Source organism: Spelaeicoccus albus (assembly GCF_013409065.1).
Lineage (GTDB): Bacteria > Actinomycetota > Actinomycetes > Actinomycetales > Brevibacteriaceae > Spelaeicoccus > Spelaeicoccus albus.
In genome coordinates this window covers 3,677,289-3,907,452 of record NZ_JACBZP010000001.1, presented here as the reverse complement: position 1 = coordinate 3,907,452, position 230,164 = coordinate 3,677,289, and the positions used below count along the sequence as shown (strand labels likewise).

The following is a 230,164-nucleotide window of genomic DNA, read 5'->3' as shown; positions in this document are numbered from 1 at the left end:
CCACCACCACCGAGCGGATTCTGTACTACACCGGAATCAACCACAAGATCGGCGAGACCCACGACGGTGCGTCGACGATGGACTGGATGGCGCAGGAGCAAGAGCGAGGTATCACCATCACCTCGGCTGCTACCACCTGCTTCTGGAAAGACAACCAGATCAACATCATCGACACGCCCGGGCACGTCGATTTCACCGTTGAGGTGGAGCGCAGCCTGCGCGTGCTCGACGGCGCCGTCGCAGTGTTCGACGGAAAAGAAGGCGTCGAGCCGCAGTCGGAGACCGTGTGGCGTCAGGCCGACAAGTACAACGTGCCGCGCATTTGCTTCGTCAACAAGATGGACAAGCTCGGCGCCGACTTCTACTACACGGTGCAGACGATCGTCGACCGGCTCAAGGCCACGCCGCTCGTCATGCAGTTGCCGATCGGCGCCGAAAGCGATTTCGAAGGCGTCGTCGACCTGCTCACCATGAAAGCGATGATGTGGCGCGGCGAGACCAAGATGGGCGCCGAGTACACCACCGAGGAAATCCCGGCCGATCTGCAGGCGAAGGCCGAGGAATACCGGGCAAAGCTCGTCGAGCAGGTCGCCGAAGCCAATGACGAGATGCTGGAGAAGTATCTCGGCGGCGAAGAGTTCTCCCTCGACGAGATCAAGGACGGCATCCGTCAGCTCGTCGTCCGCTCGGAAGCATACCCGGTGTTCTGCGGCTCGGCTTTCAAGAACAAGGGCGTGCAGCCGATGCTGGACGCCGTGATCGACTACCTGCCGTCGCCGTTGGACGTCCCGAGCGTCCAGGGCCACGACATCAACGATCCGGAAAAGATCATCGAGCGTAAGCCCAGCAAGGAAGAGCCGTTCGCGGCCCTGGCCTTCAAGGTCGTCACTCACCCGTTCTTCGGCAAATTGACCTATGTGCGCGTCTATTCGGGTCACCTCAACAGCGGGGCCCAGGTGCTCAACTCGACGAAGAACAAAAAGGAGCGCATCGGCAAGCTGTTCCAGATGCACTCCAATAAGGAGAACCCGGTCGAGGACATCCACGCCGGGCACATCTACGCGGTGATCGGCCTGAAGAACACGACAACGGGCGACACGCTGTGCAACCCGGAGCACCCGGTGGTGCTCGAGTCGATGACGTTCCCCGAGCCCGTGATCTTCGTGGCCATCGAGCCGAAGACGAAGAGCGACCAGGAAAAGCTCTCGGTCGCCATTCAAAAGCTCGCCGAAGAAGACCCCACGTTCACGGTCAGCTTGAACGAAGACACCGGCCAGACCGAGATCGGCGGCATGGGTGAGCTGCACTTGGACATTCTCGTCGACCGGATGAAGCGTGAGTTCAAGGTCGAGGCGAACGTCGGCAAGCCGCAGGTGGCATACCGCGAGACGATTCGCAAGACCGTCGACAAGATCGATTACACCCACAAGAAGCAGACGGGTGGATCGGGTCAGTTCGCCAAGGTGCAGGTGTCGATCGAGCCGCTCGAGGTCACGACCGACACAATCTACGAGTTCGAGAACAAGGTCACGGGCGGTCGTATCCCGCGCGAGTACATCCCGAGCGTGGACGCCGGTATCCAAGACGCCATGCAACTCGGCGTGCTGGCCGGCTATCCGCTGGTGGGCATCAAGGCCATCCTGCTGGACGGCCAGTACCACGATGTCGACTCCTCGGAGATGGCATTCAAGATCGCCGGCTCGATGGTGCTCAAGGACGCCGTCAAGCGCGCGAACCCGGTTCTGCTCGAGCCGTTGATGGACGTCGAGGTGCGTACGCCCGAGGAATACATGGGCGACGTCATCGGCGATATCAACGCACGGCGCGGACAGATCCAGTCCATGGAAGACGCTTCGGGCGTGAAAGTCGTCCGGGCCCATGTTCCGCTCTCGGAAATGTTCGGATACATTGGTGACCTGCGGTCGAAGACCCAGGGACGCGCGGTGTACTCCATGCAGTTCGAAAGCTATTCCGAAGTCCCCAAGGCTGTTGCCGAGGAGATCATTCAGAAGACCCGGGGCGAATAGCGAGAGCTTTCAACCCTTAAACTCGCAAGAGCAAATATCTAAAACCAAACGACCAGTAGGGATGAACATTCCCTACGGCACCCACGAGGAGGACCCCAGTGGCAAAGGCGCAGTTCGATCGGACTAAGCCGCACGTCAACATCGGCACGATCGGTCACGTCGACCACGGTAAGACGACGCTGACCGCTGCTATCACCAAGGTGTTGCACGACGAGTACCCCGATCTCAACGATGCTTCGGCATTCGACGCGATCGACAATGCCCCTGAAGAAAAGCAGCGCGGCATCACCATCAACATCTCCCACGTGGAGTACCAGACCGAGAAGCGTCACTATGCGCACGTCGACGCCCCCGGTCACGCCGACTACATCAAGAACATGATCACCGGTGCCGCCCAGATGGACGGCGCGATCCTGGTGGTCGCCGCTACCGATGGCCCGATGCCGCAGACCCGCGAGCACGTGCTGCTGGCCCGCCAGGTCGGCGTGCCGTACATCGTGGTGGCGTTGAACAAGTCGGACATGGTCGATGACGAAGAGCTCCTCGAGCTCGTCGAGTTCGAGGTTCGCGATCTGCTCAGCTCGCAGGACTTCGACGGAGACAATGCTCCGGTCGTGCGCGTGTCGGCACTGAAGGCGCTCGAGGGCGACGAGAAGTGGACGCAGTCCATCGTCGAACTCATGCACGCCGTGGATGACAGCATCCCGGAGCCGGAGCGCGATATCGACAAGCCGTTCCTGATGCCCGTCGAAGACGTCTTCACGATCACCGGCCGCGGCACCGTCGTGACCGGCCGTGTCGAGCGCGGCGTCCTGAAGCCGAACGACGAGATCGAAATGGTCGGCATCAAGGAAAAGTCGACCAAGACGACGGTCACGGCCATCGAGATGTTCCGCAAGACGCTCCCCGACGCCCGCGCCGGAGAGAACGTCGGCCTGCTGCTTCGCGGCACCAAGCGCGAGGACGTCGAGCGCGGCCAGGTCATCGTCAAGCCGAACTCGATCACTCCGCACACGGAATTCGAGGGCCAGGTCTACATCCTGAGCAAGGACGAGGGTGGACGCCACAACCCGTTCTACTCGAACTACCGTCCGCAGTTCTACTTCCGTACCACGGACGTCACCGGCGTCATCACGTTGCCGGAAGGCACCGAGATGGTCATGCCGGGCGACAACACCGACATGAGCGTTCAGCTGATTCAGCCGATCGCCATGGAAGAGGGCTTGCGCTTCGCCATTCGTGAAGGTGGCCGCACCGTCGGCGCCGGCCGCGTGACGAAGATCAACAAGTAACACCTGAAAAAGGGCCCCGGGGAGCAATCCCCGGGGCCCTTTTTGTGTCCTCGTCCCGTTGTCCGCCCGCCGAGTGGTGGCGAATGGCTGCGAAATCGGCGATTTCGCAGCCATTCGCCACCACTCGGCGGGGCCGGGTAGCCATTCGCCACCACTCGGCGGGGCCGGGTAGCCATTCGCCACCACTCGGCGGGCGGGCTGGAAGGCGCCAATTTGCGCTGGGGGAGCGGCTATGGCACGATGGACAAGTTGTCGTCACCAGCGGGTGTGCTATGCCCGCCGACGACGGGGAATCACCGCTCCCGATGTTGCATGCCGGACGCCGACAGGCGACCGGATCTCCGGGGCGGGACGAGGAACCGGAGCGAGACGGCATCGAATCGGTTGAAAATGATCGGACGATGCTCACGCGCCGCCTGCGACACACCCGACCTCGGGGGTCGGAGGCGGAGCTTAAGACATGCCGGCACAGAACCGTATCCGACCCGGATGCGGTTTGATGGCCGGAAAGACAAGGAAGAGAGTCAATCGACGCCATGGCGGGACAGAAGATCCGCATCCGGCTCAAGTCGTACGACCACGCGGTTATCGACAGTGCGGCGCGCAAAATCGTCGACACTGTCACCCGTGCTGGTGCAACGGTTGTAGGGCCGGTGCCGCTGCCGACGGAAAAGAACGTGTACTGCGTTATCCGCTCGCCGCACAAGTACAAGGACAGCCGCGAGCACTTCGAAATGCGTACGCACAAGCGCCTCATCGACATCATCGATCCGACGCCGAAGGCGGTCGATTCGCTCATGCGTCTCGACCTGGCCGATGACGTCAATATCGAAATCAAGCTGTAGGGAGTGCTTTAAACAAAAATGTCTACTCCTAATACACGTTCAAAGCCGCTCGTCCAGGTGCGCAACATCAAGGGCCTGCTCGGCACCAAGGTCGGCATGACGCAGGTCTGGGACGACGAGAACCGTCTCGTCCCGGTCACGGTCGTCGCCGCCGGCGCCAACGTCGTCACGCAGATCCGCCAGGAAGAGAGCGAAGGTTATCCTTCGATCCAGCTGGCGTTCGGCCAGATCGACCCGCGCAAGGTGACCAAGCCGCTGTCCGGCCATTTCGAAAAGGCCGGCGTCACGCCGCGCCGTCACCTCGTCGAGCTCCGCACTGCGGACGCCACCGAGTACGAAGTGGGCCAGGAACTCGGCGCCGACATCTTTGAAGCCGGCACCAAGGTCGACGTCACTGCCAAGACCAAGGGCAAAGGCACCGCCGGCGTCATGAAGCGTCACGGCTTCCATGGCGTGGGGGCCTCGCACGGCTCGCACCGCAACCACCGCAAGCCGGGCTCGATCGGCGGCGCTTCGACGCCGGGTCGCGTCTTCAAGGGCCTGCGCATGGCCGGCCGGATGGGCGCCGTCCGCCAGACGACCCAGAACCTGACAGTGCACGCCGTGGACGCCGATAAGGGTCTGCTGCTCATCAAGGGCGCCGTTCCCGGCCCCAAGGGCGCTGTCGTTCTGGTCCGCACCTCAGTGAAGGAGGGCTGAAAGTAATGCCTACCGCAGAATCCTTCGCAGTGGACGTCCTCGACGCCGCCGGTAAGAAAAACGGCACCGTCGACCTGCCGGCTGAGGTCTTCGCCGTGCAGACCAACGTTCCGCTGATCCACCAGGTTGTCGTCGGCCAGCTGGCCGCCGCCCGCCAGGGGACGCACCAGACCAAGAACCGCTCCGCAGTTCGCGGCGGCGGCAAGAAGCCATACAAGCAAAAGGGCACCGGCAACGCGCGCCAGGGCTCGATCCGCGCACCGCAGTACGCCGGTGGCGGCATCGTGCACGGCCCGCAGCCGCGCGACTACACCAAGCGCACCCCGAAGAAGATGAAGGCCGCCGCGCTTCGCGGTGCCCTGTCCGATCGGGCCCGCCTGGAACGCGTGTTCGTGGTCAGCGCGCTCGTCGAAGGCGACAAGCCGTCGACGAAGGCGGCAGTTGCCGCGTTGAACGCGCTGAGCCCGCGCAGCCACAAACTCGTCGTCGTGAACCGCGACGACCAGTTGACCTGGTTGTCGGTTCGCAACATTCCCGAGGTGCACGTGCTCACGCCCGGACAGCTCAACACGTACGACGTGCTGATTTCGGACGACGTCGTGTTCACCAAGGCCGCGTTGGACACGTTCCTGGCGGGCCCGCCCAAGGGCAAGTCGGCCTCGGCCGTGGGACGCGCGTCGGACGTCGATCAGGGCGCTGCCGACCTCGAGTCAACCAGCACTGAGGAGGACGCCAAGTGAGCGACGTACAAAAAGATCCGCGCGACGTCATCATCGCGCCGGTCGTCTCGGAAAAGAGCTACGGCCTGATCGACGAAGGAAAATACACCTTCCTCGTCGACCCGCGCTCGAACAAGACCGAGATCAAGCTGGCAGTGGAAAAGATCTTCAGCGTGAAGGTCGCCTCCGTGAACACGGCGAACCGCGTCGGCAAGCGCCAGCGCACCCGCTACGGCTGGGGCAAGCGCAAGGACACCAAGCGCGCCATCGTCGCCTTGAAGGAAGGCTCGATCGATATCTTCGGCGGGCCGGTCGGCAGCTAGCACCGGCATAAGAATCTAAGGACTGAGACTCACATGGGAATCCGTAAGCACAAGCCGACGACACCGGGCCGTCGTGGCTCGTCGGTCGCCGACTTCGTCGAGCTGACCCGGTCGACGCCGGAGAAGTCGCTGCTGCGTCCGCTGTCGAAGAACGGCGGCCGCAACAGCGGCGGCCGCATCACGACCCGCCATCAAGGCGGCGGACACAAGCGTCAGTACCGCGTCATCGACTTCCGTCGGCATGACAAGGACGGCGTTCCGGCGACCGTCGCGCACATTGAATACGATCCGAACCGCACCGCGCGCATCGCGCTGCTGCATTACGCGGACGGCGAGAAGCGTTACATCCTCGCGCCGACCAAGATGAAGCAGGGCGACCGCGTCGAAGCCGGCCCCGGTGCCGACATCAAGCCGGGCAACAGCCTGTCGATGCGCAACGTCCCGGTTGGCACGGTTGTGCACGCCGTCGAGTTGCGCCCCGGCGGCGGAGCCAAGATCGCCCGGTCCGCCGGCTCGAGCGTCCAGCTCGTGGCGAAGTACGGCCCGTATGCGCAGCTGCGCATGCCGTCCGGCGAAATTCGCAACGTGGACGTCCGCTGCCGCGCCACCATCGGCGAGGTCGGCAACGCCGAGCAGTCGAACATCAGCTGGGGCAAGGCCGGCCGTATGCGGTGGAAGGGCAAGCGCCCCGTCGTCCGCGGCGTGGTCATGAACCCGATCGACCACCCGCATGGCGGTGGCGAAGGCAAGAGCTCCGGCGGCCGGCACCCGGTCAGCCCCTGGGGCCAGGCCGAAGGACGCACCCGTCGTCCGAAGAAAGAAAGCGACAAGCTCATCGTGCGTCGCCGTCGTACCGGTAAGAAGCGTTGATAGGGAGCCTGAATACACATGCCTCGTAGCTTAAAGAAGGGCCCCTTCGTGGACGAGCACCTGTTCAAGAAGGTCGCCGCCCAAAACGAAAAGGGGACCAAGAATGTCATCAAGACGTGGTCCCGGCGCTCGATGATCGTGCCCGATTTCCTCGGTCACACGATCGCCGTGCACGACGGACGTAAGCACGTGCCGGTCTTCGTCACCGAAGCGATGGTCGGGCACAAGCTCGGCGAATTCGCGCCGACGCGGACTTTCCGCGGCCACGAAAAAGACGACCGTAAGGGCCGCCGCCGCTAACCGCGGCGGATATCCCGCAACGATCACAGCCGACAATTTTTTAAAGAAAAGGCAGGACAGCGATGGAAGCCACGGCGAAGGCACGGTACCTCCGTGTCACGCCCCAGAAGGCCCGGCGCGTCGTCGACCTCATTCGTGGGACAGCGGCGACCGAGGCTCTGGCGGTGCTGAAGTTTGCACAGCAGGACGTCTCCGAACCTCTCTACAAATTGGTTGCCTCCGGAATCGCGAACGCCCGCGTGAAGGCCGATCAGCTCGGTGAGCCATTCATCGAAGACGACCTGGTCATCACGTCGGCGTACGTGGACGAAGGACCGACCATGAAGCGGTTCCGACCCCGTGCACAGGGGCGGGCGTTCCGGATCAACAAGCGCACGAGCCACATCACAGTGGTGCTCGGCACTCCGGACGAGTACCGCGCCGGCACAGTCAAGAAGAAGGGGAGTGCCCGCTAGTGGGACAGAAGATCAACCCCAACGGGTTCCGACTCGGCATCACGACCGACCACAAGTCGAAGTGGTACGCCGACTCGACCAAAGTGGGTCAGCGTTACCGCGATTACGTCGGTGAAGACGTCAAGATTCGCGCACTGATGAACAAGGGCATGGAACGTGCCGGCATCTCGAAGGTCAACATCGAACGCACGCGCGACCGTGTTCGAGTGGACATCCACACGGCGCGTCCGGGCATCGTCATCGGACGCCGCGGCGCGGAAGCCGACCGGATTCGCGGTGAGCTCGAAAAGCTCACCAAGAAGCAGGTGCAGCTGAACATCCTCGAGGTGAAGAACGCCGAGACCAATGCGCAGCTCGTGGCCCAGGGCATTGCCGAGCAGCTGAGCTCGCGCGTGGCATTCCGCCGCGCCATGCGCAAAGGAATGCAGACCGCGCAGCGCGCCGGTGCCCAGGGCATCCGGGTGCAGTGCTCGGGTCGCCTCGGCGGCGCCGAGATGAGCCGGTCGGAGTTCTACCGCGAAGGCCGGGTGCCGCTGCACACGCTGCGCGCCAATATCGACTACGGCTTCTACGAGGCCCGCACCACATTCGGCCGGATCGGCGTGAAGGTGTGGATCTACAAGGGCGACAAGACCGATAAGGAACTGGCCGCCGAGCAGGCAGCCAGCCCCTCGCGCGGCCGCGGCGGCGGAGCCCCGCGCGGCCGTGGACGCGGCAACGCCGGTGGCCCGCGCGGCCGCCAGTCCGAGCAGTCGGCACCCGCCGAGGCGCCCGCTGCTGCCGCCGACAAGACTGAGAATGGAGCGGAGGGCTAATGCTGATCCCTCGTCGAGTGAAGCACCGCAAGCAGCACCACCCGTCACGTCGGGGTGTTGCCAAGGGCGGGACGTCGATCGCGTTCGGTGAATACGGTATCCAGGCTCTCGAGCCGGCGTATGTGACGAACCGGCAGATCGAGGCCGCGCGTATCGCAATGACTCGCTATATCAAGCGTGGCGGAAAGGTGTGGATCAACATCTACCCCGACCGCCCGATTACCAAAAAGCCCGCCGAAACCCGCATGGGGTCCGGCAAGGGCTCCCCCGAATGGTGGGTGGCAAACGTCAAACCCGGCCGAGTACTTTTCGAACTGGCCGGGGTTTCGGAAGAAGTGGCACGCGAGGCCCTGCGCCTGGCCGTCCACAAGCTTCCGCTGAAGGCCCGCATTGTGCGGCGTGAGGGTGGTGAGTGAGCATGGCTATCGGGTCCAAGGACTTGAACGTGGCCGCGCTTGACGGTTTCTCGGACGATCGTCTTGTCGAGGAACTGCGCAAGGCCAAGGAGGAACTGTTCAACCTCCGTTTCCAGTCGGCCACCGGCCAGCTGGAGAGCCACGGCCGGCTGCGCGCCGTCCGCCGCGATATCGCGCGCATCTACACGATCATCCGTGAGCGGGAGCTTGCTATCCGCCAGTCGCCTGAGAAAGGCGCGTGAGGAGAGTGGCAGAGATTTCAACGCCAGAGCAGGAGAGCACCGTGAGCACCGAGGACGTGCAGTCAGGCGCCGTGCACGAGCGGCCGATCCGCAAAACGCGCCGGGGCTACGTCGTGTCCGACAAGATGGACAAGACGATAGTCGTGGCCGTTGAAGACCGCGTCAAGCACCGCTTGTACGGCAAGATCATTCGTCAGACCAACAAGGTGAAGGTCCACGACGAAGCCAACACGGCAGGTGTGGGCGACTTGGTCGTCATCACCGAAACCCGACCGGTGTCGGCTACCAAGCGGTGGCGTCTGGTCGAGATCGTCGAAAAGGCGAAGTGACAGACAATTTTCTTCAGCGCTCGTCCGTCCGCGGTGAGCGAGAAGTTTTCCACATTGACCGTTCCGTCAGGCTCGATATGAGAACCGGCGCGACGACAGGAGTAGGGCAGTGATTCAGCAGGAGTCGCGACTCAAGGTCGCCGACAACACGGGTGCCAAGGAGATCTTGACAATCCGTGTGCTCGGCGGCTCGGGTCGACGTTACGCCGGTATCGGCGACACCATTGTGGCCACCGTCAAGGACGCCATTCCCGGCGGCAACGTCAAAAAGGGCGATGTCGTCAAGGCCGTCATCGTCCGAACCGTGAAGGAACGCCGCCGCAAGGACGGCTCGTACATCCGGTTCGACGAGAACGCCGCAGTCATCTTGAAGACGGATGGCGACCCGCGCGGTACGCGCATCTTCGGGCCGGTCGGCCGCGAACTGCGCGACAAAAAGTTCATGAAGATCATCTCGCTGGCTCCGGAGGTGCTCTAACCATGGCGAAGATCAATATCAAAAAAGGCGACCTGGTTCAGGTCATCGCCGGCGCCAAACCGGAACGCGGCGGAGACCGCGGCAAGCAGGGCAAGGTTCTCGAGGTCTACCCCGACCGGAATCGCGTGCTCGTCGAAGGCGTGAACCGGGTGCAGAAACACAAGAAGGTCGGCGCCTCGGGTAACGGCTCGGGCGGCGGAATCGAGATCCACGAGGCCCCCGTGCACGTGTCCAACGTCGCACTGGTCGACCCGTCGGACAAGAAGCCCACCCGCGTCGGATACCGCACCGAAACGATCGAGCGTGACGGACGTTCGCGCACCGTGCGTGTTCGCGTCTCGAAGCGCTCCGGTAAGGACATCTAGCAGACATGAGTACAGAGACAGTAGCCGCCGGCACGGCCGCGGCGCCGCGATTAAAACAGCGTTACCGCAGCGAGATCATCGCCAAGCTCCAGGACGAGTTCCAGTACGGCAACGTCATGCAGGTGCCCGGCCTGACCAAGGTAGTGGTCAACATGGGCGTCGGCGACGCCGCCCGGGACTCCAAGGTCATCGAAGGTGCCATCAAGGACCTCACCCTGATCACCGGCCAGAAGCCGCAGGTCACCGCGGCCCGCAAGTCCATCGCGCAGTTCAAGCTGCGTGAAGGACAGCCGATCGGCGCGCACGCCACGCTGCGCGGCAACCGCATGTGGGAATTCCTCGATCGCGTCACGAGCCTGGCTCTGCCGCGCATCCGTGACTTCCGCGGACTGTCGGACCGGCAGTTCGACGGACATGGCAACTACACGTTCGGTCTGTCCGAGCAGTCGATGTTCCATGAGATCAACCAGGATGAGATCGACCGGGTCCGCGGTATGGACATCACGGTCGTGACCACCGCCACGACCGACGACGAAGGCCGCGCGCTGCTTCGCCACCTCGGCTTCCCGTTCAAGACCAACTAACTACTACGTTGCAGGTCCGCCGAAGCCGGCGTCGCGCCGGCGGTGCGGAAACCGTAACGAGGAGGGGCACGAGCCCATGACAATGACAGATCCTGTCGCAGACATGCTTACGCGTCTGCGCAATGCCAACTCGGCATACCACGACGATGTAGCGATGCCGTACAGCAAGCTCAAGTCGCGTATCGCCGACATCCTGAAGGCCGAGGGGTACATCTCCGGCTGGCAGGTCGAGGATGCCGAGGTCGGCAAGAAGCTTTCGCTCGACCTGAAATTCGGCCCGAACCGGGAACGTTCGATTGCCGGCATCCGCCGCGTGTCGAAGCCGGGCCTTCGGGTGTACGCCAAATCAACGAACCTGCCGCGAGTGCTCGGCGGGCTCGGAATTGCAATTTTGTCCACGTCGTCCGGACTGCTGACTGACCGGCAGGCCGCCAAGAAAGGTGTGGGTGGGGAAGTCCTCGCCTACATCTGGTAAAGGGGGAAAACTAAATGTCGCGCATCGGCAGACTGCCGATTCCGGTTCCCTCCGGCGTCGAAGTCACCATCGATGGCTCTCGAGTGGCCGTGAAAGGCCCGAAGGGCGAGCTGAGCCACACAGTGGCCAGCCCCATCACCGTGCAGCAAGAAGACGGCGAGATCACCGTCGCCCGGCCGAACGACGAACGCGAGTCGCGTTCGCTGCACGGCCTGAGTCGCACCATGATCGCCAACTTGATCGAGGGCGTCACCAACGGATTCAGCAAGAAGCTGGAAATCGTCGGCACCGGCTACCGCGTGCTGGCGAAGGGCTCCGACCTGGAGTTCTCGTTGGGGTACAGCCACTCGGTCGCGGTATCGCCGCCCGAGGGCATCAGCTTCGCGGTCGAAGGCAATAACAAGGTCACCGTCTCGGGGATCGACAAGCAGCAGGTCGGCGAGGTCGCTGCGAATATCCGCAAGCTGCGCAGGCCCGACCCGTACAAGGGCAAGGGCGTGCGCTACGCCGGCGAAGTCGTTCGCCGCAAGGTCGGAAAGGCTGGTAAGTAAACGATGGCCTTCGCCAAGAAGAAGAGCTACGGTAAGGGCAGCTCGGCGGCGCGCGTGCGTCGTCACGCCCGAGTCCGCAAACACATTTCCGGAACCGCGGAGCGTCCGCGTCTGGTCGTCAGCCGGTCCTCGCGCCACATGGTGGCGCAGGTCGTCGACGATCAGTCCGGGCACACGCTGGCCAGCGCCTCCACCTTGGAAGCGGATCTGCGCGTCAGCTCGGCGGAAAAGACCGATAAGGCCAAGCAGGTCGGCGAGCTCGTTGCTCGCCGTGCCAAAGACGCCGGCATCGAGGCAGTCGTGTTCGACCGTGGCGGCAACGCATATCACGGCCGGGTGGCTGCAGTGGCCGACGGAGCTCGCGAAGGGGGACTTGCCCTGTGAGTGAAGAAGCTAAGGAGCAGCAGGTGACCGATACGAACGCCGAGAAGGCGGCCGAGGGATCGGCAAAGACCGATCGGTCCGGTTCGTCGCGCGGTCGCGGTAAGGGCCGTGAAGGCGGCCGCCGCGGACAGGGGCAGGACAAGAACCAGTTCGTCGAACATGTCGTCACGATCAACCGTGTCGCCAAGGTCGTCAAGGGCGGACGTCGGTTCAGCTTCACTGCGCTTGTCGTGGTGGGCGACGGCGACGGAATGGTCGGCGTCGGTTACGGCAAGGCCAAAGAGGTTCCGGCTGCGATCGCCAAGGGCGTCGAGGAGGCGAAGAAGAACTTCTTCCGCGTCCCGCGCATCCGCAAGACGATTCCGCACCCGATTCAGGGTGAGGACGCCGCGGGCGTCGTCCTGATGCGTCCGGCCGCCCCGGGCACCGGCGTGATCGCCGGCGGTCCGGTCCGCGCCGTCCTCGACTGCGCCGGCATCCATGACGTGCTGACGAAGTCACTCGGCTCGGAAAACCAGATCAACATCGTGCGCGCAACCATCAAGGCCCTGCGCGGCCTCGAACGGCCCGAGCAGGTTGCGGCACGCCGCGGCATGCCGATCGACGAGGTCACGCCGGCATCGATGCTTCGCGCCGCGAACGAGGGTGGAGTCTGATGGCAAAGCTGCAGGTCACTCAAGTTAAATCGGAAATCGGTGGCACCAAGAGCCAGCGGGACACGCTGCGCAGCCTTGGCCTCAAGCGAATCGGGCAGACGGTCGTCAAGGACGACCGGCCCGAATTCCGGGGCATGGTGCAGATGGTTCGCCACCTCGTCACCTGGGAAGAGGTGGATTGATCGTGGCAAATCCCGAGAGCGTATTGAAGGTCCACCACCTTCGTCCGGCGCCCGGCTCGAAGACCGCCAAGACCCGCGTGGGTCGCGGCGAGGCGTCCAAGGGCAAGACGGCAGGACGCGGCACCAAGGGCACACATGCCCGCTACCAGGTGCCGCACGGCTTTGAAGGCGGACAGACGCCGCTGCACATGCGCCTGCCGAAACTTCGTGGATTCAAGAACCCGTCCAAGGTGACCTTCCAGGTCGTCAATCTGGACAAATTGTCCGCGCTGTACCCGGACGGCGGCAGCGTGAGCATCGACGATCTCGTCGCCAAGGGCGCGGTTCGCCCGAACCAGCCCGTCAAGGTGCTTGGCACCGGCGAGGTGTCGGTCAAGCTCGAGGTGAGCGCGAACGCGTTCTCCGGCAAAGCAGTTGAAAAGATCGAAGGCGCCGGCGGCACCGTCACGCGTCTTTAAGTCACCATTATCGACCGTCAAACGCTTTGGGCAGGCAACCGCTCCCGGTTGCCTGCCCAAAGGCGTTTGACGGTACCGCATGCCATCGGTTCGCACGCGTACCGCGCATGCTGATAACCTGCATTTCGGCCGCAGTTTACTGTGGCCCTCATCGTCATCGAATCCGTCGGGCGAGCGTTCCACCGCCCCGGCCGCTTTTGACCAATCATCAGGAGGATGCTTGATCAGCGCTATTGCTCGGGCGTTCCGTACGCCCGACCTACGCCGCAAGCTGCTGTTCACGCTTGCGATAATCGTAGTATTCCGCCTGGGGTCTTATATTCCGGCACCCGGCGTCGATTACACGAAGGTTCAGGCGTGCGTGTCGTCGCCGCAGTTGAACTCCGGGGTATTCGGACTCGTCAATTTGTTCAGCGGCGGAGCGCTGCTGCAGCTGTCGATCTTCGCGCTCGGCATCATTCCGTACATCACGGCCAGCATCATCACGCAGTTGCTGCGTGTCGTGATCCCGCGGTTCGAAGAGCTGCACAAGGAAGGCGCGGCCGGCCAGGGCAAACTGACGCAGTACACCCGCTACCTGACCATCGGCCTCGGCGTGCTGCATGCGACGACCCTCGTGGCCACGGTTCGCTCGGGCGCGCTGTTCGGCAACGTCCAGGGCTGCAACAATCTGCTCACTGATGATTCCTGGATCGGCATCGGACTGCTCATCATCACGTTGACGGCCGGAACCGGCATGGTCATGTGGCTGGCCGAGCAAGTCACCGAGCACGGCGTCGGCAACGGTATGTCGTTGCTCATCTTCACGGCAATCGCAGCCCGCTTCCCGTCCGCGTTCGGCTCGATCTTGAAGTCGCAGGGCTGGGACCGCTTCGTCATCGTGATGATCCTGGGTCTGTTCATCGTGGCGGCCATCGTGTTCGTGGAGCAATCCCAGCGCCGGATCCCCGTGCAATACGCCAAGCGCATGGTCGGCCGCAGAATGTTCGGCGGCACGTCGACCTATATTCCGATCAAGGTGAACATGGCCGGCGTCATCCCCGTCATCTTCGCCTCGTCACTGCTGTATCTGCCGTCGCTGATCTCGCAGTTCGGCGACCCGAAATCGGGGTGGGTGCAGTGGATCTCGGGACACTTGGTCCGCGGCGACAATCCGATTTATATGATCATCTACTTCCTGCTGACCTTGTTCTTCACGTTCTTCTATGTGGCGATCACCTTCAACCCGGAGGAAGTCGCCGACAACATGAAGAAGTACGGCGGCTTCATCCCGGGCATCCGCGCCGGACGGCCGACCGAGCAGTATCTGAGCTATGTGCTCACTCGCATCACGCTTCCGGGTTCGCTCTACTTGGGCCTTGTCGCGTTGATTCCGTTGATCGCGCTCGTGCTGATCAACGCCAACCAGAATTTCCCGTTCGGCGGCACGTCGATTCTCATCGTCGTCGGCGTTGGACTGGAAACCGTGAAGCAGATCGATGCCCAGCTGCAGCAACGTCATTACGAAGGGTTGTTGCGGTAAGCCGTTAAGCCCGCGGCATCATTATTTACGAGAAAGCAGGCATAGACGATGACCGACCGGATCCTCTTGATCGGCCCGCCCGGTGCAGGCAAAGGCACGCAGGCCGCCCGGATCTCCGTGAAACGGGGCGTCCCGGCCATCTCGACAGGCGACATCTTTCGAGCGAACGTGAAAGATGAGACGCCGCTCGGACTCACGGCCAAGTCGTATATGGACGCCGGCGAGTACGTTCCGGACGACGTCACCAATGACATGGTTGCCGACAGGCTGGCCGCGGACGACGTCCGGGACGGGTTCCTCCTCGACGGCTATCCGAGGACGAGCCCGCAGGTCGACGAACTGGACAAGATCCTCGGCGCGCAAAATACCGGCCTCAGCGCCGTCGTCGAACTGCAGGCGGACACGGACGAGGTCGTCTCCCGCTTGCTGGCCCGCGCCCGTGAACAGGGCCGCAGTGACGACACCGAAGACGTGATCAGGCATCGCCTCGACGTCTACTACGAACAGACGGCGCCGCTGACCCGCGAATACGAGCGGCGCGGACTGCTCCTCGAAGTCAACGGACTCGGTGACGTCGAGGACGTCACCGAACGCGTGCTTGCCGCCCTTGACGGCAAGCCGGCGTAGCACACGTGTTCTCGCGGCCGAAGATCGAGTACAAGTCCGACGACGACATCCGCCGGATGCGCCGGGCCGGACTTGTCACTGCAGCGGCTCTGGACGCAGCACGCCGGGCGATCCGGCCGGGCGCGACCACGTCCGACGTGGACGCGGCGGCCGCTGCAGCGTTAGCGGACGCCGGCGCCACCTCGAACTTTTTGGGCTACTACGGCTATCCGGCCACCGTGTGCGTATCGGTCAACGACGAGGTCGTGCACGGCATCCCCGGCGACCGGGTGCTTGAAGCCGGCGATCTGGTCAGCGTCGACGGCGGAGCGATCGTCGACGGGTGGCACGGCGACTCTGCGTTCTCCACGGTGATTCCGCCGGAAACGTCTGCCGATCGGGAGCTCGCCGATGCGACGTCGGGCGCCCTGTGGGCGGGAATTGCCGCGCTGGCCACCGCCCGGCACGTCGGCGAGGTGGGAGACGCCATCGACGCGTACATGACGTCACGCGCACCGCAGCTGGGCATCTTGGAAGATTACGTCGGACACGGCATCGGCACTGCCATGCATCAGCCGCCCGACGTCCTGAACTATTCAACCGCGCATCGCGGCCCCGCCGTCCGGCCGGGCATGTGCCTGGCCATCGAGCCGATGATCGTTTCCGGTTCCATCGACACTCGCGTGCTGGACGACGACTGGACGGTCGTGACCGAGGACGGCGCCCGGGCAGCGCACTTCGAACATACTGTTGCGGTGCACTCCGGCGGACTCTGGGTACTCACGGCACCCGACGGGGGAGCCGAGGAATTGGCCAAGCACGGCGTGGACGCGGCCCCGCTCTAGCCCCGCGCGGAACGGGGGACGAGAGGATGAGGCGTGACTGAGTCGCCGGCCGGATACTTGCGCCCGCTCGTCCTTCCGGCGTACGTGCCGGCGGCCTTGTACGGGATCGGCCAGGGAGCCATCCTGCCGGTCATTGCTCATTCGGCTCAGACGCTCGGAGCATCGGTTGCGCTGGCTGGTTTCGCCATGGCGCTGATCGGCGTGGGCAAGATCGTGGCCGACCTTCCGGTCGGGGCAATGGTGGCACGCATCGGGGAACGGCGGGCCATGCTTTTGGCGGTCGCCCTCGACGTGGCGGCCCTGCTCACGTGCATATACGCGACCGATCTGTGGCAGCTGTGCGTGGCGATCGGCGCGACGGGCATGTCGGGGGCGGTGTGGGCGCTGGCCCGGCAATCGTTCGTTGCGGACGCCGTGCCGTTGTGGATGCGCGCACGGGCCATGTCGACGCTTGGCGGCGCCCAGCGGATCGGCATGTTCGTGGGACCGTTCGTCGCGGCCGGCGCAATCGGCGTGCTCGGTACGGTCGGAGCGTACTGGGTGGATCTGGCGGCGTCCGTGATTGCCGGCATCGCGCTCTTGTGCGCGCCGAAACTCGCATCGGACACGGCACGCGCCGAGGGGCCGGCCGGACGGCGTCCCACAAGCGTGTGGACAATGATCGGCAACTATCGCACGGTGCTCGCCACGCTGGGCATGTGCACTTTGCTCGTCGCGGCCGTACGGGCCTGCCGGCAGGTGGCGATCCCGCTGTGGAGCGCTCATATCGGCCTCGACTCGCAGTCGACCGCGCTGATCTTCGGGTTCTCCGGCGCGGTCGACATGCTGTTGTTTTATCCGGCCGGCAAGATCATGGACAAATACGGACGGGCCTGGGTCGCCGTCCCGTCGGTTGTGGTGCTGGCAGTGTCGCTCGTGATCATGCAGTGGACGTCGAATTTCGCCGGGTTGACGGCGGTCGCGCTGGCCATGGGAGTCGGCAACGGGATCGCGGCCGGGCTCGTCATGACGCTGGGCACCGACGTATCGCCGGCCGCCGACCGAGCCGCGTTTCTGGGCGCTTGGCGGTTATTGGCCGACGGCGGCAACGCCGGCGGACCGCTGGCGTTGTCGGGTATTGCCGCGGTCCTGGGGCTGGGCGGAGCGCTGGCCGTCGTCGGGGCGGCCGGGATAGCATCGGGATGGCTGCTGGCGCTGTGGATTCCCAAGTACGGGGCCCCGACCGGCGACGAATCCGCGAAATAGCCGCACGCGTCGTCCGGCGTCAACTGCTGCGCTCAGCCGTCGGCGAACGGACGCGGCGGCCGATTGGAAGAACCCAGCCGTTTAGCGTATCGTAGACAAGCGGTTGTGTGTCGATATTTGCGTGCCGTGAAGTTCCGCGTCCAGGCGGATTTCCGATCAAGGATCGGAAAGGGACTGCGCCGTGCGAATATCGCCACGTCTTGTACATCGCCCTTCGATCCGCTGCTATCGAGCACGACTATTCGCGCTCGCCGTCAGGGATTACCGGGCGTCAAGCGATAACCCGCTACGGCGGGAGTGAAGAGGTTAGCGCGAGATTATGGCCAAAAAAGAAGGGGTCATAGAGATTGAGGGCAGTGTTGTCGAAGCCTTGCCCAACGCGATGTTCCGCGTTGAGCTGAGCAACGGCCACAAGGTCCTCGCTCACATTTCGGGCAAGATGCGCCAGCACTACATCCGGATCCTTCCGGAGGACCGCGTCGTTGTCGAGTTGAGCCCGTACGATCTCACCCGCGGCCGCATCGTCTACCGCTACAAGTAAGACCACGTACACGAGATCTGTCTATCCTCGGGCGCTGTGCCGAACGGTGCATCGCCGAGGTGAAGGAAAATGATGAAGGTTAAGCCCAGCGTCAAGAAGATCTGCGAGAAGTGCAAAGTGATCCGGCGTAACGGCCGGGTCATGGTGATTTGCGACAACGTTCGCCACAAGCAGCGTCAAGGCTGATCACCGACTTCTCAGTCAGACCACACCGCCGCAATCCTCGCCCCCTTGGCGACACGTCGACAAGGACGACACCCCCGGAACGGAGGCCGGGGACCGCACTAGCGGATCAGGATTGCCCCGAACACCTCCGCAAAAGAAATTGGAGTACCACCAATGGCACGACTTGCCGGAGTCGACCTCCCGCGCGAAAAGCGGGTTGAGGTCGCCCTGACATACATTTACGGTGTGGGACACACACGCGCTGTGCAGACTCTCGAGTCGACCGGGATCAGCCCGGACACGCGCGTGAAAGACCTCACGGACGCCGAGCTTGTCCAGCTCCGCGACTTCATCGAAGCAACATTCCAGGTCGAAGGCGATCTGCGGCGCGAGGTCGCCGCGGACATCCGCCGCAAGGTTGAGATCGGCTGCTATCAGGGCCTGCGCCACCGTCGCGGTCTGCCGGTTCGCGGACAGCACACCAAAAACAACGCGCGTACCCGCAAGGGCCCCAAGCGCACCGTGGCCGGTAAGAAGAAGGCCAAGTAAAGCAGCCCATCAAGCCGCGGGTGCGGCTTTCGATCATCAGGAGAATTAACAGATATGCCTCCCAAGTCACGCGCCGCAGGGGTACGCAAGCCCCGCCGCAAGGACAAAAAGAACGTTGCCGCCGGTCAGGCACATATCAAGAGCACGTTCAACAACACAATCGTTTCGATCACCGACCCTGCCGGTGCCGTGATCTCGTGGGCTTCGGCCGGCGAGGTCGGCTTCAAGGGCTCGCGCAAGTCGACGCCGTTCGCCGCGCAGATGGCGGCGGAATCGGCTGCCCGTCGCGCCCAAGAGCACGGCATGCGCAAGGTCGACGTGTTCGTCAAAGGCCCGGGATCGGGCCGCGAAACGGCGATCCGGTCGCTGCAGGCCACCGGTCTCGAGGTTGGCTCCATTCAAGACGTCACCCCGACCCCGCACAATGGCTGCCGGCCGCCGAAGCGCCGTCGCGTCTAAGGCACTCAGACACCACAAAAGCTCCACACCCGGCCGGGTAGACCGACGCTCGGCTCGGGATATCAGCGAGAACGGCGTCATGCGGTTCTCGCCCTGCGAAGCGTCATATGGCGGATGCTCGCTGAAAGGAAACCCACGTGCTCATTGCACAGCGTCCCACGCTAACTGAAGAGGTCGTTTCCGCCCATCGTTCACGGTTCGTCATCGAACCGCTGGAGCCGGGCTTCGGCTATACGCTGGGTAACTCCCTGCGTCGTACACTGCTCTCGTCGATTCCGGGTGCCGCGGTCACCAGCATCCGGGTGGATGGCGTGTTGCACGAATTCACGACGGTCCCGGGAGTGAAGGAAGACGTCACCGAATTCATCCTGAACCTGAAGTCACTCGTCGTCAGCTCCGAACATGACGAGCCGGTCGTGGCCTATCTGCGTAAGCAGGGCCCGGGCGTCGTCACGGCTGCGGACATCACGGCGCCGGCGGGTGTCGAGATCTTCAACACCGATCTGCACATCGCGACCTTGAACTCCAAGGGCAAGCTCGAACTCGAATTGACCATCGAGCGCGGACGCGGCTACGTCTCCGCCGTCCAGAACAAGAACGTCGACTCGGAGATCGGCCGGATCCCGGTCGACTCGATCTACTCGCCGGTTCTCAAGGTCACCTACAAGGTCGAGGCCACTCGTGTCGAACAGCGCACCGACTTTGATCGGCTGGTGCTGGACGTCGAGACGAAGCCGGCCATCGCCGCGCGCGACGCCGTCGCCTCGGCCGGCAAGACGTTGACCGAACTGTTCGGCCTGGCCCGCGAGCTCAACGTTGAAGCCGAAGGCATCGACATCGGACCGTCGCCGGTGGACGCCGCGCTTGCGGCCGATCTGGCCCTGGCCATCGAGGATCTGGACCTGACGGTTCGGTCTTACAACTGCCTCAAGCGCGAAGGCATCCACACGGTGGGCGAGCTGGTGGCACGAAGCGAAGCCGATTTGATGGACATCCGCAACTTTGGTGCGAAGTCCATCGACGAGGTCAAGCAGAAGCTGGCCGAACTCGGCCTGCAGCTCAAGGACAGCCCTCCCGGATTCGACCCGGCCGCCGCCGCTGCAGCTGCCGATGACGAAGACGACGATCTCGCCTTCGCCGAAGACGAGCAGCTCTAAGAACTCAAAGGAGATACGAGAAGAATGCCTACGCCTAGCAAGGGACCGCGTCTCGGGGGCGGCCCGGCGCATGAGCGCCTGCTGCTGAACAACCTGGCCGGCCAGCTGTTCGAACACAAGCAGATCACCACGACCGTGACGAAGGCCAAGCGCCTGCGCCCCGTCGCCGAGCGCATGATCACGTTCGCCAAACGCGGCGATCTGGCCAGCCGGCGTCGCGTGCTCAGCCGCATCTCGGATCAGGGCATCGTGCACGTGCTGTTCACCGAAATCGCTCCGGCGGTCGCGAATCGTGACGGCGGATACACCCGGATCACGAAGATCGGGCCGCGGAAGGGCGACAAGGCGCCGATGGCCGTTGTGGAACTCGTGCTCGAGCCACTGAGCGCCAAGAAGGCGACGGTTGCCGAAGCCGAGGCCGCGACCAAGCGCAGCGCCAAGGACGAGGCTCCGGCACAACCGGTCGACGAGTCCGAAGCCGCCGAGTCCGAAGAGGCTCCGGTTGACGAGGCCGAAGAGGCTCCGGCTGCCGAGTCCGAAGAGGCTCCGGCTGACGAGGCCGCCGAGACCCCGGCTGCCGAGTCCGACGAAGACGGCGACGCGTCGTCCAAGGACGACGCGTAACGAGGCCGTGAGAGCCCGAAACGCTCCGAGGCGCCCGCACATGATGTGCGGGCGCCTCCTGCGCGTCCGGGCCGGCATGATGATCGCCGCGGCGCTGGCGTTGGCCTCCTGCGCGGGCGGTCAACACGCAAACGGCCCCGAGACTCCTGCCGGCACGGACACTCAATCCGGCAGCGCTCGGGGCGGCCCCACGGCAACGGACACGCCGTCCGGGGCACCGACGCACGCGGCCAACGTTCCGGACGCCGTCCGGCCGGGAACTTCGCAGACCGCCGGCAAGGCGGCAGTCATCGCCGCCGGGGGGTCTGTGCTGCGCGTGACCATCACATCGCGCAAGGGCAAGCGTGAACTGCTGCTCGACCAGCCCGAGTTCGGCGATTCGCGGATGGTGCCGACCTATGTCACGTTGACTGTGACGAACGTCGGGAAGGACGCCGCGCGGCCGATGGCCGAAGTCATGCAGGGTTTTGTGCCGGAAGAGTCCAATGGCGCCGAAATGATGCAGACGGCACCCTTGCCCCACTTTGCGCCCTGCACGGGGCATGCCGTTCCGCAGGCGTTGAAGCCCGGACGTAAATACGTCACGTGCCGGGTGGCGGTGTCGAAGCGCGGCCACCCGCTGGCCAAGGTCATTTTTCGCGGACAACTCGGCGGGAAGTATTACAACAGTCCGGTCGTCTGGACGATCTAGCCGCCGCACCGGCCGTTCCGCGGGGCGGGGGAGCCGAGCGCACGCGGGACCGGCCGCGAGTCAGCGGAAGACGACCGTCCGGTCACCGTCGAGCAGTACGCGGCCCTCGGCATGCCACCGCACGGCATGACTGAGCGTGCGTGCTTCGATCTCTTGGCCGAGCGAGACGAGGTCGGAGGTGCGGAACTGGTGCGTGACGCGCGCAACGTCTTGTTCAATGATCGGGCCCTCGTCCAAATCCGGCGTGACGTAATGCGCCGTCGCGCCGATCAGTTTGACGCCGCGCGCGTGCGCCTGGTGATACGGCTTGGCGCCCTTGAAGCTCGGCAGGAACGAGTGGTGGATATTGATCACCCGCCCATGCAGGCGCCGGCATAGCTCGGGCGACAGGATCTGCATGTACCTGGCCAACACGACGAGCTCGACGTTCAGGCTTTCGACCAAGCCGGTGATGCGCCGCTCGGCTTCGGCCTTTGTGCCCTCAGTGACGGGCACGTGCACGAAATCCACGCCGTAGAACTCGGCAAGCGGGGCCAGATCGGGGTGGTTGCCGACGACTGCCGCCACCTCGATGGGCAGCTGCCCGGCCCCTTGCCGATACAGCAGATCGTTCAGGCAATGCCCGGCCTTCGACACCATGATGATCGTTCGCACCGGCCGCCCGACGGTGTCGAGCGCCACGTCCATGCCGAACTCGGCCTCCACCTGGCGGAGCGCCCGGGCGAGGTCCTCCGAGGACGGGCCGCCGCTGAACTGCAACCGGAGAAAGAAGTGCTCGGAATCCGCGTTGCCGAACTGCTGCGATTCGGTGATATTGGCCCCGGCGCCGGCCAGAACGCCGGTGACGGCGTGCACGATGCCGGGACGATCGGGGCATGAAATTCGCAGGACTCGTTGGTGCTGCATCCGGTCGGGTGAGTTCATCGCTTCATGGTATCGACAGGTCGTAGCAGCGCTGCCGTGGCGGTTGCTAGACTGTTGCCGTCGCGACCGGCGTTTGGATGGATCACCATCGAGGAGCGGCAAGGTTGGATTCATCTGTCGTTCGCCTGGGCCGATGAAGGATCTCCGTCATCCACACGATGACAGCCCACGACCGACCGCCCGGAGGAGAAACGCCCCGATGACCAATCCGCCCCACGCACCGTCGATCGCAGCGCCGACCGTGAAATCGACCCGCGCAGCCAACCCGGTAGCGCAAACCGAACTCCACCCGGGATCGGAGAAGTGGTAACCATGACCGCAGACATCCTCGACGGCAAGGCGACGGCGGCCGCCATCAAGGCCGAGCTGACCGAGCGGGTGGCCGCGTTGAAGGCCGCGGGCGTCCGGCCGGGTCTCGGCACGGTCCTGGTCGGCGACGATCCGGGCTCGACATGGTACGTCAACGGCAAGCACAAGGACTGCGCCGAAGTCGGCATTGCGTCCATCCGCCGGCATTTTGCCGACGACGTCGCGCAAGAGACCGTCTTGGACGCCATCGACGAGTTGAACGCCGATCCGGACTGCACCGGCTATATCGTCCAATTGCCGCTGCCGGCGCACATCGATCAGGACGCCGTCCTGTCCCGTATCGACCCGGCCAAGGACGCCGACGGTCTGCACCCGGTGAATCTCGGCAGCCTCATGCTCAACGTGAACGGCCCGCTGACCACGCCGCTGCCGTGCACGCCGCGCGGCATCATCGAGCTGTTGCGTCGCTACGACATCGAACTGGCCGGCCGCGACGTCGTCGTCCTCGGCCGCGGCATCACGGTGGGCCGATCGATCGGCACGCTGCTCACGCGCCGCGAATACAATGCCACCGTCACGCTCACGCACACCGGCACCCGTGACCTTGACGCGCACCTGCGCCGCGCCGACATCATCGTGGCCGCGGCCGGGTCGCCGGGCATCGTGCACGCCGGCAACGTCAAGCCCGGCGTCGTCGTCCTGGACGTCGGAGTCAGCAGGCGGACCGATCCGGAGACCGGCAAGTCGAAAATCGTCGGCGATGTGGCGCCGGACGTCCAGGACGTGGCAGCCTGGCGTTCGCCGAACCCGGGCGGGGTCGGGCCAATGACCCGCGCGCTTTTGCTGGCCAACGTGGTCGACGCCGCCGAACGTTCCCTCAACTGACGCTCCCGCGCCACCGTATGCGTCGAGTGGCGGCGAACGGTCGCAAAATCAACGATTTTGCAACCATTCGCCGCCACTCGCGGTAAGGGACGGCGCCGGCGTCAGTCGGTCGAATCGAGCGACAACTCGAACAGCACCCTGTCCTGGCCGGGGCCGGCATAGTCGCTGACGAGTTCGGCGCGGTACCCCATCGCCGAGTGGAACGCGATCGAGGAGGCGTTGTCGGGCACGGTGGTGGCCTGGATGCTGGTGGCGCCCTCGGCTTCGGCCTTGCTGGCGAATTCACCGTAGAGGCTTCGGCCGATACCGGAGCCGCGCGCCGAGGATTTCGTGGCGACCAGATGGATGTACGCGTGCCCGTTCGCCGGCACCGAGCCGAGCAGGTAGCCGACCGTTTCGCTGCCGCGCCGGGCAATCAGGCCGTCATGGGCGAATTGCCGGAACCACACGGGTTGATGCTGTTCGCTGAGATCCTTGCCGTCCCAGAACTCGCTTTGCGCCGAAATCAGGAAGTCGCGCAGATCCTGACCATCGACCTCGTCCAAGGGGACGATTGAAATGTCGCCGTCAGCCATACTTCACCGCCTTGTGTCGCTTCAATCCTATGAAGGATCTCTTCAGGGATAGTCGTCATTCCAGTAAAGCCTGGATACTTCGATTATGGTGCACCGGGGCACGTATTCACATACTTCGTGACAGATTCGATGCCTATGGCAGGATGGGAATCATGCTGCGAATCGCCTCCGTCAACGTCAACGGCGTCCGAGCCTCCTGGAGAAAGGGGATGCCGGCATGGATCGATCGACGCGATCCCGACATCCTCGCACTGCAAGAGGTGCGCGCGCCCGATGAGATTGCTCACGAGCTGCTCGAAGGTGCCGGATTCCACGTGGCGCATACGGCCGCCGAGGCCAAGGGCCGGGCCGGCGTGGCACTTGCATCAAAAAAAGCGATGGAAGAAAGCCGGATCGGAATCGGCGACTCGTACTTCGACACGTCCGGGCGATGGGTCGAATCCGATTTCCGCATCGGTGACAAGAATCTGACGGTCGTCAGCGCCTATGTGCATTCGGGCGAGGCCGGCACCGAGAAGCAGGACGACAAGTACCGGTTCCTCGATGCCCTGACGGTGCGCCTCGGGCAGCTGCGCTCGGCCGGCGGATACGCGCTGGTGGTCGGCGATCTGAACGTCGGCCACACCAAGCTCGACATCAAGAACTGGAAGGGCAACACCAAGAAGGCGGGATTCTTACCGGAAGAACGCGCCTACTTCGACAAGTTCTTCGGCGAACTGGGCTGGGTCGACGTGGCCAGGCGGCACGCCGGCCAGGTCGACGGCCCGTACACGTGGTGGTCGATGCGCGGTCAGGCATTCGACAACGACACCGGCTGGCGCATCGACTACCAAATGGCCACTCCGGAACTCGCCGAGCTGGCCGTCGACGTGTCCGTGGACCGTGCGCCGTCGTACGCCGAACGCTGGAGCGACCATGCGCCGCTGATAGTCGACTACGATCTGTGATGGGCGTGCCGCGATGACCAGGAGAGCGTTGGCGATCGGGGACGCGCTGATTGACGAAGTACGCACCGACACGGTCGTTGGCCGGCATCCGGGCGGCGCTGCCCTCAACCTGGCCGTCGGCATGAGCATCCTCGGCCTGCCCACGACACTGGCCGGGATCGTCGGCGACGATGCCGACGGCCGCACGCTCGGCAGCTTCCTGGAGGGGCACGGCACCGGCCTGATCGCCACTCGCGGCCCCCACGGCACCGGTATCGCCGTCTCCGACCGCACCGAGAGCGAACCGCGCTACGAATTCAACGCCGCGGTGCGCGAGCGCGCGTTCTACTTCGGAAATGAGCTGCGTGACGCCGCCGCGCACGCCGGCGTCGTGGCCGTCAACTGTTTCCCGCTGGACAACGCCGACCAGGCAAGCCAGTTGGCGGATCTTCTCGGCCGGACACGCGGACTTGTCGCAGTTGACCCGAACCCCAGACCCGTGCTGATGACGGATGTGCCGGCCTTCCGTCGCGGGTTTGAAAAGATCGCGGCCCTGGCCGATATCGTCAAATTCAGCGACGAGGACGCCGCATTGATGTACGGACGTGATGCCGGCGACGTCGCTGCCGGCGTGCTGGAATCGGGGCGGACGCAGGCAGTTCTGCTGACCGAAGGCCGCGCCGGAGGACGGATCGTGCTGCCCGGCGGGGTCGAGTTCACCAGTCCGATCGCGACGCTGCCCGGCCCGATCGTCGACACCATGGGCGCGGGCGACGCAACACTTGCCTCGGTCCTTGCCGGTGTCATGCGCGGCGCCGTCGACGAACGGCGTCCGCTGGCGGGCCGGGACTGGCAATCGCTGCTTGACGACGCCATGAGAGTTGCGGCCGCCACCTGCCGGCACATGGGCGCAACGCTCCGGACGCCGTGATCGGACGTCGCGATAAGATGCCCCTATGGGGGAATCATGACCGCAACACGCACGCTCGGCGTTGCGCTGCACATTCCCAAGCCCTATGGCGGGCGATTACAGGAATGGCGTCGATCATTCGGCGATCCGCAGGCTGACAGTATTCCCACGCACGTCACCCTGTTGCCGCCCACACCCGTGGCCGAAGCCGACTGGAATCCGGTGATGGACATGCTGGCGGCGATCGCGGACAACTATTCGCCGTTCATCGTGGGGCTGCGCGGGACCGGAACCTTCCGCCCGGTATCGCCAGTGGTGTTCGTCGCGATGGCCCGCGGAATCGCCGACTGTCAAACCTTGTCGACCGCCATCCGGACCGGGCCGCTCGACATCGAACTGTCGTTCCCGTACCACCCGCACGTGACGGTCGCCCACAATCTGACCGATGAACAGCTTGACGTGGCCGAGGCGTCGTTGTCCGACTACGAATTGACGTTCATGGCGCACGGATTCGGCGCGTACCGGCACGACGACGACGGCCAGTGGCGGTTGACCCGCAGCTTCGACTTCGGGCCCTAACGGCCCGGCGCCGCGAAATTCCCCGGCGGGAGGCATCCGGCGACCTAGACTGGTGGGCATGCCCTCGACCGACCTGACCGCAGACCTGGATACCGCCCCTCCCCAGACCCGGCCGCCGGCCGTCGACCTGGCCGCGCTCACCCTGCGCGCCAATCGCGTCAACGCCGACCCGGGGGCGAGCCCGCTGAAGAAGCGCATGGCGACTATCGAAACTTGGCTGCCCGTGCGGGCCTACCGGCATTATTCGGGATGCCGCGGCAACCAATTCGCCGCATCGATCGGCTATTTCGGCCTGTTCTCCGTCTTTGCCATGCTCGCAGTGGCAATCAGCGTGTTCGGGTTCGTGCTGCGCGACAATCCGGACCTGCGCCAGCGCGTGTTCGACGAGATCGGCAAATCCCTGCCCGGCCTCGGCGACTCGGGAATGCTTTCGCAAAAGAACGGCATGAACACGTCCGGCCTGACCTTGGGCGTCGTCATCGGCGGCGTGTCGCTGCTGCTGACGGCAACCGGGTGGATGAACGCACTCAGCCAAGGCATCCGCGCCGTCGCGCTCCGCCCGGTCGCCGGCGGCAACGCGTTGCTGGGCAAGGTGTATCAGATAGTCGTCATGGTCGTGCTCGGCATCGTCGTCCTGCTTTCCGCGGCCTCGTCGTTCGTGACGGGGTTCGCCAAGTCGGCGTTGCAAACGCTCGGTATTGACTCGGCGTGGGCCAACGCCGGGGTGGTGGTGCTGTCGCTGGCAATCGCCCTGGCCCTCGACACGCTCGTGGCGTATGCCTTGTTCCGGTTCGTCGGCCGGCTGCGGGTCCTGAACAGATTGGCCTGGGAAGGCGCGCTGATCGCCGGGATCGGGTTCAGCGTGATCAAATATTTCGGGTCGGCGCTGCTCGGCAAGGCCACCTCGAATCCGCTGCTGGCCTCCGGAGCGACGTTGGTGGGCCTGTTGATCTGGTTCAACCTGCTCGGCCGTGTGATCCTCTTGGCAGCCTCCTGGACGACGTTGCGCTTTTCCGACGGCCACGTGTTCGAAAGGGCGCGTGAGCTGGCGGAGCAAGAACTGAACGACGGCCGCGGCCCGCTGCCCGGCCGCAAGGGAGCACACCGGGCCGCAACGGCCACCGGTGTGCTGATCGGAGCCGGGGGCGTGCTCGGCGGCGCCGCAGCGGTGCGGGCGTGTCGCCGTGCGCTGGCCGTCTTCCGGCGTGACGGTCCGTGAGGCGCTCTTCCGGGGCCGTGCCGGATGGCCGGGCCGCGGACGGCGTCCCGCTCAGTCGGCTCGTCGACGCACTGGGGGAGCGGCTCATCCACCGCCGGTTCACCGTCGACTCGGATCCGTTCGTCACGTCCGTGGCGATTGCCGAACCCGGCGACCGGCTGGAGCGCGCGGACGGCGTGCTGGTCCTGCTGGTCGGCGTCCGGGGACGGGACGCCGCACCGGCCATCACAGCCTTGGCGGACGCCGGACCGGCCGCGATAGCCGTCAAGGGTACGCCCGGCGAGCTGGCACGCCTCGACGTCGCCGCGGCGGACTCCCGAACCGCCCTGCTCGGCGTCCACCCGGACCTGCCGTGGCACCGTCTCGAGGCGTTGGCCGCGGATCTCGTCGGCGCCGCGCCGGCCTCGGACGCCCCGAGCATCGACCTGTTCACGCTTGCCGAGACCGTTGCGCGGATCTGCGGCGGACCGGTGAGCATCGAAGATGCCGGTTCGGCGGTCCTGGCGTACTCGAGCTCCGGCGACGAAGTCGACGACTTGAGACGTTTGTCGATCCTCGGGCGGCAAGGTCCGCGCGCCTACCTCGACCGGCTGGCGGCACTCGGCGTGTACGACAGTCTCCGATCCGGCCAGGCAATCGTGCACGTGGCCGAGCACCCGGAATTGGGCATCAAGGCCCGCACCGCGGTGGGCGTGCGGCACTCGGGCACCTATCTGGGGACCGTGTGGGTGCAGGGGACGCCGGCACCGGGATCCGAACCGGCAATGCTCGGCGCGGTGCGGCTCATCGGCGCGTTGATGGCAGCCGGCTGGACCGGACGAGCGGCGTCGTCGTTGGTATACGACGATGCCTTGGCCGACGCGCTGGACGGCGGTGACGTCGACCTGGCACGGATCGCCGGCGTCCCCCCGGCTTCGCGGCTGCTCATCGGCGTCATCGAGGCGGTCCCGGACGGCGTCGAATGGGGAAGCGCCGGCCTGGTACGCTCGGCAGCGATCAACGAGCTGGCCGTCCGGGCCGCCTCGTCCCGTAAGACGGTCATGCTCACGGAGCGGGATGGACAAATCGTCATCGGCCTGGTGAAGGCCGGCGACGGCGACACCGAGTGGATGGCCGGGGCCGTCCGGGCCGTAGCCGCGCACCTGCGCCGCGCGTTTGCCGCCCGCGTTGTTGCCGGCATCGGCGGCATCCGACCGGTCGGGGAGGTGCTGCAGTCGTATGCGCTGGCCGTCTCGGCGCTGGCGCTGCCGGACGACGGCGATCCGGTGCGGGACTCACTGGCCCGCTCAAGTGAAATCCTGCTGGCGCGTTTACTGGGCCGGCTGCGCGCCGACCCGGAATTCACCCATCCGGGTATCGACGAGTTGGTCCGGGCCGACCCGGACGCGGCCGAGTCGGTGCTGGACTTTCTCCGGATGGGCGGGTTTGCGGCGGCCGCCGAGCATCGAGGCGTGCACGTGAACACCGTGCGCCATCGCGTCCGCCGTGCGGCCGCCATCACCGGCCTGGACGTGACGGGCGACGACAAGCTCATCGTGGAACTGCTGCTGCGCGCCGCCCTTGCGAGGCGCGACGAGGACGCCTAGCGGCGTCCGCGCTGCGAGCGGTATCTGGCGATCAGGGAGTCGGTGGACGAATCCTGGTCCGCCGGGGAAGGCTCGTCGGTGACAAGTTTCGGCTCGAGCTGTTTGGCCATGACCTTGCCGAGCTCGACTCCCCATTGATCGAACGAGTCGATACCCCAGATGGTGCCTTCGGTGAACACGATGTGCTCGTACAGCGCCACCAGCTGGCCGAGCGTGGACGGCGTGAGCTTCGGCGCCAGAATCGACGTCGTCGGGTGGTTGCCCGGCATCACCTTGTGCACGGCGACGCTGGCCGGCACCCCTTCGGCTTCGACCTGTTCGCGGGTGCGGCCGAATGCCAGCGCCGCGGTCTGCGCGAAGTAGTTCGACATGAACAAATCGTGCATCTCGCCGATTTCGTGATTCGGCTCGGAGAACCCGATGAAATCGGCCGGAATCAGCTTGGTGCCCTGATGGATGAGCTGGTAGAACGCGTGCTGGCCGTTCGTGCCGGGCTCGCCCCAAAAGATTTCTCCGGTCTGATAGTTCACCGGCGAGCCGTCCGCCTGCACCGACTTGCCGTTGCTTTCCATCGTCAGCTGCTGCAGGTAGGCCGGAAACCGGTGCAGGTACTGCGAATAGGGCAGGACTGCGTGCGTCTGGGCGCCGAGGAAATTGTTGTACCACACGTTCAACAAGCCCATCAGCATCGGCACGTTGCGTTCGGGTTCGGTGGTGCGGAAGTGCTCGTCGATGGTGTGGAAGCCGGCGAGCATGTCGTGGAAGGCGTCCGGGCCGATCGCCACCATGACGCTCAGGCCCACTGCGGAGTCGAAAGAGTACCGGCCGCCGACCCAGTCCCAGAAGCCGAACATATTGGCGGTGTCGATGCCGAACTCGGAGACGCCGTCGCCGTTCGTGCTGACCGCGGCGAAATGCTTGGCCACTGCGGACTTGTCCGACTCGTCCAGGCCGAGGCCGGCCAACAGCCACGACCGCGCCTCGGTGGCGTTCGTGAGGGTCTCCAAGGTCGTGAACGTCTTGGACACGACGATGAACAAGGTCGTCTCGGGGTCCAGATCGGCAAGCGTGTCGTGGATGTCGGTCGGGTCGATATTGGACACGAAGCGCGCCCGGATGTCCGAATCGAGGTACGCGCCGAGCGCTTCGTAGGCCATCACCGGGCCGAGGTCCGAGCCGCCGATGCCGATGTTCACGACGGTGGTGATGGGCTTGCCGGTGTGGCCGGTCCACGCGCCCGAGCGCAAGCTGTCGGCAAACTCGGCCATCCTGTCCAGGACGGCGTGGACGTCGCCGACGACGTCCTGCCCGTCGACGGTGAGCGACTGCGTGCGCGGCGCCCGCAACGCGGTGTGCAACACGGCGCGGTCTTCGCTGGTATTGATGTGTTCGCCGGCGAACATTGCCTGCACCCGGCCCGGGACTCCGGCTTCACGGGCCAGGTCGGTCAGCAGCGAGAGCGTCTCGGTGGTGATGAGATTCTTGGACAGGTCGACGAAGAGGTCGCCCGCGGAAAATCCGAGATCGGCCGCGCGTGCCGGATCACCGTCGAACAAGTCGCGCAAATGCGTGTCCGTGACGCTTGCCCGGTGGGATTCGAGCGCCTGCCACTGACGTGTCGAACTGATATCCATGCCGAAGTACCCCTTTTTATGTCGTGTAACCGGCGAGCTTTTCTATCGTATTGATGTTGCGGACCGTGACCGCAGCCACCCCGAGGATCCGCTCCAGCCGATCGGCCCCGAGCTTACTGCGTGCCTGCCCGTTCACGTAGTCGGCAATGAGGTCGTCCCCGGCGGCCCGGACGTCTTCCGGATATTCGGAGAAGGCGACGGCCGGGTCGGCGGCCGTCGGCTCGGACAGGAAGATCCCGACGAGCATTTGGGGCTCGGCGTCCGGAAATTCGCGTCGGGCCGCGGAAGCGACGTCCACAAGCCGCGTCAATGAACGGACTATCACCGGGGGAGTGAACCCGACCGCTGCGGACAGCGCCCGCTCCACGTCGCGGGCAGTCGCCTCGTTGCCGCCGGAGAACAACAGGTTCCCGCTCGTGCCGATCGTCCGGACGTCGTTCAGGCCCAGCCCGGTCGCCAGGGCACGCAGGTCCGCCATCGGCACGCGGGCGTGGCCGCCGACGTTGATGCCGCGCAACAGTGCCGCATGGGTAGGGGCCATGAGCGCCAATCTACCGTGTCGAGTACGGCGCGCCGTCACGCGCCGCGGCCGCACGCCCCTGTGCGCCCCGATCCCTGCACGACACGTCACTGCGCCGCCACCGGGGTGCCCGATGACGGCGCAGGAGCTGGCGTGCCGGGCGGCGCGCCCGGAGTGCGGCTTCTTTTTTCAGTCGTACGAGTTAGAACGAACGGCTCAATATTGCTTGCTTGACTTCGGAGATCGCCTTGGTCACCTGGATGCCGCGCGGGCACGCTTCGGTGCAGTTGAACGTCGTCCGGCACCGCCAGACGCCTTCCTTGTCGTTGAGGATCTCCAAGCGCATGTCGGAGGCCTCGTCGCGGGAGTCGAAGATGAACCGGTGCGCGTTCACGATGGCGGCCGGGCCGAAGTACTGCCCGTCGGTCCAGAACACGGGGCACGACGAAGTACAAGCCGCGCACAAAATGCACTTCGTGGTGTCGTCGAAGCGTTGGCGTTCTTCGGCCGACTGGATGCGTTCGCGCGTCGGCTCGTGGCCGGACGTGACGAGGAACGGCATGATCTCGCGGTACGACTGGAAGAACGGCTCCATGTCGACGATGAGGTCCTTTTCCAGCGGCAGACCCTTGATGGCCTCCACGGTGATCGGCTTATTCAAGTCGATGTCCTTGAGCAGCGTCTTGCAGGCGAGCCGGTTCCGACCGTTGATGCGCATGGCGTCCGATCCGCACACGCCGTGCGCGCACGAGCGGCGGAAGGACAGTGATCCGTCGATCTCCCATTTGATCTTGTGCAGGGCGTCGAGCACGCGGTCGGTGCCTTGCATCGTCACTTGGTAGTCCTCGTAGTGCGGCTCGGAATCCGTTTCCGGGATGAACCGCGCAATGCGCAGCGTGACGTCGAACGTGGGAATCTCGCCTCCGCTGCCGCCGACGGACGCGGGGAGGTCTATCTTGGACGCCGGCTCGGCCGGCTGCGGTGAATCGGAACTCATCAGTACTTACGCTCCATCGGCTGGTAACGGGTGACGACCACCGGCTTGGTTTCGAGCCGGATGCCCGGTATTCCCTCCGATGTGGCGTCGGGGTCCCGGTAGGCCATCGTGTGGTGCATGTAGTTTTCGTCGTCGCGTTTTTCGAAGTCCTCGCGGAAGTGGCCGCCGCGCGATTCCTTGCGGTGCATGGCGCCGGCGGTCATCACCTCGGCGATCTGCAGGAGGAAGTTCAACTCGACGGCCTCGAGGAGATCCAGGTTGAAGCGCTTGCCCTTGTCCTGGACGACGATGTTCTTGTACCGCTCGCGCAGCGCCTCGATGTCGTCAAGGGCGCGTTGCATGGATTCCTTGGTGCGGAACACCTGCATATTGGTGTCCATGGTCTCCTGCAGGTCCTTGCGGATCGCAGCCACCCGTTCGGTGCCCTGTCCGCTCAAGAGCCCCTCGAGAAGTTCGGACGTGAACGTTTCCGGCGATTCGGGGAGCTCGACGAAATCGACCGAATTGGCGTATTCGGCCGCCGCAATTCCGGCACGCTTGCCGAACACGTTGATATCGAGCAGCGAGTTGGTGCCGAGCCGGTTGGCGCCGTGCACGCTGACGCACGCCACTTCGCCGGCCGCGTAGAGGCCCGGAACCTTGTGATCGTTGTCGGCGAGCACTTCGGCCGAGATATTGGTCGGTACGCCGCCCATCACGTAGTGGCAGGTGGGGAACACCGGCACCGGCTCGGTGTACGGCTCCACGCCCAGGTAGGTGCGGGCGAACTCGGTGATGTCCGGCAGCTTGGCATCGATATGCGCCGGCTCCAGGTGCGTCAGGTCGAGCAGGACGTAATCCTTGTTCGGTCCGCAACCGCGGCCCTCGCGTACCTCGTTGGCCATTGACCGGGCGACGATGTCGCGCGGGGCCAGGTCCTTGATGGTGGGGGCGTAGCGTTCCATGAAGCGTTCGCCCTCGGAATTGCGCAGGATGCCGCCTTCGCCGCGCGCCGCTTCGGACAGCAGGATGCCGAGGCCGGCAAGTCCCGTCGGGTGGAACTGCACGAACTCCATGTCCTCGAGCGGAATACCGTGCCGGAACACGACACCCATGCCGTCACCGGTGAGCGTATGCGCGTTCGAAGTGGTCTTGAACACCTTGCCGGCGCCGCCCGTGGCGAAGATGACCGACTTGGCCTGGAACGTGTGCAATTCGCCCGTGGCCAGTTCGTAGGCGACGACGCCGGCCGGACGCTTGTGTCCGTCCACTTCGGTCATGATCAGGTCGAGCACGTAGAACTCGTTGTAGAACTCGACCTCGCGCTTGACGCACTGTTGGTAGAGCGTCTGAAGGATCATGTGGCCGGTGCGGTCGGCCGCGTAGCACGAGCGGCGCACTGCCGACTTGCCGTGATCGCGGGTGTGCCCGCCAAATCGGCGTTGGTCGATCTTGCCTTCCGGGGTGCGGTTGAACGGCAGCCCCATCTTTTCCAGATCGAGCACGGCGTCGATGGCTTCTTTGGCCATGATCTCCGCGGCGTCCTGATCGACAACGTAGTCGCCGCCCTTGACCGTGTCGAACGTGTGCCATTCCCAATTGTCTTCTTCGACGTTCGCCAAGGCGGCGCACATGCCGCCTTGGGCCGCGCCGGTGTGCGACCGCGTCGGGTACAGCTTGGTCAGCACCGCCGTCCGCGCCCGGTCGCCCGATTCGAGGGCGGCGCGCATGCCGGCGCCCCCGGCGCCGACGATGACGACGTCATAATGATGAACCTGCATTGAATCTCCTAGTGCGCCTGGCAGATCGAGGGGAGCAGATCAGCCGCGGCGCCGTGCGGGCAGGGGCTGAACGTGAAGATCACCAGGGTGCCGAGCACCACGATGATCATGGCGGCCAAGTACAAGAATCCCTTGAGCCAAAGCCGTGCCGTGTCCCGCTCGGCGTAGTCGTTGATGATGGTGCGGATGCCGTTGGTGCCGTGCAGCATGGCCAGCCACAGCATCAACAGATCCCAGATCTGCCAGAACGGGTTGGCCCACTTGCCGGCGACGAATCCGAAGTCGATGGCATGGACGCCCTTGCCGACCATCAGGTTGACGTAGAGGTGGCCGAAGATCAGCACGACGAGGACGACGCCGGACAGGCGCATGAAGACCCAGGCGAGCATTTCGAATTTGTTGCGCGTGGACTTGTGCCTGTCGTACCCGCTGCGCGGCGTGGCGATAACTGGTGCGCTCATGACCCTAACCCCCGAACACGTTCATCAGCTGACGCGGCAGGAAGCCCGCCATCGTCACGACCCACAGTGCCAAGACGATCCAGAGCAACAGCCGCTGGTGTTTCGTCGCACCCTTCCAAAAGTCAACGGCGATAATGCGCAGGCCGTTGAACGCATGGAACACGATGGCCGCGACCAGCGCGCATTCACCCAGTCCCATGATCGGCGTCTTGTACGTTCCAATTACGGCGTTGTACGCCTCGGGCGATACGCGAACAAGCGAAGTATCTAACACGTGAACCAAGAGGAAGAAGAAAATTCCGACACCGGTTACTCGATGAGCAACCCATGACCACATTCCCTCATGGCCCCGGTAGAGAGTGCCCGTCGATGCTTTCGGCACGGACCTTCCTCCATCGAAATCATTTCAGCCACCATGCCGCGAACGGCCGGGAACTTTCCCGGCGCCTGCGACGTCTTACCTATCCACTGTAATGACCGAACGGACCGTTCCGACCACCGGCATGGCCCAGGTGTGGAAAATCTCATCGATTCTTGCGTATTTCCTGGCAATCGGCTTATCCGTGCAGATGGCGGCCGATTTTCGGGATGAAAACTTTGCGTAAATAGGGTGAATTCGCCGGGTGAAAGGGCGCATCCGGCGCGAAAGCTGGACTAGGGTGAGGTGCCATGACCGACCAATTGAGTGAGCAAATGTCATCGTGGCGTCAACATCCGGCGCTGGCGCATTTCCACGCAATCATCCCGGCCGGCGGCTCGGGCACGCGGCTCTGGCCGCGGAGCCGGGCCGGATCGCCGAAGTTCCTGCACGACCTCTTGGGCACCGGCAGGTCGCTGCTGCAAGCCACGTGGGACAGGGTGGAGCCTCTCGTCGATGCCGACCGCATCATCGTGGTCACCGGACACGCCCACGCCGACGCCGTCCGGCGTCAGCTGCCGGATCTGCCGGCCCGCCATCTGCTGGCCGAGCCCGAGCCGAAGGAATCGGCTGCGGCGATTTGCCTGGCCGCTTTCGTCATTGTGCAATCCGATCCCGACGCCATAGTCGGTTCGTTCCACGCCGACCACTCGATCACCAATCCGTACGGCTTCCGCGACGTCGTCCAACAAGCGCTCGATGCGGCAGTGGACGGCGATATCGTCACCGTCGGGATCACGCCGACGCAGCCGGCCACCGGGTACGGCTATATCGAGGTGGGCGATCTGCTGGGCCGCCCGGGCGCACCGTTCGCCCGGCGAGCAAGGGCGTTCGTCGAAAAGCCGGACGCCGATACGGCCCGGCAATACATGACCACCGGACGCTACCGCTGGAATGCCGGCATGTTCGTGGCTCGCGCCGACGCATTGCTGGGCCAGCTGGAGGTCAGCCAACCCGACCTCTACGCCGGACTCGAGGAGATCGCCGGCGCCTGGGGCACCGAGGCATGGGACGACGTGTTGGCCCGCGTGTGGCCCGGCCTTCCGAAAATCGCCATCGACTACGCGGTGGCCGAGCCTGCGGCTGCCGCGGGTGCCGTGGCCGTGGTCCCGGGCGACTTCGGGTGGGACGACGTGGGAGATTTCGCGTCGGTATCCCGGCTGCGCCAGCCGGTTCCGGGCGAGGCCAGCGCGGTCACCGTCGTCGGCGAAGGGGCCGAGGTGGTGTCGACGGACGCGTCCGGCGTCGTGGTGTCGGACCAAAAACGGCTGGTGGCGCTGGTCGGTGTCGAGGACGTCGTCGTCGTCGACACGCCCGATGCACTCCTCGTCACCACTCGTGCCCGGGCGCAGTCGGTGAAGGACATCGTCGAAGAACTCAAAGCTCAAGGGCGCACGGATCTGCTCTGACCGCCGTCCCGCCCGGCCTCAATCCGCCGTCCCGCCCGGCCTCAATCCGCCGAACTCGCCCGTCGCCCTGGAACCGCGTCGCCGAGTGGTGGCGAATGGCTCTCCCCTTCCGCCGAGTGGTGGCGAATGGCTGCGAAATCGCCGATTTCGCAGCCATTCGCCACCACTCGGCGAGGGCGGGGCGGCGGAGCACTGGCCCAGGATGTCGAAATGTGACATGCGCTGCCGCGACGGCCGCAACGTATCGTAATCTGAGGTCGTGAGCGCACAGTCCGCCGGCACCACGGCCGCCGCACGGCCGCAATTGCCCAAGATCGCCGATGTCCTCGCGCCCCGACACGCCGAATTGCTGGACTTCCGCAGGGATCTGCACCGTCACCCCGAATTGTCCAACTCCGAACATCGCACCACGGCAAGGGTCGTCGAGGCTCTGGAAACCGCCGGTCTGGACCCCGTCGCGCTGAAGGGCACCGGCGCTTTCGTGGACGTCGGCGACGGGCCGATCGTCCTTGCGATCCGCGGAGACATCGACGCGCTGCCGCTGCAGGACCTGACCGGTGAACGCTTCCGTTCGACCAATCCGGGCGTCTCGCATGCGTGCGGTCATGACTACCACACGACGTCCGTGCTGGGCAGCGCTTTGCTCCTCGAGGACATCCGCAAGCGCGCGGGCGACCTCGGCGGCCGCGTGCGATTCATTTTCCAGCCCGCCGAAGAGGTCACGCCGGGCGGTGCGCTCGGCGTGATCGAACAAGGAACGCTGGACGGCGTGCCGCGCGCGCTTGCGCTGCATTGCGATCCGAACGTGGACGTCGGCCGCATCGGCTGCCGGATCGGCGCCATCACTGCGGCCGGGGACACGGTGCGCGTCGTCCTGCGCGGTACCGGGGGCCACACGTCCCGGCCGCATTTGACCCAGGACCTCGTCTACGCGCTGGCGCAGGTGGCCTCGCAAGTGCCGTCCGTGCTGCAACGCCGCATTGACGCCCGGCATGCAGTCTCGCTCGTGTGGGGGATGATCAGCTCGGGGGTGGCGCCGAACGTCGTCCCCGGCATCGGGAGCATCTCCGGCACACTGCGTTGTCTCGATGTGGACGGCTGGCATCAGGCTGCCGAACTGTTGCCGCAGATCGTCGAGCAGGTGGCCGGGCCGTACGGCGTCGAGGTCGAACTCGACCATAAACGCGGCGTCCCGCCGGTCGTGAACACGGAGGACGAAGCGACGCTGTTGGAAAACGCGGCCCGCTCCGAACTCGGCGCCGGCAGCGTGCAATTGACGCCGCAGTCGATGGGCGGCGAGGACTTCGCCTGGTACCTGACGCGCGTGCCCGGCGCCATGGCCCGACTGGGAACCCGGACGCCGGGCGGGCGCACCTTCGACATCCATCAGGGCGACTTCGACGCCGACGAGCGCACCCTCGAATTCGGCATCCGCACGCTCACGGCCGCCGCGCTGAGCGCCCTGCAGTAGCCACCGGGCCGCAAAACGCGTCGCCGCGCCAGGAACGCCCCGTCATGACGGCGCGGGCTATACGGCGCGCCGCGTTTTGCGGGAGGGACCGCCGAACATCACGATTTCGCCACGGAGGTATCCACTCCTTGCGGAACTACGATAGATTGGGCCGCGCTTCATACACATCCTTGCCTCTCGCGTTGCCTGAGCGAAGGCAAACTTCTGGAGGACAACGAACTGTGAAAAAACAAGTGAGGGCGGTCGCCATTCTCGCGTCGGTGGCAATGATGCTGACGGCGTGCGGCGAGGCCCCCGATAAATCGAGCGGCAAAGAGGCCGGCGGCGGCAACGACTTCCTCGGATGCATGGTGTCCGACTCGGGCGGCTTCAACGACCAGTCCTTCAACCAGGCCGGTTACGACGGCCTGATGCAGTCCAAGAAGGACGGCATCGTGACGAAGACGAAGACCGCGGAATCGAACTCCGAGGCCGACTTCACGCCGAACGTGACGCAAATGGTCAACCAGGGCTGCGACTTGACCGTCACCGTCGGCTACCTGCTGGCCAGTGCCACCGAAAAGGCAGCCAAAGCCAATCCGAAGAGCAAATTCGCGCTGATCGACACAACGCTGAAGACGCCGTTGAAGAACGTCAAGCCCATCGAATTCGACACGGTGCAGGCCGCGTTCCTCGGCGGATACCTGGCCGCGGCCGAATCCAAAACGGGCACTGTCGGAACGTTCGGCGGCCAGAAGATCCCGTCCGTGACGATTTACATGGACGGCTTCGTCAAGGGCGTCAATTACTACAACAAGGCCAAGCACAAGAACGTCAAGACCATCGGCTGGAACGTCAAGAAGCAGGACGGCACGTTCACCGGCGACTTCACCGATGCGTCCAAGGGCAAGACCGTGACGAAGAACCTGATCAGTCAGGGCGCCGACGTGATCCTGCCGGTGGCCGGGCCGGTCGGGGCCGGAGCGGCAGCTGCGGCGCTGGCCCACAAGGGGACCCACCTCATGTGGGTCGATTCCGACGGATACAAGTCACTGGACAAGAAGTACCGCCCGCTGTTGATCACCAGCGTGGAAAAGCAGATCGGCAACTCCGTCGAGTCCGTGCTGAAGGCCACGGCCAACGGCAAGTTCAGCAATGAGCCGTACGTCGGCACGCTGAAGAACGGCGGCGTCGGACTGGCTCCGTACCACGATTGGTCGAGCAAGATCAGCTCGGAGACGAAGAGCGAGATCAAGTCGTTGACAAAGAAGATCGAGGACGGCTCGTTGAAGGTCACCTCGCCTTCGACTCCGAAGTCCTGATCGACCCGGTGCGGCCGGGGAGGGCAACGGCCTCCCCGGCCGCACCGACGTCACGAAAGAAAGAACTCACTATGACGCGCGACTTGAAGCGTGTGACAGCGGCATGAAACTCGAACTCAAGGGCATCACCAAACGTTTTGGCAGCCTGGTGGCCAACGATCACATCGACGTGACTGTGGAGCCCGGCGAGATCCACTGCCTGCTCGGCGAAAACGGCGCCGGCAAATCGACGCTGATGAACGTGCTGTACGGCCTGTACCAGCCGGACGGCGGGCAGATCCTCGTCGACGGCAAGCCCGTGTCGTTCGGCGGGCCCGGCGATGCCATGGCCGCCGGGATCGGCATGGTGCACCAGCACTTCATGCTCATACCCGTGTTCACCGTTGCCGAGAACGTCATCTTGGGCAACGAGCCGGTCAGGGGTGGCGGGTTTCTCGACCTGGCCGCCGCCCGGAAGAAGGTCCGGGAGATCTCCGACAGGTACAACTTCAACGTCGATCCGGATGCCCTCATCGAAGATCTGCCCGTCGGCGTTCAGCAGCGCGTCGAGATCATCAAGGCGCTCGTTCGCGACGCCCGGGTGCTCATCCTCGACGAGCCGACGGCCGTACTCACGCCGCAGGAAACCGACGAGCTCATCGACATCATGCGTCAGCTTGCCGACTCCGGCACGTCCATCGTGTTCATCACGCACAAGCTGCGAGAAGTGCGTGCCATCGCCCACACGATCACGGTGATCCGGCTCGGCGCAGTGGTCGGACAAGCCGACGCCGATGAGGACGAAGCGGCGCTGGCCGCCATGATGGTGGGCAGGTCGGTGAGCTTGCGCGTGTCAAAGAACGCCCCCGAAGTGCGTCCCGGAGAATTCACCGTTAAAGGGCTCACCATCGTCGACGACTCGGGCACCGTCGTCGTCGACGATTTGAGCATGTCCGTGCGCGGCGGCGAGATCCTGGCGGTCGCCGGCGTCCAGGGTAACGGGCAGACCGAACTGAGCGAAGCCATTCTGGGGCTGCGTTCGCATCACCGCGGGTCGATCGTGCTCGACGGCAAGGAGCTGCTCGGCCTGTCACCGGCCAAGGTGCTGGCATCCGGCGTCGGTTTCGTGCCGGAGGACCGCAGCGAGGACGGCCTCGTCGGTCAGATGTCGATTGCGGACAATCTCGTGCTGGATCGCATCCGCACTCCCGAATTCGCGTCCGGGATCGCCTTGAAGGGGAAGAAGGTCGCAGCGAACGCGGGCGAGCGGATCAAGGAATTCGACATTCGCGCGCCCGGACCGAACGCTTCGGCCGGTCAACTCTCGGGCGGTAATCAGCAAAAAGTCGTGATGGCCCGTGAGCTGTCACGCTCGTTGAAACTGTTCCTTGCCTCGCAGCCGACCCGCGGTGTCGACGTCGGATCGATCGAATTCTTGCACAAGCGCCTGATTGCCGAACGCGACCGCGGCACGCCCGTCGTGATCGTGTCGACGGAGCTGGATGAAGTGCTCGCGCTGGCCGACCGGATCGCCGTCATGTACCGCGGCAAGATCGTCGGCATCGTCAATGGTGACGTCGATCGCGACGTTCTCGGCCTGATGATGGCCGGCGCCAGCGTCGAACAGGCCGAGGAAAGCGTGCGGAACCGCCCGGCGACGTCCACATCGGCCGACGAGATCGGCGGAGGTGTGCTGTGAACGATCAGAAAACCGACGACGCGCCGGACAAGAAGACCGAGACGGCGCGGAAGACCGACAAGAACACCTTCGGTGCCACCTTCCTGCGGGAGCTGAAGGGCGGCTCGGCCACCCTGACGCTGTTGTCGATAGTGCTTGCCCTGGCCATCGGCGCGGTGCTCATCGCGGCGTCCGACGACGACGTGACGGCGGCGGCGAAATACTTCTTCGCCAGGCCGGGGGACACGTTCGCGGCCATCGGCGACTCCGTCGGCGGCGCGTACGCGGCACTGTTCCAGGGTTCAGTCATCAACTTCAGCGACTATACGGTGCTGCGTGCCCTGGAACCGCTGGCCGACACGCTCACGTACGCCACACCGCTGATCGCCGCGGGGCTCGGCGTGGCGTTGGCGTTCCAGGCCGGACTGTTCAATATCGGCGCGCAAGGCCAGATCATCCTGGGCGCCGTCTTTGCTGCTTATATTGGCGGCAACCTTCACATGCCGCCGGTCGTGCAGGTCGGCGTGGCGGTGATCGCCGGCCTGGTCGGCGGTGCTCTCTGGGCGGGGATCGCCGGATATCTGAAAGCCAAGACCGGCGCGCACGAGGTGATCGTCACGATCATGCTCAACAACGTCGCATTGTTCCTTGTGGCCTACCTGCTGACGACAAGCGTGTTCCGCAGGCCCGGACGCACCGACCCGATCGGCCGGATCATCGAGCCGAACGCGCTGCTCTACCGGTTCTTCGGCCAGTCGTCGCCGCATTTGACGAACTTCGGGATCGTCTTGGCGCTCGTGGCCGCCGCGATTGTCTGGTGGCTGCTGAACAAGTCGACCGTCGGCTTCACCTACCGCGCCGTCGGCTTCAACCCGGCGGCCGCTCGTACTGCCGGCATGAGCGTCGAACGCAGCTACATTTCGGTGATGATGATCGCGGGTGCGCTGGCGGGGCTGGCCGGTGCCACCGAGGTCCTCGGCACCCAGCAGACCCTGACGACCGGAATCTCCGGGTCGATCGGGTTCGATGCCATCACGGTCGCGCTGCTCGGCAGGTCCAAACCGGTCGGCACGGTGCTGGCCGGGCTGCTGTTCGGTGCTTTGAAGGCCGGCGGCGTCGTCATGCAGGCGCAGACCGGCACGGACATCGACATCGTGCAGGTGGTGCAGGCCCTCGTGGTGTTGTTCATCGCAGCGCCGCCCCTGGTGCGCACCATCTTCCACCTCAAAGCTTCGAAGGAGGCACGGGCATGACGAACGAGACCGTCACCGAGCCGACCCCGGACGCGCCGCTCAGCGAGACGGCGCGCACCGAGTCGACCCGCTCGCTGCGCGCCCCGATCGTGTACGCCGTCCTCGGTCTGGCCGCGCTCATCCTCTTCGGACTGACGAGCCCGGGGGACCAGCACTCGACATTCGGGCTGTCCGAGTCGTCGGACTTCTTCCAGTTCTCCCCGCTCGGCGTGCCGTCGAAGTTGACGGCCGTTGCCCTGGGCATTGTGTGCCTGGTCATCGCCGGATACTCGCTTGTCGCGACGATTCGCCACAAGACGGTGCCCGTCGTGCTGCCGTATGTGTTCGGCGTCGCGTGGGTATTGGCCTTCCTGGTGTGGGCAATTGCCGGCAAACAGATCTCGTTCGTCTCGCTGATCCAAGGCTCCCTCATCCTGGCCGTGCCCCTCGTGTTCGGATCGATGGCAGGCATCCTGTGCGAACGGTCCGGCGTGGTCAATATCGCCATCGAAGGCCAGCTGCTTGCCGGCGCGTTCTTGTCCGCGGTCGTCGCCACCATCACGAACAACAACTGGGTGGGCCTGCTGGCCGCCGTCGCGGCGGGCGTTGCAGTGTCGGCGCTGCTTGCCGTGTTCACCATCAAATACGCCGTCAACCAGATCATTGTGGGCGTTGTGGTCAACGTGCTGGTGCTCGGGCTGACGAGCTTTCTGTACAGCCAGGTGCTTGCCGACAACGGCGACAAATTCAACAATCCGACCGGGTTCGGGTCCCTCAAGATCCCATTGCTCGGCGATATCCCGGTGATCGGGCCCATCGTGTTCGACCAGACGGTGATGGTGTACATGATGTACGTCGTCGTGATCGTCTTGAACGTCGCGCTGTTCAAAACCCGGTGGGGTTTGCGGGTGCGCGCCGTGGGCGAACATCCGCAGGCCGCCGACACGCTCGGGGTCAAGGTCAATCGCACGCGCTATTTCAACGTGCTGCTGTCCGGGGTCGTCGCGGGAATCGGCGGCGCCTTCTTCACCCTCGGATCGAACATTCCCTTCGACAAGGAGATGACTGCCGGCAAGGGGTACATCGCGCTTGCCGCAGTCATCTTCGGCAGGTGGAACCCGGTCGGCGCCTTCTCGGCCGCGTTGCTGTTCGGCTTCGCCGACAACCTGCAGAACATCCTGGGGATCCTGCGCACGCCGTTGCCGAGCGAGTTTTTGCAGATGGCGCCGTACCTGGCGACGATCTTCGCGGTGGCCGGCCTGGTCGGCAAATCCCGGCCGCCGGCCGCATCCGGCGAACCGTACACGAAAGGCTAGGGCCCTGATGGACGTCCGGTGGCAGAGGTTGATCGACGCCGCCCACGAAGCGATGGAGCACGCGTACGCACCGTATTCGAACTATCCGGTCGGCGCCGCCGCGCTGGTGTCGGACGGACGGATCGTCTCCGGTTGCAATGTGGAGAACGCCGCGTACGGCGTCACGCTCTGCGCCGAATGCGGTCTGATCTCCGAACTGGTGCGCGGCGGCGGCGGAATGCTCGAACAATTCGTGTGCGTTGACGGCCGCGGCGAAATCCTGATGCCGTGCGGGCGATGCCGGCAGCTGCTCGCCGAGCATGCCGCCCCCGATTTCGCCGTCCGCACGGTCGCGGGCACCACCACCATGGAGGGCCTGCTGCCGGACGCGTTCGGCGCCGTGGACCTTCGCCAACGGGGCAATCCGGACAGTAAAGGGGCCCGGCATGAGTGAGAAATTCGACGCGGTCGACGTCATCCGCACCAAGCGCGACGGCGGCTCGCTGGACCCGGCCATGATCGATTGGGTCATTGACGCCTACACGCGCGGCGCCGTCGCCGAAGAGCAGATGTCGGCGCTGCTCATGAGCATCTTCCTGCGCGGCATGAACGCGGCCGAGATCTCCGGGTGGACCGGCGCCATGATCCGGTCCGGCAGCCGCCTCGACTTCGGATCGCTGCGCCGGGACGGCAAGCCGCTGCCCACCGCCGATAAGCACTCGACCGGAGGAGTGGGCGACAAGATCACGTTGCCGTTGGGGCCGCTTGTCGCGTCGTACGGCGTGGCCGTGCCGCAGCTGTCCGGCCGTGGTCTCGGGCACACCGGCGGCACCCTGGACAAGCTCGAATCGATCCCCGGGTGGCGGGCCGACCTGACGAGTGCCGCGATGACGACGCAGCTCGAGGACGTCGGCGCGGTCGTCTGCGCGGCGGGAGCCGATCTGGCGCCGGCCGACCGCAAACTCTATGCCCTGCGCGACGTCACCGGCACCGTCGACTGCCTGCCGCTCATTGCGTCGTCCATCATGAGCAAGAAGATCGCCGAGGGCACCGGGGCGCTGGTGCTCGACGTCAAAGTCGGCTCCGGTGCGTTCATGAAGACCCGGGACGACGCGGCAGCGCTTGCGCGCACCATGGTCGACTTGGGCAGGGACGCCGGGGTCGCCACGGTCGCGTTGCTGACGGACATGTCGACGCCGCTGGGGCGCGCCGTCGGCAACGCCGTCGAAGTGGCCGAAGCGCAGGAGGTGCTGGCCGGCGGCGGGCCGTCCGACGTCGTCGAGCTCACCGTCGCGCTGGCGGTCGAGATGCTGGAAGCGGCAGGCGTGAGCGGCGTCGACCCGGCCAATGCGCTGGCCGATGGGCGAGCCATGGACACGTGGCGGCGCATGATCGCGGGCCAAGGCGGAGATCCGGACGCCGCATTGCCGGCCGCGCGAGAGACCGACGTGGTCGTTGCCGAACGAGGCGGCGTGATCGAACGTCTGGACGCGCTCGCGGTCGGCACTGCCGCCTGGCGGCTCGGCGCCGGCCGGGCCCGCAAGGAGGACGACGTGCAGGCGGCCGCCGGCATCACGCTTCATGCCAAACCCGGCGACCGGGTGACGGCCGGGGACCGGTTGATGACGCTGCACTCGGACACCCCCGAGACATTTTCCCGGGCCCGCGAATCGTTGAACGGATCCGTGACGTATTCCGAGACTCCCGCCTCGCCGATACCACTGATCCTCGGCCGCGTCGCGTGAACGCGGCCGAGCGTCGTCCGACGGCCGGGCACGCATAGAATGACACTGTCTATCCAACGAAGGTGAAGAAGTGACTACCGAGTTGTTCCCCGTCCCGTACGGCGTCGCCCCGCACGACCCGCTGCTGTCCCTCCCCAAATGCTCGCTGCACGACCACTTGGACGGCGGCTTGCGGCCGCAAACCATCGTGGAACTGGCGGACGAGATCGGCCACGATTTACCGGCGGCGGACGCCGACGGGCTGCGCGCCTGGTTTCAGGAATCCTGCGATTCGGGCGACCTGGTGCGCTATCTGGCGCCGTTCGAGCACACGACCGCCGTGATGCAAACGTCCGGCGGACTGCAGCGCGTGGCCAGGGAATGGGTGCTCGATCAAGTGGCGGACGGCGTGGTGTACGCCGAAGCGCGGTGGGCGCCGGAGCAGCACACAGCCGACGGCCTGACGCTTGACGAGACGGTCGAGGCCGTGCAGGCAGGGCTGGACGACGGCATTGCGGCCGCCGCGCTGGAGGGCAAGACCATCATGGCCCGCCAGATCGTCACTGCCATGCGGCACGCCGATAGGAGCGAAGAGATCGCCCGGTTGGCGCTGCGACACCGGGACAACGGCGTGGCCGGGTTCGACATCGCCGGCGCCGAGGCCGGATTCCCGCCGTCCCGCCACCAGGCCGCGTTCGACCTGCTGCACCGCGAGAACTTCCCGGTCACCATCCATGCCGGGGAAGCGGCCGGACCGGAAAGCATTTGGGAAGCGTTGCAGCTGTGCCATGCGCAGCGGATCGGGCACGGCGTCCGACTGCTGGAGGACAGCGAGATTTCCGACGCCGATCCGAAGCTCGGCCGCTTGAGCGCGTGGGTTCTCGACCAGCAGGTGCCGCTCGAGCTGTGCCCGTCGTCAAACCTGCAGACCGGTGCGGCGACGTCGATCGCCGACCACCCCATCAATTGGCTGAAATCGCGTGGGTTCAATATCACCGTCAATCCGGACAACCGGCTCATGTCCGGAACGTCGATGACCCGCGAGATGAGACGTCTCGTGGACGAGGCAGGCTGGGACACCGACGATCTGATGTGGGTGAGCGTGAACGCGCTCGAATCGTCGTTCCTGGACTTCGATTCGCGGCTCGGCCTGCTCGACGACATAGTGCTGCCCGGATACGAACGGGTCAGCTGACGCGCGCATGACTGTGCCCGACTCCTCCGACGGCGACCCGGCGCCCGCACGGCGCCCCGGCGCGCTTGTCGTCGTCATCGTTTTGGTGTTCGCCGAGGCGGCGATGTTGGTGGCGGCCGCCGCGGTGTTGATAGTCGATGTGTTGACCGGCCCGCCTGCGGAGCTGGGGTCGGGCATCGCCTTGACCGTGTTGGTGCTGGTTCTCGCCGGCGGTCTCGCACTGGCCGGGCGGGCCTTGCTGCTAGGGCTGCACTGGCCCCGAGCCGCCGTCGTCATGTGGCAGCTGCTGACGTTGACGGTCGCGATTCCGACGGCGCTGGACGGCCGACCGGCCGTCGGCGTCGCGCTGATGATTCCGGCCGTGGTGATCTGCGTGGGCTTGTTCATGCCCGGCGTCATCGCGGCAACGAGCAAAAAGGCGTCCGATCTGCACTCGGGCGACGGCTCGTCCGGCCGCATGTACTAGCCGGACCGGCGGGTGCGCGGTTCGAGCCGGCCGTCACGGACGGAGCAATGCCCCGGTAGCGGACAGGACGGTCCGGCCATCCGGGTCGGCAAGCTTTTGTGCGGCGATGTTCCGTGTCTGCACTCGGGCGACGGCTCGTCCGGCCGCATGTACTAGCCGGACCGGCGGGTGCGCGGTTCGAGCCGGCCGTCACGGACGGAGCAATGCCCCGGTAGCGGACAGGACGGTCCGGCCATCCGGGTCGGCAAGCTTTTGTGCGGCGATGTTCCGTGCCTCGTCCGACGATTGATAGCGCAGTGCCGGCGACGGGTCCGCAGCGATTCGGCAGATCACGTCCGCGACCGATTCCGCTGACTGGCCGCCGGCTCCCATGGCCGAGATCCGTGCGTTGAACCTGTCAATGAGTTCTCGGTACGGGTCGCTTGCGGGGATGTTGCCGGCGTGCCCGCCGACGTTGGCGAAGAACGCCGTTCGCACGGGGCCCGGCTCCACCAGGGACACTGACACGCCGAACTCGCGCATCACCGTCGCCAAGCCTTCCATGAGCCCCTCGACCGCGAACTTGGCGGCGTTGTACGCATCGCTGAACGGCAAGGCGACAACGCCGTTCAAACTCGTCACGGTGATGACCCGGCCGGCCCGCGCTTCTCGCATCGCCGGCAGCACTGCCTTGGTGACGCGGGCCGCTCCGAAGAAGTTGAGCTCCATCGACTGGGACAATTCCTCCAGCGAGAGTTGCTCCAACGTGCCCCGGTGGCCCGCGCCGGCGTTATTGACGAGCAACTCGATGCTGCCCCGGTCGGCGTATACCGACCGGATGCACGAGTCGACCGACTCGTCGTCGGTGACGTCGAGCGTCCGCAGTTCCACGGCGGACAGTTCGCCGGCGAGGTCCTGCAATGCTTTGGCCGAATCCGGACGGCGGGCGGTTGCCATCACGTGCCAGCCCGCTTCCGCCAGGGCCCGGGCGGTGGCCAACCCGATGCCGCTGCCTGCTCCCGTGATCACTGCTGTCGACATGGCTGCCCACTCTTTACCTCGTGCGATTCAGCTTAGCCCGGATCGGTCGGTCCGGCACGGGCGAGCAAGCACTACCGGGATCGGACCGGCCGCGTCGAAGAACAGGCCCCGGCCCGGCGACGGACCGGCAGATCCGACGATGCGCACGCCGAAGACCTCGCCGTCCATCGGACGGCACGGCGACAGCAGGACGCCGTGCCGGCCCGCCTTCACCATCGCCGCGAGCCCGGTGAAGGCCGAGGCCAGCCGATCCGTCGACCCGGCCGCCGCCACCGAGAGTCGACCGTCGCCGACCAGGTCGGCCAGATCGCGCTCGCACTCCGGCGTCAGCGTGTCCAAATCGTCGACGAGCGCCAGCCGCGGGTCATCCCCACCGGGCGGGCCGCCCGTCGGGTCCGGCTCCGACGGGCAAACGTGCTGGGGCCGATACACCGGGACCCCGGCGCGCCGGCACTGCTCGGCGATGACGGTCAGGGCCGTCGACCGGCCCGAACCGGGCGGGCCGGCGACAAGGAAGTGGCGGTCGGTGTGCCAGCTGACAGTTGCCGCGTCGTCGCCGCCCAGACCCAGCGGGATGCGCGTCGCGGTCGGCGGATCGAGTTCGCTCAAGTCGACGGCGCCGGGCAATCTCCGGACGACGAACGGCGGCTCGTGGCCGCAATCGGCTCGCCGGCCCGTTCGGCGGCCGCCGGGCGCGCCGGCCGGTGCATTCTCGTCGGGGCCGTCCGGCGGCGCGCCCCCGCCTAGGACCAGCTGGAGCTCTAGTGCGTCGACCCGGCGGCCTGCGAAACTGCCGAACGCCAAACCACGGCCCGGCGGCATGAAGGACGGAATGGCCGAGCGCGGTACGCCCAACAGTCCCAGGTCGGCCCGATCGGACTGGCGGAGCAGGATCTTATTGCTGATGGTCGTGCCGAGACGGGACATGGCCAATGGCCGGTCGCCTGCGACAAGGACGTACACGCCGGCACTGGGGCCGGACCTGGAAATCGCCGTCACGCCGTCCATCGCCGTGCCCGGCCCGTATCCTTCCAGGATCGGCGCCCACGCCTCCCACCCATCGATGACCAGCACGATGGGAGGCTGCCCGGCGGGCCGGAACGTCCGTTCGGCCATCTCACGCTGTAGCCGGTCGATGACGCGGGCGGCCCTGTCCGGCTCGGCCGGCGTCACCCGCGCACCCACGCTACGCGCTGTGTCGATGGGCCCGTGCCGGTTGGCCGCGTCGAGCACGTACAGCGACGCACCGGCACGGCCGGTCAGCGTCGCCAGCGCCGTCGCGATGGTCTGCGAGCGCCCGGATCTGGTCGTGCCGATGAGCATCAGGTTGCCGTCCGATTCCGGCGACCAGACAATCGCGCTGCGCGAGGCCGTTGCCGGCTCGTCGCCCAGCCCGAGCGGTACCGACGCCGGCGGAACTTCCATGCTCGGCAGATCACTGCCTGCGACTACGGCGGGCAGCGGCGGCAGCCACGGCGAACCCGCCCCGCGGAACGATCCGGCCGCCCGGGTGAATGCGTCGGGGTCGACCGGCACAGCGTTGTCCGATATCGCGGCCGGGCGTGCCCGGTCGGCGTGCCGCCACAGCGGATCGGTCGACGAGAGCACGCGCACGCGCCGATCGTCGCGGGGCTCGGACGACGCCCCCTCCGGGCCGACGAGCGTTTGCGCGGCCTGAAATTCAATGAGGCGGTCGCCGCCGGCGCGCATGAAGGCCCGGCCCGGTGTTGCCGCGCTGACCCGAGCGGCGTCGGGGGCCTCGATGACCTCGCGGGAATCGGCGGCGTCCCGCACGCGCAGACTGATCCGCGCATTGATGTTCGCCTGCATATCGGCGCTGACGATGCCGGCCGGCCGCTGGGTGGCGAGCACCAGGTGCACGCCGAGCGAGCGGCCCACGCACACGGTGCGCACGATCGCCGCCAGGAGTTCGGGTCGTTCCTCGGCAAGGACCCGGAATTCGTCGATTACTATGACAAGCCGTGCCGTGGACGTGTCCCCGGCGGCACGGAAATCGTCGAAGTCGGCGACGCCGGCGCGCGCGAAGGCGCGCTCGCGACGTCGCAACTCGGCCTGCAGCGACGTGAATGCGCGCACGGCCAGATGCTCGTCCAGATCGGTGACGGTGCCGGCCGTGTGCGGCAGGCCGGCGCAGTGCCGCAGCCCGGACCCGCCCTTGAAGTCGAAGAGCACGAAATGCAGGTCGCGCGGATCGTTGACGGCGGCCAGGGAGAAAATCAAGGTCTGCAGCAGCTCGGATTTGCCCGCCCCGGTTGTGCCGGCGAGCATCAGATGCGGCCCGTCGCGGGCCAGGTCGATCGAGAGCGGGCCCGCTGCGGTCCGGCCGATGACGGCGGACGTCGTCGGCGCACGCCGTGCCCACCTCCGGGCCAGCGCGCTCTCGGTCATGGGTATGAGACGGGCCAGGTCGAGACGGTCGGGAAGGAAAGTGCCTGTCGCGAGCGGACTGTGCGGATGCGACGCGGTGTCTACGGGTTCGGTGGACGTCGCGGTCCCCGGCGAATCGACGACACGCTCGTCCTCCGGGGTACCGGGGCCACGCGGGCCCGCCGCGGTGCGCCCCGATGCGGCGAGGCGCCTCGCCCAGGTTTCCGCAGTCACCGACGAGATCAGGTCGAGCAGTATGTCGCCGTCCGGTCTCCGACCGGTCCACCCGGGGCCGGGTCGCCCCGTCCCGTCGCCGCGGCTGATCACGGCCGGTTCGGTGCCGACCGCATGGGGCGCGAGCCGGATTATTCGCCCGGAAAGAGCCGGATAATTCGCCCCGCCGAGCGAGTTGCCGACCACGAGCACCGTCCCGGCATCAGCTGCCGTCGGGCCGCGGTGCGGAAGCCAACGAGTCCATGCCCACTCGGCGTCGTCCGGATCGGCCAGCACTACGCGGAGATCCGCCGGGCCGTTGCCGGCACACAGCTGCGCCGTGATGCTCCGCGCCAGCGGGACGGCGTCCGCGCCGCTCAGGGCGATCGTCACGTCGGTCGGCTGCCCGCGCAGCGCATTGACCGGCCGCTCGGGCTGCTCCGGCCCGTGCGGCGAGGCGCGTTCGGCCGGCAGCAGTTCGAGGCCGGCCGGCGCATTCGGCAAGGTCGGGACGCCGCCGTGGCGGCCGCGCAATTCGATACCGGACGGAATGTCGGCGGTGCCGAGGCGCACCGAGAACCCGGCCGGCCGGATCTTAGCCGGACTCGGGTAGAGCGCTTCCAGGGCAGCGGCCTCGTCCGCCAAGGTGCGGGCAAGCGACTCGTCGAACCGGGCCAGCGCGGTTCGATACTCGCGTTGGTCCTTGCGCGAGCGGCGCTTGCCCGTGCGTTTGTCCGAGATGTACGAGGCAATGGCTGTCATCGGCCCGAACGCGCAAAAGGTCAGGTAGATGGCCGAGTGCGTGACAGCGACCAGTACGCCGGCGACGATGATCGGAATCACGATGGCCGCGATCGACAGCGACCGCGGGCGAGGCGGATCCGGCGACTCCGGCACGTCGAGCACCGTGCGCGACGGCGGAGCCGGGTGCGAGGCCCCGTCCTGCCGCTCCGCGGACGCGCGGCCGGCCGCGGCGACCCGGATGCCGGTGCGGCCGATGGTCAGCAGCCGGCCGATCGAAAGCGACAGCGGGAGCTCGGCCGGTCGGCCGTCGACAAGCGGGGGATTGGTGCGCGCCACGGACGAGACGAGCAATCCCGACTGGCGATATTCGGCGTTCAACTGGTGCCGGGACACGGCCGGATCGGCGATCACTACCGTGTTGTCATCGGCGCGCCCGATAGTAATGCGGCGTCCGGGCACCGGCACTATTCGACCGCAATCCGGGCCGGATTCGACGACCAGGACGATTTCGGCGTCCTCGACCGGATCGGGTTCGTCGGTCAATACCGCGCCCTCCTGCAGCGGGCCGTGCAATGCCGGTGCGGCGGGCAGATCGAGGACGCGGCGGATCTCGGCGCGGCGATCGGCGTCGTCGGCCGTGTCCGCGGCGGGCCGGACTGCGACATCCGTCTCGGTGCCGTGGGCCCGCACCGAGAGCCGCAACCATCCGGGTTCGTCCGTCATGGGGTGAGAGTAGAAAGTCCGCACGGCGAACGACAGGGGCCGGCGCCGAAATGTGGATAACTCGGCGGCCGGTCGAGCGTGTGCCGTCAAGCAACGGTCAGTCCAGACGCAGGCCGCCGCGTGCTATCGACGTGACGTCGATGGAGACTCCGCCGGGGACGAACACCGACAAGAGCGGCGGATGCCAGGTTGCCACGAGAATGACACGCGCGCCGTGTCCGTCCGGCGACCCGGTCGCCCCTCCGACGCGTAGATCGTCGAAACTGTCGGAGGCGTCGATGCGGGTGAGGTAATCGCGGGCCGCGCTGCGCACGCCGTCGTCGGTCAAGACGACCTTGGGTCCGCCGGTGACGTCGGGGCGGAACGAATCGGCGGCGGCCAGCGCGGTTGAATCGGACAGTGCGTAGAGCTGCTTTTCGGTCAGATAGAGCGACGAGACCGCCACGCACATGAAAATAACCGTCAACGCGACTGCCGAGTAGCCGATGGCCAGCGGCAGGATTTGCCCGGCGTCGGCGCCCGTCTCACGGTCTGTAGCCATATGCGGCAACTTCATCGGTGTGGTGGGCCGTCACGGTGATGTGTGTGGGCAGCGTTGCCGCAAAGGCGGCCGGGGCGCCGGGCAGGGACACGTCGAGCGTCACGCGGGCCGTCACGACCGCGCGCGGGGCCGTGCACGACGGGTCGCACGTGATCGCCACGGAACGTTCGGCGTCGGCGAATCCGTGATCGCGCAAGGCAAGCACCGCTGCTTGCCGGGCTGCGCCGGTCGGTGCGGTGTCGGCTGCACGGGACGTGACGGCGGACGCCGCGGTGGCCGCGGACGTGACGGCGTAGGACGCCGCTTGCAGCCGGCCGAGCGTGACGACCAGGTAGATCAGCGGGATCAACAAGATCAACCCGGCGACGCTGAACTCGATGACCGCGCTGCCGCCGTCCGGCGCGGCGTCCGGTCGGGCCGTCATGGCGAGTCTGCCACGGCGTGTCCCGTGAGAGTCTGCACTCCCGGAGGGCCCAGCAGGCCGAGCACCGGCAGCGGGACCGTTACGCGGATCTCGACGGTGCGCACGCCGTGGACGCTCACGTAGCGTCCGGTGACGTCTCGGGAATAGCCGGATCCCAGTGAGCGGGCCAGCAGCGACCGGGTGCGGGCTACGCCGTCCGCCGTGCCCAGATCGGCCAAGGCGGCGTACCGGGCACCGGCTCCGGCACAATCGATGGCCGTGTTGCGTACGTGCATGACGAGCGCCAATTGCAGCACGCAGGCGAACACGAGGGTCAGGATTCCCGCGACAAGCGCGAAGTCCGCGACCGCGGCGCCGGAGTCGCGGGCCTCGGCAGCCGAGCACGCCGCGCGCGGCTGCGTGCCGCGGCGGCGCGTCGTCAGCGGCGCACCATGGGCAGCCGCGTCATCCGCCGCTGACATTGGACACGCGCGCCATGGCGGCTTGGAACATATCGGAAAGCGCGTCGCCGGCCAAAGCCCAAAGCATGACGACCAACCCGGCAGTCATCATCGTGATGAGTACCCAGCCGGGCACGTCGCCTCGATCCGGGTCGCCGGGGCGCCGGCCGAGGCCGTCGGCGTCCGGTGCGTGCACGGTGTCGGCGTCCGCGACGTCCGACTCATTGGGTGGGATCATGATGTCTCCTTATTCCTTGATCAGCCGAAACTCATGTCGAGCACCGCCAGCGACGGGAAGATTGCGAACACGACGGTGATGGGCAGCACGAAGACGACGACCGGGACCAACATTCCGACTTCCTTACGGCCGCTGGCTTCCATCAAGTCGCGCCTCGCGGTCTCGCGCACGTCCGCCGCTTGCGCTCGCAACACCCCGGCCAGCGGCGTCCCGCGCTCCAGTGCGATAGTCACCCCTTCGACGAACCGGGCAACGCTGCTGAGCCCGGTTCGGGCAGCGACGGCGTCCAGCGCGGCGATGAGTGAGACGCCGTTCGAGGTGTCTGCCAAAGCGCGTGCCAACTCGCGCGAGAGCTCGCCGCCGCAGGACCGGGTGATGCGGTCGATCGCTGCGGCCGGGCCTTCGCCTGCCGCGACCGCAAGCGCCAGCAGTTCGGCAACTGTCGGGAACTCGGCGGTCATGGCTTCCTCGCGGCGCGCAACGGCCCGGCTGAGCCGGTGATCGCGCAGCAACGCACCGCCTGCCGCGCCGAGGGCCATCAGCAGCGCCACAACCGGCGCCCCGACTCCTCGCGCGGCGGCTAGCAGCAAACCGGCGGCAAGCCCGGCGACCAGCCCGAGCGCCGCATAGATCACTTGCTCGGCGCGGAAATGCTCGACAGACAGGTCGCTGCCAAGCCGGTCGAGGCGCCGCCGAATGCTTGCCGTGCCGTGATAGAGCCTGCCGAGCCGGGCGCCGATATCGTTCAGCACCGGCGTGAACACGCCGAACGGCGCAGGTGCGGCTCCGGCCGCATCGAGCAGCCGGGACGCACGCGGCTGATCGCGCAAGTACGGCGCGAGCCTGTCGGTGAGCGCCGGACGACGTCCGATCGGCGCGGCGTACACGATCAACGCCAGGCCGATCCCCAAAGCCAGGCCGGCGACGACCGCAAGGAGCGGACCGTCCGCGCGAAGCGACGTCATCGCAGCACCCGCGGCTCGTCCGGCAGCCTGCCGATTCGGCGCATCACCCGGTATGCCACAAATGACACGCCGAGCCCGGTGCCCAGCAGCAGCGCACCGCCGCGCGAGCTGTATGCCGCAACTGCCTCGGGGCGCGTACACAACATGGCCAATACGATCCACGGGGCGGCGACGGCGAGCTTGGCCCCGTTGACGGTCCAGCTCTGCCTGGCCTCCAACTCGGCCCGCGTGCGAGCGTCCTCCCGCAAGAACGCCGACAGCGTGCGCAGCATCGAACCGAGGTCCGTGCCGCCGACCTCCCGCGTCAGGCGCAGCGCTTCGACGACCCGATCGGCAGTGGGATCGGCCAAATGGCGTTTCAAGACGTCCAGGGCCACGACGAACCGCCCGGTTGCGCGGTATTCGGCCGCGAACACGGCGAAGTCGGCCCGCATCTCGGCCGGGCCGCGTTCGGCAAGGGCCGTGAGGGCCTCGGGCAGCGAGAGCCCGGCGCGAACCGCACCGGCCAGATGATCGATCGCTTCGGGCCATAGTTCCCGGACGGCGATCCGGCGGCTGCGGGCGCGTGCCCGGACAAAATAGGCCGGCGCGGCCGACGCGATCAGGCCGAAGCAGCACGCGAGCGTGGCGGACCCCGTGGCCAGAAACACGCCGGCCGCGGCCACGAACCCCGATGCCCCGCACGTGCCGATCAAGCCGGACGCGTGCATGCGCGGGACGCCGGCCTGCCGCAATGTGTCCTCAACCCGCGTGGTCCACGGCGGCTGTCCGGCTTCAGGTGGTTTCGCCGGGCGCGGGGTCCACGTCGACCACCAGATGCTGAACAAGCCGAGGCCGCCGAGTAGCCCGACAAGCAGCGCCCGCACCGATAGATCCATGGGTCACTCGGCCTCCTGATCGGCGGCCGTGAAGCGTTCGGCGGCCGCCGTGAAGCCGCCGGTCTTGACGAGTGCGCCCGACCGTTCGACGAACAGGGTCTCGGTGGCGACGGCGTCGCCCTCGACCTGGCCGGGCACTGCCGCGATCTCGGCGACCCGCCGGCGTCCGGACTTGTCCAAGCGCATGTGCACAACGACGTCGACGCATGCCGCGACGGTCGGGACGACGAACCGCGATGACACGTTGTCGCCGGCCAGCAAGGGAAGCGTGCACAATTTCGTGATCGCCGTGCGTGCCGAATTGGCGTGCACCGACGTCATGCCCGGCAGTCCCGAATTGAGCGCGATCAGCAGGTCGAGGGTCTCCGCCTGTCGCACTTCGCCGACGATGACGCGAGTGGGGCGCATGCGCAGTGCTTCGGTGACAAGGGTGCGCAGCGGGACGGCGCCGGTTCCTTCCAGGGAGGGCTGACGGCACTGCATCGCGACCCAGTCGCGCACGCTCAAGTCGAGTTCGAAAACCTCTTCACAACTGATGACGCGCTCGCGGGCCGGGATCGCGGCCGCCAAAGTGCCCAACATCGTGGTCTTTCCGGCCTGAGTTGCTCCCGATACGACCACGTTGAGCCCGGAACGCACTGCGCCGGTGAGGAACCGGGCGGCCTCGTCCGTGACGGTACCGGTTGCGACAAGATCGCCGAGCGTGTGCGCGCGACAGACGAATTTGCGGATGTTCACGGACATGTGTCGTCGAGTGATTCCCGGCAGGACGACGTGCAGTCGCGACCCGCCCGGCAGCATGGCGTCGACAAAGGGGGAGGAGACGTCGATGCGGCGCCCGGAGGTGGCGAGCATCCGTTCGACGAGTTCGTCGACCATTTCGGCGGTCAGTACGGTGGGTGTCAGTTCGGAGATTCCGGACCGGCTGATGAATACCTTGCCGGGCTCGTTGACCCAGATCTCCTCGATCTGGTCGTCGTCCAAATACGGCTGCAGCGGGCCGAACCCGGACACCGTGTCGACGAGGCGTGAAATCGCGCCGTCGCGTTCGCCGAGGTCGGGAAGCCCGCCGGACAGGACTCGCTCGTCGTAGTCGGCAACGGCGTCCTCGATCAGTGCGCGCGTGGCGTCCAGATCGTGACGCGGGTCGAGGCCGCGGCGGCGGACGAGTTCGCGCACCTCGTCTTCCACGATGCTGATGGCGTCCACGGCGGCTCCCCGGTCTTGCAGCGTGACATTACCGCCATTTGCTGCCGTTTGACCAGGGTTGTGTTCGTTATGTCGGGGATAGTCGCATTAGGGGAGTTTGTCGCTTTTGTCGCGCGATGGTCGGTTCGCCGAGTGGTGGCGAATGGCGATCCGCCCTCGCCGAGTGGTGGCGAATGGCGATCCGGCCTCGCCGAGTGGTGGCGAATGGCGGTCCGGCCTCGCCGAGTGGTGGCGAATGGTTGCGAAATCGCCGATTTCGCAACCATTCGCCACCACTCGGCGCGGGCATGGAGGGGCTGGAGTGCACGCGGGCGAGGGCTGGAGTGCACGAGGACATGGAGGGGCTGGAGTGCACGCGGGCGGGGGCCGGGGGACGGCCGCAGAGGTCAGGAGCGCGTCGTCCGGCGTGCGATCCGGCGTAGCCACGTCTCGCGGTGCTCGTAGTCCGCTTCGTGCAAGCGCAGCCAGCGGACGCCGTCCTCGTCCGGCTCGGTCAGATCGTCGTCGCCAAACGGTTCGGCGAGCAGATCGGTGACGATGTCGAAGCCGTTGTCCTCGGGCGTGGCACGGTCGAACGGGAGCACCGATTCGTCCTCGACGAGGCCGTAGATCTCGTCGATGCTCATGTCCGAACGCAGGCGCAGTCCCAAGATGCCCTCGTGGCCGTCCACTTCGAACAGTATTGAGAACTGGTCGGGGTCTTCGATGGTGATGCGTTCCACCGCGAAGCTCTGGTTGTCGCGGTGCACCGGTGACTCATCGGCGAATTTCAGCACGGCATCGATTGTCCTGGGCGCCCAGGAATCTGCGTGCAGAACGTGGCGATCGGCGATCGGCATGAGTAATTCCCCTTCTGCTGGGTCGAATCTTCTCCAAAGAGCCGGCCCGATCTAATCGGCGGGCTTCTTGTCCTTCTTCCGGACGACGCGGAAGTCCGTCGACATATCCTCGAGTTCCTTGCCCTTCGTCTCCGGGATCAAGAAGTACACGAACACGAACGACAGCAAGGCGCACAAGGCGTAAATGCCGTACGTCATGGACAACGACGCGTCACGCAGCGCCGGGAACGTCAGAGTGACGATGAAATTGGCGATCCAGTTTCCGGCCGTCGAGATGGCCATGGCCACGCCGCGGATGCGGTTCGGGAACATTTCGCCGAGCAGTACCCACATCACCGGGCCCCAGCTGGCACCGAAGAAGACGACGAACGCGTTGGCGGCCACCAGCGTGGCGGGGCCCCAACCGGGATCGAGGTGCGGAGTGCCGTTGACGATGGTCGAATGAGCAAACCCCATGCACATGATCGCAAGGCTGACCGTCATACCGGCCGAGCCGATCAACAAGAGCAGACGACGTCCGATCTTGTCGACAAGCAAAATCGCGATGATCGTCACCAGCACGTTGACGATTGAGGTAATGACCGACGCCGTGAACGAGAACGACTCGTCGAATCCGACCGACTGCCACAGCGACGTCGAATAGTAGAAGATGACGTTGATGCCGACGAATTGTTGGAAGAACGCGATGCCGACGCCGACCCACACGATCGGTAACAGCAGGAACTTCTTGTGGTAGACGTCGCGGTAGGAGGCGGGCTTTTCAGTGGCCACCGTCTTCTTGATCTCGGCAATTCGGGCGTCGACCGCTTCCGAGCTTTCCGACAGGACCTCCATCAACACGGTTTTGGCCCGTTCAACCTTGCCCTTGGCCACGAGGAACCGGGGCGATTCGGGGATCGTGAGTGCTAGCAGACCGTAGACGACGGACGGGATGACGCCGACGATGAACATCCACCGCCACGCAGCAACGCCGAACCAGAGCTGGTCCGATGCGCTGCCCGCCGAGTTGGCCATCCACGCATCCGACAACAGCGCCACGAAGATGCCGAGCACGATGGCCATCTGCTGCAGTGACGACAAGCGCCCGCGCAGCCTGGCCGGAGCGATCTCGGAAATGTATGTCGGTCCGATCACCGATGCGATGCCGATGCCGAGACCGCCGATAAGTCGCCACGCGGCCAAATCCCACGCCGAGACGGCCAGCCCCGAGCCGATCGACGAGATGAGGAACAGGACGCCGCCGGAGAACATGATTTTCAAGCGGCCGACCTTGTCGGCCAGCGGCCCGGCGAACCAGGCGCCGATGGCTGCGCCGATCAGCGAAATGGCCACCACGAAGCCGATGATGAACGAACTCAGGCCGAACTTGCCCTGGACCGAGTCGACGGCCCCGTTGATGACGGAGGAATCGAAACCGAAGAGGAAACCACCGACGGCTGCGGCGACCGATACCAGGATTGCCCTGGCCGCGTGTTTTTCGCCATGGTCTTGATAGTGCGGATCTGCCGCTGGTTCGCTCATTGCGCGCCCCTTTACCCGTTCGTCGAGTAGCCTCTGACGGGAATCCACCCTACGCCCGCCCTCGGTAAAACGCGCACCCCCGTCAGGAACGCGAAGTCATGACGGCGCGTTCTCGCCGCGGCGCCGCGTTTTGCGGGAGGAAACGGCCACCATTCGCGGATCGAGCCGCGACTGCCGTAACCTGAAAATCATCATGGTCGCTTTTGATTTTGCCTCTGAAATTAGCTCGCTGCGCAGCACCTTCGAGTCCATCCGCCTGGCCAGCAACGTCGACGTGCTGCGCCAGGAAGTCGCCGAGCTCACCGACGAAGCGGCGTCGCCGCATTTGTGGGACGATCCCGAGGCCGCGCAAAAGGTGACGAGCAAGCTGTCGCACAAGCAGTCGGCCCTCGAACGGCTCGAGAAGTTCGAAGGTCGTATCGACGATGCCGAACTACTTGCCGAGCTGGCCGGCGACGACGGCGATCAAGACGCGATGGCTGACGCCGTGAAAGAGGTCGAGACGCTCCGCCGTGAGTTGGGCGATCTCGAAATCGCCACGCTGTTGTCCGGCCCGTACGACGAACGCGACGCCGTCGTCACGATCAGGTCGGGCGCCGGTGGCGTCGATGCGGCCGACTTCGCCGAAATGCTCATGCGGATGTACCTACGCTGGGCCGAGCGCAAGGATTACGGCCGGGAGGTGCTCGACACGTCCTACGCCGAGGAAGCCGGATTGAAATCGGCGACCTTCCAAATCTCGGCGCCGTACGCGTATGGGACCCTGTCCGTCGAGGCCGGCACGCACCGGTTGGTGCGCATTAGCCCGTTCGACAATCAAGGTAGGCGGCAGACCTCGTTCGCCGCCGTCGAGGTCGTGCCCCTGATCGAGACCACCGACCATATCGAGATCCCCGAGAACGATCTGCGCATCGACGTGTTCCGCTCATCGGGGCCGGGCGGGCAAAGCGTCAACACGACCGACTCGGCAGTGCGCATCACCCATATCCCGACCGGCACCGTCGTGAGCATGCAGAACGAGAAGTCCCAGATCCAGAATCGGGCCGCCGGGATGCGCGTGCTGCAATCTCGACTGCTCGAACTCAAACGCCGCGAGGAAGAAGCCACCAAGAAACAGTTGGCCGGCGACGTCAAGGCCTCCTGGGGCGACCAAATGCGCTCCTACGTGACCCATCCGTACCAAATGGTCAAAGACCTGCGCACCGGCTACGAAGTCAACAATCCGTCGGCCGTGTTCGACGGGGACATCGAGGGGTTCCTCGAAGCGGGGATTCGCTGGCGCAAGGAACAAGAACAGCAATCCGCGGACGCCTGACGGGCGCGAAACGGCGGCCGCTCGGCGCGAAGTTCGGCGTCGAGGGCCCGCGACACGCGGGAAGTCGGTAAAGACCGTACGCCCGAGTGTGCGGTCTTTAGACTCGGGAGTGGTCAGTCCGCTGAGTTCACGCTCACGCGGCCGAGCAACCGGGCGCGTGCGGTCTCCTCACTCGCCGGGTCGGAAGCCGCACACTGCCGCCTAGCCTGACCACAACTTCCCCTGTGATTAGATTTGAAAAGGTCACGAAACAGTACGGTCGGAAAGCTCGGCCGGCGCTGAAAAACGTGAATCTTGATGTAGAACGCGGCGAGTTCGTGTTCCTGGTCGGCGCCTCCGGCTCCGGCAAGTCGACGTTCATCCGGCTGGTCCTCAAGGAGGAGCAAGCCACCTCCGGACGAGTACTGGTGGCCGGGCAGGACGTCGACTCGATCCCGAACTGGAAGGTTCCGCACCTGCGTCGCAACGTCGGGACCGTGTTCCAGGATTTCCGGCTGCTGCCGAATAAGACGGTATTTGAAAACGTTGCTTTCGCCCTACAGGTGATCGGCCGATCGCGCGGGGCCATCAAGGAAACGGTGCCCGACGTCCTGAAGACCGTCGGTCTCGACGGCAAGGGCAAGAGAATGCCGCATGAGCTCTCGGGCGGCGAGCAACAGCGGGTGGCGATCGCGCGCGCCTTCGTCAACCGGCCCGGCATCCTGCTGGCCGACGAACCGACCGGAAATCTCGACCCGGTCACCAGTATGGGAATCACGAAAATCCTCGAGAGGATCAATCGCTCGGGAACGACAGTCGTGATGGCCACCCACGATGACGAGATCGTCAATGCGTTGCGCAAACGCGTCGTCGAACTGGTGGACGGTGAAATCGTGCGGGACGACGAGTCCGGCACCTATGGGTCGGTGCAATGAGATTCCAATTTGTTTTAAGTGAAATCGGCGCGGGGCTGCGCCGCAACTTTTCCATGGTGGTCTCGGTCATCCTCGTGACGTTCGTGTCTCTGACATTTGTGGGGGCGGCGGCGTTGCTTCAGGTGCAGATCTCGCACATGAAGAACTTCTGGTACGAAAAGGTGCAGGTGGCCATCTACCTGTGCATGGATCAGTCCGAATCACCATCGTGCACTTCCGGCGCGGCCACGGATGCCCAAAAGAAGACGATCGCGAACGCGTTGAACTCCGATGAGCTCAAGCCGTACGTCGAGAAGGTGTACTTCGAGAATCAGTCGGAGGCGTACAAGCACTTCCAGGAGCAGTTCAAGGGAACGTCCTTGGAAGGCACCGTGACGCCGAAGCAACTGCCGGAGTCGTTCCGCGTGAAGCTTGTCGACCCGGAGAAGTACGAAATCATCCGGGAATACTTCGCCTCGCAGCCCGGCGTCGAAGAGGTGCAGGATCAGAACGAATGGCTCGATCAGCTCTTCTCGTTGATGAATGTGGCGACGGCAGTGTCGCTCGGCGTGGCGGTGATCATGCTGGTGTGCGCCATCCTGCTGGTCGGCACCACTATCCGATTGTCTGCGTTCTCCAGACGTAGAGAAACGGGCATCATGAGACTCGTCGGGGCATCGAACGGCTTCATTCAATTGCCGTTCGTGCTCGAGGGGGTGATCGCGGCCGCTATCGGGGCCGTCCTTGCCTCGGGGGCGCTGTGGGCCCTCGTGCATTATTTCGTCGAAAACTGGCTACGCAATCGTGTGACTTCGTTCTCGCTGATTGGAACCACCGATGTCTTGTGGGTCGCCCCCGGCCTACTCGTCTTGGGAATTCTCGTCGCCGCGATCTCCTCGGTCGTCACTTTGCGTCGATACTTGAAGGTGTGAGGCGGATGGCGTGGCGCAAAGTGGCGGCTTGCCTGCTCGGCGTGAGCATGGCGCTGGGTAGTTTCGCCGCGCCGGCGGCGGCACAGGACGACGTCCAGGACCAAAAATCTCGCACTGATCAAAAGGTGAAGAGCCTGATGAACCGGTTCGAGGATTTGTCCAAGGAGCTGGCCACGTCGTATGCGAAGCTTCAGGACGCGAAAAAGCGATTGCCGGATGCGCGCAGCGCCGTGGCCGTGGCCCAATCGAAGCTCGAAGCGGCCAAGGAGAAGGATCGCAAACTGGCAAGCCGGCTCGCGGAAGCAAAGACGGCGCAACAGCAGGCGACGGATGATTTGAAGGAGTCGCAGGCGTCGATCGAGAAGAATCGCAGCGGGGTGGCCAAAATGGCCAGGCGGGCTTACCGCAACGGGGGAGTGTCGTCGAACACGGCGATCTGGCTGCAGGCCGCTCACGGGGATGACATGGTCGGAGCCGTGACGATGGTCAGCTCGGCCGTGCAAGCCCAATCGAACGTGCTGCGTCAGTTGGAAGAAGACCGCGCCGTACAGCGTAATGCGCGTGCGCGGCTGGTGGCAGTACGCGCCAAGGTCGCCGAGTTGAAGAAGGAGTCGGCGGCTCACGTCGTGGTGCGTGAAGCTGCGCAGCGCAAGGCTGAAGAGGTCGCTGCCGACCTGACGGCGTTGGTGGCCACCACCAAGAAGGAATCCGCCACGCTCGCTGCGGCGAAGTCGAAGACGAAGAACCGGCTCAGCGCCGAACGCAAGCAGCAAAAGGCCCTGGCCGCCAAGATTCTCAAGCAGCAGCGCGCCGACCGGCGGGCGAAGCATTATGCGGATTCCGGCTCGTCCTCGGGGTCCTCGTCGTCGAACAGCTATTTGCAGAACCCGGCCCCCGGCTATCCGGTCACGTCGAATTTCGGCTGGCGATACCACCCGATCTATCACACGCGGAAGCTGCACGCCGGCACCGATTTCGGAGTACCGTGCGGCACGACGGTGCATGCTGCGGCACCCGGCAGAGTGATGTCCGCCGGCTACCGCATCGGCGCCGGGAACGAAGTCGTGATCAATCACGGATCCGTGCATGGCGGCCAGTTGGCGACAGCGTACAAGCACAACTCGCGGCTCCTGGTCCATGCCGGACAGCGTGTTTCTCGCGGTCAAGCCATCTCGGTGTCCGGAACAACCGGCTGGTCGACCGGGTGCCATCTGCACTTCGAAGTTCTGCGGAACGGGCAGTACACCAATCCGCTGAACTGGCTGTAGGCCGGACGGCGGCGGCCCGGCAAGCGGGACGATCGGCGGCCAGGCAAGAAAACCGTGTGACTTCCGTCGACGCGGCAGCGTAGAATTGATAGTCCGCGCCGGGGCCGGGAACTCGATGACCGGTGCGGATCCGACGACATCCTGAATGCAGGGGAGGGAAGCCATGCCCAAAGAACAGGGCCGCAAGGTGGTCGCCACCAATCGGCGAGCGCGGCACGACTTCCTGATTGAAGACACGTTCGAAGCCGGCATGGTGCTGACAGGTACCGAAGTGAAATCGCTGCGCATGGGCAGGGCATCGCTCGTCGACGGATACGCGCTGGTGTTTCAAGGTGAAGTGTGGCTCGAGGGTGTGCATATTCCCGAGTACACGCAAGGCACCTGGAATAATCACACGTCGCGACGACGGCGCAAGCTGCTGCTGCACGCGCACGAGATCGATAAGATCGCCGGAAAACTGCGCGAGTCGGGACGCACGCTGATCCCGCTACAACTGTATTTCCTGGATGGGCGGGCCAAGGTCGAGATCGCGCTGGCCAAGGGCAAGCGCGAATACGACAAGCGGCAAGCGTTGCGGGAAAAGCAGGACGCGCGAGAGGCCCAACGGGCAATGTCACTGCGGGCGCACAGGTAGCGCGACCCGGCGTCTCCCACTGGAACAAATTGGGAACAAATGATTGGCCCGGCGGCGTTGGTCTGGCATAGAGTTGTACTCCGGTGGGCACGCGCTTTCGACGGGCTTGTCGAGTTGGTAAATAAATATGGGGGTGATCGGTTTCGACGCCGGTCATTGCGTCAGGAGAAGCGGGTCGAGAACGCAGAGTTATCTCGTAAACGCCCTCTGCAAAAATATAGGTGCCAAATCTAATCGCACCGATTTCGCCCTCGCTGCCTAAGCGAGCTGCGTAATCCGTTAGTCCGGGGTTGCTTCCGCCTCGGGGTCTAACGTCAGCTAGGAAGCCACTGCTGGTCGGTCATGTTACGGGGCCGGCTGGGACTTTTACGTAACTGAGTCTGTCGGCGACACGTCTGCTAGAGCGCCGGGACTGAGAAAACGCACAGCAGACTGCACCCGGAGAAGTCCTGACAAAGTGCCAGCGGACGGGGGTTCGATTCCCCCCACCTCCACCGAAGAGACGGGGGCCTCACGCAAAGCGTGAGGCCCCCGTTGCGTGTACGTGTATCGAAACGGCACGCACGCGAGTGCGACGTCAGGTGTTGTTCGCCACGCCTTTGAGAACGCCCGCCTGTTGTAAGTCCTGCTGAACGGAGTTGACTGCATCGGCGTAGGCGTTATTCGCTTTCGAGGCGCCGATAGCACCGCCTTTGAGGGCTCCGCCGGCCATATCGCGGCTCACGCGTGCTACGAGTGAACCGTCCGGGTGGTCGAAGAACTCGGTGACCAGGCTGATAGCGAAATCCTTACCGGCCAGGGCCCCGAGCCAGACGGTCTTCTTGGTGCTGCCGCGTTTGGCGAGCAAACCGCCTTTCGGGGTCCCGGTCACCGTGTAGCCGAGCTTTTCGAATGCCTGGCCCAGGGCGAGCCGCGCTTGGTTCGTGTCGCAGGAGAGAAAATAATCGTAGCTTGCTGCCATTGGTTTGCCTTTCTGCTGAGGATGCGTGCAAGAGGGGTACTGCGATTTGAGCGTAATCGAGTTCTGCACGAACCTGTAGCGCACACAGATTTCTGATCATATGCTGAGACGTTCCAAACGTTTCATAATCATGGTCAAATAGCATTAAACGTCATTCAACAGACTTAAAGTGCGCGTACATGTGGGTAAGATAACGATTACTGGACACAAAATTGCCACGGTTTGCGTCACGGGACTATAACAAATCCTGAGTTCCTGAGAGTTTCGTCATAATTCTGGTTAACTGGGTTCGGGCGCAAACAGGGGGTTCGCGCCCGCCACCCCGGTGGCAAGACTCTTTCCCATAGGAGAGCAATGCGCCAAAAGCGTGCTCCGAGAAAGCGTCTTTCCAAGGCAATTGGTCTCACTGGTGCCTTAACGCTTGGCGTTACGGCATATTTGGTCCCGGTTACTGCGGCGAGCGCTTCTCCGAGTGATATGTCAGAAGGGCTCGGCCAAGTAGTTGGTTCCGATGTCCTTGAAACCCAGCTAGCGGATATTGGGACGGCGAGCAGCGGAAATCCGAGTGACCCGGGTGCCAACAGCGCGGCGCTTAACGTCGGCGCGTTGGATTCGCTCAAATTGGACGTCGGTTCGCTGACCTTGCCGCTGATCACGTCGCCGGGCGGCTCCGGTCTGCTTGATCTCGGGGAAGCCGGTACGTTGAACTCGTATTCGGTCTCCGACCAGGCGAATCATTCGAAAGCGGCGTCCGGTGCCGTCACGAATAAGGGCGCAATCGAGGTCAGCAATCCGGATGGGGGCCAGCGCAATGCATCGGTGAATCTCACCGATCTGTTGTCACAGCTGAATGTCGACAACCTGAGCGACAAAATCGTCGATCAGGTCGGCCTCGAACTCGGCGCTCTGGCCTCGACGGCCGAGCAGACCGGCACGGACGCGCCGACATCGTCATACGAAGTCGCCAACGGCAAGCTGAACATCCACAGCAACGCAGTTTCGGGGCTGTCTTCGCAGCTCACGACCACCGTTAACGGTGTCGGAACCAGCCTGGACAAGACAATTGGGTCAGACGGCGACATCCAGAAAGTGCTGAAGAACGTTGCTTTGAACATCGACGTAGGTGTGGGTCAGCTTTCAGCCGGCCCGGCCACCGCGACGGTTAATGTTGGCAAGGCTCTCGATGGAGTCGTCACTAATCTCGTCAACACCCCATTGGTGTCAAACGACGGCCTGCTGACCGTCGACTTGAAGTCGGGGCAGATTTCCGTCGACCTGGCCAAATTGGTGAACGGTACCGATGGGCTTAACGGTCTCGACCCGAACACCCAAGTTTTGTCCTCTGCGACGATCAAGAAAATCACGCAGGGCGTTGCAAGTGCGCTTGGCAGCATTACGGGCAAGTTGCAGACGACTATTGAAGACTCGTTGAATGATGTGAGTCTCAATGTCAACTTGCCGGCTAAAGTCGCTGCTCCGATTGTCGGCACCATTGGAAGCGGCAACATTACGGTCAAGGGCTCGCTTGGCGACTTCGCCGGGACCAGCGGCAACGACCCAAAAATCGATACGGATTTGAGCCTAGCCGGGCTTCATGTTGGCGACCTCATTGACTTGCTCGTCAAGCCGTTGGGCAAGCAGCTACTCACGCCGCTGAAGCCGCTAGTGAAGGGTGTTCTCGATACGGCCGGGGAGAACTTGCCGGCCACCTTGAATGGCGTCATCGATCCAGTTGTTGACTCGCTCAATCCGGTTTTGAGCGGCGTTTTGAGCAACATCGTCCAGCTGACGGTTAACGAACAGCCCGAAACGGGTGATTTGGGTGCGAAATCGTTCACGGTCCGAGCGCTGAGCCTGAGTTTGCTGCCGAACGCCGACGCGGTCAACGTCAACCTTGCCTCATCGACTGTACGAGTCGCTGATGCAACGTACGAGCCAACTCTGACGGCGACACCGGAGACGGTAGACCCGGGCAACCCGGTCGACGTGACTAGCCAAGGCTGGCCGCCGAACACCGACGTCACAGTGACGTACACCGACAGCGACGGAAATGTCATTGCCACAAATGAAGTCACCACGGATGAGAACGGTGACTTCACGGACTCAGCTACCGTTCCGGACGGGACGCCGCCAGGCGACCTGACCGTGACGGGCTCTACGGATGATGGGCTGACGGCAGAAGATACCGTTTCAGTGAGCGACGATGGCGGATCGGCAACGAACCCCGGGACCGAAAGCACTTCGGCCACGGATACTGCCGGTACGGATACCGCCGGTACGGATACCGCCGGTACGGATACGGCGTCCGACACGGATACCGCGACGGATACGGCTGGTACGGCGACGGCGACGGCGTCCGACACGGCCACGGCGTCTGCGACCGATACGGCCACGGATACTGCCGGCACTGCGACCGCGTCTGATACGGACACGGCCACGGATACGGCTGGTACGGATACGGCGTCTGATACGGACACCGCGACCGCGTCCGACACGGACACGGCCACGGCGTCCGATACGGATACCGCGACGGACACGGCTGGTACCGCGACGGCGTCCGACACGGACACCGCGACGGATACCGCCGGCACGGCGACGGCGTCCGACACGGACACCGCGACGGATACCGCCGGCACGGCGACGGCATCTGACACGGATACCGCGACGGACACTGCCGGCACGGCGACGGCGTCTGACACGGATACCGCGACGGATACCGCGGGCACGGCCACGGCGTCTGCGACCGATACGGCCACGGATACTGCCGGCACCGCGACCGCGTCCGACACGGACACGGACACGGCGTCTGATACGGACACGGCCACCGCGTCTGACACGGCCACCGCGTCCGACACGGATACGGCTGGTACGGCGACGGCGTCCGATACGGATACCGCCGCGACGGATACAGCTGGTACGGCGACGGCGTCTGCGACCGATACGGCCACGGATACAGCCGGCACTGCGACCGCGTCCGACACGGATACGGCTGGTACGGCGACGGCGTCCGATACGGACACCGCGACGGATACAGCTGGTACGGCGACGGCGTCTGCGACCGATACGGCCACGGATACAGCCGGCACTGCGACCGCGTCCGACACGGATACTGCCGGTACGGCGACGGCGTCTGCGACCGATACGGCCACGGATACAGCCGGCACCGCGACCGCGTCCGACACGGACACGGCCACCGCGTCCGACACGGATACGGCTGGTACGGCGACGGCGTCCGATACGGATACCGCCGCGACGGATACAGCTGGTACGGCCACGGCGTCTGCGACCGATACGGCCACGGATACGGCTGGTACGGCGACGGCGTCCGATACGGATACCGCGACGGATACAGCTGGTACGGCCACGGCGTCTGACACGGATACCGCCACGGATACAGCTGGTACGGCCACGGCGTCTGCGACCGATACGGCCACGGCTACTGCCGGCACTGCGACCGCGTCCGACACGGACACGGCCACGGCCACGGATACAGCTGGTACCGCGACGGCGTCTGCGACCGATACGGCTACCGATACGGCTGGTACGGCGACGGCGTCCGACACGGACACCGCGACCGCGACTGACGGTTCGGATTCCGCGTCTGCGACCGACACCGAGTCGGAGTCGACAGGCACCGAAGCGTCGAACGTGCTCAAGGCAACCATCAAATACCCCACTATCGTTCGCGGTAGTGACAAAGTTCAGGTGGTTACCGCAAGCGGGTTCGAAAAGGGTGAAACCGTGAACGCTACAGTTCACTCCGAACCCTTCAAGCTGACCCCGCAGACCGCGGACGCGGATGGAAACGTCCAGTTCGCGTTCAAAGTGCTCAAGGGTGCCGATCTGGGTCAGCATTACGTTTCGGTTGTCGGAGCCGATTCCGGTGAAGTTCTTCCGCCGAACCGCGACACCAAGTTCCGGGTGATCGATGGTGGGACTGCCGGCGGCGACTCCGAGGCCGCGACCTCCGCGGGCAGCAATGCCGGAACCACGGCCGGCAGCGACTCGAGCACGGTGAGTGTGTCGACAGCTGCAGCCCAGGCTACGGATCCTGGAACGGCCAGTAGTGGTAGTCCGCTTCCGCGAACGGGTCTTGACCTGTTGCCGGCCGGAATCGGTTTGCTGTTGCTCGTCATCGGCGGAGCCGCACTCGTTGCAGCGCGACGCCGCAAGCACCTGAAGTCCGAGTAATTCAGGTGTAGCTCGCACATGGTGCGAGCAACGCAATGGCGATGGTGCGCCGGTCCACACGGCCGGCGCACCTTCCGCCGTTGTGACACAACGATTTGAAAGTACCTCTTCACATGCCACTCACACATCGCGCAGCCGGCGGTCAACACTCCGGACGACGGCGCTGGTACGTCCGGCTCGTCGCCGCCCTTCTCGCAGCAGCTTTGGCATGGCATATGCTTGCCGGCTTCATCTGGTCGAGCGGCTCCAGCCCGATCCGCAATGTCGTCGGAGCCACCACCTTGAATTCGTACATGCTGCCGATGTTCGGTCAGAGCTGGTCGGTCTTCGCACCGAACCCGATCCGCTCGAATACCTCGTTCGACGTGCGTGCCACGAAACCAGGGACGGATGAGCCGACGCAGTGGTATAGCATTTCCGGCCGTGACGTCGACATGGCCATCAAACATCACTTGTTGCCGTCACGGCTTTACCTGACGAACTTTCAGCTCATGTCCCACTACCGGAGCGCATTCGACAAATTGAACGACGACGGACAGGCTGCAGTCGGGACTAGTTATAAAAACCCGTCGTGGAGCAGCGCCCTGCGCAATCGACTGGCCGGCGGATCGGAGGCGAGCCCCGACGTCGCGACCTTCATATCGAACGCGCGCGCGGTCAACGCGCTTGCCTCGGCAGTTGCCGAAGCACGATGGGGTGAACACATCGACCGTGTCCAAATACGCACGATCAACACGCCAGTGCCTCCATATGACGATCGGCTGGACGACGATTATCACGCCCAGTCGACGTACATCATGACCGGTTGGCGGCCGGTGAGCGACGTCAAAAACGTCGACAGCACAACTATCAACCGCATGTACGGAGCCAAGGCAGGCAATCGATGAAACACACCGACGACGGCAACGACGCTGCTTCTGCGAGCTTCGGCGATTTGATCGACCGCGCGATCGCGTGGTCCTCCGGAACGTACAAGCGCGCCGAAGGATGGCTGCTTGATACGAAGCACGGAGGGTACGGGACGTCGGTCGCGCGCATCGTGTACGGCGTCGTCCTCGTGCTGACCGTGCTGGTCAACTTCCCTTACCGTCAATACATTTGGGGTGACGCATCCGGATGGGCCGCTCCGTTGCGTGTCGACGACTCGTGGGGCCCCGTGTTCGGCTTCTTCTCGCCAACGGAACCGGGGTGGGCTCTGACGATCAAACTGTTGATCTTGGCGGCCGTCGGAATTGCGCTCATCATCGGATGGCATACACGCACGTTCGCAATCGCCGCGCTCTACCTCTACATCAGCCTCGTCGCGGCAGGTCCGACGTCGACCGATCAGGCGGACAACGCGTTTCGGATCATGCTTTTCTATTTCTGCTTCACCGACATGTCGAGGCATTGGTCGTTGGACGCTCGCCGGCATGCCCGGCGTCTCGCGGCCGGGAAATCTGCAAAGGCGTGGAGTCTCCCGCAATGGCTTCCGAACACGTTGAACAACCTGGCGCTCATCGCAATCGCTTACCAACTGTTCATCATTTATGTCACGGCTGGGCTCTCGAAGGTCCAAGGCAATCTGTGGGAGCGGGGCACTGCGATCTATTACCCGCTGCAGGTCGACAAATTCATGCCCTGGCCGTGGGTCAACGACCTTCTCGTGTCGGGCGGCTTCATGGTCGGCGTCGTGACATATTTCTCGGTGTTCATCCAGATCTTCTTTCCGCTGCTGTTACTCGTGCGGTGGACGCGTGTCATCGGGCTTTTGGGAATCCTGGCCATGCACGTCGGAATCGGGCTGTTCATGGGGCTGGGACTGTTTTCCTTGACCATGGTCGCCGCCGACGTCATCTTCATCAGCGACCGCACATATGCCGCAGTCGAGCGCTGGTGCGCGCCGCGCGTCGTCCGGCTTCTTCGGCGATCCCGGACGCCGCGTCCAAGCAACCACCGGGGCGCCGCGACATCGAAAGAGCGCGCGAAAATTTCTGTCTGACCAGCCGGTCAAATTATCGAACATCGAGCGGCTCGGACTTCGGCCGTGAATTTTCTATCCGCCGATTAAAGGCACACTCCGGCGTGTCGGGTCGGGTATTTTTTCGTGTCGTCCACAGGTCGTCCACAGCGGTGACGATTTCTCCGAGATCGTTTGCGCAGGTCGTGGGCTTACAACGATGTTATTCACACCCCCTGTGTATGAATTTCCACTTTCGGGTGGGGAAATCCGTCGGTGTCGATACTTGCAAACGACAGTGATGTAACACATGATCTAGGGGTAGCTGATCAACACGTCACAAGATATAGTAGTTATGTGGTCATAGCTCGCTTGGACATGATCGGCAGGCTTCGGCCACGAACGGATCTGACTTATCGTCGGTCGGCCGCCCCGGACGGGGTACCGGACGACGCCGGGGGACTGTCGGTGGCAGGGGCAAGAATGATGGTTCCAAGCCTTTTGACGGGCAGAAGAAGCGGGGCTTCGGGCGGGAAACGCCGGAGGGTCCGCGGAGAGAAAGAGGAAGCAATGGCGGTCACGGTCTATTCGAAGCCGGCGTGCGTGCAGTGCAATGCCACCTACCGCGCGCTCGACGGCAAGGGCATCTCTTATAAGACGGTCGACATCAGTGAAGACCTGAATGCTCTCGACGTCGTCAAGGCGATGGGCTACATGCAAGCTCCCGTTGTGGTCACCGACAATGATCACTGGTCGGGCTTTCGCCCCGATAAGATCGCGGCTATTGCGGCCGGTTCCGGATCGGCCCGGGGCGTCGCTTAGGTCGATGACATGACTGAGATCGTCTACTTTTCCAGTGTCTCCGGTAATACGCACCGGTTCATCGAGCGTCTGGGTAGGCCCGCTCTGCGGCTGCCGCTCATGACGGGCGACGAGACACTGCACGTGGACGAACCGTTCGTCTTGTTGACGCCCACCTACGGCGGGGGGCATCAACGCGGGGGAGCGGTACCCAAACAGGTCATCAAGTTTCTCAACGTTCCCGAGAACCGCGGGCTGCTGCGGGGCGTGATCGGCGCCGGGAACACGAATTTCGGAGCGCATTACTGCCGGGCCGTCGACATCATCTCGGCGAAATGCTCGGTACCGCCGCTTTATCGGTTTGAACTCATGGGGACTGACGAGGATCTCCGTGCGGTAGACGAAGGATTGGACAAGTTTTGGAAACGACAGTTGCTCAGCGCGATGTAGTGCAGACGAAGCTGGACGAGGGGCTGGATTACCACGCGCTCAACGCGATGCTGAACCTCTACGGCAAGGACGGCAAGATTCAGTTCGAAGCCGACCGTGAGGCGGCGCATCAGTACTTCCTGCAGCACGTCAACCAGAACACCGTGTTCTTCCACGACCTGGACGAGCGGCTGGACTACTTGCTGAAGCACGAGTACTACGAGCGGGAGGTGCTCGACCAGTACTCGATGAACTTCATCCGTGAACTGGTCGACTTCGCCTACTCGAAGAAGTTCCGCTTCCAGACATTCTTGGGCGCCTTCAAGTTCTATACCTCGTACACACTGAAGACGTTCGACGGCAAACGCTATCTCGAGCGTTACGAAGACCGCGTCTGCATGGTTGCGTTGTCGCTGGCCCGGGGCGATGAGACTTTGGCCCGAGAACTCGTTGACGCGATAGTTTCCGGCCGCTTCCAGCCGGCCACGCCGACGTTCCTCAACGCCGGCAAGAAGCAGCGCGGCGAACTCGTCTCCTGCTTCCTGTTGCGTATCGAAGACAATATGGAATCGATCGGCCGTTCGATCAACTCGGCGTTGCAACTGTCCAAGCGCGGCGGCGGCGTGGCCTTCAGCCTGACGAACATCCGCGAAGTCGGCGCTCCGATCAAGCAGATCGAAAACCAGTCGTCCGGCGTCATTCCCGTGATGAAGCTCCTTGAGGATTCGTTCTCGTACGCCAATCAACTCGGCGCGCGCCAGGGTGCCGGCGCCGTTTATCTGCACGCCCATCACCCGGACATTTACAAGTTCCTGGACACCAAACGCGAGAACGCGGACGAGAAGATCCGCATCAAGACTCTCTCGCTCGGCGTCGTGATCCCGGACATCACGTTCGAGTTGGCGAAGAACGACGAGGATATGTACCTGTTCTCGCCGTACGACGTCGAAAAGGTGTACGGCATACCGTTCACCGACGTGTCGGTCACCGAGAAGTACTACGAGATGGTCGATGACGCACGCATCAAGAAGAGCAAGATCAAGGCCCGCGAATTCTTCCAGACGCTCGCCGAGATCCAGTTCGAGTCCGGATACCCGTACATCATGTACGAAGACACTGTGAACCGGGCGAACCCGATCGACGGCAAGATCACCATGAGCAACCTGTGCTCGGAGATCCTGCAGGTGTCGAAGCCGACGACCTATAACGACGATCTGTCGTACGCGGAGGTCGGCAAGGACATCTCGTGCAATCTCGGCTCGCTCAATATCGCCATGACGATGGATTCGCCCGACTTCGGTAAAACGATCGAGACCGCAATCCGCGGTCTGACGGCCGTGTCCGATATGAGTCATATCGGTTCGGTGCCCTCGATCGAGCGGGGCAACGACTCCTCGCATGCGATCGGCCTCGGCCAGATGAACTTGCACGGCTACCTCGCCCGCGAACGCATCCACTACGGAAGCGAAGAGGGCCTGGACTTCACGAATATGTACTTTTATTCGGTCGTGTACCACGCACTTCGGGCGTCGAACAGCATTGCCATCGAACGCGGCGAAACATTCGGCGGATTCGAGAAGTCGAAGTATGCCAGCGGTGAATACTTCGACAAGTACACCGAGCAGGAATGGGCTCCTCGCACCGAGCGCGTGCGCGAGTTGTTCGAGGCGGCCAAGATCGACATTCCGACCCAGCAGGACTGGCTCGACCTGAAGGCGTCGGTGATGGAACACGGCATCTACAACCAGAACCTGCAGGCCGTGCCGCCGACGGGATCGATCTCGTACATCAACAACTCGACCTCGTCGATCCACCCGGTCGCCTCGAAGATCGAAATCCGCAAGGAAGGCAAGATCGGCCGCGTCTATTACCCGGCCCCCTTCTTGACGAACGAGAATCTGGACTACTACCAGGACGCGTACGAGATCGGCTACAAGAAGATCATCGATACGTATGCCGAAGCGACGCAGCACGTGGACCAAGGTCTGTCGCTGACGCTGTTCTTCATGGACACCGCCACGACCAGGGATATCAACAAGGCGCAGATCTACGCATGGCGCAAGGGCATCAAGACGATCTACTACATCCGTCTGCGTCAGCTGGCGCTGGACGGCACCGAGGTCGAAGGCTGCGTCTCCTGCATGCTGTGACTCAGGCCCCGAACAAACAGTGGCGCCGGCTCGTCCGGCGCCACGGAGAACCAGCACAACGAGGAGATTGAAGACAAGTGCCCGAAAAACTCAAGCTCGTCGACCACGTATCGGCGATCAACTGGAATCGCGTCCAGGATGAAAAGGACGCCGAGGTGTGGGATCGGCTCACCGGAAACTTCTGGCTGCCGGAAAAGGTGCCGCTGAGCAACGACGTGCAGTCCTGGGCCACCCTGACCCCGGAAGAACGCCAGCTGACCATGCGCGTGTTCACGGGCCTGACGCTGCTGGACACGATTCAAGGCACCGTCGGGGCGATCAGTCTCATCCCCGATGCGGTCACGCCGCACGAGGAGGCCGTGTACACGAACATCGCGTTCATGGAGAGCGTGCATGCCAAGTCGTACTCGTCGATCTTCACGACGTTGTGCTCCACACGCGAAATCGACGACGCGTTCCGCTGGTCGGTGGAGAATCAAAACCTTCAGCGCAAGGCCGAGATCGTCCTGTCCTACTATCGCGGGGACGAACCGCTCAAGCGCAAGGTCGCCTCGACGTTGCTGGAGTCGTTCCTCTTCTACTCCGGTTTCTACCTGCCCATGTACTGGTCGTCGCACGCCAAGCTGACGAACACCGCCGATCTGATTCGCCTGATCATCCGCGACGAAGCCGTGCACGGATACTACATCGGGTACAAGTTCCAAAAGGGGCTTGAGAAAGAAGATACGGCTACTCGTGACGAGATCAAGAACTACACGTTCGATCTACTGTTCGAGCTGTATGAAAACGAAGTCCAGTACACGCAAGACCTCTACGACGGCGTCGGGTTGACCGAGGACGTCAAGCGGTTCCTGCACTACAACGCCAATAAGGCGCTGATGAACCTGGGCTACGAGGCGATGTTCCCTTCGACCGAAACCGATGTGAACCCGGCGATCCTCTCGGCGTTGTCACCGAACGCCGACGAGAACCACGACTTCTTCTCCGGATCGGGCTCGTCCTACGTGATCGGTAAGGCCGAGAACACCGAAGACGACGACTGGGACTTCTGACCCGGCGCATCGAGACACCCCTCCGGCCCGCAGTGCACAGTGCGGGCCGGAGGGGTGTCTAGCGTTCCGCCGGTGAAAAGGGTGCCGTCACGTACCCCGATCCGCCGCCCAAGATTGTTGAACACGCCGAAGAAAAATCCTCCGCAAATCGTTTTCTGGGGTTACGCTAATTCTGCTGAATCCCTTTGAAACGAAAGTGTGACAACGATGTCCAGTGCGGACGAATTCATTCCGGCAACGGTCGACCAAAAGAAGCAGGTTCGACGAGCGGCGGTTGCCAGCACGATCGGCACCACCGTCGAGTGGTACGACTACTTCCTCTACGGCACTGCCGCGGCACTAGTCTTCCCTCATCTGTTCTTTCCCAATTCCTCGGCGTACATCGGAACAATCGAATCGTTCGCCACCTACTTCGTCGGGTTCCTGGCGCGCCCGGTGGGCGCAGCCATCTTCGGCCACTGGGGTGACCGGATAGGCCGTAAGGTCATGCTCATCGTGACGCTGCTCATGATGGGCATCTCCACCGCTCTCATCGGCGTGCTCCCCGGATCGGGAACGTGGGGCGATGCCGCACCGTTGATCTTGATCCTGCTCCGACTGCTGCAAGGCATCGCCGTCGGTGGCGAATGGAGCGGATCGGTGCTGCTTTCGATGGAATGGGGCAATCAAAAGAAGCGCGGGCTGATGGGCAGTTGGCCCCAGCTCGGTGTGGCTATCGGGCTCATTCTCTCCACCGCGCTGATGGCGATCTTCAACGGCATCATGGGGTCGGACGCCTTTATCTCGTGGGGCTGGCGCATCCCGTTCCTGCTCAGCCTCGTTCTTGTCGGCATCGGCCTCTATATTCGTCTGAAGATCTTGGAAACTCCGATGTTCGCCAAGGTCGTCAAGACCAAGGAGACGCAGGCCGCCCCGCTGCTGCAGGTCATCAAGCGCTTCCCCAAGGAGATCATCCTCTCGGCGCTGCTGCGTATGTCCGAGCAAATGCCGTTTTACGTGGTCACCGCGTTCGTCTTGTCGTACATGACGAACAAGGAGCACGGTTACTCGTACAACTTCGTGTTGATCGGTACGCTGATCGCCGCCGGCGTCGAGTTCATCCTGGTTCCGGTATTCGGCAGCCTGTCCGACACGATCGGGCGGAAGAAGATCTACATGTGGGGCGCGTCGATCATGGGCGTGTGGGGGTTCATCTACTTCGCCCTGCTTGACAGCGGCGTCGGCTGGCTCGCGTTCATCGCAGTGTGTCTGGGCCTGATACCGCATGCCATGCAATACGGGCCGCAGGCCTCGATCATCGCCGAGAGCTTCCCAACGAACCTGCGGTACACGGGTGCCGGGCTCGGGTACCAGCTGTCGTCGATCATCGCCGGGGGCCCTGCGGCGTTGATCGCCACCTGGTTGATTCACACCTTCGGTACCGGCTACGCCGTCTCCGTGTACATCCTGGTGTCGGCGATCATCACGCTCATTGCGTTGAAGCTTTTGAAGGACCGTTCGCGCAGCGACATTTCGGACGAGGCGACATACGCGCCCAAGAAACAAGCCGGCTAAGGTCCGCGCGTAAAACGCGGTGTGGCGTCGGGAACGCCCCGTTCTAACGGGGCGTTCCCGACGCCACACCGCGTTTTACCGTGAGGGCGGCACGGAGCGGAAGCCGAGCGGTGCGCGCCCGATCGGCTAGGAGTCGGTGAAGTTCGGCTTGCGCTTTTCGGCGAACGCCGCCATGCCCTCGGACTGATCGTGCGTGGCGAACGTTGCGTGAAAGACCCGCCGTTCGAACAGGATTCCCTCCGAAAGCGACGTTTCAAAGGAGCGGTTGATCGATTCCTTGACCATCATGGTGGCGGGCGTCGACATGCCTGCCACTTCGGTGGCGATCTTCTTGGTCTCGTCGAGCAGTTCGTCGGCTGGAATGATCCGGGAGACCAGGCCGGCCCGTTCGGCTTCCTCGGCGTCGATGGTTCGTCCGGTCAGGCACATGTCCATGGCCTTGGCCTTGCCCACGGCCCGAGTCAGCCGCTGCGAACCGCCCATTCCCGGCAGTACGCCCAGCTTGATCTCGGGCTGGCCGAATTTCGCGGTATCGGACGCCAAGAGGATGTCGCACATCATGGCCAATTCGCAGCCGCCTCCGAGTGCAAAGCCGGAGACCGCCGCGATAATCGGTTTGCGCACTCGCTTGACGGCGTCCCAGCCGGCAAACCAGTCGCTGGCGTACGCCTCGGAAAAGGTGATGTCCTTCATTTCCTTGATGTCGGCGCCGGCGGCAAAGGCCTTTTCAGAGCCGGTGATCACGATGACTGAGACCGATGGATCGGCGTCCAGCTCGGCGAAAGCGGTGACGACCTCGTTCAGCGTCTGCAGATTGAGCGCATTGAGGGCTTTGGGTCGATCGAGCGTGACAAGCGCGTAGCCGGCCGGGTCGCGATCAACGCGGAGTGTTTCGGTCATGAGAGCACTGACTCCTTTACGTGGGTGTCGAGAATCGACGCGACCTGGTCGGCACTGACGTCGTCCAATGCGGCGGGCGACCAGCGCGGATTTCGGTCCTTGTCGACGACCTGTGCGCGAATGCCTTCGACCAGATCGGGCCTGCCGGTCAGCGCGGAAGACACGCGGAATTCCTGTTCGATGGCAGCGCGCAGCGAGCGGCCTCGCGCCGCGCGCAATTCGGCAAACGTCACCTTGACTGAGGTGGGGGACTTCGCCCGGATCGCGGACGCCGCATCGGCTGCGTCGGGATGGGAGTGCGCGTCGAGCCGCCGAAGAATGTCTTCGACGCTCGAGGCGGAATAGCACTCGTCGATCCACTCGCGGTCGCCGGCGAGAGCGGCGGCTGGTGGATCGGTTGCCATTTCTGCGGCGACGGCGACTGCCCGCGCCGGATCGGCGGCCACGGCATCGATGAATGCCGGTACGTCGTCGGAGTGAATGAAATGGTCGGCAAAGCCGCACGCGATGGCGTCGCCCGGGCCCATGACGCCGGCCGTGAGAGCCAGATGCGTACCGATCTCGCCGGGCGTTCGCGCCAGTAAATACGTGCCGCCGACATCCGGGGCGAACCCGATTCCCGTCTCCGGCATGCCGATCTTCGACCGTTCGGTGACAACGCGGACACTGCCGTGCGCGGAGACGCCGACGCCGCCGCCCATCGTGATGCCGTCCATCAGTGCGATGTACGGCTTCGGGAATTCGGCGATCCTGACGTTCATCCGGTACTCGTGGCGCCAGAATCCGATCGATGCCGATCCGGCCGCCTTCACATCCTCGTAAATGGCGCGGATGTCGCCGCCCGCGCACAGGCCGCGCTCGCCGGCGCCGTCGATCAGCACGGCATGGACGTCGTCATCGGTCGCCCAGTCGTCGAGTGCGGACGCGATGTCCATGATCATGGGCTCGGTGAGCGCATTGATGGCCCGCGGCCGGTTCAAGGTCAGCCGTGCCAAGCCGCCGGTCACGCCGTGCAGGAGTTCGTCACCGGCCCGTCGCCCGGGCTCACGCGCGGCCGTGCCGTGTTCGCGGTGATGATCGGCTGAGGGGGACTCGGCGGCTCCGGTCGATGACGTCAATTAGTTCACTCCAGTCGATTTGCGGGAGATGATCACGCGCATGATTTCGTTACTGCCTTCGAGAATCTGATGCACGCGCAGATCCCGCACGATTTTCTCGATACCGTACTCCGTCAGGTAACCGTATCCGCCGTGCAACTGCAAAGCCTCGTTGGCCACGTCGAAGCCGGCATCGGTGGCCGTCAACTTGGCCATGGCCACGAGTTCGGTCGCGCGCGGGTCGCCGGCGTCCACGGCTCCGGCCGCTCGCCATAGCAACGACCGGGCCGTCTCGAGGCGGGTCTGCATATCAGCGATGCGAAAGCGCAGCGCTTGGAAGTCGCGCAGTTCCGACCCGAACGCCATCCGCTCGGACGTGTAGTCGATAGTTTTCTCCAAGGCAGCTTGCGCGCCGCCGATCGAGCAAGCGCCGATATTCAGCCGCCCGCCGTTCAGGCCGGACATGGCGATCTTGAACCCTTGCCCTTCGGAACCGAGCATATTGGCCGCCGGCACCCGCACGTTTTCCAAGATGACCTGCCGGGTCGGCTGCGCACGCCACCCCATCTTGTGCTCATTGGCGCCGAACGACAGCCCGTCGGTGTCGCGTTCGATGATGAACGCGCTGATGCCGCGCGCGCCGTCCTGCCCGGTGCGGGCCATCACCAGATAAATGTCCGTCTCACCGGCACCCGAGATGAACTGCTTGACGCCGTTGAGCACGTAGTCGTCGCCGTCGCGGCGTGCGGACGTCTTGAGCGCGGCGGCATCCGACCCCGCGCCCGGCTCCGTCAGGCAATAGCTGCCGAGCATGTCCATCGAGCCGAGCCGATCGAGCCAGGCGGCGCGCTGCGCGTCGTCGCCGTACTTGTCGACCATCCAGGCGACCATATTGTGGATCGAGATGTATGCCGCGACTGCCGGGTCGCCGGTGGCGAGCGCTTCGAAGATGACTGCCGCGTCCGAGCGGGTCAGCCCGGAGCCGCCGTGGTCCTCCGGCACGTAGATCGCTCCCATGCCGAGTTCGGCGGCCTTGCGGAGCGTGTCCACCGGAAACGTGTGGTCCCGGTCCCAGTCGAGGGCGAAGGGGGCGAGCTGTTCGTCCGCGAAATCCCGGGTCATCGCGGACAGTTCCTGCTGGTCCTTGGTGAGCCCGAACGTCAGCGGCGACGCCGAGTGCATGGCCATGGCACATCCTTTGTCTGGTTATCGGTCGGCGACGCCCGGCGGGGCGCGGCCGCGCGGCACGTACGCAAAGCGGGCGACGCGGTTTCTTCTCCCTCCAGCATAAGTAGGACGTCCAAGTATTTCAAAGGGGATGCCGCCGCATGCCGATTCCACTAGAGTTGCCAGCGTGCCCGAATACGAACCTCCGCGCCTGGTGATTCTCCGGCCGGTGCTCGTCGAAGGCCGTGACGGCACACTGATCGAACCCGCCGGACGGCGCGCGAAGTCGCTTTTGGTCGCCCTTGCCCTGGCTCGTGGCCGCGTGGTGTCGCGCTCCAGCCTGGCCCGGGACATCTGGGACGGCGAGGAGCCCAGCAAAGCAGCACTGCATACGCTTGTCTCCCGTACCCGGAACGTCTGCGCGGACGGCGTGCTTGTGACGCATCCGAGCGGGTACCGGCTCGGCATCGACGACGGGGCGATCGATGTCTTTCAATATCGGGCACTGGTCGACAAGGCGGACGGCACCGCGGCGGCCGGGGAATTCGGGCATGCACTGCGGCTGCTCGCCGAAGCCGGACGCCTCTTGGGCACGGGCGAACTCGACGAGGGGCTCACGGATGTCCTGAAAAGCGACATCGACGCCGCCATCCAAGCGTCACGGAAATATGCGACGAGCTTGGAACTGACGTGCCTGCTCGAGACCGGCGCCTTCGACGCGGCCGAGCAATTGGCCGCCTCGATCATCGAAGGAGCCCGGTTCGACGAGACGGCGCAAGCCGCCTACTTGCGCGCCCTGCACGGCGCAGGTCGGACCGCGGCGGCGCTTGAGCATTACCGGCTGCTCGATCGTGCCATGCGCGACGAACTGGGCTTGGCGCCGTCGAACGACCTCGCCGCCGTCCAGCGCATGTTGCTGGCCGACGACGTGCCGCGGCAGCCGGGCCCCGCCGCATCGTCGATGGTGGGAGTGCGCAGTGAGCCGACCGCGCTGATCGGCCGCGATGGCGATATTGACGCCGTGAACCGGCTGCTGTCCTCGGTGCGCCTGACGACGATCTTGGGCGTCGGCGGGCTCGGGAAGACGCGGCTGGCCCATGAGATCGGGTTGCGGGCGCATGCTGCCGGAACGCCGCGCGTCGTGTTGATCGCGCTGGCCAGCGTGCGGACGGACGAGGATGTCGTGTCGGCCTTCGCTGCGGCGCTCGGAATCCGCGAGTCGACGATGACCAAACGGCTGGCACAACCGGCCGTGCTCTCCGATCTCGGCAGCAGGCTGGCCGACCGGCTACGAGAGCAGCGCACCCTTTTGATCATTGACAACTGCGAGCACGTCTCGGATGCGGTCGCCCGGCTGACGGCGGATTTTCTCGGCGCCGTCGCGGATCTGACGGTGTTGGCTACGTCGCGCTCGCCGTTGGGCATCGCCGGCGAACACGTCTACCAGCTCGGCACGCTCGGGTACGGACCCGATGAAGGATCACCGGCCACCCGGCTGTTTCGTGAGCGCGCGCTTGCCGCACGTCCCACGGTGAAGTTGGACGACGCGCCGGTGGAGCGGTTGTGCGCTCGCCTGGACGGCCTCCCGCTGGCCATCGAGCTGGCCGCCGTGAAGGTGCGCGCGATGAGCGTGGAGGACATCGAACGCCGCCTCGACAGGCGCTTTTCGCTCTTGACCGGATCCGACGTCTCGGCGCCGGCGCGACACCGCACGCTGCTGGCGGTGATCGATTGGAGCTGGAACCTGCTCACGGATGCGCAAAAGAGCGTGATGCGGCGCCTGGCACGGTTCCCGGCCGGGTTCTCGGCCGACGCGGCCCGCGCGGTGGCGGCATTGGACGACGCGATCGACGTCGACGCCGCGCTGGACGCATTGGTGAACCAGTCGTTGCTGAGCTTGACCGAAAGCGTCGACGGGGTACGTTTCCGGATGCTTGAAACCGTGCGTGAATTCGGCGAGATGGCGCTCGGCGACGCCGGCGAGGATCTCGCCGTCCAAAACGCCATGATCGACTGGGGCGCGGGGTTCGCATTGGCGACGGCGGGCGGCGGCCTGACGGCACGGCAGCTCGAAAGCAGCAGGCGCATGCAGATGGAGGACGACAATCTCGTGACAATCTTGCGCTGGGCGCAGGAGGCCGAGGATGTCGACGCCGTAGTGTGCATCGGGGCAGCTCTCGTCGGATTTTGGATGCAGCGCGGATCCCACACGGACGTGGCGTCTCTCGCCGGCGACTTGTTGGCCGGGACGTCGAGATATACGCCGAAAGCCGAGAGCGTGGATGCGGCCATCATGATGGCCGCAATCTCCGGCACCGTGTCATTGCTCTTTGGCGGCTTTCGGGATCTTGCCCGGGCGCGGCTGCTGATCCGACGCTGCCTGACGTCCGATCTGCCGATCACGGCGCACGCTCGTGCGATGGGCGAGCTGGTGGAGACCATCCCGGACGGTGCGCGGCTCAGTGCCAAGCTTGCCCTGCTACGGGGCGCGGCGGACGTCGAAACTCGCGGGTTGGCGAACATTCTCTCGGCCCACGGAGCCGAGAACGAAGGGGCGATGGACGACGCGCTGACGTACGCGCTCGAGTCACACCGGCTCGCGGCTCGAACCGAGAACCTGTGGCTGCAAGCAATGTCCGCGCAAACGCTCGCCGAACTCTACAGCCAGGGCGCACGCCCTGCCGACGCCTTGACGAGCTCGGCCGAGGCCGTCGACATCCTGCGGCTCTTCCACGCGGACTCGGACGTGCTGCAACAACGTTGGCTGCAGGCCATGAGCATGATCGCGATCGGCGACATCGACGGCGGTGTCGGGGTCGTGGACGAAATAGTGGCATCCAGCGGCGACCATGACGGCGATACGTCCGGTGGTACCGGCATGCTCGCCGCCACCACCATCGCCGAAGCCGAGCTCGCGCGCGGGCACATTGCGGAGGGACTGGCGGAGTACCGACAGGCCGCCGGTCAGGCTGCTCCGCCGCGCAACTCGATGTGGTGGCCGATCATGGCGGCGTCGGCGATCACGGCTCACGTCCTTTACGACTCGGACGACCAAGAGTACTTGGCCGGATATGTGCGCAGATTCCGGTCCCGCACTCGCGCCGTCAGGCGCCTGATGCCCGGTTATGTCGACAAACCGGCCAGCGGCATGGTGCTCCTTGCCATCGGGGCTTGGCTGGCGTCGCCTCCGGCGGGGAATTATCTGGCCGGTGCCGGCTTTGACGCAGCTGCGATCGACCGGATCGCGTCGATCGGCATCGAACTCGTCATCGTGGCCGGGCGAATGCACGCCCGCCAGGACTCGCCGTCCATGAACCACGCCAGGCATTTCGCCAAGCTCGAAGCCGATCACGGCGTCGAACGAGTTTCCGCGATGTATCGGCGACACGAGGGGACGGCACCGAACGACGCCGTCCAGCGGGCCGACGAACTGCTCGCCGACCCGCTGCTGTATCCGATCCGCTGACCGATCAGACCTTGCGCATATACGCGCGAACGGCCAAGGGCGCGAAGAACGCCACGACGGCGGCCGCGCCGACCAGCGCCCACACCACATTGATGTCGAACTGGCCGTTGCCCGCAATGCTCCGGACGGCAGACACGAGATGCGACACCGGGTTGAACCGCACGAAAGCCTGCAGCCATCCGGGAAGCGAACTCGCCGGGACGAACGCGTTGGACAAGAACGTCAGCGGGAACATCACCATCATGGAGATGCCTTGCACGCTCGACGCCGTGCGGGCTACGACTCCGAAGAACGCCCAGATCCAGCTCAGGGCCCACGCGCACGCGATCACCAGCAGACCCGCGACTATGACAAACCCGATACCGCCGTCGGGCCGATAACCCAAGACGTACCCGGTGACGAACGTCAACGTGGTGGCGATGGCGTACCGGAGGGTGTCGGCGAGCAGCGCACCGGCAAGCGGTGCGATACGAGCGATCGGCAGGGACTTGAATCTGTCGAATACGCCCTTGTCCATGTCCTCGCGGAGCTGCACGCCGGTGACGACCGACGTCGTGATGACGGTTTGGACGAGAATGCCCGGAATGACGATGGGCAGATAGCTCGAGATATCGCCCGAGATGGCGCCGCCGAAGATGTACGTGAACATCAAGGTGAAAAGGATCGGCTGGAGCGTCACGTCGAAGAGCTGTTCGGGAGTGCGGCGGACCTTGAGCAGCCCGCGCCAAGCCATCGACAGCGAATTTCGAACGGTCTGTGCCACGCTCACGCGGTTGTCGGGCGCGGTCGGGAACGACTGCGCCGATCCGGGCGGTGCGGATGGTGCGGGGGTGGGAATCACAGTCGTCATGAGGCGACCTCCATATCTTCGTCTGTTGGTTCGTCAGCGGCCGCGTGTCCGGTCAAGGTCAGGAAGACCTCGTCGAGACTGGGCTTCTGGACGGAGAGCTGGGCGACCGCGATGCCGCGATCGCGGAGAGCGACAAGCAAGTCGGCGACCTTTCCGGCATCCTGAAGGGGAGCGGTCAGGGCCCCGGCCTCGGGCGACAGTGCGGCGGGAACGGCCAGTACGTTTTCAAGCAGGTCGGCGGCGGCGGGCAGCATGGCCGGTTCGGTGAGCCGGAGCTGCAGCGAGGAGACGCCGACCGATTCCTTCAACATGTCGGGGGTGCCTTCGGCCACCACCGTGCCTTTGTCGATGACCGCGACCCGGTCGGCCAGCTGGTCGGCTTCGTCGAGCATTTGCGTGGTCAACAGCACTGTCGAGCCGGTGGCGACGAGTCGGCGGATCGTGTCCCACATTTGCGCTCTCGTGCGCGGGTCGAGTCCGGTCGTGGGCTCGTCCAGGAAGATCAGCGGCGGCTGGCTGATCAGGCTCGCGGCAAGATCGAGGCGCCGGCGCATGCCGCCCGAGAACTTCCCCAGCGGCCGCTTGGCCGCTGCCGTGAGTCCGAACTCGTCGAGCAGTGACGCTGACTTGCGGCGGGCCTCGGCCCGCGAGAGCCCGAGCAAACGCGAGAACAAGACGAGGTTCTCGGTGGCGCTGAGCGTTTCGTCGACCGACGCATACTGGCCGGTAACGCCGATCAGGGACCGGACGACGTGCGCCTCGCCCACAACGTCATGGCCAAAGATCCGGGCGTCGCCGGCGTCCGGTCGCAAAAGCGTGGCAAGCATTCGGATGGTCGTGGTCTTGCCGGCGCCGTTGGGGCCGAGGACCCCGTAGACGGTTCCGGCTTGAACGCGCAGGTCGACGCCGTCAACGGCGCGGAACGCGCCGAAGTCCTTGGTGAGGCCGCGCGCCTCGATGGCGAGGGTCTGTCCGGGCTGGGTCTGTCCGGGTTGGGCCTGTCCGGGTTGACTCAGCATGTCCGGGCCGGACGGCGATTGGGTGTCGAGCATGAACCGGCTCCTTTCGATTGGTAAGCGGGTGCGACATCACCAACCGTGAGGGCTTCGGCTTACGGCGCGCTGACGGAGGACTTACCGGCACTGACAGCCGACCGTGCCGGCGGCGGTCGTCGCCGACAGTCAGCGGCAAAGAACCGCCACATCACCGGAGTGATAGGGCGTTACAGGTCACTCTCCGGGGCCCGGCGCAGCTCGGCGAGCAGCTTCAAGACCATGTCGAGGTCACCCTTGGGCAGGCCGGGGGAGGCGAACACCTCGGAATTGAGGCCGTTCGTCGCGCGCTCGGCGAGCTCACTGCCGGCGTCGGTGATCTCCACCAGAGTCGTGCGGCCGTCGCGCGGGTGCTGGCGGCGCCGCACCAAGCCCGCCTTCTCGAGCCTGTCGACTCCGTTCGTGATCGAAGTGGGATGCACCTGCAACCGCTCACTCACGCGGGACATGGGCAGGGCACCGGTGCGGGAGAACGTCAACAGCATGAGCAGTTCATAACGGGCAAACGTGACGCCGAGCGGGCGCAATACCGCGTCGACCCGGGCCAGCATGATCTGATGGGCGCGCATGAGCGACGTCACGAGGGTCATCCCGTCCGCGACGTCTTCCCAGCCGTGCGCAATCCATTGCCGCCGGGACTCATCGATCGGGTCGCGGTGATGCGGGGCGGTCATAAGGGGCCTTTCGAAAGTCGTTATGACGAAATTACCGCATGAGCGTCGAATTCCCCGCCGGCGCATGGCACGCTTGGCCTATGTGCGGCCGAATGAACTTGAGCCTCAACGTCGATGATTTGATCGCTGAACTGGACTGCGCCGTCGCCCCGGCTCGTCGGCTTGCGCCCTCGTGGAACGTGCCGCCGACCAGTGAGCTGTACATCGTGGCCGATCGGAAACCATCCGGCGCGAAAGCAGACGCCGAGGACGACGGCGTCACGCGTCGGCTGGAAATCGCCCGGTGGGGCCTGGTGCCGGGATGGGCTAAGGACCCGTCGGTCGGAGCAAGGATGTTCAACGCGCGCAGCGAGACAATTGCCGAAAAGCCGGCGTACCGGGCGGCGTTCGCCAAGCGCCGCTGCGTCATCCCGGCCGCCGGCTACTACGAGTGGCAGAAAATATCCGGCGCGAAAAAGAAACAGCCGTACTTCATCCACGCGCGTGCAGACGAGCCGTTGCTGTTCGCCGGCGTCTTCGAATTTTGGAAGGACCGCTCCAAGCCCGACGACGATCCGGACCGGTGGCTCGTCAGCGCCAGCGTCGTCACCGCGGCTGCCGAGAAGGGGCTTGCGGAAATTCACGACCGCATGCCGGTAGTGATGATGCGCGACGATGTCGACGAATGGTTGGACCCCGGCTGCGGCACGGACGCCGCAGGGGATCTATTGGGCCGTCAGATCGCCGCCGAGCCGGACCGCTTGACGTGGCACCCGGTGAGCGCGGATGTGGGCAGCGTCGCAGTGAACAGGCCCGACTTGGCCGACCCGGTAGCAGTCGAGCCACCGGGGCCGGCGGGCTAGTCGGGGCCGGCATTACGCGGGGTGACGGTGTGCCGGCAAAGCGCATGATGCGCGTCCCGGAGCCCGATTTGCATCCACGTCGATCGGGCCGGTAATGTCTTTCGAGTTGCCCCGATGACGGCGCACCGGCAGAACCGTTTCACACGGGCCGGGCGAGAAGAATCAGGGTCGACGGCCTACTTTTGACCGGGAACCAGGCGCTTTGCAAGAAGCCGGAACGTGGTGCTAAAGTAGGAAAGCCCTCAAGGGAAAAACCGGTTGGACTCGCCGAGAGCAAGTTTGGCACGGAGGCCCAAGAGTGGTAAGTTAGAGAGGTTGCCTCGACGGAAATCCTCACGGATGAAAGTCGATGTGTGTCTGTTCTTTGAGAACTCAATAGTGTGTTTTGTTTGATGTTGTGTTGCCAAATTTTTTTGGTGTCTGCATTGGCTGGCTTTTTGTTGGTTGGTGTGGGTGCTGTTTTGGTGAAAACATTTTTGATGATTGACGGATAAGTTTTCGTTGGTTGTTTGTTTTTGCTGGGATGTTTGAATTTTTCGTTTTTTTACGGAGAGTTTGATCCTGGCTCAGGACGAACGCTGGCGGCGTGCTTAACACATGCAAGTCGAACGATGATCTCCAAGCTTGCTTGGGGGGATTAGTGGCGAACGGGTGAGTAACACGTGAGTAATCTGCCCTTCACTTCGGGATAAGCCTTGGAAACGGGGTCTAATACCGGATGTTCACTTTCTGCCGCATGGTGGGGGGTGGAAAGATTTTTTTCGGTGAGGGATGGGCTCGCGGCCTATCAGCTTGTTGGTGGGGTAATGGCCTACCAAGGCGGCGACGGGTAGCCGGCCTGAGAGGGTGACCGGTCACACTGGGACTGAGACACGGCCCAGACTCCTACGGGAGGCAGCAGTGGGGAATATTGCACAATGGGCGCAAGCCTGATGCAGCGACGCCGCGTGAGGGATGACGGCCTTCGGGTTGTAAACCTCTTTCAGTAGGGAAGAAGCCTCATTTTTGGGGTGACGGTACTTGCAGAAGAAGCACCGGCTAACTACGTGCCAGCAGCCGCGGTAATACGTAGGGTGCAAGCGTTGTCCGGAATTATTGGGCGTAAAGAGCTCGTAGGTGGTTTGTCGCGTCTGCTGTGAAATCTAGCCGCTTAACGGTTAGCGTGCAGTGGGTACGGGCAGACTAGAGTGCAGTAGGGGAGTCTGGAATTCCTGGTGTAGCGGTGAAATGCGCAGATATCAGGAGGAACACCGGTGGCGAAGGCGGGACTCTGGGCTGTTACTGACGCTGAGGAGCGAAAGCATGGGGAGCGAACAGGATTAGATACCCTGGTAGTCCATGCCGTAAACGTTGGGCACTAGGTGTGGGCCGCATTCCACGTGGTCTGTGCCGCAGCTAACGCATTAAGTGCCCCGCCTGGGGAGTACGGCCGCAAGGCTAAAACTCAAAGGAATTGACGGGGGCCCGCACAAGCGGCGGAGCATGCGGATTAATTCGACGCAACGCGAAGAACCTTACCAAGGCTTGACATACACCGGAAGACTGCAGAGATGTAGTTGCCCTTTGTGGCTGGTGTACAGGTGGTGCATGGTTGTCGTCAGCTCGTGTCGTGAGATGTTGGGTTAAGTCCCGCAACGAGCGCAACCCTCGTTCTATGTTGCCAGCACGTGATGGTGGGAACTCATAGGAGACTGCCGGGGTCAACTCGGAGGAAGGTGGGGATGACGTCAAATCATCATGCCCTTTATGTCTTGGGCTTCACGCATGCTACAATGGCCGGTACAAAGGGTGGCGATACCGTGAGGTGGAGCGAATCCCAGAAAGCCGGTCTCAGTTCGGATCGTAGTCTGCAACTCGACTACGTGAAGTCGGAGTCGCTAGTAATCGCAGATCAGCAATGCTGCGGTGAATACGTTCCCGGGCCTTGTACACACCGCCCGTCAAGTCACGAAAGTCGGTAACACCCGAAGCCGGTGGCCCAACCCCCTTGTGGGGAGGGAATCGTCGAAGGTGGGACTGGCGATTGGGACTAAGTCGTAACAAGGTAGCCGTACCGGAAGGTGCGGCTGGATCACCTCCTTTCTAAGGAGCATCACTATTGAAGTGGCCATGGCTCGTGCCGAGTGTGTGCGGGGGTGGTTTGCTCATGGGTGGAACAACACAATCGTCGGATTCCTCACGTTGGGGGCCGGCGCCTACGAACTCTAGTACGCCGATGATTAGTTTGCCGTGATGGTGGATTGGTTGTCTGGTTGGAACGGCATGGTGGGTGCGGGTCTGGTTGAGGGGTTATCGAATAAGACACACTATTGGGGTTCTGGGAGAACAGGCGACTGTTTTTTCCTGGTGACGGGCCACCTGTCGGATGTCCAGTGTTTTTCGCTGGTTGGTCGGGGTGGGGTTGTTTGTGGTTTGAGAACTGTATAGTGGACGCGAGCATCTTTTGAAGAAAAGTGTGCACGCAAATGGTGGGGGCTGCTTCGTGTAGTTTCCTGTTTTTGTGTGTGCGTTAATATTTTTCTTTGTTTTTGTGGTCAAGTTTTTAAGAGCATACGGTGGATGCCTTGGCATCAGGAGCCGAAGAAGGACGTAGGAACCTGCGATAATCCTCGGGGAGTTGGTAACCGAACGGTGATCCGAGGGTGTCCGAATGGGGAAACCCCGCCAGAGCGCGTGCGTGTCTGGTGACCATCGCCTGAATGTATAGGGCGTGTGGGGGGAACGTGGGGAAGTGAAACATCTCAGTACCCACAGGAAGAGAAAACAAGAGTGATTCCGGGAGTAGTGGCGAGCGAAACTGGATGAGTCTAAACCGTGTCCCGTGTAAGCCGGTAGGCGTTGCGGGTGCGGGGTTGTGGGACCGCGTGGCTAGTTCTACCGGGCTGGCGAAGTGATAGTGATGCGGATAGTCGAAGCGTTTGGAAAGGCGTACCGGAGCGGGTGATAGTCCCGTAGGCGAAATCTGTGTCCTGCTTTTGCGTGGTATCCCGAGTAGCACGGGACTCGTGTAATCCCGTGTGAATCTGCCAGGACCACCTGGTAAGACTGAATACTCCCTGATGACCGATAGCGGACAAGTACCGTGAGGGAAAGGTGAAAAGTACCCCGGGAGGGGAGTGAAATAGTACCTGAAACCGTGTGCTTACAATCCGTCAGAGCCTGGGCAGTCCTTGAGTGGGCTGGTGGGTGATGGCGTGCCTTTTGAAGAATGAGCCTGCGAGTTAGCGGTGCGTGGCGAGGTTAACCCGTGTGGGGTAGCCGTAGCGAAAGCGAGTCCGAAGAGGGCGCCCGAGTCGCGTGTCCTAGACCCGAAGCGGAGTGATCTAGCCATGGCCAGGGTGAAGCGACGGTAAGACGTCGTGGAGGCCCGAACCCACTTCAGTTGAAAATGGAGGGGATGAGCTGTGGTTAGGGGTGAAAGGCCAATCAAACTCCGTGATAGCTGGTTCTCCCCGAAATGCATTTAGGTGCAGCGTCATGTGTTTCTTTCCGGAGGTAGAGCTACTGGATGGCTAATGGGCCCAACAAGGTTACTGACGTCAGCCAAACTCCGAATGCCGGGAAGTGTAAGCATGGCAGTGAGACGGTGGGGGATAAGCTTCATCGTCGAGAGGGAAACAGCCCAGACCACCAACTAAGGCCCCTAAGCGTGTGCTAAGTGGAAAAGGATGTGGAGTTGCGAAGACAACCAGGAGGTTGGCTTAGAAGCAGCCATCCTTGAAAGAGTGCGTAATAGCTCACTGGTCAAGTGATTCCGCGCCGACAATGTAGCGGGGCTCAAGTACACCGCCGAAGTTGTGGCATTCACGCATGACCCTAGCGTTTTCCTGCGGGAGAGTGTTCAGGGGTGTGGATGGGTAGGGGAGCGTCGTGTGGGCAGTGAAGCTGCGGTGGAAACCAGTGGTGGAGCCTATACGAGTGAGAATGCAGGCATGAGTAGCGAAAGACGGGTGAGAAACCCGTCCGCCGAATGACCAAGGGTTCCAGGGCTAGGCTAATCCGCCCTGGGTAAGTCGGGACCTAAGGCGAGGCCGACAGGCGTAGTCGATGGGCAACGGGTTGATATTCCCGTACCGGCGAAGAACCGTCCATATCGAATCCGGTGATACTAACCATCTGAAGCATCCATCAACCCGTGCACTTGTGTACGGGAGTGGGTGTGGAGCGTGGGACCTGAACCGGTAGTAGGTAAACGTATTAACGGGTGTGACGCAGGAGGGTAGCTTCCGCGTGCCGATGGTTGTGCACGTCTAAGCGTGTAGGGAGACGTTCAGGTAAATCCGGGCGTCGGGTCTTTGGTGACCGGTCCTGAGACGTGATGGTGACCGCCTTTGTGGCGGGAAGTGAGTGATCCCATGCTGCCGAGAAAAGCATCGACGTGAGGTTCTAGCCGCTCGTACCCTAAACCGACACAGGTGGTCAGGTAGAGAATACTAAGGCGATCGAGAGAATCGTGGTTAAGGAACTCGGCAAAATGCCCCCGTAACTTCGGGATAAGGGGGGCCAAGCGCGTGATATCGGACTTGCTCCGTGAGCGCGTGTTGGCCGCAGAGACCAGGGAGAAGCGACTGTTTACTAAAAACACAGGTCCGTGCGAAGTCGTAAGACGAGGTATACGGACTGACGCCTGCCCGGTGCTGGAAGGTTAAGAGGACCTGTTAGCCGGCTTTTGGCCGGCGAAGCGGAGAATTTAAGCCCCAGTAAACGGCGGTGGTAACTATAACCATCCTAAGGTAGCGAAATTCCTTGTCGGGTAAGTTCCGACCTGCACGAATGGCGTAACGACTTCTCTACTGTCTCAACCACGAACTCGGCGAAATTGCAATACGAGTAAAGATGCTCGTTACGCGCAGCAGGACGGAAAGACCCCGTGACCTTTACTACAGCTTGGTATTGGTGTTCGGTGCGGCTTGTGTAGGATAGGTGGGAGACTATGAGGCCGGCACGCTAGTGTTGGTGGAGTCATCGTTGAAATACCACTCTGGTCGTTCTGGATACCTTAACTTCGGACCCTGATCGGGTCCAGGGACAGTGCCTGGTGGGTAGTTTAACTGGGGCGGTTGCCTCCTAAAGAGTAACGGAGGCGCCCAAAGGTTCCCTCAGCCTGGTTGGCAATCAGGTGTCGAGTGTAAGTGCACAAGGGAGCTTGACTGTGAGACGGACGTGTCGAGCAGGAGCGAAAGCTGGGACTAGTGACCCGGCCGTGGATTGTGGAATCGCGGTCGCTCAACGGATAAAAGGTACCACGGGGATAACAGGCTGATCTTGCCCAAGAGTCCATATCGACGGCATGGTTTGGCACCTCGATGTCGGCTCGTCGCATCCTGGGGCTGGAGTCGGTCCCAAGGGTTGGGCTGTTCGCCCATTAAAGCGGTACGCGAGCTGGGTTTAGAACGTCGTGAGACAGTTCGGTCCCTATCCGCTGCGCGCGGAGGAAATTTGAGAAGGTCTGTCCTTAGTACGAGAGGACCGGGACGGACGAACCTCTGGTGTGCCAGTTGTCCTGCCAAGGGCACGGCTGGTTGGCTACGTTCGGAAAGGATAACCGCTGAAAGCATCTAAGCGGGAAGCCTGCTTCAAGATGAGATTTCCAGACACCCTCGTGGTGTGAGAGGCTCCCTATAGACGATGGGGTTGATAGGCCAGGCGTGGAAGCACAGTAATGTGTGCAAGCTGACTGGTACTAATAAGCCGATAACTTACCCACAAAACACTATTTCTTCTGAAATACAAGAAATGACGCGTCCACTATACGGTTCCCGAAACACAACCAACTATCCACTACCACAACAAGTGAATACGTGAGAGTTGATCGTTTCGATACAGTTACGGCGGCCATAGCGGTAGGGAAACGCCCGGTCCCATTCCGAACCCGGAAGCTAAGCCTACCAGCGCCGATGGTACTGCATGGGGGACCATGTGGGAGAGTAGGACACCGCCGAACACCCATTACGGGCAATGCCCCGGACCTTAAGGTCCGGGGCATTACTCAATTTGCCGCCCGGACGGCTTCCGACTCGCAGGGCTCGCTCCAGCAACGGAGCGAGCCTTGTTTCGGTACGGTGGTAATCATGACGGATCATTCCCCACCGCCGGAATATGCCCAGGCCGCGGTTTCTCTTCGCGGCCTCAGCAAGTTCTACAGCGGCAAACCCGCTGCCAACAACGTCTGGCTCGACGTGCCGGCCGGCTCGTACTACGGGCTCGTCGGCCCGAACGGCGCCGGCAAGACCACGACGCTGTCCATGGCCACGGGGCTGTTGCGCCCGGACTCCGGCACTGCTCACGTCCTCGGCCACGATGTATGGGCAGACCCGGTCGGGGCCAAACGACGGCTCGGGATTTTGCCCGACGGCGTCAGACTATTCGAGCGTTTGACCGGGGCCCAGCTGATCACTTACGCCGGTTTGCTGCGCGGCATGCCCCCGGACGTCGTCGACGCACGCTGCACAGACCTGTTGCGCGCCCTGGGACTCAAGGAGGCCGCCGGCAAGCTCGTCGCCGACTACTCGGCCGGCATGACCAAGAAGGTGGCCTTGGCGAGCGCCCTGGTGCACGCTCCGCGGGTCCTCGTGCTCGATGAACCGTTCGAAGCAGTCGACCCCGTTTCCGCCAAAAATATCCGTCAGATACTGGATGGCTTCGTCGGATCCGGCGGCACAGTCATTTTGTCGTCGCACGTGATGGACCTCGTCGAACGGACCTGCGATCACGTGGCAATAGTCATCGACGGGACCATCCAAGCAGCCGGCACCGTGGACGACGTCCGCGCCGGCGGCACGCTTGAAGACCGTTTCGTCGCGATGGCCGGCGGGCGCTCCGACAACGGCGAGGGGTTGCAATGGTTGCGCACCTCGTCCGACTGAAGCTGCAGCTGCTCAAAGGCTCCCTGCGCGGGCGCACCGGGCGCATAATCGTCCTGATCATCGGGGCGCTCTACGGGTTGATGATCGTCGGTTTCGGCGTTGTCGGTCTCGTTGCGCTGCGGCTCTTCGGCAACCCCGAGGTCTCTCGGATCGTGCTGGTCTGCGGCGGTTCGCTCGCGGTGCTCGGGTGGCTCCTGCTACCGCTTTTCGCATTTGGGATCGACGAGACACTGGACCCGCTGCGGTTTCAAACTTTCGCCATCCCCATGAAACGGCTCGTGACCGGCCTGTTCGCGGCGTCTTTTGTATCCGTCCCGGCCGCGGCGACGACGCTGTTGCTGCTGGTCACGACGGTCACCTGGTCGTATTCGGTGCCGGCAGTGCTCGTTGCCGTGATCGGGGCCCTGCTCGGCGCCGGAACCTGCGTGGCGGTTTCGCGCGCCGCGACGTCGGCCGTGTCCTCCGCCTTGGCCAGCCGCCGGTGGCGCGACGTGCTGTCCATCATCGGGCTCGTGGCCGTCGTGGCATTCGGTCCGGTCGTGAACCTGGTGACGCAGCACCGGATGTCCATCGACGACGGCCCGTTGACCGGGGTGGCTACCGTTCTGGGCTGGACGCCGCTCGGCTTCGCGTTCGCGGCGCCGGCGGACGCCGCAACCGGGCACCTGCCGCTTGCGATCCTTCGTCTTGTTTTGGCGGCCGCCACGCTCGGCTTGCTGCTGTTGGCCTGGACGTCGGCGCTGAAGCGCACCCTCGAGCGGGGCCCGACCCATCGTCAAGTCTCCACCGGTCTGTCCAGCGGACTCGGCTGGTTCTCCACATTGCCGGGGACGCCGTCCGGTGCCATTGCCGCGCGCACGGTCACGTACTGGCGCCGCGACCCGCGCTATTTCGGGTCGATCGCAATGCTCGTGCTGCTGCCGCTGATCGTCGTTGTCTATTCGCTCGTCGTTTCCGACTCCGGGACGGTCGCGTCCGGCGCCTATTTGGCTGTCGCTCCGATCGTCGCCTACATGATCGGTTGGGGCGTGCATTCGGACGTGTCGATGGACAACACGGCCTTTGCGCTGCACGTCTCGTCCGGCGTGAGCGGCCGCGCCGACCGGATCGGGCGCCTGGCGCCGTGGCTCGTCGTCGGCCTGCCCGTCGTCGTGATCTATGCCGTCGCGGCGTCCGGACTGACGGGCAGATGGGACCTGTTGCCGGCCACCATCGGGTTGAGCGCGTGCTTGCTCGGCGCCGGGCTCGGCCTGTCGGCGGTCACGAGCGTGACGATTCCCTATCCGTCTCCGGGGCCGGGGGACAGCCCGTTTCGCACTCCTCCCGGAGCGACGGGAATCACCATGCTCGTACAATTCGCGACCCTGGCAGCGGTTGTCGTGCTGTCGCTTCCGATCCTCGTCACAGCCCTCATTGCGATGTTCGCGGCTCCGGGGATCGGGTGGATCGTGCTGCCGGCGGGAGTCGTGCTCGGCGGCGTGTACCTGGTCGTGGGAGTGCGCCTGGGCGCGTCCACGTTCGATCGGCGCGCCCCGGACATCCTGGCCCGAATTCACGGGTTCGCCTCCAGCTAGACTGTCCGTGCGGCCGGGAACGCCGGTGCGCCGCCGACGAACTGCATGGAGACAACGTGGAAGTAATTATTCTGTCCGATCCGGGCCGAATTGCGGGGTTGGTCGCGGACGCCGTCGAACGCCGCGTGCGCGCCACGCCGTCCTCGGTGCTGGGCCTTGCTACCGGCTCGTCGCCGCTGAAGATCTATGAAGAACTGATCCGCCGGCACCGGCAATCCGGCTTGTCATTTGCCGACGCCCACGCGTTCTTGCTCGACGAATACATTGGCATCCCGCGCAGCCACGACCAGTCGTACTATTCGGTGATCCGCCGCGAATTCACCAACCACATCGACATTCCCGCCGAGCGCGTCCATTCACCCAACGGCGAATCGGACGATATTGCCGGCGAAGGAGCACGGTACGACGAATCGATTCGCGCAGCCGGCGGAATCGACATTCAACTGCTCGGCATCGGTACGGACGGGCACATCGGCTTCAACGAGCCCGCCTCGTCATTGCGCTCGCGCACCAGGGTGAAGACCCTCACCGAGCAGACCCGCGAGGACAACGCCCGCTTCTTTCCCTCGATGTCCGACGTGCCCCGGCACGTGCTGACGCAGGGCCTCGGCACGATCTCGGAGTCGCGGCAAGCAGTCCTTGTCGCGACGGGGGCCGCCAAGGCCGAGGCCGTCGCCGCGGCAGTCGAGGGGCCGGTCTCGGCAATCTGCCCGGCGTCCGTGCTTCAACTGCACGAGCATGCGGCAGTCATCGTCGACGAGGCGGCCGGTTCGGCACTCGAACTCGCCGACTACTACAAGCACACGTACGCCAACCGGCCGAAGTGGCAGGAGCTGTAACGCTAGGGCGCGGACGGCGCGTCGTCGCCGGTATCGACGTCCGACTCGGCAATGCCCTCGACGCCGGCGGCGCCCGATTCGCCCGTCGGCAACGTCGCCATTTGCCGTAACCGTGAGAAGAAGATCGGCAGGAACGAGAACGCGGCGCCGATCGCGCCCACGAACAATGCCGTCCGGACGCCGAAATGCTCGCCGATGAGTGCGCCCGCGAACGACCCCAACGGCATGGTTCCCCAGACGACGAACCGGATCGTCGCATTCATCCGTCCCAGCAAATGCGGCGGGCACAGGCTCTGCCGGAAGCTGACCTGCGTGATGTTGTACACGACTATCGCGACATCCATGACGAGGAACGCCGCCGCAAACAGCCAAATCGTCCAGTCGGCTTGGATGAACGGGGCGACGAACAGCATCAGCCCCGAGACCGCCGTGCTGATCCAGAGGGTCGGACCCTGGCCGATCGCTTTGCCGAGCGGCTGGGTCAGCGCGACGCCGATCAAGCCGCCGATTGAGCCGAACATGAACACGATGCCGATGATTGACGCATGAAGTCCGAGGGTGCGCGCCAAGAACACCATCATGACGGCGAATCCGATCGATGAGAAGAAGTTCGAAATCCCCGTCGTCATGGTGATGGCGCGCAGCAGCGGATGGCGGAAGACGAACCCCAAGCCCTCCCCGATGTCGTGAACGAGAGTTTGCCGGTTTGTCGGGTCGTGTGCGGGCTGGCGGGCTTTGATCCGCCACACCCAGAACGCCGACCACAGGTAGCCGAACGACGACGCCCAGAGGGCCCCGACAGGTCTCAGCCAGCCGATGATGAAGCCGCCGACGCCGGGCCCGGCCACGCGTGCGACCGATTGGCTGGCCTGCAGCTTGGAATTGCCCTCGACCAAGTTGTCGTGCGGCACGAGCCCGGGCAGATAGCTTTGGTAGCTCACATCGAAGAACACGGTAGCCATACCGAAGATCACCGCGACTGCGTACAGATGCCACAGCGTCAGCACATCGAACAAGTGGGCGACCGGCAGCGACAAGAGCAAACCGAACCGGACCAGATCGGCAGTGATCATGACGTGGCGTTGAATGAGCCGATCGATCCACGCGCCCGCCGGCAGCCCGATCACCAGGAATGCCAAGTTCTGCAAAGTCTCCAGCATGCCGACTTCGAACGTCGAGGCCTGCAGCGACGTCACGGCCAACAACGGGATTGCCAAAGACGTGATTTGAGCGCCGAACTGGCTCAGAGTGTCGCCGGTCCACAAGCGGATGAAGTCCGCATGATGCCATAGCGGGCCGAACCGGATGCGGGGCGCTCGCAATGACATGATTGCGAGTATGCTCCGTGCAATTGAGAAAAGTCAATCATTTATAGTCGAGGGTATGAACCGTGGCGAGGAGGAAGCGAAAGCGTTGGCGTCGTCGGTTCGCCTGCGCATCCTGCGGATCTGTTTGCACGATTCGCACACGAACAAGGAGATCGCCGACGTGCTCGGACTCAACCCGGGCACGACGCTGCATCACGTGCGCAAGCTTGTCGACAACGGGTATCTGCGGGCCGAACCGCCCAGGCTGGGCGCCCGGCGCTCCACCGAGTACCCGTATCGAGCCACCGGCAAATCCTGGAGCCACCGCGGCCCGAAACCGACGCGATCGTCGACGCTCATCTTGGACACGTTTCTCGACGAGATCGAACAGCTGGACGCCGACAGCCTCCAGTCGATCCGACTGGGCCTCAAACTCGGACCGGCCGGCCGCGAGGAATTCCGCTCGCGACTGCACGAACTTCTCGATGAGTTCGCGTCCCGCGCGCCCGAGCCGGACGGCGAAGCGTGGTCGATCTATATCGGCATGCACCCGGATGAATCAAACCATCCGGGCGTCTAGAATGGGTGCCATGACTGAATCTCCGACGAACCCGGGTGCACCGGCCGATCCGTTCAGCGCCCCGGCGACCGGCGGCGCCGCCACTATCGAGCGGACCGAAGAACGGCAAACGGTCGAGCCCGGCGATCACGAACGCTTTTCGCACTACGCGCCGAAGGACAAGATCATGGAGGCCATGGTGACCGGCAGCCCGGTCATCGCCCTCTGCGGCAAGGTCTGGGTGCCCAGTCGCGATCCGCAGAAGTTCCCGATCTGCCCGGCGTGCAAGGAGATTTACGAAGGGATGCCTCCCGGCAAGGGCGACAAGAACAACAACGACGAATAACGCCGGCCCTTCGCACCAGGAAAGAACAGTTTGAGCAACTCCACCGCGCCATTTTCCGCCGAGACCGAGTCGGCCCCCGTCGTCGGAACGTCGGCGGCAGAGAACCTTCCTCCCGCATTTCCCGAACGCGCAGCATGGGGTACGGCCAGCAAGCTCCGCGCTTGGCAGGCCGAGGCACTCACGCGGTATTTCGCCGACGAACCCCGCGACTTCCTGGCCGTCGCAACGCCGGGCGCCGGTAAGACTACCTTCGCGCTCCGGCTGGCGTCCGAGCTGTTGGCGCGCCACACCGTCGAACGCGTGACGGTGGTGGCGCCGACCGAGCACCTCAAACGGCAGTGGGCGGACGCGGCCGCGCGCGTGAACATCCGGCTCGACCCGAACTTCAAGAACAGCGACGGCCGGCACGGCAAACACTTCCACGGCGTCGCCGTCACCTACGCGCAGGTGGCCAGTAAACCGGCTCTGCACCGGGCGCGCACCGAAGCCGGCCGCACCCTCGTCATTCTCGACGAAGTGCATCACGGCGGCGACGCGCTCAGCTGGGGCGACGGAATCCGGGAAGCATTCGAGCCGGCGACCCGGCGCCTGTCGCTCACCGGCACTCCGTTCCGATCGGACACTGCCGCAATCCCGTTCGTTGAATACGTGCCGGACGACGAGGGCATCCGCACGTCGACCGCCGACTACAACTACGGTTACGGGCGCGCGCTCGAGGACGGCGTCGTCCGTCCCGTCATCTTCATGGCGTACTCGGGCGAAATGCGATGGCGCACCAAAGTCGGCGACGAGATGACTGCTCGGCTCGGCGAAGCCACGACGAAGGACATCACGGCCGGTGCCTGGCGCACGGCGCTGGACCCGAAGGGCGAGTGGATCCCCTCGGTGCTGGCGGCAGCCGACCGCCGGTTGACGGAGGTACGGCGCGGAGTTCCGGACGCCGGCGGGCTGGTCATTGCTACCGATCAGGAAACCGCGCGCGCATACGCGAAGATTTTGCGGGAGATCACCGGCGAGGCCGCCACTCTCGTGCTGTCTGATGAAAAGGCGGCAAGCGACCGGATCGAGAAGTTCACCGAATCCGACCGTCGATGGATGGTCGCGGTACGCATGGTCTCGGAGGGCGTGGACGTGCCGCGGTTGTCGGTCGGGGTCTATGCGACGTCCACCTCGACGCCGTTGTTCTTTGCCCAGGCCGTCGGGCGTTTCGTCCGCGCTCGAAAACGCGGTGAAAACGCGTCAATCTTCCTGCCGAGCGTGCCGTTACTGCTGGCCATGGCCGGGCAGCTCGAACTCGAACGCGACCATGCGCTCGACAAGCCGGCCGCGGACGAGGACTTCTTCGAAGAAGACGCCGCACTTGCCGAGGCCAATCGAGAGGAGCGGGCGTCCGCCACGCAGGAGGCCCTGCCGTTCGAGACCCTCGATGCGCAGGCGTCGTTCGACAAGGTGCTGTTCGACGGCGGCGAATTCGGCGCCGGCGGCGCCGTGGGCAGCGATGACGAGCAGGACTATCTGGGCATCCCCGGTCTGCTCGAACCCGAGCAGGTGACCGAGCTGTTACGGGCCAGGCAGGCCGAGCAGGTCTCAAAGCGCGCCAAGAAGAAGCCGGCCCCCGAGCCGGAAGAGGATACGGTCGCCATCCACCGGGCCTTGAAGGAACAGCGCTCGCAACTGCAATCGCTCGTGTCGGCCTGGGCGCGGCGTTCCGGCCAGCCGCACGGCGTCATCCACTCGGATTTGCGGCGCCTGTGCGGCGGGCCGGCCGTGGCCCAGGCCAGCGTGGACGAGGTGCAGCGTCGGATCGACAGGCTGCGCGGCTGGTTTGTCGGCAAGAAGTAGCAGCCCGTACTTCCTCGCCGGCACCGATCGGTGCTCTGTCGCCACCGAGTGGCGGCCAATGGTGGGCGTTTTGCACTTTGGGCAGCCATTCGCCGCCACTTGGCGGGCCGGCGAGGGAGTGAGCGTCAGTCGATGAGCTCGACGCCGGCCGATTTCAGCTCGGCAAGTGCGGCGTCAATGGTTGCCGGGGAGACACCCGCGCAATACTGCAGCAGCACCCGCACGCGAAAGTCGTGCCGGACGGCGTCCAGCGCGGTCGCCCGCACGCAATGATCGGTGGCCAGGCCGACCACGTCGACGACATCGGCGCCCGCTAGCCAACCGGCCAGCGGCGGGATGCCGGCTTCGGCAGGCCCGGTATCGGCAGGCTCCGCATTGACGGCGCCGGCTGGGGCCGCGTCGTCCTCGGCCCACCGGCCGCCGACGTCGGCGGACGCGGCGGCCGCGTCGAAGCCGGAATATCCGTCGGAATATTGGCCCTTCAGGAACACGGCGTCGAACCGCGCGTCGGCCAGCGCTTCGTGAAAATCGGCTCCCGGCGTGCCGGCGCGGCAATGCACCGGCCACGACGTCACATAATCCGGGTCGTCGGAAAAGTGCGCGCCCGGATCGATGTGCCAGTCTTTCGTTGCGGCAACCCTGTCGTATCCGCCGCCGGCCACAAGCTCGGCAATGCGGGCAGCTGCGCCGCTGCCCCCGTCGACGCCGAGCGCGCCGCCTTCGCAAAAGTCGTTTTGCACGTCGACGACGACGAGTGCTCTCGTGTCGGTCATTGTCGGTTCGCTCTCCTCATCGGCTGTCCTTGGCAGCGGCTGCGCAGCTCAATCGCCGCACAGCACTACGCGTTCGGTACGTGCATCATCGCGCAGCCACGAACGCCGTGTCGATAGCAGGCTCGCCGCGTTGCAGCTTGCGTGCCGTGTCGGGCAATTCGCCGACCGACTCGGCCCGGCGAGAGGTCGCGGCCGACACGGCCTCCGGCCCGACGTACGCCGGGTCGATGCGCCCGTCGTCGACGAACCGTACGTGCAGGTCGCGCGTCCGGCCGGTGACCTCCGGGTACGAGCCCACACCGATGACTTCGTCGGTGGCGTGCCCGTCGTCGCCGATCCGGCGGATCGGGAATTTCCGCCCGCCGACGCTCGCCTTGTTCGTCGACGCCTTTGCCACCGACACCCAGTCGCCGTCGTCGTTCTGCCGGGCGACGAGCTTGTAGACAAGACCGACGGTGGGGAAACCCGATCCGGTGACCAGCGACGTGCCGACGCCGTACGAATCAACCGGTGCGGCCGCCAGCCCGGCGATGGCGTATTCGTCCAGGTCGCTGGTGACAGTGATTTTCGTGCTTGTCGCACCAAGCGAATCCAGCTGAGCCCGCACGTCGCGCGCTTGCGTGAGCAGATCGCCCGAATCGAGCCGGACGCCGCCGAGGCCGACGCCGGCGACCCGGACTGCCCGTTCCACGCCGCGAGCAACGTCGTACGTGTCGACGAGCAAGGTCGTCGATTGCCCGTGCGAGCGCACTTGCGCGGCAAACGCCTCTTCCTCCGTGTCGTGCAGCAGCGTGAACGCGTGCGCCGACGTGCCCAGCGTCCGCAGCCCGTACCGGCGCCCCGCTTCCATATTGGAGGTGCCGAAGAATCCGCCGATCACCGCGGCCCGGGCCGCCGCGACGGCAGCCTCCTCGTGGGTGCGCCGGGACCCCATCTCCAGGCACGGCCGTCCGGCCGCCGCCGACGTCATGCGGGACGCCGCCGACGCTACCGCCGAGTCGTGGTTCAAGATCGACAGTGCAAGAGTTTCCAGGACGACGCCGGAGGCGAACGACGCCTCGACAGTGAGGATCGGCGATCCCGGGAAGAACGCCTCGCCCTCGGCGTACCCGTGGATCGTGCCGTCGAACCGGTAATCGGCGAGCCAATCGAGCGTGGGACCGTCGACGATATCGTGTTCGCGCAGCCACGCCAGCTCGTCGTCGCCGAAGCGGTAATTCGCCAGCGCCTCCAGGAACCGGCCGGTTCCGCCGACAATGCCGTAGCGGCGCCCGTCCGGCAGGCTGCGCGCAAAGACCTCGAACATTGAGCGGCGCTCGGCCGCCCCCGACTTCAACGCGCCCTCGAGCATCGTCAGCTCGTACTGGTCGGTATAAAGCCCCGTGGGCCGGCCGGTCCGGAGCTGCGCGGCCGACGGCCCGGCGTCCGGCCCGGTATCCAGCCCGGCGTCCGGCCCGACATTCGACGGGGAGCCGTAAGTATTCATCACCGCTAAGCGTAGTGAAACTGCTCACGCCGGCCCACACGGGGTGAGTCAAACACGGCGCACTTACGTACAGTGGACTATGTGTTGATGACCAACGATGTCCATGCGCCCCCGGTGCCGCATGCCGGAATCGTCACCGCGTCGCATGAGTCGGCGGTGCCGGACGCCGCCGAAGAGACCGCCTCGAGCACTGCCCTGCTGACCCGCCGCGACGTGCCGTGGGTCACGCTGGTGTGGAACGACCCGGTCAATCTGATGAGTTATGTCAGCTATGTCTTCCGCAGCTACTTCGGCTACTCGAAGTCCAAGGCCGAAAAGCTCATGCTCCAAGTTCACAACGACGGCAAATCGGTAGTTGCGAGTGGCTCGCGCGAAGAAATGGAACGCGACACCGAGGCCATGCACGGCTACGGCCTGTGGGCGACGTTCCAGCGCGAGGATTCGGAAGGGTAACCGGTGGCCAAAGCATTCCGCCGCACGTCGCGCGGCATCATCGTGAACCTCGCCAAGGGCGAGCGCACCATTCTGACGACGATTTTCACCGACACGATCGCCTTGCTCGAGCCCACCGTCGCCGAGAACGAGGACCCGCTGGCCGCAATGGTCGGCATCACCGAGTCGGCCGGGACACCGTCCGATCCGGCGCTGGCGCGGCTGCTGCCGCCCGGGTCCACCACCGACGACGAGGACGCCGACGAGTTCCGCCGTTACACCGAACGCGGCCTGCGCGAGCGTAAGATCGCGGGACTCCAAACGGCGCTGCTCACCGTCGGCAGATCGGATCCGATCGCGCTGGCCGACGCCGAGGCCGAGGCCTGGCTCGTTGCGCTGACCGATGTGCGTCTCGTGCTTGCCGAACGGCTCGGCGTGAAAACGGAAGAGGACTTCGAACGGCTCGAAGCCGAAACCGACGAGGACGGCGGCGAGGGGCATCAGGACATGCTGATCGACGTGTACGACTTCCTCACCTGGTTGCAGGAGACTCTCGCGAACGCACTGATGGGCGACCTGCCCGAGGGCGACGAGGAATGACCGACGCGCCGATCGGCATCTTCGACTCCGGCGTCGGCGGCCTGACCGTCGCCCGCGCGGTGCTCGACCAGCTGCCCCACGAGGCGATCCGCTACGTCGGGGACACTGCCAACAGTCCGTACGGGCCGCGCACGATCGCCGACGTGCGCCGCCTGACGTTGGGCGCGCTCGACGAGATGGTCGCGGACGGCGTGAAAATGCTCGTCATCGCGTGCAACACCGCCTCGTCGGCGACCTTGCGCGACGCCCGGGAACGGTACACGCCGGCCGGGATCCCCGTCGTCGAGGTGATCGGTCCCGCCGTCCGGCGCGCCGTCGCGGCCACCCGCAGCGGCAGGGTCGGCGTGATCGGCACCCAGGCGACAATCACCTCGCGGGCGTACGACGACGCGTTTGCCGCCGCGCCGCAGCTGACGCTGTCGTTTCAGGCGTGCCCGCGATTCGTCGAATTCATCGAACGCGGCATCACGTCCGGCCCGGAGCTGCTCGACGTGGCCTCCGAGTACCTGCGCTCCGTCCGGGAGGCCGATATCGACACGCTCGTGCTCGGCTGTACGCATTATCCGCTGCTGACCGGCGTCATCTCGTACGTGATGGGGGAGTCGGTCACGCTTGTCTCGAGCGCCGAGGAAACCGCCAAGGACGTCTACCGCACACTTGTCGAACGGGATCTGGAACGCCCCGACGACTACCCGCCGCCGCATCACCAGTTCCTCACCACCGGAAACCCGGACGCATTCAACACGCTTGCCCGCCGGTTCCTCGGCCCCGTGGTACCGGCCATCGAACATACCGAAACGGGATCGCTGCCGATCCTGCGCGGAAACGCATCCTAAGGAGTGAGCATCACGTGAAATTGACAGTCATCGGATGCGCCGGATCGTATCCGGGCCCCGAGTCGCCGGCCTCGTGCTATCTCGTCGAGACGACCGATGAGGCCGGACGCAACTGGCGCATCGCTCTTGACTTCGGGTCGGGCGCGCTCGGCGCATTGCAGCGCTTTGCGAACCCGAACGAGCTGGACGCCGTCCTGCTCACCCACCTGCACCCGGATCACTGCCTCGATCTCACCGGCATGTTCGTGTACGCCAGGTATGCCCCGGACGGCGCGCGGCAGGGCAAGCTGCCCGTTTACGCGCCGCCCGGCGCGGCCGAGCGGCTCGGCGCCGCGTACTTCACAGCCCCGGGCGCGGCTCCCGGCCGGCACGAGGAACCCGGCAGCAGCGATCTGAACACCGTCTACACGTTCACGGACTGGTCCGACCGCACCGAATTCCGGGTCGGTCCGTTGCGTGTGACGCCGTTCCTCGTCGATCACCCGGTCGAAGCGTACGGCCTGCGGCTCGAGGACGCCGCCGGGCACGTAGTGGCCTACTCCGGCGACACCGACGAATGCGATGCGTTGCGCGATGCGGCCGCCGGCGCCGACCTGTTGCTGTGCGAGGCCGCCTTTCACGAGGGCCGTGACGAAGTGCGCGGCATCCACATGACCGGATACCGCGCCGGCAGCGTCGCCGCCGACGCCGGCGCCCGCCGACTCGTCCTCACCCACATCCCGGCCTGGAACGACCCGCAGCGCACGTCCGCCGGGGCCGCGCGCCGTTTTTCCGGCCCGATCGACCTGGCCGCCACCGGCGCCGTCTACACAACCGAAGGAGTCTCATGACATCGCAGACCCACCAAGAGCCGACGCAGTCCCGCGCCGACGGGCGCGCCGTCGACCAGCTGCGCGAGGTGACCATCACGCGCAACTGGCTCGATCACGCCGAAGGCAGCGTGCTCGTCGAATTCGGCCGCACCCGAGTCCTGTGCGCCGCCTCGTTCACGGCCGGCGTGCCGCGCTGGCGCAAGGGCAGCGGCAAGGGCTGGGTGACTGCCGAATACGCGATGTTGCCGCGCGCAACGAACACGCGCAATTCCCGCGAGTCCGTCAAGGGAAAAATCGGCGGGCGCACGCATGAGATCTCCCGGCTGGTCGGCCGCAGCTTGCGCGCCATTGTCGACGTGGACGCCCTCGGCGAGAACACCATCGTGCTTGACTGCGATGTGCTCCAGGCCGACGGCGGCACCCGCACGGCGGCGATCACGGGCGCCTATGTGGCGCTTGCCGACGCCGTTGCCACCGGCAAGGCCGCCGGCGACATCCCAAAGAACGCGAACCCGCTGACCGGATCGGTCTCGGCAGTCAGCGTCGGCGTGATTGACGGGACGCCGATGCTCGACCTGGCCTACGTCGAAGACGTGCGCGCCGAAACCGATATGAACGTTGTGATGACCGGCACCGGCGACTTCGTCGAAGTACAGGGCACCGCCGAAGGCGCGCCGTTCAACCGCGCCGAACTCGACAAGCTGCTCGACCTGGCGGTCGCCGGCGGCGCCGACCTGACAAAGATCCAGAACGCCGCGTTGAGCGAGGACGCCCGGGCATGACGGGCCGGGCTCCGCGGATCGTGCTGGCAACGCGCAACGAAGGAAAGCTCGTCGAGTTGCGGGCCATCCTGGAGATGCACGCCGGTGCGCCGGACGTCGCCTCGTCGGCGCAGCTCGACGTTCCGGACGTGCGCGAAACCGGGGTGACGTTCGCCGAGAACGCATTGCTGAAGGCCAGGGCGACCGCCGAGTTCACCGGGCTGCCGTCGATCGCCGACGACTCGGGCCTGGCCGTGGACGTGCTGGGCGGGTCGCCCGGTGTCTTCTCTGCCCGCTGGTCGGGCACGCACGGCGACGATCTGGCGAATCTCGAACTGCTGCTTGCCCAGCTGTCCGACGTTCCCGAGGCCCACCGGGCCGCCCGGTTCGTGTGCGCGGCCGCCCTGGTGACTCCGGACGGCGCCGAGCACGTCGAACACGGGTACTTCCCCGGCACGCTGGAATTTTCACCGCGCGGGCGGAACGGATTCGGTTACGATCCGATCCTGCGCGTCGACGGTGACCCCGGCGGCCGTACGGCCGCCGAACTCGAGCCGGCGGAAAAGAACCGACTGTCCCATCGCGGACAGGCGTTCCGCGCGCTGCGCCCCCACATCGTGGAGGCCCTCGCCGGGTGAAATTTCCCGCTCGCCGATCCTCGTCACGGTCGCCGGCGGCATTAGTGTCGCTGACGGCGACTGTCTCTGTCAGCGTGGCGATCTTTTTCACGCTGTACTCCCTCATCCCGGTCACTCGCGCGGACGCTCCCGGGCTGAGCAGCGTGTTCGTCGGCACCATGATGGCATTCGTCATGGGCGTGCAGGTCTTCACCCCGGCACTGGTACGCCGGCTGTCGCTCCGGTACGTACTGACAGGCTCGGCCCTGCTGCTGGCGGCGGGCGCGCTCGTGACCGGCATGGCCGCAGCGACCCCCACGCTGCTCATCGGGGCCGTCGCAACGGGAGCGGGCTTCGGCGTTCTCATCGTGGCCGGCGCGCAGGGGGTGGCGCTGCTGGTGCCCCCGACCAAGTTGGGACGGGCACTGGGCACCTACGGGCTCTTCACCATGGCCGCGTCGGCGCTGGGCTCGCCTGCCGGAGTGCAACTCGCACTCACTTTCTCGTCGCCCGTGTTCGGCATATGCGCCTTCGCGGCCGGGATCATCGCCGCAGGTCTGTCATTCGGGATCCCGGCCGGAGTCGGCAGGACCCCGAGCGGGCCGTCCGTCGACAACGTCGACAATTCGGGCGAATCCGGCGAATCCACCACTAATGCGCAAGCCTCGTCGGGAACGGAAAGGAAGCCGCGAACTCGGCCGTCACTGGTCGCCAATGCTCCGTGGCTCGTGCTGTCTCTCCTGCTCGCGGCAGTGGTCGTGCTGTCGCACGGACTGTCGAGCTTGCCGGTGCTGGCCTCGGCCTACGGACGCGCCGCCGTCGTGGTCTTCGCCGTTCAAGCGGGTAATGCGCTGGGGCGCGGTATCGGCGGCGAATTGGAGGCCAAGGTCGAAGCGGGCGGCGCGGCGACGACGGGCGCCGTCCTGCTCGCGGCCGGCGGCGTCGTGGGGGTTCTCGTCGGCGGCTCGGCGGCCGTGATCGCATCCGGACTGCTCATCGGTCTCGGAGTCGGGATCGTGCAAACCGTCACGTTGCACGTGGCGATGCGCCGGCTGGATTCCGGCCCGGCGTCGGTGGTGTGGAACCTGTCCGTGGACGGCGGGCTCTGGGTCGGAGGGATCCTTTGGGGCGTGGCGCTCACGGCCGGGCTTCTCACGGCCGGCGTGCTCGCCGTGTCAGCGGCAGCGATCATCATCGGGGCCGGCGTGACGGCGCAGCTGCGCCGGCGCGCATGACAGCGCGGTCCCTCCCAATCTCACCCGGCCGGCCCGGCCGGAGGTTTCCGGGTCGTAAGATGACGAATCGCACCCCCTGCACGAGCACTGGAGGAGATCACGATGACGAATGAACGCGATTTGGCCGGGCTCTCGGCAGCGGACATGACCGGCGGGTACGCTGCCGGAACTTTGTCTCCGGTCGAGGTCGCGGACGCCGTCCTGGCCCGAGTCGGCGAGTTCGAGCCCGTCATCAACGCGTTCTACGTGCACGACCCGGACGCCGTCCGACGCGACGCCCTCGCCAGCGCCGATCGGTGGCGTGCCGGAACGCCGCGCGGCGTTCTGGACGGCGTGCCGGTGACGGTGAAGGAGAACGTGGCCCGCCGCGGCGTCGGCATGCCGTCGGGCAACGCCGGCAACGACCAGCCGCCGGCCGCCGCCAACGCGCCGATCACCGACCGGATCGAGGAATCGGGCGGCGTCATAGTCGGGTCGACCACCATGCCCGACTGGGGGATGCTCTCATCGGGCGTGTCCAGTCTGCACGGCATTACCCGCAGCCCGATCGACCCGAAGCTGACGACCGGCGGGTCGAGCGCGGGCGCAGGCGCGGCGGCCGCTGCCGGGTACGGCCCCGTACACGTCGGTTCGGACATCGGCGGCTCCATCCGGCTTCCCGGAACGTGGTTGGGCTTGGCCACGCTGAAGCCGAGCTATGGAAGGGTCGCGTTGGACGCGCCGTATCTGGGGCGGTGCGCCGGCCCCTTGGCCAGGCGCGTCGACGACCTCGCCGTGATGATGTCGGTCATCGGGCGGCCCGACGTCCGCGATTATTCGCACCTGCCTGCCGCCGAGCTCGACTGGACGCTGCCCGCGGCAGGCACCGACGGAGTCCGCGGATCGGTGCGCGGGCTGAAGATCGGGGTGCAGGTGGACGCCGGGTGCGGGATGGCCGTCGATCCGGAAATCGCGCAGGCAGTGACGGCTGCCGCGGACCTGTTCGCCGGTAACGGCGCGGCGGTGAGCCGAATCGAACCGTTCATGAGTCAGCGGCTGCTCGATTCGCTGGACCGGTTTTGGCGGGTGCGCAGCTGGGTGGATTACCAGGCGTTGACAATCGACAACCAGCGCCGAATCCTTCCGTACGTCGCGGACTGGTGCCGTCAGGGCGCCGATGTATCGGGAGCCGAGGTACTGCGGTGTTATCAGGACATCATGCGGATCCGCGCCGCCACCATCGGAGCGACGAAGGATTTCGACCTGGTTCTCTCGCCCGTGAGCCCGGTTGCGGCGTTCCCGGCCGAATGGCCCATGCCATTCAATGATCCGTCCGTCGGCATGGCGCATATCGGATTCGCGGCGCCGTACAACATGTCCGAGCAGCCCGCGGCGTCCGTGAATTGCGGATTCACGTCCGACGGCCGCACGATCGGGCTGCAGATCGCCGGACGACGGTTCGCCGATCCGGAGGTGCTCCGGGCGGCGGCGTGGTATGAATCGGCGCGGCCCGAATCGGCACGCCAGAGCTGGCCGGACTGACTGCCGGGCCGCGAGCAAAAAAATTCGGGCGGCGGCATTGCTGCCGCCGCCCGAACTTTCCGCCGGTTACGCTGCCGACGAGAATTCGATGGTGATCTTATCGCCCTTCACCGTGCCCGTTCCGGAGAGATAAACGGAGGCGGGGGAGCGCAGGTGCCAGTAGCCGGACGAACGCGTCTTCGACTTGGCCTTGTAGTCAACCTTCAGGCTCGAGGTCGCGTAGAACCGGATTGAGCCGTCGGACGTCGCGCTCACGCTGATGTCGGGAATCGAGCCGATGTCCCACTTGACGGTGCCCTTCTTGATATCGCTGTTCGAGCTGTAGAAGGGGCAGCCGGTGGTGCGCGGATCGGTGGTGGCGGCGCACTCTTCGATCTTCTTCTTGACGAGCCGCTTCACCTCGTCGTCGAGGGCATCGTTCGGCTCGCGGGTCAGCGACACGCTGGACGGGATGGAGACCGACGAACTGGAGAAACCGAGTCCGACCTTTTCGGACGAGCCGTCGAAGTACTTCGAATCAGCGACCTCGACGGTGTACGAGCCCGGATAGGCCGCAAGCTTGGCCTCGTCGTCTTTGAGCTTGATGTTCTTGCCGTTCACGGAAACCGTGTCGATGTTGCTGCCGCGAACATTGATGTTGTTGACGGTCGGCGATTCAAGCTCCCACTTGTCGAAGAAGATGCCTTCCTTGCCGTCCTTGTGCAGCTTCAACGTCGTCGAATGGGAATGCCCGTCGACCTTGTAACGCAGCGTTTCTTGTGCTTCGTCGCCCCGGATGATCGGGTCGCCGGTCTCGATTTCGCTGACGCTCTTGAGCGCCTGCTTGGCGGCCTTCCCCTTCATCAGGGTGTCATCGGCCTCATCGGTGATGTCCGGTTCCGCGATCTGGTTCATCGCCTTGACGTCGCCGTTCTTCATGGCCTTGACGTAATCGGCGACGACGTTGTCGGGTCCGTGCTGCGTCTTGTTCAAATGACCGACGATCAGCCAGCCGGCGACAAGCGCGATAATCAGGATGACCGCGATTCCGCCGCCGATGATGCCGCCTTTAGCACCGCGGCTCAGCTTCTTCTTTTGCGGCGGGCCGCCGTACGGGCCGCCCGGGTATGCCTGGTTTTGCTGCTGGGGCTGTTGTCCGTAGCCGCCTTGTCCGGGGCCGGAAGCGCCGTAGGGCTGGCCCTGCTGGGGCTGTTGTCCGTAGCCGCCCTGCCCGGGGCCGGAAGCGCCGTAGGGCTGGCCCTGTTGCGGCTGTTGTCCGTAGCCGCCTTGCCCGGGGCCGGAAGCGCCGTAGGGCTGGCCCTGCTGGGGCTGTTGTCCGTAGCCGCCCTGCTGGCCTGGCTGGTTTCCGGGCGGGTTGTTCGGGGGCTGCGACGGCGGCTGATTGCCGCCGTACGGCTGGCCCTGGCCGGGGCCGCCTTGCCCCGAATTCGGGGGTTGGGGGTTCGAATTGGGTCCGTCGGTCATATGTCGACTCCGAGTGTGAGGCCACGGAAGTGGGGGATGCGATATCTGGCAGTATGAAATTAGTTCGGATCACGGCACAGCAAGGACTGTGTGTCGCGAATCTGGACGTGCGGGATGGGACCGCGTAAGCAGTATAGCGATACTGCATCACGAGTGCACGCGCTACAGTACCGCAGGCTGCCGGTATTCAGCGGGTTGTCAGGTAGACCACGCGTGTCGGAGGCCGGAATCGGCGGGTGCTCGCGAAACAATAGAGCCCTCATGACTTCACGACGCCCCCGCATCAAGCCGACACCGAAACGCGCCAGCGTCGGTGTCGATGTCCGTGACGACGGAACCAGATCGCCATGGACATTAGGGGTCCTTGAAGGTGTACAGGCCGCATTGCTCGGCATCATCATGCTGGCCGTCGTATCGGTGATCGCCTGGATCTTGAGCACGTCCCCGCTCGGCACGTTGTTCACCGTCGTGGCGGCAAGCGTGCAGGTCTGGCTGCTCAGCCACGGCGCGCCCGTGTCGTACGACGGAGGGAGTTTCGGGTTCGTCCCGTGGCTCGTGACGGCATTGCCGATTTGGCTGTGCTACCGGGCCGGACGACGTCTGACGATCGCCGGCGGCATCACACGGGCCCGACGCAAAGCCGCGCGTACCGGCACCGTCTCTCGATACTTTTCGTTGATCTCGTGGGTGTGCATGGCGGTCGTCTACGGGGCGATCGCGCTCGCGACATCGGCGGCCATGGGCCGGCAGCCGTTGCCGACACACCCCTGGCAAGCAGCCGGCGGCGCATTCCTGGTGGCTCTCATAGCCGGCGGAGTCGGCGTGCTGCGCCTGCCGAAGAAGCACCGAAACGATGCGGACGACTATCCGCAGACGAAGCTGCGCGCCAAACTTGTCGGGCTCGTCGGCGAGGGCGTCGTCGACTTTGCCGCGGCGTCCGTGCGCGCCGTCCTCCTGTGTACGGGGATCATTCTGGCGGCCGGGTTCGTGTTGGTTGTCGTGACGATCATCGTCCATCATCACCAGTTCGCGGCGCTGTACGGCACGCTCGGAGCGACCGGCACCGGGGCAATAGTGCTGTCGTTCGGCCAGCTGTTGGCACTCCCGAACCTAGTCGTGTGGGCGTCCAGCTGGATGACCGGCCCCGGATTCGTACTCGGGACGGGCAGCAGCATCTCGCCGTTCGGTACGACCATCGGGCCGATTCCCGCCGTCCCGGTCCTCGCCGGAATACCGACCGACGCGGTTGATTGGGCGGGTGTCTTCGTGGTCGTTCCGGCCCTGGCGGGGCTGGCGGCCGGCTGGTGGATGCTGGCCAAGGGCATCGACGCGTGGCCCGAACAACTGATCGCGTCGGCGTCGATCGGGGTGGGAACCGGAGTGCTGCTTGGGGTGCTTGGCGGGTTGTCCGGCGGCCCGGTCGGCCCGGGTCTGTTGATGACGACCGGGCCGCACGCCGTGCAATTCGCGCTGATCGGCGCGGCCGGCGCCTTCGTCGGAGCGGCACTGGCCCTTTTGGCCGGACCGCGCATTGTGCCGACATCCCGCAAGGCAGCCGAACAGATCGCCTCCGGCGCGCGTAGCGCGGAACGCAAATTCGCGTCGTCCGGCACTCGCCGCCAAGACTGACCCGCCTGCGCCTCCGCCTTCCCACCGGTGCTTCCGCCTTTCCCACCGGTGCTTCCGCCTTTCCCGCCCTTTCTGCCTTCCCGCGCCCTTCCTCCCGCGCCGAGTGGTGGTGAATGGCTGAATTTCGGCACGAAATTCAGCCATTCACCACCACTCGATGGAAGGGCACCACCATTCGCCACCACTCGGCGGACCGGAATCAGCGCCGGCCTCCACGGTGCGTACCTGGCCGCCACCGTGTGAACCGCCGCGCTCCACCCTGCGAACCGTGCCCGACGGTTGAAGCCGCGGCCTACCGCGCGAACCGCAGCGTCAGTATTTGGAACGGACGCAGCGTCACGGTCGCCGATTGCTGCTCCAGGTGAACGCCGGCGGGAGCTTCGATGTCCCGTTCCAAGAGATCGGTCACCGTAGTCCCCGCGGCGGCGAACGTTGCGGCGACGGTGGCGCCGGAGCGCTCGCCGCGGGATTCATACAATCGCACGACGACGTCGCCGCTCCGATCATCCGCAAGTTTCACGGCCTCGACCACGACGGCCGGATTCGAGACGGTCACCAACGGGTCGACGCTCCGGCCGCCCGAGAGAGTTCGCTCGGTGAGATTCACTCGGTAGCCTTCTTCGACGGCGTCCGCGATCGTCGCGCCGGGGCGAACAGTCAGACGCATGGTGTGCTCGCCTTGGTCGCTGTGCGGATCGGGATACGTCGGCGCGCGCAGCAGCGATGGCCGCACCCAGGTGGTCGTGCCGCCGTCGGGTCGCACGTCGCGCGTGATGTCGTGGCCGTAGGTGGAATCGTTCGCAACCGCGACGCCGTACCCGGGCTCGCCGACGTGAATCCAACGGTGGGCGCAGATCTCGAATTTCGCGGCTTCCCACGACGTGTTCTCGTGCGTCGGACGGAAGACATGGCCGAACTGAGTTTCGGACGCCGACCGGTCGGCCCGGACATCGAGCGGAAACGCGACCTTGAGCAGCTTCTTTTCCTCGTGCCAGTCGACGACAGTGGCGATCTCGAGCGAGTCCGAGCCGGCGGCCAGCGAAATTGTCTGCCTGATCTGCGAGCGGCCGAAATGCTTCTCGACGACGACGTGCACATCGCCGTCCTCCTGGACGAGACTCACCGAGTCGGCGGCGTCCAGCACCCGCCGATTCCGTCGATAGTGCGCATCGATATCCCACGCATCCCATTGGTTGGGCGTATCCCGATAGATCTCGAGCGAGTTGCCGAATTCGCCCGCCGGGACGGCTTCCCGGCCTGTCGCGTAGTCGAGCAATGATGTCAACCGCCCGGAAGAATCCACGACTGCTCGGATACGGCCGTTGTCGAGCATGTACTCATCGCCAGCCCGGGTTACCTCGACGCCGGCGTCGGCTCCGACCGGTTCGGCGATTCCCATGGCCGGTACGCCGTGGCGATCATGCGGCGCCGCGTTCAACACGAGTGTTCGGTCGCCGTCCCCGACGAGTCGGCGCGCCGAATCGGCAATGAGCTGGTCGAGCCGTGCAGCGATATCCGCATAGTGGCGTTCGGCATCCTGCGCCACCCACGCAATCGAGCTGCCCGGCAAGATGTCGTGAAACTGCTGCAGCAGCACTTGGTGCCAGACCGTGGACAACTCGTCGTAGGGGTAGTCGGCCCCGGCTCGAACGGCAGCCGTCGCCGCCCATAGTTCGGCTTCGCGCAAGAGGTGTTCGCTGCGGCGATTTCCCTGTTTTGTGCGAAGTTGCGACGTATAAGTTCCGCGGTGCAGCTCAAGGTACATTTCACCGACCCAGACCGGCGGGTTCGCGTACTCGGCTTCGGCATGGGTGAAGAAGTCGCGCGGGGACGCCACCTTGACCCGCGGCGAGCCTTCGAGATCGTGAAAACGGTTGGCCGATGCGAGCATTTCGCGGGTCGGCCCGCCGCCTCCGTCGCCCCAGCCGAACGGAACGAGGGACGACGTCCCGTTCCCCTTTTCCAGGTACGTCCTCTCGGCGTGGGCCAGCTCCCGTGCGGACAAGTCGGAGTTGTACGTGTCGACCGGTGGGAAGTGCGTGAAGATCCGCGTGCCGTCGATGCCCTCCCAGGTGAACGTGTGGTGCGGCATCTTGTTCGTTTGATTCCACGAGATCTTTTGGGTGAGGAACCAGCGGGCACCGGCAGCCGCGGCGATCTGGGGGAGGGCCGCGGAATACCCGAAAGAATCGGGCAGCCAGACCTCTTCCGTATTGACGCCGAATTCACGGGAGAAGAAGTTCTTGCCCTCGATGAACTGCCTGGCCATCGCCTCCGAACCCGGCATATTGGTGTCCGACTCGACCCACATGCTTCCGACCGGCACGAACTGACCGGCGTCGACTTTCGCGCGAATGCGTTCGAACAACTCCGGATAACCGTCCTTGATCCATGCCAGCTGTTGCGCCGACGAGCACGCGAAGACGAAATCGGGATCGGCGTCCATGAGATCGACGACGTTGGAAAACGTGCGCGCGCATTTGCGGATGGTTTCTCGCACCGGCCACAGCCACGCGCTGTCGATGTGGGCGTGACCGGCGGCATAAAGCGTGTGCGCGCTCGCGTACGCGGGGCTTGCAAGGACGCCGGCCAGGGCCTCACGGCCGGTCGCGGCGGTGCCCGGCACGTCGTCCGGATCCATCACGTCCACCATTTGCTCGAGTGCGGCAAGAATGTGTGCGCGTCGCGGTAGGTCGGCCGGCAGCACGGCCAGCAGTCCGCGCAATGCGACGACGTCCTGACACAATTCCCACACCGTCACGTTGCGCTCGGCGATATCGAGCCTATTGAGCCGGTAAAGCGGTTCGTCGCCGGCCGTGGCCTTGTCGCCCAGCGGCGTCTTGTCGAACGCGAATTGCCCGGCGACGTTCGGGTTGGCGGCGGCTTCGACATAGATGTCGATACCGTCGGAGCCGTCGCCGGCGTCGACCGGCACGTGCTGGTTACGCGGCGAGATTCCCTTGATGATCGTGCCGTCGGGCCGGTATGCGGTGCCCTCGCATTGAAAACCGGGATGATCGGCGTCGAACCCCAGATCAATGACGAGTTCGACAACGGCGTCGCGGCCGGCGCCCCAACCGGACGGTACGGTACCGGTCAGATGCAGCCACAAGGTCGACCAGGGACGGCCCCACTGCACACCGGTCGGCAGCGGTTCGTAGTGCCCGGCTCGGGCGTCCTCGAAGGGAATGGGCTCGCCGGGCACCGGCCACGCTTCGCAGGTGAGTGGCGTGGAGCGTCCGTAGATCGCCGGCCGCAGAAACTCGTCGACGAACCGGTCCAAGCGGCCCTCGGTGATCGATGTCCGGTCATGCATGAATAGTTCCCTTTCCGGTTGTCGCTCGGTTTGTCGCTCGGCGAGCGGTCACCCTTTGAGCGCTCCGCCCAGCGAGAAGCCGCCGCCGATGAACCGTTGCACCAACACGTACAGGGTGACGACTGGTACCGAGTAAATGAGCGAGAATGCGGCAAGCTGGCCATAGGCGACGGCGCCGTGCTGGCCGAAGAAGTTGAAGATGCTCACGGCGGCGGGCAGCCGGTCCGGACTGAGCAGTAGGACGAATGGGATGAAGAAGTTGCCCCAGGCCTCGACGAAGACGAACACGAAAACGACGGCGATGCCCGGGCGCATGAGCGGCACGACGACGCGCGTGAGCGTCTTCATGGACGAGGCGCCGTCGATCCATGCGGCCTCTTCGAGGTTGACCGGCACGTCGTCCATGAAGTTCTTGGTCATCCATACCGCCATGGGCAGCTGCGTGGCAGCCATGAAGAAGATAGTGCCGCCGACGGAATCGAGCAGATTGAGCCGGACGAAGAGCTGGTAAACGGGAACCATCATGGCAGTGATGGGCAGTCCGGTGCCGAAAAGTATCGCGTACATGAACGGTTTGCCGATGCGCAGGTTGTACCGCGAGAGCGGGTATGCGGCGAGCACCGCGACGATTACCGTGACGATTGCCGACGCGCCCGCGAGTACGAGGCTGTTCAGCAGCGGCACCAGTGACACGTCCGGAGTGAGCACGACCCGGAAGTTCTCGAACGAGAATCGGCCGGGCCATCCGGCTGCCAGCGTCGCCTTCGTGTCGAACGAGGCGAGGATCAACCACGCCATCGGCAAGATGAAACACAGCGCGATGAACAGCAGGATGCCGTTGGTCAGCCCGGCGACGCCGAGCCGGCGCGGCGAGGACAAGGACAGGCGCGGAGTCGTGGCGCTCATCTCAGTTAACCTTCGGTTTCAGGACTCGGAGGTAGATGACGGAGAACGCGGCGCCGACGATGAGCAAGATCGTCGCGATCGCGGTGCCGTACCCGAGATTGGAAAACTTGAACGCCTGCTGGTAGGCGAGGATCGGCAGCGTTGAGCTGTCAAAACCGGGCCCGCCTGCCGTCATCACGTAAATGAGCGTGAAGATAGACAGAGTCTGCAGCGTGATCAACATCAGCGTGGTAGTGATCGTGCGGCGAATCATCGGCAACGTCACGGAGAAGAGCTTGCGCCATTCACCGGCGCCGTCGACCGTCGCCGCCTCCAGCACGTCGGTCGGCACGTTTGTTAGTGCGGCCGAGTACAGCATCATGGAAAACGCAGTGCCGCGCCATGTGTTTGCCAAGATCACGGCCAGCATCGGTGCGGAGAAGAGCCAATCGACGGTCGGCACGTGCAGCCACGACAAAATCGCGTTCAACGTTCCATGACCGGAAAAATACGCGTAGCCGACGAATGCTGAAACGATCTCGGGCAGCACCCAGGCGGCGACGACGATGGTGCCGACAACTCCGCGAACTATGGAGTTTGCGCCGCGCATCAGAATCGCGAGCAATAGCCCCAGCACCGTCTGACCCACCACGGCCGAACCGATCACGAAGACGAGCGTGAGCAGCAGCGATTTAGGGAACACGCTCGAACTGAACAGCTTGACGTAGTTGTCCAGCCCGATGAATTCCGGATGCAGCGCTGCCGACCCGGTGAGCGCCGAGTTCGTGAACGAGCCGTAAAACGACCAGACGATCGGCCCGAGCATGAACAGCGCGAGCAGGATGATCGCCGGGACGAGCGGGGTGAATCGGGTCGGATGCCGCTTGCGTCGGTTCGGCGCCGCCGGTGCCGGAGTGCTCCGTACCTGCTCGGTAGTTGTCGACGCCACGATCTATTTCCCGGTTGTCGTGTGCTTTTTGCCGACGATCTCGATTACCGCTTTGTCATATGCCGCGGCGGCCTGAGCCGGCGTTTGCTGCCCGGTCATGACGGCTTCCATGGCCACCTGAATCTTGTTCGAGATCTTGGGGTAGTCTTCGGTTGCCGGACGGTAATGCGTGTACTGAACCGCCTTCGACGTCTTGCCGAACGAGGAATCGGATTTCGTGTACTTCGGGTCGCTTGCGACGTCCTTCCGGACGGCGATCTGCGAATTTCCGATGTCGAACTTGGTCGAATTCTTTTCGTTCAGCGCCGTCTTGATGACATCGAACGCGAGCTTGGGTGCTTTCGTGTCCTTGCCGACGGACAGCGTCCATCCGCCGGACATGCTCGTGAACCCGGGGCCTTGGCCGTTCTGCGTCGGCATTAGTGCGGTACCGAGCGTCTTGTCCCATGCCGGCCACTCCGCGGCGCCTCCCTTGATCCACGTGCTGGGCAGCCAGGAGCCGTCGAGACTTATCGCGATCTTCCCCTTCGGCATCCAGCTGCCGGGCACGGTGTTCTGGATTTGCGTGTCGAGGGACTGCTTCGCGCTCGGGCCGAGGTGCTTCTTGTACAGCGTCTGGATGAACTTCAGCGAGTCTTTGAAGCCCTGTGAGCCGAGGACCCATTTCTTGTCCTTGTAGAGCGTGTCGCCGGTGCCGTAGAGCAGCATTTCAAAGCCCTGCATCGTGGAGGCTTCCCCGGCGGATTTGCCGGAAAAGACGTTCAGCCCCATCACCTTCGGCTCCGCAGTCTGCACCTTTTTCGCAGTGGCGAGGATGTCGTGCCAATTCTTCGGCTGCCAGGGCACGGAGACCCCTGCCTTCTTCAGCAGCTTCTTGTTGTACCAGAGCACGCGCGTATCGGTCCCCATTGGGACGCCGTACGTCTTCCCGTCGACGCCGAGTCCTGCTTGCTTGGACTTCGTGACGAACTGGTTCCAGCCTTTCCACCCCTTGAGGTACTTGTCGAGGGCGAGGAGGTGACCGGCGGCGACGTCCGACTTGATCTGGAATGTGTCCTCGTAAATGACGTCGGGTGCGGTCGACGGCGAACGCTCCATGAGCGCGAGCTTCGTGTAGTAGTCGTTCTCTTTGGCTTGAATGGGCACCAGCTTGATGGTGGCGTCCGGATGCGTCTTCTTCATCTCTTTCTTCACGCGCTTCATCAGCGTGTCCGCAGCCTGGAAGTTTCCGAACTTCTCGTAAGCGACCTTCACCGTGTTGTCGTCCGACCCGGACCCCGAGCAACCGGACGATGCGATGAGAGCAACTGCCGAGACGAGCGCTGCGGCTATCTTCAGTGACTTCATGATGCCTCCGTGCATCCGAACGAATGGATATAGCAATCAAGTTGATTTACTAATCCTGATGCACGCTAGCCGAATGTGACATACATCGCAAGGGGGAGGAGGCTACGAATTCAATATCAGCCCGGCCGGGTCCGGCGACAGCTTGTGGTCGAGGACCAATGAGGCGGCGCCGATCGCGCCGACGTTGTCGCCAAGACGCGATCCGGACAATTCGACCTCGTGGATCGCGGTTGCCACAAAGCGGCGCTTCAGCACGGGGCCCAATCGGCGCAGGACGTGATCGGCTATCGGCGACCACATCGGGCCCCCGAAAATGACCTTGTCGAGATCGAGCATATTGGCGATGTCTTCGACTGCTCTGCCGAGTTTTCGCGCGGCATCGTCGACGATGCGTCGTGCGTGCGGGTCGTCCGCGTCCGCGAGCTTGCAAAGCTTTCGGTAGGCGACGTTGATCTCGCGCGGGTGTGCGGTTTCCGGTCGTGCGTCGATCAGCCCCGCGTCGACGGCTTGTCCGACAAGATAGCGAGGGCTCGTGGCAGCGCCGACGCAGTCCGCCCGGCCGCAGTCGCAGAGGGGGCCGTCCTCGCCGGAGCAGAGATGGCCGATCTCGCCGAGATTGTTGTGTGAGCCTTGGACGACGGCATTGTCGAGCACCAGCCCGGCGCCGATGCCCGTGCCGAGGTAGATGAACGCAAAACTGCCCGGGTCGCGCGAGCCGCCGAACCACAACTCGGCAACGGCCGCGGCGGTGGAGTCCTTGTTGAGGAGGATCGGCAAATGCGTTGCTTCGTACAGGGCCGATCGCAGCGGCACGGTAGTCCAACCCTGCAGCAGAGGAGGGCCCACGACGATCCCGTGTTCTTCGTCGATCGGGCCCGGTGAGGCGATGCCGATACCCAGGAGTTTCGATCGGGCGATGCCGGCGTCGGCGATCATCTTGTCGATGGCCCTCGCCATCAGACGCACGATCTTGTTCGGCGCGGGCGAGGCCGGCATATTGCGGCGGGCGCGGGCCACCACGGTTCCGCGCAGGTCCAGCAAGACGAACGTGATCACCGCCGGGTCGATGTGGATGCCGGCCGCGTAGAGCGTGCCGCCTTCCAGTTCGAGCACGATCCGGGGTTTTCCGGGTCCGCTCGAGGTCGTCCGGTCCTCGCGAATCAGCCGCTGGTCGAGCAGTCGCCGCGCGATGTTTGACACGGTCTGAGTCGTCAATCCGGTCGATTGTGCGAGCTCCGTGCGGCTCACGCCGTCCGCGGCGCGGCGGATGCTGTCGAGAATCACCGCCTGATTGAAGCCGCCGAGCTGCCCCAGATTCGATCCGCGCCTCATGCCATCATCCTTGTTTATCTAATTGTTGGGATAACTTTAGCCGCGAACATACCACCGGGTGGGCAAATGACACCGTCGCAATGGCGATTGCGTAATTCGTCCTCGTCCACGGTGCCCACCTGCGCGCCGACACTTCTATGGTTGTGTCAAGCGGTGATGTGTTCGAGGTTTCGGTAGATTTCTCGGGCTATGTAGCGTTTGAGGCTTCGGTGGATGTCGCGGTTGCTGGCGTCGTGGGTGGTGCGTTTGTCGCGGTATGCCTGGGTGGCGGGGTCGTGGGCGAGTCGGGTCATGGCGATGCGGTGGAGTGCTGAGTTGAGTTGCCGGTCGCCGTAGCGTGATAGCCGGTGTCGGGTGGTGTTGCCGGAGGATGCTGGTAATGGGGCGGTGCCGGCGAGTTTGGCGAATGCGGCTTCGGTGCGGATGCGGCCGTGGTGGGAGTAGGCGTTGAGGATTTTCGCGCCGTTGATGGGGCCGACGCCGTTGATGTCGAGGAGGGCTGGCGTGGTGTCGGTGATGATGGTGGCCAGGCGTTCTCGGTTGGCGGCGAGTTCGGCGGTGAGGTGGTGGATTTCTTTGGCTATGCGGCGGGCTTCGTCGCGGCAGGTGGTGGTGTCGAGGTCGTCGGTGGTTCGGGTTCGCCAGGCGGCGATGGTGGTGATTTGAGCGTTGGTGATGCCGGTGCGGGCGTCGATGCCGAGGTTGGTGTCGCGGCATAGCGCGGTGAGTGAGTTTTTCAGCCGGGTGCGGTGGGCGTCGAGGCGTAGGCGGGCGGCGAGGAGCACTGCCAGGGCGTGGCGGGCGCCTGGCGCGCGGGGTGTGATGAGCTGGTCGGTGTCGGTGCCCAGAATCCCGCGGGCAGCGGTGCGGGCGTCGATGTTGTCGGTCTTACCGGTACCGACTCGGCTGGTTTTGGCTGGTGGGCGCACTTCGGTCACTTGCAGGCCGGCGTCGGCCAGCAGGAGGGCCAGTTGGCGCCCGTAGGAGCCGGTTCCCTCGCAGGCGATCAACACGGTGCCGGTGACTTGGCTGATCCAGGTCAGGGCTCGGGCTAGTCCGGCCGGGTGGGTCGGGAACGTTTTCGTTTTCTCAATGCCGCCGGTGCGGGCGTTGACGAGGGCATAGGTGTGCGTGCGGGCGTGGGTGTCCACGCCGATGACATGATCGTAGGTGTCTGCGACGATAGTCATGATGGTTACGTCTCCTTCACGGTTCGTGACTGTCACGGTGCCGGTCTGGAAATAGTGTGTGGAGGCATCTCCTTTAAGGGCCACACCCCCACATACGGGGTGGGCATACTTCTATCAAGCCTTCGACACGGTCAGGCCGGCACCGGCCTCTTATCGTGGTCAAGTCGACGCAAAGACACCTCAACAGAGGGGCCGAGTGGTGGAGAGACACGCCACAAGAGACCAGTTACCAGCCTGCCAGCTAACAACCAGGCCAGCCACACACCAGTAAAGGAGTGGTGGCGAATGGCTGCGAAATCGCCGATTTCGCAGCCATTCGCCACCACTCGGCGCGGAGCAACGCGCGGCTGGGTGGAACGTGGCGGAGGGAGGCAGCCATTCGCCGCCACTCGATGGAGGAGGGGTCGGCCGGGCGCGTAATGTCGGAACTACGAAAGCATTACCGGCAGACAAAGGAAATGATGTCAGGCATAGTCGCAGCCCACGGCCCCTTCGATCCGGCTCTCGGTGACCGGATGCTCAGTCGGCTGGCTCACCGCGGTCCGCACGGCGTGGGCTCGACCCAGGTCGGCGACGCGTGGTTGGGAAGCCGGTACCTTTCGATCACCGATCCGCGGCACGGCGGCCAACCGATCGCCAGCGGCTCCGCCCACATGGTCGGCGACGGCGAGATCTACAATCACAATCGCATCCGCGCCCGCCTGGCCGACGTGCACTACGACTCCGATTCCGACTTCGAGGCCGCCTTGGCGCTCTTCGACGCGATCGGCCCGGCCGCGTTCGACCAGTTGTGGGGGACGTACGCGCTCGTCATGGCCGCAGATGACGGCCGGTTCGCGGTCGGACGCGACGTGCTCGGCATTGCGCCGCTCTATTGGGCGCGTCGCGGCGACACGACACTCTTTGCTTCCGAGATGAAGGCGTTCGACGCCGATTGGCGACCGCTGGTTGCGCCGTTCCCGCCCGGGCACGTCTGGACGCCGGACGACGGCCTTGTCGATTCGGGCGCCGAGCCGGCCGAGGTTCCGGTGCTGCTGCAAAGCCGCGCCCCCGAAGAGGAACCGCCGGCCTGGGTGTTCGACGCCGTCCGCGAGACGCTGGTCCGCGCGGTCGAACGGCGTCTGGACGCCGAGCCCGAGGTCGGCGTCCTGCTCTCCGGTGGCGTGGATTCGTCGATAGTGACGGCGATCGCCGCCCGGCGGGCACGCGAGAACGGTACCCGGTTGAAAACATTCGCGGTCGGTATGGAGGGAAGCGCCGATCTCGCGGCGGCTCGCGCCATGTCGGAGTTCGCCGGCACCGACCACTACGAGGAGATCTATACGGCCGACGACGCCATTGCACTGGTCCCCGACGTCATCGCCAGCCTGGAATCCTTTGACCCGACGCTCGTGCACAGCGCCGTGCCGAACCATCTCGTCTCGCAACTGGCATCCCGCCACGTTTCGATCGTGCTGGTCGGCGAGGGCGCGGACGAGCTGTTCGCGGGCTACAGTCATTACGGCCGGTACGAATCCGGGGTCGCCCTGCACGAGGAGCTCCTGGCCACCATCGCCGGCATGCATATCGGCGGGCTGCAGCGCGTCGACCGCGTCGCTGCGGCCAACGGCATGGAAACCCGATTGCCGTTCTTGGATCTGGACGTCGTGGAGTTGGCACTGGCACTTCCGCCCGGTTGGAAGCTCACCACGCCGGAGCGCGAGGCGAAATGGCTGTTGCGGCGTGCGTTCGACGGCTGGGTCCCCGGCGAAGTGCTGTGGCGTCCGAAGGAACAGTTCGGGCAGGGCACCGGCATGAACGACGTGCTGCGACGGCATTTCGGCGCCACCGTGAGCGACGACGAGCTCGCCCGGGACGCGCGCGAGCTCGAACCGCCGATCCGCACCCGCGAAGAACTCGCCTACTATCGCCTGTTCACCGAATCGCTGCCGGGCGTGAACGCGCAGACGACGGTCGGCCGCTTCGTCGAGGCGTAACCCGCATAGCCCGCGGCGCCTCGAATCGGCACTTAGTCGGCCAAGATCGATTCGGCAGTGTGCTGGTCCGTCACCAGCCGGTTGAAGTATCCGGCGCGCGCCGCCGCAGTAATTCCCTCGGACTTGTCCCGGCCGACGGCTGCCGCAATGGTGACCGGAACCCGGGCCAGTGCCTCCAGGCCGAGTGCGATCAGCCGATCGCTGCCGGGGTAGTCGACCGGGGAACCGCTCCTGTCGAAGAACCGCGTGCACATGTCGCCGACGGCGTCCTTGAGCGAAGCGGCGTCCATGGGCACGAACTCCGGGACCGATTCGCGTTTCAACGGTGGCGCGCCGACGCCGACAAGTGCGCATTCGGCCTTTTCCCACAGGGCCAGCACTCGCCGGATCACCGGTTCGGCGCGGAGCATACGCTCCAGATCCGGGCCCGGGAGAGCGGGCGCGTAGAGGAACCGCGGATGGCCGCCGATCTTCGCGGCAAGCGCCCGCGTGGTCTCGTTCGTTTGGAACCACGGATCCGGCGATTCTTGTCCGCCGACGGTTGGCGCCACCACCACGCCGGGAAACTGCGGGAGATTTTGTTGCGCGATCTCGTAGACGGTGCGCCCGGACGAGACCAGCAGGACGTCGCCGGCCAACAGGCCGACCTCGCGCAAGGCCCGTGACGCGGCGGGGGCCAAGGTCACGCCGATGACGGATTGGTGCTCATTGCCGTTCAGCGGCGCCGACAAGTACGCCTTGTCGATCTTCAGGAAATCGGCCAACCGCTGTTCCAGTTCCGCACGGTCGGTGTCGCGGGGCTCGTGGACTTCGATTTGCACGATCCCCGATCGCCGGGCCTCGGTCAGGAGCCGGCTCACGCTGGCCCGGGAGATTTTCAGTCGGTCGGCGATTTCGGCCTGGTTTGCGCCTTCGCGGTAGTACATCATGGCCGCGGTATAGAGGGCCGCCGAAGAATAGCGTCCCGCTTGTCCGCCGCCGTTTGCGGTCTCCATGGAGTCGTGCACCCCCTTAGTTTCTCATGAACTGTTGTTCTGGGCATCAAATTCGTGAACAAAAATACTGTACATGCGTGCAGATCACTTCTATAGTGAGAGCAATCACGTCCAACGGCGGAATGATGGCGATTAAGGAGCTCTCTTGTCACACGCGGCGTCCCGGCGGATGCGGACACTGATCATCAGTGGTGCCGTGATCGTCCTTCTCGTGGCCATGGGCTTCGGCACGAAGGTTCAAACGACCGCCGAAGCGAACAAGGCCAAACAACATGCGGCAACCCCGGCGAATTTCGCCAAGAAGCACTACTCGGCCGACATCGTGCCGGCAATTGAAAAGCGGGCAGTGCCGCTGCCGAAGGTGTCCAAGGCCATTGCCAAGGATCAAAAGGCGGCAGCCAAGAAATACGGCGTCATCGAGGGCACCTCCGCTCCGGTGTACTCCGTGACTCTCACGGGCAAGGCCGGCAAGGTCGACGGCACCGGCCGGATGAAGGTCACCGTCGCGGGACTGGCCAAGGGCGCCACCGCGTACGTGCAAATGGGCCCGGCCCTCAACGGCACGGCGATCCGTGATGCGTCCGGCACCGTGCATTTTCCGCAGTTCAAGAATCAGATCGCGTATCAAAACGTGGGTGCACAGCTGAACAACCAGGTCAAGAAGAAGGTGCTGGCCAAGGTCGACGCCAAAAAACTGGCCGGTAAGACGGTCACGGTGACCGGCGCATTCCAGTTCGTGAATCCTGCCGCATTCATGATCGTGCCGGTCAAGATCAAGGTCGGCAAATGAGCGCCGAGCCGGCTGCCCCCGCCGAGCGGACTACGCTGTTCCGGGCCATCGACGTCGAGAAGCGCTACGGCGGCGTGCATGCGCTCAAAGGCGTCACCTTCGAGATTTCCCAGGGCGAGGTCACCACGTTGTTCGGCGAGAACGGGGCCGGCAAGTCGACGTTGATGAAGATCCTTTCCGGAGTGGAACAGCCGACGTCCGGATCGCTTGAACTCGACGGCGAGATCGTCGAGTTCGCGTCCACCGTCGCCGCCCGGGATCACGGCGTGTCGATCATCCACCAAGAGCTGAGCCTGGCGCCCAACATGAACGTGCGCGACAACATCTTCATGGGACGCGAAATCCGAACGCGCTCCGGCGCCGTCGACTTCAAAGCCGAACATCGCCAGTCGCGCGAGCTCCTCGACCGTCTGGGCGAGGACATCGATCCGCTCACCCCGGTCGCCGATTTACGGCTCGGCCAGCAGCAGATCGTCGAGATCGCGCGGGCGCTGTCCGTCAACGCACGCATTTTGATCATGGACGAGCCGACGTCCGCCCTCAGCGCTGCCGAGGTCGAGGTGCTGTTCAAGGTGATCCACGACCTCACGGAGTCCGGCGTCTCGATCGTGTACATCTCGCACCATCTCGAAGAGGCTCTGCAGGTGACCGACGTGGCGGTCGTCCTGCGCGACGGCGCGATAGTGGCGCAGGACGACGTGTCCAACGTCGATCTCGATTGGATAGTCACGCGCATGGTCGGGCGGAATTTCGACCTCGGGTCGCCGCCCGACGCCGTCGAGTCCGACCGGGTGGCCTTGCGGATCGCCGACGTGCAGGTCGCCGATCCGACGAATCCGGAGCGGCTGGCGGTGGACGGCGTGTCGATCGACGTGCACGGCGGCGAGATCGTCTGCATTTACGGGCTGATGGGCGCAGGACGCACCGAGATGCTCGAAGCGCTCGCGGGCCGCTCGCCGCTAGTCGGCGGTGACGTTTTTCTCGAAGGCAAGTCCTTGGCCGGGCGGTCCATCGCCGAACGTATCCGGCTCGGTCTGGGCCTCGTGCCCGAAGATCGCCAGCGCGACGGCCTGGTACAGACCATGTCGGTCGGGCGAAACCTCTCGCTGGCGAGCCTGGGCGCGCTGGTGAAGAATTCGCTGTTGTCGAAGTCGGCCGAACATCGGCTGGTCAGCCGCGGTATCTCAAGCGTCGGCGTCAAGACGTCCGGCGAAGGGGCCGCGATCGGCGCGTTGAGCGGCGGAAACCAGCAAAAGGTCGTGATCGGCAAGGTGCTTGTCACCGACCCGAAAGTATTCCTGCTCGACGAACCGAGCCGCGGAATCGACGTCGGCGCGAAAGCCGAAGTCTTCGGCCTGCTTGCCGAATTGGCCGGTAAGGGCCTTGCCGTTTTGTACTCCACCTCGGAAGTCGGAGAAGCATTGAGTATTGCGCACCGGGTGATAGTGATGCGGCGGGGCAGGATCTCCGCCGAATTCGACGCCGCGACGGCAACCAAAGAACAAGTCATGGCCGCCTCGGGCGAGGCGGTCGCCGGCACGACGAACGGAATCGAGCCATGAGCACAGCGGAACGGACGGCCAAGAACTCCGGACGGACGTCGTCCGGCTTCGACATCGGAAAGATCTTGCTGGAGGGGCGAGCGTTCTTTGCGCTGCTCGTCATCATCATCATCTTTTCGTTGCTGTCGCCAAACTACTTCACCGTCAACAACTTGCTGGTGATGTCCCAGCATGTCGCGACGTTCGCCTTCCTGGGGATCGGGATGCTGCTGGTCATCCTCAACGGCGGCATCGACCTGTCGGTGGGGTCGACGGTCGGCTTGTCCGGCGTGGTGGCCGGGTACCTGCTACAGGGCGTGCACCTGCCGGCATTCGGCGTCACGTTGTACCCGGCCGTGTGGGTCGTCGTACTGTGCGCCGTCGCGGTGGGCGCACTGGTCGGCGTCATCAACGGCGTACTGGTGTCGAAGTTCGGCGTCGCGCCGTTCGTTGCCACCCTGGGCATGCTGTACGTGGTGCGCGGCGCGGCGCTGCTGATCACCGACGGCAAGACCTATCCCAACCTGCAAGGCAAGGAATCGCTCGGCAACACGGGGTTCAACCACGTGGGATTCGATTCGTACCTCGGCATTCCGATCGGCGTGCTGATCATGGTGGTGCTGGCGATCATCGGCAGCATTCTGCTGAACAAGACCTCGTTCGGCCGGTGGCTGTACGCCTCGGGAGGCAACGAACGCGCTGCCGAGCTTTCCGGCATACCGATCAAAAACGTGAAGATCAGCGTATACGTGATCTCCGGGATCTGCGCGGCGTTCGCCGGCGTCGTGATCGCCTCCGAGCTCACGTCGGCCAATCCGACCACCGGCGACACCTTCGAGTTGACGGCCATCGCGACGGTCGTCATCGGCGGAGCCAGTTTGATGGGCGGCCGCGGCAACATCCGCGGCACCCTGGTCGGAGCATTCGTGATCGGCTTCCTGTCCGACGGGCTGGTCATCATCGGGGTCTCGGAGTACTGGCAGATGGTCTTCACCGGTGCCGTGATCGTGTTCGCCGTCATGCTCAACCGCGTCCAATACCGGTCCAAGAAGGCCAAGTCCCGGCAGACTCCGACCGCCGGAGATCTCGGGGCGGACCCGGCCGGCGGAGAAGTCGACCTGGAGAGGAAGGAGGTCGGCTCATCACCGTCTGCCGGGTGATCGAACTCAGCACGGCTCCCAACACCATTCGGCTACGTACCACGTGAAAGGACTAACGATGTATCGAAAAATTGGAGTGATGCTCACGGCCGCTGCCGTGGTCATCGGAATGTCAGGATGCGGCGGCTCGTCATCGGATTCGAGCAGTAAGGACTCGGCGAGCAAGGACTCGAAGGGCGGCCTCATCTCGCTGATCACGAACGACCCGGCCAACCCGTTCTGGTCGGCCGAGGCCGACGCCGTCAAAGCCGAGGGCAAGAAGCTTGGTTACAAGGTCAGCGTGACGGCTCACAAGGGCGATACCAAGAAGGAAAGCGACCTCGTCGACTCGGCCATCACCAAGGGGTCGAAGGCGATCTTGCTCGACCCGGCCAACGCCAACGGCTCGATCGGCGCCGTCAAGAAGATCGTGAAGGCCGACATTCCGGTGTTCTTGGTCAATGCCGAGATCAACAAGCAGGGCCTGGCCAAGGCCCAGCTCGTGTCCAACAACGCTCAGGGTGCCGCGCTCGGCGCCAAGCAGTTCGTCAAGGCGATGGGCGGCAAGGGTAAGTACGTCGAGTTGAAAGGACCGTCGTCCGACAACAACTCGGCGACCAGGTCGAACGGGTATAAGACCGTGCTGTCGCAGTACCCGAAGATGAAACTCGTCGAAACCCAGGTCGCCGGATGGGATCAGAAACTCGGCCATGACAAGATGCAGTCGATCTTGCAGGCACATCCGGACATCGACGGCGTCCTTTCCGGAAACGACACGATGGCGCTCGGCGCGATTGCGGCGTTGAAGGAAGCCGGAAAGCTCGACAAGGTGGTAGTCGGCGGTTTCGACGGGATTCCGGACGCTGCCGACGCGATCAAGGCCGGCAGCCAGGATTACACGGTGCTCCAGCCCGTCGTCGAATTCTCCAAGAAGGCGGTCGACGAAGCCGATAAGTATCTCAAGACCGGTAAGACCGGAGCGCCTCAAGAAAAGCAGTCGTTCGATTGCTCGTTGATCACGAAGAAGAACATCGGCAAGTACAAGGACTTCCAACTGAAGTAACCTGCTAGCCGACCGTAAAGCGCCCCGCCGCGTATAGCCCGCGCCGTCATGACGGCGCGGGCTATACGCGGCGGGGCGCTTTACGAGACGGGACGAGAACCGGCTAGGGGATGAGGACGATTTTGCCGCGCGTCCGCCGGCGCTCGACTTCGGTGTACGCGTCGCGTACCCCGTCGAGCGGATAGGTCGCCGCTATCGGTACCTCGAGTCGTCCGGCGGCGACGGCGTCCGCAAGATCCCGGAGCACGTCGGCAGTCGCGGCAGCACTGTGGCCCACCACCCGGGCGCCCTTATCCCCGGCCGCGAAATCCGCGATGCTGGCAATGCGGGACGGCGTGATGCCGAGTTCGAATCCGAGCTCGACGTATCCGCCGCCGTGCGTGTCGAGCAGCGCATCGATCGACGCACCGGCAGCGGCATCCCGGACCCGGTCGGCAAGTCCTTCGCCGTGATAGTCAACAGGGATCACGCCAAGCCCTTGCAACCACTCGTGGTTGTCCGGGCTTGCCAGACCGATCACCCGGGCGCCCGCGTTGAGAGCCAGCTGGCTCGTCAACGACCCCGTGCCGCCGGCAGCCGACGAGATGACTACCGTGTCGCCGCTTCGAATGTCGGTCGCGTCGACCAGCGCGCGAGCGGACGTGCCGGCGACGAACAGTGCGCCGGCGACTTCCCACGCCACTGCTGCCGGCTTGCGAATGAGCTGCGAGTCCTCCACGGCGACGAATTCCGCGTGGCTGGCGCGTTCGTTGGTGAAGCCAATCACTTCGTCCCCGACGGCAAAGTCCGTGACGTCCGTTCCGACGGCCGTGATGACGCCCGCAAGATCGCTGCCCTCGCCTTCGGGAAACTTCGCCGGGAATTGGGCGTCGAGGGCGCCGGAACGAATCGTCGTCTCACCGGGGTTGATGCCGGCGGCCTTCACACGCACGATCACTTGATGATGCCCGGCCTCGGGATCGTCGACCTCGCGAACCTCGAGAACGTCCACGCCGCCGTACTTGTCGAATTTCACAGCTTTCATGCCTGAGGGAACCCAGGCCCGAGATGGCGTATTCCCGTGCCGGGCCGCGCCGGGCGGTACCGGCTTGCGGCGTCAGTCGCGAATCCGGACGGCGGTCTCGCGCAGGTACTGGTCGACTCGGGTGTACGCGTCGCGGGTCAGGGCCTTCCACAACTCGGTGGCGAGGCGGGGATTTTCGTCTTCGAGCTTGGCCAGGTTGTCCGCCTCCAGCACCATGAGTTCGACCGGGCCGTCGGCCTTTTCCGTCGTTTCTTGTCTGTCTTCGCTGCCGAGTGCCAACTCGCCGAACGTCATGCCGGCGCTCAACGTGCTCAGCCGGATCCGTTTGCCGTCCGGACCCGTCGTCAGCGTGAGAATCTGACCGGAAACGATGAAGAAGATGCCGCCGAATCGTTGCCCGACCCGTCGGACGATTTCACCGTCGTCGTACCGCCGGCGTTCCATCAACTTGGCAAGTTCGGCGATGTCGGCCGGATCCATCGGGCTCAGGGCGGGGGAGGCGGCGACCGAGACAGTGGCCGGAAGGTTCAGTCCCGCACCGTGGATGGCGAGCAGGCGGTCTTCGCAGTGTTCGACGGCCGCCGTGCGCGTGCGGAACGTGGGAACTGCGTGCCCCGAGTTGTTCAGCGCGTCCGCTAAGCTTCCTTCGCCGTCGATGAGGAGGAGCTCGCGGTGTTCGTCGGCCAGAGAAGCAGCCAAACGTTGGAACATCGTCAGGGCAACCGCGCCGACGTCGTCGACGCGGCGAACGTCCAGCACGACGAATTCAACCGATGAGTCGAGACCGCTGACCTCACGCACCATCGATTCGGTGCCGGCGAAGATGAGGTCGCCGGTCAGCTCGATCACTTGCGCCCGATTGCCGAATTCGAGCAGCAGCGCGGCACCTTCATCGGTGCGTCTGATGCCGGACGGCGCGTGGGTAATGTCGTAGGAGGCACGAATTGCGCTGCGTCCGGGACGAGCCGAACGCACGAAATGCATTTCCATGTCATGGGAGAGCCGTTCGCTGACGGCAACGCCGCGCACGCTATTGCCGTGATGGTCGAGCGGCGGCGAGTACACGGCGAGACCGACCTCGCCGGGCAGGACGGCAATGATGCCTCCGCCGACGCCGGATTTCGCCGGCATACCGACACTGGCCACCCAGGAACCCGCATCGTCGTACATTCCGGACGTCATCATGACCGACAGGACCCGTTCGACCGGGCCGATGTCCATGGCCTGCACACCCGTCACCGGGTTGGTGCCGCCATTGGCCAGTGTTGCCGCCATGATGGACAGGTCTCGGCAGGTCACCTGCACCGAGCATTGCCGCAGATAGTTCTTCAACACAGCGGTCGGGTCGCCCTCGATGATGCCGTATGAACTGAGCAAATAGGCAAATGCGTGATTACGGTCGCTGATTTTGATCTCGGCATCGACGGCATGCTTGTCGATGGTCAGATGGCGTCCCGCGAATTCCGAATACGTTCGGACGATTCGCTTGATCGCGGACTTGCCGCCCGACCCCTTGATCAGCCCGGTGGCGGCTAGTGCGCCGGCGTTCACCATGGCGTTGGGCGGACGGCCGCTGGACTTCGTCAACGACACTTCGTTGAACGGGTCTCCGGAGGGCTCCACATCGACCTTCTCGTCGACGGCGTCCATCCCGAGATCCGCCAGCGCGAGGCCGTACGTGAATGGCTTCGATATCGATTGGATGGAAAACTCGCTCGCCGTGTCGCCAACCTGATACACGTAGCCGTCCGCCGTGGCCAGGCAGATGCCGAATTGACTGGGATCGGGGTCGGGCGTTCCGGGCCCGGCCGAATACGGCGTGCCGCCGGTGAGTGAGGCGATGTCGGCGTGCAGCGCGCGCAGATAGCTGTCGAGCGGCGATTCCATCCCTTAAGCGTATGGAAGATCCACGGCTTGGGCGAGAGCGGGTTTCGACTTGTCACCACCGACGACGCCTTCCCGACAACGAAATGCACGAGTATCGACACTGTGCGACCTACGCGAACTACGCCAAAACGGTGAAGAGCGTCGCCCGTTTACGGGCGACGCTCCTGAACCACCGCGCGCAGCGAGGGCATAAACGCAGTATCGGACCCAATATCGGGGGGATTAAGGTTGTCGATACCTTATCGCGTTCTCATGCATAGCTTTACCTTTTAGGTCTGCATTATGCAAGTCCGACATGCTCATTGGCCGCGGCAGATGTTGTCCGGCTAAAGCGAGACCTCGATGAGTGTGGGGCCGGTAACCTGCCCGGCACCGTCGAAAGCGGCATTGAGCTCCTCCATCGTGGTGGCCCTGTGGCCCGGCACCCCCATTGCGCCGGCGAGCTGAACCCAGTCGATCTGAGGATTGGACAAGTCCATCAGACTTTCCGCCCGCGGCCCCCCGAAGTCCGCTTGAACGCCCTGCATCTCGTTTCGCAGGATTTGATACTTGCGATTGGAAAATACGAGCGTCGTGATGTTGAGGTTCTCCCGAGCCTGTGTCCACAGGGCTTGCGGCATATACAGTCCGGAGCCGTCACTTTCCAACGTGATCACTTCTCGGTCCGGGCAGGCGGTGGCTGCGCCGATGGAATTCGCCATGGCATAGCCGATCGATCCGCCGGTGCCGACGAGATAGTCGTGCGGCCGCGCCGTCGCCGTCCTTGCGTAAAAGCTTCTGCCCGTCGTGATCGACTCGTCGACGACTATGCCGTTGTCCGGAATTCGCACGGCGAGGAAATCAGCGAGCTTGTCGCCGTCGATGGACCCTGTCGGCATCTCCGGCACGTCGAGCTCGGCTCGGATCGGCAAGTAGGACGACGCGCCGAGTTCACCGGCCAGCGCCTCGAGTGCTGCGCGGGCATCCGTCCGGTCGGTGGCGAGTTCCTGGATGCGAGTGCCCGGAGCAAATTCTTCACTCGGCTTATCCGGATAGGCGAAGAAGGAAACCGGCGGCTTCGTGCCGACGAGGATCAGGTTCTTGAAGTCCTTGAGGAACTCGACCGCGGCCGGAACGGGGTAGGGAATCCGCTCCACCGGCACCCTACCGGCTCCGCGTTTGGTCACGGCCGTGTTGTTCAGCATGAGCACGCGCGCGCCCGTGGCGGCGGCGATCCGTCCGGCGGTATCGAGCGTGTCGGTGTCCCGAGTCGCGTCCGTCGACACAATCAGCCCTGTCGGTTCGCCGGTGCGGAGAATTTCGGCAACTGCGCGCACTTTCGCGTCGTCGACCGGCTGCGGGCGGGTCAACACCGCGTCGGGCAACGGCGCGTCCGCGATCGGCTCGGACCACGAGGTGTCCGCGGGAAGGATCAATGACGCGACGCCGCCCGGCGCCGTTCGTGCCGCAGTGATGGCCGCAGCGGCGTCCGTGGCAATGGCATCCGCCGTCGGCGATGCCCGTACCCACGAACTGAACGGGCGGGCAGCTCCCTCGATATCGCTGGTCAACGGCGCGTCGTATTGCCGGTGATAGGTCGCATGGTCGCCGATGATGTTGACGATCGGGGAGCGCGCTCGAAGTGCATTGTGCAGGTTCGACATACCGTTCGCCAGACCGGGCCCCAGGTGTAGCAAGGTTGCCGCCGGCACCCCGGTCATCCGTGCATATCCATCGGCCGCGCCCGTGACCACGCCCTCGAAGAGGCCCAGCACGCATTTCAAGTCGGGGGAACGATCCAGTGCGGCCACAAAATGCATTTCCGACGTTCCCGGATTGGCAAAGCACACCTGCACGCCGTTCTTGGTCAGGGTCGAGATCAGCCGGTCAGCCCCGTTCATTCGATACCTTCTCTCATTTGAGCCACCTGTTCGTGAATTGACGGCGTCGGCGTCACCGCAATTGCCCGCACGCCTCGTCAATGCGCCGGACGGCGTCACGCAAGACGGATTCGTCGCTGGCAAACGACAAACGCACATGGGTGCCGGACCCGAAGGCGGAGCCGGGGATCACCGCCACCCGTCCGGCGTCCAGCAGGAAGTCGGCGAAATCGACGTCGGACGTAATCGCGTTCCCATCCGGCGTCGTCGTGCCGAAATAACCGCTGACATCGACGAAAGCATAAAACGCGCCGTCCGGCCGCGAGCACTCCAGACCCGGGATGCGGGCGAGCCCGTCGATCAGAAGGTCGCGACGCCGCCGGTATTCACTCACGAACGCGGCGACGCTGTCTTGCGGTCCCTCGAGCGCTTCCACCGCCGCGGCTTGGGAAATACCGCTCGCCGCGGACGTCGATTGGCTGATGACGGCGGCCGCGGCAGTCACCAGCTCGGCCGGCCCCACGCCCCAGCCGATCCGCCAGCCCGTCATGGCATACCCCTTGGAGACGCCGCTGATCGTCAAAGTACGCTCACGCAGTTCGGGGGCGACGCCGAGCATGGGCGTGTACGCGGCATCGTCGTACACGAGGTGCTCGTAGATATCGTCGGCGAGCAGCCACACGTGCGGGTGCTTTGCGAGTACCGCCGCAATCGCGCTCAGCTCGTCTCGCCCGTAAACGGCGCCCGAGGGATTGCCCGGAGAATTGAGCATGAGCCAACGCGTCTTGTCGCTGATGGCATCGTCGAGATCGGCCGGATCGAGAATGAAACCGTTCGCGGCCGGGCAATCGACCACTACTGGCACTGCCTGCATCATGCGGACGATGTCGACGTAGTTCGTCCAGTACGGCGCAGGCACGATCACCTCGTCGCCGGGCCGCAGCGTGGCAAAGAAGGCGCAAAAGATCATCATCTTGGCCCCGTTGGTCACGGCAACTTCGGGTCTGTCGAAGTGTAGGCCGGTCGCTCGGAGGTACTTCGCGATGATCGCGTCCTTGAGCGCCGGGGTCCCGTCCATCGGGGGATAGTGGGTGTCGCCGTCGTGGATTGCCGCGATCGCGGCGTCCCCGATGTTGCTCGGTGTGTCGAAATCCGGCTCGCCCACGTGCAGGCCGACGACGTCGACGCCGCCGCGCTTGAGCGCGTTCACTCGTGTCATCATGCGCGAGATGGCCGAGGCTCCGACGTGGTCGAGGCCCTTGGAGGTCACCAATGAAGTCATAGTCGTCTCCCTTGCTGTCCGGTCGACGCAGAGTGCGCGAGACGGAGCGCCGGCTCGACTTCCGGCACAAACTTGCGATCGCCACTGTGAGATGGGCGCCCGCCGCGGCGCTGATCGTCTCGTCTAGTTGCCGGCCGCTATATCGAACGCTAGCAGGGTCATTGCGAAAAGGAGCGTCGCCGGTCTCCGGCGACGCTCCTTCTAGCTCCGCGCGCAGCGGGGCACGAACTCGATTCCATTGCTCCCCACGATTATGGGGGGAGTGGCGAGCAACGAATATTTATCGCGTTCATCAGTATAGAGCCGCGCACGATGCAATCGTGACGCGATTTAATCGGCGAGCCTGAATTATTGGCTCCGATTTCGTACAGCCGACATAAACTTCGAATACGTTACAGGATATAGGAATGAAGTCAGCGATTGCATAAATAGTCAAACAGCCTAAATGTGCCAGTGCCTAGACAGCTCTAATCGCCAATCGTGACGCAAAAAATGTGAATTGTTGAAAAAATGTGACCGAAATTTTGCACACCGTCGGGGGTAGCGAAAAGGTATTGAACTGTACCTGAAACTCATGCGTGGAAACGCGTCTTGCCGCGAGATGGCGGTGCTAGCATCGGTTCGACAATCGCCCGGTAGCAAGCACTCAAGATTGTTAGGTGTATGTTGTCCCATGAATATTATGCATCATGGTCCGACTCGAGTTTGTTGGAATCAGTGCGAGGCGGCAATGTCGAGGCCATCGGCGAAATCTTTCTCCGTTACCGTGCGGTTGCTCGTCGAATCGCATCGCGCGTAGCCGACGATTCCGGCGATGTCGACGACATCGTCAGCGAGGCATTCGTTCGAATTATTGCTGCCTTGCGAAATGGCAAGGGACCGACGGAAAATTTGGCCGGCTACCTTTCAATCACAATTCGTCGCGTGCACATCGATTTCGCTAAGACCGGGCAGTGGTCGATACCCGTGAGCGATCTGGAATTGCACGCACGTCCCGTTGAGTTCTTCGATCCAGTTATCGCAGCTTCTGACCTGGCCTTGGCGGAAAAGGCACTGTCCGCGCTTCCCGACCGCTGGCAGCGGGTGCTGTGGCTGGTTGACGTGGACGGCTTGTCGCCGGCGCAAGCCGGATTGATTCTGGATATCGCTCCCAATGCCGTGTCCGCGTTGGTCAGGCGAGCACGGATCGGTCTGAAAAAGGAATACTTGCAGGCGTACATGCCGGTGGCCCCGACAGACGACTGCCGATCGTTGACGGCAGACATCAGCCAATACGTGTTGGGCAGTGGGTCGCTGCGTTCGCGCCGGCGGGTGGAATGTGATCTGTCCAGCTGCTCGCGGTGCGCGGCAGTCGTTGCGGAACTACGCGAGCTCGGCGTGAATCGCGGTTTGCTCGTACTGCTGTTCGTCCCGTTCTTCGTTGGCTGGGAAGTTTCACTAGCGAAGATCGGAGGTATCGGGAAGGCTGCGGCCCTTGCGGTGGGCGAATCGCTGGCCTCCTCCTGGAAGGTGGTTCGCGCCTGGGTCGCCGTACACACCTCGGCGGTCGTGGCGACCGGCGCCGGGCTGTCGATCGTTGCGGGCGGCGCCGGCCTTGTCTTTCCCGGGGGTGACGAGGCTGCCCGGCCAGGAGTTCGGCAGCAGTCGATGGCCGGCTCGATGGAGACCTCGCCTTCGACCTGGCCGTACCCCACCCGCCCGGACGCGGAGACACGAGGATTCGAGCGCGACCGGACGTCGGGTAATGGGCGGCCCGGAGGAGACGGACGTGACGACGCCCCGGAGAGCGCACGTCCGGGCGTGAGCGCATCGGCGGCACCGATCCCGACCGTCCCGGGTGCGACAGCGACTCCGACGAACCGAGCTCCCGATCAGACCCGGTCGGCGAGTCCGGCGCCGACGGTAACCCCGATTACTCCGCCGCCGTCGACACCGACCACGAGCCCGGCATCCCCAACCCCGCCCGCGAGCACGCCTCCATCGACGCCCGCGCCGCGCGAGACGCAATCAACCCCTGCGCCGACCCGAGAGGATGCGCCGACCCAAAAGTCGCCGCCGACCCAAGAGCCGGCCCCGACAGCCGACCCGGGGCCGCCGTGGTTCTGCCGGGCGCACCGTGCCGCACATCGATACGGCCACTGGCGGTGTCATTGCTATCGATATGCCGGCTGGCACTGTCACTGAGGGAGCGGCTTCGACCCGCACTTACGCGCCGGACGGCGGGCCGACCTCGCCCGAGCCGCGCGCAATGAGCCGGGTGGGAATCGTGAGGGCTCGGGCCGGCGCGTCGGCCCGGTTGATCCTGTCGAAAAGAAGGCCGGACGCCGTCTCGCCGATCCGCCTGGCCTGTTGCGCGATCACCGTCAAAGCGGGGTCCGGCAAGTCCGCGTATTCAACATCGTCGAAGCCGATGAGAGCGCCGCGTTCGTCCGGATGGTCGCGTCGGCGCAGCAGCTGCCGAAGCGTAATCGTCGCGTTCCCCGTCACTATGGCGGTCGGCCCGCGTTCGTCGGTCGCCCAGCCGGGCGTGACCCGGGAATCCGCCGGGGCCATGTGCACGTATTCGGTGGACAGGCCAAGGGCGTTCAAGGCACTGAGGAAACCGTCCAAGCGCTGCCGCGCCGTCCAAAACCCCGGATCGTCGCCAATAAAACCGATGCGGCGGTGACCATGGTCGAAAAGATGCCGGACGGCGTCCCTGGTTCCACCGCCGTTGTCCGAAACCACGGAGTCGATGGCGCCATTGCTCGGCGGCCGGTCGACGAAGACGCACGGCAGACCCCCGACGAGCTCATTGGTGATCGACACGTCGTCCGCGGCAGTCGGGGCCACGAGGAGGCCGTCGACCCGGCGTAGCACGAAGGCGCGGAGCAGCGAATAGAACCTGTGCGATTCGCCGGCCGCCGATCCGGTCAACAGCAAGTAGTCATGATGCTGCACTGTCCGTTGCACCGAGGTGAGCAGCTCGCCGTAAAACGGTCCGGCCAGATCCTCGGTGACGATGCCGAGGCTCGCGCTCGACGTGCCTTGGCGCAACAGCCGTGCCCCGTCATTCCTGCGATACCCGAGCTGCTCGGCGGCATCCAGCACAAGAGCGACAGTGTCGTCGCGCACCGTCTGCTCGCCGTTGATCACGCGCGAGACTGTCTTTTGCGAGACCCCGGCACGTCGCGCGACGTCGTGCATCGTCGCCCAACGCTTGTCCGTCATTACTTGGCCCACCCGATGTCTTGTGGTTTGGCGGTCTTCCAGCCGGCGGGCCCGTAGTTGGCAAGCCCCTTTTCCACAGCCACTGTCTTGGGGGAGGCGTACAGCGGCAGCCGGCCGACTTCGCGCAAGGCCCTGGCTTCGGCCTTGTTGGCCAAGCGGATGGACTTCTTCGCGTTCGGGATAGTCGTCGACTTGTGCATCATGGCGTCGATGGTGGCATTGCCGATCTTGCTGTCGTTGCCGGCCGACGTGCTGCAATACAGTTGGCAGGACGTCGCGTAGCCGTACGGATCGCTGACCGACCAGCCCATGGTGAGAATGTCGAACGATCCCGAGTTGGCAGTTTTGGAGAAGTCGGACGACGGCCGGTTGTCGATGATCATTTTCAGTCCGGCCTTCTTCGACATGGCTTGTTGGGCGCGGGCCAGCGCACTGCTCTTCGGGGAGTCGCCGAACGTGACGTAGGTGAATTCGGCGACCTGGCCGCCTTTGTGGAAGTAGCCGTCGTCGCCGATCTGCCAGCCGTGGGACTTCATCAGCTTCTTGGCTTTCGCTGTGTCGTGCCTGAGCCACTTCATGTTGTTCTCATAGGTCGGCATCCACGGGTACATGACAAGCGAGCCGGCGGGCTTTGCCTTCCAATCCATTCCCTGGAAGCTGATCTTCGCCAACTTTGTGCGGTCGGTGGAAAAGGCGAATGCCCGGCGGGCATATTTGAGCTTGAACAACTCGCTGTCCTGGCCGATGGTGTAGAGCGTGACAGCCGTGCCGAAGCCCCGACGGATCATCACATTGTCGATGTCGGCGATTTGCCCCAGGTTGTCGGCGTCGCTTATCTCGGTCGCGTCGATTTCGCCGTTTTGGAAGGCGTTGATTGCCGCCTGGTCTTCCATTTGCCGGTACACGACCTTGTCGAGCTTGGGCTTGTCGCCCCACCACGACTTGTTGCGCACCAGGGTGATCTGCGACTTGCTGTGGCTTTGCACCGTGAACGGGCCGGCACGCAGCGCGCTGCGCGGATCGTCGACCCAGCCCTTCTTGTAAAACGTCGGGTCGAGATTCTTCGGGTTTTCGAGCGTTTGAAAGATCGCCTGGTAGGGGTAGAAGGGCTTGTCGAACGTGACGACGGCGATGTTCGGCGTCTTGCCCTTCGTGACGCTTTTGATGTTTTTGTAGCCATCGGTCGATTGCGGGTTGTACTTTTTGGTTTTGCCGCTTTGCGTCAGCCAGGTGGTCTTGAACGCTTTCCACGTGATCGGATCGCCGTTGTTCCAGTGTGCCCGCGGGTTGAGGGTGTATTTGACGGTCTCGGGGCTCGTGTCGACCAGCTTGGCGGATTGGAGAAAGTCCGTGTTCGGCGATGGCTTCCCGCCGACCGTGAAACTCCAGAGGTGCGGCATCGTCCATTTGTCGATGTCGCCGACCGATGCATAGGCGCCGTCAACGCTGAAACCGTTGAAGTTGGCGGGCATGTCTCCGGTCGGCAAGGTGAGAGTGCCGCCGTTCTTGACGTCGGAACGCTTCTGCGGGTTGTCGTATCGGTGCCCCACCTTGGGCATCGGCAGGGGAGAGGTGCCGGCCGGGACGCCGGACGCCGGCTGGGCTTTCGTCGACGCGCTTTGCTGATCCGAGCCTCCGCCGCACCCGGCCAAGAAGACGAGGGAGACGGCACATGCGGTGGCGAGAGTTTTGCGGAAATTCATACGACTGACTCCTGGTGGCACTGCCGGAACGCGGAAGATTTCCAGTCGGCGCCGGATGGGGATAGAAATGTGCGGACAACAAAATGACTACGTAATCATTGAGATTAAAAGTGTCACAGGTCACACTCACGGTCAAGAACCGGGTAATATCGGACGCATTCTGTCAGCCTGGTCGCTGCCCGCACCGGACGGAGCGACTTCGACGAAGGGCATGTCATGTCGGATCAGACGATCCGTCTGTTGGTGGGAACAACGAAAGGCGCTTTCGTCATCGACGGTGACGCCGATCGCGCTCAATGGAATGTTCGCGGGCCGTACTGCGACGGGTGGCCTATCAATCACGTCATCGGCGACCGCGCTGCCGGTACGATGTGGGCCGCTGGTGGCGGCGACTGGTCGGGAGCCGGAGTTTGGCGGTCGGACGATGACGGCCGGACATGGGAACTGACCAAATTGACGAGCGGCCAGATGGACGAGTGGGCCGCCGGGGACCCCGGCTTCGCCGAGTCCATCGGCTGGGTGGACGAGCCGACTCCGTTCGGCAATGACTTTTCCCAGGTGTGGTCGCTCGGCCGCGCGGGTGGAAAGCTCTATGCGGGGACGAAGCCCGCGACATTGCTCATGAGCGACGACGATGGAGCGACGTGGGAGACCGTCAAAGGGTTGACGAATCACCCATCGGCGCCCGAGTGGGGACCCGGCGCTGCAGGATTGGTTCTTCACACGATCGTTGCCGACCCCGAAGATCCGGAGAAGATGTGGGTGGCGATTTCCGCTGCCGGGGTCTTCGCCACCGAGGACGGCGGGGCGACCTGGCACCGCCGCAACGATCTTGCCGATTCCGACGCCGGAGAAGGCAATGCTCATCCGGCAGCGGCATCCGACGGTCACACGGGGTTTTGCGTGCATCACGTCGAACGGTCCAATGCCGAAGGCCATCCGCTCTACCAGCAAAATCATGACGGCGTGTGGTGCTCGGGCGACGGTGGTCACAGCTGGCGCGACGTCACGGCGGGCCTGCCGTCCAGGTTCGGCTTTCCGCTCTGGGTGCACCCTCGCGACGGACGAACGATTTGGACAGTGCCGCTCAACGGCGACACCGAAGGCCGGTACCCGCCGTCCGCGGCCGCCGCGGTGTGGCGCTCACGGGACGGCGGTACGTCGTGGGCGGACCAGCGCACGGGCCTGCCGCAGAAGGCGTGCTACTTCACGGTGCTCCGGCAAGGGATGAGCGGCGATCAGCAAGACCCCGCAGGGGTGTACTTCGGCACGAACTCCGGGTCGGTGTTCGCCAGCCGCAACGAGGGCGAGACGTGGGACGAGATCGCCCGGCACCTGCCTTGTGTCCTGTCCGTCGAAGTTCTTGAAAGCGAACCGCAACTGTAGCCGCTCTGGCTAGGGCACCCGGCAGTAAGTAGTTCGTCCAGAATGCCATACGCGTCGTCGCTCTGCGATGGACAAACAGAAAGGCGGCTTTCGCTGAGTCAGACGGTCACCCGGCGAATGCCTTGTCGACGGCGTCGGCGAATTCGCTCATCGAGATGAACTCCATTTGGTACGACCATTCGTCGGACGGCTCGGGAGTGGCGCCCCATCCCGGGCGATCGTGACGCCGATTGATCCAGACGGAGGCTAAACCTTCCCGCTTTGCGGGGGCGTGGTCGTGGAACAGGCTTTGGGCTACGTGCAGCAGAGCGGCGTGGTGTACGCCGAGCTCGGCACGGAGAGTTTCCAGTGCGCGAAAGTGGTTCTCGGCAGGTTTATACGCACCAACATCTTCGGCAGTGATGACGGCGGCGAAATCGCCACGCAATAACGTGTTGCTGGCGGCGAATCCGGTCCGGTGGACATTGGACAGGACGATGAGCTTGTAGTGAGCGGCCAACCGCGCCAATGCTTCAGCCGAATCAGGGAATGCCGGCCAATTCGGCACCGAATGTCCCAGACGACCGGCCCATTCATCATTGACGACGTGACCGAGCTTGTCGCCCGTGCGCCGAAACGCGGTAGCTAGCACGTCCGGATAGAGCAGGGTCGGCTTTTCGCGAGCGACGGCCGCCTCGTTATCGGCATACGCGAGGAGAAGTTCCTCCGTCGTGAGATCCAGGCCCTGCTCACTTGCCCACGGTGCAAGTACGTCGGCGATGCCGGCTTCCCAGTCGATCAGCGTGCCGTAACAATCGAAGCTGAGCGCCTCGAATCGCGTGAGATCAAGGTCGGTCATGGGAGCAGCCTACTGACCATCTCCGCCGCCCGATGTCGGGCCGCGGGTGAAGCGGGCAAGCAATCGCCCAATCAGCAGGACGACGCCGGAAGCCACAAGGACGAGCGGCGCTACGATGATGATTCCGACCATGAAAAGACCGGTTTCGTCTTCCGACGACCACCACAGATATAAGGTGACGATCGTCGAGACGGTCGCGATCGCCACTAACGTGAAATAGTGCCGCTTTGAACGTGGGGCGAGGATGCCGGATATCAAACACCCTAAGGCGACTGTAACGAACCAGAGCACGGACATGGCGTTACTCGCGTAACCGCCGTCCCACGAAACCCACGCCGACCATGCCAGCGCCGGGCTGAGCAGCACGAGAGCGTACGCAGCCGCCGTACGCATTGGGCGAGTCTTCCACCCGTCCGGCGTACCCGAGGTCGCGGTCATAAGGTCAGTGTAGTGAGGGCTAAACTTCCTAGGTGAGAGCGAGGCGTACTGCCTTGCTCTCATTTCCGGCAGAAGTCTCACCTGCCCCCATGAAAGGCAGTTCCCCAAGCCGTGTATTCGCTCCTCCTCGCGATCATCTACATCGCGTTCGTCAGCCTCGGGCTGCCCGACTCCCTCGTCGGGGCCGGCTGGCCGGCTATGCAGAAGGATCTCGACGTCCCCGTGGCGTTCGCCGGCATCATCACCATGATCATTGCGGGCGGCACAATCCTGTCGAGCCTCGCGTCCGAGCGGGTCACCCGCCGTTTTGGCGCCGGCGTGGTCACGGCGATCAGCGTCGGAATGACCGCGGCCGCGCTCGTCGGATTTTCCGTCTCCGGCTCATTCTGGATGCTGTGCCTGTGGGCAATCCCGTACGGGCTCGGTGCCGGCGCGGTCGATGCAGCCCTCAACAACTACGTGGCCCTGCATTACGCCGCACGACATATGAACTGGCTGCACAGCTGCTGGGGGCTGGGCGCATCGATCAGCCCGTTCATCATGAGCCACGCCCTCACCGCCGGCCTTGGCTGGTCCAGCGCGTACCGCGTCGTCGGCCTCATCCAAGCCGTCCTCACAGTCGTACTGCTCATCAGCCTGCCGCTGTGGGGAAAGGTCAACCGCGTCGTCCCCGACGACCATGCCACCGAGCCCCACGAAGCAAGGGCGGCCGGGCCCGAGTCGTCACAACGAGGGAGCTCTCATGTTTCGCTCGCGCGGGCTCTGCGGATCCCCGGTGTCGTCTCGATCCTTGCCGCTTTCTTGGCGTACTGCGCGCTCGAGAGCACCTCGATCCTCTGGGCATCGACGTATCTCGTGAACGATCGCGGTATCGCCCCGGCCACAGCGGCCGCCTTTGCATCGCTCTTCCTATTGGGCATCACCGCCGGACGATTCCTGGCCGGCTTCTTCGCCGACCGGGTGGGGGACCGGCAGCTGATCCGTGGCGGGTTCATCACCGTCGGCCTCGGCGCCGTCATGTTGTTTCTCCCGCTCGAGACCGACGTGCTCGCACTGTGCGGGCTCGTCATCGCAGGACTTGGATCCGCGCCGATCTACCCCGCCATCATTCACTCCACCCCGGTCAACTTCGGTCGCCGCAATTCACAAGCCATCATTGGCATCCAGATGGCCGCCGCCTACACCGGTTCCACTCTCGCGCCGCCGATGTTCGGCGCGATCTCGTCCTGGACCGGAATGTGGATCTTTCCGCTGTTCCTTGTTGTACTTGTCGGCTTGGGGTTGCTCATGTCCGAGCGGCTCAACCAGCTCGTCGGACGCTGAATTCGCGTCCGCTTTGCTACGCTCCGGTTCATGGTTGAACGGACGGCGGATGGGAGCGCCGGCGATGCGGACTACGGCCCGATCGGACAGGCCTACGCGGGGTATCGGCGTCCGGATCCCGAGATCGCAGTCGCTATTGAGACGGCGCTTGGCGACGCGCGTGCGGTGCTCAACGTTGGCGCCGGTACGGGGTCGTATGAACCGCCGGATCGAACGGTGACGGCCGTCGAACCGTCGGCCGCCATGCGCGCGCACCGCCCTGCGGAGCTTCCAAAGGCCGTGGATGCCACCGCAGAGAATTTGCCATTTGCGGACGACTCGTTCGACGCGGCCATGTCAACGTTCAGCGTCCATCAGTGGCAGGATCTTGGCGCCGGCCTGGCTGAACTCCGCCGCGTCACCCGTGGGCCAGTGGTGATTTTGACGTGCGATCCGACCCGGCTCGACCAGTTCTGGCTGGCCGATTATGCCCCTGAAGTCATCGACACGGAGGCGCGCCGGTACCCGTCGCTCTCGCGTTTGGCGGATGGTCTTGGGGGCCGGACGACCAGCACCATCGTGCCAATTCCGCTTGCGTGCACCGATGGGTTCAACGAAGCGTATTACGGACGGCCGGAAGGCTTGCTTGATGCGCGGGCACGGTTGTCCTGCTCTGCCTGGAGTTTCGTCGGACCGGATGTGCACGAGCGTTTTGCCGCTGAATTGCAACGAGATCTCGAAGCCGGGGTCTGGGACGAGCGGCATAACGGCCTGCGCCGGCAAGCGCACTTCGACGGTTCACTCGTGTTGGTGGTCGCAGAGCCGTAAATCGCCCGAAGTCTCGATGGAAGGAAAGAGCCATGGGCAAAGTCGTAGTAATCAATCACGTCACGCTGGACGGGGTGATGCAGGCGCCGGCTCGCGCGGACGAAGACACGCGGGGGCAATTCGAATTCGGCGGTTGGGCAGCGTCGCACCACGATGACGTCTTGGCGGCGAAGATCGGCGAATGGATGAACGGCGAGCACGCGCTTTTGCTTGGCCGCCGAAGCTACGACGATCTGCTCCAAGTGTGGAACCGGATGGGCGGTCCATTCCGGGACTCCCTCAACAAGACTCCCAAATTCGTCGCGTCGAGAAATGCCGGGACGACGCTGAAGTGGCCGAATTCGACCTTGCTACACGGCGATGTCCCGGCGTCCGTCGCCGAATTGAAGCAGAGCCTCGAGGAGAACCTCGTCATCATGGGCAGCCAATCGTTGATTGGTGCGCTGATGGTCGCGGGGCTCATCGACGTGTATCTGCTCATGATTCACCCGATGGTCCTCGGCACGGGGCGGCGACTATTTCCGGACGACGTGGACGCCGCGCTTGAACTCACCGATAGCGTGGCCACCACCAAGGGCGTGTTGGTCGCCACCTACCGGCCGGCGCACGCCCCGGCCGACTTGGTCTAGGCGGCTTGGACGGGGAGCTGGAGGTAGGCGGCGTGCTTGCCGCCGGTGTGCAGAATATGCAGTCCGGTGTTGGCAGGCTGGTATTCGCGGTTGCCGGGCATCATCGTGCCGAGGAGGTTGCGACCGCTGACGATGAACCGGAGTTGTTCGCCGGGATGGAAAGCCAGCCCGATCGGAAGTAGTTCGACGTCGATGTCGACAATTTGGCCCGATGCGAGTTTCGGTTGCTACACGGAATCAGCAATCATAGGGACGGCATAAGTACCGACGACAGCCCCGATGCCGCGCTACGAGCGGGGCTCGTTTCGTCGATGCTTGTCGGAATGATCATGAGTCGGCAAGTCATCGCCGTACCCATGCTCGCCACGGCAGACACGGAAAAACTCGTCCAGATGGTCGCCCCGGGCATCCAAGCTATCCTTATCGGCCCAACTCTGTCGCACTACTAGTAATATCGCAGCTCCAGTGCTAGCATTATGCAACATGAAGACGTTGTATTTGCGAAACGTCCCTGATGCCGTGTTGCGAAGGCTTCGGAAGCTGGCGGACCGCGACGGTACCTCCGTTAGTGCGCTGGCGGTCCGAGAGCTGTCCGACGTCTCGAGGCGTGCAGACAACCCGGAAATGATGGCTGAGCTTCCTGATTTGGACGTCGACGTGGTCTCGATTGTCGATGGCGTGGACCAGGAGCGCGCCGCCAGGTGATAGTTCTCGACGCCTCCGCGGCTTTGTCGGCGCTGCTGAACGCTGGACCGGCACGCGAGTCGGTGGTCAGTGAACAACTGCACGCGCCTCACCTTGTCGATTCCGAGGTCGCCAGCGGCCTCCGCCGACATGTCGCTTCAGGCGCAGTTGCCGTCGGCGATGCGTGGACGGCGTTGAATACTTGGCGTCGGCTGGGCCTTACGCGCTATCCCACGTACGGTCTCCTTGAACGCATCTGGGCGCTTCGCGACAATCTCTCCGCCTACGACGCCGGCTATGTCGCCTTGGCTGAATCTCTCAACTGCGCTCTCGTTACCGCCGACGCTCGGATCAGCCGTGCGCCGGGAATTCGTTGCCCAATCACCGTGGTGCCTCGTTGATCGTTTGTCGGGTGTCGCGAGTCCCGACGTTTCTTCGCCGCTGAGTGGCCCTTTATGGCGCAGCAGAATTGCTGTAGCTTCGGGGCATGTTGGTCGTGGGGTCGATAGTCATCCGTGTCGCGGATCTGAAAGCGCAGATCAATTTCTGGACGAAGGCACTCGATTACCTGGTTCGAGAACCCCGAGACGACGACTTCGCGTTATTGCATCCTCGCCAGGGGGCCGCCCCCAATGTTTCCCTCGACGCACACTATTCGGACCGGCTGCTGCCGCCGCGTATTCATCTCGATCTCTATGCTCAGGATCAGCAAGCTGAGGTCGAACGGTTAATTGAGTTGGGCGCGCAGGAAATCCACTGGGATCGCCAACCCGACGACGCCGATTTCGTCATCATGGAGGATCCGGAAGGTAATAGGTTTTGCGTCATCGACGCCGCCGGCTCGACCAGGTGAAACGGCTCCGGTCGTTGCTATATTCATGGCATGTCAGCAAAGCGTCGGACGATCAGAATATTTCCTGACTGGGGGCATGACTGGCCGCTGTGGGAAAACTTCACCGATAAGTACGCGATGGAACCGACGGACTACGGACTGTCCGATGATCTGACTGAGCTGATGGCACGGTGGTACGCGTTTTGGGAGAATCACTGTGACCCACATGATGGCTGGGACTCCCGGGAAAGTAGAACACTCTCGCGCATCGAGGGAGATCGTATGGTTCGGATGCTTATAGCTGAGGTTAATTCGTTTGCCGACGTAAGAGATGAACGCGCTTGACGATGATTTCCGGACGGCACGAGCATGGGCGCAGAAGCAGACCCGAGCGTAAGGTTGGTCGGCAGTGAACTGGTTGCAAGTGGTTTCCTGGATTTCGATTGTCCTCAGTATTGTCCAGGCAATAGTGATCACCGTCGACATCATCCGGCGCCCGCAAAAGATGATGCCGATCATGAACTTGGTGTGGCCGCTTGTCGGACTGTTCTTTCCGATCGTCGGGATTTGGGCCTATTACGGCTTGGGACGAGCAAGCCGGCACGCTACGACAACGAGCAATCACGCCCACGGTGACAAACCTTTTTGGCAAAGCGTCTTCGTTTCCACCACGCATTGCAGCAGCGGATGTTCGCTTGGCGACATGGTCGGCGCACCACTGGTGTTTTCCACCGGCCTGCTCATCGCGGGATCGGCGTTGTTCACGGACTACGTCGTGGAGTTCGTGCTGGCTTATATCTTCGGCATCGCATTTCAGTATTACGGAATGGGCCTGAAAAAACACGACCATCCCGGGCAAGCGCTCAAGGACGCGATTAAAGCCGACACTCTTTCGCTGATCAGCTTTGAAGTCGGCATGTTCGGTTGGATGGCGCTCGTGTCACTGGTGTTTTTCGCCTCGGCTCCGGAACCGGTCTCGCCGGTGTTCTGGTTCATGATGCAAATCGCCATGATGCTCGGATTCCTCACGAGCTACCCGGCGAACTGGGTGCTCGTGAGAACAGGCGTCAAGCACGCCATGTAAAGAATTTACGGCTCACGGCGGTTTTGACCGATGATTTCCCACTGCCGCAGTCGTCTACCGGATCACGGCAGACAACCGAGAAAGGAATCATCATGAATGACACCGCCACCCCGGCCGGCAGCCCCGTGGACACTATCTCCGCTACGACACCCGCGGCGATCCAGCCCTGCCTGTGGTTCGACACCCAGGCGCGCGAGGCCATGGAATACTACGTGAGCGTCTTTCCGAACTCGCGAATCACGAGCATCGTCGAATATCCGGACGAATCCCTCAACGAGCATTTCAGCGGCATGAGCGGCAAGGTGCTCAACGGATCGTTCACCTTGAACGGAGTCGACTACGTCTGCCTTGACGGCGGATCCTACTTCACCATCAACGAAGCAGTATCTTTTATCGTGTCGTGCAAGGATCAACAAGAGATCGACTACTACTGGAAGGCGCTTTCGCACGTTCCCGAATCGGAGCAGTGCGGATGGTGTAAAGACCGATTCGGCGTCAGCTGGCAGATCACCCCGGCGCACATGGCCGAACTCACCCGGCGGCCGGAACAGATTCAAGTAATGATGAACCAGAAGAAGATCGTGATCGCCGAGTTGGAGAACGCCTGATCGGCATCAGCGTGCCGCGTGCTCGTCGCCGATGCCGAACAGGGCACGCGCGTTCCCGGCGATGAACCGATCGCGGTCGTCGTCGGTGGGGAAGTGCGTGAGGAACGCGTCGATGTCAGACCGTGAGGGCCGCTGAAAAGGGTAATCCGTCGAGAACAGGAGCCGGTCGGACGTCGTCACCTCCAAAGCGTGTCGAAGCAGCGCCGGATTGAGCATCCCCGAACTCGTGATGTGACAGTTCGACCGGACATACTCGGTCACGGTCCGCTCCAACCCGGCGACTCGAGACAGGCTGTCGACCCGATCGAGCCAGAACAACAAGAGCTCGCCCCAGTGTCCGAGAACTATTTGAAGGTTCGGATGCCTGTCGAAGGTGCCCCGCACAATCAGCCGCAAGGCGGCGGTAGCGGCCTCGATGTGCCACCCCCATCCGAACGTCGCCAGACCAAGCTCCGTCATCGGGTCGAATCCGCTGTACGCCGCCCGCCGGATGGAGCGCGGCGGAATCTGGGGATGGATGAAGATCGGCCGGCCGAGCGCTGCTGCGGAGGCGAACACGTCGTCGTAGCGCGGGTCGTCGAGCGGTTTGTCTCCGCTGCGTCCATAGACCATCGCGCCGACGCATCCGAGCCCCACGGCGCGCTCGAGTTCGGAGGCGGCTGCGTCCGGGGACGACATCGGCAATGTGGCAAGCGCTCGCAGCCGCGATGGATGACGTCCGACGGCTGCGGCCGCGATATCGTTCGCGCGGCGGCTGAGTCCGACGGCGTCCGCGGCGTCGAGTGGCTGCGTCCCTGGCGGTGCGAGGGAAAGGATCTGCATGTCGATTCCTTGAGCGTCCATGGCCGCGATTCGCCCGTCGCCGATCTCATTGAGACGCTCCAGGTTGTCGCCCAGCTCGTCGAGCGCAACGCTGTCGTCACTTCGCTCGGCGGGAAGCGCCTTGACCGCCGAAGTCATCTCGGCCAGATTCCAGTGTTCTTCTATCGCGATCAGGGCCACTAGCTGTCTCCTCGAGTCTCGGCAACAATTCGCTCAACATTCGTTGAGTCAATACGTTACCACCGTTGCTCAACGCTTGTAGAGTGAGGATATGGCCGAGACATCACGCGACGCGAAACGAGCCCGTACCGCCCAACTCATCCTCGAAGCGGCCCGCGAGGAGTTCGCGACCCGGGGATTCGACGGCGCGACGATCCGGGGCATTGCGGCCGCGGCGGCGGTCGACCCGTCGCTCGTGATTCAGCACTATGGTTCGAAAGCTGCGCTGTTCGCCGTCGCCGTGCAGCTTCCGAGTAATAACGCGGACGTCGCGGCGGACCATCTTCTCGAGGTCCTCGCCGTGCGGTTGGGTGAGCTGCCGCCTGAAACGCGCGCGCTCGTTCGCTCGATGTTGACGGTTCCCGAAGCCGAAGCGTCCATGAGACAGTTCCTCGACGAACGCGTCGAGAATCTGGCCGGGTCGTTCGACGGTGATGATGCGAAGCTTCAGGCGCTGCTTGCCGTGAGCGGCATTCTCGGCCTGACGATTACGCAGCATTTTCTGAAGTTGCGTGCTTTCGATGACGTCTCGTCGGAGTCGCTACTGGAGGCTGCAGGTGGCTGGCTCGCGCCGGCAAAGGGCGATACCTAGACCGATGACGCCGCAAAACCGGCCGTCTAAAGGTCCGCGCCGTACACGAGACAGTCGAGATCATGCACGGAGGTCCGGCGCTCCAGGTGCAATCCGATCTTCTCGGCCACGCGTTGGGACGGCAGGTTCGCTGGCCGGATGATCGCGATGAGGTGCGATATGCCGCCGTCTCGAGCCTCGTCGCGGACGGCGCAGGCGGCCTCGGTCGCCAAGCCCCGGCCGTGCCAGGCGGGCATCAAGTGGTAGCCAACTTCGACAAGCCTTTCACCCTCGACGGTCTGCACCGTCAGACCGCAATCACCCACGAACGTGCCGTCGTGGAGTTCGATTATCCAGGGGCCGAAGCCGTGCTCGGCGTAATTGCGCTCATTCCAGGCGATCCAGTTCGCCGCATCCTGGCGGGTCTTCGGCGCGGGGTAGTAGCGCATGACCTCGGGATCGGAAAGGAGAGCGGTCATCTGGTCGAGATCGTCGGCCGTCATTTCGCGAAAGCGCAGTCGGGGTGTCGAGGCAGGCAGCATTGTGCCAACGGCACGCGACCGCCCCACCGTGTCGTCCGCCGTCCACTCGTCGAGCGGGGTCCGATTAAGAATGGGGGAGGTCGGGGTCGCGCCCGTGCCGTGGTGGACCGGGGGCGTCGATGCGGAAGCGCACTCCGAGCATTCGAATGACGAAGCAGACCGCGGCGGCGACGAGCGCGAGCGGCAGGCCGTAGACGTCGGTCTTCACGGCGATAATCGTGATTGCGGCGGCAACCAGCGCTGGAATTGCGTACAACTCGCTCCGGAGAACGGTGGGGATTCGCAAGACGAGGAGATCCCGAATAGTTCCTCCGCCGACCGCGGTGACGACCCCCAATAGCAGCGCTGGGCCGACCCCAAGTCCAAAGTCGAGCGCCTTACTGGCCCCAATCACCGCGAAAATACTCAGTCCGACGGCGTCCAGAAGCGTGATCAAGTACGTCAAGCGCTTCAGCAGTCGACTCAGAGTGAAGGCAATCAGCCCGCCGAGGAGGGCGAGCGTGAAGTACCGCCAATCCTGAAACGTCGCCGGCGGCACCGAGCCAATGATGACGTCGCGGATCACGCCGCCGCCCAGTGCCGTGATCATGCCGAGTGCAATGACCCCGACAACGTCCAGGCGGGCGGCGCGCACCGCGGTGAGTGCTCCATTTAGTCCGAACGCGAAAGTGCCGGTCAAATCCAGCGCAAGCATGAGCGGCGATTCGGTAGTCACCCCACAGGCTTACCACGAGGCCGCGGCGTGGCAATATGGCCTTCCGGCGATGCGTCACCGCCGAGCCGCTAGCCAAGTACCTGGTAGAACGGTGACTATGAAACGGCATCGACCGAGCGAATGGTTCGCGAAGGGGCTGGGGCCGAATGTTCGTCCCCGCACGTGGGAAGGCTGGCTCGTGAGCCTGGCCCTGGTTGTGGTGGTCGTTGCCGTGGCCGTCACGATCTCGACACTGGGCGGACGGTAGTCCGTCGGATAATTTGTACGTTTGAATTCTAGTGAGTTGTACAATAGTAGGTATGGACGTCACAATCAGCAGGCTCCGCGCGGAATTGGCGACCTGGATCGAGCGGGCACAGGACGGTGAGGAAATCGTCATAACTGATCGAGGAACGCCTGTCGCACGTCTGTCGTCGGTCGAGACCGCGCCGCTGATCGAGCAACTGACTTCGAGCGGTGTATTGACCAGGCCGCGCCATTCGAGTCGTCCCGAAGCGCGAAGCACATCGCGGGTTCGCGCGTCGGGACCCGTGGCCGACTTGATCGGTGAGCCGCGCCGCTAAGTATGCCGATCGTCTATTTCGATAGCAGCGCGTTCATCAAATTGGTCGTTGAGGAAAACGGCAGCGAACTGTCGGCTGCACTCTGGGACGGGTGCGATGTGCCCGTGTCGTCACGGTTGGCCTATCCGGAAGTGTGCGCCGCTTTGGCAGCCGCCGGTCGTAGTCATCGGTTGGACGCCGAAGATCAACGCCGGGCCGAGGTGCTGTGGGAAGAATTCTGGGCCGCGGCTCGGGTAGTCGAGATGACCGAGACGATCAGTCTGCACGCCGGCGAACTAGCGGGCCTTCACGGATTGCGCGGCGCGGACGCCGTGCATCTGGCAAGCGCGCTGGCCATCGGGATCGGCGACGCTCTGTTTGCCGTGTGGGACACGAGGTTGCGCGCCGGCGCCGAGGCAGCCGGATTTCAGGTCGCACCCGTCACTTAAGCCGGCGGCCCAGATCGATTTCGGACGCCGACCGATGAGTTCGAGCGCCGCTCACCGTCGGTACCGGTACAGGTGCGGCTCGGGCCGCCGAACATCGACCGAAGGAACGCTCCCATGGCAGACGACACAATGACTGCAACCCGAACTATTGCCGCGGAACCGGAAACCGTGTTCGCCGTACTCGCCGATCCGGCTCAGCATGCTGCGATCGACGGAACCGGTTGGGTGCGCGAGGCGCTCGACGGCGAGAGGTTGGCCGAATCCGGGCAGACGTTCCGCATCGCGATGTATCACTCCAACCATCCGGACGGACACTACGAGATGTGTAACCGGGTCGAAGCATTTGATCGGCCGCGTGCGATTTCGTGGCAGCCGGGACAAGACGATGGATCGGGCACCATCGGGTACGGCGGATGGCAATGGCGATACGACCTCGTCCCGGATGGGCAGGACGGCACGACGGTCACGCTGACGTATGACTGGTCGGCAGTGCCGCCATTCTTGCGCGAGCACATCACCTTCCCGCCTTTCCCGCGCGAGCATCTGACGAATTCGCTAGCCCATCTGGACGCACTCGCCACCGCGTCGGCCGCGGCGCCCCTCTAATTTGCCGGAGCAGTCGGCGCGGGGTGACTGCTCGCTACATTTAGTACATTTTGGTCGCCGGCGCGACCGCGCCAACTTCGGGGAAATGTAGATAATAGATCGCATGTCGAAAACAATTGACCGGCGGATAGGATTGCGCATGCGTGAGTGCCTCCGGTTGACCTCCGCGGTTGCAGCGGTGGCGTTGCTGGCAGCGGGCTGCTCGTCGGCCGAAAGCCAGCCCGACCCGACGCCGTCCCATAAAGCTATGCGCGTGACGCACGCGCAGATCAAGTCGGCCAGCAATTCACCGAAGTCGCTGGTTCCGGCCGGGCACTGGGCGCTGGTGCATCGGCCGAAGGACCGCCCGATACCCGCGCACACGTATTTGGTGCGCATTGTCAGCGTGGTGAAGGGTGCGTCCGGTGATCTGAAGAAGGTCAAATTGATGGGCCCTGATCAACCCCTGTCGATGAAGACCGCTGTGCCCTATTACGTCGCCTTCCAGTCGGCAATGGTCAAGGGCAATCCGGACAACGCGGACGGGCCTGGCGGGAACGTCGCGATCGACAAGGGCCACGACAACAAAATTGGCATCCTGCAATACGCGTCGCAATTCGGCGATCGCTGCCGCCCGCCGACCGACGACGGGGCAAGCTGGGACCCGAAGAACAGCGTCTCGACCACCTGCCAAGTCGTGGTTACGGCTCCCGGCGCGCAGTACGCGCCAACAATGCTGCAGGTGGGTTGGACCGGGCATGGTCCGGCGGCGAAGTTGAAGGTGCCGACGCCCAAGTCGACCGTCTGATCGGCGTCGGCGCTGATAGTCCTGATCACGCGCATAGCGCAGAAGTATTGCAGGTGGAATCAACCGGGACGTTCGACATCGACCCGAACGTAATCGACAAGAAGTTCCCCGGTAACCCAACGCGGTCGTACCGCAGTAGCGCGACGCTCACCTGGAGGCATCCGAGGCCTGGATCACTAAACTTCGAGCGTTTCTGTCTTGACCGGACCATTGGGTGATCCTCCTGCGGAATGGCCTGGACGACGCGGGTCCGTATTGTTGCTTCTCTCGCGGCAACGCTCATGCCCGTATACTTGCACGCATGCTCCGCGATGGTGTGACCGTTGAGATCGCGTCCGATCTCGACCAAGTGCAGGTTCTTGGGCTGTACCGTGCGGTCGGATGGATCGCCTACACCGAGCAGCCCGATGTCTTGCAGGCCGCCTTGGCTGGATCGTCACGCATTGTCGTCGCCCGAGAGGGAGGGGCCCTCATCGGGCTGGCACGGGTCATTTCAGACGGCGCCAGCATCGCCTACCTCCAAGACGTACTTGTCCATCCACGACATCAACGCCGTGGGCTCGGTGCCGCGCTGGTCCGTTCCGCGTTGGAGCCGTATGCCGAGGTGCGCCAGAAGGTCCTACTCACCGACGACCAACCGGCCCAGCAGGCCTTCTACGAACACCTCGGTTACCAAGAGATCAGCAAGACTGCCAGCGGGTCTCTGAGGGCGTTCGTCCGCTTCGATCGCTGACCGACCGTCCCGCAAGCCGATCGCTCTTTGGACTGGTGGGCAGTGCCGCCGATCGGTATCGTGTGCGTTCATGCGGTTCCAGAGCACGGTAGAACTGGGTGGCGAGACGGCGACCGGAATTCCGGTCGGATGGGCGGTCGATACTTCGTCCCCCTTAGCGCCGAGAACCGCGCTGCTGCCGGCGTCATTGCAGGCGACGAGGTCGAGACTCGCACATCGCGACGCTCACGAGCGCATCGAGCTGGCACCGTAAACCGTTCGTCAAGCGGGCACAGCAATTGTTGCAGCCCGGTGGTCACGAAATTGCGTATATGGATCCTCGAATTCAGCTGAGGTGGCGGGCTTGTCGAAGTGGGGATAGTGCTGCGGTCAATGCCGCGACCGCGAAGACGATGACAACGCCGATGAGCGTGAGCCGAACGCCGATGAGTCCGACGGCCAGTCCGGCCAGCAGAGCTCCAAGTGCGCCTATCGTCCTGTTGACCGAGCGTCGGGTGGCGTTGACTCGGCCAAGCAGTCCGTCCGGCGTCTGCGTCTGCCAATAGCCCACCTCGTTAGAGTTCTCCACGCCGGCTGTCAGTCCTTGAATGGCCAGCGCTATGAACATTAGGGCCGTGCCGAGAGCGCCATGCTGGGCGATGGCGACGATAAGCCACGCCACCGGATAGGCGCACCGAGTCAGAATAATAACCGGTCCAGGCCCAAGCCATTCACCGATCCGGGGCGCGACCGACGCACCGGCCAAGGTGGCGAGGCCGAAGACTGCCAGCAGCGCCCCGAAGGCGAAGCCGGACCACCCCAGAGAGCGCAGTATCAGCAGCGACAAGGTGGTCATTGCCGCCCCGTTGGCCAGGAACCACACGTGCGTCGAGGCAGCCAACGGGCCCAACGTGCGGTGACGGTAGGTCCAGCGTAGGCCGTCACGGATCTCCGTGCGAAGGCTCCGAGCCGGCGAGTCGGGCTGAGGTTCACGAATTCGGATGCTTGCGTTCAACACGGCATCGGCGAGATAGCTGACCGCGTCGACAAGGATTGCGACCGGTGCGCCCAACAATCCGACGAGTCCGCCACCAATGGCCGGCCCGAGCGTCTGCGCGGCCGCGTCGGTCTGATCCAGCCTGGCGTTCGCGACGACCAGCCCCTTCCGGGGCACTAACCGTGGAAGCAGCGACTGTGTGGCGGCGAACCCGAACACGGAACAACCGCCGAACAACAACAAGGTGGTGACCAGCATCCAGATCTGTAGCACACCGCTCAGCCACAGGACCGGGATTACCCCAAGTGTCGCGGCACGCCCGATGCTCGCCCACACCAGGATTGGTCGGCGGCGCCACCGATCAGTGTATGCCCCGGCTAGCAGCCCTAGCAGCGCATAGGGGACGAATTGTGCGGCGTTGACCACACCGACCTGGACTGGTGTCGCTGCGAGCACCTGAACCACCAGCACGGGCATCGCCACGGTCGTGACTGCCGAGCCGAACGAGCTTAGTGCGGCTGCCGTCCAAAAACGGGCAAACGATGAGCGCGCAGCTGAACGAAGAGCCCCTGCCATCGATATCCTCCCTCACCCGTCCGCGGTTCGACTACCGTATCCGAGCAACGATGACAATTGACCCGGTCGTCGACGCTGCACGCGCTTTTCGACGCAGTTGATCCACGCGCCGTACACGCCGGGACGATCAGTTAGTTGGCGCAGTCGGGGCAGGGCTCGGGCCGTGATCTTGGCTCTTTTCTGCTGAAGGCCCCTCGGCGTTTGCGCTGCCGGTAGTTGGTGGCGACGTGTGCTTTGTCGTGTTTTCGGAATGCTCTGGCTGTTTCGGCGGGCTTGGCTCGCTCTCACGCGTCGGAGTCATTGTCGGCGTGGTCCCGTCTGGAGTTGAGGGTTTGGGACGTTTCGGCGCGGGCTTGACACTATCGGGCGCTGGCTCTGAAGGGTGCGAGGCCACAGCGGGCGGACGCTGCTTTTTGCCTTCCGGCGATGGGGTTTCGTCACTCGATGCGTCGCCGCTTCTCGAGCTGTCACTGTCCGAAGTCTCTGCGTCTTCATGATCTGAGGATGGGAAATGCGTGGCCGTGGTGATCGTGATGGCATTCGACGTAGACGCCGTGAAGTACGCGTATGTGCCGCCCTCATCGACCAGATACCCGGCGCTCGTGCCAAGTATTCCCAGAGCAGCGGCACATACCACGACGAAAGCACCACGTAAATGTCTCACGGTTTGCTGCCTCCACCGGCCGTCCGAGTCGAGCGGCTGACTCGAGCAAGGAACCAGATTGCCGCGATCAGCAAAACCGCGCTGCCGATCATGAGCAAGCCGGCTGGGGCAAGGAGAAAGCCTCGCACGATGCCGATATAGGGCACGTCGTACCAGAGCTCGCCGCGAATTTGGGATGCGCGCACGGGCTCTGGATCGGCTGTTCGGTTGGCGTCGCCTTTCGTGGTGAACACGAGACCGTGTTTACCGTTGTGTTTCGCAACGATGCGGTGGGTAATGAGTACCTGGGCATGCGTCGACTGATCGGTTTTTTGATATGTGACGATATCGCCGACGTCCAGCGAACCAGGAGCTACCGGACGATCGACGACGACCGATCCCACCGGTAGGCGCGGCACCATACTTCCGGAAAGCACCGTCAGAGTGTGACCGCCCGACACCGCCGGTACGAGAGTCAAGAACACCGCTAAAGCGAGGATTGCCGCTACTGCGATGGTTGAGACAAGGGCGATTATTCGCCCCAGCGCGCGTCGCAGCCCGGATTGTGCTCGGGGCTCAGTCGGCGGTGAGGCTTTGGTGCAGCTCTCGACCTCGGATTCTGCGCTGTCGACAGATTCGTTCGTTGACGTTCCCATCGCAAGCCGTCCCTTCTCGCGATCTCGTTGGCGCGCCGTGCAATTCCGGCGCCATGGCCAGCTTCGCCGAATCGCAGCGGACGACGCATCGTCAATTGTGGCTATTGGCAGATAGTCACGATTGCCGATGCCGGCGAACGCCACCGTCGGCCACGGTGGTGTATCAGGCGATGGTCTTGCCGCCAAGCCACCTCCTCATCGCTCCCGGCGGCCCGATCCGAAAGAGGACACCATGGAATCCACGACGAAGAAGAAGCTCGGCACAGCGGCCGGCAGTGTGGCGGCGGTCGGTGCCGCCGTCTGTCTGACGGCGGGCACCTTCTCCTACTTCACCGATACCGACACGGGCCCGACGCAAACAATCGCTACGGGAAATATCGCTGTGGAACATAGCTTCAGCGACGTATTCCCGAACGTGAAGTGGAAGCCCGGCACCACGTACACGGAGACTTATACGTTGACGAACACTGGTTCTGTCAGTGGCGACCTCACTGTCGAGTTGGATAATGCCGGCGGTGACCCGGAGCTGATAAACGCACTTCAAGTAAAGGTCGGAACGAATGCTCCGGGGACGCTGGCACAGGTAGAAGGTTACGGTGCATACGACGCTGGCACGCTTGCTCCGGGTGGTTCAAGAACGTTCACCATTAAGGTGACGTTGCCCGAAACAAATACGAATCAGAACGCGCTCGAAGACTTGACGGCGTCAGCCAAGGTGGTAGCAACTCTCCAGACGTCGTAACGCTGCCTTACGTAGCGACAGCGTCAGCGAGCAGTCGCCGTTCGCTGCACCAACCAGCCTGTCCGCATGGGGCCGTCCCCTCATGCGGACAGGCTCATTCCCGGACGGCGCCGACAGCCAAATGGACAAGTAAAGGGACAAACGGCCGGTTTGAACAAATGAGTAGTACTGCGCTCTCGGTTGGAGTACTACGTACTCGTGACCGCCGTTCGGCTAGCTCATAGGTTGTTTTGAGGAAGTATCGAAACACAGGTGCCGGCAGCGAATCGGGGGCGAAGGCATATGAGCGTCGTTAGCGGAGTTCGCACCAACAGTGCTGCAAGTGCGGCGTCCGCACGCGTCAGGCTTGCAGCCGACGTCATGACGAAAATCGCCGCCGAAGGAGTCGTAATCCTGGTTGCGGCTGGGACGGCGATCTTGTTGTTGCGCGCGACCGCGGCCCACGGGATGCATCCGCTGCAGTACCGTGCGGATCCGCTTTTGGCGGCGGCGACCGCGGGATTGGCGGCAGTAGTGGCACTGTTGTGCGCGGTCAGTTCCCGTTTGAGAGCTGAACCGGGGTTGCGCGTAGTGACATATGCCTGGGGATACTACGCGCTCGTGGTCATGCCAGTCAGCGTCATTCTCGAGGCGCCGGGCACAAGTCCGATTGTTCCCGGCGGTGCAGCGGCGGGGATCAGCGTGTTCATCGCACTACTTGCACTGGGCCTCGTCGAGCCCCAGCGACAATGCTCAGCGGACCGCCCAATCGTCAACCGAGCCATCGCAGCTGTCGCGCTGGTGACTTTCGTGGGTTTGTCCGCGGGCGTTGCCGCCAACTTTGACTCGGGCTTCACTCAAGAATCGTTGTTGGTTGTCTGGGGCGTATTGGCCTGTGCATACATCGCTCGCGGATTTCGGCGCCGGGAGCCGGTGTGGCATCGGATGGGCTACGGGATTGCGCTCATCGCTGCGGCTCATCTGGTGCTGCAAACCGGGGTCACGATCGAGTTCGCGGTGCTGCGGTTCGTCGGTTTTCTCGTCTTGGTCGGTGCGTTGAGCCTGCACGCCCGCGAGGTGGTGACCGAGCGGCGAGCCGCCCGAGCAGAAGCCGTCATGGTTGCTGCGGCCAAGGAACGAGCGGCGAGCGAACACCGGCACGAAATGCGCAACGTGCTTGCCACTCTGGCGTGCGTGACCACAATGATGACGCCGCGCCCCGACGCTGCCGCGTTGGCGAATGACGGATCGATCAATGCCATGATCGATGACGAGTTGGCACGGCTTCGCAACCTGCTCGAAGGGATGGCGCCCAGCCGGGACAAGAGCACTGCCCGGGTGGACGCCGTCCTCTCTCGCTTGGTGACGCTGCGGCGCTATTCGGGCGCTCCCATCACGCTCGACGGCCCGTCCGGATTGGAAGTTGCCGTACCCGAGGCCGTCCTCACGCAGGTAGTGACGAACCTGCTGGAAAACTGTGCTCGCCACGCTCCGGGCGCGGCGATATACGTCGCCGCCTACTCCGAACCGGGCGGTTGCGTTGTCGAGGTCACGGATGCGGGCCCCGGGATCAACCCGACCGCGCCGACCTCGGGCGACGGGCTGGGGCTCTCGCTCTCGACCCGGATCATCGAGGCCGCCGGGGGTACGCTTCAGCTGGGCGCCGGAACCCGGTTCACGACCGGCACGACGGCATTGCTGCATGTGCCGTTGGCCGCCGCCCCGCCTCAAGAGCCCGCGGCCGTGGCGAGTGGGGGAGGGCGCTCGCTGTGAGTACCGCCGAGACCGTCCTCGTGATCGATGACCACGAGTTAGTCGCTGCGAGTCTGACCTTCGCGCTTGCCGAGAACGGGTTCGACGCGCAGCGGATACCGGTGACCGATTTGGAAACCGTGTGTGAAACAGCTTTGCCGTACACCCCGGGTGTGGCACTTCTCGATCTCAACCTGGGCGTCGACGTCGAGGGCAGGTCCTTGGACGGCGTGCAACTGGTGACTCCGCTCTGCGCCCAGGGGTGGTCGGTTCTCGTGGTCACCGGCACCGACGAAATCGACAAGGTCGCGGCCGCGATCGCGGCCGGTGCGGCGAACTGGATGGTCAAGGGAGCGGATCTTGCCGAGCTCCTCACCCTCACCGCCGAGCTCAGCGAAGGGCGCGGCCGGCTCACCGAGCCGGAGCGTCGAGCAATGTTCGACCATCACCGCGAAGTTGTGCGCATCGACGGGAAGGACACTGCGCGCTTAAGCAAACTTTCGTTGACCGAAAACAGCGTGCTCGCCCAACTCGCAGACGGATCGTCTGCGGCGCAGATCGCGGAGGAGACTTTCACCTCGATTCACACCGTACGAGCCCACATCCGCAGCATCCTGACCAAGCTTGACGTCAGCTCGCAGGGCGCGGCAACCGCCATTTCACGCCGTCATCCGCCGCCGCGCAACTCGATTTCCGTGCGGGCCTGGCGGCAGATGCGCCGAGCCTTCAAATAGCTACTTCGACCCCATCAGCGAGGCCGGGATCAGCGAATCCAGGTTCTTCTCGTACGACTTCACGCACTGCTCGTGAGCCTGCTGCGTGATCGCGTTGTCCAGGCATTCCTCGTAGCTGGCCTGCCACGGCCAAATGGCAATCGCCCACACCTGCGTAAGGGTGACCACCAGCGTGAGCACAAGTCCGATCGACAGAAAGCCGTAAATACTGCCCTTCATCTTGGCCTTGACGGCTCGCACCATGGCCATGATGCCCACGACCATCGCGGCCAGCCCGAAGGCCAGGGCCGCGATCTTCCACGGCAGCTGCAGTTCCGCCGTGAGGATGGCGCCGATAATGAGCACGGCGAAGTACATGGAAAATCTGCCCGCAGCCAGCACCGCGGGCGGCGGCAGGTCGTTGCCGTTCTTCCGGCCGTCCGGCTTTTGCTGGGGCGACTGATTGTTCGGGGTGCTCACCCTTCCATGCTGCCATGTCGCCGGTGTGCGAATCGCTCCGGTATCGTTACTGCCGTGCGTCTCGTTGTTCTCGCGTCCGGTCAAGGAACCCTCACGCAGGCCTTGATCGACGCCGCCAACGCCGGCGCCCCTTTCACCATCGTCGCCATCGGCACCGACAAGCCGGACGCCGCGGTGCTGGCCCGGGCGACGGCGTCCGGAATCGACACGTTTTGCTGCCGATTGCCCGACTACGCAAGTCGTGCCGACTGGGACGCCGCGCTCGCTGCCGCCGTTGCCGAACATCGGCCCGACCTGATCGTCTCGGCCGGGTTCATGAAGATTTTGGGCGACGCGTTCTTGACCCGGTTCGAAGGCCGCATCATCAACACGCATCCGGCCCTGCTGCCGAGCTTTCCGGGCGCCCACGCCGTCCCCGACGCGCTGGCATACGGCGCCTCGGTCACGGGTTCGACGGTCCATTTCGTCGATGCCGGCGTCGACACCGGGCCGATCATCGCCCAACGCGCGATCGACGTCGACCCCGATGATACGGAAGAATCGTTGCACGCACGTATCAAAGCCGTCGAGCACGCGTTGCTCATCGAGGTCGTCCGGTCGCTCGCCGAGCGCGGGTGGACGCTGTCCGGCCGGCGCGTGCGGCTCGGACCGGAAACGACGACGCCCAGCACACGTTCCACCCGCCAGTGAGCCATCCGCACAAAAGTACGTAAGCACATAAGGGAGTAACAGGTGACTGATCAGCCCGACCGTCCAATCAAGCGCGCCCTGGTGTCGGTCTACGACAAGACCGGCCTCGAAGACCTTGCCCGAGGGCTGCATGAGGCGTCGGTGACGATCGTGTCCACCGGGTCCACGGCGGCGACGATCGCGGCGGCCGGAGTACCGGTGACCAAGGTCGAAGAAGTCACCCAGTTCCCCGAGGTGCTGGACGGCCGCGTCAAGACCCTGCATCCGCGAGTGCACGCCGGCATCCTGGCCGACTCGCGGCGTCCGGAGCACCTGGCGCAGCTGAACGAGCTGGACATCGAGCCGTTCGACCTTGTCGTGTCGAACCTGTACCCGTTTGCCGATACCGTCGCCAGCGGCGCCGGCATCGACGAATGCATCGAAAAGATCGACATCGGCGGTCCGTCGATGGTGCGCGCGGCCGCCAAGAACCATCCGACCGTTGCGATAGTGGTCGACCCGGCCCGGTACGGCGAGGTGCTCGACGCCGTGAAGTCCGGCGGGTTCACGGCCGCTGGGCGCCGCAGCCTGGCAGCGGACGCGTTCGTGCACACCGCGAATTACGACGTCGCCGTCGCTTCCTGGATGAGTACGGTGCTGGCCCCCAGCGACGAAGTAGACGGCGAGTCGACGGGCTTCCCGGCCTGGACCGGCGCAACCTGGGAACGCAAGCAGGTGCTCCGCTACGGAGAAAATCCGCACCAGCGTGCCGCCCTCTACACGGACGTCGACGGCCCGGCCGGCCTGGCACAGGCCACCCAGTTGCACGGCAAGGAGATGTCATACAACAACTACACGGACACGGACGCCGCCGTGCGCGCCGCCTATGACTTCAGCGAAACAGCCGTCGCGGTCGTCAAGCACGCCAACCCGTGCGGGCTGGCAGTCGGCGCGGACGTCGCCGAGGCACACCGCAAGGCGCACGCTTGTGACCCGGTGTCGGCGTACGGGGGAGTGGTCGCCGCCAACCGGCCCGTCAGCGTGGCCATGGCCGAACAGCTGAAGGGCATTTTCACCGAAGTCGTTGCGGCTCCAGGGTTCGAGGACGGCGCGGCCGAGGTACTGCAGAAAAAGAAGAACGTGCGGCTGCTGGTGCTGCCGGGCGGGCCAAGTCACGAGGTTGAGACGAAGAAGATCTCCGGCGGGTTGCTCATGCAGGCCGTCGACAAAATTGACGCCGACGGCGACGACGCGTCGTCCTGGACGTTGGCCGCCGGTGAGGCCGTGGACGCCGCGACGTTGGCGGATCTGGAATTCGCCTGGCGGGCGTGCCGCGCCGTGAAGTCGAATGCGATCTTGTTGGCCTCGGACGGCGCCACGGTGGGCGTCGGAATGGGACAGGTGAACAGAGTCGATTCGGCCCGTCTCGCGGTCAACCGGGCCGGCGACGGCCGCGTGCAAGGGTCGGTGGCGGCGTCCGATGCGTTCTTCCCGTTCGCCGACGGACTGGAGATCCTGCTGGAAGCCGGCGTGAAGGCAGTAGTGGAACCGGGCGGGTCGATCCGCGACGATGAGGTGGTTGAAGCCGCCCGCAAGGCCGGAGTGGCGCTCTACTTCACCGGGACGAGGCACTTCTTCCACTGATGAATCCGTCACCGCACCGAAGCGTGGACGTCGCGCTGATCGCATTCGTGCTCGGCCTGGCCATCACGACCGCTATTGCGTTCCTGGCCGGTTTTCGCGCCGGCGGCATCGCGTTGGCAGTCGTGTTGTTCGGTGCCGCCGTGGTGCGTGGCGTGCCGACGACGGCGTCTGCCGCGTTCGCGGTGCGGGCCCGGTGGTTCGACGTGATCGCCTTACTCGTGCTGGCCGTCGGAGTGGCGTTTTTCGCGGTCACGCTGCCGGCGTGAGCTGCTGAACGCTCGCTGAACGACGGCTGATCAACGCCGAATTATTGCCGGTTGGGGCTTTACAAGCCCCGGGGATGTGCGTAAAGCTCATACCAAGTCGGCCACCCGCCGGCGCCCCTTCACGGGGTGAGTCTAGAAGAAGGAGTAACGGTATGGGTCTCGGAGATTTCGCCGATAAGGCCAAGGACGCAGTGAACTCCGACAAGGGCGAAGAGGTATCGGACAACGCATTTGACAAGGGTTCCGATAAGCTCAACGACGCCACGGGCGGCAAGTTCGAAGACCAGATCGACAAGGGTAAGGACGCTGCCGACGATCACGTCGGAAATGAGTAAGCGCCACTAGTTCTCTTTCTAGAAAAGTAGGCGGGACCGGCATTTGCCGGTCCCGCCTTCTTTGTGCACGGCCATAGAGTGCGCGTGCGATGTAGTGCGTAGTACTCACGTGCCGAGTGAGTATTCGAACGCACCGAACTGGGTATGCCCCGCGTCATTGTGGGCAATCAGCGGGCTAAAAGACGAGTCTCGATTACTCGTGATTCGAATTCTGCCGATCCATAACGTTGAAAGCGTCAACGCAATTCGGTTCAACGCAGGGTCTCACAGTGATTGGTCTCGAGTCATCAGGTTCACGTGTCATGGCAGTGATTCCTGCTCACAATGAGCAGGAATCACTGCCGGGCACGTTGCGATCGTTGGCTGCCCAAATTTATCCGGTATCGCCCGTGGTCGTTCCGGATAATTGCACTGACGATACGGCGGCTGTGGCGAGGCACCACGGCGCAGCAGTTATGCCGACTTCGGGCAACACGTTCAAAAAGGCCGGCGCCCTCAACCAAACGATTGCCCGTCTGCTGCCGGCCCTCAACGATGACGACTTCGTGCTTGCTATTGATGCGGACACATCGATTGTCGACACGTTCGTTGCCGAAGCCGTCGAATTGATGCACCGAGACTCGGGAGTCGGTGCTGTTGGCGGCGTGTTCGTTGGAGAACCGCCGACGAACTTGCTCGAACTGGCGCAAAGCAATGAATATGTGCGATACGCACGGCAGATCGACCGCACCGGCCGAACAATGGTGTTGTCCGGGACGGCGTCTATTATCCGTGTGACCGCGTTGCGCCAAGTAGCTGCTGCGCGCGGTGACCGGCTGCCGGGGGAGCACGGCGACTTCTACGATCGCGATGCCCTGACCGAGGACATGGAAATCGGCCTCGCACTGAAGACGCTCGGGTGGCGGCTGGAGTCCCCGATCACGTGCACATGCACCACCGAACTGATGCCGACGGTGTCCGACCTCCGCGCCCAGCGCATCCGCTGGTACCGGGGAGCGCTTGAAAACCTGGTCCGATACGGATTAACCCGGGTGACTGTTCGGTATTGGGGACAGCAGCTGATGCTGATCCTCGGCATGATGATGATCGGTTTGTTCCTCACCCTGACGACGGTAGATGCAGTCACCGGAATTCTCCGGTTTTCGCCAATATGGACATCGATCTGCGGCATCTTCGTCGTCGAACGGGTCGTCACCGCGTGGAAGAACGGACGAAAAGGACGGCTACTGGCAGCCTGCCTGGTTCCCGAGCTTTGTTACGACCTGATTCTTCAATCTTCGCTTATTGCTGCCGTTGCGGCAGCTGTCCGGAAAAAGAAAGCCGTATGGCACCACCCGACCGATAAAGAGAAAGGTACTCACCATGTATGGACCACAAGCATCGACCGCAGGAGTCACGAGCCTGGCGATGACAGGATTCATGGCGGCGCATATGTTCCTCGCCGCCTGGGTCTTGTTGATTGCCGGAATCGCGATCATCAGCATCATGCCGGTCATGCGGCGGCGCAAGGCTCGCTCACATCGCTGATCGAACGACGCGAGCAAGCGAGCCGGCACCACACCAACATGCGCTCGCCTCCTCATTGACCTCACGGTGGGCCGAGTAGCCGTCAACAACATGCAAGTAGTGCCCAGCGCACGATGCGTGTTTCGGCCCACCGTATGAGGTGTTGACGGATCAAAAGTCGAGTTGAAACTACTCGTGATCAGCACGAAATTGCGGCCTAGGCTCGCAATTATTAACCGTTCCTTAGACTAGAAAACTTCAAGCGGGTCTCGATTAACATGCGCTCTACCGACAACACTTCGACAGGCAATGTCATTCGTGACGTTGATGCCCGCGACGTTGTCGTAGCTCGCCGCCTGACCGATCTCCCAGCAACGGCGCTGAGAAACCGGTCGGTGGCTGAGCAGGCGCCCCAAGCGGGGCCGGCGGCGGTGAAGCCTTCTGAGACCAAGGCTTCCAGTCGACCGTCGTCGGCCCCTTTTCTTTACGACGTGTACTGCGAGGCAGTGCAATGAGTTCGCTCAATGAGGCCGTGCCTTTCGAAATTGACGTTGCAATAGGTACCGAGTCTGAGACTCGCCGACCGGTTCAATCGTTCGCTCCGACCCACACTCTGTCCAATGACTCGGCTGCGGAATGGACAAGCCGCTACCGCAAAACTTTGGCCGTGATTGATGCAGCAGTTGTTGTAGCCGCTTTAGGCATATCGCAGACTGCGCGATTCGGTCTTGAATTTCAAGGCCGCGTGTTCGATCAAGTGGAGCTCACGTATCTCGCGTTCTTACCTCTGATAGCGGCTGCCTGGTGGATGCTGCTGTGCGTCTTTGGTAGCCGAGAACGACGCATCTTAGGGATCGGTCCCGACGAATATAAGCGCGTCATCGTTTCCACATTCACACTCTTCGGGCTTCTCGCAATCGGGTGCATGGCATTGAAGATCGACGCGTCTCGCGGATACTTTGCATTGGCATTTCCGATCGGTCTCGCAGGCTTACTCACTGAACGATGGACGATGCGCCGTTGGCTGACAACACAGCGCAAATACGGGCATTTTCTCTCTAGAGTGATCGTTCTGGGTAAGGCCAAAGACGTGCGCTACGTCGTCTCTCAGATCGACAAGAAGTCGGGCGCCGCTTACCAGGTCGTCGGCGCTGCGCTGACGAAGCGTAAGCAGCGGAACTTTGTCGACGTTGATGGTCGTAAAATCCCAATTCTGGCCGGCATGGATTCAATCGGCGACGCAGTGGTCGACTACAACGTTGATGCCGTCATTATCGCTGGACCGGTCAATCGGGGCAGCAAATACGTGCAACAACTCGGGTGGAAACTCGAAGAGTCGAAGACCGAGTTGGTACTGGCCACTGGGCTGACGAACGTCGCCGGCCCGCGTATCCACACACGACCCGTCGAAGGCCTGCCGCTCATGCATGTGGAACTGCCGCACTACTCGGGTGCTAAGCATGTGGCCAAGCGCGTAAGCGACATCGTACTTTCAGCCTTTGCGCTGACCGCACTAATGCCAGTATTTGTCGCGTTTGCGCTGCTCATAAAGCGCGACTCGGCGGGGCCGGTCTTCTTTCGCCAAAAGCGAGTCGGCAGGGATGGAAGCACATTCGAAATGTGCAAGTTCCGCTCGATGCGGCCCAATGCGGAAGCTGAGTTGGAAGCATTGAAACCCGGTAACGAGGGATCGGGACCGTTGTTTAAGCTGCACGACGACCCGCGGGTGACCAAGGTTGGCAAGTGGATGCGCAAGTATTCGCTCGATGAACTTCCCCAATTCTGGAACGTATTCAAAGGTGACATGAGCATTGTCGGGCCGCGGCCGCCATTGGCATCAGAGGTCGCTGAATACGCGGAATCCGTCCACCGTCGTCTCTATATCAAGCCCGGCATCACCGGAATGTGGCAAGTGAACGGCCGCTCGGAACTTGGTTGGGACGACAGCGTACGACTCGATCTCTATTACGTCGAAAACTGGTCGCTGACTGGCGACTTGATCATCATGTGGCGCACCTTTCGGGTGATGATTCATCCGGTTGGCGCGTATTAGGTATTCGATCTCCAGCCTGAACACACGGTGACAAAACAGAATCTAGGGGGAAAATTGAACGGGTCTCAAACCGCGCGCCGGATGCTGCGCCGTGTCATGCCGGCGCGCTTCCGCCCGCTTGCGCAATCGGCATATCTTAAACTTGGTCCGGCAACGTCTCGGTGGCGTATGGAGCCTTCATTCTTGGTCATAGGCGGTCAACGCTGCGGCACGACGACAATCTTCAAAAAGCTTGCCGAGCACCCGCAGGTTATCCGGCCGCCGGCGGAAAAGGGAACGGATTATTACACCCTTTACTACGACCATGGATTCGACTGGTATCGGGGCCACTTCCCGCTGACGGCATCCAGCCAGATGAGAGGGCGGGGCAATGGTAAAGCCGTCGCCTTCGAAGCATGTACGTATTACATGTTCCACCCATTCGCTATCGAACGAATAGCCCACGATTTCCCGAACATCAAGCTCGTCGCCATGTTGCGGGACCCAGTTGAACGCGCGTATTCCGCATACAAGCACGAGCTTGCTCGGGGTTTTGAGACCGAGCCAAACTTCATGAAGGCGTTGGAGCTTGAAGACGATCGGCTCGACGGTGAAATCGAACGGATCGCGGCTGATCCTGCTTACGAGAGTCACGCACATCGGCACCAGGCCTATCGGCGCAGGGGCCAATACGTCGAGCAGCTGGAACGGGTCCTTGAACACTTTCCGCGGACGCAACTTCACGTGATGGAAAGTGAGTCCTTCTTTGCTGATCCGGCTCGAGAATACGCTAATTTACTTGAGTTTCTGCAACTGGAAATCAATCTGCCTAAGACGTTCGAACAATTCAATGCCAGGCCGGGGAATCAGATGCCACGTGCCGCGCATGAATACCTCACACACCATTATCAGCAATACGACGAACGGCTGAGCGATGTCATCGGCCGGAGGCCGTCGTGGACAAGATAACGGAGAGCCAAAATCACTCGGCGGGACGAGCTCCGCTAATCGTCAAACCCAACAGCGTGCCTGTAATCCGTCGCGGTCTTTTGGACGTTGCCGCTGATTATATGCGTGATCCGGCCTTTCCCTTGGCGCTGGTTTTGGTGTGGTATCCGCTGTGGTGGATTCTCGGGTTGACGCAGCCGGTGCTACTGGTAGCGACGCTGTTAATGACGTGGCGGCTCATTGGTCGGAAGCCACTCCGCGTCGTCAAGGGTTTCGGATGGTGGCTGCTGTTTCTCATGATCGCCGCGCTGGGCGTGTTCGTCGTACAGGCTGATGCCCCTGGCGCTGTGGCCGGGGCGAGTAACACCCGTTACCTGACCTGGGCGTTACGCATGCTTTGGTACTTGGAAGCTACTGTCGTGCTCATATATATCGTGAATTTCCTACGGGAGATAACGGTGATGCGGCTGGCACGGGTTATCTCGGTGATGTTCGTCACGATCACAATTGGAGGACTGCTGGGAGCTGTTTCGCCGGTGGCATCGTTTCCGTCACTTCTTGAGACTTTACTTCCACACGGCATCACCTCGAATGGATTCGTCAAGTCGCTGCTCCACTCATATCTTGCGCAAGAACAAGAATATTTGGGAACTGCTACGTCTCGACCGAGCGGTCCGTTTCCATACGCGAACTCTTGGGGGCTGAACTACGCCTGTTACCTACCGATATTTGTATACGCTTGGTGCGGCAAGTCGTCGGGTTGGCGCCGATATGCTGCGCCCGTTTGTTTGGTGGCGTCAATAGTCCCGGTAATTTATTCACTAAATCGCGGACTTTGGGCAGTATTAATAATTATGACGATAATCGCATTATTTCGGCTAGTTAAATTAAATAATGTTCGCACAGTTATTATAGCCGGGCTCGTGGCGATTATCGGCGTGGTCGTGGTTTACGTTTCTCCCTTGGCGGATGCGCTTGCGCAAAGGTTTACAGGGCATAATAGCAATGAGGGACGATTCAACCTTCAGTCAGCCTCAATCAGTTCAGTATTGCATGCTTCCCCGATCATAGGACTTGGGACGACGCGCGATGTACAAGGTAATTTCTATTCAATCGCTGATGGAATGATTTCCAGTTGCCCAGCATGCGGGTCACCACCGTTCGGTACCCAAGGATCGTTATGGCTCTTTGTATTCGCGAACGGTCTACTTGGAACTGCGTTCGTTCTTTTCTTCTTTATTGGCGTGCTTTGGCGTAATCGCCGAGTCAGGTCGCCGCAGAGCATAGCATCGATTCTGGTTTTGATCGGATTCATAATTACGACGGCAATATACGACTTCTCGATCACAGCAATGTTTCCAATCATGGCGGCCGTCGCTGTGCTGGGAAACGGTGTCGACACTTCCGAGCACCCACCAATTGGTGGGGCAATAGGCGGTTGGCGATACCGTATGCAAACTTCTGTCATACTTTTATGTTGCGCTGGCGGAGTGGGAGTTGGTGCGCTCTGGCAAACCTCGCGTGGGCCCACGTTCGTAGGTACAGCGTCGGTTTGGCTCCCGATGCCTCCCAAGGACTCCCCAATGGCGGCAGGTCGACTTTCGACGCTTGACACGGAGGCACGATTCATACGGAGCCCGGAGGTTCAGCGGGCAATCAACCCCGCGCAGCGAATTGATGGACGCTCCGGGCGTGGACTCCTCTACGTCGATGCAAGTCCCAATTCGAGGATTCTGAACGTGCATTACACATCGGAAGATCCTGAACAGGCAAAGGCGGGGGCAAGTGCTGCTGCAACTTCTCTCAGCACATTGCGGCTCGAGCGGCTGCACTCAGCACGAGATGCTGAGACTAGGGCCCAACAAGACAAGCTGGCCAACATTGAACGCACTTCACGGATGATTGAAAATGCGTTGAACGTCACTGACGGAAGACAATATATTCGGGAGAATTCGAAAGCCGGAATTCGGCTGCCGAATCCCGAGACAAAGGTCGAACGCAGATACGGGGAGCTTGCGAAGGCGGCAGAAACGTCCCGAATGGCATCTTTGCGCGGAGGACAAAGCGTCGCGGCGGCGAGCTCAACTCTATTACCCTCGCGTTGGAATGTGGCTCTTACGTCGGGTGCAGCGATAGGACTTTCACTCGGGCTTTTGCTCAGCCGGTTGAGTGCGTTCAAAGGTGAACGCATTGACAAGTATCGCAGTCGCGCACGGTTTTTGGAGTTTGGCCTATTGTCACATGAAATTCAATTAAACGGCTCCCGAGCAATCTCCGAGGTGCATAATTGGTGGCGTCCGCTCGAGCCGGCATCGTTCGTGGTGGCGGGAAAGTCCAGTGCGATCCTCAGAAAGTTCGTCGACGGATTAAACGCCGAACGCAATTTCGGCCAAGTTAAGAAAAGCACGTTGACAAAGCCAATGATCGTGTTGGTTGCCGACGGAGCGACACGAATTAGTGAGATCAATCGACATAAATCACTGCTTGAAGCGGGGGGAGCTTTCGTGTGCGGAATAGTAGTAGGCAAGCACGGTAAAGGCGCGACGAACAGAAAACGAGCACGAATTCATCTGTCTCAGTCGTCGGGAAGAAGGGCGAAGACAATTGTCTGATAACTCGAGTGCGGAAACTGGCCAGATAGTGTATCAAGCCCTGCGGCGTCGTTGGGTATGGATCGCGCTCGGCGCAGTAATTTTTGGCGGTCTGGGCTACGGTTACACAATCATGAAGCCGCAGTTGTACACATCGACCGCGGAGATTCTTCTTCTGCCGGTTTCTGGTAGCCCCTTCTCGCCCGAGGCTCAGGCTGCCGGTCAAGATACGTCCGTTGGACTTGAAACTGAAGCAAAGATGATAACTGCACCCGCGGTGCAACACAAAGTCGCGGCGCTCAATAAATCAAGTGTCGTTTATTCGCCGAATCGCGTTAGCGGTAGTATCATCTCCAATAGCCAGGTCCTTCAGATCGACTTTGCGGCACCAACGCGCGCCGAAGCGCGAGATGGTGCAGATATTTACGCTCATGCGTTTCTAAGCTCGAGGGCGAGCGGGGCCAAATCCGTTCAGCAGGCAGAGGCGCAAAAGATAAAACTGCGAATAGCTGATGTCGGAAATAGTCTGAAATCGGCGACAAAGACTGCTAATAGTCGGAAATCGTCGACTAACGCTTCCATAAAAGTTCAGGAACTCGCGAATCGCCAAGCAAATTTACAACAGAAACTCTCAGATATCGAATCTGCTTCGGTAAATCCCGGCAGCATTGTGACGAATGCTTCGACTCCGGGGTGGGGGCAAGCTCTCATCGCGCCGATCAGCATTGTTGTCCTTGCACTGGTTGGTGGAGCGTTGGGGCTCGCGCTTGCAATCTGGCGTACACGGGTGGACGAACGGGTCAATGGGCGTCGAGATGTTTCTGTTAGCGGCGTCAAGGTCTGGTCGACAATTACCAGCAGTCACGGTAATTCCGGAGGCGCGGATAGAGTCAACGATCGGAATCTCGCCTACTCTTCGTACCAGCGAGCCAGTATGGCCATAATTGCGAACATTCCGAGGCCGGCAGTGTTGTCTGTTAGTGCGCTAGTTGCGACTGACAACCTGCCGATATTAACCGCGCAGATCGCGTTGGCGCTCGCAGACTCGGGATACGCTGTGACAGTCGTCGACTCGGAGGTCAGGTCGCCACAAATCGCTTCCGCGTTTGGCATCGATGATGTTCCGGGAGTTGCTGAAGTCGTGAATGGCGCAGCAGAGTTGGCAGCGGTGGGGACAGCAGTTCAAGGCGTGCACGTCATTCCTGCCGGTCACGACCCCAATAGAACTGCTGCTCAGTATTCAGGAGCGGCTTATCGCCATATGATGGAGACGCTGCGCAGCCAGTCCGATTTCGTATTGACATCGACTGAACCACTCTGCGAACCAGTTGGCTTGGGGTCAGCGGCAACGACAGACGGCGTCATTCTTGCCGTTGTCGATGGGGAGACGACTCATCGGCAGGTGGCCGAGCTATTGGAACGCGCAGAAGTTCACGGTGTTGAGGCCGTAGGCGCTGTTGTCGTCCCAAAACAAGTGCTGCCGACATCGCCGTCACCTTCGGGCATCCTTCTTGATGACCTCGTCAGGTCGCGGGCATGATCGCGGAAAGGAATGTGACGTAGTCGTGGTGTTGTGGCCCCAGGCAAATAATAGTTCGCTCGACGAAGGCACTCAGCCAACCGGCACAACGCGGATTCGTGATCTGTTTGGCGTTTTATGGCCGAATGGCGATATATCGATGTCGCGTTCGTTCGGACGCGTAGCCCACCGGGGGGCCGTCAGCTTTGGCGTTGTCCCTTCCCTTGCCCGCCCTCGATTGGTACTGCCGCTTTCGTCGGTCCGTGCCACGTCTGCGGCAATCCGAAACTATAAGGCGTCGGCGACAGGCCGGAGACTGCTGAAAGTCAGGATAGCGACCTTCGCTGCAAGAGCTGGACTTGCCCATTTGTTCGCCGATAAGGTTTCGGTGCGGCCAGGAAACGGTGGAATCGACGAATTTCTGGAGAAAGTTCTAGGCGAACCAGTCAATCTATCGTTGTATATCGGTCCGGAACGCGCCGTGCAAAAGCCGATTGTGCAGGTGTTGTCAAGTCGTGGGCAGACCATTGCGTTCAGCAAAGTAGCCGTTAACGAGTTAACAGCCAGTCTCATTAACAATGAGATATGGTCCATCGACACGGTTCGTAACGCTGATTTGCCGCATTTATCCGCTCCGCGGATAATTAATTGTGAAAAGTGGAACGACCGCCCAGTTGTTGTTCAAGCTGCCGTGCGACCGGGCAAGTCGGAGCAACGGCTCTCAACCCTATTACCCGACGCTACCCGCGAACTCACGAGTGTCGCAGGATTGATCAAAGCCGAGTGGAATTTGTCGGAGTATCGTCGGACGCTCTGTGCGCGGATCGCCAACCTCGAACCTTCCGGATTACACGATAAACTTCAAAGTGCGATTGATGAGTTCGACGAAGTCATGATTGGACGAATTTTGACGTTCGGGGCGTGGCACGGTGATTGGGCACGTTGGAACATGACTACGAGCGCTAGCGGCGATCGAATTGTCGCGTGGGATTGGGAACACTTCGAACGGGGAGTTCCGGCTGGGTTTGACGCCGTACACTTTGACATTTCGGATGCGGTGGTGGTGGAAAAGTTGAGTCCTGTTGATGCGATTGCTCGATTGCTTCGGCAAAGCGACAATTCACTTGCCAGAACGTGTGTGATCGAAAGCGATTTCGTCGCGGTCGTCTGCAGCTACTTGCTGGAAATCGCTACTCGGTACCTTGAACAGGATGAAGTCTCAAAGGCGGACTCGCCTATGAGCCGGCTCGGCGAGTGGTTTGCCAAGGCCGTGGATGGCGCGATTGCCGCGTTGCGCGGAAAAATATCCGATGGCTGACGAGACTAGACCGTCCGCTGCACCATCATCGGCTATGCGATCGGCGGCTCGCGGCTCAGCCCTGAATCTTGCCGGTGCTGTTTTTTCGGCTCTTAGTACCCTTGGTCTCACGATTGTTGTAACGCGGGGTGCATCACAGGACAATGCGGGCGTGTTCTTTGCGACGACTTCGATCTTCGTGCTGATCACTGCGATCGGACGCCTCGGTACCGATACGGGTCTTGTGTACTTCATATCGCAATCGAAGGCTACCGGTCAGCTGAGCCGAGTCAGAGCCTATGTGCTGGCTGCCGCGGAACCCGCGGTGTTGGTTGGGTGCTGTTTGGGCGTCGTGCTTTTTGCGTTTGCGCCGGCTATTGCTGCTGTGACTAGCCCGGACGATACGAAATTGACGGTCGCAGCGTTACGTGCACTCGCGCCATTTGTGCCGTTCGCCGGAATTGCATACGTGGCCTTGGCCGCCACCCGTGGCCTCGGAACCATGCGCCCAAACGTCTTTACTGAGCAATTAATGCGTCCAGGATTGCAGTTGCTCGTGGCGTTCGCCATCGTGATTACGGGCGTCTCGATTAACTTGGCTTGGTCTTGGTCAATCCCTTACGCAGTCTCTGCTTGTCTGGCCGTCTATTTTCTTTACAAAACTTCACGGCGCGTCGTCCGCGCGCCTCAGGAAAAGGGGAGGCGAAGCCGTGAATTTTGGCGCTTCACGGCGCCTCGCTCTGTGGCCAGCATGACGCAGATCGCAATGCAGCGACTCGATATTGTCTTAGTAGCCGTTCTCGCAGGTGCGTCTGCTGCCGCAATTTACACAGCCGCAACCCGCTTTATAGTACTTGGGCAGTTTGCTAGAAATGCGGTGTCGTTGGCCGTCCAACCTCATGTTGCAGCGGCGATGGCGACAACGGACCGATCCGCAATCAGCGGGCTTTACCGAACGTCAACGGCGTGGCTCATGGTCTGTACGTGGCCAATCTTCCTAGTGCTGTTGATCGAAGCGCAGTCGGTCCTCAAAGTGTTTGGACACGATTATCAAGTGGGCGCCGAGGTGCTCGTCCTGCTGTCGGCCGCTATGCTCATCGCCACGTTCTGCGGGGACGTCGACATCATGCTCGTGATGTCTGGCCGATCGCGGCAGAGCTTAATCAACAATGGCGTGGCCTTGATTCTTATGGTTGGGCTTGACGTAGCGCTAATCCCTCGCGTCGGACTTCTGGGGGCTGCTATCGGGTGGGCCAGTGCGATCACTTGCAAAAATTTACTAGGGCTGGTTCAAGTCTGGTGGTTCTATCGAGTTTGGCCATTTGGCAGCGCCCCCGCGATCGTGGCCGTGGCAAGCATATTCTGCTTTGGCCTCGGAGCCGGAATGCCTCGGTTGATATTCGGCGAAAATCTCATCGCATTGATCGTCGGAGTGGCACTCGCGTGTCTGTCATATGCGGGATGGATGTGGAGAGCGAGAACGACACTGGCACTCGATTCGGTTATTAGCCTCAGGCGCCTCCGAAAATGAGGTTTTGGTCGGCAGCACGGCCATCGTCCCGACTAATGTTCAGTTGTCGAAGTGCTTGATAATACGTGCTGGATTTCCTGCGGCCACCACTCCGGATGGAATGGCTCCGTGTACTACCGAACCCGCGCCGATCACGCTGTCGTCGCCGATCGTCGTGCCCTTTAGCACAATCGAGCGAAGTCCAATCCACACGTTCGAGCCTATTGATATAGGGGAGCGCGTCTTTTTCGTCGGTTTACGGTGTCGGTCAACTGGATGAAGGTTATGATAATCATTATCAGTGATTCCGCAGTCAGAAATCAGACAATTTTCCCCAATTTGCACTTGTGAGCTTGCAATTATCCAGCACCCGTTTAGCATTGTGTTCTTGTCCACATTTAGTACCCCGTTACCGGTAACGCGCACAGTTTGTCGGATCCGAATTCCTGAGCCGAGCGTGACGTGTGTTTTGCCACGAATTTTCAAGCGGCCTTGGACCATGACGTCCTGCGCCATAGTTAGATTCGGGTATCGGAAAAGGTACCAGCGCCGACGTACTCTGAAAAACATGCGGGCGGGAGTAATGAGAGTCTTCGGGAGACGGGTTAGTGTGTTAGTCACACTGGGTGCCGTCGTTGTCCGGTCACGATCGGTTCCGGCGTTAGATTCCACGACCGCGGCCATTCAGCTGCTTCATTACCCAGCGCCAGCTGAGGCCGCTAACGACCGCAGTCGCCAGGTAGGTTCTCGGCTCGCGCCAATTAGCCTTGAACGCGCGACGAGCCCAGCTGAGCGCTTCACGGCGATGGCGCAGGGCAGCGTTTCCAAATGCCAATTTGCCGTACGATAATGCAGCAGCGGTACGATTTTGGTGAAGTTCCGGATAGCGCTTGAGCAGCCACAAGCTAGCCTCATTCCGAACTTTCCAGTCTTGGGCAAAATACGACGTTTCGGCCCAACGGACATTGATGAGGGGCTCGTCAACGTGCAATATTGGCTTGAGTTGGGTCGCGCGTATGAGCAGTTCGCGGTCTTCGGCCATGCTTTGCGGCAATGTCTCGTCGACAAGGCCAAGATCGCCCAAGAAGGCCGATCGACGAGCCATAAATGAAGACGAGTGCAGCATAGCCATTCGAGACGTGAAAAACGCTGAATGATCGACCTCAGTACGGCCCGCGAGCCGGTCGATCGTCTTCGACTTGAAGTCGACGGCCATGGCAGTCGTGACGAAGTCGTGCTGCGGTGAATCGTGCAGTGCGCGGACTTGTGACGACAACTTATTCGGACGCCACGTGTCATCGTCGTCGCAAAACGCGACAAGCTCACCCGTGGCTTTAAGAATCCCGGAATTTCGGTTTCCTGCAAGGCCGGGCGTTCGTGTGTTGCGGAAGACGCGAACACTCCTGTCGGATCGCTCGCTCTCTAGGCTGTAGTCAGGTTCGGTTTTGTCGAAGACGACTATTGCTTCAATTGGTCCGCAATAGTCCTGGTTAAGAACTGACGCCAGCGCCTGACGTAGGAAATCGGGGCGGTTGTAAGTGGGAATTACGACAGAGACAAGTGGGAGACGCTGGAGTGGACTTCGCTCTGCGATTGTCGCTGTGTCATCCTTGCGATGTTGATTCATGACGTCCCCTGTGTGGTCGCGAGCTCAAATTTGGGCGGTCGTACTTCGCGCAGGACCTTAGTACTCAGCGCGTCGATGATGTGCTCCCGGGTGAGGGCGTCGGGCGACGTTGCGATCGCAAGGCCCCGTTCGGATAATTCGTTGGCGAGAAGGGCCTGGTGGTCGTCGATGTGCTCACCGAAGTCCGATTGGCGTGGCATGAGAATGGGGGCTTTGCCGTGCTTGAGCGCGACCAGTGCCGACCCGACGCCGGCATGCATGGCGACCAAATCGGCGGCACCTATCGCGTCCTGTAAATCGTTAGCGGGCACCTTGGGATACGCCTTGATGTTGAGACCAGTGACGTCGGTGCAGCCGGTTTGCCAGAGTATTTCGGCATTCGGGTCGACGACTGTCGGCAGCACCCGCAGCAGTCGTTCGATAGCGCGGCGAAATCCGTATCTGCGCATAGTACCGAGAGTGACGACTACGCGCGAAACGTGCCTTGGCGGGCTGACGCGTTCGGCAGTATAACCGTCGATACCACTGCCTCGGTATCGCCACTTCGAGTTCGCCCACGACTCGTTCTGCGCATACAAATTGATGTTCGGCAGTCTGGATAGCAGGTTGCCGGTAAAACTTGGACCGTTCAGGCGTGTTTGGCTCTCGATATAGTGGTACGGCGTCCGGAACAATTTGCCGGCTAACGCGTACGGGATTGCGATTCCGGCGCCAGTGCTGATGATACGAGCGTACCGATTCGCGCGTAACAGGCGGAGCGCCGGCTGAATATTTTGCGTCAACGCCCTGTAGCCTCGCGGACCGATGTACGGAACTTCATGCACGACGTGCCCGGCCATTTTGAGCGCCTCTAGCTGTTCGCTCGTGTGTGACACCCATTCGACTGACGCTGACTCAGGCAGGAACCTTGGGTACAAATTTCGTAATTGCTCCAGGTGGCCGCCAGACGTCGCAACGAGTAGCGTCGGCAGCCCGGGATCGGTAATTTGACGGTCGTTCATCGTCGTCCCAACGCTCGATACAGCCATCCTGCTTCTCGCCATTTCTGCGGATCGAGGACGTTTCTCCCGTCCAGAACAGCGGCACGGCCGACTAGTCGTTTGATATCGGCGGGATCCAACTCGCGGTACTCGTCCCACTCGGTGAGGAGCAGTACGGCGTCGGTGTGCTCAAGCGCTTCGTATACGTTCGCGTTATACGATAAATTGGGGAACAACTTGCGAGCGTTGTCGATTGCCCGGGGGTCGGTGACGGTCACGTCGCCTCCCTGGAGTGAGATCTGCGCGGCGACGTTCAAGGCGGGGGAGTCCCGTACATCGTCGCTATTTGGCTTGAAGGCAGCTCCCAAAACTGTGATCTTCCGGCCGATAAACGAACCGTCGCAGACTTCTCTCGCCAAGTCGACCATACGAATCCGGCGGCGCATGTTGATTGAGTCGATTTCGCGGAGAAAGGTGAGAGCTTGATCGGCGCCGAGCTCTCCGGCGCGGGCCATGAACGCCCGGATGTCTTTTGGCAAACATCCGCCACCAAATCCTAAACCTGGGTTTAAAAACTTTCGGCCGATGCGATCATCCATTCCAATAGCGTCGGCGAGCTGCGCCACATCGGCTCCGGCTGCTTCGCATAATTCCGCCATGGCATTAATGAATGAAATTTTCGTGGCGAGAAATGAATTCGCCGCGGTTTTGACCATTTCGGCCGTAGCGCGGTCAGTGACTAAACGTTTTGTCCCGCGCTTCAACAGTTGAGCGTAGACCTCATCGAGACTTGCTACGGCACGCCTTCCAACTTCGCCTTCTTCGACTCCATAGACAAGACGGTCCGGGCTGATGCTGTCCTCGATGGCATGCCCCTCGCGTAGAAATTCGGGATTCCACGCGAGCGACGCCCCGGGCGCCGACGCTATCGACTTGGCTAGCATTTCTGCGGTGCCGACGGGCACTGTGGATTTGCCGACTATCAAGTCTCCGTGGTTGAGATGCGTGGATAGCGAGGCCACGGCAGAATTCACGTAGTCGAGATTTGCACCCAACTCGCCGGCACGTTGCGGCGTCCCGACACACACAAAGTGGACTGTTGCGCCTTTTGCCGATGAGAAGTCTGTAGTGAATCGAAGGAGGCCGCTCGCCTGCGAATCGGCCAGCAGCTTGTTTAATCCCGGCTCGTAGAAAGGTGGTTCACTCAGCGTCAGACTGTCGACCTTGCTTGCGTCTACATCGATTCCAACTACTTCATGCCCGAGAGAGGCAAGTACGCCGGCGTGGACTGCGCCAAGATAACCGCATCCGACTACCGATATTGACGTCATGCTGACTCCACCATTGCAGATCGGTTGAGGCTCCGGACGACGGAGAGGTTGGGGGTTGAATAGTGTGTTGGAGCGATTTGTAAAACCATAATGAGACCTCGCTGCACATATTTTTCCTAGGGCCCGAGTGTTGGGCCGGGGATAACGGTTGATCACCATTATTGGTCGAAGAACGGCCGGCGGAAATGCGATTTTGTGGAGTCGAGTAGAGCTCAGCGGAAGTCGAGTAGCGTTTGGCTAGGCCAAAGTAGCAATTCAGGCATAACGGGGTACCGTTGGAGTCCGGTTGGAGCGAATTACCCCACCATGCCGACAGTGAACGGTGGGATACTGCCAGAGTGAACGAAATCGAATCTGCGGACGAAAAGACCAGACGCGCAGCACGACGCGGCCTGCTGTTGGCAGGAGGAAGTCTGGCGTTGGCTGCAGTCGCTGGATGCGCTCGCGAATCGGTGTCCAAGCCGTCGGGGACAAAAGGCTCGAAGCAGGAAATCCACGTTGATTTCGAGGACGGTGTGATCGGTAAGGTGTTCAGCGGGCACATCGGCGCGAAAACGTCGCCTGCGTATGCACAGACTGGGGGCTATGGCTGTCGCTTGGAGCCCATGCGCAAAAACAACAATCGCGCGGCGCTCGTGATCGATGATAAGCGCTTTGCGCGTAACTTGCCGTGGGCGTCATTCACCCTGAGTTTTCGGCTGGTGACACTGCCCCGGAGTTCCGACAAGTATATGAACCTCTTTGAGATCGGCAACACTGCCTCAAAGTCCCCTAAATCACAGTTCACTGTCTACTTCAAATATGGCAAACTTGTCTGCGATTTTAATTTCAGCGAGTCTGTCGAGATTGCTGCGATGCCTGATGTTGGCATATGGCACACGATAAGCGCCGTGGTCGGATATCGGGCACCCCGCTATCAGGCAAGCATACGATTCGATAATCATGCGCCAAAGAAGCTCGTGTCGAAAGCAAATAAGCGTGCCGAGTCTGTGCGCGCGTTGTGGATACACTATCCAACGGTGCCCGTGGACTACACGATGGATGTCGACGATATTCGGATGGCCACTTCAGATTCGCAGCCTAGTTTTCTGCCCGCGCCATAGGTCAAATTTTAAGTACTAGCCACCGCGCGTGGACGTCATTGCGTCCCGGACGGCTGCGAGTGCACGTGGTTGCTCTTGAAACCTGAAGTTGCAATCGTCGACGTCGAGGTCGAAGAGCGTGATTGCCCGAATCTGCGGATACTTACTTAGGACACGAGGGATGTCGGCGTACCACTGAGCAGTACGTTCAGGGTCTTGAGGATAGAGTACTGTGGCAGATTCGCTGATCATCATCGGTTTTCGTGCGTCGATTCCGTACTTGGCGCCAACGCGATGAATCCAGCGAAAGGTCTGCTTGATTGTCGAGCTGAACGTAGTCTCTTTTGTCGGACTCACGGCATTGCTCTGACAGCCGGAGTGGTTATAAGCTTCCCAGCTGATCCAATCGACGTACTTGTTGCCGGGCCACAGCTGTCCAGCGCGCTTGTAGGCGGGCTTCCAACCCATCATGACCCAAACCCATTTTACGTTGTCGACGCCGAGACGACGATACAAATGGTGGACGTGGCGCCAAGCTGAGACATAATCCGAAACGGTGCCTCGAGCCCGTTTTGCCGTCTGGTCAGGCTCATGGTCGAACGTAACGTAAACCGTTCCCGGCAACTCAGCGATTCCCTGGGCTTGCCGAGTCAGATCTGCATCGTAACGGCCTTGGGCTACGTCTTTCCATTTGATTGTGTTCTTGTCCGCGGCTGCGAAGTCTCGCGGGATGATTGAAATGTGTAGCTGGTGCCCCGACTGCGTGATCTTCTTTTCGTCGTGACTGGGTACGACTCCGTCGATGTCGTGATACGTGTAGACGAAGTCGAAACGCTGATCTAGGCGTTGTTCGAGGGTGTGGACATCCGACGCGGACCCATTCGGCACCGCGACTCCCCATTTCACTCGGCAAGAGTCTGAGTCGCATGCAGGGGACTGTGCTTGTGCGGTCGCGGTGGGGGACGCCGGCTTCGTGAGGTTCGTCGAACACGAAATCGTGGACAACATGCCGACGCATACGAGCGTAACGCCAATGAGCCTCCCCAGCCGATAGCCGTTGGGAAGGCGCGTGACGGTATTGCGCCAGCGGGAAGCCATATCTCGCATTCTATAGCCGCGTGAGTCAGCACTAATCACGCGCGGAACACTCTTGATCTACTTGCTCGAAACGAATGGATACTCGTTTCCGTGCTGGACGTACTCGACTGTGTGGAATTGCCGTTGCGAAAACGGCGTAAGCGCTAATAATGAACCATGTCGTCGGCCTGCAAAAGAGCGAGCCGCACTAATTGGTGAGGTCTCTCGATGAAGTGTTTTCGCGGCAACGGCACACGTAGGTACGTGATATTCCGGAGGCCCCGGATTATGCTCACGGTGCCGGCCGTTGCGTTGGCCCTCCTAGTGGCGGCAAGTGGCTGTTCTGCGCAACAAGGGCCGGGCCCCTCGGCTGCGACGGCGCCCTCTTCTGAGTCAACTCGCCCATCAACCGACTCTCCCGCTGCTGCCGGAAGTGCGACGAACTCCACACGTGACTCTCATGATCGGCAATCAGTTCGTACGCCGTCGTCCCAATCCAGCATGAAGTCGTCACAGGGGAAAGCGAGCAGTTCCAGCTCTGGTCGGGAGTCTCCTCCACCGGGGCTTCCGCCGGCTCACCCGAAATCGCAAAAATCGGTGCTTAAGAAACTTCCTGGAAGTACTGAGGCCGGCAAATGCGTCGCTGTTGGACCGAACAGCGACGTCACGTCCGGAACTGTCGCGATGGGAAACTTTCAGCGTGCGAAGAAGTTATATAAATCCCAATTCGCGAGTTCGCAGCAGCCGACAGTCAACTTCTATGTAATTCCAAGCAGCAGAGCGATGCCCGGACTTGAGATAAAGCTGACTCGGATCGGGGCCAAGGGGTCTGCCCACACGGTTCACTCAAGAGCGGTTCAAAAAGCAAATGTTTGGAAATACTACAGCGTACACATGGCAGTGCCTTCGCCGGGCAAATGGCGTTTGATGGTCAAGTCGGGTTCCGACAAGGGTTGCTTTGAAGTGTCGTTCCTCAAATGAAGTTCATCGGATCATTCGGAACGATCCTTACGGCAGTCCAGTTGCAACGGTCGGCCCTAGGCAAAGTCGAGACTTGTGAAAACCTTTCCGCTGGCATTCGAGACACGAGGATACCCCAATGAAAGCTCCAATCCGTGCACTTTTGGCAGCGATGTTATCCGCGATACTTGCCGCGTTTTTTCTGACTATAACCCCTGTAGGTTCTGCCCAGGCATCGCAACCGCCGGACCCTGGCCCGTCAAGTCGCACTATCCCGAATGATGTTCCGTCGACAAAAACGCCCCAGGTCAATAATGGTGACGTGCAGTCAATGTCCAAAGTCGGCAACTTGATTGTGATGGGTGGAGACTTCACGTCGGTCAACAACCAAACGTATAATCACGTAGCGGCGTTCAATGCCGATACTGGTGCACTATCCACATCGTTCAATCCATCTGTGAATGGCATAGTAAATGCGGTAGCACCCGGGCCTAACGATCATTCCGTCTACGTCGGCGGCAATTTTACGAAGATCGGAAATGTCAGCGTCACCGACTTGGCGCTTCTCGATCTAAGTTCGGGAACCATCGTCTCTGGCTGGACGACACCCAGCTTTAATTACGGGGAAGTGCGGGACCTCACCCTACGGGGCGACAGACTGTACGTTGGTGGGACATTTTCACGCGTGGGTGGACAGCCGCACGCTGGTTTAGCCTCTCTCGATGCCGATTCAGGTGCCGTGCAGTCATTCATGAACCTTCAAGTTTCTGGCCAGCACAACCCTGAAACGGTCGGTTGGGTCGGCGTCCGGCGTTTCGACGTCACGGCTGACGGTCACACAATGGTGGCGATTGGGAATTTCGCCCAGGTTGATGGTCTGCAACGCGATCAGATAGTGATGATCGACCTCACGGGTCAGTCAGCGACGGTCGACCAAAACTGGAACACGACCCGGTATCAACCGACGTGCTTCAGCTGGGCTTTCAGCGACACTGTGCGTGGCGTTTCATTTTCGCCCGACGGATCCTATTTCGTTGTGACTTCCACCGGAGGGGGTAACCCCGGTACGCTGTGCGACGCCGCTGCGAAATGGAAGACCGATGCCCAGGGTACCGACGTCCAGCCCACATGGATCGCGGAAACCGGGGGCGATAGCCTCCAAGGAGTTACTGTAACCGATGCGGCGATTTTCATCGGCGGACACGAGAGGTGGGGGAACGATCCACTTGGAGTGGATCATGCGTCCGCTGGTGCAGTCCCTAGGCCAGGGTTAGCGGCATTAGATCCGATAAGCGGGCGACCGCTGAGCTGGAATCCCGGGCGCGTGCCGTTGGGAGCCTGGGTGTACAACTTCTTGGCCACAAAAGATGGTATCTACCTTGGTTCCAATACAGACTGGATCGGCAACTATAAATATAAGCGCTCAAAAATAGCTTTCTTCCCCTACGACGGTGGATCGAAGTCGGCCTCCACCGCTACAGGTACGTTGCCGGGCTCCTTGTTCCTTGCAGGCACACAAGCAAAATCTGCTAATAGCAACGTGCTATATCGCGTGAATGCTGGAGGCCCCGCTATACAAGCTGTGGACAATGGCCCCGACTGGACCGCCGATACTGCGGCTACAAGTCCGAATCGGAATTCCGGTAGTAATTCGGCAACATATGATCCGGGCGCGGTGCTTGACTCCAGCGTTCCCTCCAGCACGCCGTCGGCTATTTTCGACAGCGAACGATGGGATCCTTCGGATGACCCGGAGATGCAATGGAATTTCCCAGTTGCTGCCGGCACCCCTGTTCAAGTCCGTGTTTATTTAGCCAATCGGTGTAGCTGTACTTCGGCGGCCGGCCAACGAGTGTTCAACGTCAGCCTTGATGGGCAGACGTGGCTCAACAATGAAGATCTTGTCGCTGACGTCGGAGACCAGACGGGAACGATGAAGTCGAAAGACATCACCGCTCCAGCAGACGGTGACGTGACGATCTCGTTTGGTCATGTTACGGAGAACCCTCTAGTCAGCGGCATCGAAATCGTGCGCACAGACCAGCAGGCGCCACCAGCTGGCAACGTAAACGGAGTTTCACGCGTCGAGTTTGACGGAACGACGGCGTCAACTCCTACCGACGTTGGCAATGGCGACATACCGTGGGGTCAGGCGCGTGGTGCATTTATGGTCGGTGACAAGGTCTTCTACGGCTCTACTGACAACTTTCTGCATTCGCGTACCTTCGACGGAGCCACGTGGGGCCCGGACGTGAAATATGATCCGTACCATGATCCCGCATGGGCCAACGTGCGCACAGGGGTCGGAACGACGACGTTTGACGGCGCGTATCCATCTCTATACGGCGAACTTCCGAATGTTACAGGAATGTTCTATAAGTCTGGCAAGCTCTACTATACGGAATTCGGCAATCCAAACTTGCAGTGGCGGTGGTTCTCACCTGATAGCGGCATCGTTGATGAGACACATGCGACTGTATCCAGCAGCGTCGACTTCAGCGATGCAGACGGAATGTTCTACTCCGGAGGCAAGCTCTATTACGTGACCAAGGCTGACGGGAACTTGCACGCCGTTGATTTTGCGGACGACGCCGTTACCGGAGAGTCGAGCGTTGTGAGCGGACCCGATAGCGACGGCGTGGACTGGCGAGCCCGTGCACTGTTCCTTTACAACGGTAGTCCTGCTGGCGCGCCGAATAGTGCTCCGTCGGCGGCGTTTACGTCGGATTGTCAGGGTAATGGGTGCGCGTTTGATGGGTCGGGGTCGAAGGATTCCGATGGGTCGATTGCTTCGTATTCGTGGGATTTCGGTGATGGGAAGACGGGCGAGGGCGTTACGCCGTCGCATAGTTATTCCGACGCTGGTACTTTCACGGTGAAGTTGACCGTCAAGGACAATGACGGTGCGACGGATACGGTGTCGCATGACGTGACGGTGTCGGCTCCGACTGCGAATACGTTGGGTTTTGTTGGTGCGGCGCATTCGGGGACGGGGTCGTCTACCCATAAGGAGTTGACGGTTCCTTCGGCGGCGTCTTCTGGTGACGTGATGCTGCTGACGTTTAGTGCTCCGTCTGGTATGACGACGACGGGGCCGAGCGGGGTGACCGGATGGACAGAGGTTGATTCGTTCGACAACGGGAATGTGTCCTCGACGGTGTGGAAGAAGACCGTCGCTGCTGGTGATGCTGGGGCCGAGGTGCGCATGGATTATGCGGCGTATCACAAGTCGGTGTTGTCGGTGGTCGTGTATTCCGGGGTTGATGCCAGCAAGCTTGATGGGCAGGCTGTTGCGCATGCCGGTGATAGCAGTACTACTGATCACACTACTCCGGCGCTTGATGCTGCGGCTGGGGACTGGGTTGTGTCGTATTGGGCAGACAAGTCTGGTTCGACGACTGCTTGGACGGCGCCGGCGGGGGTGAAGCAGCGTGATACCGCGGCTGGTACTGGCGGTGGTCATTATGCGATTTTGGCCGCGGATTCCGGGGGCCCGGTTTTGGATGGGGCCCAAGGAGGTCTGACTGCTACTACTGACGCCACTAGCAATCGAGCTGTGATGTGGACGATCCGACTCACACCAGCCGGAGAGCCGGCGCCGAATAGTGCTCCGTCGGCGGCGTTTACGTCGGATTGTCAGGGTAATGGGTGCGCGTTTGATGGGTCGGGGTCGAAGGATTCCGATGGGTCGATTGCTTCGTATTCGTGGGATTTCGGTGATGGGAAGACGGGCGAGGGCGTTACGCCGTCGCATAGTTATTCCGACGCTGGTACTTTCACGGTGAAGTTGACCGTCAAGGACAATGACGGTGCGACGGATACGGTGTCGCATGACGTGACGGTTTCGGCTCCGACTGCGAATACGTTGGGTTTTGTTGGTGCGGCGCATTCGGGGACGGGGTCGTCTACCCATAAGGAGTTGACGGTTCCTTCGGCGGCGTCTTCTGGTGACGTGATGCTGCTGACGTTTAGTGCTCCGTCTGGTATGACGACGACGGGGCCGAGCGGGGTGACCGGATGGACAGAGGTTGATTCGTTCGACAACGGGAATGTGTCCTCGACGGTGTGGAAGAAGACCGTCGCTGCTGGTGATGCTGGGGCCGAGGTGCGCATGGATTATGCGGCGTATCACAAGTCGGTGTTGTCGGTGGTCGTGTATTCCGGGGTTGATGCCAGCAAGCTTGATGGGCAGGCTGTTGCGCATGCCGGTGATAGCAGTACTACTGATCACACTACTCCGGCGCTTGATGCTGCGGCTGGGGACTGGGTTGTGTCGTATTGGGCAGACAAGTCTGGTTCGACGACTGCTTGGACGGCGCCGGCGGGGGTGAAGCAGCGTGATACCGCGGCTGGTACTGGCGGTGGTCATTATGCGATTTTGGCCGCGGATTCCGGGGGCCCGGTTTTGGATGGGGCCCAAGGAGGTCTGACTGCTACTACTGACGCCACTAGCAATCGAGCTGTGATGTGGACGATCCGACTCACACCCGCCGGATAGCGAACTCGAAAAAGGTTTGGATGGAACTAAATGACGTCGCTATTAGGTACGTCTGTTTTTTGTACGCGACTTGTTGGACTGTTGCCTGATCGCGTGATTCGGCGCCTGTATTATGCACGGAAATTCGGCCGATTGCCGCATCTAAAAAACCCAGAACTGTTTACTGAGCTAATACAAGTTCGCATGCTGAACGACCATTCAAAACAAATGGCATGGACATGCGATAAATTGAAAATGAAAGAATTCGCCCGCGAAAACACATCCAATGCTCGTATTCCAGAGACGCTTTGGTTCGGTGACAACCTTGCGGATCTTTGCAGTCGGAAACTACCTTTGAAGTGGGTTCTCAAGCCGAATCACAGGAGCCAGGCAGTCTACTTCGGCGAGGGTGCGCCAGATCTCGTTCAGCTTGCAAAGAGTACGAGGGGATGGCTGCGTGTTTATGAAAGAGCATACTTCGGCGAGTGGGCATACCGCGAGGCTAAAAAATGCTTTCTCGTTGAAGAACACCTTGGGAACGGCCAGGTGATTAACGACTACAAATTTTACGTTTTCGGCGGAGTTCCTCGGCTGATTCAAGTAGATAGCGATCGCTTCTCTGGCCACCAACGCCGATTTTATACTACGGAATGGCAACCGTTAGATTATACGAACGTTTTCCCGATGGCTTCGGTCCAAGAAGCACCCGGTGGGCTCAGTAAAATGCTGGCTGCTGCTGCCGACCTTGGCCGCACTTTCGACTTCATTCGGGTTGATCTCTACGAAGTTCATGGAACGGTATATTTCGGTGAAATCACGCCGTATCCGGAAGGTGGCATGAAACCGTTTGAGCCCCATTCGCTGGATAGTGAATTAGGCGGGCTGTGGGAGCGCGCCGCATCGTCAACACCCCAATGAATTCTGAGCGGGCGGCTCTCGGCGCACCTGAGTCCAGCGCATCTGTTGCATAGATGTGAATAAACACTCTTAAGCGTGTATATTCATACGTATGAGTTTTTCCGTTGCCGTGTCGGGCGCCACCGGCTATGCCGGGGGAGAAGCGCTGCGCCTTGCCGCCGGCCACCCCGAGCTCGATGTGCGCACCGTCACTGCCAACTCCAATGCCGGCTCGCTGCTCGGTGAACACCAGCCGCACCTGCGCCGATACGCCAACATGCAGCTCCAGGGCACCACTGCGGGCAACCTAGCGGGCCACGACGTCATCTTCCTGGCGCTGCCGCATGGTGCGTCCGGTGCCATCGCAGCCGAACTCGAGGCCACGAGCCCGGGCAGCCTCATCGTCGACCTCGGCGCCGATCATCGCTTGGTCGATGCCGCTAGCTGGGCCAAGTTCTACGGCCAGGGCCTACCGAAAAGTCACCACCCCGGCAGCTGGGCCTACGGTCTGCCCGAACTCGTGCTTCCCGCCGGCAAACAACGCGAGACGCTCGCCGGCGCGACGCGCCTGGCCGTGCCCGGCTGCAACGTCACTGCCGTCACCGTCGCCGTGGCCCCGCTGTTGGCCGCCGGCGCAATCGACCCTGCGGACCTCGTTGCCGTCCTCGCCAACGGCCCGTCCGGCGCCGGCAAGTCCGCCAAAACTCACCTGCTGGCCTCCGAAATTCTTGGCTCGGCCAGCCCCTACGGCGTTGGCGGCGTGCACCGCCACCAGCCCGAGATCGAACAAAACCTCAACTGGTCCATCGGCGCCGACCCGGCGTCCGGCCCCATCAGACTCTCGTTCACCCCCACCCTCGTGCCCATGGCCCGCGGCATCCTCGCCACCATCAGCGCCAAGATCACGGCCGGGACCGACCCGGTCGCACTCCGAGCCGCCCTCACGGACGCCTACGCCGACGAGGCATTCGTCTCCGTGCTGCCCGACGGCCAGTGGCCCTCCACTGCCTGGACGCTCGGGGCCAACAGCGCCCTCATCCAACTGGCCGTCGACGAGCGCGCCGGCCGCGTCGTCGTCACGTCCGCCATCGACAATCTCGTCAAGGGCACCGCCGGCCAGGCCATCCAAGCCGTCAACATCGCTCTCGGCATCCCCGAAACCACAGGCCTTTCCACCCAAGGAGTCGCACCATGAGCGTCACCACCCCGCACGGCTTCCGCGCCGCCGGCGTCACCGCCGGATTGAAACCCAGCGGCAAACCCGACCTGGCGCTCGTCGTCAACGACGGACCGAGCCACAACGCCGCCGCCGTCTACACCGGCAACCGCTGCAAGGCCAACCCCGTGCTCTGGAGCGAACAAGTCTCCGCCGACGGCATCGTGCACGCCGTCGTCCTGAACTCCGGCGGCGCCAACTGCTACACCGGCCAGGCCGGATTCCAAACCACGCACCGCACCGCCGAAGCCGTCGCCGAGGAACTGGGCATCTCGGCGTCCGACGTCGTCGTCTGCTCGACCGGTCTGATCGGCGCGCCGCTGCCCGAGGACAAATTGCTTCCCGGAGTCGCCACCGCGGCCGGCCGGCTCTCCGCGGACGGCGGCGACGACGCGGCCGGGGCCATCATCACCACCGACACGCACGCCAAAACCGTCGAGCTCGCGGGGGAGGGGTACTCGGTTGGCGGCATGGCCAAGGGCGCCGGCATGCTCGCCCCGGGCCTGGCCACCATGCTGGTCGTGCTCACCACCGACGCCGACGTCGACGCCGCCACCCTCGACGGCGCCCTGCGTACTGCCTGCGCGCAGACATTCGACCGTCTGGACACCGACGGCTGCATGTCCACCAACGACACGGTCGTGCTGATGGCCTCCGGCGCCTCCGGCATCACCCCGGACGCCGCCGACCTCACCGCACTCGTCACCGAGGCCTGCGCGCAGCTCACCGCGCAACTGCACACCGACGCCGAAGGCGCCCACCACGACATCGCCATCACCACCCGGGGCGCCGCCACCGAGACCGACGCCGTCACGGCGTCCCGCGCCGTCGCCCGCTCGAACCTGTTCAAGGCCGCCGTGTTCGGCAACGACCCCAACTGGGGACGCGTGCTGGCCGCCATCGGCACCACGGACGCCGCATTCACCCCCGCCGAAGTCGACGTCGCCGTCAACGACGTGTGGGTGTGCAAAGCCGGCACGCCGCACGCCGACCCGGCCACCGTCGACCTCACCCCGCGCGCCGTCAGCGTGACGATCGACCTGCACGCCGGGAGCAGCGACGCCACAATCTGGACATCCGACCTGACCCACGACTACGTCGAAGAGAACAGCGCATACTCGACATGAGCATTTCCGCCCGCCTAGAGATGGCCCAGTCCAAGGCCGCCGTCCTCGTCGAAGCCCTGCCGTGGCTGGAACAGTTCCAGGGCGCCACCGTCGTCGTGAAATACGGCGGCAACGCCATGCAAAGCGATGAACTCAAACAAGCGTTCGCCGACGACATCCTGTTTCTGCGCTACGCCGGACTGCGGCCCATCGTCGTGCACGGCGGCGGCCCGCAGATCTCCCGGATGCTGGAAAAGCTCGGCATCGAATCCGAATTCCGCGGCGGCCTGCGCGTGACGACCGCCGAGGCCATGGACGTCGTCCGGATGGTGCTCACCGGCCAGGTCGGCCGCGAACTCGTCGGCCGTATCAACTCCCGCGGCGCGCACGCAGTGGGACTGTCCGGCGAAGACGCCGCCTTGCTGCAGGCCCGCCGCACTACCGCCGAAGTCGACGGCGACGTCGTCGACCTGGGCCTCGTCGGCGAGGTCGTCGGCGTCAACCGGCAAGCCGTCGACGACCTGCTCGACGCCGGCCGGATCCCCGTCATCTCGTCCATCGCGCCGGACATCGACGGCCCGGCCGGGCAGGTGCTCAACGTCAACGCGGACGCCGCCGCAGCAGCCGTCGCTGCCGAACTCGGCGCCGAGAAACTCGTCGTCCTCACCGACGTCGAAGGCCTCTACGCCAACTGGCCCGACACCGACTCGCTCATCTCCGTGATCGGAGTGACCGACCTCGAAGGCATGCTGCCCACCCTCGCCTCCGGCATGATCCCAAAGATGCAAGCCGCGCTGAAAGCCGTGCGCGGCGGCGTCAAGCAGGCGCACATCGTCGACGGCCGGCTCGCCCATTCGATCTTGCTCGAGGTGTTCACCTCGGAGGGCATCGGCACCATGGTGCTGCCCGACGACGACGTGGAACCGTACGAAAGGAAACTGCAGTGACCGCCGAACTCGACTCGCTCACCCACCCGGCCGGCACCCCCGACTCGGCCGCCCGCTGGCTCGACCGCTACTCCGGCTCGCTGCTGAACGTGTTCGGCACGCCCCAGCGCGTACTCGTGCGCGGCCAGGGTGCCTACGTGTGGGACGACCAGGGACGCCGTTACCTCGACCTGCTCGGCGGTATCGCCGTCAACGCGCTCGGCCACGCCCACCCGTTCGTCACGTCGGTCATCTCCAGCCAGCTGACGACGCTCGGCCACGTGTCCAACTTCTTCACCAGCCCCACCCAGGTGGCCCTTGCCGAACGCCTCCTTCAAATCAGCGGCGCCCCGACGGGGTCCAAGGTGTTCTTCGCCAACTCGGGCACCGAAGCCAACGAGGCCGCATTCAAACTGGCGCGCGCCCACGGAAAAGCCGACCCGTCCGGACGCCGCACGCGAATCCTGGCGCTCGACGGCGCCTTCCACGGCCGGACCATGGGCGCCCTGGCACTGACGGCCAAGCAGGCCTATCGGGAACCGTTCGAACCGCTGCCCGGCGGCGTCGAGCACATCGCCTTCAACGACACAGATGCGCTCGCGGACGCTCTCGACGACACGGTGGCCGCGCTCGTGATCGAACCGATCCAAGGGGAGGCCGGCGTCCGGCCCCTCAGCCCGGAATACCTCCGCACGGCACGCGAACTGACCCGCGCGGCCGGTGTGCTGCTCATCGTCGACGAAGTGCAGACCGGCATCGGGCGCACCGGCAGCTGGTTCGCCTATCCGGGAATTCTGGGCAGCGGCGCCGACCTGCCCGACGCCATCACCTTGGCCAAGGGGCTCGGCAGCGGATTCCCGATCGGCGCCATGATCACGCTGGGCGCCGGCCCGTCGTCCACGCTCACGCCGGGCCAACACGGCACCACATTCGGCGGCAACCCGGTCGCCTCGGCCGCCGCTCTTGCCACGCTGCACGCGCTCGAGTCGGACGGCGTCATCGAAAACGCCGCCCGCGTCGGCAGCTACCTGGCGGACAAACTGGCCCGGCTCGACCACGTGACGGCAGTGCGCGGCCGCGGACTGCTCATCGCCTTCGACCTGGACGCCCCGGCGTCCGGCGCGCTCGTCGCTCGCGGCCTCGACGCCGGCTTCATCGTCAACGCGCCCGGCCCGGCCACCATTCGCCTGGCCCCGCCGCTGATTGTGACGACTGAGCAGGCCGACGAATTCCTTGCCGCGCTGCCCGCGCTGCTCGAGGGCGCCGTCGCTGACACGAAACCCGCCGACACTGCCGAAGGAGCCTGACCCATGACCAGACACTTCCTGCGCGACGACGACCTCGCACCCGGCGAACTGATCGAGGTGCTCGACCTGGCCGCCGAGCTCAAAGCCGACCGGTTCAGCGCCAAGCCCCTGGCCGGCCCGCAAACCGTTGCCGTGTTCTTCGACAAAACGTCCACGCGCACGCGCATCTCGTTCGCCACCGGCATCGCCGATCTGGGCGGATCGCCGCTCATCATCGACTCCGGCGCCTCGCAACTCGGGCACAAGGAATCCATCGCCGACACGGCACACGTGCTCGAACGACAAGTCGCGGCGATCGTGTGGCGCACCTACGCGCAGTCCGGATTGGAGGAGATGGCCGACAACTCGTCCGTGCCCGTCGTCAACGCCCTGTCCGACGACTTCCACCCGTGCCAACTGCTCGCCGACCTGCTGACCATCCGCGAACACCGCGGCAACGACAGCGCCGGAGGCCTGGCCGGATTGACGTTGTCGTACTTCGGCGACGGCGCCAACAACATGGCCCACTCGTACGCCCTGGCCGGAGCCAACGCCGGCATGCACGTGCGCATTGCCGCCCCCGAGGGCTACCACCCGGACGCCGGCATCCTTGCCGACGCCGAAGATCTCGCCGCCCGCACCGGCGGATCCGTGAGCGTGACGACCGACCCGGCGTCCGCGGCGTCCGGCGCTGACGCGCTGGTCACCGACACGTGGGTGTCGATGGGGCAGGACTCGGCGGGCCGCGCCGGCGGCGAATCGCCGTTCGCGCCCTACCAGGTCAACGCCGCACGGCTTGCCGAATCGGCGGACGCCATCGTGCTGCACTGCCTGCCGGCCTACCGCGGCAGCGAAATCACTGCCGACGTGCTCGACGGGCCGAACTCGGTCATTTGGGACGAAGCCGAGAACCGGCTGCACGCGCAGAAAGGACTGCTGGCATGGCTGCTCGCGAAACGTTGACGCCGCCGACCAAGACGGCCCGGCACCGGCTGATCGTCGACATCATCACCCGCGGACGCGTGCGCAGTCAGGCCGAACTCGCCGAACTGCTTGCGGCGGACGGCGTGAGCGTCACCCAAGCGACCCTCTCCCGCGACCTCGTCGACCTGCGCGCCGTCAAGGTGCGGGCCGCCGACGGCACGCTCAGCTACGCCGTGCCGGGGGAGGGCGGCGACCAGAGCCCGCAAAACGACAGGAACCAAGAACTCCTGGACTCCCGTCTGGCCCGGCTCTGCGAAGAACTGATCGTCTCGGCCGACTCGTCGGCCAATATGACAGTGCTGCGCACGCCGCCCGGCGCCGCGCAGTTCCTGGCCTCGGCCATCGACCATTCGCAGGTCCCCGACCTGCTCGGTACCATCGCAGGAGACGATACGGTGCTGGTCATCGCCCGTGACCCAAACGGCGGCGAAGCGCTGGCAGGCCGTTTTCTGACACTTGCCTCAACTAAAGGAGAAATCTCGTGACCGATCGTGTCGTACTCGCCTATTCCGGCGGACTGGATACGTCAGTGGCCATCGGCTGGATCGCGGAAGCGACCGGCTCCGAGGTCGTCGCCATGGCCTGCGACGTGGGGCAGGGCGGTGAAGACCTGGACGTCGTCCGGCAGCGCGCCCTCGACTGCGGCGCCGTCGAAGCGTACGTAGCCGATGCCCGCGACGAATTCGCGGCCGACTACTGCATGCCCGCGCTGAAGACGAACGCGCTGTACATGGACAGGTACCCGAACGTGTCGGCCATTTCGCGGCCCGTCATCGTCAAGCACCTGGTCAAGGCCGCCCGGCAGTTCGGCGCCACCACAGTTGCGCACGGCTGCACCGGCAAGGGCAACGACCAGGTGCGGTTCGAGGTCGGCATCACGTCGCTGGCCCCGGACATGAAGTGCATCGCCCCGGTTCGCGACCTCGCCCTGACCCGCGACAAGGCCATCGACTACGCCGAGCGCAACAACCTGCCGATCGTCACGACGAAGGAGAACCCGTTCTCCATCGACCAGAACGTGTGGGGCCGCGCCGTCGAGACCGGGTTCCTGGAGGACATCTGGAACGAGCCCACCAAGGACGTCTACGACTACACCGACGATCCGACGTTCCCGCCGGTCGCCGATGAAGTGACCATCACCTTCCAGCGCGGCGTGCCGGTGAAACTCGACGGGCAGGAAGTCACTCCGTTGCAGGCCATCGAAGAGATGAACCGCCGGGCCGGCCGGCAGGGCATCGGCCGGATCGACATCGTCGAAGATCGCCTGGTCGGCATCAAGAGCCGCGAGGTGTACGAAGCGCCCGGCGCCATGGCGCTGATCGCCGCACATCAGGAGCTGGAGAACGTGACGGTCGAACGCGAGCAGGCCCGGTTCAAGCGGACCGTCGAACAGCGCTGGACCGAACTGGTCTACGACGGCCAGTGGTTCTCGCCGCTGAAGAAGTCCCTCGACACGTTCATCGACGACACGCAAAAGTACGTCAGCGGAGAAATCCGGATGGTGCTGCACGGCGGCCGGGCCACCGTGACCGGACGCCGGTCGGAGTCGTCGCTCTACGACTTCAACCTGGCCACCTACGACACGGGCGACGCTTTCGACCAGACCAGCGCTCGCGGGTTCATCGACATCTACGGCCTGTCCAGCAAGTTGGCCGCCGCCCGGGATGAGAAGTTCGGCAACGGCCCCCAGCTGTAGCGCCGTACCCCCGCCCACTTCGCCCGCCTCCCACTCTCGGCGGGAGGAACGTTCATCAGCCGATCAGAAAGCGACACGTCGAATGACCGAGAACCCGGAAAACGCCGGACCGGAGCGTCTGAGCCTGTGGGGCGGCCGGTTCGCCGGCGGCCCGGCCGATGCGCTGGCCCACTTGAGCAAGTCCACGGACTTCGACTGGCGGCTGGCCCGGTACGACATTGCCGGATCACGCGCTCATGCCCGGGTGCTGCACCGGGCCGGCCTCCTCACGGACGACGAGCTGAACGGCATGATCGGCGCGCTCGACGGACTCGAGGCCGATGTGGAATCCGGGGCGTTCGTCGCGGCGGAGTCCGACGAGGACGTGCACTCGGCGCTCGAACGCGGACTGATCGACAGGGCAGGGCCGGAGCTGGGCGGGAAGCTGCGTGCCGGCCGCTCGCGCAATGACCAGATCGCCACGCTCGGACGGATGTACCTGCGCGACCACGCACGATCGATCGGCACGCTGCTGGTCGACGTCGTCGCAGCGCTCGAAGCGCAGGCCAGCGAGCACCTCGGCGTCCCGATGCCCGGCCGTACCCATCTGCAGCATGCGCAGCCGGTATTGCTCAGCCACCACCTCTTGGCACACGCGTGGACACTGATCCGCGACCTCGACCGGTTGAAGGACTGGGACGCCCGAGCAGGGGTGTCGCCCTACGGGTCCGGGGCGCTCGCCGGGTCGTCGCTCGGGCTCGATCCGGAGGCGGTTGCGGCCGAGCTCGGGTTCAACTCGTCGGCCGAGAACTCGATCGACGGCACGGCGGCGCGCGACGTGTTCGCCGAATTCTCGTTCGTCACAGCCATGATCGCCGTCGACCTGTCCAGAATGGCCGAAGAGGTCATCCTGTGGGCGACCAAGGAATTCTCGTTTGTCACTCTCGACGACTCGTATTCCACCGGGTCGTCCATCATGCCCCAAAAGAAGAATCCGGACGTCGCGGAACTCGCCCGCGGCAAGGCGGGTCGCCTGATCGGCGACCTGACCGGGCTGATGAGCACGCTGAAAGGATTGCCGCTCGCGTACAACCGTGACCTGCAAGAGGACAAAGAGCCCGTGTTCGACGCGGTCGACACCCTCGAAGTGCTGCTTCCGGCGTTCTCGGGCATGATGGCGACGCTTACGTTCAACACGCAGAAGATGACGGAGTTGGCGCCGCAGGGATTCGCGCTCGCAACGGACATCGCCGAGTGGTTGGTCCGTCAAGGAGTGCCGTTCCGGCAGGCGCACGAACTGTCCGGCGAGGCAGTGCAGCTCTGCGAAGAACGGGGAGTGGAGCTGTGGGACCTGTCCGATGATGACTTCGCCGGCATCTCGCCGCACCTGACGCCCGCCGTTCGCGAGGTGCTGACGACGGAAGGCTCGCTGGCCTCGCGGAACGCCAAGGGCGGAACGGCGCCGGACGCCGTCCGGCATCAACTCGATAACCTGCGTGCCGAGATAGCCGGCGCCCAAAGCTGGGTGCACAGCTAACCTCGGCAAGCTAGCCCGCCCGCCGCCCGTCGCCGATCACGTATGGGCGGTAGAGCGTGGGCTTAGTCTCGCCGGAATCGTTCAGCAGCAGTCTTCAAGTCCGGAATCGTGCTGGCCGGTGAGTGCTGAGACGGGACTCGTGCAGGTGTCGCCCTTCCACGCTTCGATACCTTCTTTGATAGCGAATCCAGCGATGATGAGAGCGGCGACAGGGTCAGCCCACGTCCAGCCAAAAAGTGCATTCACGACTAAGCCGGCCAGCACAGCGGCTGAGAGATAGGCGCAAATCAGTGTTTGTTTGGAGTCGGCGATGGCCGATGTGGATCCGAGCTCGGCGCCAGTGCGTCGTTCGAGGAGGCTGAGAAGCGGCATGACAGCAAGGCTCATGGCGGTGAGAACTATACCGACCAGGCTTTGGTCGGCATCCCGGAGACCGAGCAGCGATAGTCCTGAATCGATCAGTACATACGCGGCGAGAGCGAAGAATGACAGCGCAATAACTCGTAGCGCGGCCTTTTCGCGTGTTTCGGGGTCCGGGGCGGCGAATTGCCAGGCGATCGCCGCGGCGGACAAAACCTCAACTATCGAATCCAACCCAAAACCAACGAGGGCGACCGACGATGCAACAGCTCCGGCTGCAATGGCCACAACGGCTTCCACAACGTTGTAACTGATCGTGATGGCTACGATCCAACGAATACGCCGTTGGAGAGTCCGAGTCCGCTCATCGGTGTCGCCAGGGGCGGTAGCACTATCGGACGGGCTCATGGTCCCACTCCACAGCACAGTGGCACATCGCATTCCTTATCAGTGCATCCGGAGTCGTCGTCGACGGCGAGCACAACGTCAACCAACGCTGCGAGTGCTCGTGTGAGGTGTGGATCAGCAATTTCGTACCGCGTCTGGCGGCCCTCTGGTACGGCGGCGACGATGCCGCAGCCTCGCAAGCATGTCAAATGATTCGACACGTTGGAGCGAGTCAGGCCCAAGTCGCGGGCGATAGCCGCCGGATAGTCGGGCTCGTCAAGCAGGCGCATGAGAATCCGGGAGCGTGTCGGATCGGCCATCGCCCGGCCCAAACGATTCATGACATCCAGTCGAGAGGCCATAGTCAGCATACGCCGACCATACAGCGGCCGCTGTACTATCATCAAGGAGTCCAAAATCCGCAACCCCAAACAGCATGCGATTGTCTCCGCTCGACGAGGATTCCGTAACGGGAACCGTGAATGGCGACGGGCTGTTGACGCTTTAAACGCGACACAACTCCAGCACGTAGGTAAGTCCGGCACCCATCGTGACTAGATTATCGAGCTGAGGCTGGACGGTGAGAAGGACCGGTAGCCCATGGCCAGGCGAGCGTACGTCGCGAGCTTCGTACATACTTGCGTGATGGCAATCGTTCGACTCAACCCCGAGAAGCTGCACGCAACGGCTGGGTACGCTCACGTCACGCTCGTTGACGCCGGCCGGCTGGCCGTCCTTGCCGGGCAGTGCCCGCTGGACCACTGCGGAAACCTCGTCGGCCGTGGCGACGTTCTCGGCCAGGTCGATCAGATTGCCACTAATGTCACCGAGACTCTGGCGGCCGCGGGGACCAGCGCCGACCACGTCATTCGATCGGTGATCTACGTGGTGAGCGACGATCCCGACGTACTCGCAAGTGTCTGGGATCGTCTCACTGCCTCGAGCATTGGCGCGGCGTTTACAACTGCCGGCACGTTGCTGGGAGTGGCAGCCCTCGGCTACCGAGATCAACTTGTCGAAGTCGACCTAACTGCCGCTTTGCCCTGATCCACTCTCTCCACGAGTCTGCGCGCAAGTGGACCGACTGGGACTCGTTTCGTCCTAACCGCGCGGTGTGCTGTTGAGTTGGTCGAGGAGGGATCCGAGGGTGTCGAGCTGTCGCGGAGACAGCGGCGAGAAGGACTCTGCAAATACCTCATCGGCGACGTCGCTCCCTTTACCCAGCAGCTCGTGACCTTTCGGGGTGATGTGGTGACGGACGGCGCGGCCGGGCCGGTCGAGGGGTGTGTCCGTTTAACGGTGTAAGCGGCGTTTTATTTTATTGGTTCGGATTATGTGGGACGCGTTGCGGAGACTATTCACGGTGCGCCGGTCCAATCTGTTCGAGGCGGGATCGTGCGAATGTGCCTGGTTGGTCGCCCGCTGCAGTTGGGACGGTTGCGCTTGCTCGGGGAGGGTGCGATTAGGATGTTCGCTCGTGTAGGAGTCTTGTCAGGAGCCAACGTAGCCGGCGGCGGAGTTGGGCCGGATCGTCAACGAGCCCGTTGATGTGCCTCATGGCTAAGCCGTCGAGAAACGACACGATGGTGAACGTGGCCGGCTCGACATCCACTCGGTCGATCCGGCCCTCATTCGCGAGAACCAGCAGCCAATGGGTCACGGTGTCGTTCAGAACCGAGTACGCGCTCTGCATCAAGCCAGCGAACGACCCATTGGAGTCGTCGCTTCCGGCATCGCGCAGCTGCAACCACAGTTCGAGACTGGCCTTCCTGGTCTCGTCGATGAGTAGGTACTGGTCAAGACATTCGGCCAGGCGATCCAGCGCCGGCCGCGAGCGGTCGAAGATGTCTCCATCGGCCGGGCCTCCGGCGGACATCTCACGGACAACGGCGACCGCGAGAGCGTCCTGTGTCGGAAAGTAATGACGCAATGTTGTCGCTCCGATGCCTGTGGCCGCGGCGACTCGTCGCACACTCAGCGCGCCGATGCCTTCCTTCTCCGCAAGCTCTATAGCAGCCTGCACGATCTCGTCGCGTCGCGCCATCAGTCAAGCCTCTCGTTCGCAGTTCTATCTTGCGCCTAGTGTTAGTACGGTGTACCGTACAGCGTACTAGTCGAGAGGAACGAAGTCCATGCGTGCGAATGGGAACATCGGCTGTCTGCTCCTCGTCATCAGTGCTACCGGCAGCGTCCGTCGGCGGCTCACGCAGAAAAACCACCACAACGCGTCGACGGTTGATGCCGACCGAGCAACACCAGACCAGTGCGAACTACGCGAAAGGAATGACCGTGCAAAAGTACAAGATCGGAGACGAAGTAGGCGTGACGGAAGGCCCCATGCAAGGGATCTTTGGGATCGTGGTCGGCTTCTACAAGAAGCGCAACCAATACATCGTCCGCTTTAGCGGCGTCCAGCAGGCTTACTACGACGAGTCACAGCTCTACCCCTGGCATTGGAAGAACAAGACCGAACGTGAGGTGAAGCGGCAATGAGTAGCCAGGACACAGTTACCGTCCTTATTGAGATTCACGCGAAATGCGGACAGGAGCAGGAAGCCCGTGACGCTCTGCTCCGCGCCATCCAGACTTCCGACAAGCCGGGCCTTGTCGGGTCCACCGAGTATGCGGATCTGGGCGACCGCGGTACCTTCTACGCCATCCAGGTTTGGGAGAATGCACGCGCCTTCCACGCTCACATGGAGGACGCCGCCAGGGCCGGCATGAGCCAGGCTATCCAGGTCCTGCGAGAGCAACCCAAGATCGCGCTACTATCGCACCTCTCACAACCAGCCTGAAACCATGATCGCGTGCAGACGCGCGACTCGGCAGAGTCCCTGATCTCGCATGCGAAGTAGAAGTCGTGTGATCGAAGCGCCCCACATAGGGATCGTCGAGCGGGGACCGTTTCATTGGGCCAGCGTGCAAGCGCCCAAAGGCGGGGGCACAGCTAACCTCCTTGTCCGGCTGCCATTGATGAATCGGCCCTGTAAGCTCGTGGTTCATAGCAGTCGAGACCCGGAGGGGACGAGCATGCTGAAGAAGACGTTGATGAGCCCCGATCTGGCGCGCGCAGCCCGCGCACTATCGCAGGTGTCGGCCAAGAACATCGCCGACAGCGCGGGTATGTCCAAGCGCCAACTCCATGAGTACGAACGCGGCCGCCAGGGCCTCGACGAGGAAGAGCTCCGTCGCCTCCGCCGGACTCTGGAGGAATTCGGTATTCGGTTCGTCCCCGAAGACGACGACGGCGGTTACGGGGTGCGGCAGAAGTTCAACTCCCGTAAGGTCCGGGCCTTGGAGCAGTGGGAAGACGAAGGCGGGCCCGCTTATGACGACGACATCTGAGTGAAGCGTCGGCCTGCGGGCATACTGTTGAAGCATGACTTCGACTGACATTCGCTTTTACTTTGACCCGGTGTGCCCGTTCTGCTGGCTGACGAGTAAATGGATCCGGATGGTGCAGGCCGAGCGCGGTCTGACGGTTGAGTGGCGATTCATTTCGCTGCGGCTGATCAACTCGCACATCGATTACGACGCGCACTTCCCGCCGGAGTACGAGGCCGGGCACACGGCCGGATTGCGGCTGCTGCGGGTAGCCGCTCGGGCGCGCGCCGAGCACGGCCCGCAGTCACTGGACGCGCTGCAGGCCGCCCTCGGGGCGCACATCTTCGATACGCCACCCGCCGAGGTCACCGACGAAAAGGAGCACCGGGAGCGACGCGGCACTCGGGAATTCGTTGAGCCGATACTGGTCGAGGCGGGTCTGCCCGCCAGCCTGGCCGATGCTCTCGACGACAAAGCCTGGGACGCCGAGATTCGCGCCGACGGTGATGAGGCGCTCAAACTGACCGGCAAAGACGTCGGCACTCCGATCATTCACTTCGAACCACCGGACGGCGTCGCGTTCTTCGGCCCGGTGATCAGCCGGCTTCCCGACAAGGATGCCGCCGTCGAACTGTGGGACCACGTGGTGGGGCTCGCCCGATTCCCCGGATTCTCCGAAATGAAGCGCAGCCTGCGAGAGCGACCGCAGCTGGTGGGGTTCGGCGTGCAGCCCGGCGCGACCGGAAAGGAAGAAGACTGGCACGCCGGCAGCCGCCGTCAGAAGAAATGAGAGTAGGGCCGAGCGCGCCGGTGAGCATCGACGCTCGGTCAGCTGTCGAAAACCGACCAGCAAATGTCGTTGCGGAGTCGCTGATCGTCGAGCACGAGCTCGCGCACGGCGTCCGGAAGCTGGTCGCGCTGCCACCGGCACTCACGCCGTCCGGCGGCCCCGGCATCGTCCGGCGTCGCAGCCTGCGCCGCCTTGATCGCATAGGCGGCGGCGCCGAGATCATGGGCGGCGACGTGCGCGACGGCGCCGGCCTGGCCTGCGGCGTAGGCGGCAAACCGGGGCGCCCCGCGCAGGTTCCTGGCTGCACCCATTGCATGTCCGCCGGCCGCGCGAGCTTGCATCATCTTGACCTCGCCGCGCACCCATGCACGGCTGTAATTGATCGCTTGGCGAGGACGGGGATCGTGCGGCCGGGCGGACTCGAACAGTTCGAGAACGTGTTCGGCGCAGGACGCCGCCCACAACGCGAGGAGCTGATGGTCCGCGTCGGTGAGGGTTCCGCCGCGGCGGATCGTCACCAAGCGCGGATCGCGAGTCTTCGAAAAGATCATGATCGGACGCTCCCAAGAGTATGTAAGCGGCGGGTATGCGCTAGTGGTGGAGGCGCCTGCGGAGCCGGGCGCTGATTTCGACGTCGTGGGGGAGGCGTCGCAGCTCACCGGCGCTGATTTCGACGCTTTGCTTCTGAGCGCTTTGCTGCAAGTCTCGCCAGTGGGCAGTGGCCATCTCTCCCTCGGTACGGGTGCCAAATGGCTCGTCCGGCCCTACGACTGCGCGGGCGGTGTCGACGATTTCTTGCTCGGTCGTATGGGCCCACACATTAGACGGGCCGGACGAGGTCCAGCCCCTGTCGTTCAGGAGTAGCGCTCGACGACCGCCGGCAAGTTCGAGTTCATGGCGTGCCGATATCGAGACAGTTGACTGGTTTGCGCCGTCGTCGAAATCGACGAACGTCACCAAGCGCATCGCCGGAGCAGCCATGCATTCAGTATGGCCCGTCAAGCGCGACCTGCGTGAATGAAGCTGGGGATGCAAGACGGGTGCCATTTTCAGAAGTCGAGCGCAGAACCAGCCCTGTAAGCATAGGGCCTGACTTCCGTGAGCTTGACCGCATACTACTTACCGTCTCAGTGACGGATTCCCAATGGAGATGGCGGTACGCTCGGAGCGAGACTCGGCGACGAAATCCGGCAGCCTGGTGGGTGTCCGCACGATCGAAGCCATCCCACGCCTGGGACGACCTGCGGCCGGCTCTGTTACGGGTACGATGGCGAAACCGGACGGCCGACGAGCGCTGTTTTCGTGGGTTGGTTGTGCGAATCTCGCCAGATCACCACCGTGCGGTCGGACGCGTGACCGAAAATCCGGGGGCCGTCGGACTTCTTCGGCTTGCCGATGAGGGGAAGCGACGGGGTGGTGATGGCGTTGCTGCCGGTGACGACGATTGCGGGGCCGCCCGGTAGACCTTTCGGTATCGATACGGCGATATCGGCATTTGGCCCCTCGCGTGCTTCCCTCCCGGAACCATCTTGAGCAGGACTACCGAAAACAGTCGCCTTACCGGGTCGGATGACGGCAACACCTGAACGAGTCCGCGACTCGGTTTCCCCGGTTTTTTCGTTGTAATAATCGACGTTGTACACGATTGTTTGCGACACGTATCCGGTCCCGCCGGCGAACCGGACGGGTTCCGGAGCGTCGAAATAGACGAGTTGCTGACTGGCTGCCTCGACGTTGAGGGGCGAACTACCCGCCGTCGTTGTTGCCTCAATGACGGGGGAAAGCGCCGCTTTGGCTTCAGAACGCTTCCACAGGTCCGCGTGCAGGCCCTTCGTGAGTAGCGACGACGTATATTCCGTCCCCCGATTGCTCGTGGTTGTCAGGAAATGGCCAAATTTCGGAGAGTCTTCACCACTTCCGACGGCGACAATGCCGTTATGCACTTTCAGTGGTGCCTTGTTCTTATCCGAAATCGCGGTGACGTCATCGCGTACGAGATAGTACGCATTCGCACCCTTCCGTAACCCCTCAATGGAATCGAGCGGGATTTGGATAACCGTGTTGGCAAATGAGAGCCCGGAGAACTCGTAGCCGTAGTCCACATCGCTATCCCAGTGCCCGTCCGGATGGCGACGCACTTTCGCTGAGCTGTAGATGCCGTCGTGTGAATCGGAAGCACTGGTATACGCGAAGATGGCGAAATCGGACTTGCCATCGGCTCCGTAGGACCCGCGCCCTGCCCACAAGAGCCAATAACGTCGACCGTCATCGCGGCGAAGCCTTTCGGCAGCATCGTGGATGAACTGCGAGTCGTTCGCCAGACTTCCTCGCGGCGTCCAACCTTCTGCGCCATACCGCGTGCCCTGCGGCAAAACGCCATCGGCCAGCGGATCGCTGGGAATACGAGACCACGGATGCCACACAAGAAGAGCAGCGACCAAAGCCGCGACGGTCAGCGCAGCGACCCCTGCCCGTCGTTTCCGCAGCCCACGCCGCGGTTCGGTCCCCGCTCCGCTCTGAGACCCGAACATCTGGCCCATGCTAGCAAGTACGAGCGATTAAACAGGGTAAATGAGCTCGCGAATCGCAAATAGGCCACTGTCACGTCGAATCACCAATGATCATCGCCTGATAAGAGCGTCGGGCGCCGACGTCGGTGCCGTGAATTAGCCTTGTCCACATGTCGAAGAGACGGTACTGGGTATTGGTGGTCTCGCGCGACCACGCCAATCGCGGAGTCGCGGGCGGATTTGTGATGGCCAACCACGGTAAGCGAGCACCGCTGGCGCGGATGTCGCGTGGCGACGGCCTCTTCATCTATTCGCCGACTGATACGTACCCCGGCGGCCGGCCGCTCCGCGCGATCACCTTCGTCGGGGAGGTCACCGGCGACGAGCCGGAACCCAGCGAGGTCATTGCCGGTGGGTATTGTCGCCGGGCACACCTTCGCGAGATTGAGCCGCTTCCTCTTTCGCGGGTGCGCGAGTACTTACCTGCGTCTCGCCTGCGATTCGGCTTCTTCGAACTCGATAAGGAGAACTCAGAGGCGATTCACGAGCTACTCGCGTCATGACGTGCGGCCCTGCTTCCGGTGTGCCCGGCGACACAGTGGACAGCGATCGGGCAGCGCGGCACGATTGATATCCACTGATGGTTGGAGAAGCCGATGAAAGTCATTCGCGTGATAGCCGATCTGCCGGTTCCTGAAATTGACGATGCGAGAAACTTCTATGGGGATTTCCTCGGCCTCGACGAGCAGAGCCTCGGCCTCGACTGGGTCACCCGCTTCGTGGTGCCGGAATCCGGCGAGCAGCTTCAAGTTGTTTCGCGTGACGCGACGGCACCCGAGAACCCGCTGCTCACAGTCAAGGTCGACGACGTCGACGAGGCTTATGCGTCGGCCGAAAGTCGCGGCTACGAGATCGTGCACCCGCTGACGACCGAGCCGTGGGGAATCCGCCGCTTCTTCGTCCGGGCTCCCGACGGGACAGTGCTCAACATTGCCCAGCATCACGATCCGAGCCCCACTGTCGGTGCGAGCTGATACATCTATTCGCATGACTCGTGAACCGATAACCCTGGGCGCCGACCGGATCACCGGCCGCGGTGGCACGCTTAATCCATTCTTGATCCTCAAGGACGCGGCCGGCTTCATCACGTTCGCGGAAGATGTCTTCGACGGCGAAGAAGTCGCTCGGGCCCGGACGCCGACCCCGGATGGACTGCTCATCCACGCGGAGGTGCGTGTTGGCAACTCACTATTACTCCTGGCCGACCCGCAAGAGGGGTGGCGGCCGCGTCCGGGAATGCTACAAGTCTGGACATCGGACGCCGAGAAGCTGGCCAGTCGTGCCGTTGATCGGGCAGCAACGATCGTGACCCCGCCGACTCCGTTTTACGGCTCGGTGACTCTGGCCCGCATCGAGGACCCCTGGGGCAACCTTTGGTGGGTGTATCAGCCGGTGCCGGGGCAACCGGACCCGAAGCCGGCGTGGGAAGGCGGGTCGGACATTGTCTTTCGCACACTCGATGAGCACCTTCGCTTCGACCGCTCGTGAATGACGCGATATAAATTAATACGTAATGTATTAAATGAATGCTATTATGTATCCATGCCCTCGTTGTTACAGATCAGGAACGTGCCCGACGAAGTGCGCCGTGCACTCAAGGCGCGGGCAGCTGCTCAAGGTGAGTCCTTGAATGCATACCTGTTGAGCGTTCTCAACCGAGAGGTCTCGCAGCCGACGGTCGCCGAGGTACTTGACCGCGCTGCTCGGCGTAGCGAACGAGCGCCGGTGTCGGCAGTCGACGTCCTCGGCGAGGCACGTTCAGAGCGTGACGGCCAGTTGCAGCAGGTTCCGACGCGGTGATCGTTGTGGATAGTGCCGCCGTGGTTGATGCACTCACGGCGGTCGCCGGCACCGACGCGCTTCGTGCCCGACTTGCCGCTGACGAGTTGCACGCCCCAAGTCTGGTCGACTTCGAAGTAGTCTCCGCTTTGCGAGGGCTGACCCTTGGGGGCCACCTCAGCGCCACTCGGGCAGAGGATCTCCTTACTGACTTCAACGATCTGCCTCTCCAACGCTGGCCATCAGCGCACATCCTGCGAAGGCGCGCTTTCCAACTGCGCAATAACACCTCTGCCTACGACGCCGCATACGTCGCCTTGGCCGAGGCACTGGAATGCCCACTGGTGACACGAGATGGTCGACTTGCCCGATCAACTGGACATAGCGCTCACATAGACGTTCTGTAACTGATGAACCGAACCGACCGACTTTACGCGCTCGTCGACGAGTTGCGTGCCGTCGCGCCGCGGCCGCGCAGCGCACGATGGTTTGCCGATCGGTTCGAGGTGAGCGCGCGCACGATCGAGCGCGACATCAGCGCTCTGCAACAGTCCGGCGTCCCGATCTGGGCGGAACCCGGACGTACCGGTGGCTACTGCATCGATCGCGCACGCAGCATGTCGCCGCTGAACTTCACTGTCGATGAGGCGCTGGCAGTCGCGATCGCGCTCGGGAAAATGGACGGGACCCCGTTCCACTCATCCGCAACGGCAGCTCTCCGCAAGGTGGTGGCGGGCATGCACCAGGACGATGCGTCTCGCGCGACGACCTTAGCCTCCAGGGTCAGGCTGCTCGGTGACGACGAGCCTACGCCGCCGGCATCCGAGGCATTTGCCACCGCGCTGAGCTCGGGGAGCGTGCTCCGACTCGTCTACCGCGATCGCGCGGGGCAATCCACCGAGCGGGACGTCGAACCGCTCGGCTACATCGGCAAGGAATCGCACTGGTACTTGATCGGTTGGTGCAGACTGCGAAACGGCGTACGCGCCTTCCGGTGGGACCGCATCGCATCTGCCTCCGCGACCGGCGAACGCCCCGCGCGCCGGGCCTTCCGACCCGAGGACCTCGAGATCCCCTACGGCGAGTTGCGTCCGCTCGGAATCGAGTGAACAGCCCGGCGACCGATCGAAAAAAAGTCGGATTCGGGACGAAACACCGACATAACGGTGTCGCCCGCGGCCACGAGACTGGGGGAGTGAGCCGGAGAAACCGGCCAAATCTCGAAAGGAACCACCATGAACCTCGTCTCTGTGCGCATCATCTCGGCCGACGTGGCCAGGGCCGCCGACTTTTACGAAAACGTCACCGGCGGCACCGTCGTGCGGCCTCACGAACAGTTCGCAGAAGTCCGCACGGACGCCGGAACGCTTGCCATCGGCAGCATCGCCACCGTTGATCTTTTCGGCCCTGGATCGGCTCGCGCCAACGACAATCACACGGCCATCATCGAATTCCTTGTCGACGACGTCGATGCCGAATACGTGCGCCTGCGCGAATTCGTCTCGGAATTCGTGGGCGAGCCGACAGTGATGCCCTGGGGCAACAAATCGCTGCTCTTCCGCGACCCTGACGGCAATCTTGTCAATTTCTTCACCCCGACCACTCCGGAGGCGCGCGCCAAATTCGCCCGCTGGGACGGCGGCCGTGAACACGCGACGTCGCAGCCCGGCGCGTGACGCTGACACACTGAGAGAAACGGAGCGAACGCCGCGCCGCTCACCGAGATTGGAGCGCCCCATGAAAGCAGCCCGGTTCAACGAATTCGGCGGCCCCGACGTGCTTGAAGTCGCCGAATTGCCGGATCCCCATCCCGGACCCGGCGAAGTGCGCATTGCGGTGCGCGCGTCCGGCATCAATCCGAGCGACTGGAAGAAGCGCGAAGGCCTGATGGGCGATGAGCTCCCGCAGCTCATGGGACACGAAGCGGCGGGCATCGTCGACGAACTCGGCGAGGGCGTGAGCGATGCGACAATCGGCGACCCCGTGTTCGGCTTATCGGCCGAAGGCGCAGCACAGGCCGAGCTGGCGGTGCTGTCCAACTATGCGCCAATCCCGCCTTCGCTGGACTTCGCCGGGGCCGCCGCGCTGCCGGTCGCCGTCGAAACCGCCACGCGCTCACTTGACCGGCTTGGCGTCCGCAGTCACACCGTGCTGCTGGTCAACGGCGCGTCCGGAATCGTCGGTAGCGCGGCCGTGCAGTTTACCGTGGCACGCGGCGCCCGCGTCATCGGAACGGCCAGTCCGGCGAACCACGAATACATACGCTCTCTCGGAGCCGAGGCCGTGGCGTACGGCGAGGGTCTCACGGAGCGTGTTCGCGCACTGGCGCCGGACGGCGTCGACAGGGCACTCGATGTCGCCGGCAGCGGCGTCCTGCCCGAGCTGATCGAGCTGGCCGGCGGTCCGGAGCACGTGGTGACCATCGCCGATTTCCTTGGTGCGCGCGAGCACGGCGTGACGTTCAGCACCGGGGACACCGGCCGCGCCGTCCACGCGCTCGCCGAGATCGGCGAGCTGATCGAGTCCGGCCGATTTGCGCTCCCGGTCGCGGCGACGTTTCCGCTTGCCGAGATCGCGCAGGCCCACCGAATCGGTCAGGAAGGGCATGTACGCGGCAAACTCGTGTTGGTGATCGACTCGGCGTCAGCATGACCCATCCGCTCACGAAGTAGCGGTAGGGGTGTCGACCACTTTCGTTACATGTAACATTGCATTATGGCAACTACACGAGAACGAGTACGCGAGTATCGCCGGCGCTTGCGGGCGCAGGGTCTCCGGCCTGTTCAGATCTGGGTGCCAGATGTACGGGCTCCGGAGTTCGTTGCGGAAGCTCATCGCCAGTCGGCTGCGATAGCTGCCAGCGAACGTGAAGTCGACGACCAGACGTTCGTCGACGCCATCTCCGTCGACTGGGACACCGAGGTGGAGTTTGACGGGTGAGGCGAGGCGACATTTACATCGCTGCCGCGCGCAGTGCCTACACCGGAAAGCCGCGACCTGTTGTCATTGTCCAGGACGATCGGTTCGACGCAACCGCCTCGGTGACAGTCTGCCCGTTCACGACAAACCTCGTCCAGGCGCCGCTGATTCGGATCACCATTGAACCGACCTCTGCGACCGGGATCGATCAACCAAGCCAAATCATGGTCGACAAAGTCGCGACAATTCCACGAGTCAATGTGCGCGATTACCTCGGCCGGCTCCCGGACACCGACTTTGTCCGGCTCGACCGAGCACTGCTGGTATTCCTCGGGCTCGTTGATTGAATCAGCTCGCCCGACACAGCCGTACGGGGGAGATGGTCATCGTCGGCCGGTCAAGCATAAAACCCGAGCTTGCTCAATCTGCTGACCACTGCGAGCGCATCGCAATTTGAGACTATATTCACGATTCGACTTCGAACGCTGCTGCAGATCTTTCGGCTAACGGGGGTCGCGTCGATGTCGGATGGAGACCACCGTGCGACAGTTCACGACCGCGTGTTTCAAGATGAACGTGATTGCCCGGATACGTAAGGAGAGATCGGATATGAATACGAAGCTCACTATCGCCGGCGGCAGCCATGAACAAGTTGCGCCACTGTTCGATGGCCGTGTCACGATCGACGGCGTCGATGCCACCTTCGAGTCGGCGCCGGTAATCACCGAAATCTTCCGGGGCATGCTGGAAGGCAACTACGACATAGCCGAATTGGGCCTGACCTATTTTTTGCGCTCGTTCGACCATGCGGACCCGCCGTTCAAGGCGCTGCCGATCTTCCCGGCCCGCAACTTTCGGCACTCGTCCGTTTTCGTCAACACAGCAGCAGGGGTCCAGACACCGAAAGATCTGCCGGGCAAGACAATCGGTGATTTCGCGCTGTGGGGAAACGACGCGAGCGTGTGGATCAAGGGCATCCTCGCCGATGAACACGGTGTGACGCCCGACCAGTCCCGATGGGTCGTCGGCGGCACCAACCATCCCATTCCCTCCTTTGACTGGCTCCCGCAGCCGGTGCCGGACGGCGTCGATGTGCACCATGCTGCCGACGGCGCCCTACTCGGGGACATGCTCGAGTCCGGAGAGATCGACGCGCTGATGACCGTCGACGCTCCGCAGGCATTCATGGACGGCTCGACAAAGATCGCCCGCCTTTTCCCCGATTATGAGAGCGTCGAACGCGACTACTATCGGCGTACCGGAATCTTCCCGCAAATGCATATCGTCGCAGTCCGTCCGGAGCTGATCGAGCAGACCGACCTCCTGAAGTCGGTCTACCGCGGATTTGCCGAGGCCAAGGAACTGGTCCAGCAGCAGTACCGACGCGGCGCACTCAAACAGCACATGGACGTCATCACGCCCTGGTTCAGTCAGCTCTTCGACGAGAACAGGAAGCTGTTTGGCGAGGACTGGTGGCCGTACGGGCTTGCCGCCAACCGCACCGCCATTGACACGTTTCTGCGGTATCACTACGAGCAGGGGCTCTCCAAGCGCCTCCTGACCGCTGAGGACATCTTCGTTCCCGAGTTCTTGGACACCTGAAAGGCACCGGCGCCCGGCGCAGGCGGCATCGAGTCAGGTTGGCGGGATGACCGGGATTTCAAGAGTGGACGGCCGGCCGGCACTCCAGCTAATGGTGGCCTTTCCGGATGTGCTCGGCTGGTAGTGGGTCGGGAAGTGGCCGAACAGCGGATTGCGAGGCCGCAGGTAGCGACCGGCGACCAAGAGTCGAAGACTGTCGCCGGCGTGAAAGAGCGTGGCGGACGAGCTCAGCGGGATAAGGACCTCGACCTCCTCATTGTCGCGGACCGGCTGGAGAGTGCGGAACGTGTGCTCGGGCTGGTGGGGCGTGCTGAGCGTGGTGTCGAGTTCGCGCAGTGCCAGGCGGAGACGGCCCTGGGCAAGCAGATCGCGTCCGTAGCCGTAGGAACCTTCGAAAGTCACCGGCGTGCCGTGCGACCATTTCTCGACCCTGATGAACAGCCGCGGATCTTTTGCGCCAGTCGTCGCGACGTTCAGCCGTAGAGTCATGGGGCCGCTGAGTTCGGTTTTCTCTCGGAAACGGTATTCGAACCGGGCCGCGTTGCGCCTCAAGTCGAACGTGACGTTGCCGGCGGGGCCCTCGGATTCGCGTAGTGCACCTCCGGCGGCGAGGTGGAGTCGGCGCCAGTCGGTGCGTGCCAGCGGCCACTCGTTCTCGTTGCGTACGCCTGCGACGTGATCGCGGCGATCACGGATCTCCAGTCGCACTCGCGGTAGCCGTGGGGAGTCTTCCTCGCGCAGGTAGCGATCGAAGAACGTCAGCTGGTGCGCTCGCGCTTCCTCCCCGTAAAAGGTGGCCCACTTGGGCCCGCGATGCGCATAGGCGTACCGGTCGGCCGAGGCGACGCGCTGAAACGCGCGCATCGAGCCCACGCTGTGGAGGTTGTCGTCGGAAAAGCTCGTGCACTCCAAAATCGGGACAGTGATCTTCGACAGATCCGGCGTGATCGCCTCCCACCAGGCATCCCGGAGCGGATGCGCCCGCCGCTCGGCCGCCAAGTTCGTCGTCAGGCGGGCAGCCCGACCGCTGAGGAACAGCCAGACCCTGGCGAAGCCGTTCTCGACTACGCCGCCGGGGGTGAAAAAGTCACGGTAGGCGTCGGTGAACCCCTCCCACGGGCAGATCGCCTTCAGCGCCGGCGGACTCAGGGCGGCGACCTTGTACTGCGACAGCGCCAGATATGACACCCCAAGCATGCCGATTCGGCCCGTACACCACGGCTGGTCGGCGGCCCACTCGATCACCCGGGAGATGTCATCGGCCTCCTGGTCGGAGAACAAGTCCCCGCGGCCCTCGGAATGGCCGCCGCCGCGCGTATCCAGGTTGATGACCGCATAGCCGTGCCGGGCCCACCACACCGGATCGGGTGCCTCCCAGCTGGTCTGGTCGGAGATCCGCAGCGGAGCCGGCTGGTTCATGATGCGGAACTGCGGGTTCAAAGCCCACTTGCCGCGCTTGAGCTTGGGCACCGCATCTTTCCCGTAGGGATGCGCCGACAAAATCGCGGGGAGCGGGTCGTCGGTGTCGGCCGGGCGGAACAGATTCAGCCGCAAAGTGACGCCGTCACGCATGTGCACCGGCACGTCGACGGACTTTGTGACATCGGGCGGCATCCGATACACGTCAACCGGTGGGTGCAGAGCTGCTCTGCGTCGCCGCCGTGCATATGCGGCGCGCCCCGGGCGCTCCCACGGCTTGTCCAATGCGGTGTTCGTCATGACGCATCTCTGATCTTATGAATTTGAGTCCTACTCAAATGGACTTGAGCGTTACTCTAGAACATGAGATACGCTGTTGTCCATGACCCCGGAAAAACGAACTCGGTCGAATTTCCACAGCCGCCAGAAGAAGGTCGGCGACGCTCTGCGACGGGACACCCGGGCCCGGCTCCTGCAGGCCGCGGAGACCGAGTTCGCCGCGCACGGGTACAGCGGGACGACTGTCACCCGTCTTGCCGGCGCGGCCGGAGTATCCGTGCAGACTCTCTATCTCGCGTGGGGAAGTAAGCGCGCACTCCTGCGCGCGTACGTGGAGAAGCTCTTGGCCGGGCCCGCGGCTTCTCCGGAGGACGCGGCCGGTCGGTTCGTCGGTCTGTCGCCGCGCGAGCGGCTCGCGGAATTGGCCGATGTCGTCGCCGAGGTCGCCGGCCGTGCCGCCATCGGGTGGACGCTCTACCGCGATGCGGCCGCCGTCGATCCCGAAATCGCCGGCGACTGGAGTGAACTGCAACTCCTGCGCCATCGACTGTTCACTCGCGTGGTCGGCGATATTCCGGCTGCCGCGCTGGCCAAAGGACTGACGCGCCAGGGGGCCATCGACACGGCCTGGACGATTGCGAGCCCCGACAGCTATGACCTCCTCGTGCACCGTCTCGGCTACACTCTGGGCGAGTTCCGTGCCTGGATGAAGCAGACGCTGGGCGCCGCACTACTCGACCCGGACCGGGGTTCGAGCGCATCATGAGTGAATAACTCGTCCGCCGAGAAGGGCAGCATCATGACCGCACGCGACGACACACCCACTCCTCGGTCATCCCGGACGACCTGCGCGATCGCGGGCGGCGGGCCGGCCGGGCTAGTCCTCGGGCTGCTGTTGGCCCGCGCCGGCGTCGACGTGACGGTGCTGGAAAAGCACGCCGACTTCCTCCGGGACTTCCGCGGCGACACCGTTCACCCGACCACGATGGGACTCCTCGACGATCTGGGGCTGTTCGACCGGTTCGATACGCTTCCACAGTCCCACGTGAAGGGTGTGAAACTTCCCGGGCCCGACGGTGCGGACGTGCTCATCACGGACTTCACGCGCCTTCCGCTACGCCACCCCTACATTGCTATGGTTCCGCAGTGGGACCTGCTCGATCTCATTGCCGAGGCCGCATCCGCCGAGCCGAGCTTCACGCTGCTCACCGAACACGAGGTGACCGGCGTCGTCCAGGAGGGCGACCGCGTTGCGGGCATCGACTACACGTCGCCGGACGGCGAAGGGCGCCTGCTCGCCGATCTCACCGTGGCCTGTGATGGTCGCTGGTCAGCCGTCCGCCGAGCCGTCGGCTTGCCGAGCAAGGAGATTCCGGTCGACTTCGATATCTGGTGGTACCGGGTGCCGACCGCTCGTCATATCGGCGAGTCGCTCTTTCCGCGCACGGCCAAGGGACGCGCGGCGATCGTGATCCCGCGCGAGGGGTACCTCCAAATCGCGCAGATTGGCCGCAAGGGCACCGATGCGCAAATTCGCGCGCGAGGAATCGAAGCGTTCCGGGCCGAGGTCGCCGAGCTCCTGTCCGACGTGGCCGGCGATCAATCCGGAATCAAGTCCATGGACGACGTCAAACATCTTGACGTGCGGGTTGACCGGCTGCGTCGCTGGCACGCCGCGGGAGTGCTCTGTATCGGGGATGCCGCGCACGCCATGTCGCCGGTGGGCGGCGTCGGCATCAACCTCGCCGTGCAGGACGCCGTCGCGACGGCCCGTCTCGTCGCCGGCCCGCTTCTCCGCGGCGAGTTCAGCCGCCCCGCCGGCGATCGAATCCTGGCACGGGTGCACCGGCGACGCGTCGTTCCCACTGTCGTGATCCAGAGTCTGCAACGCGTCATGCATTCACGCGTCATCATGCCAGCCCTCGACGGGAAGACAGTGCGGCTGGGGCGCCGAGTGAGCCGCACTGTGGAACGCTTGCCGTTCCTGACCATCGTCCCGGCCTTCGTCGTCGGAGTCGGTCCGCGGCCGGAACGGGCACCCGCCTGGGCCACGTCGCGGGCTCACCCGTTTCGCGTGCGGCTCGGCGCTCCGCGTGGTCGTATCGCGCGTGACAGGCCGCACGCGGAGCAGCTAGGCCGCGCGGAAGATCAGGACGCCTACCGCGGGTTTGGTGTCGAACTTCCGGGAGCGCTCAAGGTCCGAAGCTCGCCGAACACCTCGTCGACGATGGCAGGCATGGATCGCGTCTCGTCGTCGCGGATCCACTGCGTGAAGGCGATGCCGAACACCGTTGCGCCGGACTCGGCCGCCAAGCTGGCGGCGGGCTCGCCGATACCGCGCCGATGAAGCGCTTCGACGAGTGTCGCTGCGAGAGACGACATCTTGTGCGACTCACGTTCTTGAAGAGCGGGATTCCGATCAATCAGAACCTGCCGGATGCGCGACTGCGGCCGGCGCTCGTCGGGGAAAAACGCTGTCGCACTGTGGATTGCGGCCGCAACGATCTCGAGCGGGGACGAGCCCGCCGGAGCGGAATCGATGCCGTCGAGGAACGCTTGGACGAACTGCTCTTGACCGTGAAACAGCACTTCGCGCTTGTCGCTGAAGTGCCGAAAGAACGTGCGCTCGGTCAGGCCGACGGACTCGGCGATTTCCGCCGCCGTCGTCTGCTCGAACCCGCGAGTGGCGAACAGTTCGAGCGCTGCCGCTTGAAGACGCTCTTTCGCGCCCGGTTTCCAACGCACCATAGTTTTCAGCATACCGTGATGACAGTGACTGTCATAAGGTGTACTGTGATGTCTGTGACTGATAACAGTCACTGACATCACTGGTTCAACCGCTCCGCCCGACGACGGAGTTTGAGGAGATCACTATCATGCACGTATTCGTCACCGGAGCCACCGGATGGATCGGCTCCGCCTCCGTCGATGAACTTCTCGCGGCCGGACACGAGGTCACCGGCCTTGCCAGATCCGATGCATCGGCATCCTCGCTTGAAGCAAAGGGCGCGCACGTGCGCCGAGGCGATCTCGACGACCTCGAAAGCATCCGCGCCGGCGCCGAAACCGCGGACGCCGTCATCCATTTGGCCAACAAGCACGATTTCGACAACCCGGGCGTGTCCGACGCTGCCGAGCGAGCCGCCGTCCAGACCATTGGAGACGCGCTTGCCGGTACCGCGCGTCCGTTTCTGCTGGCGTCCGGTGTCGCCGGACTCGCGCAGGGCAGGCCCGCGACCGAGGACGACGCGTCGTCGGCGCACGGCCCAAAGTCGCCCAGGGGAGGAAGCGAGAACCTCGCGCTCGAATTCATCGGACGCGGCGTGCGTACGGTTTCCGTGCGGTTTTCGCCGTCCGTGCACGGAGCCGGCGATCACGGGTTCATCGCGCATTTGTCGGCGATTGCCCGCGCCAAGGGCGTGTCCGGTTATCCGGGTGACGGAGCCAACCGGTGGGCGGCCGTGCACCGCTCGGATGCGGCGCGCGTCGTCGCGCTTGGGCTCGAGAAAGCCCCGGCCGGGAGTCTCTTGCACGCGGTCGCCGAAGAGGGTGTTTCGAGCCGCGACATTGCGGAGGCCATCGGCCGTGCGAACGGATTGCCCACGACGTCGATCGCGCCGGACGACGTCCCGGATCACTATGGATGGATCGGGCAGTTCTTCTCGATGGACTTCGCGGCGACCAGCCATGCGACTCGAGAGCTCCTCGACTGGACGCCGTCCGGCCCGGGCCTGATCGACGATCTCGACGCCGGCGCGTATTCGGTGCCGGAACCAGCCACCACGTGAGGAGCACCAGCATGCGCACACTGATCGTCTTCGGCTACGGGCCGGGGATTTCGCACGCGACGGCGGAACGGTTTGGAAGCGAGGGTTATTCGCTAGCGCTTGTCGGCAGAAACGGCGAGAGGCTTGCGGACGGCGTCCGTCGTCTGAAGGATCACGGCCTGGAGGCCGCGGCCTATCAGTCGGATGCGGCCGACTCCGCCGCTATCCGGCGGACCATCGCGGAGATCCGTGCGGGTATGGGAAGCATCTCCGCCGTTCTCTGGACAGCCTTCAGGAGCGGCGACGTGACGGACGTTCTGGCGGCGCGCCCCGACGATGTCGAGCGCGCGTTCGATGTCGGAGTGGCGGGGCTCTTGACCTGTGTTCAAGAGGTATCGGCTGATTTGAAGTCGGCTCCCGGAGCTTCGATTCTGGTGGCCAACGGAGCCGTCGGCGAACTCACGGCGGAGGCCGACGGCTTTGCGAAGCTCTTAGGGATCGATGGTGTCGGCCTCGAGAACGCCGCAAAGTCCAAGCTCGTCGGGATCCTGGCAGAGCGGCTGCGCGAGTTCGACATCCACGTGGGCGAGGTGACGATCGCCGGGTCGGTCAAGGGTACGGCGACTGCAACGCCGACGGCGATCGACCCGTCGGCGATCGCCGATCGGTTCTGGCGGCTTGCACGGGAACGGGATCGGACTCGGGTGCGCATGGTCGAAGAAGGGCCGGCCCTATTCGGCTGACCCGCCCGTTCCGCTCCGCGTGGGTCTGCGTTCGGTCGTTTGACGTTCCGCGTGCGGGTCGGTGTTCCGCATGCGGCTATAACGGCCCATACGCCCACGCGGAACACCGACGTGCACGCGGAAGGAACGGATGCGCACGCGGAAGCCCGATGCGTGGGAGTCAACACCAGCGAGGTCAATTCGCGGGCGCCGGCGACCGCGGTCGTTGAAGGGGCAGTTCGGGTGCGCTCCTACGCGACGCGGTAAGCACTAATCGAATAGTGTGGTAAAACGGTTGGGATTAGGCATGTGATTACTATTGCTTTTCCTCTGGTTTGCAGGAAAATAAGGGTATGGACACCGTTGCAGCGCCAAAACGAGCGTGGTTGAAGGCATATCGCGATGCCGTGAGTTTGCCAGTGACGACATTGGTCGCTGAACTGCGTGACCTGTTAGGTGCGCGACTCGTGGCGTATCTTGGCTCCGTCAAAGAGACCCGGGCGGTTCGCCAGTGGGCCGATGGATCGCGGGAGCCGTCTGCCGCTACTGTAACGCGACTCCGGGATGCGTATCAGATTGCGGTTCTATTGGCCGCGCAGGAACCTCGCGGAGTCGTCCAGGCCTGGTTTCAAGGCATGAACCCCGAGTTGGACGACGTTTCACCGGCTCGTCTGTTGCGTGAGGGCCCCAGGGAGGACGCCGGTCGCCGTGTGAGTGCGGCCGCGAGAAGTTTCGCCGCGACAGGACAGTGATGACTGGCGAGAGCATCGCTGTCGCCGTGACGACGCCACACGGACCGGTTTGGCGGGTTGGGTACCGTCCGCACCCATGGGCGTGGACCGGATGGGAGTGGGCCCCGACGGCCGGCCGCTTCAACGGCCGATGGGACGATCGTCAAGGAAATTTTCGTACTGTTTACGCTGGCTCAACTTTGAAAGCCTGTTTGATCGAAGTACTTGCTCAGTTCCGGCCGGATCCGGTGGCTTTGTCCGTGCTGGATGAGATTGAGGTGGATGCCCAAGATGCCGAGCTGTATCCGTCGGGTCGGCCAGGTCATGTTCCGTATGCATGGTGTGAAGCTCGGCTTATCGGAAAGGCAACGCTGGTAGGCAATTTTTGCGATGTCACGAATTCGCGGACTTTAGCGGCACTTCGACCGCACTTCCTTAGCGTTGCGGAATCGCTGGGGATCGACGACTTCGATGGGGCGGCGGTGCGGATAGCGCAACCACGCGAACTTACGCAGCGTATTGCGGTTGCTCTCTACACGCTGACTGACGTTAACGGTGTGTATTACAACTCGCGGTGGGGCGACGATTTACACCTATGGGCGATATTCGAGGGGCCCGGCGACTCTTCGATAAGCCCGCTTCTGACAAATGTCGAGCAGACGTCTGTGACACCGGACTTGCCCGAGATCCGCGAAGCTTTCAACTGTTTGGGCCTCGAATGGAGTGGCCCCTAGACTCGAAAAGTGCGTTCAACCTTCGGTTCACCCGCTGCCTGATTCACGCCGGTGCAGGTGCCGCTCCGGAGTCTGAAATCGTAGACACCTGAACCTCCGAGCGGTATGTGACCGGAGCCACATGGTGGCAGTATCGACCCATGAGCCAAAAGACCGCGCCAGACGCTCCGGCAGACAAGCCCGGATTCCTGGTCGAAAGCCACTCCATCGGTTACGTGCCGAGGAGCGAACGGTACGGCAGGCCGCTCAACCAGTTCACTCTGTGGTTCGGTTCGAACCTCAACATCACGTGCATCGTGACGGGCGCGCTCGCCGTCGTGCTCGGCGGCGATGTCATCTGGTCGATCATCGGCCTGTTGATCGGGCAGATTCTCGGCGGCGCGGTCATGTCGTTGCACTCGGTACAGGGCCCGCGCCTCGGTTTGCCGCAAATGATCTCGTCGCGCGCCCAATTCGGCGTGTACGGCGCGGTCATTCCGCTCGTTCTGGTCATTTTGATGTACATCGGATTCGCGGCGTCCGGAACCGTGTTGGCCGGGCAAGCCGTCGCCGGGCTGATTCATTCTCCGCACTGGACCGGCATCATCATCTTTGGCATCGTCACTGCCGTCATTGCGATCATCGGGTATCGCCTGATCCACGTAATGGGCAGGCTGGCGTCGCTGATCAGCGGACTCGCGTTCGTCTACCTAACCATCAGGCTTCTGACCGGAACCGACCTGGGTGCGCTGTTCGGCGATAACCACTTCACGGTCTCCAGCTTCGTGCTGGCCATGTCGCTGTCCGCTTCCTGGCAGATCGCGTACGGCCCATACGTCGCCGACTATTCGCGCTATCTTCCGGCAAGCACGAAGCAGGGCACCACGTTCTGGTCGACCTTTGCCGGCGCCGTCATCGGTTCACAGTGGTCCATGACCTTCGGTGTGCTGGCCGCGGCCATCGCCGGCGACAAATTCGCCGGCGACGAGGTCGGATTCGTCGTCAGCCTCGGCGGCACCGGAATCGTCGCGGCAGCGCTCTACTTCGTCATCGCTCTGGGCAAACTGTGCGTGAACGTGCTCAATGCGTACGGCGGATTCATGTCCACAATCACCACCATCACCGGTTTCGCCGGCCATCGGGAGATCACGAAGAGCGCCCGGGCCGTCGTCGTCTCCGCGATCATGGTGATCGCCATGGTGATTGCGTTGGCCGGAAGCACGAATTTCGTCGACAAGTTCTCGACATTCCTGCTCTTCCTGCTCACGTTCTTCACGCCCTGGTCGGCAGTCAACCTCGTCGACTTCTACTTCCTGTCCAAGGAACGCTACGACGTGCCGGCAATCGGCGACCCGAACGGCCGGTACGGCAAATGGAACGTCGCCGCCATCGCCAGCTACGTCATCGGCCTGGCGGCGCAAATGCCGTTCCTCTACACGAGCTTCTACACCGGCCCATTCGTCAAGGCGCTCGGCAATACCGACTACTCGTGGATCATCGGGCTGATCGTGCCGGCCATCGTCTACTTCATCTTGTCGAAGATCATCAAGCGGTCGATCCCGACCCGGCTGATCCTGCCGGACGACGCGGAAGGCGAGAAAGTGGAGTGACGTCCGGCCGGCGCCGACCGGGGACCGGACGACGTCCGCCGCCGTCCGGACGCCGTCCGCCTGCCGATATGTCGAGGCGCCGAGCCGCGGCGGGCTGATACTTTTATGGGCGTGCCTAGTATGACAATGACTCCGCAGCGCAATGACGATTCGTTCGCCTCAATTTGGGACGAGGTCAAGTGGCGTGGGCTCGTCCACGTATCGACCGATGAAGCCGCCCTTGAAGAGGCGCTGACCCACGACACCGTCACCTATTACTGCGGATTCGACCCGACTGCGCCGAGCCTGCATCTCGGGCACCTGGTTCAGTTGTTGCTCATGCGGCGACTGCAGCTTGCCGGACACAATCCGCTCGGCCTGGTGGGAGGCTCGACGGGGCTGATCGGTGATCCGCGCCCCACCGCCGAGCGCACGCTGAACACTCCCGAGGTGGTCGCCGAATGGGTCGGTTACTTGAAGGGGCAGGTGCAGAACTACCTCGACTTCGAGGGCGAGCACGCCGCTCGGATGGTCAATAATCTCGACTGGACGGCGCCGATGAGCGCCATCGACTTCCTCCGCGAGATCGGCAAGCACTATCGCGTCGGAACGATGCTTGCCAAGGACGCCGTCAGTGCGCGCCTGAATTCGGACGCCGGCATCAGCTACACCGAGTTCAGCTACCAGATACTCCAAGGCATCGATTTTCTCGAGCTCTACCGCCAGTACGGCTGCACCCTGCAGACCGGCGGCAGCGATCAGTGGGGCAACCTCACCTCCGGAACCGACCTGATCCGCCGTGTCGAAGGCGAAGCCGTACACGCTATCGGAACGCCGCTCATCACCAACTCGGACGGCACCAAGTTCGGCAAGAGCGAAGGCAATGCCATTTGGATCGACGCGAAGATGACAAGTCCGTACGCGTTCTACCAATTTTGGCTCAACACCGCCGATGCCGATGTGGCCAACCGGCTCAAGGTATTCACGTTCTTGAGCAGCGCCGAGATCGCCGAGATGGACGAGGTGACGGCATCCCGCCCGCAAGCCCGCGAGGCGCAACGGCGACTTGCTTATGACGTGACGAGTCTCGTGCACGGTCAGGATGCCACCGAAAAGATCGTCGAGGCCTCGCAGGCGTTGTTCGGCAGGGGAGAGGTACGCGGACTGGACTCCGTGACTCTCGGCCACGCGATCGCCGAACTGCCGCAGGGCACCGCGTCGCGTGACGCCGTCGCCGGCGGGTCGGTCAGTGTCGTGGACGCGCTCGTCTCATCCGGGCTCGTCACCTCGAAGGGGGCGGCGCGTCGAGCCATCTCCGACGGCGGGGCCTACGTCAACAATGAAAGGGTCACCGACGAATCGGCGGTCCTGGCCTCGGACGACGTGCTGGACGCCGGCGCCGTCCTGCTTCGCCGCGGCAAGAAGACGCTCGGCGCACTCGTCGTCGAATAGGCGGGCGCGCTCGTTGAGTTCCACGAGCGCACGATTCATCGATCGAGCCGCATGCTCGTGACCGTTCCGTGAGCGGTCGCGAGCATGCGGCTTTTTTCGCTGCCTGAATACCGGCTTCCCAAGCAACGGCGGCCGCCCTCGATCAACCGGCTCCGGCCGCCGAATCCTTGAATTGCTGCCGGCACTGTGCACGGCAACGACCACTGGCCCGACGGGGAAAAGCTCATGGGTTGCCTAATGTGTGTACATTTGGATAGCGTGTGGCTTTTACGCCTACGTTGATGGTTGGAGGTTCGCCGTTGCGCCGGAGAGGCAGTTCTGCGTCGTCGAAGCGAACGTGGCTGATAGTTGTTGCGTCGGTGGCCGCGCTGGTCTTGTTGGGGTCGGCCGTGTGGACGAGCCACGGCTCGGGTGGCGATGATTCGCAAGCCGGGGCGTCGGAAGTCACCGGCGAGCCCAGTCACGCTCAGACGAGGACGTCTCCGAATCCCACCAAGACCGGGAGAGCCAAGAGCCGCGACACCGATCCGGGTGTCGAGCGGCGCCAGTACGCCGATCGATTGGCTTTGGGACGGGCCGACGCGCCGGTCGTGATGATTGAGTACGCCGACTACCGGTGCCCGTTCTGCGGGTTGTTCTCGCGTGACACGTTGCCGAAGCTCAAAAAGGAATATATCGATACCGGCAAGGTGAGGTTTGAATGGCGCGATATGCCAATATACGGTGAGCAGTCGGAAAATGCCGCCATTGCCGCACGCGCGGCGGGCCGGCAAGGCAAATATTGGGCCTATCACAATGCCGTGTATGACGCCGCGCCCGAGCGTGGGCATCCGACGCTGGGGCGCGCCACGCTCGTGGGGTTTGCCAAGCAGGTGAACGTGCCGGATATGGCGAAGTTCAAGCGCGATCTCGGAAGTAGCAAACTTGCTCGCCGGGTGCGGGCGGACGCCGAGGAGGCTCGTTCCATCGGCGCATCCGCCACCCCGACGTTCGTGATCGGACAGACCGCGGTGCCCGGAGCACAACCGATCAAAGTGTTCCGAAAGGTTATTGACGACGAGTTGACGAAAGCCGAAGGCAAGTAGTGGACATCGGGTTTACCGGTGCACTGCTCGGCGGCGTGATTTCGCTGTTGAGTCCGTGTTCGGTCATGCTGCTTCCGGCCTTTTTCGCGTACGCGTTCGCAGCCCCCGCCAAGCTGCTCGGTCGTACCGGCGTGTTCTATCTCGGACTCGTTGTCACCCTCGTCCCGCTCGGAGTGTTCTCTTCTGCGCTTGGCTCTTTGGCCGGAGACAACAGGTATGTGCTGGTGCGGATTGTTGCGATAGTTGTGATGGTGGCGGGTCTGGTGCAGCTTTCCGGCCTTCCGATACCCGGTCTGCGTCGCACCGAAAGTGCCGGAAACAGTACGTCCGCGATCTCGGTGTTCTTTCTTGGTGCCGTGTACGCCGTCGCCGGGGTCTGCGCCGGGCCGATACTCGGTTCGGTCCTGATGGTCGCGGCGATCGCCGGCAATGCCGTTTACGGCGGCGTGATGCTGGCAATCTATGCATTGGGAATGACAGTGCCGTTGTTCGTGCTGGCTCTTGTGTGGAATTCAATGGGTATGCGTGGCCGGGCATTGGTTCGGCCACGCAGCGTGCATATTGGCCGCTGGCGAAACACGTGGCTCATGATTGTTTCGGGCATCCTGTCGATCGGAGTGGGCATACTGTTGCTGGTCACCAACGGCACGGCGGACTTTGGCGGATTCTTTTCCGTCGGCACGCAGTACAAGGCCGAATCATGGGTCAGTAATTTCGGATCGACTGTTTCCAACTACTGGTTCATCGGCGGGGCAGCGGTCGTGCTGGCCGGCGTGGCGATCATCGTGCGGTTGCGCAATCGTCCGCGACGTCGGGACTCGGAAGCCGCGAAACGATGAAACGTCGAAGTGACGACACACGCTCGATCAGCGCCGAGCTCCGAGCGTGGCCGACTCGCAGGTGGTTGTTCGCCGCCGGGACGACGGTGTCGGTTGTGCTGGTCACGGGAATTCCAACTGATTTGATAGACACTCCGCTGTTCACCCGTGACGTGCCGGTGACATGGTGGGCGTGGCCGGTATTAATAATGACGGCCCTACTCAGCGGTCTTGTCGCGGCCACCTATGTGGCGCGAAAAGATGCGTCGACCAGGCGCGACAGCGGATCGCGTTTCGGAATGACCGGCGCCGTCATGACGTTCTTCGCCGTTGGCTGTCCCGTGTGCAATAAGCTCGTGTTATTGGCGCTCGGGTATACCGGGGCGATCCAATTTTTTGAACCGGTACAGCCGTATTTGGCAGTTGTCGCCATCGGCGCGCTCGGGTGGGCGCTGGTATGGCGGATTCGCCGTGAACGCACGTGTCCGCTTCGCCCCGATGGCGCTTCGGGTCGGCGATGAGCGCGAGCTTGCGGAAGAGCGTACGAGAAGACCCGATTCGTGCAGACATTACGATTAGGCTGAGATGTCCAGCGTGATGAAAGGAACCGACGTGGGTCAGCCGGCCGTGAAATCGCTGCCGTTGTGGCAGCGGATTGCCAGTGATCTCGAACGGCTGATCGATGAGGGCGAATTCGCGGCGAGATTTCCGGGGGAGCTGGAACTGGCCGACCGGTACGGCGTCAGTCGCGGCACGGTACGCAAAGCACTGCAACCGCTACGCGATCGGGGCGTGATCAGCTCCGAACGCGGGCGGGCCCCTCGGGTCATCGATACCGTCGGCGCGTCCAGTTACGGCCCGATTTACAGTCTGCACGAGACTGTTCGCGGGTGGGGCTTGCGCCAGACCAACGTTGTCTTGCGGCAAGGTACGACGCGTCACGAACGCGTGGCAGCAAAGTTGCGCCTACCCGCTGACACCGAATTCTTTCATTTGGCGCGCGTTCGCTTGGCCGACGGCACCCCGTTTGCCGCGGATCGACTGTGGATCCCGTTGGAGACCGCCCGACCCATGCTCAACGCGGATTTCACGGATGTCGCCGTGTATCAGCAACTACGTGACAAATGCGGCGTGACGATCACCGGGGGATACGAAGAATTGCGTCCCGTGATTGCGGATTCAACGCTGGCGCAGGCGCTCGAGTGCGAGCAAGGGACCGCCGTGTTCAAGAACGAGCGGCTCTCGGCGGGTCCGGTCGGTGCAGTCGAATTCCGGGAAACATACATTGTCGGCGAACGACTTTCCGTAGTGCGCTCGTTTGGTAAGGGACCGCCGCCGGAGCGTGCGGACGGCCCGGTGGACGACGACGAGTGGTGGAAGACCGTCGAGTAACCGGGCCGCGGCATGATCGCCGATGCGCGAACCTTCTCGGTCTGGTCCGCACGTGAAAGCGCATGCTTGTCGTGCGAAATACCGGCAACGGGCGGACTGCTTTAGACAATGCGTTCGATCTCGACGACGCAATAGTCGGAGTCCGGCGCCCCGGATAGGCGGTGCGTCGCGGCCGGCGCATCGTGGGCGTCGAGGCGCATCAAGTCAAAATGCCCCAAGGTCAGCGACGTGCCGGACTCGCCCTGACCGTCCGAAAGTTGGACCGTGAGATCGGCGCCGGCATTGAACAGCAGCGTCGTCGCAGCCCGCGAAACCAAATGCGCGTCGCTTTCCGGCCGACACCATTCAAGGTGTGCCGCGACACGATCGCCGCGATAAATCAGATTGAAGTCGCGAATCGGTCCGTCCAACAGTTCGCATTCGGTGTGATCGGCGCCGTCGAACCAAAAGGGCACGAACCGGTGAAGATCGTCACCCGGGACGTCGTTCACGGTCAAGCGCATACCGGCGCCTTCGACAGTCGAAATAACTCTCCGGTACCCGGGGAATCGCGAGAACTCGCCCTCCGAGGAAATGTCGGCAATGGATAGCCGCCAGTCGAACCCGTCGGGGCCGTCCTGTCTGGCCAGCTCGACGGTGGTGCCGCGTCCGTTGCGCCACGGCGTGCGGACGTGCTCGGCTGCCGGAAAAACGGTAGTACGGATCATCACGCGGGCCCTGTCGTGAGTTCGGCGAGAAAATCGATTATTACTTCCCGCTCGGCCGCCGACATGTTCGCGACGACGTGGAATCGGCGCGCATGCGTTCTGCCGACCGATTCGCGCACGCGCCGGTGCGTGCCGGGCGTGATGGTGATGGCCAACGCGCGCCTGTCGGTGGGGTGCGGACCGCGCGTGATGTGTCCGGCAGCAGCAAGACGGTCGAGGAGCTTGGTCGTCGAAGCCGTCGAGATGTCCAAATGCGCGGCCAGAGCGCCCGGGGTGACGACGGCACCGATGTGTTTGCTGGCCACCAGGAAACGCAGCGCCCGCATATCGTTTTCATTGAGATCCATATCGGTGCGCGAGCGTAAGCGGATACGCTCCTCTTCCTCGCGCCAGTCCCGCATCCCGGCCAGCACCCGGGTGATTTGAGCAATGTCGTCGTCGCTCAATTGTGAGCGGTCGACTAGCTGCTGGTCGGCATCGATCACTCGAGGGTCGAGGAGCCAGTCAGCGTCTTCGCTTCGCTCGGAGGGCGGTTCCATAGAAGAAAGTATAAAACACGAATATAATATGTTTAGCTTGTAACTAGCCAAGCTAGTTTTAAGGAGTGGGCGATGAATCGTGCCGACACCGATCGGGGCACGCCAACTTCGGCGCGCACGCGATGGTTGCGCATACTGCTGCCGTCAATCGTGATCGCGTTATGGCTTGTCGGAGCCGCAGTCGGTGGCCCGACCTTCGGCAAGATCTCCTCGGTCTCGACGAATGACCAGGCATCATTCCTTCCGGCCAGCGCCGAATCGACGAAGGTGAGCAACGCACAAGAGAAATTCACCGACTCCGACGCGCTACCGGCCATTGTCCTTCTCGAATCAGACACAAAGATCGACAAAGCCGACCTCGGCAAATACTCCAAGCTCGGTACGACGTTCGGCGACGTCAAGGGAGTTGCCTCCGAACAGGACATCACCGGGCCCATCCCGTCCAAGGACGGCAAGGCGATCGAATTCATCGTTCCCGTCAATGACTCCGACAATCTGGCAGGCGTTGTCGACGACCTTCGCGCTGCAGCAGCCAAGCACACGCCGTCGAGCATAACCAGCTACGTCACCGGGCCGGCCGGCCTGACCGCCGACCTCACCGAAGCCTTCGGCGGCATCGACGGCATTCTGCTCGTCGTGGCCGTGAGCGCCGTCTTCGTCATCTTGCTGCTCGTCTACCGGTCTATCGTGCTGCCGTTCCTCGTGCTGCTCACCTCGGTATTCGCACTGACCGTGTCGATCTTGGTCGTCTACTGGTTTGCACGCGCCGGCTGGGTCGACCTCAATGGGCAAAGCCAAGGAATCCTCTCCATCCTGGTGATCGGCGCCGCCACCGACTACTCGCTGCTGCTCGTGGCCAGATTCCGGGAAACTCTGATCCGGGAGCAGTCCCGCTGGACGGCGATTCGGCACGCCTGGCGTGCCGCATTCCCGCCGATCGTCGCTTCGGGTTCCACGGTGATCCTGGCACTGCTTTGCCTGCTGTTCTCCGATCTCAACTCGAACAAGAGCTTGGGGCCGATTGCGGCCATCGGCATTGCTTTCGCATTGTTGTCGGCACTGACGGTGCTCCCGATGTTTCTTGCGGTCTTTGGCCGCGTCGCGTTCTGGCCGTTCCAGCCGAAATTCTTGCCGGGCGGCCCGCACGAGGCCAGGCACGTCGACGAGGACGTCGTCGCGGGCCTCGAGGGAGTGCGAGGGCTGTGGCGGCGGATCTCGGCCGGCGTTGCGCACCGTCCCCGGATCCTCTGGATCGCGGCGCTCGTATTTCTCGGAATTTGCAGCGCCGGTATCACGCAGTTGCACGCCGGCGGGGTGCCGCAAACCGACGTCGTGTTGTCGGCGTCCAACGCCGCGGACGGGCAAAAGGCATTATCGCGACACTATCCGGGCGGTCTCGGCAGCCCGGTCGTCATCCTGGCCGACAAGTCCAAAGCCGACGACGTGAAGCGGGCCGTTGCGGACGAAAAGGGAATCAGCTCGGCCGACTTCTACACCGGATCGCAGCAACGGCCGGGTGCGCCGTCGTCGAAACCCGTCGTGAAGGACGGCAAGGTGCTCATTGACGCGGTGCTCACGGCATCGCCGGACTCCGACACGGCCACGGACGTCGTCCGGCATTTGCGACGCGACCTGCCGGCAGTCGACCGGGATGTGCTGGTGGGCGGCGTGACTGCCTCGAACCTGGACACCAATACGACGGCCCAGCACGATCTCGCCACGATTATTCCGATAGTCCTGGTCGTCATTCTGTTGATCTTGATCATTTTGCTTCGCTCGATACTGGCGCCCGTGCTGCTGATCTTGACTGTCGTCGTCTCGTACGTGTCGGCGCTGGGGGTTTCCGCGCTCGTGTTCAACCACATCTTCGACTTTGCCGGTGCTGACCCGGCGGTGCCGTTGTTCGGGTTCGTGTTCCTGGTGGCGCTCGGCGTGGACTACAACATCTTCCTGATGACGCGTGTGCGAGAGGAGTCCGCACGCATCGGTACGCGGCCCGGGATTCTGCGCGGGCTCAGCCTGACCGGGAGTGTGATCACCTCGGCCGGGATCGTGCTGGCCGCCACGTTTGCGGCGCTGGCCGTGATCCCGATCCTCTTCTTGGCGCAGATCGCGTTCATCGTCGCATTCGGAGTGTTGCTCGACACCATCGTCGTCCGGTCGTTGCTGGTGCCGGCGCTTTCATACGACATCGGCCGCGCGATTTGGTGGCCGTCGAGACTCAGCCGGTCGAGCTAGGCCCGGCCGTTCGTGACGAAGCGGGTCGGACGCGCGGCCTGTTCGCGGGGTAGTTTGACGCCCGTGGGGTGGTAAATACCGCCTCGCGGGCGACAAACCACCCCGCCGGCTGAAAGCCGGTTACCGCAAGTCGGTACCGTCGAGCCGCGTCGAGATCTCTGCCGACTGCGTGACGGTGCGGCCGACGGTGCAGTGCTGTTCGATGGCGCGGTCCACGACCGTCCGAAGGCGCGTGAGTTCCTTCTCATCAAGGCCGGACAAATCGACGTCCATGTCCTCTTCGATCGACAAGTACCGGTCTTCAGCCTCGTCCGACTGTCCATGGGCGCGCACCGTCATGGCGAAATCATCACCCAGGCGGCGGGCCAGACCCGCATCCGACGTCATCCCGGCGCAGCCCGCCAACGCGACTTTCAGCAATTCGCCGGGCGTGAAGACACTGCCGGCTTCAACCGGGCCGATGGCGACTTCGGCCCCGCGCTGGTTCCGACCGGTAAAAGTGCGCGTTCCGGTGCGGGTTACCCAGACGGTGCCGGGACGGAGATCGGTGGGAGTGGAATACGAGTTCGTCATCTCTCCAGCCTGCCACGACAGCCCTCCGAGAGCGCCCTCAGGCCGTGTGGCACACGACACAGCCGACCGAGTTGCATGGTGGCCGGTGAACCAGTAAGTTATTACTTGCTGCCCACGACGCAGGGCTTCGCACGGCCCGGGAATCACCCGGAACGATCGGAGCCGGCAAGGGCGGCCATCCACAAATAGTCAGTAATGACTCATTGCTTTTGTGCGGTCTAAAACGGTTTAAATATCGATTTTGACTTCAGAAAAACGGATGATAAAGTAAATATCGAACACGGCGCAGAAAACAATTGCCAGCTAAAAGGAATTGTAATTATGCGATGTGTGTCTGTTCTTTGAGAACTCAATAGTGTGTTTTGTTTGATGTTGTGTTGCCAAATTTTTTTGGTGTCTGCATTGGCTGGCCTTTTTGTTGGTTGGTGTGGGTGCTGTTTTGGTGAAAACATTTTTGATGATTGACGGATAAGTTTTCGTTGGTTGTTTGTTTTTGCTGGGATGTTTGAATTTTTCGTTTTTTTACGGAGAGTTTGATCCTGGCTCAGGACGAACGCTGGCGGCGTGCTTAACACATGCAAGTCGAACGATGATCTCCAAGCTTGCTTGGGGGGATTAGTGGCGAACGGGTGAGTAACACGTGAGTAATCTGCCCTTCACTTCGGGATAAGCCTTGGAAACGGGGTCTAATACCGGATGTTCACTTTCTGCCGCATGGTGGGGGGTGGAAAGATTTTTTTCGGTGAGGGATGGGCTCGCGGCCTATCAGCTTGTTGGTGGGGTAATGGCCTACCAAGGCGGCGACGGGTAGCCGGCCTGAGAGGGTGACCGGTCACACTGGGACTGAGACACGGCCCAGACTCCTACGGGAGGCAGCAGTGGGGAATATTGCACAATGGGCGCAAGCCTGATGCAGCGACGCCGCGTGAGGGATGACGGCCTTCGGGTTGTAAACCTCTTTCAGTAGGGAAGAAGCCTCATTTTTGGGGTGACGGTACTTGCAGAAGAAGCACCGGCTAACTACGTGCCAGCAGCCGCGGTAATACGTAGGGTGCAAGCGTTGTCCGGAATTATTGGGCGTAAAGAGCTCGTAGGTGGTTTGTCGCGTCTGCTGTGAAATCTAGCCGCTTAACGGTTAGCGTGCAGTGGGTACGGGCAGACTAGAGTGCAGTAGGGGAGT

General features: G+C 63.3%; 221 protein-coding genes, 4 rRNA genes, 1 other RNA gene, 3 pseudogenes and 1 riboswitch (2 of these 230 only partly in view). Of the genes and pseudogenes, 161 read left to right on the top strand and 68 right to left on the bottom strand.

The annotated features are described in order from the left end of the window. The 33 genes from fusA to BJY26_RS17990 all read left to right on the top strand — a co-directional run. Positions 1-2,027 carry the 3' portion of an elongation factor G gene (gene fusA, locus BJY26_RS18150; RefSeq protein ID WP_179429570.1) on the top strand. Its footprint begins 76 nt before the window's first position, so 2,027 of the gene's 2,103 nt are visible here — the last part of the coding sequence; the start codon falls outside the window, past its left edge; the stop codon is at positions 2,025-2,027. A 98-nt stretch (positions 2,028-2,125) separates the two neighbouring features. Further along, positions 2,126-3,319: an elongation factor Tu gene (gene tuf, locus BJY26_RS18145; protein WP_179429569.1), complete on the top strand. Its 1,194-nt coding sequence runs from the start codon at positions 2,126-2,128 to the stop codon at positions 3,317-3,319. 536 nt (positions 3,320-3,855) lie between these two features. Further along, positions 3,856-4,164 carry a 30S ribosomal protein S10 gene (gene rpsJ / locus BJY26_RS18140; RefSeq protein ID WP_179429568.1) on the top strand — a complete coding sequence of 103 codons (309 nt, stop codon included), beginning with the start codon at positions 3,856-3,858 and terminating at the stop codon, positions 4,162-4,164. An 18-nt stretch (positions 4,165-4,182) separates the two neighbouring features. Continuing rightward, positions 4,183-4,863 (top strand): 50S ribosomal protein L3, encoded by a 681-nt coding sequence (rplC, locus tag BJY26_RS18135; RefSeq protein ID WP_179429567.1) that lies wholly within the window; start codon positions 4,183-4,185, stop codon positions 4,861-4,863. Between the two features lie 5 nt (positions 4,864-4,868). Then, positions 4,869-5,603 carry a 50S ribosomal protein L4 gene (gene rplD, locus BJY26_RS18130; RefSeq protein WP_179429566.1) on the top strand — a complete coding sequence of 245 codons (735 nt, stop codon included), beginning with the start codon at positions 4,869-4,871 and terminating at the stop codon, positions 5,601-5,603. Next, complete coding sequence (gene rplW, locus BJY26_RS18125; RefSeq protein WP_179429565.1) at positions 5,600-5,905, top strand: 50S ribosomal protein L23; 306 nt, start codon at positions 5,600-5,602, stop codon at positions 5,903-5,905. Before rplD ends, rplW begins: the two co-directional genes overlap by 4 nt. 33 nt (positions 5,906-5,938) lie before the next feature. Then, positions 5,939-6,775: a 50S ribosomal protein L2 gene (rplB, locus tag BJY26_RS18120; protein WP_179429564.1), complete on the top strand. Its 837-nt coding sequence runs from the start codon at positions 5,939-5,941 to the stop codon at positions 6,773-6,775. Between the two features lie 18 nt (positions 6,776-6,793). Further along, positions 6,794-7,075: a 30S ribosomal protein S19 gene (gene rpsS, locus BJY26_RS18115; protein ID WP_179429563.1), complete on the top strand. Its 282-nt coding sequence runs from the start codon at positions 6,794-6,796 to the stop codon at positions 7,073-7,075. Positions 7,076-7,137: 62 nt separating this feature from the next. After that, the gene (gene rplV / locus BJY26_RS18110) at positions 7,138-7,530 is read left to right on the top strand and encodes a 50S ribosomal protein L22 (RefSeq protein WP_179429562.1); all 393 of its coding nucleotides are present in this window, start codon (positions 7,138-7,140) and stop codon (positions 7,528-7,530) included. Further along, positions 7,530-8,345 (top strand): 30S ribosomal protein S3, encoded by an 816-nt coding sequence (gene rpsC, locus BJY26_RS18105; protein ID WP_179429561.1) that lies wholly within the window; start codon positions 7,530-7,532, stop codon positions 8,343-8,345. Before rplV ends, rpsC begins: the two co-directional genes overlap by 1 nt. Then, on the top strand, positions 8,345-8,761 hold the full coding sequence (gene rplP, locus BJY26_RS18100; RefSeq protein WP_179429560.1) for a 50S ribosomal protein L16: 417 nt from the start codon (positions 8,345-8,347) through the stop codon (positions 8,759-8,761). Before rpsC ends, rplP begins: the two co-directional genes overlap by 1 nt. Before the next feature lie 2 nt (positions 8,762-8,763). Continuing rightward, on the top strand, positions 8,764-9,003 hold the full coding sequence (gene rpmC, locus BJY26_RS18095) for a 50S ribosomal protein L29 (RefSeq protein ID WP_179430066.1): 240 nt from the start codon (positions 8,764-8,766) through the stop codon (positions 9,001-9,003). 41 nt (positions 9,004-9,044) lie between these two features. Continuing rightward, positions 9,045-9,332 carry a 30S ribosomal protein S17 gene (gene rpsQ, locus BJY26_RS18835; protein WP_308191236.1) on the top strand — a complete coding sequence of 96 codons (288 nt, stop codon included), beginning with the start codon at positions 9,045-9,047 and terminating at the stop codon, positions 9,330-9,332. Between the two features lie 109 nt (positions 9,333-9,441). Beyond that, complete coding sequence (gene rplN / locus BJY26_RS18085) at positions 9,442-9,810, top strand: 50S ribosomal protein L14 (RefSeq protein WP_179429559.1); 369 nt, start codon at positions 9,442-9,444, stop codon at positions 9,808-9,810. Positions 9,811-9,812: 2 nt separating this feature from the next. Continuing rightward, entirely contained in the window at positions 9,813-10,175 is a 363-nt protein-coding gene (gene rplX / locus BJY26_RS18080; protein WP_218852494.1) for a 50S ribosomal protein L24, read from the top strand. A gap of 5 nt (positions 10,176-10,180) precedes the next feature. Further along, a complete protein-coding gene (rplE, locus tag BJY26_RS18075) occupies positions 10,181-10,759 on the top strand; it encodes a 50S ribosomal protein L5 (protein ID WP_179429558.1) in 579 nt (192 codons plus the stop codon). A 76-nt stretch (positions 10,760-10,835) separates the two neighbouring features. After that, positions 10,836-11,234 (top strand): 30S ribosomal protein S8, encoded by a 399-nt coding sequence (gene rpsH, locus BJY26_RS18070; protein WP_179429557.1) that lies wholly within the window; start codon positions 10,836-10,838, stop codon positions 11,232-11,234. A 14-nt stretch (positions 11,235-11,248) separates the two neighbouring features. Then, positions 11,249-11,785, top strand: coding sequence for a 50S ribosomal protein L6 (gene rplF / locus BJY26_RS18065; protein WP_179429556.1), 537 nt, complete (start codon positions 11,249-11,251; stop codon positions 11,783-11,785). 3 nt (positions 11,786-11,788) lie between these two features. Beyond that, the gene (gene rplR, locus BJY26_RS18060) at positions 11,789-12,169 is read left to right on the top strand and encodes a 50S ribosomal protein L18 (protein WP_179429555.1); all 381 of its coding nucleotides are present in this window, start codon (positions 11,789-11,791) and stop codon (positions 12,167-12,169) included. Next, complete coding sequence (rpsE, locus tag BJY26_RS18055) at positions 12,166-12,825, top strand: 30S ribosomal protein S5 (protein ID WP_372465351.1); 660 nt, start codon at positions 12,166-12,168, stop codon at positions 12,823-12,825. Before rplR ends, rpsE begins: the two co-directional genes overlap by 4 nt. Continuing rightward, on the top strand, positions 12,825-13,007 hold the full coding sequence (gene rpmD / locus BJY26_RS18050) for a 50S ribosomal protein L30 (RefSeq protein WP_179429553.1): 183 nt from the start codon (positions 12,825-12,827) through the stop codon (positions 13,005-13,007). Before rpsE ends, rpmD begins: the two co-directional genes overlap by 1 nt. 2 nt (positions 13,008-13,009) lie before the next feature. After that, positions 13,010-13,465 (top strand): 50S ribosomal protein L15, encoded by a 456-nt coding sequence (rplO, locus tag BJY26_RS18045; protein WP_237248898.1) that lies wholly within the window; start codon positions 13,010-13,012, stop codon positions 13,463-13,465. 220 nt (positions 13,466-13,685) lie between these two features. Continuing rightward, the gene (gene secY / locus BJY26_RS18040) at positions 13,686-14,987 is read left to right on the top strand and encodes a preprotein translocase subunit SecY (RefSeq protein ID WP_179429552.1); all 1,302 of its coding nucleotides are present in this window, start codon (positions 13,686-13,688) and stop codon (positions 14,985-14,987) included. A gap of 48 nt (positions 14,988-15,035) precedes the next feature. Then, the gene (locus tag BJY26_RS18035) at positions 15,036-15,614 is read left to right on the top strand and encodes an adenylate kinase (RefSeq protein ID WP_179429551.1); all 579 of its coding nucleotides are present in this window, start codon (positions 15,036-15,038) and stop codon (positions 15,612-15,614) included. A gap of 5 nt (positions 15,615-15,619) precedes the next feature. Then, positions 15,620-16,438 carry a type I methionyl aminopeptidase gene (gene map / locus BJY26_RS18030; RefSeq protein WP_179429550.1) on the top strand — a complete coding sequence of 273 codons (819 nt, stop codon included), beginning with the start codon at positions 15,620-15,622 and terminating at the stop codon, positions 16,436-16,438. Between the two features lie 33 nt (positions 16,439-16,471). Then, positions 16,472-17,683, top strand: a complete 1,212-nt coding sequence (locus BJY26_RS18025) for an MFS transporter (protein WP_218852493.1) — start codon at positions 16,472-16,474, stop codon at positions 17,681-17,683. A 319-nt stretch (positions 17,684-18,002) separates the two neighbouring features. Then, a complete protein-coding gene (gene infA, locus BJY26_RS18020) occupies positions 18,003-18,224 on the top strand; it encodes a translation initiation factor IF-1 (RefSeq protein ID WP_179429549.1) in 222 nt (73 codons plus the stop codon). A 72-nt stretch (positions 18,225-18,296) separates the two neighbouring features. Continuing rightward, a complete protein-coding gene (rpmJ, locus tag BJY26_RS18015) occupies positions 18,297-18,410 on the top strand; it encodes a 50S ribosomal protein L36 (protein WP_179430061.1) in 114 nt (37 codons plus the stop codon). A 153-nt stretch (positions 18,411-18,563) separates the two neighbouring features. After that, positions 18,564-18,938, top strand: a complete 375-nt coding sequence (rpsM, locus tag BJY26_RS18010) for a 30S ribosomal protein S13 (RefSeq protein WP_179429548.1) — start codon at positions 18,564-18,566, stop codon at positions 18,936-18,938. Positions 18,939-18,992: 54 nt separating this feature from the next. Then, positions 18,993-19,397, top strand: coding sequence for a 30S ribosomal protein S11 (gene rpsK, locus BJY26_RS18005; protein ID WP_179429547.1), 405 nt, complete (start codon positions 18,993-18,995; stop codon positions 19,395-19,397). Between the two features lie 137 nt (positions 19,398-19,534). Then, positions 19,535-20,554: a DNA-directed RNA polymerase subunit alpha gene (locus BJY26_RS18000; protein WP_179429546.1), complete on the top strand. Its 1,020-nt coding sequence runs from the start codon at positions 19,535-19,537 to the stop codon at positions 20,552-20,554. A 24-nt stretch (positions 20,555-20,578) separates the two neighbouring features. Continuing rightward, positions 20,579-21,178, top strand: coding sequence for a 50S ribosomal protein L17 (rplQ, locus tag BJY26_RS17995; RefSeq protein WP_179429545.1), 600 nt, complete (start codon positions 20,579-20,581; stop codon positions 21,176-21,178). A gap of 40 nt (positions 21,179-21,218) precedes the next feature. Continuing rightward, the gene (locus tag BJY26_RS17990; protein WP_179429544.1) at positions 21,219-21,869 is read left to right on the top strand and encodes a hypothetical protein; all 651 of its coding nucleotides are present in this window, start codon (positions 21,219-21,221) and stop codon (positions 21,867-21,869) included. Positions 21,870-21,929: 60 nt separating this feature from the next. On the opposite strand, the gene purU is transcribed toward BJY26_RS17990, so the two are convergent. Continuing rightward, on the bottom strand, positions 21,930-22,793 hold the full coding sequence (gene purU / locus BJY26_RS17985; RefSeq protein WP_237248899.1) for a formyltetrahydrofolate deformylase: 864 nt from the start codon (positions 22,791-22,793) through the stop codon (positions 21,930-21,932). 52 nt (positions 22,794-22,845) lie between these two features. Continuing rightward, positions 22,846-22,931: riboswitch (ZMP/ZTP riboswitch) on the top strand. Between the two features lie 174 nt (positions 22,932-23,105). On the opposite strand from purU, the gene BJY26_RS17980 reads away from it, so the two are divergent. Beyond that, a complete protein-coding gene (locus BJY26_RS17980) occupies positions 23,106-23,987 on the top strand; it encodes a bifunctional methylenetetrahydrofolate dehydrogenase/methenyltetrahydrofolate cyclohydrolase (RefSeq protein ID WP_179429543.1) in 882 nt (293 codons plus the stop codon). A 101-nt stretch (positions 23,988-24,088) separates the two neighbouring features. Here BJY26_RS17980 and BJY26_RS17975 read toward each other — a convergent pair whose 3' ends face one another. Then, positions 24,089-24,562, bottom strand: coding sequence for a GNAT family N-acetyltransferase (locus BJY26_RS17975; protein WP_179429542.1), 474 nt, complete (start codon positions 24,560-24,562; stop codon positions 24,089-24,091). A gap of 152 nt (positions 24,563-24,714) precedes the next feature. Between BJY26_RS17975 and BJY26_RS17970 the strand changes: the two genes are divergently transcribed. From BJY26_RS17970 to BJY26_RS19665, 5 genes are read left to right on the top strand one after another with little or no spacing between them, the layout of a single operon-like run. Further along, the gene (locus BJY26_RS17970) at positions 24,715-25,509 is read left to right on the top strand and encodes an exodeoxyribonuclease III (protein ID WP_179429541.1); all 795 of its coding nucleotides are present in this window, start codon (positions 24,715-24,717) and stop codon (positions 25,507-25,509) included. 13 nt (positions 25,510-25,522) lie between these two features. Further along, positions 25,523-26,419, top strand: coding sequence for a PfkB family carbohydrate kinase (locus tag BJY26_RS17965; protein WP_179429540.1), 897 nt, complete (start codon positions 25,523-25,525; stop codon positions 26,417-26,419). A gap of 36 nt (positions 26,420-26,455) precedes the next feature. Beyond that, positions 26,456-26,977 (top strand): 2'-5' RNA ligase family protein, encoded by a 522-nt coding sequence (locus BJY26_RS17960; protein ID WP_179429539.1) that lies wholly within the window; start codon positions 26,456-26,458, stop codon positions 26,975-26,977. A 58-nt stretch (positions 26,978-27,035) separates the two neighbouring features. Beyond that, complete coding sequence (locus BJY26_RS17955; protein WP_179429538.1) at positions 27,036-28,196, top strand: YihY/virulence factor BrkB family protein; 1,161 nt, start codon at positions 27,036-27,038, stop codon at positions 28,194-28,196. Beyond that, positions 28,193-29,782 carry a helix-turn-helix domain-containing protein gene (locus BJY26_RS19665; protein ID WP_179429537.1) on the top strand — a complete coding sequence of 530 codons (1,590 nt, stop codon included), beginning with the start codon at positions 28,193-28,195 and terminating at the stop codon, positions 29,780-29,782. The genes BJY26_RS17955 and BJY26_RS19665 overlap by 4 nt, the downstream gene beginning before the upstream one ends. On the opposite strand, the gene pgi is transcribed toward BJY26_RS19665, so the two are convergent. The 6 genes from pgi to sdhC form a co-directional block, all read right to left on the bottom strand. After that, positions 29,779-31,416: a glucose-6-phosphate isomerase gene (gene pgi, locus BJY26_RS17945; RefSeq protein WP_179429536.1), complete on the bottom strand. Its 1,638-nt coding sequence runs from the start codon at positions 31,414-31,416 to the stop codon at positions 29,779-29,781. The genes BJY26_RS19665 and pgi overlap by 4 nt on opposite strands. A gap of 16 nt (positions 31,417-31,432) precedes the next feature. Beyond that, a complete protein-coding gene (locus BJY26_RS17940) occupies positions 31,433-31,957 on the bottom strand; it encodes a DUF1697 domain-containing protein (protein WP_179429535.1) in 525 nt (174 codons plus the stop codon). Between the two features lie 181 nt (positions 31,958-32,138). Beyond that, on the bottom strand, positions 32,139-32,933 hold the full coding sequence (locus BJY26_RS17935; protein ID WP_179429534.1) for a succinate dehydrogenase iron-sulfur subunit: 795 nt from the start codon (positions 32,931-32,933) through the stop codon (positions 32,139-32,141). Beyond that, on the bottom strand, positions 32,933-34,693 hold the full coding sequence (gene sdhA / locus BJY26_RS17930; RefSeq protein ID WP_179429533.1) for a succinate dehydrogenase flavoprotein subunit: 1,761 nt from the start codon (positions 34,691-34,693) through the stop codon (positions 32,933-32,935). Before sdhA ends, BJY26_RS17935 begins: the two co-directional genes overlap by 1 nt. A gap of 8 nt (positions 34,694-34,701) precedes the next feature. Beyond that, positions 34,702-35,154, bottom strand: coding sequence for a succinate dehydrogenase hydrophobic membrane anchor subunit (locus BJY26_RS17925; RefSeq protein ID WP_179429532.1), 453 nt, complete (start codon positions 35,152-35,154; stop codon positions 34,702-34,704). 4 nt (positions 35,155-35,158) lie between these two features. Continuing rightward, positions 35,159-35,536, bottom strand: coding sequence for a succinate dehydrogenase, cytochrome b556 subunit (gene sdhC / locus BJY26_RS17920; protein ID WP_179429531.1), 378 nt, complete (start codon positions 35,534-35,536; stop codon positions 35,159-35,161). Positions 35,537-35,823: 287 nt separating this feature from the next. Here sdhC and BJY26_RS17915 point away from each other — a divergent pair, with 287 nt between their 5' ends. The 10 genes from BJY26_RS17915 (at position 35,824) to BJY26_RS17870 (ending at position 47,322) form a co-directional block, all read left to right on the top strand. Further along, positions 35,824-36,981: a mannose-1-phosphate guanylyltransferase gene (locus BJY26_RS17915; protein WP_179429530.1), complete on the top strand. Its 1,158-nt coding sequence runs from the start codon at positions 35,824-35,826 to the stop codon at positions 36,979-36,981. 304 nt (positions 36,982-37,285) lie between these two features. Beyond that, positions 37,286-38,452 carry an amidohydrolase gene (locus BJY26_RS17910; RefSeq protein WP_218852805.1) on the top strand — a complete coding sequence of 389 codons (1,167 nt, stop codon included), beginning with the start codon at positions 37,286-37,288 and terminating at the stop codon, positions 38,450-38,452. 221 nt (positions 38,453-38,673) lie between these two features. Further along, on the top strand, positions 38,674-39,753 hold the full coding sequence (locus BJY26_RS17905) for a BMP family lipoprotein (protein WP_237248900.1): 1,080 nt from the start codon (positions 38,674-38,676) through the stop codon (positions 39,751-39,753). A gap of 103 nt (positions 39,754-39,856) precedes the next feature. Further along, the gene (locus BJY26_RS17900; RefSeq protein ID WP_179429529.1) at positions 39,857-41,431 is read left to right on the top strand and encodes an ABC transporter ATP-binding protein; all 1,575 of its coding nucleotides are present in this window, start codon (positions 39,857-39,859) and stop codon (positions 41,429-41,431) included. Continuing rightward, positions 41,428-42,663 carry an ABC transporter permease gene (locus BJY26_RS17895; RefSeq protein ID WP_179429528.1) on the top strand — a complete coding sequence of 412 codons (1,236 nt, stop codon included), beginning with the start codon at positions 41,428-41,430 and terminating at the stop codon, positions 42,661-42,663. The genes BJY26_RS17900 and BJY26_RS17895 overlap by 4 nt, the downstream gene beginning before the upstream one ends. Beyond that, positions 42,660-43,958, top strand: a complete 1,299-nt coding sequence (locus BJY26_RS17890) for an ABC transporter permease (protein ID WP_179429527.1) — start codon at positions 42,660-42,662, stop codon at positions 43,956-43,958. The genes BJY26_RS17895 and BJY26_RS17890 overlap by 4 nt, the downstream gene beginning before the upstream one ends. Positions 43,959-43,965: 7 nt before the next feature. After that, positions 43,966-44,391, top strand: a complete 426-nt coding sequence (locus BJY26_RS17885) for a cytidine deaminase (RefSeq protein WP_179429526.1) — start codon at positions 43,966-43,968, stop codon at positions 44,389-44,391. Then, positions 44,384-45,682, top strand: coding sequence for a thymidine phosphorylase (locus tag BJY26_RS17880; RefSeq protein WP_179429525.1), 1,299 nt, complete (start codon positions 44,384-44,386; stop codon positions 45,680-45,682). The genes BJY26_RS17885 and BJY26_RS17880 overlap by 8 nt, the downstream gene beginning before the upstream one ends. Positions 45,683-45,752: 70 nt before the next feature. Continuing rightward, positions 45,753-46,856, top strand: a complete 1,104-nt coding sequence (locus tag BJY26_RS17875) for an adenosine deaminase (protein WP_179429524.1) — start codon at positions 45,753-45,755, stop codon at positions 46,854-46,856. Positions 46,857-46,863: 7 nt separating this feature from the next. After that, positions 46,864-47,322 carry a hypothetical protein gene (locus BJY26_RS17870; RefSeq protein WP_179429523.1) on the top strand — a complete coding sequence of 153 codons (459 nt, stop codon included), beginning with the start codon at positions 46,864-46,866 and terminating at the stop codon, positions 47,320-47,322. Positions 47,323-47,511: 189 nt separating this feature from the next. Here BJY26_RS17870 and BJY26_RS17865 read toward each other — a convergent pair whose 3' ends face one another. The 11 genes from BJY26_RS17865 to BJY26_RS17815 form a co-directional block, all read right to left on the bottom strand. After that, positions 47,512-48,342 (bottom strand): SDR family oxidoreductase, encoded by an 831-nt coding sequence (locus BJY26_RS17865; protein WP_179429522.1) that lies wholly within the window; start codon positions 48,340-48,342, stop codon positions 47,512-47,514. A 27-nt stretch (positions 48,343-48,369) separates the two neighbouring features. Next, on the bottom strand, positions 48,370-52,410 hold the full coding sequence (locus BJY26_RS17860; protein ID WP_179429521.1) for an FtsK/SpoIIIE domain-containing protein: 4,041 nt from the start codon (positions 52,408-52,410) through the stop codon (positions 48,370-48,372). A 97-nt stretch (positions 52,411-52,507) separates the two neighbouring features. Further along, entirely contained in the window at positions 52,508-52,951 is a 444-nt protein-coding gene (locus tag BJY26_RS17855; protein ID WP_237248901.1) for a pilus assembly protein TadG-related protein, read from the bottom strand. Beyond that, positions 52,935-53,375, bottom strand: coding sequence for a hypothetical protein (locus BJY26_RS17850; RefSeq protein WP_179429519.1), 441 nt, complete (start codon positions 53,373-53,375; stop codon positions 52,935-52,937). Before BJY26_RS17850 ends, BJY26_RS17855 begins: the two co-directional genes overlap by 17 nt. Continuing rightward, on the bottom strand, positions 53,372-53,836 hold the full coding sequence (locus BJY26_RS17845) for a TadE family protein (protein WP_179429518.1): 465 nt from the start codon (positions 53,834-53,836) through the stop codon (positions 53,372-53,374). The genes BJY26_RS17850 and BJY26_RS17845 overlap by 4 nt, the downstream gene beginning before the upstream one ends. After that, positions 53,820-54,053, bottom strand: a complete 234-nt coding sequence (locus BJY26_RS17840; RefSeq protein WP_218852823.1) for a hypothetical protein — start codon at positions 54,051-54,053, stop codon at positions 53,820-53,822. The genes BJY26_RS17845 and BJY26_RS17840 overlap by 17 nt, the downstream gene beginning before the upstream one ends. A 20-nt stretch (positions 54,054-54,073) precedes the next feature. Then, positions 54,074-55,018 carry a type II secretion system F family protein gene (locus tag BJY26_RS17835; RefSeq protein ID WP_179429517.1) on the bottom strand — a complete coding sequence of 315 codons (945 nt, stop codon included), beginning with the start codon at positions 55,016-55,018 and terminating at the stop codon, positions 54,074-54,076. Next, positions 55,015-55,896, bottom strand: coding sequence for a type II secretion system F family protein (locus BJY26_RS17830; RefSeq protein WP_179429516.1), 882 nt, complete (start codon positions 55,894-55,896; stop codon positions 55,015-55,017). Before BJY26_RS17830 ends, BJY26_RS17835 begins: the two co-directional genes overlap by 4 nt. A 3-nt stretch (positions 55,897-55,899) precedes the next feature. After that, on the bottom strand, positions 55,900-57,105 hold the full coding sequence (locus tag BJY26_RS17825) for a TadA family conjugal transfer-associated ATPase (protein WP_179429515.1): 1,206 nt from the start codon (positions 57,103-57,105) through the stop codon (positions 55,900-55,902). A 386-nt stretch (positions 57,106-57,491) separates the two neighbouring features. Further along, positions 57,492-57,944 (bottom strand): hypothetical protein, encoded by a 453-nt coding sequence (locus tag BJY26_RS17820; protein ID WP_179429514.1) that lies wholly within the window; start codon positions 57,942-57,944, stop codon positions 57,492-57,494. A gap of 51 nt (positions 57,945-57,995) precedes the next feature. Next, entirely contained in the window at positions 57,996-59,465 is a 1,470-nt protein-coding gene (locus BJY26_RS17815) for a sugar porter family MFS transporter (protein ID WP_179429513.1), read from the bottom strand. A gap of 193 nt (positions 59,466-59,658) precedes the next feature. On the opposite strand from BJY26_RS17815, the gene prfB reads away from it, so the two are divergent. The 6 genes from prfB to ssrA all read left to right on the top strand — a co-directional run bounded on the left by prfB (position 59,659) and on the right by ssrA (position 65,004). Further along, positions 59,659-60,780 carry a peptide chain release factor 2 gene (gene prfB, locus BJY26_RS17810; protein WP_179429512.1) on the top strand — a complete coding sequence of 374 codons (1,122 nt, stop codon included), beginning with the start codon at positions 59,659-59,661 and terminating at the stop codon, positions 60,778-60,780. A 224-nt stretch (positions 60,781-61,004) separates the two neighbouring features. Next, positions 61,005-61,694, top strand: a complete 690-nt coding sequence (gene ftsE, locus BJY26_RS17805; RefSeq protein ID WP_179429511.1) for a cell division ATP-binding protein FtsE — start codon at positions 61,005-61,007, stop codon at positions 61,692-61,694. Next, positions 61,691-62,605 (top strand): permease-like cell division protein FtsX, encoded by a 915-nt coding sequence (gene ftsX / locus BJY26_RS17800; RefSeq protein WP_179429510.1) that lies wholly within the window; start codon positions 61,691-61,693, stop codon positions 62,603-62,605. The genes ftsE and ftsX overlap by 4 nt, the downstream gene beginning before the upstream one ends. A 5-nt stretch (positions 62,606-62,610) precedes the next feature. Next, the gene (locus tag BJY26_RS17795) at positions 62,611-63,873 is read left to right on the top strand and encodes a peptidoglycan DD-metalloendopeptidase family protein (RefSeq protein ID WP_179429509.1); all 1,263 of its coding nucleotides are present in this window, start codon (positions 62,611-62,613) and stop codon (positions 63,871-63,873) included. 163 nt (positions 63,874-64,036) lie between these two features. After that, positions 64,037-64,507: an SsrA-binding protein SmpB gene (gene smpB, locus BJY26_RS17790; protein WP_179429508.1), complete on the top strand. Its 471-nt coding sequence runs from the start codon at positions 64,037-64,039 to the stop codon at positions 64,505-64,507. 129 nt (positions 64,508-64,636) lie between these two features. Next, positions 64,637-65,004, top strand: a transfer-messenger RNA (tmRNA) gene (gene ssrA / locus BJY26_RS17785). 80 nt (positions 65,005-65,084) lie between these two features. Here ssrA and BJY26_RS17780 read toward each other — a convergent pair. Then, positions 65,085-65,552: a hypothetical protein gene (locus BJY26_RS17780; protein ID WP_179429507.1), complete on the bottom strand. Its 468-nt coding sequence runs from the start codon at positions 65,550-65,552 to the stop codon at positions 65,085-65,087. A gap of 270 nt (positions 65,553-65,822) precedes the next feature. On the opposite strand from BJY26_RS17780, the gene BJY26_RS17775 reads away from it, so the two are divergent. The 8 genes from BJY26_RS17775 (at position 65,823) to BJY26_RS17740 (ending at position 77,584) form a co-directional block, all read left to right on the top strand. Next, positions 65,823-69,659: a choice-of-anchor G family protein gene (locus tag BJY26_RS17775; RefSeq protein WP_342354691.1), complete on the top strand. Its 3,837-nt coding sequence runs from the start codon at positions 65,823-65,825 to the stop codon at positions 69,657-69,659. Between the two features lie 113 nt (positions 69,660-69,772). Next, positions 69,773-70,546 (top strand): DUF5819 family protein, encoded by a 774-nt coding sequence (locus BJY26_RS17770; protein ID WP_179429505.1) that lies wholly within the window; start codon positions 69,773-69,775, stop codon positions 70,544-70,546. Further along, positions 70,543-71,640 carry an HTTM domain-containing protein gene (locus BJY26_RS17765; RefSeq protein WP_179429504.1) on the top strand — a complete coding sequence of 366 codons (1,098 nt, stop codon included), beginning with the start codon at positions 70,543-70,545 and terminating at the stop codon, positions 71,638-71,640. Before BJY26_RS17770 ends, BJY26_RS17765 begins: the two co-directional genes overlap by 4 nt. 528 nt (positions 71,641-72,168) lie before the next feature. Next, on the top strand, positions 72,169-72,420 hold the full coding sequence (gene nrdH, locus BJY26_RS17760; protein WP_179429503.1) for a glutaredoxin-like protein NrdH: 252 nt from the start codon (positions 72,169-72,171) through the stop codon (positions 72,418-72,420). A gap of 9 nt (positions 72,421-72,429) precedes the next feature. Further along, a complete protein-coding gene (gene nrdI, locus BJY26_RS17755; RefSeq protein WP_179429502.1) occupies positions 72,430-72,849 on the top strand; it encodes a class Ib ribonucleoside-diphosphate reductase assembly flavoprotein NrdI in 420 nt (139 codons plus the stop codon). After that, entirely contained in the window at positions 72,819-74,978 is a 2,160-nt protein-coding gene (nrdE, locus tag BJY26_RS17750; protein ID WP_269151146.1) for a class 1b ribonucleoside-diphosphate reductase subunit alpha, read from the top strand. The genes nrdI and nrdE overlap by 31 nt, the downstream gene beginning before the upstream one ends. Positions 74,979-75,055: 77 nt before the next feature. Further along, positions 75,056-76,030 carry a class 1b ribonucleoside-diphosphate reductase subunit beta gene (nrdF, locus tag BJY26_RS17745; RefSeq protein WP_179429501.1) on the top strand — a complete coding sequence of 325 codons (975 nt, stop codon included), beginning with the start codon at positions 75,056-75,058 and terminating at the stop codon, positions 76,028-76,030. Positions 76,031-76,237: 207 nt separating this feature from the next. Then, the gene (locus BJY26_RS17740; protein WP_179429500.1) at positions 76,238-77,584 is read left to right on the top strand and encodes an MFS transporter; all 1,347 of its coding nucleotides are present in this window, start codon (positions 76,238-76,240) and stop codon (positions 77,582-77,584) included. 126 nt (positions 77,585-77,710) lie between these two features. On the opposite strand, the gene BJY26_RS17735 is transcribed toward BJY26_RS17740, so the two are convergent. From BJY26_RS17735 to BJY26_RS17725, 3 genes are read right to left on the bottom strand one after another with little or no spacing between them, the layout of a single operon-like run. Continuing rightward, a complete protein-coding gene (locus BJY26_RS17735; RefSeq protein ID WP_179429499.1) occupies positions 77,711-78,484 on the bottom strand; it encodes an enoyl-CoA hydratase in 774 nt (257 codons plus the stop codon). Beyond that, positions 78,481-79,602 (bottom strand): enoyl-CoA hydratase/isomerase family protein, encoded by a 1,122-nt coding sequence (locus BJY26_RS17730; protein ID WP_237248906.1) that lies wholly within the window; start codon positions 79,600-79,602, stop codon positions 78,481-78,483. The genes BJY26_RS17735 and BJY26_RS17730 overlap by 4 nt, the downstream gene beginning before the upstream one ends. Next, complete coding sequence (locus tag BJY26_RS17725; protein ID WP_179429498.1) at positions 79,603-80,769, bottom strand: acyl-CoA dehydrogenase family protein; 1,167 nt, start codon at positions 80,767-80,769, stop codon at positions 79,603-79,605. 166 nt (positions 80,770-80,935) lie between these two features. On the opposite strand from BJY26_RS17725, the gene BJY26_RS17720 reads away from it, so the two are divergent. Then, the gene (locus BJY26_RS17720) at positions 80,936-84,214 is read left to right on the top strand and encodes an ATP-binding protein (protein ID WP_179429497.1); all 3,279 of its coding nucleotides are present in this window, start codon (positions 80,936-80,938) and stop codon (positions 84,212-84,214) included. 4 nt (positions 84,215-84,218) lie between these two features. Here the strand turns inward: BJY26_RS17720 and BJY26_RS17715 are convergent, their stop codons facing one another. From BJY26_RS17715 to BJY26_RS17705, 3 genes are all read right to left on the bottom strand, one after another. After that, positions 84,219-85,064, bottom strand: coding sequence for an ABC transporter permease (locus tag BJY26_RS17715; protein ID WP_179429496.1), 846 nt, complete (start codon positions 85,062-85,064; stop codon positions 84,219-84,221). Beyond that, positions 85,061-86,083, bottom strand: coding sequence for an ATP-binding cassette domain-containing protein (locus tag BJY26_RS17710; protein ID WP_179430054.1), 1,023 nt, complete (start codon positions 86,081-86,083; stop codon positions 85,061-85,063). The genes BJY26_RS17715 and BJY26_RS17710 overlap by 4 nt, the downstream gene beginning before the upstream one ends. Positions 86,084-86,286: 203 nt before the next feature. Beyond that, a complete protein-coding gene (locus BJY26_RS17705; protein ID WP_179429495.1) occupies positions 86,287-86,790 on the bottom strand; it encodes a MarR family winged helix-turn-helix transcriptional regulator in 504 nt (167 codons plus the stop codon). A gap of 38 nt (positions 86,791-86,828) precedes the next feature. On the opposite strand from BJY26_RS17705, the gene BJY26_RS17700 reads away from it, so the two are divergent. The 7 genes from BJY26_RS17700 to nagB all read left to right on the top strand — a co-directional run bounded on the left by BJY26_RS17700 (position 86,829) and on the right by nagB (position 96,911). Next, a complete protein-coding gene (locus tag BJY26_RS17700) occupies positions 86,829-87,632 on the top strand; it encodes an SOS response-associated peptidase (protein WP_237248907.1) in 804 nt (267 codons plus the stop codon). Positions 87,633-88,175: 543 nt separating this feature from the next. After that, positions 88,176-89,714 (top strand): 16S ribosomal RNA (locus BJY26_RS17695). A gap of 450 nt (positions 89,715-90,164) precedes the next feature. Continuing rightward, positions 90,165-93,339: ribosomal RNA gene (locus tag BJY26_RS17690) — 23S ribosomal RNA — on the top strand. A gap of 120 nt (positions 93,340-93,459) precedes the next feature. Continuing rightward, positions 93,460-93,576, top strand: a 5S ribosomal RNA gene (gene rrf / locus BJY26_RS17685). The 16S, 23S and 5S rRNA genes sit together here, the layout of an rRNA operon. A 127-nt stretch (positions 93,577-93,703) precedes the next feature. Further along, positions 93,704-94,498, top strand: coding sequence for an ABC transporter ATP-binding protein (locus BJY26_RS17680; RefSeq protein WP_179429494.1), 795 nt, complete (start codon positions 93,704-93,706; stop codon positions 94,496-94,498). Continuing rightward, positions 94,474-96,072: a transporter gene (locus BJY26_RS19265; protein ID WP_179429493.1), complete on the top strand. Its 1,599-nt coding sequence runs from the start codon at positions 94,474-94,476 to the stop codon at positions 96,070-96,072. Before BJY26_RS17680 ends, BJY26_RS19265 begins: the two co-directional genes overlap by 25 nt. A gap of 56 nt (positions 96,073-96,128) precedes the next feature. After that, positions 96,129-96,911, top strand: a complete 783-nt coding sequence (gene nagB, locus BJY26_RS19260) for a glucosamine-6-phosphate deaminase (RefSeq protein WP_179429492.1) — start codon at positions 96,129-96,131, stop codon at positions 96,909-96,911. 2 nt (positions 96,912-96,913) lie between these two features. On the opposite strand, the gene BJY26_RS17665 is transcribed toward nagB, so the two are convergent. Further along, positions 96,914-98,239: an MFS transporter gene (locus BJY26_RS17665; protein ID WP_179429491.1), complete on the bottom strand. Its 1,326-nt coding sequence runs from the start codon at positions 98,237-98,239 to the stop codon at positions 96,914-96,916. Positions 98,240-98,294: 55 nt separating this feature from the next. Here BJY26_RS17665 and BJY26_RS17660 point away from each other — a divergent pair, with 55 nt between their 5' ends. From BJY26_RS17660 to BJY26_RS17650, 3 genes are read left to right on the top strand one after another with little or no spacing between them, the layout of a single operon-like run. Then, complete coding sequence (locus tag BJY26_RS17660; protein ID WP_179429490.1) at positions 98,295-98,798, top strand: ArsR/SmtB family transcription factor; 504 nt, start codon at positions 98,295-98,297, stop codon at positions 98,796-98,798. 1 nt (position 98,799) lies between these two features. Beyond that, positions 98,800-99,123 carry a DUF3039 domain-containing protein gene (locus BJY26_RS17655; protein WP_372465395.1) on the top strand — a complete coding sequence of 108 codons (324 nt, stop codon included), beginning with the start codon at positions 98,800-98,802 and terminating at the stop codon, positions 99,121-99,123. A gap of 30 nt (positions 99,124-99,153) precedes the next feature. Next, a complete protein-coding gene (locus BJY26_RS17650; RefSeq protein WP_179429488.1) occupies positions 99,154-100,965 on the top strand; it encodes a DEAD/DEAH box helicase in 1,812 nt (603 codons plus the stop codon). 125 nt (positions 100,966-101,090) lie between these two features. On the opposite strand, the gene BJY26_RS17645 is transcribed toward BJY26_RS17650, so the two are convergent. Next, positions 101,091-101,738: an isochorismatase family protein gene (locus BJY26_RS17645; RefSeq protein WP_179429487.1), complete on the bottom strand. Its 648-nt coding sequence runs from the start codon at positions 101,736-101,738 to the stop codon at positions 101,091-101,093. Between the two features lie 85 nt (positions 101,739-101,823). After that, positions 101,824-103,224 (bottom strand): nicotinate phosphoribosyltransferase, encoded by a 1,401-nt coding sequence (locus tag BJY26_RS17640; RefSeq protein WP_179429486.1) that lies wholly within the window; start codon positions 103,222-103,224, stop codon positions 101,824-101,826. Positions 103,225-103,311: 87 nt separating this feature from the next. Here BJY26_RS17640 and clpS point away from each other — a divergent pair, with 87 nt between their 5' ends. From clpS to BJY26_RS17600, 8 genes are all read left to right on the top strand, one after another. Continuing rightward, positions 103,312-103,677, top strand: a complete 366-nt coding sequence (gene clpS, locus BJY26_RS17635; RefSeq protein WP_179429485.1) for an ATP-dependent Clp protease adapter ClpS — start codon at positions 103,312-103,314, stop codon at positions 103,675-103,677. A 3-nt stretch (positions 103,678-103,680) separates the two neighbouring features. Next, positions 103,681-104,256: a DUF2017 domain-containing protein gene (locus tag BJY26_RS17630; protein WP_179429484.1), complete on the top strand. Its 576-nt coding sequence runs from the start codon at positions 103,681-103,683 to the stop codon at positions 104,254-104,256. Continuing rightward, positions 104,253-105,092, top strand: coding sequence for a glutamate racemase (murI, locus tag BJY26_RS17625; RefSeq protein ID WP_179429483.1), 840 nt, complete (start codon positions 104,253-104,255; stop codon positions 105,090-105,092). The genes BJY26_RS17630 and murI overlap by 4 nt, the downstream gene beginning before the upstream one ends. A gap of 14 nt (positions 105,093-105,106) precedes the next feature. Beyond that, positions 105,107-105,922, top strand: a complete 816-nt coding sequence (locus BJY26_RS17620; RefSeq protein ID WP_179429482.1) for an MBL fold metallo-hydrolase — start codon at positions 105,107-105,109, stop codon at positions 105,920-105,922. Continuing rightward, positions 105,919-106,686: a ribonuclease PH gene (gene rph, locus BJY26_RS17615; protein WP_179429481.1), complete on the top strand. Its 768-nt coding sequence runs from the start codon at positions 105,919-105,921 to the stop codon at positions 106,684-106,686. The genes BJY26_RS17620 and rph overlap by 4 nt, the downstream gene beginning before the upstream one ends. Further along, positions 106,683-107,303, top strand: a complete 621-nt coding sequence (gene rdgB / locus BJY26_RS17610) for an RdgB/HAM1 family non-canonical purine NTP pyrophosphatase (RefSeq protein WP_179429480.1) — start codon at positions 106,683-106,685, stop codon at positions 107,301-107,303. The genes rph and rdgB overlap by 4 nt, the downstream gene beginning before the upstream one ends. Next, positions 107,300-108,517, top strand: coding sequence for an MFS transporter (locus BJY26_RS17605; protein WP_179429479.1), 1,218 nt, complete (start codon positions 107,300-107,302; stop codon positions 108,515-108,517). The genes rdgB and BJY26_RS17605 overlap by 4 nt, the downstream gene beginning before the upstream one ends. Before the next feature lie 102 nt (positions 108,518-108,619). Beyond that, on the top strand, positions 108,620-110,038 hold the full coding sequence (locus BJY26_RS17600; protein ID WP_179429478.1) for an amidase: 1,419 nt from the start codon (positions 108,620-108,622) through the stop codon (positions 110,036-110,038). 66 nt (positions 110,039-110,104) lie between these two features. Here BJY26_RS17600 and BJY26_RS17595 read toward each other — a convergent pair whose 3' ends face one another. Then, positions 110,105-111,502 (bottom strand): hypothetical protein, encoded by a 1,398-nt coding sequence (locus BJY26_RS17595; protein WP_179429477.1) that lies wholly within the window; start codon positions 111,500-111,502, stop codon positions 110,105-110,107. Between the two features lie 261 nt (positions 111,503-111,763). Between BJY26_RS17595 and BJY26_RS17590 the strand changes: the two genes are divergently transcribed. Continuing rightward, entirely contained in the window at positions 111,764-113,131 is a 1,368-nt protein-coding gene (locus tag BJY26_RS17590; protein ID WP_179429476.1) for a cell division protein PerM, read from the top strand. 292 nt (positions 113,132-113,423) lie between these two features. On the opposite strand, the gene BJY26_RS17585 is transcribed toward BJY26_RS17590, so the two are convergent. From BJY26_RS17585 to BJY26_RS17560, 6 genes are all read right to left on the bottom strand, one after another. Next, positions 113,424-116,447 (bottom strand): alpha-mannosidase, encoded by a 3,024-nt coding sequence (locus BJY26_RS17585; protein WP_179429475.1) that lies wholly within the window; start codon positions 116,445-116,447, stop codon positions 113,424-113,426. Positions 116,448-116,495: 48 nt separating this feature from the next. Then, a complete protein-coding gene (locus tag BJY26_RS17580) occupies positions 116,496-117,353 on the bottom strand; it encodes a carbohydrate ABC transporter permease (RefSeq protein WP_179429474.1) in 858 nt (285 codons plus the stop codon). 1 nt (position 117,354) lies between these two features. Further along, positions 117,355-118,281, bottom strand: coding sequence for a carbohydrate ABC transporter permease (locus BJY26_RS17575; protein WP_372465396.1), 927 nt, complete (start codon positions 118,279-118,281; stop codon positions 117,355-117,357). A gap of 3 nt (positions 118,282-118,284) precedes the next feature. Continuing rightward, positions 118,285-119,628 carry an extracellular solute-binding protein gene (locus BJY26_RS17570; protein WP_179429473.1) on the bottom strand — a complete coding sequence of 448 codons (1,344 nt, stop codon included), beginning with the start codon at positions 119,626-119,628 and terminating at the stop codon, positions 118,285-118,287. 102 nt (positions 119,629-119,730) lie between these two features. Continuing rightward, positions 119,731-120,960 carry an ROK family transcriptional regulator gene (locus BJY26_RS17565; RefSeq protein ID WP_179429472.1) on the bottom strand — a complete coding sequence of 410 codons (1,230 nt, stop codon included), beginning with the start codon at positions 120,958-120,960 and terminating at the stop codon, positions 119,731-119,733. Positions 120,961-121,106: 146 nt separating this feature from the next. Further along, a complete protein-coding gene (locus tag BJY26_RS17560; RefSeq protein WP_179425479.1) occupies positions 121,107-122,150 on the bottom strand; it encodes an IS110 family RNA-guided transposase in 1,044 nt (347 codons plus the stop codon). Between the two features lie 458 nt (positions 122,151-122,608). Between BJY26_RS17560 and BJY26_RS17555 the strand changes: the two genes are divergently transcribed. Beyond that, complete coding sequence (locus tag BJY26_RS17555; RefSeq protein ID WP_237249185.1) at positions 122,609-124,126, top strand: asparagine synthase-related protein; 1,518 nt, start codon at positions 122,609-122,611, stop codon at positions 124,124-124,126. 32 nt (positions 124,127-124,158) lie between these two features. Here BJY26_RS17555 and BJY26_RS17550 read toward each other — a convergent pair whose 3' ends face one another. After that, positions 124,159-125,121 carry a sugar-binding transcriptional regulator gene (locus tag BJY26_RS17550; protein ID WP_179429471.1) on the bottom strand — a complete coding sequence of 321 codons (963 nt, stop codon included), beginning with the start codon at positions 125,119-125,121 and terminating at the stop codon, positions 124,159-124,161. Between the two features lie 145 nt (positions 125,122-125,266). Between BJY26_RS17550 and BJY26_RS17545 the strand changes: the two genes are divergently transcribed. From BJY26_RS17545 to BJY26_RS17530, 4 genes are read left to right on the top strand one after another with little or no spacing between them, the layout of a single operon-like run. Then, positions 125,267-125,911: a DUF2291 family protein gene (locus BJY26_RS17545; protein WP_179429470.1), complete on the top strand. Its 645-nt coding sequence runs from the start codon at positions 125,267-125,269 to the stop codon at positions 125,909-125,911. Then, on the top strand, positions 125,908-127,473 hold the full coding sequence (locus BJY26_RS17540) for a sugar ABC transporter ATP-binding protein (protein WP_179429469.1): 1,566 nt from the start codon (positions 125,908-125,910) through the stop codon (positions 127,471-127,473). The genes BJY26_RS17545 and BJY26_RS17540 overlap by 4 nt, the downstream gene beginning before the upstream one ends. After that, complete coding sequence (locus tag BJY26_RS17535) at positions 127,470-128,612, top strand: ABC transporter permease (protein ID WP_179429468.1); 1,143 nt, start codon at positions 127,470-127,472, stop codon at positions 128,610-128,612. The genes BJY26_RS17540 and BJY26_RS17535 overlap by 4 nt, the downstream gene beginning before the upstream one ends. A gap of 58 nt (positions 128,613-128,670) precedes the next feature. Next, positions 128,671-129,654, top strand: a complete 984-nt coding sequence (locus BJY26_RS17530; RefSeq protein ID WP_179429467.1) for a D-ribose ABC transporter substrate-binding protein — start codon at positions 128,671-128,673, stop codon at positions 129,652-129,654. A gap of 103 nt (positions 129,655-129,757) precedes the next feature. Here BJY26_RS17530 and BJY26_RS17525 read toward each other — a convergent pair whose 3' ends face one another. The 4 genes from BJY26_RS17525 to BJY26_RS17510 all read right to left on the bottom strand — a co-directional run bounded on the left by BJY26_RS17525 (position 129,758) and on the right by BJY26_RS17510 (position 135,706). After that, positions 129,758-130,669, bottom strand: coding sequence for an NADP-dependent oxidoreductase (locus BJY26_RS17525; protein ID WP_218852489.1), 912 nt, complete (start codon positions 130,667-130,669; stop codon positions 129,758-129,760). Between the two features lie 81 nt (positions 130,670-130,750). After that, the gene (gene glsA / locus BJY26_RS17520) at positions 130,751-132,565 is read right to left on the bottom strand and encodes a glutaminase A (protein WP_179429465.1); all 1,815 of its coding nucleotides are present in this window, start codon (positions 132,563-132,565) and stop codon (positions 130,751-130,753) included. A 326-nt stretch (positions 132,566-132,891) separates the two neighbouring features. Next, positions 132,892-134,445 carry an acetolactate synthase large subunit gene (locus tag BJY26_RS17515; RefSeq protein WP_179429464.1) on the bottom strand — a complete coding sequence of 518 codons (1,554 nt, stop codon included), beginning with the start codon at positions 134,443-134,445 and terminating at the stop codon, positions 132,892-132,894. Positions 134,446-134,497: 52 nt separating this feature from the next. Beyond that, entirely contained in the window at positions 134,498-135,706 is a 1,209-nt protein-coding gene (locus tag BJY26_RS17510) for a pyridoxal phosphate-dependent aminotransferase (protein WP_179429463.1), read from the bottom strand. Between the two features lie 663 nt (positions 135,707-136,369). Between BJY26_RS17510 and BJY26_RS17505 the strand changes: the two genes are divergently transcribed. Beyond that, entirely contained in the window at positions 136,370-137,890 is a 1,521-nt protein-coding gene (locus tag BJY26_RS17505) for a sigma-70 family RNA polymerase sigma factor (RefSeq protein ID WP_237249186.1), read from the top strand. A gap of 21 nt (positions 137,891-137,911) precedes the next feature. Here the strand turns inward: BJY26_RS17505 and BJY26_RS17500 are convergent, their stop codons facing one another. Further along, positions 137,912-138,916, bottom strand: coding sequence for a LacI family DNA-binding transcriptional regulator (locus BJY26_RS17500; RefSeq protein WP_218852488.1), 1,005 nt, complete (start codon positions 138,914-138,916; stop codon positions 137,912-137,914). Continuing rightward, entirely contained in the window at positions 138,916-140,619 is a 1,704-nt protein-coding gene (locus tag BJY26_RS17495; protein ID WP_179429461.1) for an ABC transporter family substrate-binding protein, read from the bottom strand. Before BJY26_RS17495 ends, BJY26_RS17500 begins: the two co-directional genes overlap by 1 nt. 216 nt (positions 140,620-140,835) lie before the next feature. On the opposite strand from BJY26_RS17495, the gene BJY26_RS17490 reads away from it, so the two are divergent. Beyond that, complete coding sequence (locus tag BJY26_RS17490) at positions 140,836-142,005, top strand: WD40/YVTN/BNR-like repeat-containing protein (protein WP_179429460.1); 1,170 nt, start codon at positions 140,836-140,838, stop codon at positions 142,003-142,005. Between the two features lie 106 nt (positions 142,006-142,111). Here BJY26_RS17490 and BJY26_RS17485 read toward each other — a convergent pair whose 3' ends face one another. Beyond that, positions 142,112-142,843, bottom strand: a complete 732-nt coding sequence (locus BJY26_RS17485) for an HAD-IA family hydrolase (protein ID WP_179429459.1) — start codon at positions 142,841-142,843, stop codon at positions 142,112-142,114. Positions 142,844-142,852: 9 nt separating this feature from the next. Beyond that, positions 142,853-143,281 carry a hypothetical protein gene (locus tag BJY26_RS17480; RefSeq protein ID WP_179429458.1) on the bottom strand — a complete coding sequence of 143 codons (429 nt, stop codon included), beginning with the start codon at positions 143,279-143,281 and terminating at the stop codon, positions 142,853-142,855. Between the two features lie 111 nt (positions 143,282-143,392). Between BJY26_RS17480 and BJY26_RS17475 the strand changes: the two genes are divergently transcribed. The 3 genes from BJY26_RS17475 to BJY26_RS17465 are packed head-to-tail and all read left to right on the top strand — an operon-like array spanning position 143,393 to position 146,040. Beyond that, a complete protein-coding gene (locus BJY26_RS17475; protein WP_179429457.1) occupies positions 143,393-144,604 on the top strand; it encodes an MFS transporter in 1,212 nt (403 codons plus the stop codon). A gap of 30 nt (positions 144,605-144,634) precedes the next feature. Continuing rightward, positions 144,635-145,411, top strand: coding sequence for a class I SAM-dependent methyltransferase (locus BJY26_RS17470; protein WP_179429456.1), 777 nt, complete (start codon positions 144,635-144,637; stop codon positions 145,409-145,411). A gap of 32 nt (positions 145,412-145,443) precedes the next feature. Continuing rightward, on the top strand, positions 145,444-146,040 hold the full coding sequence (locus BJY26_RS17465) for a dihydrofolate reductase family protein (RefSeq protein ID WP_179429455.1): 597 nt from the start codon (positions 145,444-145,446) through the stop codon (positions 146,038-146,040). On the opposite strand, the pseudogene BJY26_RS17460 reads toward BJY26_RS17465, so the two are convergent. Further along, a pseudogene (locus BJY26_RS17460) lies at positions 146,037-146,249 on the bottom strand (CocE/NonD family hydrolase C-terminal non-catalytic domain-containing protein); the annotation flags it as partial. The gene BJY26_RS17465 and the pseudogene BJY26_RS17460 sit on opposite strands and share 4 nt — an antisense overlap. Between BJY26_RS17460 and BJY26_RS19445 the strand changes: the two are divergent. The 6 genes from BJY26_RS19445 (at position 146,244) to BJY26_RS17430 (ending at position 149,248) form a co-directional block, all read left to right on the top strand. Then, positions 146,244-146,489, top strand: a complete 246-nt coding sequence (locus tag BJY26_RS19445) for a TetR/AcrR family transcriptional regulator (protein WP_342354689.1) — start codon at positions 146,244-146,246, stop codon at positions 146,487-146,489. The pseudogene BJY26_RS17460 and the gene BJY26_RS19445 sit on opposite strands and share 6 nt — an antisense overlap. A gap of 34 nt (positions 146,490-146,523) precedes the next feature. Beyond that, complete coding sequence (locus BJY26_RS17450) at positions 146,524-146,745, top strand: antitoxin (RefSeq protein WP_179429453.1); 222 nt, start codon at positions 146,524-146,526, stop codon at positions 146,743-146,745. Then, entirely contained in the window at positions 146,742-147,125 is a 384-nt protein-coding gene (locus BJY26_RS17445; protein ID WP_179429452.1) for a type II toxin-antitoxin system VapC family toxin, read from the top strand. The genes BJY26_RS17450 and BJY26_RS17445 overlap by 4 nt, the downstream gene beginning before the upstream one ends. A gap of 86 nt (positions 147,126-147,211) precedes the next feature. Then, on the top strand, positions 147,212-147,577 hold the full coding sequence (locus tag BJY26_RS17440) for a VOC family protein (protein WP_179429451.1): 366 nt from the start codon (positions 147,212-147,214) through the stop codon (positions 147,575-147,577). Positions 147,578-147,965: 388 nt separating this feature from the next. Next, on the top strand, positions 147,966-148,640 hold the full coding sequence (locus BJY26_RS17435) for a DUF4396 domain-containing protein (RefSeq protein WP_179429450.1): 675 nt from the start codon (positions 147,966-147,968) through the stop codon (positions 148,638-148,640). 92 nt (positions 148,641-148,732) lie between these two features. Further along, positions 148,733-149,248 (top strand): VOC family protein, encoded by a 516-nt coding sequence (locus BJY26_RS17430; RefSeq protein ID WP_179429449.1) that lies wholly within the window; start codon positions 148,733-148,735, stop codon positions 149,246-149,248. 6 nt (positions 149,249-149,254) lie between these two features. On the opposite strand, the gene BJY26_RS17425 is transcribed toward BJY26_RS17430, so the two are convergent. After that, complete coding sequence (locus BJY26_RS17425) at positions 149,255-150,208, bottom strand: amidohydrolase family protein (RefSeq protein ID WP_218852484.1); 954 nt, start codon at positions 150,206-150,208, stop codon at positions 149,255-149,257. Between the two features lie 133 nt (positions 150,209-150,341). Between BJY26_RS17425 and BJY26_RS17420 the strand changes: the two genes are divergently transcribed. Continuing rightward, a complete protein-coding gene (locus tag BJY26_RS17420) occupies positions 150,342-150,881 on the top strand; it encodes a TetR/AcrR family transcriptional regulator (protein ID WP_179429447.1) in 540 nt (179 codons plus the stop codon). Between the two features lie 26 nt (positions 150,882-150,907). Here the strand turns inward: BJY26_RS17420 and BJY26_RS17415 are convergent, their stop codons facing one another. Next, positions 150,908-151,402 carry a GNAT family N-acetyltransferase gene (locus BJY26_RS17415; protein ID WP_179429446.1) on the bottom strand — a complete coding sequence of 165 codons (495 nt, stop codon included), beginning with the start codon at positions 151,400-151,402 and terminating at the stop codon, positions 150,908-150,910. Between the two features lie 64 nt (positions 151,403-151,466). Next, positions 151,467-152,117: a trimeric intracellular cation channel family protein gene (locus tag BJY26_RS17410; RefSeq protein WP_179429445.1), complete on the bottom strand. Its 651-nt coding sequence runs from the start codon at positions 152,115-152,117 to the stop codon at positions 151,467-151,469. 97 nt (positions 152,118-152,214) lie between these two features. Between BJY26_RS17410 and BJY26_RS17405 the strand changes: the two genes are divergently transcribed. The 7 genes and pseudogenes from BJY26_RS17405 to BJY26_RS17375 all read left to right on the top strand — a co-directional run bounded on the left by BJY26_RS17405 (position 152,215) and on the right by BJY26_RS17375 (position 155,234). Next, positions 152,215-152,364, top strand: a complete 150-nt coding sequence (locus BJY26_RS17405; protein WP_179429444.1) for a hypothetical protein — start codon at positions 152,215-152,217, stop codon at positions 152,362-152,364. Positions 152,365-152,416: 52 nt separating this feature from the next. Further along, on the top strand, positions 152,417-152,680 hold the full coding sequence (locus BJY26_RS17400) for a type II toxin-antitoxin system Phd/YefM family antitoxin (RefSeq protein WP_179429443.1): 264 nt from the start codon (positions 152,417-152,419) through the stop codon (positions 152,678-152,680). A gap of 2 nt (positions 152,681-152,682) precedes the next feature. Further along, positions 152,683-153,108 (top strand): type II toxin-antitoxin system VapC family toxin, encoded by a 426-nt coding sequence (locus tag BJY26_RS17395; RefSeq protein WP_179429442.1) that lies wholly within the window; start codon positions 152,683-152,685, stop codon positions 153,106-153,108. 114 nt (positions 153,109-153,222) lie between these two features. Continuing rightward, positions 153,223-153,714, top strand: a complete 492-nt coding sequence (locus BJY26_RS17390) for an SRPBCC family protein (protein ID WP_179429441.1) — start codon at positions 153,223-153,225, stop codon at positions 153,712-153,714. Between the two features lie 178 nt (positions 153,715-153,892). Continuing rightward, a complete protein-coding gene (locus BJY26_RS19250) occupies positions 153,893-154,501 on the top strand; it encodes a hypothetical protein (protein WP_179429440.1) in 609 nt (202 codons plus the stop codon). A gap of 44 nt (positions 154,502-154,545) precedes the next feature. Then, positions 154,546-154,650 (top strand): annotated as a pseudogene (locus BJY26_RS19245) (NAD(+)--rifampin ADP-ribosyltransferase); the annotation flags it as partial. Positions 154,651-154,802: 152 nt separating this feature from the next. Then, positions 154,803-155,234, top strand: coding sequence for a GNAT family N-acetyltransferase (locus BJY26_RS17375; RefSeq protein ID WP_179429439.1), 432 nt, complete (start codon positions 154,803-154,805; stop codon positions 155,232-155,234). A gap of 325 nt (positions 155,235-155,559) precedes the next feature. Here the strand turns inward: BJY26_RS17375 and BJY26_RS17370 are convergent, their stop codons facing one another. Together BJY26_RS17370 and BJY26_RS17365 are read right to left on the bottom strand one after the other, a co-directional pair. Next, entirely contained in the window at positions 155,560-156,786 is a 1,227-nt protein-coding gene (locus BJY26_RS17370) for an MFS transporter (protein ID WP_179429438.1), read from the bottom strand. A gap of 660 nt (positions 156,787-157,446) precedes the next feature. After that, positions 157,447-158,085 (bottom strand): signal peptidase I, encoded by a 639-nt coding sequence (locus BJY26_RS17365; RefSeq protein WP_179429437.1) that lies wholly within the window; start codon positions 158,083-158,085, stop codon positions 157,447-157,449. Between the two features lie 232 nt (positions 158,086-158,317). Here BJY26_RS17365 and BJY26_RS17360 point away from each other — a divergent pair, with 232 nt between their 5' ends. The 3 genes from BJY26_RS17360 to BJY26_RS19660 all read left to right on the top strand — a co-directional run bounded on the left by BJY26_RS17360 (position 158,318) and on the right by BJY26_RS19660 (position 161,292). Then, positions 158,318-158,827 (top strand): TasA family protein, encoded by a 510-nt coding sequence (locus BJY26_RS17360; protein ID WP_179429436.1) that lies wholly within the window; start codon positions 158,318-158,320, stop codon positions 158,825-158,827. A gap of 282 nt (positions 158,828-159,109) precedes the next feature. Next, a complete protein-coding gene (locus BJY26_RS17355; RefSeq protein WP_179429435.1) occupies positions 159,110-160,579 on the top strand; it encodes a sensor histidine kinase in 1,470 nt (489 codons plus the stop codon). Then, entirely contained in the window at positions 160,576-161,292 is a 717-nt protein-coding gene (locus BJY26_RS19660) for a LuxR family transcriptional regulator (RefSeq protein WP_179429434.1), read from the top strand. The genes BJY26_RS17355 and BJY26_RS19660 overlap by 4 nt, the downstream gene beginning before the upstream one ends. Here the strand turns inward: BJY26_RS19660 and BJY26_RS17345 are convergent, their stop codons facing one another. Continuing rightward, entirely contained in the window at positions 161,293-161,751 is a 459-nt protein-coding gene (locus tag BJY26_RS17345) for a hypothetical protein (protein WP_179429433.1), read from the bottom strand. Between the two features lie 54 nt (positions 161,752-161,805). On the opposite strand from BJY26_RS17345, the gene purN reads away from it, so the two are divergent. From purN to BJY26_RS17290, 11 genes are all read left to right on the top strand, one after another. Beyond that, positions 161,806-162,441 carry a phosphoribosylglycinamide formyltransferase gene (purN, locus tag BJY26_RS17340; protein WP_237249187.1) on the top strand — a complete coding sequence of 212 codons (636 nt, stop codon included), beginning with the start codon at positions 161,806-161,808 and terminating at the stop codon, positions 162,439-162,441. A 42-nt stretch (positions 162,442-162,483) separates the two neighbouring features. Next, positions 162,484-164,064, top strand: a complete 1,581-nt coding sequence (gene purH, locus BJY26_RS17335) for a bifunctional phosphoribosylaminoimidazolecarboxamide formyltransferase/IMP cyclohydrolase (RefSeq protein ID WP_179429431.1) — start codon at positions 162,484-162,486, stop codon at positions 164,062-164,064. Beyond that, positions 164,064-164,330 carry a DUF3017 domain-containing protein gene (locus BJY26_RS17330; RefSeq protein ID WP_179429430.1) on the top strand — a complete coding sequence of 89 codons (267 nt, stop codon included), beginning with the start codon at positions 164,064-164,066 and terminating at the stop codon, positions 164,328-164,330. Before purH ends, BJY26_RS17330 begins: the two co-directional genes overlap by 1 nt. A gap of 152 nt (positions 164,331-164,482) precedes the next feature. Further along, a complete protein-coding gene (locus BJY26_RS17325) occupies positions 164,483-164,665 on the top strand; it encodes an antitoxin (protein WP_179429429.1) in 183 nt (60 codons plus the stop codon). A gap of 269 nt (positions 164,666-164,934) precedes the next feature. Beyond that, on the top strand, positions 164,935-166,251 hold the full coding sequence (locus BJY26_RS17320; RefSeq protein ID WP_179429428.1) for a glycosyltransferase family 2 protein: 1,317 nt from the start codon (positions 164,935-164,937) through the stop codon (positions 166,249-166,251). Positions 166,252-166,838: 587 nt separating this feature from the next. Next, on the top strand, positions 166,839-168,224 hold the full coding sequence (locus BJY26_RS17315; protein ID WP_237249189.1) for a sugar transferase: 1,386 nt from the start codon (positions 166,839-166,841) through the stop codon (positions 168,222-168,224). A gap of 27 nt (positions 168,225-168,251) precedes the next feature. Continuing rightward, on the top strand, positions 168,252-169,172 hold the full coding sequence (locus tag BJY26_RS17310) for a sulfotransferase (protein ID WP_218852482.1): 921 nt from the start codon (positions 168,252-168,254) through the stop codon (positions 169,170-169,172). Beyond that, positions 169,160-171,763 carry an O-antigen ligase family protein gene (locus BJY26_RS17305; RefSeq protein WP_179429426.1) on the top strand — a complete coding sequence of 868 codons (2,604 nt, stop codon included), beginning with the start codon at positions 169,160-169,162 and terminating at the stop codon, positions 171,761-171,763. The genes BJY26_RS17310 and BJY26_RS17305 overlap by 13 nt, the downstream gene beginning before the upstream one ends. A 28-nt stretch (positions 171,764-171,791) precedes the next feature. Further along, complete coding sequence (locus BJY26_RS17300) at positions 171,792-173,282, top strand: Wzz/FepE/Etk N-terminal domain-containing protein (RefSeq protein WP_179429425.1); 1,491 nt, start codon at positions 171,792-171,794, stop codon at positions 173,280-173,282. A 25-nt stretch (positions 173,283-173,307) separates the two neighbouring features. Further along, positions 173,308-174,579, top strand: a complete 1,272-nt coding sequence (locus BJY26_RS17295; protein WP_179429424.1) for a hypothetical protein — start codon at positions 173,308-173,310, stop codon at positions 174,577-174,579. Continuing rightward, positions 174,572-176,089 carry a lipopolysaccharide biosynthesis protein gene (locus BJY26_RS17290; protein WP_179429423.1) on the top strand — a complete coding sequence of 506 codons (1,518 nt, stop codon included), beginning with the start codon at positions 174,572-174,574 and terminating at the stop codon, positions 176,087-176,089. Before BJY26_RS17295 ends, BJY26_RS17290 begins: the two co-directional genes overlap by 8 nt. A gap of 39 nt (positions 176,090-176,128) precedes the next feature. On the opposite strand, the gene BJY26_RS17285 is transcribed toward BJY26_RS17290, so the two are convergent. The 4 genes from BJY26_RS17285 to BJY26_RS17270 all read right to left on the bottom strand — a co-directional run bounded on the left by BJY26_RS17285 (position 176,129) and on the right by BJY26_RS17270 (position 180,006). Beyond that, on the bottom strand, positions 176,129-176,584 hold the full coding sequence (locus BJY26_RS17285; RefSeq protein ID WP_179429422.1) for an acyltransferase: 456 nt from the start codon (positions 176,582-176,584) through the stop codon (positions 176,129-176,131). Between the two features lie 145 nt (positions 176,585-176,729). Continuing rightward, positions 176,730-177,695: a glycosyltransferase family 2 protein gene (locus BJY26_RS17280; protein ID WP_179429421.1), complete on the bottom strand. Its 966-nt coding sequence runs from the start codon at positions 177,693-177,695 to the stop codon at positions 176,730-176,732. After that, positions 177,692-178,696, bottom strand: a complete 1,005-nt coding sequence (locus tag BJY26_RS17275) for a glycosyltransferase (protein WP_179429420.1) — start codon at positions 178,694-178,696, stop codon at positions 177,692-177,694. The genes BJY26_RS17280 and BJY26_RS17275 overlap by 4 nt, the downstream gene beginning before the upstream one ends. Next, positions 178,693-180,006 (bottom strand): UDP-glucose dehydrogenase family protein, encoded by a 1,314-nt coding sequence (locus BJY26_RS17270; RefSeq protein ID WP_179429419.1) that lies wholly within the window; start codon positions 180,004-180,006, stop codon positions 178,693-178,695. The genes BJY26_RS17275 and BJY26_RS17270 overlap by 4 nt, the downstream gene beginning before the upstream one ends. Positions 180,007-180,344: 338 nt before the next feature. Between BJY26_RS17270 and BJY26_RS17265 the strand changes: the two genes are divergently transcribed. Further along, the gene (locus tag BJY26_RS17265; RefSeq protein WP_179429418.1) at positions 180,345-181,109 is read left to right on the top strand and encodes a hypothetical protein; all 765 of its coding nucleotides are present in this window, start codon (positions 180,345-180,347) and stop codon (positions 181,107-181,109) included. A gap of 15 nt (positions 181,110-181,124) precedes the next feature. Here BJY26_RS17265 and BJY26_RS17260 read toward each other — a convergent pair whose 3' ends face one another. Continuing rightward, positions 181,125-181,994, bottom strand: a complete 870-nt coding sequence (locus tag BJY26_RS17260) for a glycoside hydrolase family 26 protein (protein ID WP_179429417.1) — start codon at positions 181,992-181,994, stop codon at positions 181,125-181,127. A gap of 1,270 nt (positions 181,995-183,264) precedes the next feature. Between BJY26_RS17260 and BJY26_RS17255 the strand changes: the two genes are divergently transcribed. The 10 genes from BJY26_RS17255 (at position 183,265) to argH (ending at position 197,229) form a co-directional block, all read left to right on the top strand. After that, positions 183,265-187,623 (top strand): PKD domain-containing protein, encoded by a 4,359-nt coding sequence (locus BJY26_RS17255; RefSeq protein WP_179429416.1) that lies wholly within the window; start codon positions 183,265-183,267, stop codon positions 187,621-187,623. 183 nt (positions 187,624-187,806) lie between these two features. Beyond that, a complete protein-coding gene (locus tag BJY26_RS17250) occupies positions 187,807-188,520 on the top strand; it encodes an ATP-grasp fold amidoligase family protein (protein ID WP_179429415.1) in 714 nt (237 codons plus the stop codon). Between the two features lie 91 nt (positions 188,521-188,611). Next, positions 188,612-189,694: an N-acetyl-gamma-glutamyl-phosphate reductase gene (gene argC, locus BJY26_RS17245; RefSeq protein WP_179429414.1), complete on the top strand. Its 1,083-nt coding sequence runs from the start codon at positions 188,612-188,614 to the stop codon at positions 189,692-189,694. Continuing rightward, positions 189,691-190,842 (top strand): bifunctional glutamate N-acetyltransferase/amino-acid acetyltransferase ArgJ, encoded by a 1,152-nt coding sequence (argJ, locus tag BJY26_RS17240; protein WP_179429413.1) that lies wholly within the window; start codon positions 189,691-189,693, stop codon positions 190,840-190,842. The genes argC and argJ overlap by 4 nt, the downstream gene beginning before the upstream one ends. Next, complete coding sequence (argB, locus tag BJY26_RS17235) at positions 190,839-191,768, top strand: acetylglutamate kinase (protein WP_218852480.1); 930 nt, start codon at positions 190,839-190,841, stop codon at positions 191,766-191,768. Before argJ ends, argB begins: the two co-directional genes overlap by 4 nt. After that, positions 191,765-193,054, top strand: coding sequence for an acetylornithine transaminase (locus BJY26_RS17230; protein WP_179429412.1), 1,290 nt, complete (start codon positions 191,765-191,767; stop codon positions 193,052-193,054). The genes argB and BJY26_RS17230 overlap by 4 nt, the downstream gene beginning before the upstream one ends. Positions 193,055-193,057: 3 nt before the next feature. Then, positions 193,058-193,996 carry an ornithine carbamoyltransferase gene (gene argF, locus BJY26_RS17225; protein ID WP_179429411.1) on the top strand — a complete coding sequence of 313 codons (939 nt, stop codon included), beginning with the start codon at positions 193,058-193,060 and terminating at the stop codon, positions 193,994-193,996. Next, positions 193,975-194,502 (top strand): arginine repressor, encoded by a 528-nt coding sequence (locus tag BJY26_RS17220; protein ID WP_179429410.1) that lies wholly within the window; start codon positions 193,975-193,977, stop codon positions 194,500-194,502. Before argF ends, BJY26_RS17220 begins: the two co-directional genes overlap by 22 nt. Then, the gene (locus BJY26_RS17215; protein WP_179429409.1) at positions 194,499-195,713 is read left to right on the top strand and encodes an argininosuccinate synthase; all 1,215 of its coding nucleotides are present in this window, start codon (positions 194,499-194,501) and stop codon (positions 195,711-195,713) included. Before BJY26_RS17220 ends, BJY26_RS17215 begins: the two co-directional genes overlap by 4 nt. Before the next feature lie 82 nt (positions 195,714-195,795). Then, positions 195,796-197,229, top strand: coding sequence for an argininosuccinate lyase (gene argH / locus BJY26_RS17210; RefSeq protein WP_179429408.1), 1,434 nt, complete (start codon positions 195,796-195,798; stop codon positions 197,227-197,229). An 81-nt stretch (positions 197,230-197,310) separates the two neighbouring features. Here argH and BJY26_RS17205 read toward each other — a convergent pair whose 3' ends face one another. Further along, positions 197,311-197,997: a cation efflux transmembrane domain-containing protein gene (locus tag BJY26_RS17205; RefSeq protein WP_179429407.1), complete on the bottom strand. Its 687-nt coding sequence runs from the start codon at positions 197,995-197,997 to the stop codon at positions 197,311-197,313. Continuing rightward, on the bottom strand, positions 197,994-198,347 hold the full coding sequence (cmtR, locus tag BJY26_RS17200) for a Cd(II)/Pb(II)-sensing metalloregulatory transcriptional regulator CmtR (protein ID WP_179430046.1): 354 nt from the start codon (positions 198,345-198,347) through the stop codon (positions 197,994-197,996). The genes BJY26_RS17205 and cmtR overlap by 4 nt, the downstream gene beginning before the upstream one ends. A gap of 274 nt (positions 198,348-198,621) precedes the next feature. Here cmtR and BJY26_RS17195 point away from each other — a divergent pair, with 274 nt between their 5' ends. Continuing rightward, positions 198,622-199,023, top strand: a complete 402-nt coding sequence (locus tag BJY26_RS17195) for a RidA family protein (protein WP_179429406.1) — start codon at positions 198,622-198,624, stop codon at positions 199,021-199,023. Between the two features lie 415 nt (positions 199,024-199,438). Here BJY26_RS17195 and BJY26_RS17190 read toward each other — a convergent pair whose 3' ends face one another. Then, positions 199,439-200,020 carry a TetR/AcrR family transcriptional regulator gene (locus BJY26_RS17190; protein WP_179429405.1) on the bottom strand — a complete coding sequence of 194 codons (582 nt, stop codon included), beginning with the start codon at positions 200,018-200,020 and terminating at the stop codon, positions 199,439-199,441. Positions 200,021-200,214: 194 nt separating this feature from the next. Here BJY26_RS17190 and BJY26_RS17185 point away from each other — a divergent pair, with 194 nt between their 5' ends. From BJY26_RS17185 to BJY26_RS17170, 4 genes are all read left to right on the top strand, one after another. After that, positions 200,215-200,469, top strand: a complete 255-nt coding sequence (locus tag BJY26_RS17185) for a KOW domain-containing RNA-binding protein (RefSeq protein ID WP_244953913.1) — start codon at positions 200,215-200,217, stop codon at positions 200,467-200,469. Beyond that, positions 200,466-200,771 carry a putative quinol monooxygenase gene (locus BJY26_RS17180; RefSeq protein ID WP_179429404.1) on the top strand — a complete coding sequence of 102 codons (306 nt, stop codon included), beginning with the start codon at positions 200,466-200,468 and terminating at the stop codon, positions 200,769-200,771. Before BJY26_RS17185 ends, BJY26_RS17180 begins: the two co-directional genes overlap by 4 nt. Before the next feature lie 235 nt (positions 200,772-201,006). Beyond that, entirely contained in the window at positions 201,007-201,321 is a 315-nt protein-coding gene (locus tag BJY26_RS17175) for a helix-turn-helix domain-containing protein (RefSeq protein WP_179429403.1), read from the top strand. Between the two features lie 34 nt (positions 201,322-201,355). After that, the gene (locus BJY26_RS17170; RefSeq protein WP_179429402.1) at positions 201,356-202,090 is read left to right on the top strand and encodes a DsbA family protein; all 735 of its coding nucleotides are present in this window, start codon (positions 201,356-201,358) and stop codon (positions 202,088-202,090) included. A 38-nt stretch (positions 202,091-202,128) separates the two neighbouring features. Here BJY26_RS17170 and BJY26_RS17165 read toward each other — a convergent pair whose 3' ends face one another. The 3 genes from BJY26_RS17165 to BJY26_RS17155 all read right to left on the bottom strand — a co-directional run bounded on the left by BJY26_RS17165 (position 202,129) and on the right by BJY26_RS17155 (position 204,621). Further along, a complete protein-coding gene (locus tag BJY26_RS17165; RefSeq protein WP_179429401.1) occupies positions 202,129-202,641 on the bottom strand; it encodes a putative immunity protein in 513 nt (170 codons plus the stop codon). A 40-nt stretch (positions 202,642-202,681) separates the two neighbouring features. After that, complete coding sequence (locus tag BJY26_RS17160; RefSeq protein ID WP_179429400.1) at positions 202,682-203,071, bottom strand: hypothetical protein; 390 nt, start codon at positions 203,069-203,071, stop codon at positions 202,682-202,684. Positions 203,072-203,346: 275 nt separating this feature from the next. Further along, complete coding sequence (locus tag BJY26_RS17155; RefSeq protein WP_179429399.1) at positions 203,347-204,621, bottom strand: hypothetical protein; 1,275 nt, start codon at positions 204,619-204,621, stop codon at positions 203,347-203,349. A 149-nt stretch (positions 204,622-204,770) separates the two neighbouring features. Here BJY26_RS17155 and BJY26_RS17150 point away from each other — a divergent pair, with 149 nt between their 5' ends. From BJY26_RS17150 to BJY26_RS17100, 11 genes are all read left to right on the top strand, one after another. After that, positions 204,771-205,163: an EVE domain-containing protein gene (locus BJY26_RS17150; protein ID WP_179429398.1), complete on the top strand. Its 393-nt coding sequence runs from the start codon at positions 204,771-204,773 to the stop codon at positions 205,161-205,163. A gap of 93 nt (positions 205,164-205,256) precedes the next feature. Further along, on the top strand, positions 205,257-205,634 hold the full coding sequence (locus BJY26_RS17145; RefSeq protein WP_179429397.1) for a VOC family protein: 378 nt from the start codon (positions 205,257-205,259) through the stop codon (positions 205,632-205,634). Positions 205,635-205,647: 13 nt separating this feature from the next. Continuing rightward, positions 205,648-206,148 (top strand): VOC family protein, encoded by a 501-nt coding sequence (locus tag BJY26_RS17140; protein WP_179429396.1) that lies wholly within the window; start codon positions 205,648-205,650, stop codon positions 206,146-206,148. A gap of 54 nt (positions 206,149-206,202) precedes the next feature. Then, entirely contained in the window at positions 206,203-206,460 is a 258-nt protein-coding gene (locus BJY26_RS17135; RefSeq protein WP_179429395.1) for a FitA-like ribbon-helix-helix domain-containing protein, read from the top strand. Next, complete coding sequence (locus BJY26_RS17130; protein ID WP_179429394.1) at positions 206,457-206,846, top strand: type II toxin-antitoxin system VapC family toxin; 390 nt, start codon at positions 206,457-206,459, stop codon at positions 206,844-206,846. The genes BJY26_RS17135 and BJY26_RS17130 overlap by 4 nt, the downstream gene beginning before the upstream one ends. 3 nt (positions 206,847-206,849) lie before the next feature. Continuing rightward, positions 206,850-207,548 (top strand): helix-turn-helix transcriptional regulator, encoded by a 699-nt coding sequence (locus BJY26_RS17125; RefSeq protein ID WP_179429393.1) that lies wholly within the window; start codon positions 206,850-206,852, stop codon positions 207,546-207,548. Between the two features lie 126 nt (positions 207,549-207,674). Then, entirely contained in the window at positions 207,675-208,115 is a 441-nt protein-coding gene (locus BJY26_RS17120) for a VOC family protein (RefSeq protein ID WP_179429392.1), read from the top strand. A gap of 61 nt (positions 208,116-208,176) precedes the next feature. After that, positions 208,177-209,091: an NADP-dependent oxidoreductase gene (locus BJY26_RS17115; RefSeq protein ID WP_179429391.1), complete on the top strand. Its 915-nt coding sequence runs from the start codon at positions 208,177-208,179 to the stop codon at positions 209,089-209,091. Positions 209,092-209,154: 63 nt separating this feature from the next. Further along, entirely contained in the window at positions 209,155-209,379 is a 225-nt protein-coding gene (locus BJY26_RS17110) for an antitoxin MazE family protein (RefSeq protein ID WP_179429390.1), read from the top strand. Next, positions 209,376-209,705, top strand: coding sequence for a type II toxin-antitoxin system PemK/MazF family toxin (locus tag BJY26_RS17105; RefSeq protein ID WP_179429389.1), 330 nt, complete (start codon positions 209,376-209,378; stop codon positions 209,703-209,705). The genes BJY26_RS17110 and BJY26_RS17105 overlap by 4 nt, the downstream gene beginning before the upstream one ends. A 262-nt stretch (positions 209,706-209,967) precedes the next feature. Further along, positions 209,968-210,960 (top strand): substrate-binding domain-containing protein, encoded by a 993-nt coding sequence (locus BJY26_RS17100; protein ID WP_179429388.1) that lies wholly within the window; start codon positions 209,968-209,970, stop codon positions 210,958-210,960. Between the two features lie 33 nt (positions 210,961-210,993). Here BJY26_RS17100 and BJY26_RS17095 read toward each other — a convergent pair whose 3' ends face one another. Beyond that, positions 210,994-212,679, bottom strand: coding sequence for a CocE/NonD family hydrolase (locus tag BJY26_RS17095; RefSeq protein ID WP_179429387.1), 1,686 nt, complete (start codon positions 212,677-212,679; stop codon positions 210,994-210,996). Positions 212,680-212,761: 82 nt separating this feature from the next. Here BJY26_RS17095 and BJY26_RS17090 point away from each other — a divergent pair, with 82 nt between their 5' ends. Together BJY26_RS17090 and BJY26_RS17085 are read left to right on the top strand one after the other, a co-directional pair. Then, positions 212,762-213,424 carry a TetR/AcrR family transcriptional regulator gene (locus BJY26_RS17090; protein WP_179429386.1) on the top strand — a complete coding sequence of 221 codons (663 nt, stop codon included), beginning with the start codon at positions 212,762-212,764 and terminating at the stop codon, positions 213,422-213,424. Between the two features lie 33 nt (positions 213,425-213,457). After that, a pseudogene (locus BJY26_RS17085) lies at positions 213,458-214,696 on the top strand (FAD-dependent oxidoreductase); the annotation flags it as partial. Positions 214,697-214,815: 119 nt separating this feature from the next. On the opposite strand, the gene BJY26_RS17080 reads toward BJY26_RS17085, so the two are convergent. Next, on the bottom strand, positions 214,816-215,406 hold the full coding sequence (locus tag BJY26_RS17080) for a TetR family transcriptional regulator (RefSeq protein ID WP_179429385.1): 591 nt from the start codon (positions 215,404-215,406) through the stop codon (positions 214,816-214,818). A 128-nt stretch (positions 215,407-215,534) separates the two neighbouring features. Between BJY26_RS17080 and BJY26_RS17075 the strand changes: the two genes are divergently transcribed. From BJY26_RS17075 to BJY26_RS17035, 9 genes are all read left to right on the top strand, one after another. Continuing rightward, positions 215,535-216,446: an SDR family oxidoreductase gene (locus tag BJY26_RS17075; RefSeq protein ID WP_179429384.1), complete on the top strand. Its 912-nt coding sequence runs from the start codon at positions 215,535-215,537 to the stop codon at positions 216,444-216,446. A gap of 11 nt (positions 216,447-216,457) precedes the next feature. Further along, on the top strand, positions 216,458-217,168 hold the full coding sequence (locus tag BJY26_RS17070; protein WP_179429383.1) for an SDR family NAD(P)-dependent oxidoreductase: 711 nt from the start codon (positions 216,458-216,460) through the stop codon (positions 217,166-217,168). A gap of 730 nt (positions 217,169-217,898) precedes the next feature. Further along, the gene (locus tag BJY26_RS17065) at positions 217,899-218,612 is read left to right on the top strand and encodes an RES family NAD+ phosphorylase (RefSeq protein ID WP_179429382.1); all 714 of its coding nucleotides are present in this window, start codon (positions 217,899-217,901) and stop codon (positions 218,610-218,612) included. 140 nt (positions 218,613-218,752) lie between these two features. Next, a complete protein-coding gene (locus tag BJY26_RS17060; protein WP_179429381.1) occupies positions 218,753-220,201 on the top strand; it encodes a purine-cytosine permease family protein in 1,449 nt (482 codons plus the stop codon). Positions 220,202-220,321: 120 nt separating this feature from the next. Then, entirely contained in the window at positions 220,322-221,632 is a 1,311-nt protein-coding gene (gene tyrS / locus BJY26_RS17055) for a tyrosine--tRNA ligase (RefSeq protein WP_237249192.1), read from the top strand. Between the two features lie 299 nt (positions 221,633-221,931). After that, positions 221,932-222,717, top strand: a complete 786-nt coding sequence (locus tag BJY26_RS17050; RefSeq protein WP_179429379.1) for a DsbA family protein — start codon at positions 221,932-221,934, stop codon at positions 222,715-222,717. Continuing rightward, on the top strand, positions 222,717-223,556 hold the full coding sequence (locus BJY26_RS17045; protein WP_179429378.1) for a cytochrome c biogenesis CcdA family protein: 840 nt from the start codon (positions 222,717-222,719) through the stop codon (positions 223,554-223,556). The genes BJY26_RS17050 and BJY26_RS17045 overlap by 1 nt, the downstream gene beginning before the upstream one ends. Further along, positions 223,553-224,056: a hypothetical protein gene (locus tag BJY26_RS17040; RefSeq protein ID WP_179429377.1), complete on the top strand. Its 504-nt coding sequence runs from the start codon at positions 223,553-223,555 to the stop codon at positions 224,054-224,056. Before BJY26_RS17045 ends, BJY26_RS17040 begins: the two co-directional genes overlap by 4 nt. Before the next feature lie 76 nt (positions 224,057-224,132). Further along, positions 224,133-224,927: a GntR family transcriptional regulator gene (locus BJY26_RS17035; RefSeq protein ID WP_237249195.1), complete on the top strand. Its 795-nt coding sequence runs from the start codon at positions 224,133-224,135 to the stop codon at positions 224,925-224,927. Between the two features lie 101 nt (positions 224,928-225,028). Here BJY26_RS17035 and BJY26_RS17030 read toward each other — a convergent pair whose 3' ends face one another. Beyond that, positions 225,029-225,634, bottom strand: coding sequence for a HutD/Ves family protein (locus BJY26_RS17030; RefSeq protein WP_237249194.1), 606 nt, complete (start codon positions 225,632-225,634; stop codon positions 225,029-225,031). Continuing rightward, positions 225,634-226,173 carry a MarR family winged helix-turn-helix transcriptional regulator gene (locus tag BJY26_RS17025; protein ID WP_179429374.1) on the bottom strand — a complete coding sequence of 180 codons (540 nt, stop codon included), beginning with the start codon at positions 226,171-226,173 and terminating at the stop codon, positions 225,634-225,636. Before BJY26_RS17025 ends, BJY26_RS17030 begins: the two co-directional genes overlap by 1 nt. 72 nt (positions 226,174-226,245) lie before the next feature. On the opposite strand from BJY26_RS17025, the gene BJY26_RS17020 reads away from it, so the two are divergent. After that, on the top strand, positions 226,246-228,411 hold the full coding sequence (locus BJY26_RS17020) for an MMPL family transporter (protein WP_179429373.1): 2,166 nt from the start codon (positions 226,246-226,248) through the stop codon (positions 228,409-228,411). 120 nt (positions 228,412-228,531) lie between these two features. Here the strand turns inward: BJY26_RS17020 and BJY26_RS17015 are convergent, their stop codons facing one another. Continuing rightward, a complete protein-coding gene (locus BJY26_RS17015) occupies positions 228,532-228,984 on the bottom strand; it encodes an OsmC family protein (protein WP_179429372.1) in 453 nt (150 codons plus the stop codon). A 521-nt stretch (positions 228,985-229,505) separates the two neighbouring features. Here BJY26_RS17015 and BJY26_RS17010 point away from each other — a divergent pair. Beyond that, positions 229,506-230,164 (top strand): 16S ribosomal RNA (locus BJY26_RS17010) (it continues 880 nt past the right edge of the window).

Coding starts and splice junctions, on each gene's coding strand:
- rpsJ (WP_179429568.1), top strand. CDS start 3,856: ATGGCGGGACAGAAGATCCGCATCCGGCTCAAGTCGTACGACCACGCG.
- rplC (WP_179429567.1), top strand. CDS start 4,183: ATGTCTACTCCTAATACACGTTCAAAGCCGCTCGTCCAGGTGCGCAAC.
- rplD (WP_179429566.1), top strand. CDS start 4,869: ATGCCTACCGCAGAATCCTTCGCAGTGGACGTCCTCGACGCCGCCGGT.
- rplB (WP_179429564.1), top strand. CDS start 5,939: ATGGGAATCCGTAAGCACAAGCCGACGACACCGGGCCGTCGTGGCTCG.
- rpsS (WP_179429563.1), top strand. CDS start 6,794: ATGCCTCGTAGCTTAAAGAAGGGCCCCTTCGTGGACGAGCACCTGTTC.
- rplV (WP_179429562.1), top strand. CDS start 7,138: ATGGAAGCCACGGCGAAGGCACGGTACCTCCGTGTCACGCCCCAGAAG.
- rplP (WP_179429560.1), top strand. CDS start 8,345: ATGCTGATCCCTCGTCGAGTGAAGCACCGCAAGCAGCACCACCCGTCA.
- rpmC (WP_179430066.1), top strand. CDS start 8,764: ATGGCTATCGGGTCCAAGGACTTGAACGTGGCCGCGCTTGACGGTTTC.
- rplX (WP_218852494.1), top strand. CDS start 9,813: ATGGCGAAGATCAATATCAAAAAAGGCGACCTGGTTCAGGTCATCGCC.
- rplE (WP_179429558.1), top strand. CDS start 10,181: ATGAGTACAGAGACAGTAGCCGCCGGCACGGCCGCGGCGCCGCGATTA.
- rpsH (WP_179429557.1), top strand. CDS start 10,836: ATGACAATGACAGATCCTGTCGCAGACATGCTTACGCGTCTGCGCAAT.
- rplF (WP_179429556.1), top strand. CDS start 11,249: ATGTCGCGCATCGGCAGACTGCCGATTCCGGTTCCCTCCGGCGTCGAA.
- rplR (WP_179429555.1), top strand. CDS start 11,789: ATGGCCTTCGCCAAGAAGAAGAGCTACGGTAAGGGCAGCTCGGCGGCG.
- rpmD (WP_179429553.1), top strand. CDS start 12,825: ATGGCAAAGCTGCAGGTCACTCAAGTTAAATCGGAAATCGGTGGCACC.
- BJY26_RS18035 (WP_179429551.1), top strand. CDS start 15,036: ATGACCGACCGGATCCTCTTGATCGGCCCGCCCGGTGCAGGCAAAGGC.
- infA (WP_179429549.1), top strand. CDS start 18,003: ATGGCCAAAAAAGAAGGGGTCATAGAGATTGAGGGCAGTGTTGTCGAA.
- rpmJ (WP_179430061.1), top strand. CDS start 18,297: ATGAAGGTTAAGCCCAGCGTCAAGAAGATCTGCGAGAAGTGCAAAGTG.
- rpsM (WP_179429548.1), top strand. CDS start 18,564: ATGGCACGACTTGCCGGAGTCGACCTCCCGCGCGAAAAGCGGGTTGAG.
- rpsK (WP_179429547.1), top strand. CDS start 18,993: ATGCCTCCCAAGTCACGCGCCGCAGGGGTACGCAAGCCCCGCCGCAAG.
- rplQ (WP_179429545.1), top strand. CDS start 20,579: ATGCCTACGCCTAGCAAGGGACCGCGTCTCGGGGGCGGCCCGGCGCAT.
- BJY26_RS17990 (WP_179429544.1), top strand. CDS start 21,219: ATGATGTGCGGGCGCCTCCTGCGCGTCCGGGCCGGCATGATGATCGCC.
- purU (WP_237248899.1), bottom strand. CDS start 22,793: ATGAACTCACCCGACCGGATGCAGCACCAACGAGTCCTGCGAATTTCA.
- BJY26_RS17980 (WP_179429543.1), top strand. CDS start 23,106: ATGACCGCAGACATCCTCGACGGCAAGGCGACGGCGGCCGCCATCAAG.
- BJY26_RS17975 (WP_179429542.1), bottom strand. CDS start 24,562: ATGGCTGACGGCGACATTTCAATCGTCCCCTTGGACGAGGTCGATGGT.
- BJY26_RS17970 (WP_179429541.1), top strand. CDS start 24,715: ATGCTGCGAATCGCCTCCGTCAACGTCAACGGCGTCCGAGCCTCCTGG.
- BJY26_RS17965 (WP_179429540.1), top strand. CDS start 25,523: ATGACCAGGAGAGCGTTGGCGATCGGGGACGCGCTGATTGACGAAGTA.
- BJY26_RS17960 (WP_179429539.1), top strand. CDS start 26,456: ATGACCGCAACACGCACGCTCGGCGTTGCGCTGCACATTCCCAAGCCC.
- BJY26_RS17955 (WP_179429538.1), top strand. CDS start 27,036: ATGCCCTCGACCGACCTGACCGCAGACCTGGATACCGCCCCTCCCCAG.
- pgi (WP_179429536.1), bottom strand. CDS start 31,416: ATGGATATCAGTTCGACACGTCAGTGGCAGGCGCTCGAATCCCACCGG.
- BJY26_RS17940 (WP_179429535.1), bottom strand. CDS start 31,957: ATGGCCCCTACCCATGCGGCACTGTTGCGCGGCATCAACGTCGGCGGC.
- BJY26_RS17935 (WP_179429534.1), bottom strand. CDS start 32,933: ATGAGTTCCGATTCACCGCAGCCGGCCGAGCCGGCGTCCAAGATAGAC.
- sdhA (WP_179429533.1), bottom strand. CDS start 34,693: ATGCAGGTTCATCATTATGACGTCGTCATCGTCGGCGCCGGGGGCGCC.
- BJY26_RS17925 (WP_179429532.1), bottom strand. CDS start 35,154: ATGAGCGCACCAGTTATCGCCACGCCGCGCAGCGGGTACGACAGGCAC.
- BJY26_RS17915 (WP_179429530.1), top strand. CDS start 35,824: ATGACCGACCAATTGAGTGAGCAAATGTCATCGTGGCGTCAACATCCG.
- BJY26_RS17900 (WP_179429529.1), top strand. CDS start 39,857: ATGAAACTCGAACTCAAGGGCATCACCAAACGTTTTGGCAGCCTGGTG.
- BJY26_RS17890 (WP_179429527.1), top strand. CDS start 42,660: ATGACGAACGAGACCGTCACCGAGCCGACCCCGGACGCGCCGCTCAGC.
- BJY26_RS17885 (WP_179429526.1), top strand. CDS start 43,966: ATGGACGTCCGGTGGCAGAGGTTGATCGACGCCGCCCACGAAGCGATG.
- BJY26_RS17880 (WP_179429525.1), top strand. CDS start 44,384: ATGAGTGAGAAATTCGACGCGGTCGACGTCATCCGCACCAAGCGCGAC.
- BJY26_RS17870 (WP_179429523.1), top strand. CDS start 46,864: ATGACTGTGCCCGACTCCTCCGACGGCGACCCGGCGCCCGCACGGCGC.
- BJY26_RS17865 (WP_179429522.1), bottom strand. CDS start 48,342: ATGTCGACAGCAGTGATCACGGGAGCAGGCAGCGGCATCGGGTTGGCC.
- BJY26_RS17860 (WP_179429521.1), bottom strand. CDS start 52,410: ATGACGGACGAACCCGGATGGTTGCGGCTCTCGGTGCGGGCCCACGGC.
- BJY26_RS17855 (WP_237248901.1), bottom strand. CDS start 52,951: ATGGCTACAGACCGTGAGACGGGCGCCGACGCCGGGCAAATCCTGCCG.
- BJY26_RS17850 (WP_179429519.1), bottom strand. CDS start 53,375: ATGACGGCCCGACCGGACGCCGCGCCGGACGGCGGCAGCGCGGTCATC.
- BJY26_RS17845 (WP_179429518.1), bottom strand. CDS start 53,836: ATGTCAGCGGCGGATGACGCGGCTGCCCATGGTGCGCCGCTGACGACG.
- BJY26_RS17840 (WP_218852823.1), bottom strand. CDS start 54,053: ATGATCCCACCCAATGAGTCGGACGTCGCGGACGCCGACACCGTGCAC.
- BJY26_RS17835 (WP_179429517.1), bottom strand. CDS start 55,018: ATGACGTCGCTTCGCGCGGACGGTCCGCTCCTTGCGGTCGTCGCCGGC.
- BJY26_RS17830 (WP_179429516.1), bottom strand. CDS start 55,896: ATGGATCTATCGGTGCGGGCGCTGCTTGTCGGGCTACTCGGCGGCCTC.
- BJY26_RS17820 (WP_179429514.1), bottom strand. CDS start 57,944: ATGCCGATCGCCGATCGCCACGTTCTGCACGCAGATTCCTGGGCGCCC.
- BJY26_RS17815 (WP_179429513.1), bottom strand. CDS start 59,465: ATGAGCGAACCAGCGGCAGATCCGCACTATCAAGACCATGGCGAAAAA.
- prfB (WP_179429512.1), top strand. CDS start 59,659: ATGGTCGCTTTTGATTTTGCCTCTGAAATTAGCTCGCTGCGCAGCACC.
- ftsX (WP_179429510.1), top strand. CDS start 61,691: ATGAGATTCCAATTTGTTTTAAGTGAAATCGGCGCGGGGCTGCGCCGC.
- BJY26_RS17795 (WP_179429509.1), top strand. CDS start 62,611: ATGGCGTGGCGCAAAGTGGCGGCTTGCCTGCTCGGCGTGAGCATGGCG.
- smpB (WP_179429508.1), top strand. CDS start 64,037: ATGCCCAAAGAACAGGGCCGCAAGGTGGTCGCCACCAATCGGCGAGCG.
- BJY26_RS17775 (WP_342354691.1), top strand. CDS start 65,823: ATGCGCCAAAAGCGTGCTCCGAGAAAGCGTCTTTCCAAGGCAATTGGT.
- BJY26_RS17770 (WP_179429505.1), top strand. CDS start 69,773: ATGCCACTCACACATCGCGCAGCCGGCGGTCAACACTCCGGACGACGG.
- BJY26_RS17765 (WP_179429504.1), top strand. CDS start 70,543: ATGAAACACACCGACGACGGCAACGACGCTGCTTCTGCGAGCTTCGGC.
- nrdH (WP_179429503.1), top strand. CDS start 72,169: ATGGCGGTCACGGTCTATTCGAAGCCGGCGTGCGTGCAGTGCAATGCC.
- nrdI (WP_179429502.1), top strand. CDS start 72,430: ATGACTGAGATCGTCTACTTTTCCAGTGTCTCCGGTAATACGCACCGG.
- BJY26_RS17740 (WP_179429500.1), top strand. CDS start 76,238: ATGTCCAGTGCGGACGAATTCATTCCGGCAACGGTCGACCAAAAGAAG.
- BJY26_RS17735 (WP_179429499.1), bottom strand. CDS start 78,484: ATGACCGAAACACTCCGCGTTGATCGCGACCCGGCCGGCTACGCGCTT.
- BJY26_RS17725 (WP_179429498.1), bottom strand. CDS start 80,769: ATGGCCATGCACTCGGCGTCGCCGCTGACGTTCGGGCTCACCAAGGAC.
- BJY26_RS17715 (WP_179429496.1), bottom strand. CDS start 85,064: ATGACGACTGTGATTCCCACCCCCGCACCATCCGCACCGCCCGGATCG.
- BJY26_RS17710 (WP_179430054.1), bottom strand. CDS start 86,083: ATGCTGAGTCAACCCGGACAGGCCCAACCCGGACAGACCCAGCCCGGA.
- BJY26_RS17705 (WP_179429495.1), bottom strand. CDS start 86,790: ATGACCGCCCCGCATCACCGCGACCCGATCGATGAGTCCCGGCGGCAA.
- BJY26_RS17700 (WP_237248907.1), top strand. CDS start 86,829: ATGAGCGTCGAATTCCCCGCCGGCGCATGGCACGCTTGGCCTATGTGC.
- BJY26_RS17680 (WP_179429494.1), top strand. CDS start 93,704: ATGACGGATCATTCCCCACCGCCGGAATATGCCCAGGCCGCGGTTTCT.
- BJY26_RS19265 (WP_179429493.1), top strand. CDS start 94,474: ATGGTTGCGCACCTCGTCCGACTGAAGCTGCAGCTGCTCAAAGGCTCC.
- BJY26_RS17665 (WP_179429491.1), bottom strand. CDS start 98,239: ATGTCATTGCGAGCGCCCCGCATCCGGTTCGGCCCGCTATGGCATCAT.
- BJY26_RS17660 (WP_179429490.1), top strand. CDS start 98,295: ATGAACCGTGGCGAGGAGGAAGCGAAAGCGTTGGCGTCGTCGGTTCGC.
- BJY26_RS17655 (WP_372465395.1), top strand. CDS start 98,800: ATGGGTGCCATGACTGAATCTCCGACGAACCCGGGTGCACCGGCCGAT.
- BJY26_RS17645 (WP_179429487.1), bottom strand. CDS start 101,738: ATGACCGACACGAGAGCACTCGTCGTCGTCGACGTGCAAAACGACTTT.
- BJY26_RS17640 (WP_179429486.1), bottom strand. CDS start 103,224: ATGAATACTTACGGCTCCCCGTCGAATGTCGGGCCGGACGCCGGGCTG.
- clpS (WP_179429485.1), top strand. CDS start 103,312: ATGACCAACGATGTCCATGCGCCCCCGGTGCCGCATGCCGGAATCGTC.
- murI (WP_179429483.1), top strand. CDS start 104,253: ATGACCGACGCGCCGATCGGCATCTTCGACTCCGGCGTCGGCGGCCTG.
- rph (WP_179429481.1), top strand. CDS start 105,919: ATGACATCGCAGACCCACCAAGAGCCGACGCAGTCCCGCGCCGACGGG.
- rdgB (WP_179429480.1), top strand. CDS start 106,683: ATGACGGGCCGGGCTCCGCGGATCGTGCTGGCAACGCGCAACGAAGGA.
- BJY26_RS17600 (WP_179429478.1), top strand. CDS start 108,620: ATGACGAATGAACGCGATTTGGCCGGGCTCTCGGCAGCGGACATGACC.
- BJY26_RS17595 (WP_179429477.1), bottom strand. CDS start 111,502: ATGACCGACGGACCCAATTCGAACCCCCAACCCCCGAATTCGGGGCAA.
- BJY26_RS17590 (WP_179429476.1), top strand. CDS start 111,764: ATGACTTCACGACGCCCCCGCATCAAGCCGACACCGAAACGCGCCAGC.
- BJY26_RS17585 (WP_179429475.1), bottom strand. CDS start 116,447: ATGCATGACCGGACATCGATCACCGAGGGCCGCTTGGACCGGTTCGTC.
- BJY26_RS17580 (WP_179429474.1), bottom strand. CDS start 117,353: ATGAGCGCCACGACTCCGCGCCTGTCCTTGTCCTCGCCGCGCCGGCTC.
- BJY26_RS17570 (WP_179429473.1), bottom strand. CDS start 119,628: ATGAAGTCACTGAAGATAGCCGCAGCGCTCGTCTCGGCAGTTGCTCTC.
- BJY26_RS17565 (WP_179429472.1), bottom strand. CDS start 120,960: ATGAGGCGCGGATCGAATCTGGGGCAGCTCGGCGGCTTCAATCAGGCG.
- BJY26_RS17560 (WP_179425479.1), bottom strand. CDS start 122,150: ATGACTATCGTCGCAGACACCTACGATCATGTCATCGGCGTGGACACC.
- BJY26_RS17555 (WP_237249185.1), top strand. CDS start 122,609: ATGATGTCAGGCATAGTCGCAGCCCACGGCCCCTTCGATCCGGCTCTC.
- BJY26_RS17550 (WP_179429471.1), bottom strand. CDS start 125,121: ATGGAGACCGCAAACGGCGGCGGACAAGCGGGACGCTATTCTTCGGCG.
- BJY26_RS17540 (WP_179429469.1), top strand. CDS start 125,908: ATGAGCGCCGAGCCGGCTGCCCCCGCCGAGCGGACTACGCTGTTCCGG.
- BJY26_RS17535 (WP_179429468.1), top strand. CDS start 127,470: ATGAGCACAGCGGAACGGACGGCCAAGAACTCCGGACGGACGTCGTCC.
- BJY26_RS17530 (WP_179429467.1), top strand. CDS start 128,671: ATGTATCGAAAAATTGGAGTGATGCTCACGGCCGCTGCCGTGGTCATC.
- glsA (WP_179429465.1), bottom strand. CDS start 132,565: ATGGAATCGCCGCTCGACAGCTATCTGCGCGCGCTGCACGCCGACATC.
- BJY26_RS17515 (WP_179429464.1), bottom strand. CDS start 134,445: ATGAACGGGGCTGACCGGCTGATCTCGACCCTGACCAAGAACGGCGTG.
- BJY26_RS17510 (WP_179429463.1), bottom strand. CDS start 135,706: ATGACTTCATTGGTGACCTCCAAGGGCCTCGACCACGTCGGAGCCTCG.
- BJY26_RS17505 (WP_237249186.1), top strand. CDS start 136,370: ATGTTGTCCCATGAATATTATGCATCATGGTCCGACTCGAGTTTGTTG.
- BJY26_RS17500 (WP_218852488.1), bottom strand. CDS start 138,916: ATGACGGACAAGCGTTGGGCGACGATGCACGACGTCGCGCGACGTGCC.
- BJY26_RS17495 (WP_179429461.1), bottom strand. CDS start 140,619: ATGAATTTCCGCAAAACTCTCGCCACCGCATGTGCCGTCTCCCTCGTC.
- BJY26_RS17490 (WP_179429460.1), top strand. CDS start 140,836: ATGTCGGATCAGACGATCCGTCTGTTGGTGGGAACAACGAAAGGCGCT.
- BJY26_RS17485 (WP_179429459.1), bottom strand. CDS start 142,843: ATGACCGACCTTGATCTCACGCGATTCGAGGCGCTCAGCTTCGATTGT.
- BJY26_RS17480 (WP_179429458.1), bottom strand. CDS start 143,281: ATGACCGCGACCTCGGGTACGCCGGACGGGTGGAAGACTCGCCCAATG.
- BJY26_RS17470 (WP_179429456.1), top strand. CDS start 144,635: ATGGTTGAACGGACGGCGGATGGGAGCGCCGGCGATGCGGACTACGGC.
- BJY26_RS17465 (WP_179429455.1), top strand. CDS start 145,444: ATGGGCAAAGTCGTAGTAATCAATCACGTCACGCTGGACGGGGTGATG.
- BJY26_RS17450 (WP_179429453.1), top strand. CDS start 146,524: ATGAAGACGTTGTATTTGCGAAACGTCCCTGATGCCGTGTTGCGAAGG.
- BJY26_RS17440 (WP_179429451.1), top strand. CDS start 147,212: ATGTTGGTCGTGGGGTCGATAGTCATCCGTGTCGCGGATCTGAAAGCG.
- BJY26_RS17430 (WP_179429449.1), top strand. CDS start 148,733: ATGAATGACACCGCCACCCCGGCCGGCAGCCCCGTGGACACTATCTCC.
- BJY26_RS17425 (WP_218852484.1), bottom strand. CDS start 150,208: ATGACTTCGGCGGTCAAGGCGCTTCCCGCCGAGCGAAGTGACGACAGC.
- BJY26_RS17420 (WP_179429447.1), top strand. CDS start 150,342: ATGGCCGAGACATCACGCGACGCGAAACGAGCCCGTACCGCCCAACTC.
- BJY26_RS17415 (WP_179429446.1), bottom strand. CDS start 151,402: ATGCTGCCTGCCTCGACACCCCGACTGCGCTTTCGCGAAATGACGGCC.
- BJY26_RS17405 (WP_179429444.1), top strand. CDS start 152,215: ATGAAACGGCATCGACCGAGCGAATGGTTCGCGAAGGGGCTGGGGCCG.
- BJY26_RS17400 (WP_179429443.1), top strand. CDS start 152,417: ATGGACGTCACAATCAGCAGGCTCCGCGCGGAATTGGCGACCTGGATC.
- BJY26_RS17395 (WP_179429442.1), top strand. CDS start 152,683: ATGCCGATCGTCTATTTCGATAGCAGCGCGTTCATCAAATTGGTCGTT.
- BJY26_RS17390 (WP_179429441.1), top strand. CDS start 153,223: ATGGCAGACGACACAATGACTGCAACCCGAACTATTGCCGCGGAACCG.
- BJY26_RS17375 (WP_179429439.1), top strand. CDS start 154,803: ATGCTCCGCGATGGTGTGACCGTTGAGATCGCGTCCGATCTCGACCAA.
- BJY26_RS17370 (WP_179429438.1), bottom strand. CDS start 156,786: ATGGCAGGGGCTCTTCGTTCAGCTGCGCGCTCATCGTTTGCCCGTTTT.
- BJY26_RS17365 (WP_179429437.1), bottom strand. CDS start 158,085: ATGGGAACGTCAACGAACGAATCTGTCGACAGCGCAGAATCCGAGGTC.
- BJY26_RS17360 (WP_179429436.1), top strand. CDS start 158,318: ATGGAATCCACGACGAAGAAGAAGCTCGGCACAGCGGCCGGCAGTGTG.
- BJY26_RS17355 (WP_179429435.1), top strand. CDS start 159,110: ATGAGCGTCGTTAGCGGAGTTCGCACCAACAGTGCTGCAAGTGCGGCG.
- BJY26_RS17330 (WP_179429430.1), top strand. CDS start 164,064: ATGAATCCGTCACCGCACCGAAGCGTGGACGTCGCGCTGATCGCATTC.
- BJY26_RS17325 (WP_179429429.1), top strand. CDS start 164,483: ATGGGTCTCGGAGATTTCGCCGATAAGGCCAAGGACGCAGTGAACTCC.
- BJY26_RS17290 (WP_179429423.1), top strand. CDS start 174,572: ATGGCTGACGAGACTAGACCGTCCGCTGCACCATCATCGGCTATGCGA.
- BJY26_RS17285 (WP_179429422.1), bottom strand. CDS start 176,584: ATGGCGCAGGACGTCATGGTCCAAGGCCGCTTGAAAATTCGTGGCAAA.
- BJY26_RS17280 (WP_179429421.1), bottom strand. CDS start 177,695: ATGAATCAACATCGCAAGGATGACACAGCGACAATCGCAGAGCGAAGT.
- BJY26_RS17275 (WP_179429420.1), bottom strand. CDS start 178,696: ATGAACGACCGTCAAATTACCGATCCCGGGCTGCCGACGCTACTCGTT.
- BJY26_RS17270 (WP_179429419.1), bottom strand. CDS start 180,006: ATGACGTCAATATCGGTAGTCGGATGCGGTTATCTTGGCGCAGTCCAC.
- BJY26_RS17255 (WP_179429416.1), top strand. CDS start 183,265: ATGAAAGCTCCAATCCGTGCACTTTTGGCAGCGATGTTATCCGCGATA.
- BJY26_RS17250 (WP_179429415.1), top strand. CDS start 187,807: ATGCTGAACGACCATTCAAAACAAATGGCATGGACATGCGATAAATTG.
- argC (WP_179429414.1), top strand. CDS start 188,612: ATGAGTTTTTCCGTTGCCGTGTCGGGCGCCACCGGCTATGCCGGGGGA.
- argJ (WP_179429413.1), top strand. CDS start 189,691: ATGAGCGTCACCACCCCGCACGGCTTCCGCGCCGCCGGCGTCACCGCC.
- argB (WP_218852480.1), top strand. CDS start 190,839: ATGAGCATTTCCGCCCGCCTAGAGATGGCCCAGTCCAAGGCCGCCGTC.
- argF (WP_179429411.1), top strand. CDS start 193,058: ATGACCAGACACTTCCTGCGCGACGACGACCTCGCACCCGGCGAACTG.
- BJY26_RS17220 (WP_179429410.1), top strand. CDS start 193,975: ATGGCTGCTCGCGAAACGTTGACGCCGCCGACCAAGACGGCCCGGCAC.
- argH (WP_179429408.1), top strand. CDS start 195,796: ATGACCGAGAACCCGGAAAACGCCGGACCGGAGCGTCTGAGCCTGTGG.
- BJY26_RS17205 (WP_179429407.1), bottom strand. CDS start 197,997: ATGAGCCCGTCCGATAGTGCTACCGCCCCTGGCGACACCGATGAGCGG.
- cmtR (WP_179430046.1), bottom strand. CDS start 198,347: ATGCTGACTATGGCCTCTCGACTGGATGTCATGAATCGTTTGGGCCGG.
- BJY26_RS17195 (WP_179429406.1), top strand. CDS start 198,622: ATGGCAATCGTTCGACTCAACCCCGAGAAGCTGCACGCAACGGCTGGG.
- BJY26_RS17190 (WP_179429405.1), bottom strand. CDS start 200,020: ATGGCGCGACGCGACGAGATCGTGCAGGCTGCTATAGAGCTTGCGGAG.
- BJY26_RS17185 (WP_244953913.1), top strand. CDS start 200,215: ATGCCGACCGAGCAACACCAGACCAGTGCGAACTACGCGAAAGGAATG.
- BJY26_RS17180 (WP_179429404.1), top strand. CDS start 200,466: ATGAGTAGCCAGGACACAGTTACCGTCCTTATTGAGATTCACGCGAAA.
- BJY26_RS17175 (WP_179429403.1), top strand. CDS start 201,007: ATGCTGAAGAAGACGTTGATGAGCCCCGATCTGGCGCGCGCAGCCCGC.
- BJY26_RS17170 (WP_179429402.1), top strand. CDS start 201,356: ATGACTTCGACTGACATTCGCTTTTACTTTGACCCGGTGTGCCCGTTC.
- BJY26_RS17165 (WP_179429401.1), bottom strand. CDS start 202,641: ATGATCTTTTCGAAGACTCGCGATCCGCGCTTGGTGACGATCCGCCGC.
- BJY26_RS17160 (WP_179429400.1), bottom strand. CDS start 203,071: ATGGCTGCTCCGGCGATGCGCTTGGTGACGTTCGTCGATTTCGACGAC.
- BJY26_RS17155 (WP_179429399.1), bottom strand. CDS start 204,621: ATGTTCGGGTCTCAGAGCGGAGCGGGGACCGAACCGCGGCGTGGGCTG.
- BJY26_RS17150 (WP_179429398.1), top strand. CDS start 204,771: ATGTCGAAGAGACGGTACTGGGTATTGGTGGTCTCGCGCGACCACGCC.
- BJY26_RS17145 (WP_179429397.1), top strand. CDS start 205,257: ATGAAAGTCATTCGCGTGATAGCCGATCTGCCGGTTCCTGAAATTGAC.
- BJY26_RS17140 (WP_179429396.1), top strand. CDS start 205,648: ATGACTCGTGAACCGATAACCCTGGGCGCCGACCGGATCACCGGCCGC.
- BJY26_RS17135 (WP_179429395.1), top strand. CDS start 206,203: ATGCCCTCGTTGTTACAGATCAGGAACGTGCCCGACGAAGTGCGCCGT.
- BJY26_RS17125 (WP_179429393.1), top strand. CDS start 206,850: ATGAACCGAACCGACCGACTTTACGCGCTCGTCGACGAGTTGCGTGCC.
- BJY26_RS17120 (WP_179429392.1), top strand. CDS start 207,675: ATGAACCTCGTCTCTGTGCGCATCATCTCGGCCGACGTGGCCAGGGCC.
- BJY26_RS17115 (WP_179429391.1), top strand. CDS start 208,177: ATGAAAGCAGCCCGGTTCAACGAATTCGGCGGCCCCGACGTGCTTGAA.
- BJY26_RS17110 (WP_179429390.1), top strand. CDS start 209,155: ATGGCAACTACACGAGAACGAGTACGCGAGTATCGCCGGCGCTTGCGG.
- BJY26_RS17100 (WP_179429388.1), top strand. CDS start 209,968: ATGAATACGAAGCTCACTATCGCCGGCGGCAGCCATGAACAAGTTGCG.
- BJY26_RS17095 (WP_179429387.1), bottom strand. CDS start 212,679: ATGACGAACACCGCATTGGACAAGCCGTGGGAGCGCCCGGGGCGCGCC.
- BJY26_RS17090 (WP_179429386.1), top strand. CDS start 212,762: ATGACCCCGGAAAAACGAACTCGGTCGAATTTCCACAGCCGCCAGAAG.
- BJY26_RS17080 (WP_179429385.1), bottom strand. CDS start 215,406: ATGGTGCGTTGGAAACCGGGCGCGAAAGAGCGTCTTCAAGCGGCAGCG.
- BJY26_RS17075 (WP_179429384.1), top strand. CDS start 215,535: ATGCACGTATTCGTCACCGGAGCCACCGGATGGATCGGCTCCGCCTCC.
- BJY26_RS17070 (WP_179429383.1), top strand. CDS start 216,458: ATGCGCACACTGATCGTCTTCGGCTACGGGCCGGGGATTTCGCACGCG.
- BJY26_RS17065 (WP_179429382.1), top strand. CDS start 217,899: ATGACTGGCGAGAGCATCGCTGTCGCCGTGACGACGCCACACGGACCG.
- BJY26_RS17060 (WP_179429381.1), top strand. CDS start 218,753: ATGAGCCAAAAGACCGCGCCAGACGCTCCGGCAGACAAGCCCGGATTC.
- tyrS (WP_237249192.1), top strand. CDS start 220,322: ATGACAATGACTCCGCAGCGCAATGACGATTCGTTCGCCTCAATTTGG.
- BJY26_RS17040 (WP_179429377.1), top strand. CDS start 223,553: ATGAAACGTCGAAGTGACGACACACGCTCGATCAGCGCCGAGCTCCGA.
- BJY26_RS17035 (WP_237249195.1), top strand. CDS start 224,133: ATGAAAGGAACCGACGTGGGTCAGCCGGCCGTGAAATCGCTGCCGTTG.
- BJY26_RS17030 (WP_237249194.1), bottom strand. CDS start 225,634: ATGATCCGTACTACCGTTTTTCCGGCAGCCGAGCACGTCCGCACGCCG.
- BJY26_RS17025 (WP_179429374.1), bottom strand. CDS start 226,173: ATGGAACCGCCCTCCGAGCGAAGCGAAGACGCTGACTGGCTCCTCGAC.
- BJY26_RS17020 (WP_179429373.1), top strand. CDS start 226,246: ATGAATCGTGCCGACACCGATCGGGGCACGCCAACTTCGGCGCGCACG.
- BJY26_RS17015 (WP_179429372.1), bottom strand. CDS start 228,984: ATGACGAACTCGTATTCCACTCCCACCGATCTCCGTCCCGGCACCGTC.